The following is a 186,314-nucleotide window of genomic DNA, read 5'->3' on the forward strand; positions in this document are numbered from 1 at the left end:
GACGCTGAGATCTTTGGAATTTCGGTGGACAGCAAATGGTGTCATTTAGCATTTTCGCAATCCAGAAATTTACATTTTCCATTGTTAGCTGATTTTGAATCTAAAGGCGAAACAGCCAGAAAATATGGAGTTTACAATGAAGAAGAAGGCGAATGCAACCGAGCCCTTTTTGTCATCAATAAAGAAGGCATTATCGAATGGAGTTACCTCTCACCAATGGCTATAAATCCTGGTGCAGATGGAATTCTAGAGGCATTAGAAACACTTAAAACACAATAATTATGTCATTAAAACCAGCCGTCAGCAATACTGACCACACACAAGGCAACCAAGATGCCGATTTAGTTATCGTTGAATATGGAGATTATCAATGTCCATACTGTGGAGCAGCTTATCCTGTTTTAAAAGAGTTGATGAGTCAGTTCGGAAATCAGATCAAGTTTGTTTTTAGAAACTTTCCGTTATCCGAAATGCATCAATATGCAAGACCGGCAGCACTCGCAGCAGAAGCGGCCAATTTACAAGGGAAATTCTGGGAAATGCATGATGCGATCTATGAAAACCAGAGATATTTGAATGAAAATTTATTGTTAGAATTGGCACAAAAATTACATTTAAATATTGATCAGTTCAAAACAGATCTGGAAAAACCTGAATTAGCAGAAAAGGTTGATGCAGATTTCGAAAGCGGAATCATCAGCGGAGTGAATGGTACGCCTTCATTTTTTGTCAACGGAAAAAAATTCGATGGCGGTGCGGAAGATTTGTTTCAGCTTTTGAACGAAAATACGGCTTCTTAAAAAACATCGAATCTCACGCAGCCCGACTTGAGTGGAAATCCTTTTTTGCGTCAGCAAAAAAGATTGGGAACGGAAGGCGGAAATAGCTGCCCAAATAAAAATATTTTGAATATCTTTTTAATAATGTTTTTTTAACGCAAAGCCCGCAAAGTTTTTTTTTCAATAATTCCGCTGATTTTAAGGTCGCAAAGGCGTTTCACTCAGCAAAGTTCACAAAGATTTTCCCATCATATCAAATTACGGATAATCGTAAAAAACATACAACAAAATCAATTTTTGAAATTTTTTATCAAAATCGAACGATATTAAACTAGATTAACAGAGATTGAATTTCACTGTACTACATTTGCTAAAGAATTAAGACAACAAAATAATTTTAATACAAATCAATAATAACAATTAAATACAATAACAATGAGCACACTAAAATTAAAAGACGGAACAGAAATTTTTTACAAAGATCAAGGAAAAGGACAAGCTTTAATGTTTCACCACGGATGGCCTTTATCATCAGATGATTGGGATGCACAGGTGATTTTCTTCTTACAGAAAGGGTACAGAGTGATCACTCATGACAGAAGAGGTCACGGACGTTCTAGCCAAGATATTTATGATCACACCATTGAACAATATGCTGCTGATGCTGCCGAATTGGTAGAATTTCTTGATCTGAAAGACGTTGTTCACATCGGACACTCTACAGGTGGTGGTGAAGTAATTCGATATGTTAACAAATATGCTAATGGAAGAGCTAAAAAAGCAGTTTTAATCAGCGCAGTTCCCCCAATTATGGTTCAAAGTGACAGCAATCCTGATGGTGTTCCGATGTCTGTTTTTGACGGAATCAGAGACCAAACTCTTAACAACAGACAACAGTTTTACATTGACCTTACTTTCCCTTTCTACGGATACAATAGAGAAGGTGCAGACGTGAAAGAAGGCGTACAGAGAAACTGGTGGAGACAAGGAATGATGGGTGGAATTGTTGCTCATTACGACGGAATTAAAGCGTTTTCTGAAACTGATTTCAGAGAAGATTTACAAGCGGTTGATATTCCTGTATTGGTTCTTCACGGAGAAGATGACCAGATCGTACCTTACCAAAATGCAGCCCTAAAATCAATAAAATTATTGAAAAACGGAACGCTAATTACTTATCCAGGTTTCCCTCACGGAATGCCGACCACCCATGCTGATGTCATTAATAAAGATCTTTTAGAATTTATACAGTCATAATTTCTAAATATAAATGAATAAAAGCCCTTGAATAAAGATATTCAAGGGCTTTTTTGTTTTAATTTTTAAATTTTATAGGAAAAATATAAATTAAGATATTCGATTTATGATAACTGTTGGAATTCATGCCTAATTCTAAAATTAATCACTAAAACAAGACTTGTATTTTTAATTTTTAACTGAATTGCCATACTTTCAAGTTATTATGTTAAAATTTTTCATTAAAAATAACTATATAGTGAAATATTTTATATATTAGTCAAACTAAAATTAATTCTAAAAATTAATAACTATGAAAAAAACTCTTCTTTCGGCATTCTATGCCGGCATTTTCTGTGTAGCAATCTCATGTTCAACTGAACGAGCAACTCTAGCCTCTACCGAAGAAATGAAGTCTACAGAAATGACATCTTTCGACAAAGCTCTCAAGGAAATAATGAAACCCGAAAACCGATCAACACCTGAAGAAAAGGCTCGATTAGGCGCACAATTAAATGACAGATCACTGGATATTTTATTTAATGCTTCATTAGAATTGATAGGTAAAAACGGCAGCAATCTTAGCCAAGCCAACACCAGAGTGGAAAAGGAAAAAGTAATCGTTCAGGCAACCAATCTCTATTTTTCTAAGCTGAATACTTTAAAAGCTAATCAAAAAGCAGAAAACTAAAATCCAAGATCATGAAAAAAATATTCTTATCACTCTTTGCAATGATTGCAATTGGTCTTCATGCTCAAAACAAGATGAACATATTTAATTATACCGCATATAATTTATCAAATTTCTTGGTAGGATCGGATCAGACAAACAATTGTATTCCTAATATCAGCGGAACCAATTATCCGGTTATGGTTCCTCCCATGGGTGCTGTAACTTATAACGGCTATTATAACAGTCATCTTCAAAGTCCGCCAATTAATACCTGGACGGTACAAATTAATCCAACCACTACCCTTCCGCCACAGGCTCCAACATCTCCATTACTTATTTCTTTAGGATCGGTAACCAAATGGCAGATGAATAAATTTTTTGTAGATGATCCCAGCGGTGCCCCACTTTATTACAGCGGTGCATCTATAGGAATGATTGGTTGTAATACACCTATAATTTCTACTTTAACGCCCACTGCAGCACAACCGTTTCCATTTAATGCATTCTGGTTTGACGTAGGAACCGACACATACTTTATAATACAACCATAGAAATTATGAAAAAAATATTAATACTCTTACCTGTTTTTATATTTTCGTTATCTTTTTCACAGGGAAAATTATACATTCAGAATTACTCCAATTATGACCTTGTGATGCGTGTTGTAGCAGGTAATACAAATAATTGCTTACCAGAAGTGGTTACAAGTATGAATTTCCCGGCTAATACACAAGATGTGATCGACAACTTTAATGATTCGGCTCCTTATGCAAATGACTGGTCTGTGAGATTATCTCCCACCGGAAATCCGCTCTCCCAAGCAGTTCCTTCGGGATTACTTACTACCGTATCAAATCTTACCCGTTGGAAATTTATTTGGTTCCATACAGCATATCCGGGCACAACCAATTCAACGCCTGATGTTGATTTCAATATGGCCGATCCATCTGCATTTGCTGCTTGTCCGCTATCAGGATCAGATTTTATTGACGGAAGTTTAACGGATGCATTTTGGTTTTATATTGCGTCAGAAAATGCAACTTATTTAATAATTCAGTAATATTTTCAAACTTAGAAAGTACGAAAATTTACATCATTAAATATATAATCCCTAAGACGAAATCTTAGGGATTTTTTTATTGGTTTTTTATCATTGATGTAAAAATACTACTTTGAATTTTCCTGAAAAATATTGATGAATGGGTAATTTTTAATTTAAAATAATTACAATTATATCTTCTAATAAACATTGTTAAAAAATTTAAAATCAATAAATTACACTATACACTATCTTATTTATTCTTTGTTGATGGACGGAAACCGAAAAGCCTTATGAGGAGGAATATTTTAACAGTTATGAATAATCAGCAAGAATTTACTCCACAAAATCCGAACGGTCAAATCATTCAAATTAATGTTGAAGAAGATCTTTTACAATATTTAGATAAAGACGATTTACAAAAAATGAACGACAGTATGCCTGAGAATCAAAAGGTGCAAGACTTTTCTCCTTTTTTTACCGAGTATGTAGAAACAGACATTTTTATGGTTAATACAGATGTAGTCTATTAGGGTCTACCCCAAATAATCACCTGTAATACCATCATTTTTGATGGCAGAAGGATTACTTCTTATGTATAGTTAGTCATTAAAACAGGCAATACCTCAATAAAGAATCCGAATAGCAAAAATCAATATCAAATACTTTTATCAGGAACTTCCGATGGTAATGGTTCCAATGGTAATAACGGCCAAGATGGTCAATATGGCAAATCAATTACCGGAAGCCCAGGTGAGAATGGTAGTTCTGTTACTCTGGCTAAACCTGGTGATTCTAGTACTCCCAGAACACGAGGTATGAGTACTCCAACTTCAAAGCTTTATTTTGGATCCATTTAATTAAATGGCAATAACCTATTTACCATTTTAATATCTATGAACGCCCAATCAACAGATAAGATGACAATCAAAATTTTAACTTTAATAGATATTAGAAAATAATTATTCTTCGTTACAATAAACCTCTCAAAATCTGAGAGGTTTATTTCATTAATAATTTTGATAAAAATGTTAATCAATATTGATACTGTCAACGGCTTTCTCCATTGCATGATCTTTCAAACCAGGAACTTTCAGCCCTTCAGCTCGAATAACCGTTACGTCTGTCATTCCTAAAAAGCCAAGAAAAGCCTTCAAATAAGGTGCAACAAAGTCATTAGCTTTACCTGGACCTTCAGAATAGACACCTCCTGAAGACATTGCGACATACACTTTTTTCCCTGTCACTTTCCCCATCGGAAGACCATTTTCACCATAACCAAAAGTGATTCCGGGTCTAGTAATATGATCAATCCAGGCTTTCAGTGAGGTATGAATGGTGAAATTAATCAATGGAGCTCCAATCACGATGATATCAGATGACATTAACTGTTTAACCAAGTCATCAGACAGGCGAATAGATTCTTTCTCATCTTCGTTCAGTTTCTCTGAAGGAGTAAAAAGTGTATGCAGAACTTTTGGAGTCAGGTGTGGCATTTCCATTTCCACCAGATTCAATTCTTCAAGTTCATTTTCAGGATATTTTTCCTGTATTTTTTCAATAATAGCATTACCTAGTTTAATGCTGTATGATTCTTTGCCTAGCAGGCTCGACTTCAAATGAAGGATACGTTTCATAAAATTGAATTTATTTAATAATTTTAACAAGACAAAGTTATGACCCTGAAGTATACATTAGTAAGCAGTTACCCAAAGGATAGCGCTTACTTTTAGGAAAGTCCTTATCTTTGTTACAATGGAAATAACTGAAAATAAAACTCTTCCGACCAAAACAGAATGTGACGGTTCTCTTAAAAACGTCATCGATGCAATGTATGTTCTTAGTGGAAGATGGAAATTGCCTCTGATACTTTGTCTGGTACAATCACCAAAACGTTTTAATGAAATTCAAAAAGAAATGGCGAGTATATCTCCAAAAGTTTTATCTAATGAACTGAAAGATTTAGAACTTAATTTCTTTATAGAGCGCAAAGTATTTCCTACAACTCCAGTCAGTATTATTTACGAAGCTACAGAATATACGCATACATTAAAAAATGTTCTGGCAGAGCTAAGTATTTGGGGTGAGAAACATAGAGATAAAATTAAACAGACAGGATTCTGAACATTACTTTGATCGAGAATAATATCAGATTTGCAATTTATTAGAATAAAATATAAACTAATTTTTCACAATTGTAATTTGAGTCGTTTATTAACATTTTTACATTGTATAATTAAAAAAGCCTTTAAATAGTAGTATTTAAAGGCTTTTAATATTTTTAAGCTTCTCAACTTGCGGAGAGAAGGATTATAAGTATGTATGAAAAATTATAATTTTAAAATGACTTTAGCTGCTCATCATAATACGAAATGGCATCATCAATAACAGAAGTTATTTTCGGGAAATTGTTATATCTATCTCTAAAAACTTCTAATCCGGTAAATTCTGTAGAAATATTGCTTGAAAAGGTACTCGTAAAATTAATCGTCCTAAGTACATGACTGACTTGGATTAGTGTATTAATTTTATTATCAATTGATAACTGCGGTGTCAAATGATGTCTTAAATCTTTAAGTTCATCCAACTGAGCTTTGGTTACCATTTTTTTGTTCTTTTTCATTAAACAAAAGTACATCTTTTATGAAACTAATATTTACATTTTGTATTAACAAATCGTAATGTAAAGCCCAAAAAGTGTATCTATAATCAAAAAACATTGCTATGCAAATCTTACAGACTTTATGCAAAAAAAATCCTTTCAAAAATTTGAAAGGATTTTTTCATAATAATAAATCAGTCAATTTCTATTTAACAATAATTTTAAAATTACTATTCAAATTATCTCCTGAAACATTCAATATATAATTTCCTGATACTTTTCTATCGGTGATATTTAAATTAAAAATTCCATTTCCGTTTGAATTTATTTTTTCTTTAACAACAATCCTTCCTGTCATATCCATGATTGTCGCTGTTAAGCTTGATTTTTTATATTCCGGAAGTTTAATGAAAATCTGGTCTTTCAAAGGATTTGGATATACAGATCCCACATTTTTACTGATACTGAATTCCGCATTACCTAATACTGCTTCATTGTACAAAGCAGATATTTCCGTTGGAGATAATGCGTAATTGTACATTTTAAGTTCATCAAATGCACCTTTGTAAGGAGCCGGAGCATTGGTAGTTGCCAAAAATTCAAGCTCACCGATGTTTCCGATGATCAGGTCACTTGCTTCACCAATACCTGTTACTGCAGTTTCGTCTCCTTCAGCACTTAAATTTCCATTGGTATAAATTCTCATTTTGTGCGCTGTAATATCTCTCTGGATCACAACATGTACCCAGTTGTTGGTAAAATAATTGGCAATTGGGGATGTGATTTCCTTTTTCGTAACATCATCGTCGATAGCATATCGTAGCTGACCGCCTTTGATCTCTACATTAAAACGTTTACCGGTTGCACCCGTTGTCGTATTTTTGGTAAATGAACCTTTACACAATACATAAAGACTTGTCGCCGAAGACGATGGAATCATGCTTACCGGAGCTTTCATCCAATAAGAAACAGTAAAAGAATTCGTATTAAATAAGATCTGATCCTGATGCGGAATACTCGCTATATACGGTGTATTCGGTGAAGTTGCCAAATCAAGAGCATAATTTTCTCTTCCGGGAACTCTTACGCTTGCATTATCATAGGCTACATTTAAGGTTCCATTATTGGCGAAAGATGTTAGATCTGCAATCTGTTCACCCGCTGAAGGCGCTTCCATGAACGGCCAGTTTCCGACAAGACTTTGTGTTATTGCACGGAAATTCCAAACATTTCCTGTTGTAAGACCGAGCGCATTATTAGCATCAATTCTCCAATAGTAATTTGTTGCCGGATTTAAATTCGTAAGTTGATACGATGGTGTAGCAGAATAAGGTACCGTAGCGATATTGGTTAAATTTTGAGGATTTGTTCCAAAATAAACTGTATACGATGTTGTGTTTGTACTGCCCGTCCATTTTAAAAGCAGATTACCATTGTTCAACTCTACGCTAGTATTACCATTTGCGGGAGTCGGGTTCGAGGCCTGTGTTGGAGCTGCCGGAATTGGCGGTGTAGTAACTGTATTTGAAGTATAAACAGAAGATTCTGTCGAATTTATTGCTTTAACTCTGTAATAATATTGAGTATTTGGTGTTAAACCTGATTCATTATAGCTTGTTGTATTCGCAGGAAGTGTTGCAATGATTGAAAAAGTAGTTCCATCGGGAGAACGCTCTAATACATAATTGGTTTCATTAGCAGCATTATCATTCCAGTTAACTGTTAAAGAACTTGAAGGTGTAGATCCTGTTGTGACTGCATTTGTGAAATTCAAATTCGATGGCGGAATAATAAAATCCGGAGCCGGTGTATTTGTTAAGTTGTTAATATAAACTTCAATGTTCAAATATGGAGCATATGTTGTGCTTACATTTAAAGCATCAAAAACGTTTGGATTCAATCCGTTGGCAGTTTCCCACGCATCCGGCATCCCGTCGTTATCTGTATCTAAAGGAGCCGGAGCACCATAAACATGTCCTGCCCCACCATTAGTAAAACCAAATTGAGTCGTTAAATCTGTTTGTACATAAACATAGGTCGCAGTTGTTCCTTTCGATTGTAGATCTGAAACTATTAAATTATCTACCTGATCACGTCTCGGATACGAAGCTCCTACCTTTGCTACAATATTATCGAATGCAGTCTGCGCAGTTACTGTCGTGTTTTTCATCGGATAATCATACGGAGCCGACATTATTGCGGCTGCATCTCCTACAGGATATCCTGTTAAATTCTGAGGAACTAAAGTTCCGTCCAAAACACCGTTTCTATTATTATCAAAATAATTTCCGGAACCATATAAATTGAAATTGGCATTTCCTACACTAAAAGGTGTAGTAACCGTAGTGCTTGTATTTGGACCTCCGATAAAATAATTGTTGATGATATTCGCATAGGAAGCTCCTGCCGAATCTCCGCCCATAATGTAAGCCTCTCCGGATTGTGTGTGCCCATAGGTATTTCCGTAATTCCCCCAATTGTAAACAACGTTGTTTACAAACTCATTAATCCCTTTTATTTTATTATTTCGGGTTTTATTACAGATGTATAAATTTCCAATTAAACTGATCTTTCCGCCCGGCGGCGGTTGCATTAATCCTCCCGCAGAGTGATTGTGGCGGTGCATTCCCTGTCCTATAATAGAATTCTGAATCGTTATATTATCCGGACTCGTCCCATTACCATCCCAGTTAACAGAAAATACTTCGTCTGTACCCCAGGTAAAAGTCATGTGATCCAAAATGATATTGGCTCCATTCGCAATTCCTGAAGCATCTTGATTTTGAGATGTCCCGCCATAACGAAGACGAAGAAATCTCGCAATCGTATTATTGGCTCCTGAAAATGAAACTCTTGGCCCTAAAAACACAATTCCTTCTCCGGGAGCGGTCTGCCCCGCAATCGTTGTATTAGCAGGTACCGCAACTATTGACTGTAAATTAACAATACCTCCCACTTTAAAGATAACAAATCTACCCGGCTGGCTTACTGCATCACGGAATGAACCCGGTCCGCTGTCATTTAAATTCGTAACCAGATAAATTTGAGGATTTGCGGCACCTCTCGCTCCTGTAGTATATCTACCAAAACCGGTAGCTTCCGGAAATGCTAATGTCTGAGCATTCAAATCAACAGTGGATAGTGTTAATCCACAAAACAGTAAAGATTTAAGAGTCTGCTTAAATAGTAAAGATTTGTTTTTCATGAATATTAATTTTGTGTGAACTAATCTACCCACAAACCCAAAAAGGAGTATCCTGCCCCATCCTGCCGATCTCCTATATATCAATTAATTACGATAAATATTGAGAAGAAGCATACTATTTCTCTTAATAATAAAACAAATTAAACTTCATAAATATTTAAAATTGACTCCAAAAATACGCTCTGAAATTCAATTCATTTAAATATCATATTTCAAGTATTCTATAATGTGTTTACAGCGTTTTTAGCTTATTTTAGCTTCTAACCTTGGTGGAGAGATAGAAAAAAATGCTATCCCTATTATCAATAACCGTAACTGAAAAAGACATAACATAAATTTCTTTCAAACAAATTGTGATAATAAAAGTTTAGAGATTAAAAAATTAATTTTTCTGCCAAGTATTATGCTTATTGTGAAATTGGCTATATTTGAAATCACATTTATATTTCCCTATAGAACGGGCTCGATTTATAGAAAAGAAAGCGACCAACAAAAACTTAAACAATTATGAAAACTTTTAAAATTTATCAAATAGACGCTTTCACAAAAGAGAAATTTAGTGGAAATCCCGCAGGAGTAGTTGTAAATGCCGATGGATTGAATGCTACTCAAATGCAGCAAATCGCAAAAGAACTAAACAATTCTGAAACGGCTTTCCTTTTTTCTCCGCACGACAATAATTCTGACGGTTCAATAAGATATTTTACTCCACAATCAGAAGTACCAATTTGCGGACATGCTACCATTGCCGCAATGTACGCGAAAGCTATTGAAGATAATTTAGATTCTTGTATTTTAAGGTTTAAAACTCAGGTCGGAATTCTTCCTTTCGAAATAATTAAGGAAAAAGAAGATTACCAAGTAATAATGACGCAGGGCAAATTTGAACTCAGCCCTACATTTGATCCTATTATAAATCAACAAATATTATCTGCATTAGGACTTGATTATTCTGATACTGATAAAAGGTGCCCGATTCAAATTGCTTCTACGGGACACTCAAAAGTTATGATTGGTATAAAAAGTAGGGATCAACTCAACAGCCTTACCCCCGATTATAATAGTTTGACTAATATAAGTAGACAGATCAACTGCAATGGATATTTTGTTTTTACATTTGATTCGGATGATCGTGATATATTAACCTATGGAAGGATGTTTGCTCCGGCAATCGGAATAAATGAGGATCCCGTTACAGGTAACGCTAACGGACCGTTGGGTGGATATTTAATACAGAATCAAATTATTGATTTTAAAGGTAATCTATTCGAATTCAAAGGTAAACAAGGCGAAAAAATAGATAGACTTGGGGTAGTAAACGTAAGTGTTACCCTTGAAAATGGGCTCCCTTCAATAATTAAAATAAAGGGTAATGCTACAATCGTATTTAAAACCGAAATTGAAATCTGATGATTAATTGCCTAAAGGCAGACCTAATTTATAGGAAATGGATAGATAATTTCAATTCAATAATTAGTTATCGTCGAATAGGTTTATAAGAAAGTGCTTTTTCAACGATTTCTCCTGCTTCAAGATCTTCGTATTCTACAGAAAAAAATAAAAATCATTGTAATATGTCATCATAAAAAAGGTGCCCATATCATCATTCGTTTTAAGTCAATAAGTTCATCATCTACCTATATAGAATACATATACAGACCTGCTATCAACTGATCAGAAGTTAAAACTAAAATGGCTTGACTCCTATTCCCATATGAGATTAAAATCGATTGCTGACCTAGTTTTCAACTTTTCTCAAAAGAATACGCAATCTTTTTGTCAGTAGTTTGACGGTTATGAATTTTCGTAAAATATAAAACACAAGAAAAGTTAAATTTTATATACACCCATTTACTTTCTAAATAATCAAATTGAATGGATAATCTTTTACACTATACCCCAATATAGGGATATTTATTTTACTGCTTCAATTAGTGTTTTAACATTTAATTTCTTGGGAGAAATTTTCTCTTGTTAACCTTTTCAATGAACTAAGAATTTTTTTTAACCACCGTTATCATATGATCAATATCAAATGGTTTTTCAATATAGTCATCAGCTTTACAGTCTTTCGCCTCTTTTGGTAAGTTATATGAAGTAGAAGTAAGCACAGCTGATAGATCTTCTGTTTCTGGTTCAGATTTTAATTTTTCAATTACCTCAGACCCCTTCTTATTTCCCTTGATATGATCATCTACAATAACTAAGTCAGGTTCAATCTCTTCAATATGTTCAATAGGCTCTGTTGTTAATGACGAAGTAACATCAAAACCTTCTTCCTTCAATACCTGATCCATTATATCCAAGATATCTTCATTATCCTGAACAAGTACAATCTTCTTCTTCATAATCATTAATATTTTATGTAAATATATGAAAAAAGAAAGATCGAACATTCATTTAATCATGGGCTTGATCGATAAATAAATCTCTTATAATATTAGCTTATTTATCTTGAGAGGAGTAGGAATTGGTGTGTCGGAGATTGGAATAAAACATTAATATGAGAAAAACCAACTGAACAAATATAAACAGAACATCATTCAATTGATACATCGGTTTCAAGCAAAGGAAATAATAAAGTTATAGCAGTCATATCCATTGAAACAATATAATTACCTTTTTTCAAATAACTAATTATTTTTCCTCCTTCCTTTTCTAAATAAAACTTCTTTTACATAAAAAGGAGGGAGATTTTATTAATCTTAAATGAAGCAAAATTTTAAAGAAGTCCATATAGGGCAGTTGATAGAACAGCGTGTTAAAGAATGCGAAATTTCCATCCAAAGAATTACCAATTTTATAAAATGTTCGGATGAGGTTTATTAAACCAAATCTTAAATAAGAGTAAAGAATGTCTACAACAAGAGAATCCGTTCCAGATTATAAAAAATATATATTTATTGACCACATAGTAACAAAATGAAAACTTAATATATTCTCATCCAAAAGCTTATTCCTTAAGCCGTAAACTTATTGCTATTGACGCGTACAGTGATGATTCAATGGTATTGCCATGGCTTTTCATTACGCTATAAGTGCTGTCGAGAAAATCATATTCCCTTAAAAACTGCATACCGACCTTTGCTTTAACCCAAACCATTCCTGATATTTTAGCCGCTGCAGTCAATCCTACAGGAACATTGATGGTTCTGGTATATCGTGCACCGAAATCATTTTCTGTACCTATTTGATAAATTGCTGTTTCTAAATTGGCATCAATTCCATATTCCCAAGACTTGCTGGGCGTCATGACAAATTGAGCTTTTATGGGTAGCATCATATCAACTCGATAGCTAGATGATAAATAAGTGACTGCAAAAAGCGGGGTAAATGTATTTTTCGTAAAATCCTTGCTGTAAGAGGCTCCATATCCCCATTGTAAACCTCCGTGATTACTCGATTTATGCATGGCAACCATAGCCAAAGCAGGAAAAAAATCACGGCTCCCAAAACTGCTTTTAAAATTAGAACGGATAATAAGCTGAGGAACAATCATTAAGTTCCAGCGATCGTTCAGCTTTTGCCTGATTAATAAAGCATACTGGATATCATGAAGTTTCTCAGGATAAACAATTCCTTTTTCAGTCGCCCCTTCATGGTTATAATTGAATGATTTATAGGCAAACATGTTATTGAACTTTGTGTTTTTACCGAAATTGATCGTGGGCGTTATCAAGTTTAAATCTATTACATCAACACCCAAATGATCCCCCTTCTCAAGTTCAGATTTTGCTACACGCGAATAAGACGCAGAGAAAAATTCGGATTCCTGAGCATTACAATAAAGCGGAACTAAGATTGTCAAAAGCACTATTTTACTCCATTGCAATTTAGGAGTGTATCTTATTTTCTCATTCATAGGTTTGACTATACTTAAATCGTTTATTTTACGTTATGAATTGCCTCTTTAATATATTTCTTATGGTTGAATTGGCAATAATAATCCAGCGCTGCAAATTTGATTAATTCAAACTTCTCCAGACGTTGATCAGAATCAATAATTAAATAAATAAACAACTACTATGGAACTTTTTAATGTCCTTGAAGGCATTATCTCCTTGGATAAAACACACAGAGACGAAATTTCTGGACTTATTGAAATAAAAAACTATAAAAAAAATGAAAAATTTCTTCTGAAGGGACATCCCTGCAGTATGATCGGCTTTGTGATTAAAGGGAGCTTTAGGTACAACATGGATATTGACGATAATGACAGGACATTTGATTTTTCAGTAGAAAATGAATTCATATCTGATTATTATGGTATTTTGAAATCAAAACCTGCTTCTTTTGAAATTATTGCCAATCAATCTTCAAGTGTTATTTGCCTTCCTACAGATAAAATATTGAAATTGTTTGATCAGGATATGGTTTATCAGAAAATCGGGAGAACAATAGCTGAATCTGAATTCTGCAGGCATCACGAACGACTTATATCCCTCATGTATCATTCTCCTCAGAAACGCTACGAGGATCTCATGAATACAATGCCTGAGAGCGTTCTTACGCTACCGCAACATCTTTTAGCCAACTATTTAGGTATTACGAAAGAAACATTAAGTCGCATCAGATCTAGAAAAGCAAAGTGAACGACCATTACTTTAAGGTGATCTTAAAAAAGACTTTTTACGTATAAAATATTTGATTTACTTCACTAAAAAAGCGGATGTACATTCCTGTACATTCGCTTTTTATACAATCTATATGAAATAGACTGAAATTTAGTTTTGACCTGCTAATAATCCACCGTCAACAGTCCAAGTTGCTCCAGTTACCCAGCTTGTTTGATCAGAAAGCAAAAAGTCGATCGTCTTTGCCACATCTTCTGGTTGACCTACACCACCTAAAGGATGGTATACATCAAATGCAGAAAGGTTTTCAGCGATTTTATCTTCCGGCATAAATGTCTTGAAGATCGGAGTAACCACAAATCCGGGGTTCACAGAATTAACTCTGATATTGAACTCAGCTAATTCAATGGCCAATTGTTTTGTAAGTGCAACCAGACCAGCTTTTCCTACCATATAAGAAGATGCAGGTCCTGCTTTTATTGCATGATGCATCAATGCTGCCCCAATATTGACTACTGAACCGCCTTTGTTTTCTTTCATTATTTTAGCCGCAGCCTGTGTAATAAAAAAGAAAGCTTTTGTATACGTTTGGTAACTGTCGTAATCTTTCTCTGTATGATCTAAGAACGAAATTGGCGTATAATGCCCTGCACTATTAACCAAATATTTCAAATTTGGCAGTTCTTGTTTAAGGTTACTATTAAAAATAGCTACTGACTCCATATTGGATAAATCTACTGAGTAAATTTTCACTTTACCTCCTTTTGCTTCCAATTCTTCTTTAGCTTTATTTAAGCTATCAACACTTCTTCCTACTAGTGCTACTTCAACTCCTCTTCCAATTAATAATTCTGCTGTGGATTTACCTATTCCGGTTGAACCACCTACGATTAATGCTTGTTCCATTTTTATATTTTTTATTTTATTTCCGCCTTGAAATAGTTTAAATTAATTTATTGAGATCTTACCTTCGGATTAAACTCCGTAAGTAAATTCATAGTTTTTTACAATTACAGGATTAAGGCTGTTTCCAACGTGACATAAATCTTTTGCTGAAGTTTCCATCCATTCCTTTTGTTCGTCAGTATATTCTTTATCAAAGAACAATTTGATATTGATTGTTCCTACTTGCCCACCTTCTGCAGACATTTCATACGATAACTCGCTTCTTGATCCGTTTACTTCGAAATCTTTTTTTCTGGCATAAAAATCAACTGTAGCCAACATACAGCTTGCATATGAACCCATAAGAAGGTCTATAGGACCAAATGTCAAATCCACTTTAATAGGATCTGTGTTTGATGTTGATTTTGTACTTGAATTATATTTACCTTCATAGGTAGTTTCTATTAATTTTGACATTTTTTTAATTTTTTATTTTAATACTTTTTTTATTTCGAATGTTGATGCGGACACCATCTATGCATCTGTTATCTTCTCACTTAGCGACCGCATAACATTCATTTTCAAATAAATCTTTGCAGTAGAAAAAGATTTACTTTTTTTATTTTGCCCCGTAAAAGAATTCGTAGTTTTTTACAATTGCAGGATTAAGACTGTTTCCTACGTGACATAGCTCTTTTGCCGAATGCTCGATAGTTTGCTTTTGTTCTGCGGTATATTCTTTGTCAAAGAATAACTTAATATGAATTACTCCCACTTGTCCACCTTCTGAAGACATTTCATAAGAAAGTTCACTTTTTGACCCATTGACTTCAAAATCCTTTTTCCTTGCATAAAAATCAACTGTTCCAAGCATACAGCTTGCATATGAACCCATAAGAAGATCAATCGGACCAAATTTCAAATCTACTTTGATTGGATCAGCGCTTAATGGTGATTTTGTGCTTGAATTATATTTACCTTCGTAGGTAGTTGCTATTAATTGTGACATTTTATTTAAATTTTTTATTGTTAATACGAAATGACTGCAATATTGAGATTAGATGGTACATCCATCAATTCCACACATATTATCTCCGGATTCTTTTGACAATTCGACAATGCTTTCCTGGTAGGTCTGAGCAAGGGCTTGTGCAAAAAGCTCAACAGGCTGCGCTCCTGAAACAGCATATTTACCATCAAGAAGGTAATATGGAACACCGGTTATTCCCAGATTCTGCGCTTCCATAATATCCTGTTTAACTTCATAATTGTAATCATCTTCAGCTAATACTTTTCTTGCTTTTTCCTTATCTAAGCCCAATTGCTCTGCAAGGAAAACTAAGAAATCAATAGCTGCAATATTTTTTCCGTTCACAAAATGAGCTTCAAATAAAGCCTCCTCCATCGCATCGGCTTTACCATTTTCTTTTGCCAAGTGCAATAACTTATGAGCAGGAAAAGTATCAGCTGCAATTACCTGATCGTAATTAAAAGTTACACCAGCATTTCTCCCCATATCCTTCAATTGATTCAAAAACTGATCAAGATGAGCTTTAGAAAAACCTTTACGGTTCATCATATACTCGCTGATACTCAAAATTCCAGAGCTTTCTTTTAATGAAGGATCCAATTGGAAACTTTTCCACTCAACTTCTACTTCATCTTTGAATGAAGAATCTGCTAACGCTTGCTCAAAATTTTTCTTAGCGATGTAGCAAAAAGGGCACATAATGTCCGACCATACCTGTATTTCCATTGCTTTCTTATTTTTAAAGTTAATTAGAGATTCTCATTGACGATTTCAGTAAGTTGCTGAGATGACAGTACACCTGAATGTCTCCATTTCAGCTGACCTTTTTTAAAAAGCATCGTGGTAGGTACTCCTCTAATTTCGAATATTTGTGCTAAACCCGGGTTTTGATCGATATCAACCCGTTCATAATGTATCGCCTCACCATAATTTGCAATGGTTTGATCTAGATGCGGTTTCATGGCAATACATGGACCACACCAAGAGGCATGAAAATTGATCATTGTTATTTGATCAGATTCTATTTTGTTAGCTAAATTCATTTTTTGGTATTTTTAAATGGAGAATAACAGCAATACATCTTTGAAAAGCATCACTGTTATTCTGAGATTAATTAGACAACAGCGTTTAAGCTCTTGTTGATACTAATCTTAACTGGTTCTGCGATTGTTCTGTATCCTGGAGATATTTTACGTACGTGTTCTGCAATAGCAGCATACTCTTCCTCGGTTCCACTACCGGTAACCTCAAAATTGAATTGAAGTTCTTCAAAACCAACCGAAACACTCAGATCAACTTCCAAAAATCCACGTAGATCAAGATTCCCTACAATGGTAAGATTAACGCTGTCAAGTCTTATTCCTCTACTGGTTGCTCCTACCACAAAACCGACCATCATACATCCTGCTAAACCGCCAAGAATATAATCCTGAGGATTTGGATTAAGATTGTCTCCTAAAAGTTCCGCAGGCTCTCCGATCTGATATTTGAATTGTTTTTCAACGAAAGCGCTTCCTATCTTTTTACTATGCGTGGTAATTTCAGTATTCACACCACCTTTCCATGTTGCTGTAACACCTAATGCTGCAATTGCTTCAGCAGGTTTGTTAGTAATTACGTCTACATAATTCCCTAATGCTTCTAAATTTACATTGTTTAACATAACCAATTGTTTTAAATTTTATACTACAAAGGTACTGGCTGGAAAGCTTCAAGAAAATGGACAAAACTGAAAACAAATAGCACTTATTGATAGGGATATTACCAATTAAGATGGTCAAATTTCCTTTTTAAAATTTACTAATGAAAGGACAGATCGTATGATAGAAATCTATTTTAATAAAATCACAAACTACTATCTACCTTACCATTATAAAAAAGGAAGTCTCCCAAATCGTGGGAAACTTCCTTTTCTATCATGATGTCTTTTGCAGTTTTTAAATTACGTGATTGTGTTCCGGATGAGAACAGCATAAATAGCTCACTTGATCCGTTCACAGAATCTTTTATAATAGCTGAATTCCTCAAACTAGCATAAAAAATTAACCTACATAATCTACTCTGCAAAAAATTCTTCTGCAACATCAGCTGCCGACTTCAGTGCTTTTGAAAAATCTTTTTCAGCATCTGGATTCACTAGATTTCCTAAAAATTTAACCTCATGAATTTCAGTAATGCCAACAAGTCCAAGCCACCAGTTTAAATAAGTGGACTGGAAATCAAGGCCAAGTTCAATTGGTACACCGGCACCGTATACGCCTGAAGTATAAATAACACAAGCTTTCTTATCTTTCAATAATGGAAAGTATCCCTCCGATCCAAAGCCAAAGGTCAAGCCCGGCTGTGAAATGGTATCGATATAGTGTTTTAATACCCAGGGAATCCCGCCATTCCACATAGGAACCGTGATCAGGTATTCATCTGCTGAGGAAAAGCGCTCAGTGACCTCAACTACTTTATCCCATGAAGTTTTTAATTCCTCATTTAAAGTACCATCACCGAAGAATGTCATTTTAGCCGCAGCTTTGTCTCCGTCAAAGGTTGGAATGCTTAGATCCCATAGATTCAATTCATCAATGATTGCATCGGGATTCGATAGCTTGTAGCTTTCTAAAAATTCATGTGCTATGGCTCCTGATTTAGATTTCTCCTTTCTTGGGGAGCTGATAATGTGCAGTAGTTTCTTCATTTTTTAATATTTTGAGATTAAAGATTTTCCTGTACCAACTTACCAAGTTCATGAGAGGGTACGATACCTGAATGTCTCCATTTCATTTCTCCATTTTTGAAAAGCATGGTAGTGGGTACACTTCTGACTTTAAATAACGTTGCTAAATCTGGATATTTATCAATATCCACGCGTTCGTAATGAATGACATCCTCAAATTCCGCCACCACTTCGTCCAAATTTGGCTTCATGGCCACACAAGGAGGACACCAGGTCGCATGAAAATTAACCATTGTCAATTGTTCCGATTCTATTTTATTTGCTAAATCCATTGTTTTATATTTTTAATTTGTTAGTATTGTATTGTATTTTTTTAAGGCAATGCAGGATATTTGTTCTGTTTATAAAGATCATCTGAGTCATTAAAAATGATTGTAAATCAGAATCACCTGACTACAGACAAGGTGAATTCTAACGATTTAAATCATCCATCACCTCTTTCATGATCATCATATTTTTTAATTTTTCCTGATGGTCATAGATAGGAGAATGGATCATCAATTCATCCACACCTGTTTGCGCTATAAAGTCCTTTAAATTGCTGGTAATTGTTTCTTTACTACCGACAAAAGAACAGGCTGTCATTTGTTTCACCTGTAAACGCACCTGCTCAGACATGCTGTCCAGGAGTTCCGTCAAGGATTCAACTGGAGGCTGTAAAAACCTTCCTGTATTTTGAGCTAAATTTTGAAACATCTGATACAAACTGGTCGACAACATTTCTGCCTGCTGATCTGTATCTGCGGCAGTAGCATTAACAGCTGCTATCGTATAAGGATGTTTCAGTGTTTCAGAAGCTTTAAAATTCCGACGGTACAATTCAAAAGCCTCTAACATCTGCCTTGGAGCAAAATGTCCAGCAAAAGCATACGGCAACCCTTTGGAGGCTGCTAAAGCTGCACTCTCTGTACTTGATCCCAATATCCAGATCGGAACACCTGTGCCTTCAGCAATAAAAGCACGTACCTTGGCATAGGGATTCTTATGTGAAAAATACATTTCTAGTGCTTCCACATTTTGTGGAAACCGTTGAGATTGCTCATAAAAATCTTTTTGAATAGCCAAAGCAGTCTGGATATCACTTCCCGGCGCTCTTCCCAAACCCAGATCTATCCGATCGGGATAAAGCTGCGCTAAGGTTCCAAATTGTTCCGCAACAATCAAAGGCGAATGGTTGGGTAACATAATACCACCTGATCCTACTCGTATATTTTGCGTGTGACCAGCAAGATGTCCAATCAAAACTGAAGTTGCCGTACTGGCCACATGCGCCATATTATGATGCTCAGCTAACCAGAGACGTTTATATCCTAAAGTATCGACCAATTGGGCAAGTTCTTTAGTTTTTTCAAATGTAGAACGAGCATTGCTATCTTCAGAAATGAACGCTAATTCCAATAATGATATAGGGATCATAATTTTCCTTTTTTTTAATATTTAGTACAGCTACTGATAAGTTTAATGCTCCCTTTAGTGTTGAAATTATTGAGATTAAATTTTATTTTCTATCTATAATCAACAAATAATAAAGAACATATGAGGTCTCAAAATCAGTATACTTCTGTTTTAAAATTTAATACTACAAAGGTATAAGCTAGGAAGCTTCAAGAAAATGGACAAAACTGAAAACAAGTAGTACTTATTGATACGATTACAACCTCTCATTTCAAATTAATACCATTTGTATTACAATCAGAAAAATGTAGGTAAGATCAAGTGGATTTGAGGAATACTTTTTGCAAACGCCTTGGAATCTTATTAAAACTAATAACCCAGCCTTTACCAATGATGAATTTTTACAGCTGAGGAATGTTATAGTAATAAAGATTGTGCAGCCTTAATATCAGGTGATCGTTAAGGTATAATTAAACAGATAGGGCTAATAACTAAGAAAGGAGTTATCAAATTGAATAACCCTAAAACTTAATCTGAAATTTTCCGTGTACACAAAGCTTCATCTTTTCAGGAATAACTTCATAATTGGTTAAATTCCACATCCTCATATCTATTTTTATAGATTGCGGCGCCAAAAGTTTGCTTGGATTTTAGCTGACTTATAATTTCATTTTGAAATGCTACTTCTTTCTCCAACACATTGTTCCAAAATTCAGGTTTATCTGAGAAGTTTTCATAGTAGTCCAATGTATCAATAATGCCAATAAAAAGTGCAGCTATGTTAGTTGCGAACTTCAGATCAGAGGTAGCATTTGAAAATGCATCTAATATAAAGAGTTCTATGGGTTCTGGTTCTTCATAGTTATCGGCATAAACGTCTACAGCAGCATTACTTTTTTCAATTGCCTCTTGGTAATTTTGAACATGACTCGTGTTAATATCAGCGATTAACTGACGCTTTTTTGCGCTTATTTTGATATATTTTTGGATAGTCTCTTCAAAGTTGGGCAATTGATAGTAAAAACCTAAAAGGGCTACGGTTAAACTCTTCCTTTGCTCCATGGAAGAACCAACAAGTCCCTCAATTAAGCTCTTGGTATGTTCATTAATATGTTTTACAATATCCATATATTAATTAAATCTCCTATCCAAATATGCTATTGAAAGGATTTTCGGAAAGATGTAGGTGATTGATTGGTATATTTTTTAAAGTACCGTATAAAGTAAGATGAATCTTCAAAACCGATTTTATCTGCTATCTGGTTCACATTTAGTTTCGAATGTAGTAATAGTCTTTTTGCTTCCAGTACAATCCTTTCATGGATCATCTCTGAAGGCTTTTTGTTAAGCAATTGCAAAGTAAGATTTGACAAAGTTCTAAGCGAAACAAACAGCATTTCTGCATATTTTGATGCTGGTAACCCTTTGGTATAGTTTTCTTCAATCAGATTGACAAAGTGGATCAACTGGGTTCGTTTTTCATCAACAATAAAGGGTGCATGACCTTTATTAAGTTCTTCAATTTGGTATTTACGACGTTGAACCTGAATCAGAAAAGCTTTAAGATAAAGTCTCAGTAATTCTTCCTGACCATATTTATCCTGTTCTTTAAGTTCACTCTGCATCTGACCGATATACTCATCCAGTTTATATTTGTTTCCACTATCTACACAACATAAAGGAATTTGATAGGCATTATTGAACATACTGCACTTGAGGAAAAAATCAACATCATCTTCCTTTTGAACCAAAAAATCCTCTGAGAAATGAATAACAAATCCTTCGTAATCTGAATTACGGTCAAAAGCGTGAACTTGATTTTTAGCAATAAAAAAAATCGTATTTTCAGATACATCGTATTCATTGAAATCAACAAAATGTTTCCCATTACCTGACTTGAACCAAATAACCTGATAAAAACTATGGATATGGGGTTTGGCCATATCTTCCTTGTGATCTTGTATCAGATCTTGCAAAGATTGGATCTCAAACTGCATTTTACCTGGAAAATCAGCGTGTAAATGATATTCGTAGATAGCTTCTTGTTCCTGCTTCTTCATATGATTTTTTCAGTTTATGCTTACCATAATTGATATGCAAATATAGTAGTATTTCCAGATTCGCTCACATTTGTTATACTCAAAAAGTAATTTGAAAATGAGATGACAATAATTGAAATTACAAATAAAAAAGATCACATATTACCAATATTACACTCCGATGCAGCTTCAATAACATTTTTAGTTTCAATAACATTTGGCTCAATAATGTCCTTTTAAGGATTTAGTGACCAATGCTTAAAAACAGATGCTACATGAAACACCGTTTCAATATCTTTCATGGCCTTTTTCAAAGAAACTTTGTCCAGCATATCCGCATAAACCAATTCGCATTCTGACCCCTGAAAAGGTTCTCGGTTATTGTTATCTCTCACACTTGCTCTTACCTGATAGTTTTGTTTAACTATACCAGATTATTACCCAGATGACCATTAGCTCCAGTTACTAAACATGTAGATTTTTTATTCATAATATGATTTGTTTTTGATTTAATAATGAAATTGCAGTAACGAACATATTTTCCTTTTCCGTTAATTAGCGATATCGTCTGCTGCAAAAGGATTATCAACCAACCACAACCATATACCATCAATATTACGCTTCATGATACAGGCAGTGACACCCTCCATTTCCATTGGGTCTCCATTTGGTCTTTTAGCTTTAACAAGGTATTTGTCTATCCACATCGCAAGGTCACCAACAATAGTAACCCTTTGCCTGATTCCTTGAATGTCTGGTTTCCATGAACAAATGCTCTGCAATGCTTTCTCAATATTACTTAAGCCTTTGATTTCTTGTCCATCTCTTTCTATATATACTCCTTCTGGATCAAAACAGCTTAAAGCGCCTTTTAGGTCGCCCAGGTAAATACAATTACGAAAATACTTAACGGCTCCTACTGGACTTGTTCTATCAAAGTTATCTATCATTTTTTTTATTTGTTAATTAATACTACGCAAAAGTATGAATCAATTAATCCTAAAAAAATGAACCCAAGTTAAGAAATGCGTTTGCGTATACGGCTTAAAGCTTGTGGAGTAACACCTATGTAAGACGCTAAGTATTTTAGAGGTATATGCTGTATAATATGTAAGTGTTCTTTAAATAACATTAAATAAAGCTCCTCCGCGGTATTTGTTAAAAGAGCGATTTTTCTTTGAGCTGCAGTTATAAATAGGTTTTCAGCGGCAAGTCTCCCTATTTTTTCTCCAGTTTGTGTTTGTTTGTAGATAATTTGCAGATCAGCATAAGAAATCCGCCATAAAACCGTAGGAGTTAGCGCTTGTATATTCCAATTTGTTGGCTCTCTAGTAAGAAATGACAGATAAGCACTGAAAAAATTTTCCTTGAAAGCAAAGTCAAACGTTATTTCATTATCTTTCCCATCTATCCAGAAACGAACAATACCGGTTTCAATAAAGGAAAGGTAATTTTCCACTTCTCCTGACCTAATTATCAGACTATTTTTTTTGAAAATCTGTTTTTCTAATTTAGCGGAGAATATCTCCCAATCTTTGTCAGAAATCGGTGTTAACTTTTGTATATAATCTTTAATCAACATTATTTTTGTTTAGAATATTTACCCGGGAAACCAGCATGTAAATGATATTCGTAGATGCTCTCCTGTTCGTGCTTTTTCATATTTTACCTTCAGTTTATGCTTGACCTAATTGCGATGCAAATATATGTGTATTTCCAAATTCACAACATTTCTTGTGCTTATATAGTATCTTAAAAATGAGATTACAATAATTTAAAATAATGCGAAAAAGTATTTCATTCTATAGTGCAATTTTAATCATGAATCAGCGCATCAACAAACGAGCTATATACCATTTTTTTGTCATTTAGTGTTCACGAAAAATATTATATTTACAGGCCATTAACATCTATACATACAGCATTACAAAGAAAAATACAGTTGCTGGTTCGGGATGATTTTCTTCCCTGATAGCCCACAGATTTTCCTCCCATTCTGCTTCTTGTATGACTTCCATCCAATTGTACACAGGAAAGATCCAATATATTATTATGTAAAAGAGAAATCCAAATCCCTTTGAAAGAACCGTCTTTGCTCCATTTATTGAAATAATAATAATAAACAAGTTGCCAGCTTATTGTTTCTTTTGAGAAATATTCCTTAAGACTTAATTCCCGCCACTGACAGCTTGTTCATGATGAGCCTTAAGATTTTTTTCAAAAGTTTAAACAGGTTTTTCGTATCGAATCCTGGCCTTGCAGTCAAAACCGGATAAATACTAATTCAAAAACTAAAATTTTTCACAGAGCATGGTATAGAAATATTGATTAACTCCCATATTTCTTGCTAAAAAAGTTACTCTGTAAAGATTAGTATCTCCTGGATAAGTCATATAGAACTCATCGAGAATATTGTTCGAGTATGTTGGATCTAAAGTCAACCATGTGTTTGCAGGAGTATATGCAGCAGTTATATTTGAGACAACATTATTTGGAGCTACAAAAGTATTAACATTACTATTTGCTTTTTGAATTCTTGTATAATAAATTGTTGCATTGTCAGGATTAACTAATCTCATTTGCGGCAAAGGCCCAACTTCAAATCTGTACTGCATTTTGCCACAATCCATAACATTACCAATAATTGGAGAACTTGAAAAATAAACATTTTTTTTATTTTCTATAGCCAAATCTTTCACTGTATTTAATAAGCTTGCTTTGTCCCAAGCATCCATATCACCATTTGAATTTGCAACAATTATTTTATTATAATTAGAGTCTGTACTTTTATCGGTTAACGTCCTAACTCGCAAATCTCCATTAACATCCAAAATTCTAGTTGGAGTAGTTATTCCTATACTCACTTGTGCCTTGATCAAAAATGATAGAAACACAAAAAAACCAAAAAATATATTTTTCATATTATAGAGTTTGTATGTAAAACTTTTCACAAATAAGACCATACGTATAATTAATATTAGTATTACTAACACGAGAGAGAGTAAGTCTATAAAGGTTATTTTGTTTTGGAGGTACAATGGTATAAATCCTAACAGTATAATTAGCCCCAGAGGTAAATGCTGTTGGATCTAAGGTTTGATAAGTTAAATAGTTGGAATTTGTAAATGTAATTGTTCTATTGATAAAATTATATGTACTGTTTATCCATCTTTTTATTCCGTAACCTACATTGAAGCTTGTAATGTTTCCATTTGTTACAAATATTGTGGGGGAATTAAGTTTAATTTCTGCGACATTTAAATTATTAATACGAAAACTTATATCTCCACAATTACATTCTTTAGTCTCATCTGGTACTAAAGCATTATAAACTGAACGTTTTACCTCCACATTATTTGTTTCTGTCTGTGAAATTGCAGATACGTTAATGAAATCTATATCACCCGTTACATTATTTCCTGTTACAATTCTATCATAGGCTGCATTGTCAGTTACGGTATTTGTTGAACTCACTCTCAAATTTCCATTTATATCGAGTTTCCTTGTAGGTGTATCAGTATCAATACCAACTCTCTGATCCTGCGCCATTACAAAACCATTAAGTCCAATGATTAAAAATAGTATAATTCTTTTCATATCTAAAATTTTTCACATACAGCAGCAAAATCCCAACTATCTATTCCTATATTCTGTCTTACCTTATAAATTGTTAACCTATAGAAGTCTGCGTCATTAGGGTATTGAAAATGCATAACATTCTGCTCATAATCGGCTAAGTTGGCGCTGGCGAATTCTTGATTAATATTCCAATTAGTGGTTGTAAATAGGAATGGAACAGTAGAGGTGTCAGTTGGTGTTTTTCCTTGATAAAACTGAAAACCATTTGCATTAAAATTCTGTTCCATACTCATATAAATAGAAACATCGATACCAGGATTTTCAGATAACCGAAAATTTATTCGTGATTGAGTTGTATTCTCAAAAAGAAATAAAAACCTGCCACATTTTAATGTTTTGGAAGGATCTCCATTTGCTGTAGGCATATTATAAACCAGACTATAGCTCTCTTTATTGGAAGCTCCCGGTTCTATTGGTGGTTGCATGCTTGATTTTGTAACATAGTCTACATTACCGTTAATATCGGATGACAATATGTGATCGTACCCCGCGGTTTCTGATTTATTGGTCATTACTCGCACACGCATATTACCTGAAACATGTAATTTTCGTGTTGGAGTTACTGTATTGATTCCAACCTGTCCTAAAAGCATACAGGGTGCTAGTAATAATACAAGGATTTTATATATCATATAAAAACTGTTTTTAATAATAAATTCAGAGATAAAGGTGTAATATCCAATAGATTTCACATTGTAGAATTCCCATCTATAGGAAATTTTTAAATTTCTAATATTTTCTTTTCTAAATTATAAAAATATCTTAAACGGATCATATTTTTTTCTATTATTTTATTTAATAGTGTATGTGTAATTATTAGAGTATGGCTATCAGACAAATATCAGAACGGATCTTTATACTCTCCAACTTTAAGATTATGAAAAAAAGGAAATTACAGCTTATAAATCGAAAATTCGATTGAGTTATTGAACTTCAAACTGAATACTTCATTAGTGTATCCGCTTGTTTTTTTAATGAAACTTACTTTTTAATAATTTTATTTTGAATCTTTTTTCCATTTTCAAAAGTAAATTCTACAAAATAATTTCCATAAATCAATTTATTCATATTTATTAGAGTAATTCTCTTCTCTTCTTTAGATTGAACTAATTGACCATCAACAGCATAAATTCTTACTTTCACAACATTCATTTTTGAATTAATATGTAAAACATCATTTACGGGATTGGGATAGAAATTAAAATCTTTATCATTAGGAACTTCATTTGTGGAAAGATAACTTGACGAATTTACTGTAACTGCTAAACGGGTAGTACTTTCGCAGGCGCCCACTACTTGAGAAGCATAGTAAGTTGTACCATTAACTAATGGCATTGTACTAGGAAGCAAATTTCCTCCCGTCAAATCTACTATACCATTTTATATTCAAACCTGTAAAGACAAGATTTGCTAAAGTCTGTAATGAACAAAAACTTTGTAACGAATCTCCCGTTGGAGGGGGAGTGTTTCCATCACATATTTGAAAAATAACATGATCCAAGTAAGCAAAATTTCCAGCTTGATTAATATTATTTTTCACTCCTTTAAAATTTACTTTATTCGTTCCTGCAGGTAGAAGTATATTTTTGGTAACCCATTGAGTTGCTGTTGGTGTAAAAAAGAAGAAATTGTTCCACCAGTATTTAATTCTCCCGTTTTTCCAATTTCATAATCGTGAATTAGAGTATATGTTTGCCCAGCGTCAGTTGAGTATTCTAGTAAAATATGATCATCTGCAAAAATTGTCTGAATAGCCGCAGGCATTGTATAACGATTAGCTGCTACAAATTGAAATGAAACACCCACAGGTTCATTAGTAGGATTATTTAAAACCGGTGATTTGACATTATAAGTTGATAATCCTGAACTGTTATAAAAATTATACATTAAGCTTCCACCTAAGACTCCGTTCGGAGAATTTACCGCGGCATTTTCAATAACGATTACCGAAGGGTTAGAATAATCCCATTGAGATTGAGTTGTACTACTTCCAAAGGAAGACTAACTTGGGCTTCAATTACTAGTGGAAAAAGCACTAAAAACTTCAAAAAACAAAAATTATTCTTTTCATAAATATAATATTAATGGAACAATATTAATCCCTTATCTATGGTCAGATAATGGGATTAGTATTTTTCAATCCTATAGCACCCAAGATTTCGTAGGTAAAAGGTTCATTGCAAGCATGTTTACACCTTCGGAAATAAGTATATCAAAAGGAAATTTCAAATCTTTACAAATAAATCCAATTTAAAAAAAAATTATAATGCATGATGGAATACGTGTTAATGAAGATGAAGCAGTTATTATCTTAGATTTTCTATATATGTTAGCTGCTTCTTTCAAGAAAGTTGATGATAAAGATGAGTTACAAGATTGAATGATTATGCTCATACAAAACTTTGATTTAAAAATGCAGAATTCTTTCTACAGAATAGTAGATATAAACCTACAATCCATTTTGTATTATGTTAAATAAACCAAATATCTTTACATAATAATAGTAGTTACTACCCTATTCCCAACGGTAATAATCTAAAATGATTCTAAAAATACAAATTTTAATTTCCATGATTAACTCTTCTTCTAGACGGAAGAAGAGTCACGATCAACAATCTTATTAAAAATTCTAACTTTTATTACGTTTAATAAACTGAAATATTTTATTTATGAAAAAAATAAGTTTTTTTATTCTTGCATGGGGTAATCTTATGTAATGCCCAAGTATATGCTCAATCTGGCAATGTAGGTATAGGTACTCCCTCACCAGCCAATAAGCTGACTGTTAATGGTAATACTTCAGTAGGTTCAACCTATACCGGAGTAACGGCACCCGTTAATGGTGCTATTATTGAAGGAAATACAGGGATTGGAACTAGTACTCCTTTGAATGCTTTGCATGTACAAGCCACATCGGATGATAACCCTGCACCGTTTGCTCAGGGGATTATAGCCCAATTTGATCCATTTGGAGGTTCGAACATAGCAAAGTCAGGAAGCATTGTTGTGAATGGGCGTGCCTATTTTGGATATGATGTGGCGGGAGGTACCAATAAATACACATATATCAGAGGAAATCAATATACAGATATTCGTTTACAAATAGTGGATACGGCTGGAAATTTATATCCTAATTCTTTTGTAATGTCAAGTCAGAATGGCCAATCAGGTTTTATAGGCCTTAATACAGAAGCTCCGCAAGCTCGATTGGATGTAAGAGGAAATATAAAATCATTGGCAGGAACAGGACCGGAAGTCCAATCCGGCTCTATTTGGAACGGAACTTCTAATATCGACGGTTTTGAGGCTTATACAATGGCAAGTGGCGATGCCTGGGTAGGCATACAACGTGGAGGAATAGGAGCCCCACTTCACGTAGCCAAGGCCGTCGGTACTACAACCGGTCAGTTAATTGTTTTTGCCATTAATGGTGCGGGAATTGGCTCAATTTCTCACACAGCAAACAGTGTGAAATATAACGAAACCTCCGACATGCGATTAAAAGAAAATATACATCCTTCACAGTTTGGATTAGCAACATTAAAAAAGATAGGAATCTACGACTATAACTATAAGGCAGATCAAAAAAAGGAATTGGCTACAGGAGTATTGGCTCAGGAATTATATAAGACATATCCCCAAGCCGTTACTCCCGGAGGTGCTAATGAAAAAACAGATCCCTGGATGGTTGATTACAGTAAACTTATACCAATATTAATAAAATCTGTACAGGAAATGGCCGAAGAAATAAAACAGTTAAAAGAAATGCTTAATAAGCAAAACTAAAAAAGCAGTATTAATCAATATTTCATTCTAGATCTACCAAATAATTGCCCATTTAATAATCTATTTACAGAGTACACATTGGGTCATATGAGGCAATAAGTCAAAATTTAAGTAATTGTTTAATATTTTCTCTGATAATCAACTAACCTTCAAACTAGGTCATTATACAATTAAATATCAATATATTATACTTTGATCATTTCCTGTAATATTCATTAATTTACTCTCAAAAAGCCATTTAAAAGTTAGTTAATGTATGTTTTTATAAATTCCTACTAACTCTACTATATTACTGATATTTAATTTCTTAAAAATTCTCTTCTTAAAAGTACTTATGGTATTTATTTGTAGGCCTAAAAGGGTGGAAATTTCCAAATTTCCATTTCCTTTAGCTAAAAGTTCAAAAACCTGATATTCACGAGTCGTAAGTTTTTTTATACCGTTTCCTTCATTGGTATTTATAATGAAAGGAATAAGCTCAGGTGGATAATAGTAGCCGGTTTCTAAAATAGTTTTTACAGAATTTTTTATATCATCTTCTGTTCCCAACTTATTTAAATAACCCTCTGCTCCTTTACGGATATATTGCAGTGCAATGTTTTGATCATAGGCAGAGAATATTAAAATCTTAAGATCTTTCTGAATGCTTTTCAGCTCAGAGATCATTTCGGTATATTTTGTTCCGGGCATATCAATATCTAAAAGTATAAGATCATAGCGAAAGTTTTGAAGAGATTCTTTTACATGTCCATAATTTTCAGCTGAATCTATTGTAAGATTTGGATATACAGATCTTAAAACAGCTGCTGCTCCGGCTCTTACTACAAAATGATCGTCCGCTATTAAAATTCTTTTATTCATCTGTTTAGTTTTTAGTGATATTTATTTTAATGGAGGTTCCTTTAGGGTGATTTTCGCAAAATATTATTTCAGCATTAATTTTTTTTATGAGATGAATGACCATATGAAGACCCAATCCGTAATTTTTAAATTTTATCATATCATTCTCATCTGACATTTGGTACAATTCATTATAATAAGTTATAAGCTCTTGCGACATCCCATTGCCGGTATCAGATATTTCTATCATAATTTCTTCTTCTTTATTTGTGGCCAGAAGATTAATAATTCCATTAGAAGTATATTTGACACCATTATCAATAAGATTATGAATAATACAAGTCATGATATTTTTATTAATATGACAATATGTTTCATCTTCCACTTCAATAACCAAACAATTTTTTTTTGATTTTGCTATTTCATGAAATAGCTTTGTTTTGATCTTGAATACTTCATTAATTAAATACCCTTCTTTTTCATAAATATTTTCAGTTCTATGCAAATCATTATATTCTTTAAGATGCATGGTAAAATTATAAAGCTCTTCTGAAGACTGATGAATGCTGTCAAAATATTCTTTCTGAAGATTGGCATCATGTACTTCTGCTAATTGTTGGGAGAGCATTGCAATAAATTTTACAGGAGTGGTAATATCATGACTGATGGCTTCTACAAACTTTTTTTGATATTCAGATTCTTTTTGCATATCATTTTTTACCGTTTCCAGATTTTGCGCACTTTCTTTAAGTTCCAAACTAATATTATTTACGGTTTTTTTCAGAGCCCTATTTCTTCTCCGTAAAAACTTTGTTCTCGTATGAATAACAACTGTCACTATTAATAAAAATATAAGTGCTATACATAACTTAAAGAGATCTGTCTGATAAAAGAGTGGTTTAATTTCAAATGATATTGATCGGTATTCATAGCTTCCCTCTGGCGAAATCTGTACTCTTAGTTGAAGAATATAGTTTCCCGGTCCAAGATTGCTTATTGTGTATTTCCTTTCATTTTTAATTTCAATTTGCTTCCAGTCAACATCCTCACCCTTTATCTTGGCCTCAATTATTAAGTTATCAGAACTGGAATAGTAAGGAATATCAATAAAAACATCTGCGTATTTATAATTATTTTCTAAAACAAGATTGTTTTTAAAATAGGTGATATCTGAATCATTGATTCTTACTCTTTCAACATAAATGTTTTTTCTTTGCGGGTAATATGCCTTAATATTTTTTGGATCAAAAAACACAAACCCTTCTATAGAAGGAAACACAAACTCTCCATCCTCTAAAGAGTACGCATCAGGCATAGAACCACCATTAAATTCATTAGTTAGTAAACCGTCACTTTTGGAAAAGCGGTAATAAAACACCAAACCTTTATTTGTGGTATACTGCAAAAGCTGTTTTTTCGAAACTCTAAATAATCCATTATTGGAAGAGATCCAGTAATATCCATATTGATCATCAACAATGTAATGTGCAGAATTTAAATATGAATTTTGATCCAAAGGCATTTTGATAAGCTTCTTATCTTTGAGCAGAAAGAAACCATCCTTATTGGTAGTTATCCATATCTGCCCATCTGAGGTTTTGATAATATTTTTCACACTAATACCTTTGGCTACTTGGGCAATTTTTCTATTATTTAACCTAGCTATATACAATCCGTTGCTGCAACCGACTAATAATTCCTCATCATTATATTTAAAAAATGAATTTACAAACCCCGTAAATTTAAAAGACATATTTATTTTCTTTAATTCTTCATTTTCAAATATATGTAAATAGGAATGAGTAAGATCCGTTGTGGAAACTGCATACAAGTTTAAACTCTTAAAAAAGCCTTTAAGTCCAAGAAAAGAAATGGTATCACTGGTTGTATATTGGGAGGACTTATGTCTTCTGATAATAGAATTATCATTCTTGTATAAAATATTGTCAGAATTATCATAAAACATAAAATGCTTATCATTAACGCCGAATTGATGATTTTTTACGAGTCCGTATTTATTTACTTCATAGCCTCGGGGGTCAATAATTGTATTTTTACTAAATGGTAAGGAAGAATTACTCACATCATCAATAAAAGGAATTTTTTTTTGGCAGTATAAAATTGGGTTAATTGAAGAATATTTAAACCTTTAGTGAAACTTCCTAAGTATAATTTATTAAAATCCTCGTCATAGAATATAGTATTAAAAAGCTGATCTCCGAAATCTTCATAGGTAATCAGAAGTTTTAGACGCAGCTCATTTTTATAATTTTGAACGAGATAAATCTTATTATTATTAACAATAAAAGTCTGATCGGTAAGCTGCTGCCAGTATATTTTTGTCTCAGGATCATTAAAAAGCGTAGACTCTTTAAACATTGTTAAATTCCCCTTGGAAACACGATAGGTTTTCCGGTTTGTGGGATCCGTAATGAAAAGAGTTTCTTTATTGAGAAATACATTATATAAACCGGAAATGGATATAGGAATCTTTGTCTGTTTATTTTTTCGATCTATATATATAATCTCGTTGTTATAAAAAGTATATTCGCCAGATGCCGTTTTTATATAATATTTAGTGTTGGAATAATATTCTGTCTCTATTATATTTTTTGTTATCCTTTTTAAAAAATTATTTTTCTCTTTAATATAAGTTCTATCAGTTTTTTTTTTTGCTATTACTTGTACCGATCTGTTTTTTATACGGATTTTATTCTCTTCATAATTGTTATAAATAACGATATCATCGTTGTGAATATCACCATAAAAATTGCCAAAATGTAAATTTGTTACTGCTAATTTATTATATGTAGTAAAACTCAAACCATCATACCCTACTATTCCGCTGTCTGTAGATAACCATATAAATCCATATTTATCCTTAACAATGTCTTTAACACTATTCTGCGGAAGGCCGTTATCCATATTATACCAGGAAGAAACATATTGCCCATATGTTTGCTGAAAAAGAAACAAAAAAATAGCCAATAAAGATATTCTCATAGTGTAATTAGTAATTCTGCAAAATTAGTCTATTATACTATACGATTTTATAGAATAAGTTCTACATGCAACAAGAATAATTCGCAAGGTTAATTATAAAGAAAACATTACAGAACAAATAACTTTGTTGCAAATAAAAAAACAATCCCGGACAAACTATAAACCACACAATTAACTGATAGACAATGTAGTTTTAGCTTTATTACCAAACAAGACTATTAAAAAATTTAAAGAGAAATAAAAAAATATGATTTAGAAATTTTAAATTTTTAACAAAACATTAAGGATAAATTAATAACTGACTTATGAAAAAAAAGAATTTTGCATTATTTGCAGTTCTGACATTGTGTTTTTTTAAAGCGCAGGTTGGAATAAATACAGAAAATCCCAGAGCAGCCCTAGATATTGTCTCGGATAAGAGTGGAATTTTAATTCCCAGGATGACAGCTGCACAAATAGAACAAATTACTGCACCTGCGGAAGGAGAGCTTGTTTATAGCACATCTGATACAGGAAGTGTAGTTAATCTCATTGGGTTTTGGTATTATGCCGAAAATATCTGGAGCCCTATTACTGCCACTAGTTCGATCGGTGAAAATATTTACATTGCTGATGGAACTCTTTCTGGTAACAGAGTTGTAAGTCTTAGCAATTACAACCTGAATATCGGTCCTGATAAACTATTTATATCCGGAAGCACAGGCAATATTGGTATTAATACTCCACTTCCTACCGAAAAATTGGACATTAATGGGGGAATGAGAATTCGTAATCTCCCTGGTGGAAATGTGATAACAACAGCAGAGGGTGTATTGTCTTTTGATACAGGACTGATCAATCATTACGGGGATATTCAGTATTCTTATCTTTCTACAGATCATGAAGGATGGTATTTACTAAATGGAAGGACACTCAGTACATTGCCAGTTAATGTTCAGCCAAGAGCTACAGGAATCGGAATTACAGGAAATCTTCCCAACGCCGCCGGAAGGTATATTAAACAAGGAACTCCCGGTACAGTGAGCGGAGCACCTAGTGTTGTTCTTTCGCAAGCTAATTTTCCAAATTTTGTACTGAATGGTACAACAACAACTTTCTCTCATAATCATTCCGTTATAAGTCCTGGATATCCACAAATAAGATTAACCAATATAACGCAGGGAGCAACAGGTACCGCTAATTCATGGCAGATCCAAGGAGGCGCCCAGATAGGCTCGCCATTAGCAAATCAAACATACACTACAGCAGCGGCTGGTGCTCATAACCATACTGTAACAATCCCTACGGGAGGAACGGGAACTTTCATTGCGCTCAATCCAAGTTACATACAGCTTAATTACTTTATTTATTTAGGAATTTAAAATTAAATAATGATGTCAATAAAAAATCTAATTAAAATATTATCTGTAATACATCTTATACTCTTTGTACATGTCAGCGGACAAAATGTAGGAATTGGAACAGCTACCCCTAATACTACATTAGATATTGCCTCCACTACACAAGGAATACTTATTCCTAGAATGACCGCTCAACAGGCAGAAACAATCACAAGCCCTCGTCTTGGAGAATTGATTTGCGTGACCACAAATAATGGGAATATTATTAACAAAATAGGTTTTTGGTACTATGACGGCTCTATATGGCGTCCTTTTGGAGGTGGGTTGCAACCAAACATCAATATTTACAATAATGATGGTACACTGACTTCTAACCGTACGGTAACAATGAACGGTCGTAGTTTGTCGTTTGATGCAGATAAACTCTCTATTCACTCTACAGAACAGAGAATAGGAATAGGAATAGGAAATAGTACACCTGCCTACACGACAGATGTAAGTGGGGATGTTCGTGTCAGAAACCTGACAGGTGGAAATGTAAAAGCTTTACCAGACGGAACTTTATCCATAGGACCTAAAGTCGCTTATGGCACAGTTAAGGAATCACTGCGCACAGCTGACCACAATGGATGGTATAAATTGGATGGCCGTGCTATCAGTACGCTGCCCGCTATTGCACAAACTAACGCGTCAACAATTGGACTTAGCGGAACATTGGTAGACACCAATAACAGACTAATGAGACAGGGAGCACCATTTATCACTGGAGGTTCGGGTACTACTTCATTGGTCAGAGCCAATCTACCTAATATTAATCTAACAGGGGTAACATCTACGGCAGCCGCTCACAGTCACACAGCCACCGCCGGCGGATATAGCATGTATCCCGTTGCTGCAGGGAATGCCTATGTTGTAAGGTCCGGAAGAGGAACTGCTTCAGGTACTCATATAGTAACCTTACCCGCTGCAGGTGCACATTCTCATACCGGAACTGTTAATTCAGGGGGAAACGGAACCCCCGTTAGTGTTATACCGCAAAATTTGGCCTATAGCTATTTTATTTACCTAGGACAATAAAAATTAAATCAATGAAAAAAATTATTATACTATTTATTTTTTCTTTCGGGTTATATATACCATTACTGGCACAAAAACCATTGGTAGGAATAGGAACAGCTAACCCTCAAGCAGTACTGGATGTGGTTTCCTCTAATAACGGAATCCTAATTCCTCGTCAGACAGCATCCCAGATTGAAAGCATGCAAGACCCTGATGAATGGGAACTAGCCTATTCGGTAACTAATAATGGATCGATGATCAATAAAAAGAGTTTCTGGTATTTTCGCTCAGGATCTTGGTTTCCACTTACAGGAGATGGTAGTAATAACGAGAATATTTATACAGTTAATGGAAATTTGAAATCAGACAGGCAGTTAAGCCAAAATGGAAATCATCTGAATATAGGTCCCGGATTACTGTATGTGGACGCAACTACTTCGTCCGTAGGTATACTTACTACCTCACCTACACAAGCTTTTGATATTAATGGCAATATTAGAATCCGAACACTGAACAAAATTGCTAATATTATTTCCGACGCTCAGGGAGTATTGATGCATGATCCCGAATTTTTTGATGTGGGTGATGTAAAACCTTCATTAATAACCACAGATCATGATGGATGGTATTTACTAAATGGAAGAGACGTTACTACTCTCCCTCAGATCGCCAAAGATAATGCATCAAACATATTAAGCATAACCACATTGTTACCAGATGCTACAGGACGTTATTCTATAGGAACAACCTCCACTACAGGGGTTACCTCAGGAAGCAGTACGGCAGCATTGCTTCGTGCCAATCTTCCTAATGTAAACCTGACCTATACAACGGATGCGGAAGCTGCTCACACCCATGGGATTACTTACGATCGAATAAGGACTAATTCTGAGCCGACAATACACGGCAACACCATTTATGTGTATTGGCTGTCAGGAACTCTTACAGGAGCAGGCCCCATCACAACCGCCTCAAGTTCAACCGCCCACAATCATACCTTTACGGCTAACTCGGGAGGTAGTAATACTCCTATAAATATTCAACCGGCAGCATTAAACGCTAACTATTTTGTTTATTTAGGCCAATAAATCCTCAAATTAAGTCAGATTAACCACTTGACTAATCTGACTTAAAATAAAAAAGTACAGTAGAAATTTAACTTTACCTGTAATAATAATTTTATAAAATAATGTTGTGGCCTCCTTTTTTACATTTTATTATGATTCGTATTTTATAGGAGGCTTTTATATTCAACGCATAAACATTCAAATATTAGAAAATTTAATGCACATTCATGGAGAGAGTAACTAATTTTAAGAAAATAAATATCGGCTTATTAATTCATCAAAAAGTAAAAGAAACAACAATTGAGGTCACTCGGATTTGCAGCTTTTTAAAATCTACCGAAGAAGAAATAGAAGAAATGTATATCAGTAAATCCTTAGATGCAGAGATTCTCATGAGATGGTCTAAATTATTAAAATATGATTTTTTCAGAATCTATTCCCAACATTTAATATTATACGCTCCACCTTCCAGGGAAGTTAATAAAGTAATAGATAAAGAAAAAACGGTATTGCCTCAGTTTAGAAAAAATTTTTACACAAAAGAAGTCATTGATTTTATACTAGAATTAATAGAAAACGGAGAAAAGACAAGGCAACAGGTAATTCATGATTATTTAATTCCAAAAGCAACTTTACATAAATGGATCAACAAGTACAAAAAATGAAAATTCATCCAAATTATAAGCAAATATACACCGATATTATTATCCGTAAATATCCTGAAAAATGGGATCACTGTGCCCCCATTTTAGCTAAGGTGGAACTTACAGTTTTAGATGTCATGAAAGTCAATACACTCATCTTTAGCAATACAAATAAAGAGATCACAGCATTCAATCAACGGCATAAATCATACGATGAAAAAACCATTTTGTATATGTTGAGCTATCAGAAGAAAAATAAATTGAACAATACTCAATTGGCAAATCACTTTAAATTAAGTAGAAATTCTATCGCAAAGTGGAAAAAAATCTATAGAATTAGTAAATTGGTTTAACAATTAAATATCCTTTGTCATTCTTAAACTACAGAATCTGAGGAAGACAAAAAAAGAATAAGCTGCCGGGAGAAAAAAATATTCGAGCCAAAATTCCAGTAAATTAGACTATAGTAAGCTTCGATCCATAAAACCATGCATCATTTGCAAGTTCCCCATTTAAGAAAAGTAAATATTGAACCTTCTGGATAGTAATTCACTTTAAAAAATCTTGTAAAATTATACGGTCTGTTTTATTCTATCACTACAAAGCTTATGACCTGTATCACAACTTATCAAAAAATACAGTCTGTTATACAGTATAACAGACTGATTTATTTATTAAAGCAAGTATTAATTAATACCATCTTGTAAGAGCTATACGATAACCTCTCATTACATTTCCGTTATTGGTAACATTTATTGTTCCTGCAGATGGCATTGTTAGTGTGTAGTTTAAAGCCGTAGGATTTCCCCCATCAGCGCAACCAGCTACATCTGCCCAGGTAGTTGTAATGCTAAATCTACTGATCTGATTAAATGTAGGTGACTTGGCAGTATTACCACTCCCTGTACTTCCCCCTAACCCATTGATCGAGTATAAGCTACTCGCAGAATAATTTATTACATAATATTCTGCAATTGCTACATCACCACAAGCATCACCAACCATCACAACGGCTTTATAACCGCCACCATCTACTAAACCAGTAATTAATGGCGCCGTACCACCACTCACTACATTATTAGCAACAGATGAGATAACAGCACCAAAGGTTGCTGAAGGAGAAGCTTTTACCAATACACCATTGGAATCAGCATAAACAGGAGTTACGGCATTTGAACCCGCCACAATATCCATTGTTCTTACCCGCGTATGACCTGCAACATCCAATAATTCTGTCGGTGAAGAAGTCCCAATTCCTACATTTCCAGCAGAGGTGATCCTAAGACGTTCGAGATATCCTCCACCAAGAGAATTTCCCATAAAAAAGTCCTCAGCCGTGCTTGTACGTATACTTCCTATTCCCCAGTTGGCTCCTCCCGATGCCGGACCGCTATTGGTAAAACCTAGGAGTGAGAAATTCCCTGCAGCCAATGGTGAGGTATTTCTTAAAGCCATAATAGCAAGGTTATTATTACCTGCCGGAGCATCTATTAAAGCATACCTGTTTAGATTAGCTGTCGAGGCAACTACATGCAACTTATTGGAAGGAGTTGTAATACCTACTCCCATATCTCCAGTGTTTGTCACAACCATATCGTTAGCCTGCTGGATAACAGACGGTATCCCTGTAGCCGGATTATCCTTGGCTCCATCAACGTGAAATGTACCTTGCGGGTTTGAATTACTTATGCCAACCTGAGCGTTGACAAATGATAGAAAGCCTGAAGCTATTAGCATCAGTGTCGAAACATTTTTTTTCATAAATCTTTGTTTTTTTTTCGAAATCGTTGTTTTTAGTAAAATATTTTTTGTTGTTGTTTTTTGAATATTAGTTTAATCGTCATAATCGCCTTCCCATCTAAAGTAATCTTTTGATTTTTCAACCCTTCAACTGTATCTGAAGCTGTGACTAAGTTCTCTTCTTCTGTTAAGAAGAAGAGCCATAGTCAAAAAGAAAGTCAAAATTTTGTGCCTTTAGAAGCGTCCTCAATTATTAGTATCGTAGGGAATCCGATAATAATAACTATTAACAAATGTATTGAGTTTACGTAACCTACTGAAATTTAACCTGTACGATTTTCTCTTACAAGATGTAGAACTATATCGATACAGCATCAATTAGTGCATTGTATTTTTTTAACCACAAATCGAATATTGTCTCCTTTTGGTCGATGAATGTTATTTCGACGAAGCCAAAAAAAAGATTAGACCTTGTTATAAAATTTCCAAAATGGGCAAAGGATGAGAGTAATTGATGTTTTAAGTGGGCGCAAAGTCACGAGACTTTGCCTAGCGGGGAAAATTATCGAAAAGTAAAAATAGTCGAAAATGAATTATTTGACTTAAACATGATTTTTTCGATTGCTAGATATTCCTGAGGCCTAGCTACTACCATAAAATTGGGAGAATGACCTTTTAATAAATTACAACACTCTGATCAGGCCATTATTGGAGAAGAAAAGGCATTATAGAATGGGATCAATAGCATCGTAATTGAATAAAATTAACTGTGTACAAAGTCCAATTAAATTTCTAAAACAAGTTATTTTTTTAGAGTTTGAATACACATATCAAAAAATATTAGTAATACATTCATTTCCAATACATTAATTGTATTATGTTCGAAATTCTGTTGAGTTGCCCTAAAAATAGGAAGCATTTACGCCAAAATGATAGATAACCTATTTAACATATTGAATTTAAATTAAATACGTAATTTTCAAGCAGAAAAAATGAGGTAATCGCAACATATACTACTGATAAACAATTACTTATAAATAAAATAACACCATATGGTAGTGTTTGGCTTCACATGGCGCTCTATTATGACAGGATCATTCTCGAACACTTTTATAACTGATTTGATGCAGTTGGTTTATTTAACTATTTTATTGTAATTAATATGGTAGTTAGAATTATTAATCAAGTAATTTTATAAAAAACTTAGATGTATAATGGATATTATAAATCTCCCAGATAGGTCCAGATAACTTCCTGCTCTCTAATTCTGTGGGTAGCATCGCATACATTGAACCCTCCTAATCCCCAAAAAAAGGCAGAACTTGTTTGCCCGGACGTTAAATAGACCACCCCGGAAGTCGTTACTTTTCTATCCTGATATCCCGCGGCTCCTCTAAAATTATAACTAAATGTACCGGAAGGTGTACTCAAGAGTGGGATAAATTCCACTTGAAAATACTGAACGATACGTGCTGTAAATTTATAGAATCCAGTACGGTCTGCTGTAATACTTCCGTTTGTGTTCAAGTTATCTATAGTATCAAGGTTAAAATTTGCACCTGACAATCCTGTACAAATTGTATTCGTAGTTGTCTTCCTGCCTTTTGCAAATAGTACAGGCATATTGATCGTATTAGTCGCCAATTTATAATCCATTAATGCCTGCCATAATGTACCATCATATAAATAAATTAAATCCTTGTATACCATGCTGGTTCCGGTACCTGAGTCTGAAAGATTGTATACCAATAACCCCTTAACCGGATTGGGGACCGTTGTAATATCTGTCGTAGATATCAAAGAAACCCTAGGCAGTATCAATGCCTTATCTAGTGAAGATAATTCCAAGATCGAAGAAGGTTGAGGAGTAGCTGTTCCTATTCCTATTTGACTTTTAATGGTAATTATTGTTATAAAACCTAGTACTAAACAAAATATCTTTTTTTTCATTGTAATCTATATTATCTATTCTCCTATATATTGCCAAACGACTTGCTGTTCTCCTATACGGTCAGCTGCTACACATGTTCCTCCTAAATTCCATTGAAACGGTTCAGATGTTTGCCCTAGCTGTAAATACACTGATCCTGTAAACACCGTGGTCTGCCAAGCCCTTACCGTTGCTGTACCATCTCTAAATGCATAATTGAGCATTCCCGGGAGTAGAAAAGGACTGTAAGCTGATTGTAGCATAAGCTGTTTAAGACTTACACTCCAGATATAATACCCCGTCTTATGAGCTATAATAGCACCGGTAGCATTAATCGTAGCTTTAATATTCTTAAGACTTGTAAGCTGGAAATTGCCCATAACCGCATTTGTACAGGTAGTCGTAGTAGTAGTTTTATTGCCTACAGCTACCAATTCAGGATATAAACTTCCTGAGGCTATTTCACCTTCTTCAACCATTTCATCCCAACTGGTACCGTTAAATTTATACAAGCGCCCTTCATATACTGCATTTTCACCTGTACCGGAGTTTTGTGATGCCAAAGCTAGCATACCCGTAGAAGGATTGGCAACCGTAATTATATCTGTTCTTGATATCAATGGTACTCTGGTAATTAGAAAACCTTTTTTCGTGGAAGACATTTCCATGATCGATGATTGTGCAGGAACTGCTGTGCCTATACCTATCTGGCTCATCAATCTCCCGCTAGAAAGAAAAAAACATAGCATTAAAAAATATACTTTTCTCATTTTTTTATTATTAAATTAAGTTATAAAGGATTCCCTAAATATTCCCAAGTCACCTCTTGTCCCTGAATCCGGCTATCAGTCGTACAAGTGTTATTTCCTAGAAACCATCGAAAACCTTGGGTAGACGCTCCTGATGCCAAATAGATGACTCCCAATACAGATGCGGGTTGAGCCGAAGGTCCCGACCCTCTATACAAATAAGAATAGGTCGCTAAGTTTTGAGCCTGTATATAGGGGCTTGCATTAAAAGGCTGACTGGGGCTAGGAGCCATTAATTGGATTATCCTAACCGAAAACATATAATAGCCGGCCTGCGGAGCTGTGAAAGCACCTGTTGCAGTTATTGAAGTACTGCTTCTAACATTTAGGTTAAATAATCCATTAGTTGTAGCAGCTGTACAAGGCTCTGTTGTTGTCTTTCTTCCTACCGCAACAATTTTAGGCAATTCATTTGCTATAAATTTTTCCCTGGTAGTAAATGCTTTCCAGTTTGTACCATCAAACTTATACAGGGTGTCTTTTTGTATTGCTGTAATACCCGTTCCTGCATTTTGGGTAGCATACACAAGCAGCCCTTTTGCAGGATTGGAAACTGTTGTAATATCTGCTGTTGACGTTAAAGCTATCCTAGGTAACAGCAGCCCTTTTTTTGAAGAGTTTAAATCCAAAACTGCTGATGGATAGGGAGAAGCTGTACCTACTCCGACCTGACCATGCACCTTAATTCCTGCTATAAATACAACAGCATAAAAATGTAGTTTAATTTTTCTCATAATTCATGGGTTCAACTAATGTTTTTTTAATTAACTATTTAATACTCTATCTGCTAAATTTGTACGAGTATTTCCTTTAATTAAAAAATACCAGATTAACCTCCCTAACAGAAGAAGCTCTTAATCATAAAAGGATAAAAATTTCGGTTAAAAAAAAGTATTATAAGCCTAATAGGCATTGAGAAAATTCGAAAATAATTATCGCATCAAAGATATTTGATTTACGTCGCATGCTGAACGATAACACGTGCGATTTGCTCTCCCATGCTGTAGAATTAATTCTACAGCATGGGAGAGCAAATCGTAATAAAATAATTTATTAGCCTCAGGAATAGTTAGAACTATGCACTTTAATGCATTTCATTTTCGGTTTCTAAAATGGGCATTGTTAAATTATGATGTATTGAATATTGTTCTTTTGGAACTTTTGTAAAATTGCTTAAATTACTATAACCTTTCCTTTAACAGGTCTAAAGCAACAAATCTAATCGCACGGATTATATTTTAGCCAACCTGAATCAAATACATTCTGCTCCTTATTTAGAGCCTGTTTAAATTTTATTCATTTTTTTTTCATATGTGTGATTATCAACAATTTTCATACTTGACAAATTCTAATAAATCAAGTATAAAATCAGCCATAAAAACCAAATATACATTTTTAGAGAGTTTAAATATACTATACAGAAAACTAAATTTAAACAGGCTCTTAACAAAAAAATAATCAGTGTAAAATAAAGATTAATGAGATCTAGATTGAAAATGCTTCCAGAGTTCCTAACTTAAAAAATAAAAAAAGATCTTCCTTAGGGATTTACATTTGAGAAAACATCTAATTATCACCCAACTTTACCCCCTTTCCAGTAATACTTTTTTAAGGATAGATATATCTTCTCTAATTTTTTTATCTTGTATTTTGGCATAATGCTGGGTCATTCTAATATTGGTATGCCCAAGCATCTTACCGACAGTTTCTAACGGCATCCCCAATGTTAAGAGTAACTGTAGTTGCAAATGTATGTCTTGCGGTATGAAAAGTTATATCGAAATCAATTTCACATAATGCCCTAATTTCCTTTAGATACTCATTCATTTTTTGATTGCTGAATACCGGTAAGACAGTAGTTTCATTTACACATTTTGGGTGATTTTCGTATTGGTTCAGAATTTCCTGAGCATCCTTCAGTATCGGAATACTTGCTTCAACCTTGGTTTTGGTTCTCTTGATTTTTATCCATAATCCTCCGTCGATTCCCTTTGTTACTTTATGCTTTGTAAGATTCTTAACATCGATATAAGCAAGACCAGTAAAACAGCAGAACACAAAAATATCACGAACAATTCTCAATCATTCCGAGATGAATTTCTCACTCTGAATTCTTTTTAATTCTAAATCGGTTAAGAATCTGACATCTACAGTTTGTATTTTATATTTATAGTTTGCAAAAGGATTCCTTGTTCATCCAATCATTGTTAAGACAGATATTAATTATCTTTTGGAAATTCTTGATGTATTTTACCGCAGAATTATTTGAACAGTCTCTTACGGTTCGCAAATAAAATTCATAGTCAGCAACAAATCCCGGATTAATATGACGAACATCAATATCGCTGATATTAAATTTCCACTTCATAAATGCCTGAGTATGCCGTAAAGAAGTTTCATTTCTTTCCTAGGTTCCCCTTAGAAAATTCTTTTCCTATAAGTTCCTTCATTTTTGAATTATGATCTTTAAACCCCCCAATTAGCGTAAATTTTCTTTCCTCAATTTCTAAATATCTATTACGAAGGTTTTCACAGGTTATTTCTTTGCCTTCATTGAACAAATTATTATAGCATTCGAATAATTTTGCCCTTACTCCCATTTAATTGTTTTACACTAGGAGTATTACCTGTTATTTTTCCTGACTTTATACTCCATTGTGATGTTTTAATGATCTGCCCTGTCGATATTTCTGTTCTTTTACCAGAAATAGTAATCCGTAAATAAATGGTAGAAATTGTAGAATTGTTTTTGACTTTTTTTGCATAAAAAAGCACACTGTAAGTTTCCATAACTTTAGATTTTAAAGATTAATAAATGTATTTGTGAATCTTAAAACCTACAAGATGTTCGATGGATGAATAGGAGGTTTAGCTGTTATTCAGTGAGTAGGAAATTATACTTTCAAGTACTCACCGAATTACTCACTTTTTAATTTGATTTTGTTTGATATATTTTGATAACTCAAAATAACAAAAAAGCCTTTAAACACTATGATTTAAAGACTTTTGATTTTATTTGTTTCTTCAACTTGCGGAGAGAGAGGGATTTTGTAACTTCTTCTCCTCCTTTTATTGATAAGCGTTTCGCTGTAGCATCTTGTGAAAGGCCTTAAATAGGGCATTTGCAAAAAGCGGTAAAATCCATTATAAAAATTTTACGTAGTAAAAGTAGAAATTTTCGTTGGAATTTGCAAGTAAAGATTGCTAAATTTTGAACACGTTTTTTTGATTTGATAATTGGAATTTAATATTCTTTTTACTCTTGGGATATTTTTCAGATGAAATATTTCTAAAAGAAAAAACTGAAAAAAAAGAAAGCCTTCTTATAAAAGAGCGTAAAATTCTGTCAAGGTTTTTTGGAAAAAGTTTTTGCTTATATTTTGTACGCAAAAACTTTTTCTGAAAATCCGTAGGGCTTGACCTTGACAGAATTTAGGAGATGGACTAGGTAGCGAAGTATCTTTGGTTTCTTTTTTATATTTTTTTGTAACTATTTATTTGAATTCTATAAAAAAAGGTTCAAAACTTATTCATTAGGCTTACTTTCAAGAATTTTTACACTGCCATTACAATATAAATGGTTAGGTACATTACTCTTAGAAACCAATATAAAAGTTTTCTTAAATTGATTATATTTTATATTTCAAATTAATCATCAAATGATGGATAGTTGTACTTTTTCCGTGAAATGTCATTGCGATTTTAATTGCAGATGCTTTATAATTCAAATTGTCAGTTAAATCTTTGGTTTTGGAGGAATCAATTTCAAAATCTGTTGGATAATTTAATTTTGGTAATGTCTCTTTCAAATACTTTTTCCATTTATTTTCAAAATTAGATGATAATCCTAAATCATAAATAAGTACTAAAAGATTCTCTTTTTGATGATGGTAATTAAATATTTTCTTAAGATGTGACTGTGTAGTTCTTACATCTCGATATATAAATGCTTCACATACTAATATTGTTTCACTATTACTGTTCTGAATTAAAATATCTCTTTCTCCCGGATGTAATCCTCTTCCTGAAAATGCTCCTCGTGTTTGGTCTTTGACAATCCAGCCAAACACACTAAATCTGGACTCTAAACAAATTTGTACTAAATCATTATATTTATCTTCATTCTTAATCTCATCAATTGATAATATTTTATCTAAAGCTTTGTTTGTAGCTATTGCAAACTCCTTGGCAATAAAATTTCCTATATCAATCTGTCCATTTAATTTTTCTGGAAAAATTTTAATTAGCGTTTGCGGTTTTTTGGAGAAGATTTCATTATAACTTGCTTTTAAAAGTTCAATATTACTTTTATCATCAACTAAGGAAGATAACTCATTTATAAAATCAAGATTACTACCATCAGAGAATTTATGATATTCTTTAACCTTGTTTAAATAATAAATAGCTTCCTGTTGCTTTATATGTTCCAAAAACAACTCTATTCTCATTTTAGCAACTTCTTCCATCATTTGATAAGGATCTGGCAAACTTAAAAATAGTTGCTCAAATTCAGTAACGTTTTTTAAGTGATAATAAACAGTCAATTTGTTCACCCACACTTTGTCTATTATGGACTCTATTGATTGTTCAGAAAGATTCTTTCCTGCATCTTCCCATTCTTCTAAAGATTCATTTAGTAATTTATTTTTAATAATAATATCATCATTTTTTGTTGCCCAATTAATTTTTGCCGCAAACCGATTAATACATACAGAAGAGCTTTCTTTGAATTGATTATAAAGCCTATCAAATATTTTATAAGCTTCTTTCGGTTTATCTTCAAAATGAATTAATCCAATAAAAAACTGTTTATAATCATAAGGTTTAAAACCTCTGACTTCAAATGCGTTCTTTCCAGGTTCTTCCAAATTATTGATTTGCTGTATATCTTTTTGATTGTATGCTAACATTAAACGTACAACAAATGAAGCCTGTTTGTATTCTATTTCATTGCGTTTAGAAGTGATATTTTTTTCCCAATAATCTAATGCTTCTTCTGTCTGTACAATCAATTCTTTATAATGAGACAATTTTGATAATGTCAATTCAATTTCCGGTATCCAACTTTGAGATTTGAAAAAATCAATAAGTTTGGCTTTTTTAATTCTTTCAATTATTTCTTTTTTAATTCCTTCTGAGGTAACCCAATCTAGAATTATTAATAAGCGTAATAAATCACTTGTATCTATTAAGATAGTGATTACCTTATTTTTATCACCAAACCAATTAATTGCTTGTGCCACTTGAGGTAATAATTCTTCTTCTTTTGAAGCTCTAAACACTTTCTGCTCAAATGATGAGCTTAGAATATCTATTTTTGAAGGTTTACCAACTACTGCATATTGCTTTAGTAAATCAAGTATATTTTGCTCAATACTTATTTTGACATCTTTTAGCTTATCATATATTAGAAAATATTCTGCTTTATTAGTAGTTATTTTTTTTAGAACTGTAAGTAATACAAACAAATGAGTACGAATTTTACTCGCATTAAACCTATTTTCTTCATCATATTCGTGCTCAGCCTTTTTTAAGTTAATTCTAGGGGATAGGAATTCTTTTAGCTTTTCTGAATCACTTAATAAAGCTACTGGGTAAACCCAGTCTATAAGATTTAACCTTTCATTTCTTTCAGCCCAGCTAGGTAAGCTTTCTATAATATTATTTGATTGAAAATCCTTTTTCTGAACAGACTTTTGTTCAATTTTATCTAGGTAAATTTCTTTGAAAGAGTCAGATAATATTTCTCGAATATCTTCAATATCCTGAATTTGTTTTTCATATTTACTGTAAATGCTACATTTAGAAAGCCAACTTAGACCATCTAATACTAAAATTGGAAATTGAATAGTACCATTTAAATATAGAATGGGTTCTTCATAGTTTTTGAATATTTCGATGAGTTCAGAGATTATTTTTGGTAACAAAAATTCAGATGAAGAATTATATGTATCAAATCCATTGACACGACAATCTTCAATAATTGAAATTAGTAGTTGTTCTTTTTTCTTTTGATATTCTCTAATTTCATATACATCTTCTTCTCTCCTAACATTTGATAATGATTGGTATTTATCCTTGTTTATTTCTTTGTAAAATTGAAATATTAAAAGTGCAATTTCTTTATTTGTATGTTTTTGACTTGAAAGTATAGAATCTAAGCTTAATTTTATACTATCTTCAATTAGTTTAAATTTTATACTTCTATTAATTTCTGCTATTGAACTTTCTATTTTTAATTTGTCAACTAGACTAAAAGCCAAAGTGGAAAAGTACGGCACTTCCATTAAATATGGAATTATAGTAGGTTTATCCTGAATTAAAAAGTGGCAGGTTTCCCATAATAAATAAGGCTTACTTAAGCTGTTTTCTAAAAGAGATTTTATTAAAGGATAATGTTCAATTTTTTCCGAATCACTACCTTTTGTTTTAGAAAAAGGGTTATCACAACAAACAATTGTTTTAATTAAAAATGCTAAATCATTACGAACCTCCTGAATATAGAATAAATTTCCCTGATGTTTTTTTGAAAGAAAACGCATATGTTCATATAATTCGTAATAATTAGTTGACGGTTTCAGAGCTTCTTCAACTAGGTCTATACCTCCTTGAAAAGCATACCTAGAGCCAACACTTTCATCTATAAAACATTTAAAGAACTCGTTTTCTACTCCGACAATATCTTGTTCTTCAAGAATTAATTCTAATGCTGATTTTATAAACCGATTTTTAGATTCTTTGGTAATATGTTTGTAAAAATCTGACCAACTATTTTCCCAATAAAGCATCTTTCTCACAAATATTATGACTCTCTCTTTGTCATCAGGAATTTTATCATCACTTATTAAATCCTCCCAAACAAATCCACCTATCGTATCAGATAGAGTGCCCCAATATGATATTTCACAATCATAGAAATTAATATAATATTTGTTATCAATCTCCTTAATAATTCTCTGTTCTTTTAAATCATCAATACTAGGAGCTTTTATAAAATATAATTGATGTGCAGTGTGTATAGCATTAAAATTTTTCTTTGATAATTCTAAACCTTTACTGTTATATTCCAGTTTGTTTTTTTTCAATTTGTAAAGAAATTCAAACTCATCCCAATTATCCAATAAAACTGAATAGTAAATAATATTTCCAACATCTATATCATCTTTTGACTTTTTACTTGTTTTTATCCAATTGGTACTAAGCCATTCTTTATCTAAATTGACATTGTTCTTTATTTTGTATTGTGCTATAAATTTTTGATATTCTGTTTTATTTGTTGTCTTTGTTTGGTAAGTTTTATATACTTCTCTAACAAAGCGCAATTCCTCTTTATAGGATTGATTTTTTTCAAAATCATAAATTACTTTTCTAACAGCATCGGGAATATGTATTATTCCTAATATTTCACGAAGCCAAAATTTCTTAAATAATGAATCTATATCAATAGAGGTATTGTTTTCAGTATTATATTTTTTAGAGAATTTTTCAACATCCTCTTTTGAGCAATAATTTTTTTGGATTACTGCTTTAATTAAGATTTTAGCAAAAAAGATTGAAGCATTCCAATATATATCTGCCTGTAGAGCTTTATCATTTTTGTTATGATTTCTATCTATTTCAAAGGGTTTTATTATATTCTGAATCGCTTCAATTTTTTCCTTGTTTTTATAATACATTCTTCTAACTATTAAAAATTTCTATTTATTCAACAGACCATAGGTTTTTTCCATAAATTCTTTTGGAACTTCTCTTAATTTTTTCAAATCAATTTTGTTGTCAAGATAATGTCCGAAAGGTATAAATGAATTTTTTGAAGCTTGTATAACATCTTCTTCGCTCCTGTATTTTTTACCCTTAGCAGTGAAGTTGATATAATCATTACCATATTCATTCAATACTTCTTCTAATGATAATTTACGAGAAGCAAAAACTTCTTTATGAAATATCAATGTATCTATATCAATAAGGGTTAAAGGTTTTATATTGGAAGTATAGAATCCTTCTTTTCCCAATTTATTTAATTCTTCCTGAAACCAAAAATTAACCCACTTATTTAGTCCTGCGGTATCGAATATTCTATAGTGTAAAACCAATATAGGATATACAATTAAATTTTTAGTATTATAATTAGAATCAAACTCTAGTTTTTTAGAAAGTATTTTTCGTATATTATTAATAATCTGTAAGACGGCTTTTGGTTTACCTTCTTCATTTTTGTATAGTTTAATAGACATCTCTTTCTCTATTTTACTAAAATCAGATGATTGTTTAGCGATAGCATTTATTAAAATGTCCTTGGATTCAAATAAAAATATTTTCTTTCCATTTCGAACATAATAATCAGGTGCACCATCATATTGTGCATCCAGTTCATCTCCATTTTTTTGAAAATATCTGTTACCAAAATATTCTTTTAAAATTTTATGCAGAATATATTTCTCAGAAAAATCATAGGTTTTTAATCCATATAAATCTTTTGCTTTTTTCTCCTTAGCAAGTCTGTCATTGATATGTTTAAATTTAAAATACAAACCATTACCAATTAACTCAAGTACAAACAATGGAAAGATTAATCTAAAAGTTTTTTCATCAAACCTGTACATTGGAGATGATCGTATATTTTTGAAATCAAAATCTTTAAGTAATTCAGATTCTTTAATTGAAAATTTATTAAGAAAAGAGATGCTTGATTCTTTACCGTCATTTTGAGTGATATCGATATCGATATGAGACTCTTTTTCTTTTTTCAGCACAGCAATCTGTATGGGTAATAATCTTTTTATGTATTCCTGATAGTTGGAAATATCATATTCTTTGTAAAATTCTTTTAGTAATTCTCTAGTGTCATTTCTTGATTCTAAGAATTCGAAAAATGATATTGCTCTAAGTACCTGAGTTGTAAAAACTTTTTTGATATCATAATTTACTAAATCCGAATTGTTTAAGAATAATCCTATGCAATAAGCTGTTGCATATTTAGAACGATCTCCTTTCAAATATTTTAAGCTATCATTTAAAATAAGTGTTCTGTCAGTAGTATTGAATTTATTGAACAACAAATAAGCTTTAAAAACACGTATCTCAATTTCCTGATTTGTATAATTTTTAGTTATTTCATACTCTTTATCGAAAGCATTTTCAAAGAAAGACAAGCTACTTGCCACATAAGGAAAAGAATAACTTTCTATTTCCCATTTCGTTTGTTTTATAAATTGATCTAAACCTGAAAGTACTTTATTGAAAAACTCCTGATTTTCTTGAGAAAAGTACATCTTTAAAAACTCTAAAGGATTTTCGTATTTAGAATTTTGTGAGAATCCTAGAAGAAAAGTGCCAAACTTTAATAAGAGATCTTTATCAATACCATCAAGATATTCATTTATTGATTTTGGTTCCTCATCAGGAAAGATGTCATTAAATGTTATTACTATTTTTCCTGTCAGTTTCATGATTCTTTTTGAATGATATTGATTAATGATTTTAATCGGGTTATTTTTTACTTAATAAAAACTTTTTCTCTATGAAATTTAAGTGCAACTGTACTTATCTCATAATTTAAAGGAAGTGAAATCGTTTTTCCAGAAATCTCACTCAACCAATTTTGAGTTTGTAAACTCAATTCATCTAATTTCGGAGTAATGATTACTTGATACTTTTCATCAATTGAAAAATAGCCCTTGTCAAATAAACTATCATATAAAGTAGAAAGGCAAAGACCATTATGAGGCGATAATCTTGTATCAATTTTACTTGCCCATGGAATAATATGACTTGCCACTAATAAATCATTTTCAATAATTCCTGTTAAACAACATTTATAGTCAAAATTCTCTAATACCTTTTTTCGGAAAGCGGATTGCTTGATTCTTACTTGTATTTCTCTTTTGGCATTTTCTATTGCATAATCGTTAGTGCTTTCTATATTTAAAATTAGGGGCTCAACCTTAAAAGGAATAGGATTACTGTATCTGTGAGAAATATTTAGCTTTACACCTGTATTACTTAATGAAATATGATGATTGATAATATTCCCAATCCACCTTCGTCTTCCTTCACTTTTAGCAAAATTGTTTTCAAGTAAAAGATGTTTTAATTCTTCAAAAGGAATTATGTAAAAATCAGTTTCAAGATTATCATTGCCATAAATTATAATATTAAAATTATCATTTGTCAACTTTCTGTAATTGTTAATTCTTCCTTCTGATAAATCAAGCCAATAATTAGTCTTCGCATCTGCTTTTCTTACATAGTTATTTATGGAAAGCTTATTTCTATTTTCTTTTACCCAATTCATAATCAAATAGTAATACCAAAGTTTACTCTTAAAAACTCGCCTACGACTTGTCTTGCCATACCAACATACTCTTCTTTTGGATTCAAAAACTTTTTTAAACCTTCCATTTCTCTTTTTAAGATTCGTTCAAAATAAAATTTCTTTGTTGTGTCTGGAGATCCAATAATATCATTATAATTTTCAGTGGCTTCTTTTACTCTTTGTATTTGTGCCTGCATTTCAATAAGTTTCTTTTCCCGAGATTGGACAAGATACATTCTCTGTAAAACATAAACATCTATTGATTTTTCAGCCATGACACTTTTGTTTCCACCTGCATCTTTTTTAGGGCGAATGACACCTTCATCACCATATTCTAAATGATCTTCCGGATTATCAATACATGGATTTAGTAGAAGCCGATGTGGTTCTTCATCTGCAATTCCATTAACATTATCATGCTTACGTACATATTTTGTCAAATCTGACAGAGGGAATTGGTTCATTTTCCCCATTGTCTTTTTGGTTCCTATCCCGTACAAAGAATGAGATAGCTTTTGATTACAGTTTCTGCAAGACAACAACAAATTATGCCAATCCGCAGCCAGCCAATAATAACCCGGTTTTTTATGGGGTGATGCTTCTTCAATTTCTCCTTTAGGACGAAAATGCTCAACATCGCCAGAATAAACATGTAAAAATGTACTTTCGCAGTATGCACATTTCCCTTTGAACAAATTTATTAGAGCTTGTTTTACTTCAGAATCTGAATATATTTTAAAGTCGAAATTAGTCGTTCCATCAAAAGTAGGAGAAGTATAATGTTCAATCGCTCTTTCGGTTTCTGTTTTACCTGCTTTATTTTTTTTATCTAATGCAGATGGCTTTGACACTTGAGATCTATCAACTTTTATCATAATGATCTATTTTTTAGTGTCTAAAGTTTTCCATATACTTTCAACCCTTTTCAAAGCCTCTGCCTTCAATTCCTCTTTGATTTTTGGTCCATCTTCTCTCGTTCTGCGAGCTAGTAATTCATCAATTACATAATAGGTAAGTTCTTCACGTTCTGTATCTCCTAAATGTTTAATCCGAGGAATAATCTGGCTTAGGTCCAAAAGACGATTCTTTTGTTCTTCAGTTCTATCATTTTCTTCCAAAGCAAGAATTAAATAATATTCATCAAAAAGCCTTTCTGTTTCAGGGTCTATTGTACTTTTCAATCCAAAAAAATCGGAAGTCAATATCTGATCTACTCGTAGTTCGCTTGGGTCTGGCAACTCCGTCAACGCTATTACTTCATTTTCTTGATTTTTAGTAAGAACAACAGTTTCTCCTGCTCTTAATCCTCTCAGACAAAGTGGTTCATGTGTTGTTACTACAAAACGAATTTTAGGAAAAGCTTTTCTTAAACGTGTAACGACTTCCATTCGCCAACGTGGATGCAAATGAGTACCTATTTCATCAATAAGCACCATTCCTTCTGCCAAATCAAATGTTACGTTTTCTCCGGCTAACGTAGCCATGATATCAACCGCCAAATAGAAGATTGATCTATAACCATCACTAAGTTCATCAATGGAAAAAACATCACCATTCCTTTTTATTATTGGTTGATTTTTTATAATGCTTATAGTGTCATCATTTTCAAGAAGCATTAAATCTTTTAGCGATATTGCTACGCGATCAAAAGCGTCTTTATCTTTCTTGAATAATTTGACTAGCCAAGTGTCAGCATCTATTAAGGAAAAAGTATAATCAAATAGGTTTTTGGCTTTAGCTCCATAAAAATCTCCTTTTTCAGGCTGAATTTTTCCTTCTTTAGGATTTAAGCGTATGGAGTTATAGGCTACAATGTTAACAATAGGTTGGTGTAATGTAGTCTTAATTTCTGTTTTATTAAAAGTTACCTCTATAGGTCGTATTGCTCCTACAAGATGTATTCGAATAAATCCATTTCTTGCTCCATGTTTTAAAAGATCTCTACCTTTTAACTCTAAACTTTTTATATATTCATCTCCTGTTAAACCAATTACAAAAGCTTTCAATAGTGAACTTTTTCCAACACCATTTTCGCCAAGAAATAATAACCAGGGTTCATTTCCAATAAGAGAATCAGAATTATGATTAAATTCTAATTCTAAAGAAGAGAAGCACTTAAAGTTTTTCAATTCTATTTTCTCAACATATATATGCTTTATTGAACTTATAGATTGTTCAATATTATCTTTTTCAGTTTCTTTAAAATTTTCTGCTTTAGAGTATAAAAAATCTTGTGCTAATGTATTTACTGGAGTTTTTGTTTCTTTCCCATCAATAGTGGATAAATATTCTTGTATTTCAGGCCTATTTCCCAACCATTTAGAGAGCATGAATCGTTGTATTCCTAAATAAGGTTCTCCAGAATGAATCGTATATTTATATTGCCAAGCATCATATAACTTTTTAATATCGTCTCGATTTGACTCTTTTTTCCTCAATAGTTTCAAAAGTAACTCCCATTCTCCATATAGTTCTTTTAAAGCTTCTAGTCTTGAATTGACCAACTCAGAACGATCAAGCTTTAGTATTTCTATAGTAGTAATGCCTTTCGAAGAAATTGCTTCAATTCCTCCTTGCTCATTAAAAATTAAATGTTCTTCAGGTTTATCTATGCACGGATCTATTAAGAGAGCCTTTTCATTATCTACAACTTCCTTGTAAGGTGTATTTAATGGTATTCTCTTTCCCTCAACTGGAAACCATGTTGATTTATATTGATTACAGTGAGAACAACTTAAATAAATGTTATTCCAATTATAGGCTAGCCACCAATAATGATCTGTTGAGAATTCCTTGTCCAATCCTCTGGCTCCTCCTTTAGGACGGAAATGATCATATTCAGATTGAGTTCTATTGAATGATATAGGTGATTCACAATAAGCACATTTGCCTTTAAATACTTCTCGTAGTGCTTCAAGGAATTTATCTCTTAATTCTTTTTCAAAGGGTTGTGAGTATTTTTGCTGAGATCTGCTCTCTTTTGATTTTAAATAGAACTCTTCCAGTCTTTTTTTTGCTATTTCGACCTCCTTTGAATAAAAGACTTTTGGCACAGGAATGATATTTCTTTCTACGTAAATCATTTTGTATGTTTTTTAGCAAATTTTTCCAAAATACTTGAACTCGGGTGGCTAGATAGTGAAATGAGCTTATTGGCTAAAGCTACCGGTACTATAGAATTATCATACATATCACATCTTAGCTTTTCTATATTCCATAGTATCGTGTCCAAATTTTTAAAATCATCTTTTTGTGGATTCAATACTATATTTTCATTTTCAACAGGAAGTGTAATAACATATACTCTTTCATCTCTGGACTTAAAAATGATTTTAGAGCTATAATATGACGTACCTGCGTACGGCTGTGTATTTTCAGGATCTCCCGGCAAAATATAAGAGTAAATGTGTTTATTAGTGAGCAATAAAGCTTCTCCTGGTTCTAATAGATTTTTGATTTCATCAGCATGTTCTACAAATGCTCCCGATTTTTCTAAACCGGCTAAAAAAAGATTATGATGTTCAAATAAATAATTACATAATTTTCTAACGTGTTTATGCATATTAGCCGTTTGTCCAAAGAATGCTAATGGACCATCTTTAATAAAGAAAAATTTATCCAGTAATTTAGGTTGGGTTTCTTTTATATATTTGATTGTATGTATAATATTTATTTGCTCGATTAAGTTAACAAGATATCCGAGAATTCCACCTGCTCCAAGTTCATCATCAATTACTTCATGTAATCTGAAGCAATCTGTCAGATATAATATTCCATTACATTCTGGACAATTAGTCGTATACTCGCTGTTGAAATTTGCACGTAAAATATCCTGATTTTTCCCTTTACAATGTGGACAAATGGTCAGGTTAAAACTTTCCTCGGGTTGGTCAAACAAATTAAAGATTAGCCAATAAGTTGTAGAAAGTAAATTATTCTTTTCATCTCCCTTTTTTTTAAAGTATTCATAAATTGTACTACGAACAGAATGAGTTAAAGTGATATTACTATTATATGAAACATTTTTTGTAGGAAGTACTAGTTTGCTTCTTTCTAAGTCCTTAAGAGCAGACATTGATTCCCTAGAAATAAATGGCATTTCGGACATGTTATTTAGATCTTCAGTATTTAGGAAGATTTCTCCAAATTGAAAAAATGTTATAAGAGAAGATGGGAATGTTTTCCTTACCGGAATAGTGGAATAACCACCGTCCATTGCTATAATATGCTCTATTGAGTTCTCCTCAGGATATTGAATTTTAATGATACGAGATCTATCCAATTCTACTTCTTCGGCGGATTTGGGATATTCGCAATTTTCCAAAAATGATTGAACTTCTTCATCATTTATTAAAAATGAATGAGATGATTTACTGGCTAATTCATCAGGACGTTTACCTGTTCTGCTACTGTATGCCATAATACTTATTTTGTAGAAATTTCTACTGAAAATTTGTCAATCTGTACCGGTACAATGAAAGGATTAGAATAGGTCTTCATCCTCACAAAACCTTTATCGTTCTTTGCACTAAAACGAATTAATGCATCGGCAAAATCGTCAAAGTCATAATATTTTCTTAGTTCCTTTATTTCATCTTCATTGTTTAAATGAGCAATAAACCAGTTTTGGGTATTTTTCAAAATATTAGAACTTATTGAACTTACTTCCTGCGTAGCGTAAATCATTCCCAAATTTAGTTTTGCTCCTTCTTTGGCAATTCTATTATATATCTGACTTAAATCTTTATCATCTTTTTTAGGGAATAGATTATGAGCTTCTTCAAAGTAGAATTGGATGAAATTATTCGGGAGACTGTCTGTAAATCTGGACATTGAATCTGAAAATATCTTCTTTGATATTCGTTCAAGAAATATTTCTTGAAGTTTAGGATCTCCTTGTGATAAATCAATAATTACAATACCTCCTTTTCTTAAATGTTTAGATATATCAACTTCAAAAGAGTTTTCGGTTGTATTTGTATGCATTTTTGCTACTTTTTTGAATTTATCAAATCCACTTACTGAACGACCATCTTTTTTTTGAGTGAGAAAGATCATAAGTGATTTCATTTCATCCGAAAACCAATCCTTACCTTTCTTTTTTTTATAATCTGTAAAAACTTTATCGTTTATATTTTCCCATGCACATAAAAACCAGCTTTCTGCTTCATCTAAAGAAACTCCTTTCTCAATATCTAGCTCTTTGTATTTTTCTGATACTAATTTTTTTATTGTTGCATCGGCTTTAAATTTTACTGTAAAATTTGTTGAAGGATTAAAACCTGCTTTATTCAGACAGCAGAAATATATAGCCTTATTTTTATTATATCTTGTCCATTCGTCAAAATGTTCATTATCAAGAGGTGGAGGAGTAAAGTCTAAAACTTTGAGACTTGTTATATAATCTCCTTTTTCATCTTCTAAAGAAGCACAGATATAACTAAAACCAGTTACAATATCCTTATAGAAATTTACTTTCATTATTTTAAAATCTGCATCGCTTTTTTCCAAAATACTGTATCTAACAGTATTTGTTTTATACTTTTCAAATATTGCAGTTCCTTCATCCTGTAAATTTTTATTTGCGTACTCTCCATTCACATCAAAAATTAACTGCCCTACTGGATATTTAGGAGCACCATTAGTGTCAAATGATTTTAGATTTTCCTCAATAGTATTAGGAGATTTAGAAGGTAAGGTTGCCGTTGCTTTACTTGATATTTGAGATGTTGCTTCAATAACCTTTTTAACAGTATTAGACTTACCTGTTCTGGTCATTCCAAAAAGAGCAGTTCTCTTTCCAAGGAGATCAGCCGGATGAATGTAAACCTCTGCTTTGTCTTCTTCATTTTTGCTTTGAAATCTGAGACTGGAACTATATCGTACATGTCCAATAGAAAATTCATTATCGTTACCCGGAATAATATCCGGAGAATCTCTCTGGTTAACAATATACCCTAAAACATCTTTATTGACTTTATAAACACTATAATGATGAGCGGAATAAAAATTCTCTAAGTCCGCCCCAAATTCAACATTATTTCCATTTCTATAGAATGTTCCTAACACACGACATTCTAGTCCTGAAAAACTAAATTCATAACGTGTGAAATCATCTAGCTTAGAGCTTTTGCCTGAAGTAGGAAGATTGTCTTTATAGTATTCTATCATAGAACTAATCATAGCACTATCTGTGGGTAATTTAGCCGGCGCCAGAGCTCTTAGAAGAATTGCCTCTTCAACTGTTTCTTCGTTATCATAAAATGCAAGTAAAAAAGTTCCTTGTGCTATTCCTTTAACTCTTTCTTTATCAGCATCGCAAACAAGAATATTAGCTTTATTATAATCAAGCGAAAAAGGATGGCCAACAAAAAGTTCAGTTTGTTTTCCCACTTTTAAAGGGTCTACAGATACAAGTTGTTTTATTTTATCTACAGTTTTCATGGTTAAAGTTTATTTAAGAGGTGATTTTAATTCAGGATCACTAAACCTTATAATAGCTTGTTTAATATAATCTTCTTTAATTTCAAATGATATCCACTTACGGTTTAATTTTTCTGCACAATATCCTGTAGTATTACTTCCGGAAAATGGATCAAGTACTAAATCGTCCTCATCTGTTAAAAATTGAATAAAGAAATTTACCAGTCCACCAGACATACGAGCTGGGTGTGGCGTAATGCCTTTATCTCTACAAGTTTTTAGAAAATAACCATTAGAATTGGTATTTGAAAAACTCAATACACTATGAGGTAATCTAACTTCTCTTTTTTCTTCTAAAGCCTCCATTTCAAAAAAGTTATGAGAAATACTTCCTCCATTATCTTTTAGAAATCCTTTTTCACTTATTTGATGTTCTGATGGACGTTTACCTGAATTATAAGATTGCCGTTTTAGTAGTTGCTTCATACTGTCACTATAAGGACGTAATACTTTGCTGTTATCTGCTTTTGGGAAATCATTTTTGGCAATCCACCAAACGTGTGTATAGCTGTCCACAGTTCGTAATCTATTTACGGTTACCCATTGAGCTGGTGAAGGCAATTTTGAAGGATTATAGCAAATAAATTCTTGGATTAATCTTAGATTAGCTTCGGGGTGCTTAACCATTCCTAAAAGACATTCTAAATGTAATAACGATTGAACCGGTCTTTCTGGCTCCCAAGCATTTCCAATTTCTATAACTAATGAACCATCATCAGTCAAAAGATCGGAAAATATTGGTGCCAGCTTAATAAACCAATCTTTATATTCATCTCCTTTCTCGTTACCGTATTGTTTTTTATTATTTAGGGGAAATGGTGGTGACGTAACTATAAGATTAACTTTCCCTTTTAGTTTGGATAATTTTTTATCATTCGTTAATAATTCAAGCGAATTTCCTACGAAAAGTTTACCAAGTTTAGACTTGTATTTTTGAGTTAATTTTTCTCCAATTGACATATTAATTAAATTTCAACTTCATCTATTGAAGCGGTTAAATTAAATATTTATTTTACGTAATATTTACGGAAAACCGTAAATATTACAACCTTAATTTTATTAAAAAAATATTAGGATAAACATTATAGAAAACTAGAATACTCTTTTATATTCAATTCTGAATTCATCGTTAATAAACAAAACTGAAACAAACGACAATAAGTATTCAATAATGAAAAATGATTCTTAATCCCAGATAAAATTAATATTTTGGATTAATATGAGATTGATTTTTTAGCACTTTAATAGTTTTCAATGGTTTAATACAAATATATTATTTTTTTATATGAATTTCTTGTTAATTAAAATCAACAACAATAAGATTTTAGAACTATTATTTCAATCATATAAATAGCTATTGTGAAAAAATCATTTTATTTTCTTAACAACAGGCTTAAACTCCCCCGCAAAATCCAGCATAAAAACTTGACTTCCTGTAAACGGATTATAAGACGGCCGATAATCAATATAGCCCGAAGAATGCAGATTCTTCAGGCATTTGTGATAGGTGGCTTTTGAGTGGATTTTACTGATCCGCATCACTTCATCACGTGAAATACTGACCGGATTTCGGAAACGGTTGAAATTCCAGAATTGGAATAATGCTAAGTAGAGGCTGATGTGTGTGGGATTAAGTGTATTATCCTGAGCCACCTTTTCATAGAAACCTGTAAGATGTTTTATGTAATTCATTTTGTTACTAATAAATTATCCTTTTCCATTTAACATTTTCTCGATGTCTTTGTAATTGTAATACAATGTGCCACCGACACGAGTGTAGGATAAGGTTCCACTGACACGAAGGTTCTGTAATGTTCCGGTAGAAATTTTCAGAAGTTCTTTGACCTCTGATGAACGTAGCCATAATTTCTGCTCTGAAATTTTGATATTAAAAAGATTTTTAATGTCTTCAAGCAATTCGGTTTTGAATTCCTGAAGGTCTTCTTTAGTAACAAGGTTTACTCTCATAATTTCTTCATTTTTGTTTTTGATAAAATTTCTTTTGCAAAATTGGAACATCAAAACCGTTAAAACAACAGTCTTAAAGGGAGTTGGATTGAATAAGAACAATCTGGAATAATTTGGAAAATCGTGGAGATTAAAAAAGAATAAATAAGGATGATTTGGAATCTTTAAACCAATTTTAAGAAAAACAAAAAACAAGTTTCGCAGTTTTTCCCCTTTTTGCAAAAAAGGCAAGAGAGTCTTTGGATGTAAAACTTGGAAAAGTTTGTACGTACAAAGACACATCTTGCTATTAAAATCAACGATTGTTATTTCAGAGCTCTAAAACAAAGAAATAGAACCATAATTATTATGTAATTAATTGAAAACCAATATCTATTTTTTGTAAATCTGTTCTGGAAGATGGCATATGATGAAAATAACACCTAGCCTTTTTTTACGCAGGTTGACCTTGTATTATTTTACACACGTCAGCCAGGAACCTGTGCCTAACTTACGCAGGTCAATCGAATACCTGTATCTCTTTTACTCAGGTTGCTATTGTGCAGGAAAAATTCCCAACCTATATCTCTTTTACTCAGGTCAGCTAAGAACCTATATCTTTTTTACGCAGGTCGATTGACTAGCTGTATCTATTTTACACATCTATGAATTTTTAAAAGATTTGCTGTTGTTGTGAAAACTTTGTTGGAATGTGGGAAACTCCGAGATGAGTTTTCCATATTTCAATAAATGCGCTGGTTTTTTTACATTGCAAAATGTAGAGTAACGCTCTCTTTATTTAGAAATCAATTCTCATCGATTTCCTTCATTCTATTCTTTATAAAATCTATAGGTCTTATTCCGTTGATTTCTAGAAAGTGCGTTGAGAATAACTGTCGACTGGACATTCCACATTCGTGAGCCAGATTTTCAATATTATACTTCAGATACAGGTCATTTTCCAAAAGAAGAGCGGTAATGTATTTGATTCGTAAAACCTTTAGATACTGCGTGAACGAAACATTCAGATGTTCATTCAGTACATAAGATAGTTGAGAATGTGTTCTGCCAAACATTTTTGCAACCATTGGTAAGGTCAGGTTTTTGTCAAGAAATCGCCTGTCTTCTTCAAACTTTTTAAGTTTTTCTTTAATATCGTCAATGATTTCGGGATTGTGTGTCTTTTTCTTTTCAGAAGTTTTTTTGTTTGCAATTAGAAAAGAATAATACTTCCTGAACTTTTTCCATAGTTTAATAAATTTTCCAGGAAATTTCCTTTCTCTATTACGCAGCTTAATTACTAAAAAAAATAGGAGAACAAATATAACTGGCGTGGCGACTAGAAAATAAAAATCATTGCGCAGTTTATTCTCCAATAATTGTTTTTCTTCTAGTAATCTTTCCGTATCATATTCTTCGTGGATTTTTGAAGACAACATTGCAAAATCAACATTCAAAGTTGAATTCGTTAGTAAAAACTGGTCACTATAATACAGTCGCTTACCCAAACTACCGTTCTCTGTCGCATCCGTAATGAGGTACTTATAACTTGACCGGATCTCGGGAGTAGTAAATTGAACCTTGTTAATCATAGAGTCCACTTTATTCAGATAAACCAGTGATTCTGCTCTGTTTCCTTTGAGCCAATACAGTTTACCTAAGTAAAAATAAACAGCGGTTAACGAATTATAATCCTGATTATTGACCAAAATATCACGTGAAAGTTTCAAATGTTTAAGTGCTTCATCTGTGTTCCCTTTTCTTAAAAGTTGTACACCTTTCCCTTTTTGAAAGTAACCATATTCAAGTAAATGCTCATTGATGTTTTTCAATTTTTGTAACCCGATGCTAATCAATGAATCTTCCTTGTTGTATAAACGAAGATTTTCATAACAATTACTCAGGCGGTAAATGCTATTAAAATAGCCTGACTCATTGTTCAACCTGATGTTTGGGTGAAGGTTTTCTTTCATACTTTCCTCAAAATACTTCGTAGTATTTTTAAAGTGAACTGCTGCTGCTTCGTAGTAGCCAAGATAACTTTTTACCATTCCGAGATGATAGTCTATTTTATTTATCAGATAATCGTCGCTTGAATTCCGAGAAAATTGATAAGCTTTAAGGTATTGCTCCAAAGCATACTTATATTGTCTCTTGTTATAATAGTAGACAATGCCTTTTCCGAGGTATGCTCTTGAAATGATATCCCGGTCACTTAATTTGAATGCCACCACGATAGCATTGTCCGCATAAGACAATTTGCGATTTATGTCTTCGGTGTAGTATATGGCATCTTCATAACCTATAATCTGCTTTTTCCAATTATTTTCTTTTTTTGCTTTTTCTATATACTTATTCACAAAAACCATTGCCCTTGAATCGTTTTCAGGATAGTTTTCATACAAGTCTGAAATTGTCTTGTATGATAAACTTTGTAATTCCTGGGCATTAAGAAAAAAGAAGAACAAATTAAAAATCAGAAGTGAAATCTTATGATGATAATGCATAACATTAAGATATATTCAAATTTACCGGAAAAATCTATTACAAAATATACTTGAACAAGCTTCGAGTTAGGCTCCATTCCTATTAGTTTAATAAGTAATTAATTTTCAATTAGTTAAAAATAAATATAGTGGGAAGGATGTATATTTCATTACGTAGAAAACATATTTCTTTCCCGCTATTGTTTTTCTCAACCTCTCAGTCAGTGTAATTTAGACTTCAGAATTCCAAGTGAATCAATCAGCAAAGCAATTTTAAATTAATCATTAAATATTATGAAAAAAGTCAAAACAAGAGTCGTAGAATTCATCAGCTATTTCTTTATACTGTTGTTTTGTTACGCCGGGATTAGTAAAATAATGGATTTTGAAAATTTTCAGATTCAGATTTCGGAATCACCTTTATTAAGTGCATACGCTGCATTCTTACCTTTTGCAATCATTATTCTGGAATTGATCATTGCAGGATTATTGTGTTATCGGAAAACCAGAAATACAGGATTGATTGGAAGTTTTATTTTGATGCTCATCTTCACAGGTTATATTTTTTTTATAATCCACACCTCTGAAAATCTCCCTTGTTCCTGCGGAGGAATTTTAGAGAAAATGAGCTGGAATCAGCACCTGATTTTTAATATAGGATGCGTCCTACTCGATGCAATAGCTTTAATAATGAATATAAAATACAGCAGGCCTGCTAGATAAGAATGTTACCGTAGTTGCTCACGGATAAAAATGATTGGAATTTGATATTAAAGTTTAACCTTAGAATTAGACGGTCGAAAGCTGTCTAACAATCCGAAACTCTAAAATGAATTTATTAACAACAATTTGTTTGAGAATATGTAGAATAGGATATTTTGGTACGACAAGATTCGTTAATCTATGGGTATAACTAATTATTTCACCTAATCAATCGTACTTCTCAGGCAGGTTTCTAAAGTTTTTATGGTAATCTTTTTTGATGTATAAAAAGACCAATAAAATGAAATTCAACCAATTTTTGAAAATGAATGCGGTAGCTATAGCTGCTGTTATGTTTACAGGTGCTACGATGTCTTTTAAAATCATAGAAAAAAAGACAGCCGACCAACAGTTCTATTACAATAGTACAGACACTTCTGCAGGTGCTTTCTCTCAAGAGTCTAACTGGGCAGTAGGAGCAGGTTCATCATGTCTGACCACAGGAAATAAACCTTGTACAATCTCAGTTCCGGAAGGGCAGGATTTGGTTGATGTGATCGGAGGAATGACTAACTCTCAAGTTCTTGCTATTCATCCGAGTGAGAGAAGACAATAATAGTCCTTTCAATCAGGATTTAAAAGTAGGGTTGGCAATAATTTGCCAACCCTATTATTTTTTATCTTGGATTCTGTGGCATTCCGGTAAGCGTAATAATATCTTCAGGAATAGCTATGGCGTATCTCAGATCATTGGGTGACAAAGTGTATGTTTGCCCATTAACAGTTCTGGTAAGCGTAATATTCGCACCATCACGATTGTACCTTTTTAGGTCAGACCATCTTAGTCCTCGAATCAAGAGTTCTTTTCTTCTTTCTTTTAAAATAATATTCAAAGCCTCTGCTTGTGAATTGGCAGTCATAGGGATATAAGTTCCTGTTTTCCATCTTTTGACAAGCAGGTTATTGAGATAACTCATACCTTCCTGAATCTTATTCAGTCTTACATTACATTCCGCAGCCATAAGGTAAAGCTCATCGGTTGCCACACTTACGATTGGCCCATTGACATTATTGTAATAACCCTTAAATAGAACTTCATTAGCAGTATTCTTATTGAAAAAAACGGTTTTTCGTAAGTCATTGTTATCATACATCTGGTAAATGTGATCAGGAATCTTTGCCGGAATCAGATGAGATTCATATCCCATAGCTGTCCACAAAAGAACTTCCTTATTCATTTCCTCAATGGGATAATCAGCATTGGGATTCAGAATATTAAAATCCATCAGGTCATTATTGATGTTTAGTGCTTGTTCTGTATTCTTAAGTGCATTATTATAATCTCCTATATAAAGATAAGCACGAGCCAATAAACCATAAGCTGCTGCTCTCGATATGCGCATCCCTGAAATTTGCTTAGGCAAAAGTAGCGGTATTGCGGTTTGCAGGTCACTGATGATCTGATTATAGGTCTGCTTGACTGTTGAGCGTACAGATGGGATATTCATATCAGGGTCTAATCTGAGCGGAAGCCCCAAGTCTGTTCCTGCGGTTTGAGGATTATAAGCCGGACACCAAATCTGAGCTGCATCAAGATATCTGAAAGCACGAAGTGCCAATGCTTGACCTCTGATATTATCAGCCTGTTCTCCTGTGAAGTTCTTATCCTGCATATTGAATAATACCGCATTACAGACATAGATGCTCCTATAACAGGTAGACCAATCGTTTCCTGAGGAAATGGGACTCGCCACATTATCCGGCATCCATATATGAAGACGTTTGGACGCCTCGAAGCTCAAACCATAATAATCGGCATCCGTAAGATAGTAATCATCCGAACTCGTTTCTCCACTCGAAGCGAAGTCCACATTAAGGAAACCATAATTGTTGAGAAGCATTTGGTTGTCCTCCAATCTATCGGGAGTCGCCAGCTTCAGGTCAGATTTTTCGTCTAAAAAATCACTGCATCCAAACGAGGTCAGAATTAATGATAATGATATTACTAGTATTTTAATTTTTCTCATTTCTATCAATTTTAAAATTTAGCTTTTAATCCTAATGTACAGGTCATAGGAGGTTTTAAGGTGTTGTTTCCCAAATTAAAATCAGGGTCGATTCCGCTTTTGCTTTCTTGCCAGAGTATTCCGAGATTACCGACATTGGCATACAACTGAAGACTTTTAATTGGTAAACCACGCCATTGCTTTTTACTGATCTCATATCCAAGATTGATATACTGTAGACGGATATGGTCACCTTTTTCAATAAGTGCAGCCGAACCTGCATAGAAGGCATCCCTGTTGGAATTCGTTTGATATTGGTTGGAAGGAACATTGGTGAAAGCTTCATCACCTGGCTTCTGCCATCTTTGCTCGTAATCGCTGTGACCGTTCCATTCCCTGAATAAGCTGGTGTAGTTAATGGATGGTCTTCTAAAATAATAGCCCATCTTATAGGTAATCCCTACATCAAGGCTTAATTGTTTGTAAGCAAAGGTATTCGTGAAGGAACCATAAACAGTAGGTATTGCAGAACCAAAATACTGCAGCTCTTTAACATCGGCTCCCATTATCTTGGCGTAATCTTTACTGATCTCTCCATTAAAATAACCTCTTGGATCACCTGTCTGTGGATCGAGTCCTGTCCATTGGTAGCCAAACATCGAATAGACAGGTAAACCTTCAATTCCGGATATGGGAACAGAGGCAAGTACAAAGTTTCTGGCAATGGTACTGCTCGGATAATAATTCGTCACTTTATCTTTGTAAGTACTGAAATTAAGAGTGGTGAGCCATCTGAAAGATTTATTGATATTGATGGTCTTTAGTTCCACATCAACGCCTTTTCCTTCAATTCCTGCAACATTCCACACAAGACTACTCAATCCGATGGTGTAATCCAGTGGAACCTGCCCGAAAAGGTTTTCTCCTTTTTTCTGGAAATACTCCACAGAACCTGAGATCCTGTTATTTTTGGTTGCAAAATCCAATCCTGCATTGATCATTCTGATCGTTTCCCAACGAAGCTGAGGATTGTAATAATTGTCAAATCTCGCCATTTGCTCCTGCGTATATGTTGAAACGCCAAGTAATGCCATTGTTGTTACGGCAACCATTGCAGGATTGATATTTCCGTTGAAACCGTATGAACCTCTTAGCTTCAGATTCGGGAGCCAGCTTACAGAATAGAATTTTTCATTGGCGACATTCCACGAAATCCCTGTTGACCAGAAAGGATTCCATTGGTCATTGGTCTTCAACCCAAACAAGTTGCTGGCATCACGTCGGGCACTTCCTGAAATTGTATAACGGTTATCAAATGTGTAGGCTGCATTGGCATACACCGATACAAAACGATTGGTGGATTCTCTCAAAGAGTTCATATTGTCGATAAACGCTGTACCTCCTGCAATGATTGGAAACCTCTTGCTGAGGTCTACCATTCCAAACGAAAGGTTGTTGGGGTCATAGCCATAATATCGGTTATTGCCCGACTGTGAGTTGGCATCCCTTACCTCGCTTCCCAAAATGGCTGAAATCTGATGTTTGCCAAAACCTCTGTTAAAATTGAGCTGTCCTCGGAAATTATTGATCAGTAATTGCGAGTTGTTCTTATCCATTATCGCTCCTTTGGGAACATTGTAAGTCAGACTACCATTACTATTGATGACTGTGAACCTGTTCACATAATCCCTTACAAAGTAACTTTCCTCATCATACAGCGTATTGGAAAGTCCTGTGGTTCTCTGATACTGATATTTTATATCAACATCCAATCCTTTCAATATCTTGTAGTTCAATCCTGCATTGAGAATGATCTCTGAGCTTTTGCTTTTGGCTGAATTATGCTGCCAATCGGTAAGCGGATAATAATTCCAATCTAATAATTTTCCGTTGCCTAATGCTGATTTATAGCTCTGCTCATACGATTTTGAAACCGCCAATGCATTTCCATATTTATCTGCCATTTCCATATAAGGGACGGAATTGGTTTTCATAATAATGCTTCCATAAGCACTGCGTCCGTTTTGGGTTGCTGAATGGGTAAAAAAGATTCCCGTGTTCAGGGTAAGGTTTTTCAGAGGTTGCCAGGTATTCTGGAAGCGCAGATTCACACGCTCGTATTTTTCTCCGAGATTTCCCGTATTGTCATCATACCCCAAAGATGATGTCCAAGAAAACTGAGGAGCTCCACCCGCCATACTTAGAGAATACTGCCTGTTCTCCAATGGCTGGTACATATACTTTCTATATTGGTCACGGGAATCAATGGTCTTTAGGCGTTCTATTTCATTTCGTACATACTCAGATGAAAGCAGTCCTTTCTTTTCCTTATTCAGAAGGTCAACCACAGGAGACAATACTGGGTGGCTAGTCGAATTGATATCAGTGTTATAGAAATTCTTCTTGAATAGTTCCTGTTCAACATCAATAAAGTCCGCACTGGACATCACTTTCAGATAATTAAAATCAGGTTTTGGACTGGTCATTAAATAGGTATTAAAATTGACCGTCACGGGCTGATTATATTTTGCTGTTTTGGTCGTTATGACAATTACTCCGTTGGCTGCTCTTGCTCCCCAGATGCTTGATGCAGCGGCATCTTTGAGAACAGTAATGTTTTCAACAATGTTGGGGTCGAGATTGCTGATATCACCATCGTAAGGAAAGTTATCTACTACAATCAAAGGAGTTTTAGGGCCTTGAATGGTACTTAGACCTCTAACCATAATTTGTGCTCCGCCTTGCGATGTCCCTTTATTGATGACAATACCGTTGGCTGTAGCTGCTAAACGGTCAAGAATATTGATTGATACCTGTGTATTCAGGGCAGAATTACTGACCGATGAGAAAGAACCTGTTGAACGTTCTTTGGGGATTTTCTGATAACCTGTCGTGAGTACTACCTCATCAATTTGGGCTATCTTTTCAGATAGATTAATTTTTAATGTTTCTTTCAAAGGGAGCTCCAAAATAATGACCTGTTCTTCATAACCTTTACCAAGGATAACAAGATTGATTTTTTTGTCATTGGTACTGAGACTAAACTTTCCATTTTTATCTGTCGTGGTCACAGTCTTCGAGTTCTGTATGGCGATGGTCGCACCCATTACGGGTAAGCGTGTAGTTTCGTCGATAACGCTTCCCGTAAACATTTGCTGTGCCATTATAGGCACACAATAGCATAGGATGGGAAGCACTAATAATTTCTTCATAGTGTGATATAGTTTTGCGTTAATGTAAATTCAATAGTTTTTCGAACGATGGGAATGTTTAATTCAGCTGATCTTTGATAATCATCATCAAAAGCTGACGTTCTTCTGGTCTCAGGTCAAGGTCGTATTTCTGAAGCTCTTTTTTTAAGGTGGCAATATCTTTGACTCCCGAAACTTCAAGATCTACATTGCCTGTGTATCCTGTCTCATCGATAAAAAGTTCCTTGATATTAATTTCACCGTTCAGCATATTGACCATATTTTTAAGAGGTACATTTCTCAGAATGGATGGGGTTCGTGGAAAGGTGGAGCGCTTTTCTCCTCCTTTGGTCGCCAGTTTGTCTTTCGTGCTTGTTCTTACTAACACAAGACATTTTACAGGTCTTTTCTCAAGGGTTACCGTATAGCCTGAATAACGATTGAGGTCTTCCAGCATATAATTGTAGAGAGAATCAGATTTCTGTTCGGGGATAATAAACTCATAGTTATAAAGGTTTGTTCCATCATTTGAACCGTCTGCTTTTTCTATCGGTATTAGCTGTTCAGGTTGATTGACATCTATAACCATTCTTTTTTCGGTGAAAGATGTTTTATCCTGTCGCTTGAAAAGTTCATATCCTATGGCATAATACATATCCCATAAGGGAAGATTGGTAAATTGTCTGCCGTGAATTTTTCCGGTTGCTGTTTTACGATAAGTTCCTCCTGCACCAATGTCTGGGATTTTTCCTTTGGCAAAGAATGAATAATTGAGGAGTTGGACATTTTTCTGACGGTCGTAATCATCGGAAAGCATCAATGGTCTTTCCCTGTTCATTTGGATAATGGTCTGAAGGGATGATTTATCACCGCTTAACACTTCATTGATCGTCTGTTCAGTGAGCTGTCCTGCATCGGTGGAATTGAAAAATTTTCCATCTTTGATCCATATGATAAACGGAACGCCTGCGTGTGGAAACAGTTCGTGCAGTGCCTTGTCTTCGTAGGTTGACATCATACTCTTATACTTCTTTCCATTTGGAGAAGAGAAGAATTTATCCAAAGCGAATCTATCTTGACTGCTTACGGGAAGTATTTTTACCCTGTCCCTAAACTTTTGCTGTAAAGCTTCAATTTTAGGAAGACTCATCAGACAGGCGCTGCACCAAGTACTCCAGAAATCGATTAGGATTAATTTGTTTTTATCTTCAGATAGATTAGTGGCTTTCCGGGAGTGGTTGACCACTGGGAAAGGATTTGTCCAAATGCTTTCGGGAAGAGATTCTCCTATTTTTAGAGACTTATTCTGTGCATACGATGTAGTCGTAAACACGATTATGAAAACAAAGGACATAAGCCCCCTGCAAAAAATATTTTTCATATTTTTGAATAGGTTTTTAATGATTATTAATGACTGATTATGCTCTTTCCTGTGGTCTGCAAACTGAGGAAAGGGCTTTTTTTTTTAAAATGGTTGCTGTAAATTATCTGTGTCTCAATATTTGTTTTTAGTTGCTTTTTGAAATGATATGCTTGGGAGGAGACTTTCTTAATAGAGGAAATCCTCCCGCCCAAACAATCATAAAAAAATTAATATGAAGGAAAATTGTGTCCCGTGAAAGCTGTAAAGCCGCAATGAGTTGTACACCTCATTGTATCGTGTAATCTGATACTATGCTTTTTGAAGATGCTTAGAGTGTAGAGAATAAGGACTGCATTTGAAAATAAAACGGCATGGAACTCTACATTATCCACTCTGAGGTACTGGTATACCCTGCAACAGATAAGAGAGCCCACGCCTAGGTCGTGAGCTTCTAGCTTATCATCTCGTTGCTTTAAATTACCAGTTTTCAGAATGAGATTCTAAGCAATAGCTTCTAATATTTACTTGAAGTATCGCAAAGTTACGTTTCAGTAACTTATTTTACAAATATAACAATATTTTGTTATTGCGCACAGAAAACCGCACTATTTTTTTCTTTTTCTTTTAATTTGCCGTAATGGATGAAGAGAAAGAAGTAATTATTGCTATTTGTAAGTATGTTTATACAAACTGGATTTCAAAAGCAAAATCACAGAGGGAGTTTGCTTCCAAATGCGATATAGAAGAAAGTACGGTAAGGAGAATAAAAAATATAGCATTAGGCACATCTAAGACCGATTACAATATGTCTGTGAAAACGATAGCTAAAATTTGTCGTAAAAAAGAAGTAACCTTAGAAGAATTATTCCAAAACATAAAAAAGTAAAATCCTGACATTTCATCGTCAGGATTTTACTTTTTTAATCAATTAGTGAAAAGCATTCTATATAATTATTTCAAATTGTTTTCTTTAGGTAAGAAATTAATTATTAGATATTTACTATATTTGATTTTCCCTTGATAGGGTTAAATTAAAAACTAATAATATGCCTAAAGAAAGTGTTCTTACCCAAGCTGAAAAAGCCTCTGCTAAAATTGAAAAATTTATTTTTCACATTATAATTGAATCTGAATTAAATCCTTTTTTTTTAGATGAGGTGGATTTAACTGATGAACAATTGGATTTTTTTCGATTACAGTTTTTGGAAGCAGCAGAAGGAACTCAGTTTGACTTTAATGATAATTCCACCTCAGAAGTTTATAAAAACTGTGAAAAAATTATCGAAAACCCTAGTGAGAATTTTTTTACCATTTCAAAAGATTTAACAGCTTCTTTTAAATCTCATCATAAAAAAAATATGAATGATGGTGTTTTTATTACAGCATTAGTTTCTATAAATGATAGTAATAACTTAATTTTTCTATTGAAACTAGATAATAGGAAAGTTTTTGAATATAAGAGAACAGGTAATAAAGCTATTTTAGAAGAAATTAAAAACACATTTGTTGAAGATAAAAGGTCAATTCAAAAATTGGCAATTATTGACGTTACCGATTATTATAAATGGGATGTTTTAGCTTATGATAGAAGTCCGGGTGTAGGAAAAACAATAAGTGACTTCTTTAGAGATTTTTTAGTAGTACATGAAAAGGAAACTCCAACCACACTAACAACTAATACTGTTAAGGCTATAACTAATTGGACTATATCAAATAGAGCAGATTTAGATCCAGTACAAGAGATTTCATCATACAAAAATCGAGTAATAGATTATTTAACTAATTGCTCAATGGTGGACTTTAAAAAATTAATTGATAGAGTTATTGATGATAGTGATTCAAGTAGAAAAAGAAAATTAAAAAAATCACTCAAAGAGTTTTTAGAAGATCTTGGATTATATGGACAGTCGTTTAAACCCAGTCGAAGTGTGCTTAATACAGCTCAAAAGAAAAATATAAGACAAACTGCTGAAGGGATTAAAATTGAGTGGCAAGGAGATGCGAATGATGTAAATATTGACATTCCAAATATTCCAAGTAGTAATGATGGATTTTATCATATTACAATTAAAACTAGAGATGTTAAAGTTGTTAAGTAGTTACAATGGATTTTGATAAATTAATAGAAATTATTGATTCATACGATTCTATAAATGTAAAAGAGTCATGGGGATATATTGAAATAAGTTGTGATATAAATAAAAGAGAAAACTTACAAAAAATAAAACTTTTAAAGGATTATTTGAGTGGTGAAGGCTTTCCTAATTCTATATCAATAAAAATTGATAATGCTAGAGTAGATGATGATGATTTGGATTCCTATTTGGAAGATGATACATCTAATTGGGAGATAAATATCAATAAAATACCTTTCTTTAATACTGGGTATATTGATGTAAGACAAAATTTTTTCTATAGTATTGAAAAATTTCAAGAATGGCTTTCGGGACTCTCACCATTTGAAAAAGAAAATCCTTTCCACAAAAAAAATAATTTAATAATTAATGGTTTAGATCATGTCATTTTAGGTGATAAATTTAAAATTATACCGTATAAATTTAATGGGAATATTGAGAGTTTTGTAATTGGAGAGTCACTTCCTGATTTAAATAGGATAAATGAAGTTGTTCACTCTCTTACAAGCGAAGAGCTAATAATTAGTCCTTTAAGTTTTGTATATCAAACAAAATCAAATAATGAAACTATTATCAGTATTTTAAATAAACTTGCAAGTATTTCTTTATCTGCTAGTATAGTAAATGAAATAAAATCGGACGATTTTATAACGGTAGATGGTATAAGACGTTTAAACCTTAAACTTTTTGATGATCATGATATTTATAAAAAAGAATTTTATAACGATCTTCTAAAAGTAGTTAAGTGGATATATGAAGAAAAAACTATAACTCGTCAAAAACTATTTAATGATAGGATAAGTCTGGAGCTAGATGAATCTAAAACTTATATTAACGCTTTAAGCATTCATTTAAAGAATTCATTATCACAAGCAAGTCAAAGATACAATTTTGTAATTTTAGAAAGAAAGGATAAATATATTTCAGAACTAAAAGATTTATTAAAAGATGTTAGAAGTCAATCTGATCTATATTCTCAAAAGATAAGAACGCTACTAAATAATCTTCTTAGAGATGTTTTAGCGGCAATTGTGCTAGTTGGCTTTACAATTTTTACTAAATTTTCAGACAATTTGTTATTAGATAAAATATCATTGTTAAAATATGTATTTTATTTCTTAGCTATATATTACGTATTATCTGCAATTATACAAGCAATAGTTGATATTACCGATGTACAAGTTTCCAAAAATGAAATGCTATATTGGAAAGCTACCACTAAAGAGCTAATTCCTGAAAAAGATTTTAAGAAACATATTGAAAATTCATTAAAAGATAGGAAAAGAAGTTTGAAAATATTGTACCCTACTATAATTATACTTTACTTATTGTTAGCATACACTTGTTATAAATTTCCTATATATTTTCACTCAATTTCTTCTGAAAAAACTAAAAAAGAAAAAATAAATAATGATAAAGTTTCTAAATATAGAAGTCAACAAAGTAGCGGTTCATCAGGTAGGTAATAAGTCTCTTGATGAGCAAGTGAATTTCTCAGATACACTAGTTGATATTTCTGATGAGAGATTAGTAAGAATATTCTTAAAATATTTTCTTTCTTCATTTTCTGGAAATGAGATGTATGATTTCTTTAATGAAGTAGGAATTGAACAAAACGAAATTTATACTTTAATAAAAAGAATTTTTGAAAACCCTGATGATTTATTTAAACAAAGTAAGATAATTGCTCAACATTTATATAATTGTAGTACTCATCCTAAAATTAAAAATGGAGATTTATTTATAGTCTATTTTAATAATATTATAATAGATAATATTAATACGGATGCGATTGGTATTTTTAAATCAGAGAGTAAAGAAAACTATCTAAAAGTAGATTTAGAAAAAAAAATTCATTTTGTAAATTATGATGAAGGTACTAATATCAATAAATTAGATAAGGGTTGTTTAGTATTCAAAATTGATGAAAGTTATAAGGTTTGTATTATAGATAATCTAAATAAAGCCAATGAAGCTTCTTATTGGAAAGATGATTTTTTGAGTATTAGACCAATTAAAAATGATTATCATCAAACAAATGAGTTTTTAAGTATTGCTAAACAATTTGTAACAAAACAATTAGATGAAGAATTTAAAATCAGCAAAGCAGATAAAATTGATTATTTAAATCGTTCTGTGGATTATTTTAAAAGTCATGGAAGTTTTGATAAACAAGAATTTGAAGAATTGGTTTTTGAAGATAAAGGTTTGATTGAGTCATTCCGAACCTTTGACCAAGCTTATAGACAAGAAAATGAAATAGAACTATATGATAACTTTGATATATCAACCCAGGCTGTAAAAAAACAAGCAAGAGTTTTTAAAAATGTATTGAAGCTAGATAAAAATTTTCATATTTATATTCACGGTAATGCTGACTTAATAACACAAGGAATTGATGAAAATGGAAGAAAATATTATAAAATTTTTTATGAGGAGGAAAATTAATTAATTTTAAAAAATGGGTAGCACATATAAATATACGGAGGATTCAATTCGACAAATTGAGTTTTTAATACCTCGTCTTAAATATTCCTTGTATCCAACTAAAATAATACAGTGGTTAGAAAATTTTGATGGCCCTGATGTGCCTTTCGCTATAGATATTCTTAGAATATTTGAATACATTAGTTTTCCTGAATTCATGTTTCGTTTAGATAGTTTACTAAAAGAACTACTTAAGAAAATACCCAAGGAAGATAAGATAATCATTTTTCCTTATGGTAAAATTGGCAAAAGTGGAACCTTAGTTACTTATCCCCTTCGAAATACATCAGCATTTAAGCGAAGAGAAGCGAATATATTACTTACTCACGATTTTAAATACATAAAAGATTCAGAACAATATAAACATATTATTTTTTTAGATGACTTTATCGGAAGTGGAAAGACTTTTTGTGATGAATTTGAAGGTTCTGGTGTGAAAGATTGGATATTAGATAATAATATTGAGAAAATTTATTTACTTTCTGCAATTATTATGAATGAAGGAAAGAAAAAAATAGAAGGAAATTATTCTAAAATCAAAATTGTTTCAGAAGTTAGACATAAGCTTTTTGATGAAAATTTTTCACCTTACAAAGCATTTTCAAAAAACACATATAAATCTGTCAAAAATATTGTGAATAAGTATGGAAAGAAAATTATAGTAAACAGACCACCAAATCAATTCCTACCATTTGGATATGGAAACAGTGAAAGTACAATTGCTTTTTTTCATGGTACTCCCAACAATACTATTTCATTAATTTGGGGGAAAACTAAAGAATGGAAAGCTTTATATCCTAGAAAAGTAGATGTAAGAATGTCAGAAGCTCGTGAACTCAAAAAAGAAATAAATTATTACCTGAGCATTTGTGAAAAATTAGGTATAAATATTAATTCAGGTATTAATCTAATTGATAAAATGCCTGATAGAAGGAAAGAGACTACAAGAAGAATGCGTGAACAGAATCAAGCAGCAATTACAGTTCTATTTCTGAAAAATAAAAGCTATGAAAACATTTATGTTTGTCAAATTTTGGGCATTACACGAGAAGAATTAAAATACATTTTTATTGAATTAAGGAATAAGGGTTTAGTTACAAATGATTACAAATCAATAACCAATAGTGGTAAAGCATTACTTTTAGAATTAAATAAGGTTACCAAAAGTGAAAAGATAAGAAATGAGACAGAAAATAATTTAACAATTAAAAAACATTTATATTTGCCACAAATGTTCAAAGGGCTGACCTAAAGAGTTAGCTATGTTATCTGGAAACAGATATTCTCGGTGCCTTGTGCCGAGAGATTTTAAGGATCCTTTAGTACCAATATTGGTCTACATTCTGCTTGAAAAATTATCATTGCAGCCGCCGGATTCCTTCCAATAACAATTCTCCAAGAAGAATACATATCATACACCCAAGTAAGAAGTAACTATGAAGTCATTCCCCTTTGAACAATTTATTAAAAACGCAAATAGTGAAGGTCGAACACAGAATTTTATTGAGGCATGTGTTCAATATGCTCACAATTTAGAAGATAGAGATTATCCAGTTTTTTTTTCAATCCAGCATCTTGCAATGGCTATTGGTATCCAATCAGACTTTTTGACTGCTCTGATTGGTGAAAATGAAAATAGCAGATATTTGTACGAAAATGAAGGAGTTAAGCTCAAAAAATATAATCATTTTTTCATCAAGAAAAAAAGAGGGAGCTACAGAGAAATTATGGCTCCTCACAAGGATTTAAAATATATTCAGAAATGGCTACTATTTAATATTTTAAGTAAAGTTCCCTTAGCAGAATCATGTAAAGGTTTTCGTTCTGGTATTTCAATATATGATAACGCTTCTATCCATAGTAATGCAAAAATAATTTTAAAAGTTGATCTCTTAAAATTCTATGACACAATTACTGAGAAAAGAATTTACGGTGTTTTTGAGAAAATTGGGTATGCCAAAAATTTAGCATATTCATTAGCAAAACTTTGTACCGCAGAACATCATGATAAATATTGGTCTGATTTTAATCAAAATGACAAAAAAATTCTATCCTACTACTTAGAATTCAAACCTCCAATCTTGCCTCAAGGTGCACCTAGTAGTCCTACACTAGCAAATATAGTAGCAACTAAAATGGACAAGAGATTTGAAGGTTTGGGTGAAAAATTAAAATTTTCTTATTCGCGTTATGCTGATGATTTAACTTTTTCAATAAATCATATTGGTACCTTACCTCCTTTAAATCTAATACGAAAAATTATTGAAGAGGAAAATTTCTATATTAATGAGGATAAAATAACTTACATGCATCGTGGCAGTAAACAATATGTTACTGGTTTAACAGTAACAAATGGTGTTCATACCTCAAAAAAATATCGAAAAAAAATTGCTCGACATATCTATTTTTGCAGGAAATATGGTGTAGAAAATCACCTACTAAAAAATATTGAACAATTTCCGACTTATAATTCTCTGAAATTTCATGATTGGCTATATGGTCACATTTGTTATATAAATTCGGTTGATAAAGAAGCTAGCAAAAAAATGTTGAGTGATTTTAATAAAATCACTTGGTCGATATAGCTGTTGAGCTACTATAAATCTAGAAATGAGTTCACTATATAATTTTAAAAATTAAAATTATATGAAAGAAAAAAGTCCACATGAGAGTTCTTTTATATAAAAATTAAGTCTTGCATATTGCTTTCAACATAGCATCTTTGTGACTAAAATTAAATAATTCCAAGTTCTTTCGCGATGTCTTTTTTATACCTGTCAAATGGCTCATTAGAATCATTTTCAAACAATGATGTGCCAAATAGATGCTTTTTGATTTCAATAACATCCATTTTTAAAAATTTTGAAAATGCTACTATTTGAGAATCAGAATAAATCTTCCGTTGTTTTATAAGTTTAAGTGATTCATTTTTGTGGAAATTGTAGCGACCTTGTAAATTGAGCAACTCGGTATAACTGTTTTTTGTTTCAAGTTCGATATTATATTGATTCGATTCTGAAGGTAAATTTTTTCTGGAAAATGTATCTTTATACAATAATCTGAATTTGAGAGGGTTTTCATATGAATTGCTAGTGGGTGATATTTTAGACAGCATATCAAAGTCATCTGTGAGCATTTTGCTTCCTTTTAGTTTAGAATTGCAAGTATAACAGGAAGGCACCAGGTTGTATAAGCACAATGAGAAGAATGGGAATTTGCTTTGGGGTAAAATATGATCCAAAGTATAGTGATTTTTCTTATCCTTCAGGCTGTCAAATTTTATACTGCCATCACTATTTTTTGCTTTTAATAATAAATTAAGTACTGACCGCGAGCTTTGTAATAGCATTGTAAGATCTGCTAATGTTTTAACATGTCCCTTACAAAGTTTTTGTATATTTTTTGCATTAGCCGAAGTAATACCTTTTATTTTTTTTAAGTCATCCAGATTACTTACATTTATTAAATCTAAAAAATCCCGATAATCATTTTTAAAAGGTATATATGAATTAACAAAGTCGATATTGCAGTAGCAGCAAGTTCTTATATTCATAGACACGCTGTTCTTCATAAAGAAAGGTGATATTGAAGACTGCAGCAATCGTGAATAATCGAAAATATCTTTGTACTCACTTATGGTTTTAGAATAATGCGGGCTAAAAGTAAACATGTCTTTTTTAAGATTACTTTTTAAGATTTTTGCGTGTGAAAGAATCTTTTCAAATGGAAGCGTGAAAAATTCCTCCATAGGTACAATAATACCGGAATGTAAAAGGAAACTTTCTATATCAGATTTTTGCTTAGAGCATAATCTTATAATTTCGTCAGCATATTCTTTTTCAAATGCTGGTAAAGTAAGCTGTGGGTATGAAAGTTTAGCCATTGTTATTAAGCAAATCTATCTCTTTTCGAAGTTTTTCGATTATTCTTTTTTTTTCAGAAACTAATTCATTGACGGTAATGAATATTCTGTCTAACTCAAAAATATGATTCTTTAATATTGTCCTGATATAATCTTCCCCTACAAGGTTAATTAACTTTTGATAATCCTTTTTATTTTTACGATAATTAGATTGATAATTTTCAAACTCTGGTGAATCTTGAGTAATTTCAACAGCTTTGAAATAAAAATCTAACAAATCATTAATCTTATTTTTAGCGAACTCCCCTTGAGTGTCCTCAAGAAAAAAACCATTACTCAGAATTTCATGAATATTTTCTGCAAAAGTATTGTCATCATGATATCTAACAGGTGTTGATTTACTCTCCTCTGATTTTAAAAACAGTACATTTTGTTTTGGAATATCTGACAGAATAAAAGGTGAATGAGATATTATCAAAATATTGATGCCCGTAATTTTTTTTGTGTCAATTTGTTTAATTCCTTTCAATAATCTATCCAGAAAGCACCTTTGAAATTCGGGGTGAAAATACAACTCTATTTCATCTAAAATGATATTGACGCTTTGGTATTTTATTATGCCTTCTTTCTCTTCAACAGAATTCAGGTTTGATAAATGGTACAGGATCGAGCTGATACTGTGAATTAACTGTTTTTCTCCAGAACTAATTCTAGTCAGTATATCAATATTTTGTGCGGTCAGTGGCTTAATTTCGAATAAGGGTGGTGGTAATTTGTTGATAAGAGAACCTCCAGAAATATTCGAATGTTGAATTTGCTCGGATAGTAATTTTATACTTGTACGTCTCCTAACCATTATGTTTTTCCATAGGAGATCATAATTCTTTAAATAATTTATAACCTGTAGAAGCTTAATAACAATATGACTATCACTATCCCTGAATTTCTTTAAAAATAGATCGAAGTCTAAAGTTATTCGATCGTAATCACTTTTGCCCTTTGCCTTTGCTACCTTTTGTACATCTTTAAAATAATGATATTTAGTACTAATGCTTGTAATTTTGTAAATGATATAAATGTCAAATCTATATTGTTCGTCTCCCACATTAATATCTTCGATGTCAAACTCACGTTTGAATTTTTTTAAAACTGAAGCTAGACCATAATAATACTCTGTAATATCAGATCTTCTGCCGACTGAGAAAGCGATGCCTACATCATCTCTTAAATAATTTTCAACTTCTGTTTTTTTTATCAGTTCGTTTGAATATCTCTTCGAAAGTTTTGAATCTAGTACACTGATTGTTGTAAAGTGCTTAGAATTTTTGTATTTAAATAATAATTTATCAACCTTTAAATTCTCTGAGATTGGAAAATCCGGATTGGTAATTATTAGCGAAAGAAGTCGTTGATTAAGCAGAAAATTTTCGTTATTAATGTCGATAACACCAGACATATTTTTGGTCGAACTTTCTCTCTTTGGGTTAATTACAACCGGTATTTGATAGGAATCGTTTTTATGAAACAGCTTATCAATCCATTTTCCTATTTCATTTGAATTATTAGAGTGGATTGAGTAATTAATAATACTGGTATAGAAAAATTCATCCATTGAAACATCACTCTGCGTTATCAAATTCTTTAAGGAAACACCGTCATTTCTGACGGTCAAGATATAATTGTCGGTTCCGTTTTTATAAAAAATATCACAGCATATTTTTTCAGTTCCATTTAAAGATTTTAAAACTGCAGTAGTATTAAGTTTTTGTTCTTTTTTTTTGAAGACGGCCAGCTGATTAATTGATGCTACAAGTAAATCAATTAAACTACTTTTACCACTTCCATTTTTACCAACTATAGCAGAAACACTAATTTTTTCATCATAAAAAAAATCTGCCGGTAATAAATCAGTGTCATCAAAAATTATTTCATCAATTACGCTGTAGGTAAAGATTTTGCTATATGAATCAACAACATTTCCATCAGACAAAAACCTCGCACTTTCGTAAAACTTATAAATACAATTTATTTGAAGGTTTTTAAGAAATTTTCCACTACAACCCTTTACAGGTCTTATTGCAAGTAATTTAAAACTCATATTTTGATATTTGTAAGTAGTAAGATATTTGGGGTTTATTATTTGCAATTTATTCTAAATTATAATAATACATCACTTTTTACAGATTCGATTATTAAAATATCATTTAAAATATAATTTATTTTCAACATTTTTTAAATTATTCTGTATATAACCCCTTACACATTTTAAAATAATCAAAAATATTAAAATTTCACATTTAACCCTATATAAAGACCATACTCTTTATTTCAAATCCTATCTGTACAGTAATGACAGTCAATAAACTTAATTGTTGCATACTAAATTACAATTAGTAAATATATCTTAAAATGTTACTTGTTTATATCTCTTCCTGCTATTAAGCAACAATTTTTTTCTATAAACAGAATATAACTTTTTAGCTTTGATTAATACAAATCTAATAAGAGTCAAGGATTTTTGCCTTTTACGGAAATCCGTAAAATTTAGAAGAAATAAAAAAATACATTTACAACTTCAATCCAAAACAAATCTCAATTTTAAACTAAATAATAAATCCATGAAAAAAATCACATTCTTTTTGATACTTCTACTATCAGTAGTGTCTTGTACAAATTATTATACCGTTTTGTTAACAGAAGACACAAATATATACGGGAATAGCAACAATGAAAATATTGTCACTACCATTCCCAAGGACACTCAAGTCTATGTTTCCAATAAAGCAAACAGAAAGAATTATAAAAAGATAAAATGGGGCAATTATTACGGCTGGGCGTATAATCCAAGTTATACTTCTTATAGTTCTTACACTTCAGCTAAAAGCTATAATACGTCTACACCCTCTTATAATTATACCCCCAGCAAGATTAGCGGCGGAGCAGTTCACGTAAAGGGCTACACAAGAAAAGATGGAACCTACGTAACTCCACATACCAGAAGCTCCCCGAGGAGAAAATAAATAGAATTGGAAATCCTGACTAGTCGGATTTTTTTGTGATTTTACGGAAATCCGTAAGGAAACGATTCAGAACCAGCTTATTTTTACTTTTATAAAAACAATAAATTATTTATTATGAGTACAACAGTTGAAGCAATTAAGCCTGGTCCAAAACCTAAAAAAGAAGATGGGACACCTGACAAAAGACCAAGAGTAAATCCGGAAACAAAACCAAAACATCCAGACTTGAAACCTCATAAGCACAAGCCAGGAGACTCGAAATAAGTTTTGTTTCTTAAAAATTTAATCCCAACTAAAGTTGGGATTAAATTTTTTGAAGATTGATTAAGAGAAGTTCTCAAAGTTCATCTTTGATTACCTTTTGCTATCCTAAGCCTTTTATTTCCTTTTTACTTTGAAGTTTCCCCCTTAAAACTGACATATCATCACTCACTTTCTTATCCAAGATCTTCGCATAATGCTGTGTGGTTTTTATATTAGTATGACCAAGCATCTTACTTACACTTTCGATAGGAACACCATTGGACAATGTTACAGTTGTAGCGAAAGTATGTCTAGCGATATGAAACGTTAGCTCTTTATTTATTCCACAGACGTTCACAATTTCTTTGAGATAGGAATTCATTTTTTGATTACTGAGTACGGGAAACAAGACATTTGAATTTACACATTCTGGGTGGTCTTCATATTTTAAAATCAGTTCCTGTGCTAAAGGTAATAGTGGAACCCTGGTTGAGGTGTCGGTTTTCTGACGATGTGTGAATATCCATTGATCGCAATCTATTCCAATATTGACGTTAGATTTCGTCAATTTCTTTACATCAACATACGCTAAACCTGTATAGCAACTAAAAAGAAAAATATCACGCACCTGAATCAATCTGTCTGATGCAAATTCCTTTTCATAAATCGCCTGAATTTCCTCTTTGGTAAGATATGGACGTTCCACTACCTTAAGCTTTGCTTTGTAGCTTAGAAAAGGATCTTTTGAAAGCCATCCATTTGCCATACATAACCGAATGATTTTTTTGAAATTCTTGATATACTTTACCGCGGTATTGTTTGCGCATTTACGCACACTGCGAAGCCAGAAGTCATAATCCATAATAAAAGCGTGGTCGATCTTTGTAATGTCAATATCAGAAGTTTTATATTTCCAGATTATGAATTCCTGCGTATGCTTTAACGATGTTTTATAACGCTCCAATGTTCCGGGCGCAAAATCCTGACCTACCAGTGCTTCCACTTTATCATTATGATCCTGAAAAATAGGAAGGAGCATTCGTGTGGAAACATCGGTTCCAAGCAGTTTAGATTTTAAACCTTCAGATGTTACAAAATCTTCTTCTTTCAGCATCTGATAGTGAGAATCGTAAACTTGTTGTTCCAAAGTTTTAAGATAGACATTAAGCGTTTTCGCCTCCTGAGAGTTGCCAACTGCTTTATGTGCTTTAACATCCCATTTCTGTGGGTCGATGTACCTTTTAGCAGCGATGTCCGCTGCCTTGCCATCTATCGTGATTCGTAAGTAGATAGGAGCGGTTCCGTTGGTTCTGATTTTATTCTTTTTTATAAAGAATAATAGGTTGAATGTTTTGTTCATAGTGTGGTAACTTTAATTGTTAATAATTTACTTTTTGTTACCACTTTCTGCAAGATGTACAATCGTTAGACTGCCTATTGGTCGGGTTTTCCTTAATTTTTCGTGACCCATTTTCAAATTTTCAGGATGGGTCACGGAATAGGTCATATAAATCGTGACCTATTTTGATTTTTTTTGATTCTAGCGCAAAACAAAAAACGCTGTAAACATTGATGTTTACAGCGTTTTAGCTTATTTTGGTCTCCCAACTGGCGGAGAGAGAGGGTTTCTCACCTACCCCTTTAATATACGATTGATATTGATTTTTTTATTTTAAGAATGTAATTTGCCACGATATTGCCACATTCTTTTTGTGTATTTTCAAAAAATCAATTTTCAGTTCTCTTCTGAGCTACTGCGGAATGGACGGGATTCGAACCACATCCACTAAACCACTAATATACTGCTAGTTACGATCCAAATATTTTTGAGTGCCATGATATTGCCACGAACTACCGCTAAATAATAAAAAAGGATCTTTACCTATCTTCTTATTGATAAACTTAAAGAACGTCCTAGTTTCGATACGCAAATATAAGAAATTTCCATTAAAAGGCAACGAGTTATAAGGATCTTTTTAGATTATTAAAATATGTTTTTAATAATCTCGATTAACAAGTAGAAATATAGCTCCATATCTGAACCGTAACCGTGACAATTGAATGTGTATTTCTTTCACTTTTGCACAAACTTTGTTAAGTGATTACCATTTACGGCAACTTGCTCATTCTGATTTTATTTAAGTCATCCTTAGTATTTTTTATACTATCAATTGCATCCATTTTTTGAAAGATATTTTCCGAAAGCTCTAGCATATTTGTATAGCTTTTAGGACTTTGTAATGAAATAATTGATTTTAAAGCAGTTGATGCATATTTAGAATGTTGTATTGCTGTTTTTGTGTTATTACCATAGACTGAAGAAGCTGATAATGCTGATACCATTAAAGGATTACCTGCAATTTCCAAACCATCATATGCATCTTCATTTTGTTCCCCACTTAATGCTAAAACTAATGAAACAGTTCCAAGGATCAATGCTGGAATTGCAAATGCTGAAACAGTAAGTCCTATGCCTGTTCCGACAGAAATTACAGTTGCCCCTGCACCGATTTCTGCTGCTGATGTATAAATTGAGGTTATTCCTATTGCACTTAAACTGATTCCAATTGTAGAGGAAATAACTTTACTACCATTGATTTCTCTACTACCTTCATTTTTGATTAATCCTTTAGAAATGTTGATATCTGAATTTTTCAAATTCTCATGTTTGGCAGATTTTGAATTGTCACGACCTTCTCTGCCATATTCTCTATCGGCTCTATCTCTAGTGTCTCCATTCCGATTTTCAAAATTTCCTTTACCATCTGGTCTAGAAATACTTCCCTGACCTGCATTATCGAAATCATGCGTTTCAAAATTTGTTGCCATAATTCCAATTTAAAATCTTCTAACGCTTAAATTAAAAGTTAGGACAAAATCCCTAACTTGGGTTAAATCTAAAGGTCCGAGTATTACAGGATTACTTACATTTTTCAATTTGATTTTCCAAATGCCTTCTGGCGATGCATTTTTTATTGAGCTTTCCGTAGAAAAATTCAAGTTTGTATTTATAGATGATTTATAAATTGGATACAGTTCACCAAAAATTAATTTATTTGGAAGTTTTACATCATCAATAGGAATTCCTATAGGCTTATAAGTAGTAATGATTTTTCCATTAGGGTTAATCCGAATACTTTCAATTCGATCAACAATATCATTAAGAATCTTAGATCTATCAATTTGATTAAGCGATAATATTAATTCTTCCTCTTCTTCTGTACTTGATTCATACAGTAATTCTAAATCTATTTTTGGAAATTGTTCAGGTGGAATAACTTCACAATAATATAAAGTAATATCCTTATTTGCTTCGATGTTTTCCTTTTCCGAGTTTGCACGAGCATTATTTACAATATATTTTTCATCTTCAGAGTTTGTCGGAAGCCAAGAAGGAAAGCCAATAACATTTGCGGCAACGCCTAAAATCCTAACTCTTTCTTGCATTCCAGACTTGATAAAATCTTGTTCGGATACATTAATTTCTATCTCGCCCGTTAGGTTTAACTGGTTAAAAAGAACATTAACCATAATACCTTTAGAAATAGCATAATTCACTAATGAAATAGATTTTTGAATAATATAATCTGACTGCTCAAGCTTTTCAAATTTATATACAGTATCTCTCATCCACCAAACTAATTTGTCAAGATTATTTGAAACCTCAATATAATTAGGTAAAGGCTTGGTTTCTTGGTTAAAGGAATACTTAAGAATTCTTTTAATTGCTATAAGTCTTTCGTAAATGTTTTTTATATTATCAGCATATATTTTCCTCAAATATTTAGTGCGTTCACCATAATTTAAGGGATTACCTTTCTGGTTGTGAAAGCCCAGCTTCGTTTTAAGCATTAGGTTGATGTTAGTGAACTTTGATTGCATTGCAGATTCAAAATCATCAATTTTATCTTCTTTACTTAAATTGAAAATGGCCTTTAAATTTAAATCACTAATAGTTTTATCATCATTTATGGTATTAAGAATTTGAACATATTCTATTGCGGAAGTTAAGGCTTGTGTTTCAATTTCAAAAATTTCATTTCTTTTAGAAACACAATTATTTATCAAGTTTGTGGCTTCAGTCATGTGTTCTCTCAAATCTAACGTTATGAATTTTGAAGAATCTGGCTCGTGATTGTTTAGATAAATAATAACGCTTTCATCTAAACTAAAATTTACTATAGGCATGAGCCAGTTAAAATCACTTTCAGTTTCCAGAGGAAGCAACTGGTTTTTCATTTCTTGAACTGAATTTAGATTTTCTAGGTGTAATTTTATCATGGTGTAATTTTTAAAAAGCTTAATATGTAGTTCTTAGCTTTAATAATACACACGCTTCTATTTGCGAAACCATTCTTTTTCAAAAATGACTTTGCGAATGTATTACAGCTGTTTATAATGATTTCGTTTATCCATGTATCACTGTTAATAGTCGCTTTTACACAACCATAGCAACAAAAATCTTGGGTTGATTTTTCTCTATTACAAAAGAGATTATTATTATTTGTCTCTAGTAAAAATACATAAAATAATAATTCTATCGAATTATTATTATTTTTTTGATAATTAGACTTTTATCGAATTCTAACAGAGAAATATTTTATTGTTAACATTAATGAGACTTATTGGGGATTTCGCTAAAAGTGGTTCTTCCCCACTTTTGGTGGTACTTATGATAATTTAAGGCTACTGTTCGTAAGAAATTAATGAACGTTACGAATCTAATTTTCTCTGCTGCTGATGTATTTAAAGTTATTTCTGTAGATAATCAGGCTCATCATATAAATATATACGTGCAGAGTCGGCGGGGAATATGTTTATGTCCAAATTACTGTGAACCCTAGAGAGCTCCGCAGGCTATACAAGTGATCGATCACTAACTAGCATTTGTTAAAGAACCTCGGCGATCCATCTTCATAATATACAAATTCGACTGTATCACCCTTTGGAACTTTAAATTTACTACTGAAAGCTTTTAAGAGATTCGTTAAATATCATATTTTTTTTCTTGAATATAAAAAAATCAAATATACTTGGCTGTATTCGTTTTCCCATACCGATGTTATTTTTGTAATATTATCAAAACATACTAACCTTAATCGATTCAAAATTCAATGCTGAAACCACTTCCTTTTATTGGGTAGACCATCTCAAAGTCAAGCTTTTTAAAGATCTCTTCACCGTCAATTTCAAATATCGTTTCTAGAACAGCATCGGTGGAGGTCATGTAAAAAGTGTAATGATCAGTTTTTTCCCTGCAGGGATTTTTCAGGATTTGAACCAGACATGCCTTGGATGGCAATCCATGCACATTATAACCGTCAGTACTGAGAATATACTTGTTACACTTGATCATTTCGTATAAGGCACTGCTATTATTACCCAAACTCCCATGGTGCGCGATTTTAACGTAATCACATATGAGGGGATTGCTTTTCGAATACCCAAGTCCTTCTAAACTCGTCACTACAATACTTGAAAAAGCATCAGCTAACCATAAAATCTTTTTTCCCATGAACTCTGTTAATAAAGCTATACTGCTTCCATTTTCGATATTCCGGTCTTCCGTCCACCCGCTAAAACTAAATTCTTCAACAGTTTTGTGATAGTCTCTACTTTTTGCAGCTACAGCCCTACTCGACTTTTCATCCTCTATGCGTTCAATTGCAATTTTTGGATCATTGTATTTGTTTGTTAATTTATCTAAACTTTTCTGATCCGGCGAAAGAATATAAATATTCATTCCATCTAGTTCATAAGGAATTATACTACTTACTATAGCAGACTCTGGTAAAGCATTTTTGGATTGTAGATATGATGTTACCACATCAGCCTGACCGATGCTTTGAGCAACACTAGAGAGTCTTTGCAATTTTGGCTGTAGATTATTGATTCTCGGGGGATTATACCACCACTCTAATATTATGTCATTTGCCCGACTTGCCGTTATTGCGTTAACATAGGTTTCTAATGCTCCGATATGATCATCATGTATGTGTGTGATAACACATAAATCAATATTTTCCTTCTTAGATTCAATTAATTTTATTTCGTTAGCAAGTATATTCCGAAAAGTCCGTTGAAATCCTCCGTCAATCAGAATATTCCTGATTTTACCACTGATTCCTTGAAATTCAACCCTAAACGCATCACCGCATCCTGCATTATAAAAATAGACCCTCATTACCAATCTGTTACTTTTATTGTTGCCCCCTGTAAAGAATTATTTTCCATGGTAAAGACTGCGCTTAAAGATTTACGTATATCTTCCAGACCATCCCTATCGTAAAAGGAGTTTTTCTCACCTAACAATGTCCAAATGATTCTCAAGTTATTCTCATCAAGGAATTTTTGCAATGAATCTTTTCTGATCATAGATCCTAAAGGGCTCATATTACTAAATAAAATTTCTCCATTATCATCTATAAATTCTCCATCAAGGTCTGCATATTTAAGACCGAGGTACTCAAAGATTTTTTTATTTGGTACCTGATAGCCAAAATGCGCACCAGAATTATCTTTATCCAGGCTCCCAATTGCTTCTGCTGTTGGCAACATAACCTTTAGCTCGCTCCCATCGAGAATTTCCCACTTCTCGCGCTCTTTCTCAAATTCCTTACTTAGTGGAGACCAATAACATTCTCTTGCTAGCAGGTTGCTTACATCATTTGCTTCCGGTAACCACCGCCCACTAAACTCTTTACTCTTTAGCCAGGTTAATGTCTTATTATATTTCGAATTCGGTACAAGAAAACCTTGAAACATAAACCATATTTCCTTTCTTCCTGCTCCAAAACCGCTTTCCCCTACATTCTTCGGTGCTTTCCATGTATAGGATGAAAATAAATAAAGCCATTCAACACCTTTTGGATCTGTCATTTGTATGCAATCGAGAGGATTAGGGAGGTCGGCAGTCGTTTCCGCCCAATCATCCTGAAGGTTATTCCAATGAATGTATCTTTCGGGAAAAAACCATTCAACGTCTTCCTGTATTAAACCAAAATCGTCCTCGTTATATTTTTCCCGATCCCTTTTTGTAATAAAGGATGGATCTATATTCCTATACGTTAGCTGCCAGGGGCCATCATAAATATAAGTTTTTTTATCACTGGAGTATTTCTCCCTAATTTTATAGTTATCAGCCAAGATCCCCAGTACTTCATAAAACGCGATCCACTGGTATTTTTTGCCTATCCGTTCATTCTTTGCCTCTTCAGAACGTCGATAACTGTCTTTACTATTGTCAAAATGCCCGTGAATCTCCCCATCGTAACCAAGATCAAACACCCGTTTAGCAATCCAGATCTTAATCTTTGCCTTATCAATGTTTAGATCCTTATCGTTTTTATCCTTTATTTGAAGTTTCCAGTAAGGCAGCAGTTTTTCCTGGTAAAATATTTTCTGTTGTTCATCTAACTTTACCAATAGATCCCCCTCAAATTTAGCCCAAAGCTCATCTACTTCAGACCAATACCAATTAAGCTGATCTTCATCCTTAAAACGGAATCTTTTACGTCGTTCAACAGGAATAGAATATAATCGAAACATTTTCTTAAGTCTCAGAAATAATGTTTTTCCACCCCTCGGTAATTCTTTTCTAAAGTGCTCAATCTCCTTTTCGAAACCAAACTCGATGCATTCAAAATCTCTTATTGCAGAATCTATCGTATATCTTCCAAAATCCCAAGCAAGGATGGAATGGATAATCTTCCCATTAGCACGAGCACCTTGGCTTTTACTACCCTTTTCATCTTCTCCTTCTTCATATTTTTTCACTTCCTCAATTGTCGGGTACTGTTCAGGGAGAGCCGCGTTGTAGGGTGGTCTAAAATTACTACCTGCAAGATCAAGTGTAATTTCCTTCGATAAAGCAAATTCGACTACATGCCGGCAATAATCCCTCAATAAAAGATGTTCGGGAGGATTACCATCTTTGAAAACACTATCGTAAACAGTTTGTGCAAGCATTTTCAGATCATCAGCCTTTTTTGCATGTAATGCACAGCCATATGCAACCGCACAAAGCCTTTCTGCAATGTATTTATCAGCAATATTTATAAACTTACTAAAAACCTCAATCAGTGCGGGTATTTGATCCTTTAAAAGATTGACCATAGCTTTTGTCGTCTGATCGCGTAAACGGTTATCTGTGGTCCCAAGTATCCAGCAAAGAGCCTGTGAAACGAGCCTAGCCGCAGTATGTGTGGTTTCGCGGGATATGTTAGGTCTCCAAGCCCAATCTATAAGCCTATTTACGGGCATAGCTACACCGGAATCATCAGTTCCGTTATAATAATGGAAATATTCCTGTAGAAAAGCATCGCGCTCCGCCATTGTGTGAATCATTAAAATTTCTGTCAGTCGGTCGCTATTGAATGGATGGTCCGCAACAGCACACATTTCATAGAGAAAATTAAAATATTCGTTATCACTGATTTGGAACTGCTCGTCGGTTTCTACCCATGCATTAAATTTATCGCCATCTATGGTTTCAGGACTTCTCCACTTTAAACTATTGAGATACCAAATGGATATTGAATCGCAACTATATCGAAAGTTTTCTTTTTCTGCGAAGACCCATTCAAAAACCTCGAAAATTTCGAGATCGAACTTCTCTGGCAGCAAAACCGTCAAAGCCTCTAAAATTCCTGAATTATAATACCCACTATTGTTAATCAATTTCCCTAATGAGGCTTCCTTTTTAAAAATTTCGAGTGCTTCTGTCCTATTAGGAATACCTTCGATTAAGTCGCCTGCCATGTAAAAGTCCCCAAAACGCTCATAAGCGAAATAAAGAACCTCATCGTCCACAGCGCTTTCGTTCCAGCGAAATCTAGTGGGTAGTGATCTGACCAATACACTTTCCTCTATCAAATCTCCCAGCAGATTTGGATAACGCGGAAACTCAGCATTGAAAAGCTCTACAGCATCAGCCAAAGACATTAATCGACGTTCTTTTGTAAAGCAGGCTTTAGCAAAGCTATTTAAGGCATTCCTTACTAAATTTGGAACGTAATCATATTCATCGCGTTTTTTAATCAGTCGTTCCTGCACAGCTTTAAGGTAAAAATTAAAGACTTTTGTTATCCCTTGAAATCCCTGTGGAAATACTTTTTCATCAGAACTTTGTATGCCCTGGCAGATGAGATGTAAAAACAATGGATTAGAATACTCTGGATTCATCAGAGGGAAATTAGGTTGCTGAATTTCATAATATTCACAAAATAGCTTCACCGCCTCGTATTCATTTCCTCTAAAACCCTGGTGTTCTATAGTTGTTATGTTGCCATCAGCTTTAACGCTTTCTGGTATTAGTTTTTTCCAGTAAGTTGTTCTGATCGAAAGTACAAGACCCATCGCTGGATATGTGCTGCAATCGTGAATAAATCCTGCAAGACCATCATGCCAAAGTGTTTTGCCAGCACCTTCATTTATAGCATCCACCATTAGCAGGACACGCGTTCCCGCTTGTTCGCCAATACTGTTGAGCGTCGAAAGAAGCTCTTGCTGGGTGCAAGTAAGGCCAAGCTGATGCAAGATGTTTTCCCATAAAGATTTTCCTTCTGCAAAAAGTTGTCCCAATAGAAGTATTGTGGGAAACCCCTTTCCGTTTCTTTTTTCAAGTATATCACCAAGTAAATGCGACTTTCCGGCACCGGCATCTCCTTTTATTAATAGAACGGGAGAATTTGACAATGAAATATGACTGCTATAGAGTTCTTCCTTAAAATTAGATAAATTACGTATCATATTGCCCAAATGCGAGATTTCGCTGGAAAAGGCTTCACGAGTTTCATTTCTCTTCCTCTCTTCTCCCTCCACCAATTGATATCTTTTTTCATATAATTCGCTTTGCTTTCGCTCAGCAATTTCCTCAAAGCAATTGACCCTATTAACTATATCATCTACAATGATAGGATCATTTCCACGCCAAGAAATCGCTTCATACCATAACTTTATTGCATGGTTGAGCTCATCATAACTTGCTTTAATGGCTTCAATTTCTGCTTCTCCTGATCCGTACACTGGTGCAGACAATTGTTTATCCACTATCCTGGTTATTAATTGCCTAAAAGAATCGTCTTTCGACAAAGCGTTAAAATAACCTGCGATAGGTAGCTGAAAATTAAGTTTTGCATTGAACCTTGGTCCAAGCTCAATCAGTGATCTTATCGCATTGCTATTGAAGAATTCCGAAGATATCCCATGCGAGCCAAAAAAAGTATACGAGAATGAGGGCAGATAATTTGCATTCAATAGTTTTACAAATTTTGTTAATGGTTGGCAGTACATAATCTTGCCTGCATCCAAAAATCTAGTAAAAATCCCATATAGGTATATCTCATGATGATCGTACAAAAATACACCGGCTCCTGAGAACCCATCGACCCTGTATTGACTACTGAATTCATCACTAAAATCCTGATTAATGTGCAGTTGAAACTGCCCGTTCTCAGGTAATTGTTGTGACCAGCTTGGATTAATAGCAATAATTTCTTTACCATCCGTTGCACTTGGGAATCCCTTTGCGACAAAATTAGAATGGTGGCTTCTATCAATAACCATATTCACGACGGGTAGCTCTCCCGAAATTGCCTCAACATCACTTTGCTTTAGGAGCAAAATAGCAACGTCATTATCAATATCTGCCCATACTAAATTATGATTGATTTTATGCTCCAAGGTTTCGTACATATCCTTACCTGGATTGTAAAACTGTAGTCCAATCACTTCGAAAGGTCTTTGAAAAGAATCTGTATCTTCAAAAAGACAGTGTGCCGCGGTCAATACATAAATGCGATTTTGCAACGACGGATGCCAGTATATTATGCCTGATCCGGATGTCTGCTCTGAAGTCAAATTAATCAGGCGTACAGAAAGCTTGGTTAATAACTGATCATTTTCTTGATCCATATATAATGAGGGCTTTAATTTAAATTATAACAATAAAGATAATAAGTTTTGAAATGTAGAACCGAACCGACTCTAGTTTTTATCTTAACACTACGTGCAGGATCTTATTTTGACAGTGTTTATCAGTATTCAAACTACTGGGGGTGTCGCTAAAAATGTCCACTGGTTTTCATCCATCGTATCCATCTTTTTTCGGTGTCTTGAGACAACGTTTTTCTTTAGCTTTAGCCATATTATTTGAGCTTTATTAATTAACAAATTTCATCATTTATCAAGTTCCGTTTTACTTCTCCATTAAGCGTTAAAAATTGAGAGTAATATCCCGCTTGGATATATCTTAATTTGCTGTAAAACTTGTCATTTCACCAGTTGATATTGAGTAAGCATAAATTAATTTTTTATAATCATCTTTGATGAAATAATAATTAGATGTTTATATATAAAAAATTTACACTAATCATTTTCTGTTAGTATTGGGGTGTCTGAATCGCTCTGAGAACAATATTAAACCTGGGCTTTGAAGTAGCAGTAGATTTGGCATCCTTTTTTGCAGCGGTAACCAGCATCAATTGTGCGATCCTCTATAACAATTTCACGATTTTCCTTTCTTAGTATATCAACACAAGCAATATCGCCATACCGAATCCAACATCGCTTGGATTTTCTTTCATCTTATTTTCTTTAAACGCTATCACTGAATATAGATACCATGCCAGCAATGGGACAGCAACAATCACCATGCGTAATATTAAGTGCCTGATAATATTCATATAGCTAGTGAATGCAAAAATTAAATAATAATCCCTTGTAAGGCAAACTGAACCTTTAAAATCTGGACCTGCAAGAAATTAAACTATTTCGTGTTATTTACCGATAATATTTGCCAGGTATTAAGCTCATAAAGAAGAGCAGCGTCGCCATCATTATTCCACACACTATTGCCTAAGTTCCAAAAATACGTGTACTCTGTGTTTCCATTTCCTAATTCTTTTTTGATAGTATTTCCGATTTTCGTGTGAAGCACCACCTTATCACCCTTCTTTACAGGCTGGTTTAGAAACTCATATACATGAACCCATTTATTGGAAATCCTACCGTTAGTGAAAGTTGTGTCACGGATGATATAATATTCAAGATTTGCATCTTCTACAACATCTATTAATACCTTTTCAGAATTGTGCGTGCCTCTATCGACAATTTGCGTCAATTGTAGTTTCATAGTTAAGAGCGTTTTAGTTTTTCTAAAAATAATGTTTTTTACAATACCGACCTCTACAAAAATTAATAAAATGCAATTAAATATCATTTTTAGACCTTCCCAATTCGCAAAAAAACATATAAAACCCTTTAGAATTCAGTACTCAAGGATGTACTGATTCCGACCACATTTTTGACCATTTCCTTAATGTTCATTTTCATTGCTTCCCCTTAATTTTTTTTAATAGAAAGAACGGATATGCTGTTTTTGTTCCATTTCAAGAGCAAAGGTATATCCGTGTTCTTAACGCAGGTGAAAGTTGACTCCTAAAGGATTTGGCAAAAAATCTCCACCCATGCGGGTCGTATTTATTTCCCAAAAACTTGCACCTCCTAAACACTAACCTGTTTTGCTCGTGAAACGAAACAAAGCATACTCTGGCTCTTTAGACGAATAAAAAAAATGTCAGAAATGAAAAATACAAACATTGGAAATGGTAACAGAGTGAAACGAAACAGCACCTCCTCTCATTACCGAATAAATCAGAAAAAAAATCAACTCGAAATTCAAAAAACCAAAATACAGAAATCATGAACATTATCGGAAGACTGACACAGGATGCGCAGGTACGCACAGTGTCAAATGACAAACAGGTAGTTAACTTTTCAGTGGCTACAAACGACAGCTACAAAAACAAGCAGGGCGAACGCGTAGAGCAAACGACTTACTTCGACTGCGCATACTGGCTAAGTGCCAAAGTTGCAAAATTCCTTTCCAAAGGCACATTGGTGGAGCTTTCGGGCAGGGTATCGGTAAGGTCGTGGTTAGGAAAAGATGGCGAAGCACACGCAGGGCTCAATTTTCATACCTCGAATATAAAATTCTATGGAGGTGGCAAGGATTCAAAACCCGCCGATGCTTCCCCAAAGGCAAAAGACGGCAAGGCTACAAACAAAGGTGAGGATGATGACCTACCGTTCTAACGGGCACTAAATCAATTCAACAATAATCATTTAAAATATTACATTATGGCACACAATTTAAATTTCAACGACCATACTGGAAAGTATTCATTTTTTAGTGTTAAAGAAAAAGCATGGCACGGGCTTGGGCAGATTGTCGAAGATTATCCCACAAGTGAAGAGGCCATCAAACACGCAGGGCTAGACTACGAAGTCATCAAAGCACCCCTTTTCACACAGGGCAGGGCAATGAGCATTGGAAACGAGGGTGAAATTATTGAACCTGATAATATCCTTCTTCCAAATAATTTTGCAACTCTCCGCACCGACACTAACACCGCATTGGGGGTAGTGGGCAAAGATTATCATATCGTGCAGAACAGTGAAGCATTTTCTTTCTTTGATGCCATTGTAGGCGGTGGTGACGGGATTCTCTACGAGACAGCAGGAGCATTGGGCAATGGGGAACGTATTTTTATAACCGCCAAACTGCCCGACTATATCCGCGTTGGCAACGGGGATGACGTGACCGAGAAATATATCTTTTTAACCACCTCTCATGATGGTAGCGGAAGTATCACAGCCGCATTTACCCCTATCAGAATCGTCTGTCAGAATACCCTTAATGCTTCCCTGCGCAGTATGTCAAATGTCGTGCGTATCAAACATACCGCAGGGGCAAAACAACGGTTGGAAGATGCTCACAAAGTAATGGGACTTGCCAATAGAATCAGTATCGAGTTAGAGGGAATTTTTAACCAATGGGCAAAAGTCCGTGTCAACGACAAGGAAGTAAAACGCCTTATCCAACTCGCATTATGTCCCAACAAAGAAACATTGGAGCATCTGCAAAAGGGAAATGAAGACGAAATCTCCACGGTTTTCAAAAACACCGTCGAAGATGCCTTCGCCTACGCTATGCTGTCCGACACCCAGCAAATGGAAACCACAAAAGGAACTTTGTTTGGAGCCTACAATGCCGTGACAGGCTACTATCAGAATGTACGCAGTTATAAGGACAGCGAAGCCAAAGTACAATCCATTGTCATGGGCGGTACAGCGCAGGGAAAAGCACAAAAAGCATTTGAGCTGTGTACAGCTTTTGCAGTCGATGGTGCAGAAATATTCTGTCTTAATTAAGTAACAACGGGCTACCGCTAAGGTGGTAGCCTTTTAAAAATAATCATTATGACCACTGAACAATTGAAAGAACAGTTTCTAGGACTTTTGACCATTAATCCGCCAAATTCCGAAATCGGGCTATTGTTCAATAGGGCGGTTGAAAGCGGGGTTTTGGATTATGAAAATGAGGAGGAAGAAAGTTACAGGACAGCCAAGATTATATATCATGCTATCCTGTGTGAAATGGCTCAACATTGGAAACCCTTAGATCCTATAAATCGGTCTGATGCTGAAAAACTTAAACGCTACCTCTAACCTAAAAAACAAAAAAATGAAACCTCTAGAAAGAATGAACAACGTTGAAAAAGGAAAATTCTTTGCTGACTTATTGCCCGAAGAATTACCCAACATAACCGGATTTATTGAGCAGGAAATACAACGTTTTCTAAGCGATGAACAGCCAATCAGAAACAGTTGGACAGGTACTCTAATAACAGCCGATTTTTGGTACAGTCTTGTGCAGGATGTCGAAAAGGCTATAAAACAATACGGTAGCAGACTGCACAAAAACCACCGATGGTTTGCCGACCAGTTATTTGATAGTTACAATGCGCTATTCACCATTCATTGCCTTGTAGAATATGCAACAACAGCAGAGTGTAATCACAAGCTTAAACAGGGAATACATTTCCTTTTCAGTGAAGCAAAGCTAAATTCAGACAACCACAAATTAAATCAACAGGCATGCAAATAACAGATTTGAACGGCTTCGAAATCGAGGTCACAGACCTTAAAGAAGCCATTAAACAGGCAAAGAACTTAAAAGATTTACACCATAACCCACCCGTCCCAAGTGATAAAGAGCGACAGCAATATTGGAAAGATTTATACGAAAAGTTAGTAACGCTAAAATCAAAAATACGGGCATGAGCAAATTAGCAGACAAAACAGAATACAGGGCACTATCCATCATTGCCCGAATGGTCAAAGACTTTGAAAGACTTCATTTTTTGAACATGACCAAAAATGATGACACGGATTCCTGTAAGGCTAGAAATCTTTTGGAGGGCATTATCCAATCGAACGGATATAAGGTCAATTATAATGGTAACAACAAGAAACCATTATTAAAAAATCAATAAAAATGAATTCGAACACCCTAAAACTTACTGAAATGGAAAACGAAAAAAATAACGCATTTGCAAACTGGCTTTTTAATGAATATGTAAAAGCCCACCGAAAAGCCGACAAATGTACTTCAAGACATTTTTGGAGCGTACTGGCAAAATATGCAAAAATTGGCTTTCCCAAAGCAGACCAAAAGGAAGAAAAGCAATACGCTGAAAAGCTCAATAGAATAGTAAAAAATGCTTTTCCAGATTGGAATACCCATCTCCTTATCCTCCGAGGAGAAGAAGGGAGAGCAGAATATGCCGAAAATATGGCAAGCTACGAAAAACGCCTCCGTGCAATCGGACATGACGAAGAAGAAATTCAGCAGATGATTAACAAAAAAATAAAATTTAACTATGGAATCGACTAATTTTTTCAATCAGATAGCCCAAATGAATATCACAGGTGATTTACAAATCACCATCAAACAGGGCGCAGAAAGCAATTGGATAGTATCGGTATTGCTTCAAAACGAAAGCTGTGGCGACAATGCCAAGCACATAATTGTTCCCTGTACACTAAGGGGAACAGCACAGGAATTGGACGAGGATTTTTTTGGAACCATTACCTCACCACTCGAAACCGCTTCGGGACTAATAGTCAACATGGAATCCTTTATGAAACAAATGGAAGAAGCCAAAAAACACTCAGCTATGGAAAAGGAAAAAACCGATAAGGAGAAAAAAGAAAAAGAGGGAAAAGATAAAAAATTTCAGGAAGCTATGTCAAAATCAACTGACCTTGAAAAAGAAAAGAAATACAAGGAAGCGTGGACGGCACTGCCAAAAATCACAGACTTTCCTCAGCACAACGAAGCCATCCGCAAAAGAATGTCGGAACTCGAAAAATTTCTTGCCCCAAGCTTATTTGGGGAGTAAAACAATTACTTAACTCAAAAACCTATTATTATGTTACTAGCCACACAACTCGACAGAGTATTTGTATTCAAAGAAAAAGAACAGGAAATTACCCTGAACGACCCTGAACCAAAATGGAGCGTTGAAAGTGTTTTGAATTTCTATGCCAACACCTACCCCATTTTAACTACTGCTAAAATATCAGCACCTAAAATTAAGGATGATAAAGTGCAATATCAGTTTGAAAGCGTGATTGGCACTAAAGGTTAAAATTAAAAAAATGAACCATGCAACAACCTATCATATCGGGAACAATAAAAACACCCGAAGAAAAACGGCAACAGCAGTTGAACAGGCAACTCTGCGAGTTTTCAAAATGGATGGAACGGACAAGGGATGCGCAGGAAATCCGAAAAGACAAACGCCAATCTGTACCGATAGCCATGCTTCCAATGGTTTTTTAAAAACAACTTTTCTGCCTAAACTGAAAACAGATAATTCCCTACAAGCTGGTCAGGAAGCAGGTAAATTGGAAAGGGATTTCTATAAGTCCCTTTCCAATCTGGCAAAGCACTATGGGATTGAGATACTTGAAACCAAGCACTTATCATATCCTTATAATATAGCACTTTCCCTTTGGGATGCTAAAACCAAATTAAAAAACAAAGTTAATCATCTGGAGAATGTACAGCTAATAAAAGAAAAAAAGAAAACTTTTCTGATGACAAAGGAATCATGTAACGTGGGATTAACCTTATACTATATCCCTGTAATCCCACTTTTTTCAATGCTAAAAGATAAAAGAAGAAACAAAACGGCACAGTTACTCCTTTCTGTTTGCAGTTACTTATACCATATTGTAGATGTTCCATATTTCAGACAGGAAGATTCATACCTGTATTGGCAATATGAAATGATGAGCGATTGGATTGAACAGGATGAAGTGGACGTAGACGATCAAAACTGCAAAGACGAACTCAAACACGCAGAATGCATTGGCGACCTTGTGGAACAAAAAATCTATAACCGCAAAACCTTGACAGTCTTTGAAAAGCGTTTAACCCATTTTAAAGCCCTAGACGAATTTGATACCGAGTGCCTGAAAATGGCAAAAGAAGCCTTTGAACTTTATACCCAATACCCTGCTGAAAGCATTTTTAGAAATGCCAAACCGCTTCACGATGATAATAATGATTATGATGCATACGAGCAGGAATGTATACCAATGGAGAAATACATTTCCTTTTGGGCTGATAGTGACGGTTGGCTGTCTGAAAGCCTTTCAGAATGTATCAACAACGAGTTTAATGAATATGGCGATGTGCAGGAGCCCCAAATTTCCAAACGTTTTGACGGAAGCCCGTTATCGGGCAACAATCTGAATTTTGAAAATCGTTTGTTCAATGTATTGGATGAATTAATTTATCTGCTTAACACTTATAAAAAAGAAAAAAATGGACACATTAACTGACCTTACAGAAAATTTCGGGACACTTTATCATCCTAAATCGGCGTTGGTTTTCTATCAGACATTAACGACAAATCCTGATTGCTACGTAGAATCTTTCGATATGGATCAAAACGGCAACTTAATTAACGCCCATCCATTAACCCATAGAGAAGCAAACGCCTTAGCTAAATCCCTAAAAATAGAAGCTGACAAAAAAAAGCCTTTTTTAAAATCAGAGGGAATTATGGGCAGTCATATTTTACAGGTTAACCCCGCCCATGATGGTATGGTAATATGGTACAGCAAAGCACAATCAAGAAATCTGCTTTTTATAGAAAATTTAGGTATTCCCAATGGAAAGGCAAATATCCCTCCCCTGCTTTGGGTTGCTAATCGAAACAAAATTTCGGTCTATGCCATGAATACGTGCAATAGACCAACAGAAAAAACGCCACTCTATCATGCCCCATTTTTTAACGTCAATGATAATGGTGCGGTGTGTATGGGAACCGTTGACATTAGCATAAAGAAAACCGCATCATTAGAAGAATTTACAACCGCTTGGGAAAATTATTTTTTCAACTCTTATTTCAGTCATTTAATGCTTAGTCATAACCCGATAAAAGGAAATCTGGTCAGTCTTTTTAAAAAGTTAATCAATACGGATAAACCTTTCCCAAAAGAAAAATTAGTAAAAACCAACAGAACCCTTAAAAATGTACTGCGATGATACCAAAAACAAGAATCCACTTTACGGACGATTATTTAATCAATCCAACCAATCCCATTGAAGTAAACCTTATTGGCGCAGGCGGTACAGGCTCAAAGGTGCTGACTGCCCTGCTTGAAATGAACCACAGTTTAATTGACTTGGGACACGCAGGTTTGTCGGTTAGACTATGGGATGATGACATCATCACCGAAGCCAATTTAGGCAGACAACGATTTGCAGAAAGTGAGGTAGGACTGTATAAATCGGTTGCCCTGATTAACAGGGCGAACCGGTGGTCAGGAACAAATTGGAAAGCAGAAACCGTAAAATTTCAAAAAAATGAATTGGGAAAAGCACCCGAAAATACACAGGCAAACATTTACATTTCCTGCGTAGACACGGTAAACGCACGTTTTGAATTGGCCGAAATTTTAAGGGGTATTCATAATAGCTTGTCATATCGAAACACGCCTAAGTATTGGCTCGATTTTGGAAATGCTAAATTTACAGGTCAGGCAATCCTCTCCACCATAGGAAACTTAAAACAGCCCCAATCTGAGAAATACGAAACAGTCGCACAACTGCCATTTGTTACCGAAGAATTTGGAGATTTACTAAAACAATCGGAATCAGAAGACAACACACCTAGCTGTTCTTTAGCCGAAGCATTGGAAAAACAGGATTTGTATATTAATTCTGTATTGGCTCAGATGGGTTGCTCTTTACTTTGGAACTTATTCCGCAATGGAATGACCGAAAACAGGGGCTTTTTTCTTAACCTAAAAGATTTTCGCTCACAACCTATAAAAGTCTGATAATGCCAAGCCCGAAAATTCGGGCGGCGCAAAGACAAGCACTCACGTTGTTCGTGGACGTCTTTGCGCGGAAAATCGATGCAACACCATTCATCAATTTTTCTTGCCAGATTCCCCAAAATTGCCGAATACAGTTGCGGTTTTTTTGCGTGGGATATTCCAAATATCCCTGATTATATTTAGATGGACTTCTTTTCTTTCCGCATAAGCGGCCAAAGAAAAGAAGCAAAAGAACGCCGCATATTACAAATGGATAGCTTTTGGATATAATTATTCGAATTGTTTTGTAAGTTCTTCTTTGGTTGGTAAAACTGCTTTATATTCTTTGGCAAATATTTTTTTATTATTTTCCGGTAAAATAAATTCTACAACGGTACGATTTGCGTCCTTAGAAAGAATAATACCTATGGTCGGATTTTCATCCGATATTTTAATTTTTCGGTCATAATAATTTACATACATCTGCATTTGACCAATGTCCTGTTGGGTAAATTTACCAATCATTACGTTTGACAGTACAAAACATTTCAGCAACCTGTTGTAAAATACAAGATCTACAACAAAACTACCCCCTTCAAAGGTAAACCTGCGCTGTCTCCCTTCGAACAAAAAACCTTTGCCAAGCTCCAGCATAAAATTTTCCAGATTATTTATTATAACACTTTTACCATTATTTTCCGAATATTTATTATCCTCTTTTATTCCGAAAAAGTCCAGCATATGATCTACGAGCTGACCATTGGCTGCAAGTTCTTTGACTGCATCTCTATTCCTGCTTAATATCAAACGCTCAAATAGGGCACAATTATATTGTCGCTGTAGTTCCCGTACCGACCATTTATTCTGTATCGCTTCCGTTTCGTAAAAGTTACGCTCATCCTCATTTTTCATTTTTAAAAGTTGAACATAATGTGTCCAGCTTAAACTAAATCGCGTTTCCAAAACCCCAATCACTGGTCGAGGAATTCGGTGCTGGTAATTGATATAAAAGCTTCTCATATATTCCAGATTGGACATAGAATAGCTCGTACCAAATTCCTTGCTCAACTCTTCACTTAACAACAAAATTGTTTCTTCAGCATAACCTTGCTGTTCATCTTCAACAATCATTTTACCGATCTGAAAATAAGCTGCAATCATGGCACGCTTACCATTTCGTCCAGTATATTGCTGTGTTTTGGCAATAATACTCTCTATATTTTCTAAAAGAGGGAACGGATTAGTTGTACTCATTGTTAAATATTTGGCGAAACTAATTTACTAAAATTATAAAGGGGAAACAGTTGATTACACTTTCCACATCATAAAATTTTCCCCCTGGTTTGATTTGTTGCTATACTATATTAAAGTTTCCAATTGTCAGAAGTTATTGATCTTAATTTTTAAAATTCATTAACGTAACTCTTAGATCTTGGCAGAATGCAAATGAGACTGCCTTTCAATTTTTTTAAGCAGAACCTCTAACCTGTTTGAAAGTATCCTGTCAGCAACCTTCTCATAACGGTCAAGTTCCTTCATTGCTATAACAAAGGCCTTGTACAAATCATCTAAATCTCTATCGGTAAGTTTTATTATTTTTTCTTCCACCTTCATTTCCAAAATATACTTAGGAGAAAGACGTGATGATTACGGATTTCCGTAAAAACACGTAATAGATGAACAGATAGTTTTCATAACTTCCGATCGTAAATTACAATTTGGCAGAAAACGACCTATTCAATGAAACAATCTATATAGTATGACAGAACTGAAACTAAGACTTTCCAACGAACTTAAAATATTGTTGACGGACTGCGAAGAAATTTGGATAGCAGTTGCCATGATATCCGATGCTGGTTTTAATTTTATCCAGAAAAACGTTAATCCATCTGCTAAACAAAATTATTTGGTTGGAATAGAGCTGCCAACTTCACCAACCGTTCTAAGACAGCTCATGAACTTAGATGGGAATGGGCTAGTCGAAAGCAGGATCTACCATAAACCAGGCAAATTTTTCCATCCAAAAATCTACATCGTTAAAACTGGAGGAAAACTCCATGTCTTTGTAGGTTCGGGTAATTGTACCGATGGCGGGTTAGATAAAAATATCGAGATAGGTGCTAAAATAGACGAAAGGAACTTCTGCGAAAAGTCACTGGAATGGTATAATGCTACGAATAAAAATGCCCGGATCATTACAGAAGACTTTTTACTGTCTTACGAAGTTTTGTTTAAAAACCGCAAGGAAAGAATAAAGAATGACCAACAAGAGCTTCAAATTCTTTTTTCTGAGGAGATTACCCCCATAAATCTCGAAAAGATAGATTTTACCAACCAATTTTTCAAGAAAGAACATTTTCAAGCATTTGAAGGACGAAAACCGTTTGACAGGTCACCTCAATCTAATGAAGAAAGACAGAAAGTAAGGAATCAATTGTATAGGCTACATGACAAGGTATTACCAAAAATAAAAGCAAAAAAATGGAAGCTCGCAGAACATTATACTTCTAATGACATTGTTTCATCGGCAATACATGGTGAATACACTGCAAATGATCTTCAGGCAATTTGGCTACATTATGGTCGGGACAAAAAAGAAATTAAAGCCTATGGGCCAAAAGAAACGCCACTTGGATATATGCGTCTGCAGGTCATTATCCACAAGGACAATGTAGGAATATGGAACAGGATAGGAAAAGATAAAGGCAGTCAGATCGACAGAGATAATTTGAAACAAAAATTAAGGACAGACAAGGTTTACAGAGAAACCTTTTTTAATGTGATAAGCAATTTGCCATATGGCTATTTCATCGAACTTAACAACCAGCCGAAATTTGTTGAAGAATTTGAAAATGAACAGGCGTTAACAGAATTTTTATTAAGTGCTGATTTCAACCAGTATTTCATTATAGGTATTGACCTTGCGCCCGATGATCCCAGACTGTCCACGCAGAACATTGCAGACACTGTGATCACAAATTTTGAACTATTATTGCCAACCTATGAACTTATAAAACATAAATTGGTCTTATAGTTATATAATCTATAAAATAAATAATTAACCTCTAAAATAATACAACGTGTTCAAATTTTACTCAGTACCATGTGCAGATCTTATAGAAAACCTCGCAGGATCTCTTGCAAGCATCAAGTTTTCTTCCGCATTCAATCTTAATGATCCATACGAATTAAAGTTCAATTTGGTTATTGATCCTACTGCACAGGAACACCGCAAACAATATTTTAAGAATCACCCATCAGACACAGAAGAAGATTTTTTGTCTTGGCAAAAACACGCTATAAAACATGATGGTTACAGTTGGTATGCTGAACAGCAAATAAGAAATGAAATAGGACAGTCGATCACCTTATGTTCCTTCACAGAAGGTAATAACAGCAATCTGATGTGGTCGCACTACACAGCCAACCATACAGGAATTTGTATAGAATATCATCCTGAGCTATTTGAGTTTTTCAGAACACTGGACGGGTTCGTTGGAATTGGAAATATAATTTACGCTGATACACCACCCTCAGTAATGGGTTTAGATAAACTAAATATTATAGCAGAAAAAATAATGTTTACTAAACAATCCGAATGGAATTATGAAAAAGAACGTCGTGTGATTTTGCGAAGTAATAACAATACGGATTTTATACAAATTGAAAGAAAATACATCAAAGCCATTTACATTGGTTCAAGGACACCAAGTGATATCGTAAAGAGAATTCTGGAGGTTTGCCAAAATTCTGATATTAAAGTGTACTATGGAATAACCATGGGTAAGAGTTACGAAGTGAGCTTTAGCGAACACAAAGAGGGTACAGGATATATGAGGGCTTTTTGGGAATAGCCTATTGCTGTAGGATTATGCACTACTCTTCTATGCTTTTCTGATCGGTATCTTGGAGACGCTGTTTAATAAAATCCGTCGGACGAATCCCGTTGATCTCTTGGAATAAGTTTGAAAAATTAGTTCTGGAAGCCATTCCACATTCTTCCGCCAAAGTTTCTATCTTATAATGAAGGTATTTTCTTTCTTTATAAAGTTTGTCAGTGATAAAGGCAATTCGTAGTTCGCTGAGATATCTGTTAAAATTCATCCCTTTATAATCATTGATCACCTGTGAGAGATAGCTATGGTTAGTGACGAACCTAGCGGCGAGTTTATTTAATGTAAGACCACTTTCAATAAAACCAGAACTATCCTCAAAGTCCCTTAACCTCAGCAGAATATCATCCACGATTTTTTGCTCAATGTCCAGCTTATAATTCTCCTTTCCCTTTGTCTGTCCTTCACGTGCGATCAGCTCATCTTTACTGAGGATCTTCTGCTCTAAAAGCCTGTACTGCTTACGGATTTTCTTTTCACTCCTATGTTTGAAGAATAAAGCTATCATCAGTGCGGCGGCGATAGTTGCCAAAGTCCAAACTATCCAGACGATTTGTGAAATTCTTCTTTCTAACCGAGTTTTTCCATCAAGCAAAGTATTGGTATCATATTCTCTATGAATCTTGGAAAAAAGGTATCCAAAGTCACGACGAATAATCTCATCAGCTTTTATAAGTTGTTTGGTATAATAAAGCTCTTTTTTAATATCCCCTTTTTCTTTATAATGATCGATTAATACCTCGTAGTTATTTCTAAGCTCAGGTAATATGAAATGATGTTTCTGAAACACTGAATCTACTTTCTGAAAAAAGGGCATTGCATTATCCATATTACCTAGCTCGAGATATGATTTTCCAATATAGGAATAGCAGACGCTCGTCCATGCAAAATCATTAACACCCGATATTGAGGTTATGGAGCTTTCCAGAGATTTTATGGAATTATGGTAATCTCTTTTGTAAAACTGGCCAATACCCTTTTCTTTTAAAAAATAACCGTACTCCTGTTGATAGTCCTTATTTGATGACGTTAGGGAAAGTCCGATGTTTGTCAGGGAGTCTGCTGATTTTTGATTACCTAAATTGCGGTAGCATACAGCCATCTGATGCAGACTGTTGTAATATCCACGTTTATTTCCATACCGCAGATTGGGATGTATATCTTTCTTTGATTCTTCTTCAAAGAAAGTTTTAGTCTGTTTTAATAATACTAGCGCCTCATCATAGTTACCAATATAACTTTTAACGACACCAAGAAGATAGTACACCTTGTTTTTATAGTAGGGATCGTTACTTTTCTGAGAATATTTGTACGCAATCAGGAATTCATTCAACGCCAGTTTGTATTTTTTTAAATTAAAATAATACACGATGCCTTTGCTTGTATAAGCTCTTCCGATCAGATAATCATCTCTTGTCAATTTTGCGGCCCAAATTGCGCTGTCGGCATATTTTAGTTTATCATCAGGCGAAACAGAATATAATAATCCATCTTTATATCCTTCCACAAGCTGGGGGTAATTTTTTTCGATTCTTGCCTTCTGAATATATTTTCCCACTAATGGTAGCATACTGGAATCATTTTCCAGCCCGTTTTCATAATTCAATTTTATCCGGTAATAATCCGTAGTATCCTCTTTCTGTGCAAAAAGAGGTTCACATAAAAATATTGCTAAGATTAGAATACAAAGACGGGATCTTATATTCATGGCCATGGTTAAGTTTGCTTATCAAAATTATGAAAATTCACCCAATTGGGAGTCAGGCAACCTGTATTTACAAAATTTTCAACAAACACAAGATGAGTGCGGGTTACAAGGGTTTCCGAGCCGTGCTTATTGATAAATAAGTACGTACTTATTTATCAATAAGCACAAACAACAGTTTTTTACCAATAAAAACACTTATACCTTCGATCTCAGAATTCTAATCAAACCGGCCGGGATAATCTCAAAACTAATCAAACAATGAAAACGATTATCTCATCAGTTTTAATCATTGCAGGAATGATAACCATGCATTCCTGTAGGCAACAAGACGAAGCACAAGATGCCGATCTACAAACCCAAGTCAGCAAATCTGATACGGAAATACAGAGAGGCAACGATACCATAAACACTGCCTCTATTCCGGGAGCTTTTAATGGGTCAAAAGATTTCGATGACGACACTACAATAACCGATCCTCCACCTAAAGATCGTGATCAATGGAGAAATAGGGAATAACTTTATCCGTAGGATATTGTGCTGCGCGAAAGAACTAATTATCAAAAATAAAATCATGCGAAACAAAATACTCATCGTTGAAATCGTAGTACTATTACTGGTTGTTTTGTTCCTGTATACCGGAATAAGTAAGTTAGTGGATTTTAAAACCTTCACTTATGACCTGAATAATCAGCCATTTCCAAACAGTTTCACACCTTTTTTGAAATGGGCGGTTCCGTTATCTGAAATTGCGATTGTGGGTACACTTATGTTTGAGAAAACCAGGATTATAGGTTTGTATGCATCCTTGGTATTAATGTCGATGTTCACTATTTACACAGCCCTCGTGCTTTTTCATGTTTTTGAATATGTACCCTGCAGTTGCGGAGGGGTAATAAAACATTTAAGCTGGCCGCAGCACTTAGTTTTTAATTCATTCTTTGTAGTTATAACATTTATGGCTATAAAATACCAAAGGACTAAAAAAACACAATTGAATTATAACATACAATAACCATGAAAAATTTCTGGCCAGAAATTCAGAAGGGGTAGCCGAAAACCTTTTCCTAGAGTAGGCAACCAAACTAAAATTATTTTATCATGAAAAATTTTAAATTATTATTAGCTACAGCTGTATTGTTCGCTGTAGGGAGTGCATTTACTGCTAGCAGCAAAACTGTAGCAGGAGAGTATGTTAAAGACGGAGATACTTGGGAACTGAAAGATGGCGGTACTTGTGAGTTAGAGCCTAGCGAAGTTTGTGACTATACAAAAATAGGTTCTGCAACTACAGAACAATATCCTGATCAGTTTCAAAATCCTGCAAATTTTTCTGCCCATACAATTAACGCAAGATATGAGCCATAATAGCTTGTATATATGCAATTGAATATTGGTTTGACCTTATGGTCAAACCAATATCTTGAGTTTGGCTAATTTCTCATGTAAAAAAGTGAAGACAGGATAGGATTGGCTAATTTTTCCAACTTTGCCATTTTTTTCTCTATGTTCACGAAGTCGGAAAAATTGATTCTGATACTTTCCAGCCATTTTTCTGCTCTGAATCTGTTTAGTATATCGCCTGTTGTTGTTCTTGTCCTCAACGCATTCTTATACCATTTTGTTCCAGGCAGAGAAATCTTTTCGGCCAGGTTGGTTTCGTGCGCTGCCAATAGCATCATCCCATAGCAGGCTGAAATAAACGCGGGTACTTTTTCCACAACACCTTTTAACCTAACCTGGGCCTGGCCACAGCCGATCAAAGTTTTCTGGTCCCGAAAACCAACCTCTATTTCCCACCTTCTTATATAGGCCTGCAACAGCATGCTTATTTCCATTTCTGGATTGGTGCATATCAGATAGGCTGGGTTCCTGTAAAGTAGCTTTGATTTTTTTGTGAGCCTGTAGCCGACCGGTCTTACTATGACAAGCATCAGGTTTTTCGGTCCAGATTTCCTCCATCTTACGTTTCTAACCACTTTGACATCAAATGACCTGATTTTTCCTGCTGCCCAAGCCCTCACCGCCATATATGGGTACTGCTGGTCCTGGCGAATCATTTCCGGGGTGGGAAGTTCCTCTCCATAATACTTTTTTCTGCCAGATCCCTGGGGCTGTTCACAGGGAAGTGCATAAAGCTTACAATCTTTTCTGATCCTGCCTATCATATCAACATTATCCGGGAGCTTTCTTATCACTGTTTCATTGGTATAGCTTCCGTCCACGCTTATGACAAGTTTTCTTTCCGCGTGTCCGTCGCTGTCCAGATCGGTCCTTAACTTAACAATGCGCTGGGCACCGATCTCACTAAGCTTGGCTTTTTTCTGGGTTTCTTTGAAGATATCAATTTCTGCCTGTGAGGCAGTCTTACCGGGCTTCCTGGTGGCGGGGCAATGGACAAGGTCGACAGGTATAGCTTTTGAAGGACCAGAGGATCCATTCTCCAGCAAGGAGAGCGAAACCTGTATAAATCTTTGGCCCCAGACGAAATTGTTTGCAAAAGGTGGCCCCAATGGATCCCTTAGCCAAGAGGTCCCAAATACATTTCTTCCCTTTTTACGAAACAGGGTATCGTCCATATGGCCATAGATGTTCGTATCCTCACTGGAAAGATTGAGTTTCTGTACACGTCTTCTTACAGCCCCGAAGATCCCATCAAGGTTCATCCTGTCGTCCTTGAACAGTCTGTATGCCGCAGACCAGTCCTTGAACTGGCTACCATTGGCCGAGAGCATGCCGGTAATGGTACACCGGCCAAGGCATCCCAACACACCCAAGGCCAATGACCTTGCGCGATCAAAGGTTCTGGACTGCTTGAAGGCTGGCAGGCAGCCTTCGAAAATCGATCTGAAGCATCCGATCAGGGTTTCTTGGGGAGTTTTTTTTTAAGGTCCTCAACGGACTCATCACTTCTCTGAAGGATCAGTCGCTGGTTGTCATCGATAATCCACTCCACAACCTCGCCCTGCTTGAACTCGATTGCCTGGGCGACAGCTGAGGGGAAATTAACATACCACTGCTCGCTTGTCTTTCTTTTTATAACCTGTACTTTGGTTGGATATCCCATATCTAGTTGTATAACTAGATGTAAAAATCAAAAAAAATAACCGTAAAACCAAATATACGGCTACTTTTTTTTCTTGACTAGTAAATAGCCAAACTCAAGATATTGGTTTGACCTTATGGTCAAACCAATATTTTATAATTGTTTATCAATCAAGGATAATAAGGCTTCTTTACTTTTTTGATTTTCTGGACTAGGTACAGAAGTGGTGACCACTCTTCCTTTTTTATCAAATAAAATAAGAGTAGGATAATAAGTTACACCGTAGTGTTTTACTACCGGGTTGTTTGTTCCCAAACCCTCTGTAAAAAGATCGATGCTACCCTTATTTGTATATATTTCTTTGCTAACGCTCTCTTTCCATAGCACCGTATCCTTATCAACGCTGATACTGATGAATACCAAATTTTTGTTGTTTTTATAGCTCCCTATAATTGGTTTCATTCTTTGAGCTAGAACCTTGCATCCGGTACAACCCGTAAACCAAAAATCAAGTAACACTACTTTTCCCTTAAACCCATCCATTGTTCTAATTTTTCCAGTAATATCAGACAACGAAAAATTATAAGCTTGACTCCCGGGCTTGGTCGAATTGTTTAGAGAACCTAAAAGCGAAATACATTCCAAATCATTAACAAATTTAAGTGCTGTAGCCATTTCCGCAGACCCATTTTTTAAACGTTTATGCGATTTTAACAGATAGTGGGTAACCAATCTATCTCTTAATATACCCTCGTAATTTTCATATATCTCCTCAACTCCAGAGTAAATTTTATCGGGATTTGGCAATGGCGATATTGCACCAGAAAAATTAGCTTCTGATCTTCCCAATTGATAGGTTTTAAAATCCAAAAATCCTGCAGAGTACGCTAAAAGTGAATCAGGAATTTCATTAAAAGATTGCTTATCTTTTTTTAAATAAATAGAAACCAGAGTGTTTTGAATCCTTCTCTTTTCTTTTAAAGTAACATCACTACCAAATACATTGTACGAAGAATTTATCGAACTTAAAATTTGCTTTTCGCTTTTCCCATACAAATCAGCTTTCAAAACATAATATGATAGTGAAGATATTTGATCTCGATAGGCTTCAAGCACAAAATTACTGCAGTTTTTAGCTCCTTCTACATGCTTAATGCTATTACTAGCGCTGACAGGATAAAATGACGAGTAAAGTGAATCTAAAACAACATCTTTATTTTCTGTATGATAGCTTCGCGGTGAATTAAAGAATGGAAAAGCTCTGGCTATTTTATCCATATCATATCGACATTGATACTTAGCTGAGCCTTTACCACGAAAGATGAGTCCATCGCGATTGACGAAAATTTTCACACTATCACCGGGTTCTGCAATATAATTTACCAAGAGATAACTATCATCTTTCTTCTGCAATGAAAAATAAATGAATTTACCAATAGAATCGGATTGAATGCTAAAATGATTATTAGCTGTTGGATCGGCTAATTCTTTGTTTCTGATAGGGGTTGCAGCCCATGCATTATTCTGATACAACATGGTTATGGTATCCTTCTGCAGGCTGCTATACGAAACCTCAATCAAAATATCTGTTGACTTTTGAGAATATGCAGTGAGAAAAAAAAATATTACGCTTACCGTTAAAAAAAACTTTTTCATATTATCTTATATTTTGTTCGATACCACTTTTCAAAATTTCGATTTGTGGTATTAGAAAAGTGTAACGTGAATCATTTGGCAATAAAGAATAGATTACATTGTCAATACTTCTGGTCAAAGTAATCGCAAATCGCGGATCTGTATTAAGCCTTCTTAAATCTTCCCATCGAGTATTTGAAGTAAATGGGAGTTCTTTTCTTCTTTCATCTAAAATCTTAGTTAGAACCAGATCTGAATTTGAATTATTGTAAGGTATATAAGTCACATTCTTATTCCATCGCATTTGTAACAGCAAATTCAAATCTGCAAGTGCAGCAGTCATATTTCCTAATCGAGCATTACATTCTGAACGTATAAGATATAATTCATTCGACGCCAATCCGCTAAAAAAGCCACTTCCACCAGTATATTTACCTGTAAAAAAGAAACCCCCACTATTGCTACGGAAAAACATGGCTTTTCTTAGGTCGTTCACATTGTACGAATTATAAAAAGATGGCACCATTAATAGACGGGCAGCATTCACCGGACTATAACTTTGGCTAACAGCATAAAAAATAATCTCTGGATTATTCCCCGTAAAAGTTGGAAATGAATAGGTCGGTAGGGTGTTGAGGGTATTGAAATCAAGAAGATTATTATTTTGGCTTAATGCCTGGTCAGAGTAGGTCTTTGCATGATTATAATCCCCCATCAATAGATATGTTTTAGATAAAAGTGCGGCAACAGCGGTTTTTGACGGCCGTGTTTTGTATAATGGTGTAACTGGTAATAAATCCTGCGCCGCCAATAAATCACTTAGAATCTGATTATAAGTTGCCTGAATACTAGATCTCACGGACTTTTCACCCACATTATCTGTCAAACGAATAATTATTCCTTTATCAATAGAGGCAGTATTTGCATTATAGGGAGGCGCGTATATTTGCGCCAAATTGTAAAATGCTAATGCCCTAAAAAACAAAGAACTACCCTTGATATTATTGTAAACCGCATTATTTTCGCTCGAAACCTCCATCTTCTGTAAACCAGACAATGCGATATTTGCATATTCTATCATTTTATAGGGGTTGTCCCAATCAGGGCTTAAAGCAGTGACAGATCCTTCATTAATATCGGAAAGCCATATGTAAGCATTTTTTCGAGGAATATCTGTTAAAGCCTTCCAGACAGCTGGTGTTAGGTAATAATTATCTGCTGCCACCATCCCCATCGCAGGGTAGTTCTCATTCATAATTGAGTTGTTGTCAAGGATCGCTTGATAATCTTCAAGAGTTGATGGAACAACATCAGACTTGCTTGATTTAAAATCAAGCCATTGATCCTGTTTCTTACATGCCACTATACTAAGGGCAATTAGTATAATAATAAATCTTATTTTCATAATGCTATTTTATATTAGCTCTTATACCAACGGCATAAGTACGAGGTGAAATTATATTTGAAGTATACCCGGCAAATGTGCTCTGATTAAAGTCCGGGTCGATTCCGGATTTATTTGCTCTCCAAATGATCCCAAGGTTATTAATATATCCATAAACCTCGAAGCCCCTGAACCCAATTTTCTGAATAAAGGAGTTGTTGAAGCGATATGACAGACTAATATCCTGCAAACGGATGTGATCGGCTTTTTCCACTAATATCTCTGAACCTTGGTAGAAATTGTTTCTATTCGCATTAATTGCATATACCAATGAAGGTACAGTTGTGTGCTGTTCATCTCCTGGATTCTGCCAGCGCTGATTATAATCTGAATTAAGATTACTGAGGATTTCAGTATAGTTCAAACTGGTCGAAACCTTTCGATAGAAGTACTTTAATTTATAGGTAATATTTGCCGAAACGGAAAAGTTCTTATATGAAAAAGTATTACGTAGAGAACCGAAAACATTAGGCCTGGATGAACCGTTATAGACCAGATCTTCATTTTTTGCGCTATTGATAATACTGACGTAATCTTTACTTATCACGCCATTTAAATATCCTTGTGGATCACCCGTTATGGGGTCAAGTCCCGTCCATTTGTAACTGTAAATTCCAAATAACTGATTACCTAACACAGGAAAAACGCCACCATTAAATGCCAAAACCGAATTGTATCCGGCTAATTCAGCATTATTATATTTCAAATCATAGGACAGCACCTTGTCTTTTAATAAGTTCAAAATAAAATCTGTATCCCAACTAAATGCCCCTTGGAAGTTTTTTGAATTTAATGTAAGATCTACACCATTTGTTCTAACTTTTGCGGTATTTCCCATATAAGTCGAAAATCCAGTTGAGGGTGCCAAAATTGTATTCTGAATCAAATCATTCCCTAATTTTTGGTACACTTCTACAGAGCCATTCAACCTAGATTTTTTCGAGGAAAAATCTACACCAATATTGGTATTTCTAATCTTTTCCCAACGCAAATCCGGATTCGGCGGACTGATAACAGTTGCAATTCTTGCGCCTGTCAACTGACTCGTACTATAATTTGCAGTTAGGTAAGCAGATGCATTGTAAACATTTCCATTGTAGCCATAGGTAGCTCTAAGCTTTAAATAAGGGAGAAAATCCACATCATAAAACTTTTCTCTGCTCAACTCCCAACCTAAGCCCAGTGACCACAGAGGAGTAACTTTATCATTAGTTTTTACACCGAAAATGTTTGCCCCATCTTTTCTTCCACTTATAGATAAAAGATAACGATTGAGATAGGTGTAGCTGGCATTAGCGTAATATGATACATATCTTGTGGTAATGTAAGTAGGGGCAACATCTCCATTGGGTGATGGTAATAGACGAGTGCCAAAACTCGTTGGATTCACGTGATAATAAGTATTGTAATTCAAATTTGCTACCGAAATCCCCAGATCATCATCATAACCATATACAGTATTTGTGTTTGCACTTGTAACGATTTCTCTAAGCTCTGCCCCTGAAATCGCAGAAATAAGATGTCTATTTGCAAACTCCTGATTATAATTAAATTGCCACCTCAAATTATCTGAATTAAGTTCCGTGTTGGTTGTCCCCAAAATTCCCCCTAAAGGAAGTGGATACGATAATGCTCCTGTATTGGCGTTATACTGAGTATAAGTATTCACAAGGTTTCTTGCATAGTAACTCTTTGGACTATAATGATTAGAATTTTCACCAATTTGTCTTTCCGACTGATATTGAATAGATGTATTTAAAAATTGACCAAAATTGTATTTTACAGAACCACGTAATAAAACACTATTTGTTTGGGTGGTATTGCTTGTCATGCCCCTTTCATCAAGAGGGCGGTATTCCCAGTTCAGAAATCCACGGGAACTCGTCAAATCGGTATATGTTTTACTATATATATAAGGAACAGGAAGAGAATTTCCCTCTGAATCAGCAAGAGAATTATACGGGTAGTTAGAAGTGTATGAAGAACCTAAAACCTCCTTACTTCTATTGTAGATGATTCCGACAGTTAATTCTAAATTCTTGATTGGACGATAGGTATTAGTAGATGTAAAACTGACACGAGTATAATCGCTGTTTATTAAGCTACTGCGGTTTTTATCGACACCGAAAGTCATTGCATAAGTTATCTTGTCACTACCACCTCTAAAGTTTAGTGCGTACTGTTGTTTTATACTTGGTTGATAGAAATACTTACTTATCTCATCCCTCACATCTATGCCTTTTAATTTATCGAGCTGGCTTTCGGATTCTGATTGACTGATTGTACCAGACCGTTGCTTTGCAAATATTTGAACAGCTTGTGAAATAACCGGATAAGTAGTGGTATTGGTCAAATCTGCATTGTAATACCCTTGACTAAATAGATATTTCTGTATCTCGATATAGCTCTCCGAATTGAGAAATCTCCTTGAATATTTTATATCAGGTTTTTCCCCAATGGTAAAGTTGCTATTGAATTCTATGTTTAACGGGGTGTTCAACTTTCCTTTTTTTGTAGTAATGACAATTACACCATTACCACTCCGAGCGCCCCAAATTGATGCTGCTGCTGCATCTTTTAAAACTGTTATGCTTTCTATGTCATTAGGATTGAGATTCCCTACATCACCCTCGTAGGGAAAGTTATCCACTACAACCAAGGGATCAGCATTGACCTTACTATCTATCGTATTTCTACCCCTTATGGTTATACCTAGTTTTTCATTGGCAGGCAATAGCCCCGTTGAACCCGAAGATTTACTGAAGATTAAACCGCTCGTTATCCCATCCAATCGGTCAAGGACATTAGTACCCACTCTCCGGTTAAATAGCTCGTTATTAATCTGAACAAAAGAACCAGTTGCTCGTTCTTTGGGTATATTTTGATATCCAGTTGAAACGACCGAAACATCATCAAGCCTTCCACTAATCATCTGTAATTTCACAGAGATACTTTTATTCGCTATGGCTTTTACTTCTATTGATTCGTATCCTACATACGATATAACTAATATGCTGTTATCAGCGACATTATCAATAGTAAATTTTCCTTCAGTATTTGTAACTGAACTTAGGTTAGCATTTTTAACAGTAACAGTGGCTCCAACCAAAGCATGACCATTTTCATCAGTTACAATTCCGGTAATGGTTTGTTTGTTCTGTTTTTCCTTGGTTTTTTCTGGAACAGCAGTTTTTTCTTTGACAACTATCGTTTCGTCTACAATTTCGTAGGTAAAGGAAATGCCTAAAAAGATTTTATCTAATGCCGCTTTGAGTGGTAAATTGTTTATGCTTGTGGTTATGGGTGTATTTTTACCCAACATTTTGCCACTATACCAAAATCGATACCCCGTTTGCTTTTCTACCTGTTTAAAAATCTGATACAACGGGGTTGCCTTTGCTTCCAGGGTTACATTTTGCGCCTTTACGCTTGCCGCTGTTGCAACAAGGGCAGTCAGGAACATCAGAAAGATGATTAAATGTAACCTCATGACAGTGGAATTTAAAAATATCGTTTGAATGGTCTTTTTAAGAAAAGACCAGAAAACTGTTGCACTATGCCTTTTTGGATAGTACCTGTTTGCTGAAAAAATCATAAGTTTGTTTTGGTTTTACTGCAAGGTTATCCCATTTGAGAGCGTGTAAGATGCCTTGCAGTTAGTTGATAAAATTGGTTAGTGCCGATTGTTCACAAAACCCACTTGAACCGGAGCATCCTCGAACGATGTCTCCGGTTTATTTTTGTGGGCTTCATTAACTAATCCTAAAAATTAAAAAAACTATCTCATAGGCAATTGCAGTTTAAATTTGACATATCGGACATTTATTTTCCTACCGGACGATTAGGGTTGTAATATTATTTTTTTTCTTTAAGGTAAAATGAACGTTGCTCAATTCGAGAATACGAAGTACTGTCGACAGGTTTGAACTGCGCTTAATACCACCATTAAATACTTCTTTGGTTGGACTGCCTTGATATTCGATTTCAATATTGTACCAGCGGCTAACCTGTCGAAGCACTTCCTGAATCGGTGCATCTCTGAAATAAATTTCGCCTTCCTTCCATGCCAGTGCAGTCTGCAAATCAGCTTCACGGACATTTATATTTCCGTCAGCAAATAAAGATTGCTGCCCGGGTTTTAAGATGATATTATCCTTTACATTATGATTGTTCAGCGGCGAAACTTTGACCGAACCCTCTTCAAGGGTGGTCACAGTACGTCCTTCGTCAGCATAGCTGTTGATGTTGAAGTGGGTTCCCAGAACCTCAACTTCCTGTTTTGCGGCCTCCACAATAAAAGGATGCTGCTTATCTTTGCTTACTTCAAAGTAGGCTTCGCCAGCTAACAGCTTTACTTTCCGCTTTCCCTGCTCTCTCAGGTTGGCAGAATACTGTAAAGTCGTAGCGGCGTTAAGCCACACTTTGGTGCCGTCAGACAGCACAATTTGATAGGTTTCCCCCTTAGCAGTTGAGAGTGTGTTTACTCTGTTATCTACACCCTCATTTGATTCGGTGACGGTATAAATTAACTCTCCATTTTTATTTTTTAAAACACTTATGCCTCCTTCGTTGGCAATATTGCCATTGGAAACTTCATTAAGCAAAATCTTCTTTCCATTGGCAAGCGTAAGCGTTGCAGCACTATGCCCGGGATTTACATCTGCAATGAATTCATCCTTTGTTTTTTGGGTATGGTAGTGCAATAGCAGGTATCCACCACCCAATAAAGTAGCGATAATGATGGCTGCATACGGAATATATTGTTTTAATAGAAGTTTTTTTGTTGGTTTTAACTTCTGCCTAAGTTTGTACTCCACTGAATCTACAATCTCATTTAATTCTATATTATCATTTACCGGAGTATCTTCTGATAAAGCATTTGCAACAAGTTCATTCAGTTCACCTTCATTACCCTGTTTCCTAAAATATTCAAGCAAGGCATCATACTCTTCCCTGTTGATATTCTTGTTCAGGTATTTAGCAAAGAGGCTTTTGATATCGTGAGAATTTTCCAAATCTTTTCTTTTTTTAATAGTATTACGGAGATGGGAGCCAAACCAATAGCTGTACTATTAAAAAAAATTAATTATTGTTATCCTGTCATAGAAAACATAAACAGGAATGAAAAAAAAGAGGGAAACGAGAACAGAAGAAATAAAACTATCCGATCAGATGATTGCAGAAGATAACCACGGCAAATGGAATAGCCTTATCATAGTTATCTCTTAGAAACCTGTTTGCTTTAGTAATATGATCATTGACCGCAGCTTCTGAAATCTGCAAGAGTCTACTGACCTCAGAATAACTTTTTCTTTCCAGCTTGCACAGAAGAAAGACTTTTTTACGCTGTTCGGGAAGTCGGTCAATTGAACGGAAAAGTTCGCTGTCTGCACTTACCTGAGATACTTCTTCAAAAGGATTGTATAGTTCGGAAATGCGGTACCATAATTCTTCAGCCAGTTTCTTATTCCTGGAAACTTCTCTAAAATAATCGTTAACAAGATTGGTAGCGATACGGTACAAGTAAGCTTCGATTGGTTTTTCAATATCAATTCCTTTTCTGTTATTCCATAATCTGATAAAAAGTTCCTGTAAAACATCCTCAACCAGATCCCCCGAATTGAGCAGTCTTAAAAGCCGATGGGCTATCTTTTTTTTATGATTTGAATATATTATTTCAAAAGCACTATAATCCCCGTCCCGCAACCTAAGTAACAGTTCTTTTTCGTTTATCTGGGAAGCGGGGTTCATAATTTGAATTAGTCAGTATTAAGTTAAAATTAATAAATTTTTCGTTTAATTAAAAGCTTAATTGCTATAAAGATGTAAATCACCTGTTCCCGTCCTTTCCTTCTGCCTCGGTTTTTTCAGGATTATAAGATTCTAAAAAAAGCTTTTCTGTAGGGACGATTTCATACCTGTCTACCGTACTCAATTGAGTGGTATCTCTATCAAAAAACAAGTATTTATCATTACAATAGAGCAATTTCACATGTGGATATTTTATCTTCATTTTGGACGTTAGATCGTTGATATTACTGATTTCACTGTAGTCCGGTTTAGTAATGATATTGTAGAAGGTTGCGAGCACAATTGAAACTGCTATAACGTATGTAGCCTTCTTACTAAAAGTCTGTAAAACTGTTTTATCTTTTTGAAGCAAGAGGATTACAGCTATATTGGCAATTATAAGATATGTGAGCTTTCCAAGCAGTTTATAGTCTTGACGGACAAATAATATACCCATCAATGCGATCAGCATAAGAATGAACGCTGACAGGAATACAAGAATCCCCCAATTTGCCTTTATATTTATCCTAGCCTGTTGATATTTCATGTTAATAAAAACACCGAGCACAAATATGGGTGCTTTGACCAATATAGATATTCCATCAATGGGGACCTGTGTTGGAGAATAATATAAAAGGAGGGTAAATGATTTTAAACAGAGTGTAGCAAATTGCTCACACCCGCCCAAAAGTGTAGGCAAGATAAGAAGCAGGGCCAGATTCTTATTGATTACTGTTGTTAGCCCTCTTGTGATGGATGGGGTCGATGTTGTTCCAGGCATTCATAAAAATTTGCTCAAAATTAGCATTCTTTCAGTATTCAGCCTAATCTGCAATCCTGGCACCTTTTTAATTTGGATCTTTGGCAAATCATAGCTGTTGGCATTAGTAACCTAACAAATTAGCAACGACTTATTCTCCAGGAAATTGGACCCTTTTTAAATTTTATATTTTGCTATATTGCATTTATGGATAATCAGCAACCTACATCTGAAGAGTTAGAGGCTTATCATAAGGTAAGCAGATATCTTGAAAGGAAAATAGATAAAGGAAAAGATGAAGATCGTTTCAGCATTCTTCCTAAACCAAAATGGCTGACGATAATTATTATAGCTGTCATAGCCATTGTAGCATTTTCCTCCTATTATGGACTTACTACTCTGCTTTTTGGGGAAGAATTTTGGATCAGATCCATAACTGGCAGTAGTGTGAAGTAGCATTCAGATCAGGGTCGAACGGATAATAAAAGAATTTACGTGATTCCAACGTTAACTATTTGCCTGATGCAACAATTCATGATTATTGCATTTTGTTTCTAGGTAATCCAATCTCATGCTCCTGTGGGTACGGTAACCTGTGGGTCATACTTACATCTTCTTTGATCCGCTGGTGTGCCTCATATTGCTTATCACTGTCATAAGCGTATCTGGGATCGGGAATCATGGGCATTTTTTCCATTTTTATAATGGTAATGGTTGGAAAGTGAAAATCTACTTCTACAGTACCCAGCAATAGATAACAGCCACCGCCCTTAAATGGGTATTTTTCGAGGCAATTGGAAAAATGTGCCGTGTCAAAATAATTGCCTTCGGCATCAATCCACGTCCCAAAGAACATTGTTCCCCTTTTGGTCGGTACATGTTTCCGTGAGATCAGATAGGCAAGCATCTTAACCTGTTTCTTATGGAATTTTGTAAGGTTATTGCCCATTACAGATCCCCTGTATTTAGTTACCAAAAGATCGAAAGGACTGCATGATACAGGGAAATCCAATAGCTCAATTTCATCAAAAGCATCCTCAAATACTTCTCTCTTAAGCTCCGGAAACTGATATTCTTTTATCGGCTCTTCGAACAGGGTCTCCATTCTTCTTTCAGGCTTGAAATCGTTGAGCAGTATTCTGGCTTCAAGCAGGAGTTCATTTTTTTGCTTTCCTGTAAACCGGAAAGCACCGATAAATATGAGGATCTGCATTGCGGCTATTCCTATCGGAATCCGTTTAACAAAGTCCCCCAGTGATCTGAAATCACCATTTCGATGCCGTTCTGCTGTAATCGATAAAGCTGTTTTTGCTTCCAACGCTTGTAGGTGCATAAACCCCAGATACACATCATTTCCGTACAGCGTCGTTTCCCAATCACTTTTGTTGACACAAGGGTTTAGGATATGGGCACCGGACATTCTTGCCTCATGAACATACACTTCAGTACGGTAAAAGCCTCCCCCATTATTGATCGCTGCAACCATGAATTCAACAGGGTAGTAAACTTTCAAATAAAGACTCTGGTAACTTTCCACCGCGTAGGATGCAGAGTGTGCTTTACAGAAAGAGTATCCGGCAAAAGACTCAATCTGGCGGTACACTTCTCTGCTCAACATTTCGGGATGTCCAAGCTTTTCGCAGGATTCAAAAAAGTGGTCTTTGACTTTTTGCAGTGCTGCAAGCGACCTTCCCTTGCCACTCATGGCCCTGCGTAAGACATCGCCATCTGTAGCTGGCAGCCCTCCAAAGTGCAACGCGATCTTGATTACATCCTCCTGATACACCATAATACCATAGGTCTCACCCAGCTGCTGCTCAAAAACCGGATGAAAATATTCGAACTGATCGGGATTATTATGGCGATATATATATTCTTTCATCATTCCGCTCTGCGCAACGCCAGGTCGGATAATCGATGATGCAGCCACCAGCACTTTATAATTATCGCATTTCAGACGTCGCAGAAGTCCACGCATGGCAGGACTTTCAATATAGAAACAACCAATGGTTTTGCCCTGGCTTAAAAATTTATTACAAAGCTGTTCGTCTTTCGAAAGGTGATTATCACGGATATCTACATCAATCCCTTTATTCTCTTTGATGAGTTTTACAGCATCATTGATCGTACCAATGCCCCGTTGGGAGAGGATATCAAATTTTTCAAGACCGATATCTTCGGCAACGTGCATATCGAACTGCACGATCGGAAAACCTTTAGGCGGCATTTCCAGTGCCGAATAATTGGTAATCGGTTCTTCAGAAATCAGGATGCCGCAGGCGTGCATACTCCTTTGGTTTGGAAACTTTTCCAACATTTTCCCATACTTATGAACCTGTTGTACAACGGAATTCTGATCATGGTTCCCAATCGGCTGCGTAGCCAGTGCGTCCAGTTCCTCTTTTGTCAGACCGAATACCTTTCCTACTTCCCTGAAAATAGATCTGTATTTGAACTCAACATTGGTACCACAAAAAGCAACATGATCCTTACCGTATTTTTTAAAAATATATTCCAGAATCATATCACGCTCCTGCCAGCTCCAATCAATATCAAAATCGGGCGGTGTTTTCCTGTTCAGGTTCAGGAACCGTTCAAAATAAAGGTCAAGTTCTATAGGACAGATATTGGTAATACCAAGGCAATAACTAATGATACTGTTAGCACCACTCCCCCTTCCAATGTGCATGAAGCCCTTTGAATTGCTATATTGAATGATATCCCAGGTGATGAGAAAATACCCGCAAAAATTAAGTTCATCAATGACCCTTAGTTCTTTTTCAACTCTTTTTTTGGCGACCTCGTCATTTAGTCCATATCTTTCTGTTAAACCCTCATAAGCCAATTGTTTAATGAGTTTCAGATCTTCTTCTTTACTACCTGTATAGTATTTTTTATTTCTTGGAGTGGAAAACTCAAATTCAAAACTACATTGCTCAAGTACATTTTGAGTATTCAGAATAATCTGTGGATATTGTTGATATTGGTTCAGTAATTCATGTAGCGGTTTTAAAATTTCATCATTTTTGCAGTAGTCATGGGGCTTAAGTTTCGAGCCTAACGTATTAAGTTCAATGGCTCTCAATACGCGATGAAGATTATACTCCCTTTTTGTTTTGAAAGTCACGGGCTGCAAAATAACCATTCTGGGGATGAGCATTTTCCATTCTTCACGGAATAACAGGTTCAGCTGATCGGGTTTCATTCCGATATATTCATTGTCAGAGAAGGTTTCAGGTATATTTTCAATTGGATAAATGGTGATTACTTTTTTAAAAACAGGATTCGTTTTGGGCAGTGGAATATTTTCACAATTAAATTCAGTCAGCAATTTGTTGATCTCCCCTATCCCGCCTGCATCTTTGGCCAATGCAATATATAGCAGTTCATTATCTTGTCTGATTTCCATGCCAACAACAGGTTTTATAGATGCTTCTTTACATAATTTTAGAAATTCATAAATAGCAGTTACGGTATTGATATCGGTCAGGCATAAAGTACTAATACCCAATTCTGAGGCAGATTGTACCAGCTCTTCTACAGAAAGTGTTCCGTAGCGAAGACTGTGGTAGCTATGGCAGTTGAGGTACATTTCTGCTGTTATCTGGGAGTGTTGTGAAAATTAAATCCGGAAGCACGTCCAACGGCATTTTTCCCAAACCTTGTTTTGATGTAATCCATCGATTGATAGAGGTTCATTATTTCCTGGGTATCTTCAAAAATATTCATCTGATATTCCCCGTGCACCAATCCTGTAAGCTTTAATCCTACTAAACGGATTCGCATCCGACGGCTGTAAATTTTGTTGAATAGTTCCAATGCATACCTGGTAATGGTATGATCTGCCGAGGTATAGCTTACACGGCATTGTTTAGTCTCGGTATCAAAATTCGAATAACGGATTTTAATCACAATGGTTGAAGTCAGCCACTTTTCTTGCCTGAGTTGATGTGCCAACTGTTCCGACATTCCGGTAATCAGGGATCTGATTCCTACAATGTCAATTGAGTCTTTTTCAAAGGTATGCTCAGAAGAAATGGATTTCCTTTCCGAATACGGTAGTACAGGCGTGTCATCAATCCCATTGGCTTTCTTCCAGATCTCTAGTCCGTTCTTTCCCAGTATTTTTTGCAGAACATCTGTCGGCATTTCTGAAAGTGTGTGAATAGTCCTGATGCCTATTCGGGACAGCAATTTATAGGTTTCCGCACCTACCATTGGGATTTTCCTAACAGACAGTGGGTTTAAAAATGGCCTGATCATCGTATCTATTATCTCCATATGACCATCGGGTTTAGCCTCCCCGGTACCGATTTTTGAAACGGTTTTATTGTTGGAAAGCGCAAAACTGATCGGAAGCCCTGTATTTTTCACCACATTCGCTGCCAGCTCCTGTGTCCATTGATAACATCCAAAAAACTTATCCATGCCCGATAGATCAAGATAAAATTCGTCTATGCTCGCCTTTTCCATTGCCGGCACTTTCTCTTCGATAATTTCGGTTACTTCGTGGGACATTCTGGAATACAAATCCATATCACCCCTAATAACTTTAGCTTCAGGACAGAGTTTCAAGGCCATTTTTATAGGCATGGCAGAGCGAACTCCAAAATATCGGCTTTCATAAGAACAGGATGCAACAACACCGCGGTCACCACCACCAATAATGATAGGCATGCCGTTTAGTTTCGAATTATTTTTCCGTTCACACGAAACAAAAAAGGTGTCTAAATCCATATGTACAATCGCTCTTTCCATCTCACTTCATTTTTACTCAACAAAATTGCTAATATATTTAGCAAAATGATTTAACTTTGTTGCTCATATTTATAGCAATGTCAATTTTATCAGAAAACTTAAGGCATCTCAGGGCACAGACTAAACTTTCTCAACAGAAAGTTGCTGATGCGCTTTTGATTTCACGGGGTGCTTATGAGAAATATGAAAGTGACCATGCACAGCCTCCAAATGATACACTGGTCAGAATATCCAGATATTTTAAGGTGAGTATAGATTTGTTATTGACGGTTGATTTAAGAAAATATCCCTTAGAAAGTTTGATGAAGCTTTCCGATAACCGAATCTTGCTTCCCATTACCGTGGACAATACGGGCGAGAATAAAATACAAATAGTTCCCTATAAAGCACAGATGGGCTATGTTAACGGGTTCAGCGATCCAGAATATATAGGTGGGCTTCAACACATTTCACTACCATTCCTTAGAAATGCTATATATCGGGGATTTCCGGCAGAAGGTGATTCGATGCCCCCCTTTAAGGACGGCACCTATATCATTGGCAGGTATGTTGAAAAAATTACAGAAATGAAAGCAGGTAAAAACTACCTGATTGTAACCCGTGGCGGTTTTGTTTATAAAAAACTGACAAGCATTGGAGAAAATTCTATCTGGGTCAAATCAGACAATACCTATTTTGAGCCTTATGAAATTTCTTCCTATGATCTTCTTCAAGTCTGGGAATACCAGTACAGCCTGCTTAAGGATTATGATATTTTGGATTTTGCCGACAATAGTGTAAAAGAGATGTTCCTTTCCTTAAAAGAAGATATTAAAAGGATTGAAAAACATATAATACAGTAAAATACCCTTTCACGGCAGAGTACTGATTCCGTATTGAAAAATAATATAAATTTGTAACACTAAAAACCATCATGTGAAACTGTCGGGTCGACATATCAACACGGAACTAGGTTCTTATGAAAACCTTGTTCGCCAATACAACCATCAGGTATTTTCCTTTATTTCTAAAAAAATACAGAATGAAGAAGATGCACTCGATGTGCTACAAAATGTCTTTATGCATCTTTGGATATACAAGAAAAGCCTGGACAGTACCAATAGCGCAAACATCATCTTTACCACATGCAGGGATAAGATCGCCGAATTCTACAGAGCTTCCAAAAAACAGCCTCTTGCTGAAAATATCTTTTCTGATTTTGCAGATACATCATTTGATGACCTAAAGTCAGTTGAAAAAAAAGACCGTTTGCTTACCGAACTTGAAAAAAGTATTGTGCTTATAATCCCTCCTTTACGCAGGAAAATATTTAAAATGCATAAGCTCGAAGGCATTACGCAGGAAAAGATTGCCCTTGAATTAGATATTCCAAAAAGCACGGTCAAATATCACATATTAGAGGCCATGACTTTTCTAAAAAACCACCATAAAACTGTTAATTAAAGTTAAACATTATTAAAAACAGTTAAATTTTACTAAAAATCACTATCCTTTTTCCCATTTCTTCAGAGTATATAATATAGCCACTGATATTATGGAAGAAAAAGACAAACAATTGCCGCGTTTTGATCTTAAAAAAGATAAAGAGATTTGGGAGGACATACTCAATAATCCTGTTAAATCGCTTACACCTGAAAAAGAAAACGTTTTTTTAGAAAACCTGTATCGTCAGATAGATACGTACGAACGAAAAAAGAAACAGAGGAGAGTAAGGATATACAGTACTGTTGCTGCAACAATTATATTGACTATAGTCGGTTTAATTGGTTATAACAACTTTTTTAAACCGGACGTTTACCTCGCCAGATCACAAAGTTCTGAAATTAAACTTGCCGATGGCTCTGTTGTCATCCTTTCACAAGGAGCTAAATTGACCGTTGAAAAATCATTTCCAGCAGATACCAGAGATGTTTTTCTTGAAGGAGATGCAGTTTTCAATGTTACCAAATCTAAAAAACATCCCTTCATCGTGCATGGTCAGGGGTATGAGACAAGGGTGCTTGGAACTGTTTTTAAAGTTTCGCAAAATGGCACTACTTTCAATGTTGACCTGTTTGAAGGAAAAGTACTGGTGTATAGAAAAGGGCATTCTAAAGAATCAATTGTATTGAAACCTCAACAGACTTTTAGCAATTTGGGAATTCCCGAAGTTGCTTCTGTTACCCAAACAATGGACAAGAAGTCTGCTCCAATAAAAGATAAATCCGCAGCCTTTACATTCGATAAATGCCCGATCAGTGATGCGGTAAAGGTTATAGAAAAAACCTATGGGATAACAATACACTATCCCGATGAGCTGGAAAATGCTAAAATTACTTTAAGCCTTCCTAATGCTACAGCTGAAGCACTTATACAATCGCTTGCAACACAGTTTAATCTAAATATAAAACAAAACAATGATTCAATTTTTGAACTGGAAAAATAGGCTATGGTGTCTGATGACACCAGCCCTAATTCCTGATAGATAGTTATAGTGATGTACAAAACGACCGACGGGTGCGACCGTCGGTCACGTACTAAACTAATAACAAAATCTTCACTGAATTACTAATTTTAATACAATGCAAAAATATGAAAAATATTTGCACACTTGTCCTATTCCTTATATTGGGAATAACGTTTCTCAACGGACAGCAACAGAACCTTTCTAAAATGAAGGTTAATTATTCCGCAGGAAAAATTTCTGCCGTGGATGCCATTAAAGATTTTCTGGTAGAAAATAAGATCAAATCCTTTGCTTATTCTCCTGATGAGCTGGAAAAATACAGAATTCAGGGGGTAAAATGCAGCAATGAAAGCGCCCTGGATTGTGCTAATAAAATCCTAAAGGGCTTACCCTTTGAGGCGCTTATCTTTAATAACGCAATTTTTATCCGACAGAAAATCCGAAAAGTATCTGCTGTTCCAGATACGGTGGAAAATGTTCCCCTAGTAGCAACACAGCAGATAAGAAAAGATACTATAGGGCTTTCTAAGAGGGAAACAAAAATCGAGGAAATTACGCTGAATGCAGGCTATTACTCCGTAAAGGACAAAGAGCGTACTGGAAGTATTTCCAAAGTTACCGCCAAAGACATCGAAAACCAGTCTGTTACCAATGTACTTTCTACTTTGCAGGGAAGAATGTCAGGAGTCAATATCACCCAAAACTCAGGAGTTCCAGGAGGTGGTTTTGACATTCAGATCAGGGGAAAGAACAGTTTGAGAACTACGGGTAATGCTCCGCTTTACATTATTGACGGTGTACCTATGGGAAGCGAAATGACCTCTCCCTATTCCGGTGTTGTATTGCCTGGTGCCAGTATCAATCCACTCAATAGTATCAATCCAAATGATATAGAAAGTTTTGAGGTTCTTAAAGATGCCGATGCCACAGCGATCTATGGGTCAAGAGGGGCTAATGGTGTTGTACTTGTCACCACTAAAAAAGGAAAATCAGGAAAGCTCGGACTAAGTTTTAGCACAACTTACGGACTCAGTCAGGTTGCATCGAAGTTGAAAATGATGAATACCGAGCAGTACTTGAATATGCGTAAGCAGGCTTTTTCTAATGACGGCATCACTATTTATCCTGCCACCGCTTATGATATCAATGGTACATGGGATATGAGCCGAGATACAGATTGGTCTAAAAAACTCATTGGAAATACAGCAACCTCATCGAATTCGCAGTTTTCACTGAGTGGAGGTAGTGAAACGACTACGTTTTTATTAAGTGTTGGACACAACGAGCAGACCACCGTGTTCGGAGAGGGTTTTAAATATAACAGCAATAACATTTCCAGTAACATTTCTCACCGTTCGTTAGATAAAAAGTTACAGTTTACTATCTCCAATATGTTCTCCATTCAGAAAAACAATATGTTGAGATCTGACATAACCCGACAATCGTATTTTTTATCCCCCAATGCTCCCAACCTCTATCGTCAGGACGGAAGCCTGAATTGGGAGAACAATACCTTTGCAAATCCCGTTGCGACTTACAACAGCACGTATTCCAATGAAAACAAACAGTTTCTTACGAACATTAATACGCAATACGAGCTATTTTCAAATTTTAGAGTTAAACTAAATGGAGGAATCAATTACCAAACCTTTGATGAGCTTGCACTGCAACCCAATACCATGTACAATCCATCATTTGCCTTGGGGCAATCGAGCGCTACTTCCAGAGCATCACAAAATAATCAGGATCGATTTTCTTTTATCATAGAACCTCAGATCAATTGGACTTATAAAACAGACCAACATGAATTTGATATTCTGGCTGGAGGAACTTTCCAGCGAGAAGTGAATCAACAAGGCACCATGACTGGTGTTGGATTTGAAAGCAATGTGTTTATAGAAAATATCGGAGCAGCCCAAACCAAAACAATTTCAGATCAGATACACTCTGAATACCGATATGCGGCAGTTTTCGGCAGATTAAACTACCAATATAGAAATAGATATATCCTGAATATTACAGGAAGAAGAGATGGCAGCAGCCGTTTTGGACCTAATAAAAGATTTGCCAATTTCGGTGCAGTTGGTGCTGCATGGTTATTTTCGAAAGAACGTTTACTTGAAGACAGCCAATGGCTGAGTTTTGGAAAACTGCGTGGTAGTTTCGGATCGGCAGGAAGCGATAATATTGGAGACTATCAGTATTTAGACACCTATACTGTTTCTTCGTCCATCTACAACGCCACTACGGGTTTACTACCTTCACGTTTGTATAATCCCGATTACAGTTGGGAAAAAACTACTAAACTCGAAACAGCCTTAGAACTGGGATTTTTCAAAGGCCGCCTCAATCTCACCGCTGCATGGTATCGTAACCATTCTTCGAATCAATTGGTGGGTATCCAGCTGCCTTCAATCACTGGGTTTACAACCGTATTGGCCAATCTACCAGCTACCGTGGAAAACACAGGCTTTGAATTAGAGCTAAATGCACGTCCTTTTAAATCAAGCGCCATTCAGTGGGAAACAGGGTTTAACATCAGTTTTCCCAAAAACAAATTGCTCGCTTTCCCGGGATTGGAAGGTTCTACTTTCGCCAACCAATATGTCATAGGACAACCTACAACCATTGTAAAGGTCTATCAACTGGAAGGGATCAATTCACAAACAGGCCAATATCAGTTTACAGACTTTAATGGAGACGGAAAAATATCGTCACCAGATGATAATAAAATTATCGAAAAAATAGGAGTACAATATTTCGGAGGTTGGAACAATACGTTGCGATATAAAAACTGGGACCTTTCTATTTTATTTCAATTTGTCAAACAGAGAAATCGAAATTATAACAACATCATGCCGGTACCTGGTAGTATGAACAATCAGCCACTGGAAGTTATGAATGTGTGGTCTGCTCAAAATCCTGATGGCTTTTATATGCCTTACAGATCAGGTACAAGTACAGCACATAATTTATTCCAGAACAGTACGGCAGCCATTTCGGATGCATCGTTCATACGTCTTAAAAATCTACAGTTGGGATTCAGCATTCCAATAAAAAATAGTGCTTTTAGGGATATAAAGATTTTTTTTCAGGGACAAAACCTTATCACCTGGACTAAATATTTCGGTATTGATCCTGAATTTACATTTATGGGCTTCCTGCCCCCGCTCAGAACCTACTCTTTTGGCGCTCAGTTTAACCTTTAAAATCCTTTATTATGAAAACACTTAAAATACTATTTATAATCATCATACTTTCCTTTTTGAAAATTGCCATATCCTGTGAGAAACTGGTCGAAGTAGAAATTCCTAATAATCAGATCACCACGGCCCAAGTATTTGAAGACGTTCAAACCGCTAATGCGGCACTCGCCGGTTTATATGCAGGGATAAGGGATAACTCACCTGTAGCAGGAAATCAGGCAGGTGAACTTTTCGGATCTTATACCGATGACCTAGATAGTTATGCCACCACATCCGTTAACGGAGTATTCGATATTTACCGTAATCAGCAGATTGCTGCCAATCCAACTATTTATTCCTATTGGTCTTCCGCCTATCAGAACATCTATACAGCCAATGCCATCGTAGAAGGGGTAGAAAATTCATCATCAATATCTGAAAACGAAAAGGGACGGATTAAAGGTGAAGCTCTTCTTGTGAGGTCGATCTCATATCTATATTTACAGCAGATATTTGGTGATATTCCCTATCCGGTTACAACGAATTATCAGGTCAACCTATCTTTAGCCAAAACACCGTCCTTAGAGGTTCTAACTAGATTGGAAAACGACCTGAGTCAGGCAGCCAATTTGTTAACCGATGAATACAGACATACAGAACGAATCTACCCCAATAAAAAGACAGCACAGTTAATGTTGGCTAAAATTTATATGGTTCAGCACCGATGGAGCAACGCAGAGTTACTTTTGAAAAATATTGTACAAAGCCCACTGTACCAGTTCGAGAATAATACGGCCAAAGTATTCCTAAAATCCGGAACGCATATCCTATGGCAGTTGAGACCTAAAAACCAAGGCGACGGAACTAAGGAAGCATCTACCTATTATTTCAATAATTCCGCGCCCCATAGTTATGCACTATCACAGGATTTAGTAGGTACATTTTCAAACGGAGACCTGCGCAAACAAAACTGGATGGCAGTGGTAACTTTTAACGGAAATACCTGGTATCGCGCGGATAAATATAAGAACCGAACGAATAATACCACCGAATATTCGGTTGTATTCCGTCTGGAAGAAGTCTATCTGCTCTTAGCAGAAGCATTGGTACAACAGAATAAATTACCCGAAGCACTGCCTTATGTCAATGCCACAAGGCAACGTGCAGGCCTTAGTGCTTTGACAGGAGCAACAACACAATCTGCTCTTCTTAGTGAGATTGTACTGGAAAACAGAAAAGAATTCTTTACCGAAATGGGGCATCGTTTTCTTGATCTCAAACGTTTGGATCGTCTAGGGACCCTAGTCACAGTAAAACCTAACTGGAAGTCTTATCATAATTTATGGCCACTACCACAGCAGGAGCTCTTACTAAACTCGAATTTGAATCCTCAAAATACCGGATACTAACATGCAAAAAATGATTTGGTTATTGATAATGTTTGGTATCGGCAATTTTCATCATGCACAAAACAAGAAGGATACCTTACAAAGCTGGATTTCGGGATTCTCAAGGCTTGCAAATCCTATTTATTCCGAAGATGGAAGATGGGTAGCTGTACGGAAACGTTATGATCTTACCCAAGATACCCTATTGGTAGTGGATACCAAAAAGCCTGAAGTTTCTGCAGGCAGTATAGACTTTAATGGAGAAACAACCTTCATAAAAAATGAAATCTTGGTCTTTGGTAAAGGAAAAGCGGAGTTTTGGAATCTTAAAACCAATGAGAGGAAGATCTATAACCACGTAAAAGTAGCCAATCCACTTCCTTTGGTAGGCAGGTATGCAATATTGGATCAAGAAGCAAACCTTAGCCTATACACCAACGATCATAAAATGTTGCAGCATATAAATGGTGTACTGGAATTCCCTGTTTCGGACAGAAAGGAAAAATTGTACGTGTACAGGAAAAATGCTAAAGGTTATGAAATAATTGATCTCTCCGAAAGCGTCATAAAGGTATTGAGGTCGACGAATAACACCATAAAAAAAATGGAACTGTCAAGCTCCGGAAAATATCTTATCAGCACAGAAATTGAAGAAGTATTAAATAGATCTCAACTCATACTGATCAACACATTGAATGGCAAAGTAAATGAGCTTCCTTCAATCAATATTGAAAAAGATGGTTATTATAAAATTACAGAAATTCAAGACGGAAAGGCTTTACTGGTAAGCCTTCACAGCCCAGAAAGGTCAGAGAATAAAATCGTGGATATTTGGTATGGAAATGACGAAAATCTAAAAACCAAAAAAATAGGTATTCCCAAAAATAGATATTGGTTGTGTAAACCAGATGAAAATAAAGTGCAGGAACTTCCTACCGATACATATCCTGTTTTTGCATCGGTAAATAATGACCGCTATTTTTTAGCCTTTCATCCTACAAAAGATCATGATTATCTAACCTATGAGCCACAGCTAAAGGATATACAGATATATGATGCGCTACTAAACAGCTACCGCAGAATAGAAGATCTAAAAGGTATAAATTACGGATCAGCTGAGATTATCTGTTCCTATAATGGAAAATTCTTGCTCGGAAGTGAAGATGGGGAAAAATGGACACTATTGGAGATCGGTTCAATGACAAAAAGCGTTATTGATAATAAGTTATTACAAAATCCTTCATTTACGATGGATGGTCTATATATTTTCTTTGAAAGTCCACGCGACCTTTGGCGCTATGAAATTAAGACCAAAAAATTGATAGCCTTACAGGTAGCGTCCGGAAAATCAACAAAGATTAGGAATGCCCGCATATTAAAAATATCAGATAAATGGAATTTTTCAGTCAATACTATTGATATCACAAAACCTCTCTTGATAGAAGTTTTTGATCAGCCAACAACTACTAAATCCTACTTAATCTGGAAAGAGGGTAAACAAAAGGAAATTATAGCTCCGACAGAAAATTTTGTTAGAAACATTGTTCCTGACGATCAATTTAAAAGGTTTTGCTTTTTGGAAGAGAATTACAACAGAGCGCCTCAATTATTCCTTGTCAGCAATGGCAAACAAAAGAAGCAACTGCTGACAGCTGAAAGTACAACGGATAAAGCTACACTTGCTCTAAAACAAGAAATATTTCACTATACAACTCACAATGGAATGCCCTTGAAAGGACTCTTATATTATCCTGTGAACTTTAATCCTGAAAAAAAATACCCGATGGTGGTACACATCTATCAGATTCAAAATGGTAAATCAAACCAATATTTAACCCCCGGTTACCACAATCGTGATGAATTGGATATCCGTACCCTCTTGGAAAAAGGGTATTTTGTACTCTTGCCGGATACCTTTGTGGGAACTACCGGAGCGGGATTATCCGCTCTGGACTGTGTAAACAAAGCACTTGACTTGGTTAGTAGCAATCCCAGTATTGATATGAGTAAAGTTGGACTTATTGGTCACTCATTTGGCGGATATGAAACTAATTTTATCGCGACCCATTCCGATCGCTTCGCCACATATATATCCGGTGCTGGGCTCAGTGACATTATACGTTCCTATTTTTCGTACAACAATCATTTCACGGGCCCACTCTATTGGCAATATGAAAGCGGGCAATTTGGAATGAAGTCATATACTATCGACAAATCATCATATATAAAGAACAATCCGATACTCGCTGTTGAAAATGTGAATGCGCCTATATTACTCTGGACCGGAAAGCAGGATGAGAATGTACCCTGGGATCAGACCATGGAATTCTTTTTAGGCCTGAGAAGATACAACAAACACGTCATCGCCTTATTCTACCAAAATGGTAGACATGCATTAAGTGCCAGTTCGGATGAGAAAAAGGATCTGCACCGAAAAGTACTCGAATGGTGGGATTACTTTTTGAAAAACAAAAGGAATGTGCCATGGATTGATAAACAATAAAAGCTAGGCTGTCTCACTGAGGCAGCCTAGCTTTTGTCTGGTTAATTGCTTTTAAATAGCTCTTCACCACACATAGTCTCAGATAACTGATGCAAAGGGGTGGCATTGTCTGCTGACCAGAGACAGGTTTCTCCAAAAGTTGTACTACACTTTTGTTCTGCATCAATACATTGACCCGACACCGCATCAATGCGATATGCATCTACAATTGCACGTTTACTTGTTGTTGCTTTTGTTGCAAAAGCGGCACCTGCACCCATCAATATAACGAATGCAGGAAGAATTAATTTTTTCATAATTGAAAAATTTAAGGTTGATTTTTTGCCTACTCTTTTAAAGGTTTTCGGCTTCCCCTGATTTAGGATCTAGTAATGCTGTCCTGAATTTGTACCTGACGAGTTCATTTCCAATCAGCACATACAGGTATTTGTCCGTTGCCAGCATGTATGACATTGTATTTTCTGTCCGGTTTTGTATATAAAAACTCCCGACATATTCCTGTTTATCGGTTCTGTATATATCGACGACTGAGGCTTTTTCCCATGCTTTTGAAGATTCATGTTTTCCTATCAAGTTAGACTGATTGAACAAAAGATGGCGATTAGCGGTCATTATTTTGTTCACGAGCAGCGGTGGCGCGGTCATTTTATGCTTACCGTCAGAAAGCCGTCGCGTTTGTATTTTAGCACGACTCGTAGTATCAATGGTATTTAACTTCTTTAATACATTGAGCTCTTCATCCACAACCAAAAATTGATTCCGATAGGAGAAAGTATAGATAAGATTATTGGTTTTCAGGCTTGTAATCAACTTGCCGTCGGAATCAAAAACGCCGTCTATTTGTTTTTCAAGGATAGTTGTGTGTAATTTTACTTTAGGATTTTGACCCAGATTCAGACTGCCTAACACATATTGCTGGTTTTGACGGCTTTGTGTCCGGATTGCGAATCGAGAAGAATCAATAACCACCAGCTGAGTAAAGTAAGCATCTCTATAGCTAATGGTTCGGGCTAAAGAATCTCCCAAAGAACCTCTGTAAATAACTGGAACACTACCATCATAGAGGTAGAAGTATGGAGATTTTACCTGAAGTTGTAAATTACGGAACTTGTAATCTGACTTATCGAGATGTAGCCTTACTTCTGAATTTCCTGTCAGTGCTGTATCAACTGATGTTAGAATCAATGGTGCTGTAAGATTACCCAAATAGATCTTATCATGCTCAACCCCTGCAAAATAATAGGAATTAATTCCAAGGTCTAAAGTTTTATCTTCGATAATTGGATGTAGCAGAAAACGCCTGGTGAAATTATTTTCTTTTTTAATGATGTTTTCTGAGGATAAAAATAATGCAATGATTACACCAGCAGATACAATACTGATAGATACTGTTGAAATGATGGTTTTAAATACATTCTTTTCTGCATGTCGTGCTACAATGTAAATTCCAACTAAGACCAGCAAAACACAAACTATATTAAAGATGAGGTGTTCTCTCCAACCAAGCTTTTCCAAAATTCCGCCACAGGAACAGGGCACAAAATCACTATAATTTAGGATCAGATAGATGTAAACTGTAAAGCTGACCATGATACCTAGTGTAAGATACAACCCCACAAGCCTGATGCTTTTAATAAAAAGTAATACCGCGATAATAAGTTCTGCAATAATTACAGCATAAGGAATAAATCCGGCGTAAGCACTCAATAACGGTGACTGCGCCAATTGAACTTGAAAATTCTCGAAGTCCAGTATTTTACTAACACTTGCATAGCAGAACAGAAGCGCAAAGCAGTACGCAAAAACTACCGGCAAGATTTGAAGAAACTTTCTCATGGATTTGTTTTGTTTGTTTTCCAGAAGTAAAGTTCTCAGATTCAGAGATAAGAAATATTGAAAGTAGTATAATAGATATGTTGAATAGAATAAAAAATATTGATAATAGTATTGAGGATATTGATAAAAGTATCAAGGCACTCAAAAGCACTAATATCTTTTAGATTTCTGGTAATAATCTGGGTATAGAATCTATGGGAAATTTATACTTTTTTCGAAAGAGGCTATACATACTGTTGTAGTTATAAAATTTATTCCTGTATGCAATTTCCTTAAGACTATAATTTGTAAATAGGACGTCTCCTACAACATCAAGCATTTTCATTTTATTATGAAACTGGTGGAAAGTATCTCCGAAATGGTTTCTGCAATCTTTTTGAAACTGATTATAGTTGATGCCATAGTACGCTGCCAGTTTCCGAGGCGATACCAATTCCGAGCTGCTCCCCTTTTCAAGAATTTGATCAAGGTAATGCAGACTGCCTGAACTAAAACGTATAGACATTGCATTAACCGAGAATTTACACAGGAAAAACTCTACGTACTGATCACTATCTTCTAAAACTGCAATTCCCGTAAACAAAAAAAACTTTCCCGAACGGTTTAAATGAGCATGGATAGGAATCACAGAAGTCGGATTAGGGACATCAATCAGTCCAACAAGCTTTTTTTCAATAAAGTCGAGATTATCGCTAGTAAAATCTACACTACTCAACTTTTTGATCATTATTTTACTGCCTAATTCAAACCCGGCAGGAATTATCCTGACACTTTTGAAAAAAGTGACATAGGTATTTACAACCATTTCCGTTAGCCTCGCCAGAATTTGTTTGTGTTGAGGACTTAATATTGGTGATTGTGCAGGGAGCTGTGAAAGTTTGACCATTGCACCTCCAATACTTTTGTCTATTAAAGACAGTAAGAAGATATTCATGAGCTCGTTGTTTAGTCTAGAGAGAAACTAAATAAAAAGACAATGTAATTTATTTTATTCAGAATGCAAAATTTAATTCTCGTTATTGAGAATTAATAACATTGGTAATAGTGACATTTTTTGATAAGGTTACTTGTTGTAACGTATCTACTCTCTTGATATAAGTACATTTGCTCTGGTATATGTATAAGATCACAAACCCCAATATTCTGTATACTTTAAGTATCCTTATTCACTCTAAAAAGAAAAGCCACATAATTGTGGCTTTATTTTGATTTTCCTTATTGAGGTTTGTTAACACACCTAGAGAAGTGTGTAACAGCCCTGATAGAATAATTATTATATAATCTCCGATTCATTATTTTCAAATTTATATATAAATTCAGAAAATGAACTGCCAAGCAGAATAGCATCTTTTTCATCCATACCTACAAATGGAATCGAATAAATGTGGCCATTCTTTTTATTTATAAAAATTCCAACACCCCCGCTATTTGTTCCAATATTTATAAAATCAGGAACATATGTTTCCGTTTCATACTCTTTATTAATCTCGTCCAATTCCTCAAATTGAAATAATTCAATGTATCCGCTATCTGTAAATATCTCATTATTCTGTAATTTATTTACATATGATAAGTAATCATCTGGGTATTCAAAATTATTGTTCATAAAATAACACTTTTAAACATATAGAAAATTGAACTTCAATATCGACTACCTTGCTCGGTAATAATAAAACCCCTGTCTCAGAATGTAATTCCTTCGCATTAAACTTATACGAGTTTTCATATTTGTTCTGGATCTGCTGTTCTACAAATGTTTCCCCGAATGGTAAATTCAAGAAAGTTGTTTAGCTGTAATATTATCGACAAAACCACTTGCAAATACAAGTGGTCCATCAAAAACTATTTTCTCATTCTCTGTCAAAAAATCCACTATGAAGTTTCATAAAATTTCCCCTTTATGACTTTATTCAGTTTTCTTCTTATTCTCCTTCATTATTATAGTTTTGTCAGATATACTAAATTACCATATGCTTTTTACAGCAGAATTACTGAAAAATTACCAACTAATTTCCCATAATGGAGTTCTATAAAATTGTCCAGGCATTTCTGTTTTTTCAATAAACTCAACATTATTACTTTTAATTTTGTCAAAAAAATTTCTTAATTCAGAAATTTTTATAGAGAAAATATCCAATTTATCTTTTTCTACTGAACTTAATTTATATACTTTATTATTAGAATATTCAAACTTTAATAATCTACAGACCTTATTTAAAGTGTTTTTCTCCCAAAAAATACCATAACGAGGCAAAGATTCATTATCAAGAAGAAAAATAGCAGCAGGTTTTAGATTTTTGTTCAAATAAATGTTGTCCCCCCCGAATATTTAATACCGTACTGAACTTTTTCATTTTTATTTGTAACCACAAAAGTAGTTTCATCAAACTGTTTAATTAAATATGTACTGTCTTCAAAAACGTTTGACATTGAAGGAATAATTTTATGCTGTCGTCCTTCCAGTATTTTTGGTATAAAACTCTGGATAGTAAGCTCATTAGTATTAACATTATCCTTTACTTTATTGTCTTTATTACAACTTGACATAAGGAGTAGAAAGATTAACGTAATTTGATTATACATAAATCTTCTATTTTTTAATAACACTTCTTCCATTATTGATAATTTTTTTGTTTTCCATAAAATCTGTTCTTAAAAAGCCTCCATTTCCTCGGACTTTAATATTATACAATCTATTTTGATACACAGACTTTCCTTTAGAATTTAAGTTAAATAGCATAAAACCGGAATAATTCTTTCCATTCTTTTTTATAAGATCTGTATCAAAAAGAAAAGTTTCCCTTACTATATTTTTATTTTTATCCGAAATTGGAATATTAGAGCCCGAAGTTGCTCCGTTAAAAAATACCTTTCTATTACCATCCAAAAATAGATCAGTATCTGTTAATAAATACATTCTTAATTGCGATCATTGATTGATAATAAAAAGTAAATATCCAAATAATCATTTGCTCTTCAAATGAAATTACTCCAGTTCAAATCGACAACAAACCCGGTCTTATCATAAACAGGAAATATTATCTAGACAATTTTCATTAGTGAAAAAGCCAATCAATTAATTCGTGTTTTTCGGAGTAAATTAGGAAGTAATAGAATCCTTCATCTTCTGATATTTGTATGATATTCTTTATTTGCATCCACTCCGAAGATTACAGTTTCACCACTTATATTATAAGGATATACTACTTGATACTTCTCCTGGAGATGTGAAAAAATTTCTATCACTACTACATCGTAGCCATCTACTTGACCACTAAGAACGATTGCCGATACTTTTATGTCAATATTATTCAAATCTTGTTCTACATCCTTCAGAAACAAGTCATACATTTCTTCTACCGAACAGATCTCAGAACTACTTACAATATCTCTTATTTCTCCATTATCCAGTACAAATGCTCTAAAAGGTTTAAATCCACCCATTTCTATTAAAAAAAAGCCCGCTCGTTCTTTAAGAGCTTCCAAAAATTTTTCCATTTTTTATTTGTCTTTTATTTATAGGCTTGTTCAGTATATTCTTTGTCTCCACATACCTGAAATAATTTTGATTATCTAATTCTCAAAGTGAAATGTATTTAAATGTTTTCATTATTGGGGAAAGAATTTCTTAGTCAATTGTTTTAATTTTATACTTATTAAAAAACATTGCAGCTATTCTAGTATTAGCTGCAATGATGAATATTAATTTATTGATTTATACGATACTATTCCGTATAAATCAATAAATTTTAATCATATTAAGGTTTTAATTTCCGGCTAAAATAAATAAAGTGACCATAAACGATCACTCTATTTTATAAAATCATTATCGATTATTCTCTATAAATCACACGTAACAAAGAAAAATATATTTACATGTATACTCGCCAGTCGACTAAAGTTTTTTAACTAATCCAAATTGAACTTGAGTATCTTCAATTTTTTCATATAAATATTCATTTTTTTCAATCTTCAAAACTCTAATTATAAACTGAGGGGTTTCCGGCATAATTTCTCTGGTTTTTTGATTTGCAACTATTTTATAATCGCCACTTCCTAGCCATACAATTTTTCCGGTATAAATTTTATCTTTATAACTCTCATATTGTATATCATTCTTACGCTTAAACTTATAAACCAAATTTTCGTTACTTAAAATTTCTAAAGAAAATTCTCCTGTCTTAAATTTATCAATATTAAGGTTAGGGTCATAATCAATACATTTTTCCGCATAAACTTTTTTTGCGCTATTACTTCGATAGTAAATTGCGTCAATTAAGGTTTTACAGCCTTTTTCTTTTTGATCGATTATAATTTGAGAATATCCCTTGAAATACAAAGTAGCGGGATCGTTTGGAAATATTTGTAAATTTTTATCCAAATTTGAAATAGCAGCAATGAAATCTTTATTTTTAATGTCAATCATTGCTTTTTGCATATATTCAAAATCATTCTTTTTGTTTTGCGAAAAACACAGAATTGGTAGAATTAATAAAATTATCGTTTTCATTTTTTGAATTTAATCTTTATCCCAACCAATATGATTTTCCAAAATTACGGGGTTATTTATTTTATTAAATCCTATGGGTTTATAAAACATTAAAGTTATGATGAGATCTTTTTTCAAATTATCCGGGTCATTCTTTTTTACTATAGTATACTGAACATATTTTTGTTTATTCTCAGCAAACATAACAGTAGTATCCTTGATTTTAATATTTTTCAATAAACTCTCTTTGGGATTTACTATATCGTAATGTTTATACAAAAAATTCAATTCTGAAGCAGTTACTCCAGGATAATTTTGCGACTCATATATTAAGTTATTATAAGCTTGTAGATCATTATTTTTAACGGCTTTCCAATATGCTCTTACTGTATTTTTAATTTGATCTTCATCCTTTTTTTGCTGATTTACGCAACTGCTTATGCTTAATAGAATTAAAATTACTGAGATGTATTTAAATGGTTTCATTATTGTGGAATATTTTTATTTGTTAATTGTTCATTAAGAGGCTGAATAGGAATGCCATTAGCTTTCATTATCTGTGTACCATTCTGGATTATTGCAGAATTCGGCATTAGCCCTGCACTGGGATCAGGTAAAGTTCCATCTGTAACGAAATTCACTACATCGTTTCTCGTCTGCTGATTCATTTCAATTCCACTAGAATCCACATATTTGATAGCTTGATCCATAGTCTTAGCTTGTCCTTCAGTTGCTATAACATCTTTTGACGCTTGGACATAATTACCCATACTTTTAACGGCATCAGGGATATTAGAAGCTAAATCTAGTAGACCTACCAACTCTTGCACTCCTCCGGCTGCGGTACTTAATTTATCATAACCTTTCATCAATTTGTTTGTCATTTCCAACCCTCTTATTGTGGTGGTAAACTTTTGGCTATCCATACTTTCCGGCGTTTCCGTTACATTTTCCATTGTTGCACTATTTGCTACAGTGCCGCTGTAGTTATACGAATTTAATTTCAATCCTGCTGATCCATCTGATATTCTAGCTCCACCAGGATTATATCCTTTTGTAGTTAATCCAATACCTCCTGGAGTAAAGGTAGCATATCCGTTACTATCTATTTGCGATACAGGTGCTCGTTTTACCATCATTTCATTTCCTCGGATAGCAAAAAATCCGGTATGATTTTGTAATAATTCTAGCCCTTCAAGCTCAACTCCCATTCCTAACTTGTTCTCTTGGAATGCATAAGTACTGTTATACGGGTATTTAGCCGCAAGTGGATCAATGTTAAAAAATCTTCCAACATCCGGCATATAATTTCTCCATTTATATGCATAAAACCCTGTTTCCTGCAATTCCTGACCCTGCATTTTGTAATTCTTATAACTTCCTTGTCCGAAATATGCTGTACCTGTTTTCAAATGATTCATCCCGAACGGGTAATAATCATTGTTATCTGTGATTTCAAGAACTCCTGCGCTGTTTCTTGCGAAACTTACCCTCGTATTTCCTTGTTGATCCTTGTAGCTGTAAATATACTGATCTTTTTGATAATCATAAAATCCTTCCGATGTTGGAAAAAACTGTAAATCTGGCGTTTTTATATCAACAATAATTCCACCACCGAAAGGCGGGTCTATAGTAGGATCAGGAAGTGTAGGAACAAGTGAAAAAGCCATTGGCTGCATTGCTCTTCGGGATAATGAAGAAGCCATCAGCATTTCTGAAGAACCACCACCATTAACATTTTCAGTTTTTAAATATTGGAAGCCATCCAAATAATCTGTAGTTTTTTTTGTGGTTGTTGCCCCTATAACACCTGTTATACTAGTCACATTTTCCTTTGTCAATTTCGTTCCATCAGCCCTATATTTGGTGTTAATGATAATATCTTCATTACCATTTTTATTAATTCCCAAGTTATTAGGAAGATTCAGAAAATTGTATTTGATCGTTGAAATCCCTTTATCAGGCATTGTTGTCATGTTACCGTTAAGATCATAACCAATGGTACCTCCTCCGCCTTCATAACCCGTCGGGTTTTGTGTAGCATCATTAATAGTGGTTACCTGATTACCACCTGTAGCATAAACATATTCTAAATTATCTATTGCTGTAACTGTATTGCTTAGATTTTCCATAACAGAGCTTCGGTACAAACCTGTTATGTTTCCATTCAGGTCATATGCCAGAGATTCTGTGTTTTCAGCACTATATGGGTTGTACGGGTTTTGATAATATCCTGCTGTTAATCTATTCAAACTATCGTAGACATATCCATATCTTTTTGGTGTAGTTGAAGGATTATTTCCAATATTTTCAACTACTCTCCAATCTACTTCTACAATATTTCCGTTGTATTTGGCTTTTACCTCCTTTCCTGCAAATATGGAATTAGGATAGGTGATTCCTTCTTTCTGGGTGTATTTGATCTTGTAAGAAAATAATTTTCCTCCAAGATCAGGTAATAACATTTGGTCTTTATTGATGCCTGTCATCCATCCTCTGATATTGTAATCGTAATCAATACTTTGAAGATTATTTCCGACTTTCTTGTTTGTTAACTGAGAAAGTTCGTTGTATTCATTTTGAACCAACAATTCTTCGGGTTTACTGTCAACCTGATGATAATGCTGTAAAATTCTGTTTTGTAAATCATATACAAAACGTTCTTTTATTGTTATTCCAACTTCATCAGATTTTCTTGCGTGGTAAGTATTAACTTTCTGTGGAACTCCTGCAAAATCAAGATCGGATTCTGTTTTGGTATAACCTCCTAAATGGTTGATAGAGTTTGTCGCAACAACTCTTCCTCTGGTATCGTAATAGGTGTAATTCTTTGTCCAGTTATCATCTTCAATGTTTTTAACCAGATTCATGACAGGAAGGCTGTTGGTACTCATTCCGGAGCTTGAAGGATCATCGGTCAATGTTGGCTTTCCAAAAATACTTGTCGGGAATGTAGGATTGAAGCTGTAGGCTTGATACGTATCATAGTAATTGACCGTCAATACCTTAAAATTCATTGCAGGATAAGCTCCCGTGTTCGTATAAAAAACATCTATACCGCTATTATTCCAACTGAATCTATTTCTCTTTTCATTATTGGAACCAAACCCATCTACCGCATTTTGCTGTTGAATCCTACCAAGAGAAGTGTCTACTATTCCTGTGTAAATTGGTCGTGAAAACAGATCGTATTTAGTAAAAAGCCATTGTCCTTTTCCTTTTAAAACGGTATCTTGTGTTAAAACCAATCGATCCTGTTTATCGTAGACCATATACTCCCAACCTTTGCCTGGAAGTTTCTTTTCGACCAATTTATATTTACTGTCATATCTGTATTGATAACAAAGGTTATTTAAAATTGTCAGATCGGTCAAACCAGAGATTGAAGCTGTTGGCGGAATGGTATATGCCAATTGGTTGTATTCGTTATATACATAATAGGTATCTGCATTTTCTGTAGCAGAGACAACTTTTCTTACGAGCAGTGTTTGTCCTCTTCCGTTTTTAAATTCAATGGTTTTGTTTCCGTCTTCATCGGTAACGGTAGTTTTATACAATTGTGCAGGCTGGAAAAATTGAGAGGTCTGAACAGAAGATACAAACATCTTATTGGCTACATCCCAAATGGTTGTGGTTACATAATTTCTTACCTTATCTTCTGTAGTGTTGGCTTCATAAGTAAACTTAACGGGTTTTCCCGTCCAATCGTTACCCACCTGTCTCTGCTCCTGAACTCTGTCTAATGGTGAGCTTTCAAGTATCTTTTCTGAAAAGATCTTTTCGTTTCCTAAAGGTGTATTTGGGGCATTTCCTAATGGAGTCGGAACAATAGCTCCGTTCAAAGTTCCTCCTTGTGGGACAGGAAGATAATCTTTAGTCTGCCTTCCAAATCCATCATATTCGATTTGAGTTACAACATCTCTTCCTAAAGGTGAGGCTTTGACATTCACCACTTGTTTTAGTCTTCCAAGTCCATCAAAATACTGAACGGTATGGATTTGTTTTGCTGTTGAGCTGCTTGTAGTTACCGGTTCAAGATAGGTTCTGGTCTGTATATAATTTTCTGTAATAGGTAAATTCTGTGCATGAGCTAAACTCGTGATAAGCAAAGCTCCGATTGGAATAATTATCTTTTTCATCGTGTGTTAGTTTTTGTAGTTGTATTTAAATTCTTTCAGGATTTTTCCTGTTGGCTCACTTTCTCTGATTTCTTTCAATCTGTTGGATGCATCATAGATATAAACCTGTCTTATTCCTGTTGGCGGAATGATATTCGTTACCCCAATCAATGGATCGTAAGTATAGGTAGTGATCTTTAAGCCATTGAGACTGGAATTATTTTTGAAGTTAGTAAATGCTGTTAGTAGTGCTCCTTCCTGAGCTGGATTAGCAGCGTCTGCATCGGAAGCTGTAACTATACCTGAGATAATGCCCAAATTCGCCAATTGATCGTAGGTAATTCCTTCTATTTTTGCAATGGGTTGAGTTTGGGTGTAGCCCCAGATAATCGTTACAGGAATACCTTCTTTAGTTCTGTATTGCTGCAGATTACCTTTTGTATCGTATCTCTCATAGGTAACTTCTGCATACGAAGTACCATTTTGGACATCAGAAGATTCGACAGAACTTGGCAACAGATTAGACAAATTATCATATTTTGTCTCTGTTTTTGATAAGGTTTTCCCGTTCTGTTTTGTCTCTGTTTCCAATGGAATTGCAAGCATGTTAGCTGTAATCAGTCTTTGATTAAGTTTCTCCTTTGCATATTTATAATCTGAAACATTCGTTACTCCGTCTGCTGAAATTTGTGTGACTAATAAAGGATAATCTTCTGTATTATAGGCTGTATTCGTGATTGAAACTACTGAACTCTGCACACCGTTCTTATAGAAATAAGAGGTTTCACGCTTCTCGGTAGGTAAAGTGACACCGAATATATTATAGTATTTGTAGGGGGTAGACAAAATGATACCAGGAAAGAACATTTTAAAACCATCATAATATTTGTATTTATAAAAATTAGGTTTGATATTGTTGTAATAATTATCTTTCACCTTTATCCCCTCCAATTTAGTAAACTCAAGCGTTGTATGTTCATTATTTATTTCTGAAAGAATCTTTCCGTCAACATCATATTTTTTCTCGAAAATCATTTGCCCCCTCAAGTAATCATGATTAGTAATGGGAAGTATGGGCATTTCCAATGAAAATACATCAGGATTAGGAAAATCTATTGGAGATCTGAATTTGTATAAGGTTTTACCATTATCACTAATTGCATTGTTAGTATCTTTTTGAATCTGCTTTACGGTTACATATTGATAACCTACATCTGAGCCCTGCGTCTTTTCTGCCGGGATGATATTAAAGTTTGTTGTAGTATTGGATGTTGCACTATAATTTGCATAGGATCCAGAATTTTCATCTAGATATTCATAGGCAATACTTTCAGTATATTTAAAAACGGGCTCAGGAAACACTAAGCTTCCACTACTTTTTTGAGCATCATTTATATCGCGATAATCATAAATAAATTCTTTAGCAGGTGATGTTGAAGTTGAAGATTCAAAATACTTAATATCATTAATTCTCAGCCCACCACCTCTTTTAGTCAAATAACTGTTGAAATGATGTTCTTTTGTAGAAGCAGTAAGAACATAGGAAATTGGTCTCTGAGTTATCCCATGACTTCCGCTAAGAGATGCATAGTAAGTTCCAGGCTCTAAGGTGACTTCTTTATTATATTCTGTAACCGGCTCTCCGTTTTCACCAATTTCGGCACCCGGGCATTGAGCACCACTTGTACTTATGCAAGATTGCCAGCTCATTCCAAAGTTAGTTACGGGAGCTGAAAATACATTGGGACTAAGCTGTTTATAAATATTAAACTGCCAATTAGAATAAATTAAACTTCCCAGATCCAGATGTAGCTTTACTGTTTGTGGAGAAAGTATAGTGAAAAATTCTCCTCTGACAGTTGGGCTGAATGTATTGATTCCCATCAATTCAAAATTATTGTCTTCGTCCACCCATTCTCCTGTTACAGGTTCGATAGGTTGTGAAAATCCAGCAAAATGACTGTAAATATTTTCTCCAAAATCAAACACTACTTTTCCCTTAGTGGGATAGGTAATAGAGCTGATAACATCTTGTGTGATGTCTGCTGGTTGGTAGGATACTGTATCTTTATAATATCCCCAATTATCCTTTTGAAATATCTTAGTTTGACTATTATAACTGATGTTATACTCATTTAAGTTACTAGGAATACCCGATTTTGTTATTTTTTTTAATAAAAGCTTTTTTAAGCTTGGAGTAGGATTAGGAAGTGTAGACAAAGATGTGTTTGAGTAATCATAATCAAAAGTGTATTTGTCAACAAATTGGTTTATGCTTTGTAAATTAATATTACTTTGTACAGACTTTAATTTGTATAATTCTGATGAATTTAAATAATTGGAATCACTTCTCCCTTTTTCATAGGTGAAATTGATGCTTCCTTTATCGGTTATCGTAATGTTTGTAAGAAGTTTGGTTCTTCCTGTGTTATATACAGTTTGAACTTCTAAAGCACCCGGAATTTGGGGATCTGGATTAATTGGCGCAGCACCGTCAAAATAGTTATAAATAATATCCTTTGGAAATCTTGTTGTTATTGTTTCAGTATCTTTATATTCTACTTGGGATGATTGGTCATAATTGAAGGTAAGTAAAGTATTGCTATTTTGATCCTGAACTTTTTCCAGATGATAGGCTGTAAAGTAAATTCCTCCACCCACATTTGATGATATATTACTGGTATTCTTCAAAAGTCCTATTTTTACAGTCGAGACATCTTTTGAAGAACTTTCCATCCCTTTGAAAAGATATTTAATTCCTTTATCATCTATGATTGTTACAGTCTGTACTTCTCCTCCTGAATCATGAGTACTGGTAATTTTTAAATTATTTCGATCCAGTTTTTCAACAATAAAATTTCCACTAGGATCCTTTTTGATGATAAATCTTCCGGTATTACCCATAAAGTTGTACTGATACAGATCATATTCCGTATCATACTTACCGATTCCTGTATAAAAAGCATATTCATTAATATTCCAATTCGTAAGTTGGTCAAATATTAATTTATAAGTTGGATTATTTTCATGCCTGTAAATACCATATTTTGCGGTTGGTGGAGAAGACATAAAAGTAGATTCTATTTTACCGTCTGCCACACCACCTCTTACGGTTCTTGTAATAGTACCTCCTGCTAATAAATTCCATCCAAGACCCGTTTCTCCGGCTTTATCATCCGGCTTAGCACTTAAAGGATGGTATTTTAACTGAACATTAAGACTAACGTTTGGACTGCTTGTAGGAATATTGAAAAGAGGGATATTAATATCGGGAATTCCTGTATAATAACTTACCGGTACCTCTTCAAATTTCATCAGATTATTAGAAGTAGGTGCTGCAGGAAACATTTTATTAATGTCATCTACATTTTTATTGAAATCATTACCCGATTGGGCAAGGAAAGTATTGTTTAAAGAAGCTGATAATAAAATTACAGCTATTATATTTTTCTTCATTTTGAGTTTTATTTCTTAATCAATTTTGCGTTAGCCGTTTTATTCGTATCAGTTTTTATAACAATCAAATAAGCCCCCTGAATCAAGTTCTGAGTATTGATTTTAGTCACTTTGTTTTTAGTTTTCAAACTTTGTAATTGTCGCCCACTCATATCGTACAAAATAATCTCAGCATCTTTGAAGTCAAATCCTATTTCCACATAAGCATAATCTGAGACAGGGTTAGGGTAAATTTTGATGTCTTGTTTTTCAATCAACTGGTCAATTTGTTTATCTCCTAATTTTATGATCTTCCAGTTTTCAGAGCCAAGCGTTTCGGCACTGGTTCCGGCTAAAATGATCGAGCCGTCTCTATTGAGCTTGATGTCTGAAAGTCTTTCTTCACGCTTACTTGACTCGCCTTTTACATATTTTCGCCACTGCTCATTACCATTCTGATCTAAATACAACATATAAAACTTTTCATCATCGGCTTCAATGCTACCCTCAGCTTGTGTGTAGCCCCCGATCAACACTCCTTTTGTAGTTTTATCATCGGAACTGTGTAGTACGCTCATTCCCATTAAAACATCTCTGCCACCAAAATTGTAAGATTTCTGCCAGATTTCATCACCTCTTTCGTTGAGCGAGATCAACCATAGATCCGTACCATCTTCAATTCCGACATTTTTATTTCCCGTTCGCCCAGATCTTGACTCACCACCAATGACGAATCCTGTAGCTGTTAAAGCCATTGTTCTCAAATGATCGTCGTCTTTTCCACCGTAGTTCTTTTCCCATTCTACCTTGCCATTTTTATCCAATTTTATGATATAATTGTCACCTTCGCCAAAGTTTTCTGTCTTTTTTGATCCTCCGATATCACCTCGTGAATAGATCCCTAATAAAGCACCACCATCTTTCGTTGGAATCATTTTTTCCACCTCATCAAGCGCTTTAGAGCCTAAAATAGTCTGAGACAGTTCTTTTCCATTTTTATCGAGTCTTACAATCAAAATATCCTTTGAACCGTAATTTTTAGGTGAGTTTTGTACATTTCCTGCAACAAAGAATCCTAAATCGGTCGTTTGAATAACGGCTCGTGCTTCTTCATCAGCTGTAGAGCCGATGGTTTTCTGCCAGATTTCATCGCCAAATTCATTAATTTTAATGATCCATATGTCTGAACCCCCTTTGGAATCGTTCTTTTTATCCAGCCCCTTCCCGCTGTAAGAAGTTCCTGCTAATAAATTTCCGCCTTCCTGTGTGGGTACATTAGCAGAAAGGTAGTCATGTCCATTTCCAACGAAATACTTTTCAAAGACCTGCTCTCCCTGCGGATTGAGTTTTATCAAGTGGAAATTGTAACCGTTTTTTTGCTTTGTGGTCGCTGAGCCTGTCGAAGCGCCAGACTGAATTGAACTTCCTGTAATTAAGTACTGTCCGTCAATAGTAGTGGTGACTTTTGATAAGAAATCTTGAGTACTGGATTTGATGTTTTTCTCCCAAACGATTTCCTGAGCTTTTGCGCTCGTAATTGCGCACAAAAAGAGCGCACATAAGTAAGTTTTTCTCATAAGCATTTATGTTTTATTTTTAAGATGTTAAATTAAAACAAAATTTTATTTCCCAGCATAAGGGTTTTTCCCATATTTTATTTGGGTATTTCACGGATACATATCCACTTTCAAAACATAATATTTTCATAACCTAGTTTTCTTAATTTCTTTGTGAAGCAAAGGTATAGCCTCATAGCGACAGAACCTGTCGTGTTATAATTGCATCGAAGAAATAAAAATTTTATTTTGATTTTTGGTTTAAAACGATTAATGCATCATCCAATCCCTGGCGGTATTGTATTTTTATGATCATTTTTCTGCTTTTCTATTTTTGTAAATGCGCGCATACAAAAAATAAATCCCTGGTGTTTAAATTCCTGGGCAAACATAAAGAAGTTTGGACACCCACGAAATAAAATGGTCTATGGATTCATGAATCCATAGACCATTTTATATTTTTTAATACACTTAAAACCAATGTATTAATACATTTTATAGGTTTATATTACAGGTTTTCTTTTTCAACCTCTTTTAGGTAAATAGTAAGCGGAGTTCCAGTCTTTTTTTTGAAAGCTGTAGTAAATGCCTGTTCATTATTATATCCTAATTCTTCTGCTATAATAGCTAATTTATAGGAACTGAATTTTTTGTCTTTTGCCAATCTGCTGATGGCATAATCTATACGTAAATCATTGAGATAGGCATTGAAGTTTTTTCCCTTATGGGTGTTGATGATCTCCGATAAATAATTGGAGTTAGTCTTTATTTTTTTAGCTAATGTGGCTAACGTAATCCCTTTTTTCAGGAAATGCTCTTTACTTTCAAACAGTTCTAATTCTTTAAGAATTGTTTTTGCGACCTCTTCAGCAATAACCCGTGTTGTTTTGTCTTTTAAATTTTCCTGCGGTTCAGTATAGGAAAGATTTTCGTTTTGAGTTTCAGTTTCTTTTCGAACTTTATGAGACTCGTACACAGAATGAACAAGATCCTGGGCGATTTTTCGGTGCTGTTTTTCAGATTTCTTGGTTTTGTAATAGAGATACACAAACAGCCAAAGAATCAAAGATAAAACGCCTAGACTAATGTAAAAAAATATTTTTTTGGTAGCTAATTCATTAATGATAGCCTCTTTTTCCTTTAGTAAATTAGGCTTATCATATCGCCTGGGCAGTTCTCTGGAAACATAACTAAACTCTGAATCTAATATTTGATCTATTGTTAGAAATCGCTCAATATAAAAAAGTTGTTTTTCCTTATCTTTTTTTTCTTTATAATAATCTATCAAATAGGTATATACTCTTCGGAGTTCAGGAAAAATGTAATCACTTTTTTGAATAAGGGAATCAATCTCTGCAAAATTTTGAACGGCTTTTTGTTTTTGTTTTATCCCTACATAAGATTCGCCTAAATAATAAAGTGTATAGTTTTTATTTCTTTCGTCATCAGTTGTAAAAAAATATTTTTTGCATTGTAGTAAATTATCAATAGCCATCTGATATTTTTTCAATTTCAAATGATAAGATCCTGATAAAATCAAATATTGATAATATCGATAGGTGTCTTTATTTTTAAAAACCCTCAATCCTCTATTAATTAAAGAATTGGCGGAATCTAGTTTATTAATTTCAATATAAGTATCTGCAAGGTTTACCCGTATTTTTTCTACTTCATTTTCGTTTAGATAATCCGCATTATCCATATAATACCTTAATATGAGGGCTGCTTCCAAGTGCTTCCCCACATAGTTGTTTAGATAGGCGATATTAGTTTCCGCCAAAGCAATTTGCCGTTTATTATTTCTCTGCTTTGCATATTTAAGTCCTATTATATAATTATTCAAGGCTTCTTTTTGATTATTAAATTTTAAAAATATATTAGCTTTTAATAGATAAATACGGGTAGGATATATGTCTTCGTTTATTTTTTTTGACACGACACTCATGCTGTCTATATATTTCAATGCATTTTCCTCATTTTCATTGACATACATAAATGCATATCCTTCCGCTATTTGAGAATTATTCTTTTCCTGTTTAGCTTTAGATAGATAGTATTGTGCGATAAGCTTTGATTCGTCAGATTTTCCATCATAATTATAGTCATAAAATTTTTCTTGCAATTCTTGATAAGTATAATTTTTTAAAGAATCTGTTTTGATGTTTGTTTGAGCATAAAGCAAATTATAGCCTATAAGGAATAATATGAGGGCTTGTATTTTCATTGTGTTGTGAATTCTTTTCTGTTAGTGCAAAAATATTGCTTTATTTAATATGAAAAACAAAGTAGAGCCAAATTAACCAAATAGCTCTTAAACATACCAAGAAAGCAATATTTTACAGAATTCATAGATATGTTTTGGCTCAAATTGGAAAATTATTATTTTCTTTGTATTCTAACAAAAATTTATTTACAATGAAAAAAGAACCGAAAAATGAAAAAAAATTATCTCTAAAAAAATTACAAATAGTTAAAATTGCCAACCCAAACAAAATATTTGGTGGTACCAGACAAAATGTTAATGACTGTGGTGATCCAAATAATGCAAGTAATCATCAAGGAGGTTTTGATACTAGTAGATAATTTTTAGTATGAAAGGTATAATATTTATTGTTGCCATTTTTCTTTTTGGTATAACAAAAGCCCAGTTGACAAATGCAGCTCCTTCTCAGCCTGTTTCCACTAATTATTTTGGCAATACAGTTATTGATGAATATAGAAATTTTGAAAATTTAAAAGATACTAAGGTGCTTGACTGGATGCAGTCACAAACTGATTACACCAACACTATTCTAATTAAAATTCCTAACAGAAACTATTATGTGGAACAAAGGCTGGAGTTAGACAAAAGACAAGGCTATTCTATATTAGATTTTAAAATTACTAACAACAATAAATATTTTTACCTTAAAAAAAATGCAGATGAAAAAACAGCTAAGGTATATTATAGAGCTAACTTTAATGAACAAGAAGAATTATTATATGATCCTTATGATTATGTAGTTACATTAATAAGCCCTAGTTGGGACGGAAGTAAACTTGCTATTTCTTTATCTGAAAAAGGAAAAGAAATTTCAAAAATTATTGTGATGGAGGTAAAAAGCAAGAATATCTATCCTCAGACTATTACCCAGGCAAATCCAGGCTCCGTTGGAGGAATAAAATGGTTAGAAGATAATTCAGGTTTTTTTTATGTGTATTATCCTGTGGTTGATATAACTTCTAATGCATTTGGCAAAGACACTCAATCTATTTTATATAAAATAGGAGAAGATCCTAACAAAAGGAATGACATTTTTTCCAACACGGTTAATCCGGACTTAAAAATCAGCAATGATGTCGCTCCTGCTATATTAGCTTTCAATTCAGATGATCAGTATTATATTGGAATGCTAGTGGATGCAGAAGATTTTCGGAGAACATTTATTATTAGAAAGAAGGATTTATTAAAAGGTCAAAAAAATTGGACCCCATTATATGATAAAAATGATAAGGTATATTACATCAGATTATCTGGTGATGATCTTTATTTTTTATCCGGATATAATTCTCCAAATTATAAATTATGCAAAACAAACATAAAACAACCTAACTTTAAAAATCCTCAAATTTTAGTTTCGGAAAAAAAAGACGAAGTTATTAAGGGATATACTATAAATAAAGATGGTATTTATTTTACCACTACAAAAAATGGTGTAGAAGCAAAATTATATCTATACAAAGATGGAAAGGAAATCGCTATAAAGCTTCCCTACGCATCTGGAAATGTGAATTTACAGTCAAAAGGGAAAGATTTTTCAGACATTTGGATCACTTGCTCGGGGTGGACCAATGAAGAACAACGTTTTAGATATGATTTAGAAAATAATTCTTTTATTCCAGAAAATTTAACCCCTGTCACAGAGTATCCTGAATTTAAAGATATTGTTGTAGAAGAGCTTTCAGTGAAATCCGAAGATGGTCAAGACATTCCGTTGTCTTTAATTTATAATAAAAACCTTGTTAAAAATGGTACGGCTCCAACTTTAATAGACGCTTACGGAGCCTATGGAATCTCAAGGAGTCCTTTTTTTGCTAAAACTTATTTATTATGGGCAAATCAAGGCGGTATGGTGGCCATTGCTCATGTAAGAGGAGGTGGCGAAAAAGGAGAAAAATGGCATTTGGGAGGTTATAAAGACACAAAGGCTAATTCTTGGAAGGATTTGATTGATTGTACAGAATATCTAATTAAAGAAAATTACACTTCAAAAGATAAAACTGCTATCTGGGGAACTAGTGCAGGAGGGATTGCCGTAGGTAGAGCAATGGCTGAAAGACCGGACTTATTCAAAGCCGCAATTGTTGAAGTGGGGATGACAAATATGCTTAGGTTTGAAAATACACCAAATGGAGAGGGCAATATTAAAGAATTTGGTACAGCTACAAATCCAAATGATTTTAAAGCTTTATTAGGAATGGATGCTTATCAGCATATAAAAAATGGAGTCAAATATCCCGCAACCTTTATAACCGGAGGTATTAATGACAACAGAGTAATTGTATGGCAGCCTGCAAAATTTGCAGCTAAACTGATGGCAAACAATGCTTCGACTAATCCTATCCTTTTAAAAATTGATTATGAAGGCGGGCATGGTAATAATATCCCTCTTTCACAAAGATATGCTGGTCTAAGTGACATTTTTGCTTTTACATTATGGCAATTAGGTCATCCTGATTACCAGCCCAATGAAAATACAAAACAATAAAATGTCTCGTTTCCCGTATCATTTTTTTGATGAGTTCGTCATTCGTACTCCTCTATTTTCATGCAAAGACTTTCGAGAAAAGGTAAAAAACGATGAAATTTCAGATGCAGCATTAAAAGAAATAGGTACAGATCCTATTTTTCAGGAAGCCATATATCTTGCATCTCCTTATCTATATGAAAAATTACTTCATTGGCTGAATTCAGGAAAAGAACTCACCCCAAAAAACCTTCAAAAACTTAAAAATACCATCCTTAAATATTACAGCAGAATGAGTACACGCTGTACCCCATTTGGTTTATTTTCAGAAGTTGGATTGGGAAAATTCAAAAGAGAAGAGCATAATACTTCCCTTCCATCAACACCAATTCGAGATACCAAACTGGATATGCATTTTCTGGTCGCTCTCTCTCAGCATTTAGCAAAAAAAACGGAAATTAGAACACTACTTTTATACTTTCCGAATAGCAGCATACATAGAGTTGGCCATCACCTCCGTTATATGGAATATGAATACACCAACGGAAAAAGAGACTACATAATTTCATCTGCTCCACTTTCATCCGAACTAGAACAAGTAATAAACTTTAGTCAGCAAGGCAAAACGATTAAACAAATTGTTGATACGCTCATTAACGATGAGATCACCTCAGAAGATGCAGAAGAATTTATAGAAGAACTCATAGATAATCAGGTTTTGATAAGCGAGATAGAACCTAGTGTTTCCGGGGAAGATTTTTTAGATACAATCATTTCTGTATTGATGAAAATCGGAGCAATAAAAGAATCTGAAATTTTAATTTCGATACAAAATGAACTGGCAGCATTAGATCAGAATATAGGAAATCCTGCCGAAAAATACACTGAAATTGAAAATTTGATCAAATCTTTTCATGTAGAATACGAACCTAATTTTCTTTTTCAAACTGATCTATATTCCAACAATGAATATGTACTTACTCCACACTGGAAGGTGACATTAAAAAAAGGAATCCGCTTTTTAAACAAAATAACACTGCTTAATAAAGACACTCATTTAGAACAGTTCAAAAAAACTTTTTATGAAAGATTTGAAACAGAGGAAGTCCCCTTAAACTATGCTCTGGATACAGAAATAGGAATTGGTTACAGGCAGGATGTATCCACAAAAGGAATTCACCCTTATATTCAAGATCTTAAACTTCCTAGAGCTCTGGAAAAGCTAAACTTAAAAATCCAACTTGATCCAATACAGCAGGTATTAAATAATAAGGTCCAGGAGGCTTTAGCCGAGAACCAATACAGCATCGACTTAATAGATGATGATTTTAGAGATTTTGATGAAAACTGGCAGGATCTTCCGGATACTTTATCATTTATAACTGAAATTATTTCGGAAAAGGGAGAGCAAAAGCTATTTATTGGAAACGGTGGCGGATGCAGTGCCGCTAATTTGTTGGCAAGGTTTTGTTCGGAAAAATCAGAGGTACAAAATTTAGTAAAAACTATTGCAAAAAAAGAAGAAGAGATAAATTCCAACTCTGTTTTAGCAGAAATTATTCATTTACCTGAAGCGCGAATTGGAAATGTCATTAGAAGACCTACATTACGACAGTATGAGATTCCTTACTTGGCAAAATCAATATTGCCTATCAAAAATCAAATTTCGGTAGACGATCTATACATTTCCTTGAAAAACGATCGAATTGTATTACGGTCTAAAAAACTCAATAAAGAAATCAGCCCTTATTTAACTAATGCTCATAATTATTCGGCAAATCCTCTTCCTGTCTATCATTTTTTATGCGATCTCCATTCACAAAATGCAAGAACAGGTTTGTATTTTAATTGGCGAGATCTGAAACATATTTATCAGTTTTTGCCGAGAATAGAATACAGAAATATCATTCTTTCAAAAGCCTGGTGGAAAATGACAGCACAGGAACTCAATCAGTTTTCACCACTGACCAATAATAAGGAACAGCTTCTTTTTAGCATCAATGAGTGGCGAAAGAAAAGACAGCTCCCTCGATGGGTACAATGGATAAAATCTGATAATAAGCTTATTATTAATCTGGAAAACTATGATATGACCAAGATGTTTATTGATGCTGTAAAAAATGAAGAATCGATCATTATTGAAGAATTTCTGTATAATGAAAATGATGATTTTATGCATCAGTATATATTCCCACTGTATAAAGGAAACTGATGAAAACGATTAGAAAATTTTTTCCAGGAAGTGAATGGCTGTACCTTAAAATCTATACGGGAGTGAAAACTTCGGATATTATTTTGGAAGAAATAATACAACCTTTGATAGAAAATTTTCAGTGTGAGAAGTACATTCAAAAATGGTTTTTCATTCGCTACAATGACCCCAAATCGCATGTAAGGATAAGGTTTGAGCTAAGCAGCATCAAAAATTACAACGCTGTTACAGATCAAATTAATAAAGCGCTGCAAGGGTATTTAGAGAGTGGAGAGATCTCAAATATTGTGTTTGAGACCTATAACAGGGAAATTGAAAGATATGGAGAAAATACGATTGAAGATACTGAAACCCTATTTCACAAAAACAGTGAATTTACTTTACAATGTTTAAATTACAATGATGAGGAAAAACTGACGGTAAGTCTTTTTTATATTGATGAAGTTTTAAACAGGCTCAATTTATCTGTCCAAGAGAAAATGGAATGGATGAGAGATTACAATGCTTCTTTCAAAAACGAGTTTAATGCCGATAAAAAGCTCAATTCTCAATTAGATAAAAAATTCAGAGCTTTCAAACCTATTTTTTTAGATTTTATCGGTTCACAGGAATTTTCAGATGAAAGAAATATGATCAGTCTTCATATTGAGGAATGTTCTATTGTACTACAAAATATTCTTAAACTTAGCAAAAATCAGTCTTTGCAGAACTTTATTCAAAGTGTATTCCACATGAATATCAACAGGCTTTTCATCTCTGATCAAAGGTTATTTGAAATGATTATATATGATTATCTATACAGATATTATAAAATGAAGGCTTTTTTGAAATAATAGTCATTAAAGTAGATTTTCTGTCAATATTTTTTACTTGAAATACATCTACACTTCATCCCGATCCTTCCAAATCTCCATTTTTTAGAACTTTTTTCATTGAAAGTTTTGATGAAGAGTTAATTTCATATGTTAATTACGCAATGGATATATTTTAGTGTTAAAATTATTATTACCTCTTTAACAATCATGACTGATTAGTATTCAATTCATTGGTCATAAAAATGTAAAATGTTAGACTATAGTTTTTTATTTAAAAGTGTCTGCACTAAATAGTACAGACACTTTTTTTAAGGACATGAGCTACTTACTATTCCTTTCCTTTGTCATTAAACTGAAAACTTACTTTCTGTTCATGACCTTTAGTGTCAGATACCCAGATATCAAAAGCTTGCGTAACAGTAGACTCTGAAACATAATGTAACCTGAAGATTTGCTCAGGCAATAGATATGAATCATTGGGCTTTAATGTCAACATTTTACCGCTTCCTAAAAGAAGTTTTCCGGAACCGTCAACTTGAAAATAACGGATGTAGTATTTGGTATTTTCATAATTACCTTCTGCTTTAATGGTACATCTGATGGTTACGGTCTCTCCTTTAGCAATGCTCTTAGGAACAGGCATCACCTCAAATTCAAAAGGAAAATCTGTTTGGATCTCGAGTTGCTTGTCGCAGGAATTGAGGGCAAATACAAATAGTAATAAAGTGACTGTTGATGTTATGAAAATCAACCTTTTTATAAAAGATCTTTTTTCTATATCATATTTATTCATTTTTTTTAGGTTTAAAAGTTAAAAAATATAGCGTAGTCCTATGCCTGCCGATGGTCTGAGCCTTTCGACGGAAGTACCCCAGACTACCTTGGTTCTCCCCTGTAAAAGCATTACGATGTGATCATTTAGATAGGTTTCCAATGATAGACGTAACCCACCCCCATAAATAAAGCTATCCTTATTCTGAATGACGGCTCCATTGGGTAACATCTTCTCACTTTTGTTGATCACTTCATATCCGACAACTCCGGTAATGCCTAAATTCAAAGAGATATTCTTTGCCCAATCACCTAGCAGCACAAAGCTGTATCCACCTTCAGCAGCGTACGTTTCAACTGGAACGGAATAACTTTCGAACTCGTGATTCTTGTGAGAGTATTCAACAGCCCATAGCTGATAGTTCCCATTTTTTCCGTTGATCGTCATTCCTGCCTGGATATAGAAAAAGTCATGTAACGGCTTCTTATCGGAGATCAGCCCAATACTTGCTTCAAATCCTTTCTGCCCCTTGATCAGCCGTTGCGCATAGAGGCTCGTTGTGCTGACTATAAGCATTATTATGGTAAAAATATACGTATTCATTTCGATGAGTTTTAAAAGTTAAAAGATTAGTTTCAGATCAGTGACAGGCTTTGCATGGATCAGATCCATGTTTTCCACTTCTACTCTTTGATGCCTGCCGCCGTTCTTTTCGAATATTTCAATGACTAAAATCTTATCATCAGCCAAAGTGAATTGATCCAAAAGAAAAACATTCCGTTCCGTACGACCATTTTTTACATCTGTTAAGGGTAGATAGGTTCTTAATGGGATGAGTTCATTCTCCTGTACAGCGGTTCTTTTGGATGTCTTTTTATCCGCAATCTTGAAGATCATAAAGTCCACCGGAAATGGCACACTGGTTTCATTTCTCAGTTCTGTATGAAAATAGTACTTCCCGTTGTAGATATAAATACCTTTTAGTACGAAACTGATTCCGAAGCTGAAGGAACCAATGTGTTTCAGCAGCTTTTTATTTTTGGTGTAAATGGCTTTCAAAGCAGCCTGAGTTAAAGACGGCTGGTTACTGCCAAGATCTTCAAAAAGTACATCATTTACCTTTTCTTTCTCCTGGATTTGAAGCATTTTTTGTACATCATAGTTCAAAGTGGCGGGACAACAGCTGTAGAACACATCAAAATTGTAGAAACGTCCATCTTCGGTAATCACAGAAAAATTGGTTTCGGATTCAAAATTTCGCACTGCGGCTTTAACACGGAGGACATTTTCTGCTTCATCCGCTTTTCCGGCGATCAGATTTTCACTTCCCAGATCCACATATCTGATCTTGGATGGAAATATAATATGGGTGGTTTTATCATAGGTTACCGTCAGCCAGTAGGGTTCTACTCTACCTGTTTTAAGCCTTGATTCTGTCGTAAGGGTATCAGCAGGTGGTATGCTGTCCTGCTGCTGAGCATGGAGTTGTATAGTAAAGATTGCCAGAAATGTCACCATGAGCAAACTTTTTATTAAGTATTTCATATTGTTTGGTTTTTGTATTAAACATTATTTTTTGGAAACAAGGAATACCTGATACCCTGCTTTGAGGGTGATTTTTGGCATTCTTATCTTTTTTGAGAAGTATCCGGAGATCCCCTGTACGACACTTTTGCTAAGATCAGAGGTAATCTGCTGTCCTGCTGTAGAACTTAATGAAATGCTGGTTCCTCCTGTGTTTCCCATATTGGCGGCCATTTCAGTAAGGGCGCTTCGCTCGGGAGAATACGGAACTGCCAGTCCCGGTTGTCCGTCCAGATCGTAGGCTGTGAGTTCTACAGGAATGATGTTGCCTTTAAATTCTATGGATTGAATTAAAAGCTGAAGCCTTGTTCCCTGGAATTTGGCAATGGCCGTCAATACCGTTCCTTTAGGAATCGCCAACTTTGATAATATAATTGCATCCAATAATCTTATACGGACTGCCTGTTCGGCAGTGATGCTCTGGGTTTCATGAACACAAGCTCGGATACTGTTAATTGCCTGCGGAGCCTGTGCTACCGTTCCGGCAGTATAAAAGTTTCTGTTTTTCGCCTGGCTTAATTCAGCAATCCATGCGCTGTCAGTAGGTTCCCGATACAAAGCCGATACGATATTGCTTTTTGCCGGATATAAAGCAGCAAGCGAAACCTTTTGTTTCACTGGTTTAGCGCTGTCCATTTTATCCGTCCCTTTTTCGGGCGCACCCTCTATTTTAGGAACATTTCCCGTTGTCGGAAAATATTTAGCAGCCATTTGATACGATTTTTCCATGAGTGCCAGCTGACTTTCTACCGGATTCGACGGTGCTTCTTCTTTTTGAGCCAATTGTGCTTTTAAAGCTCTTACTTCACTTTGCAGCTGGGTAGTTGGCCCTTTGTCCTCATAAAAATTACCCAATGTCCCCTGAATATTCCGGTAACTGTTGAGTGCTTTATCTTCATGAGTAGGCACAGAACCCCCATTATGAGTCCCTGAATTGGTCATCTCTGATGATGAAGCGGCACTATCTGTATTCCAATATTCTGACAGGGCATTCAGTGACTGCTTTTTTTCAAGTTCCTTTTGGTCTAACAGATCAGCTTCATAGGCTTTACTTTTATCAGCCTGCATTCCTGTTTCTGTAGCCTGTGGAACAGCTTCATTGAGTCCCGCTTGTTCCAGCTCTTTGCCATCCGAAGAAGGCCTGAATATCAGACACATGCATCCGAGAAAGACAATGCCCATCAATATAAAGATGAGTGGTTTCTTCAGCTTTTGTATGTTGTTGCCTTGACCTACTTCTGTATCTGCGTTTCCTTTCTGGCTCACCTCGGTAAGCCTTACGGTTGCTTTATCTTTTTCATTGTCTTTCATGATCTTGATTTTTTATGGGTTTTGATGATGAATCTCTTAACTCTGAATCTTCCTGTTGCTGTCTCAGCACCGGATTACGAATGTGACCTTCTACCGGATTATGTTTTCGGGTTTCATTTTTTGCATCATACCAGACTGTCATCACGACACCTCCCGTCAAGAGCAGGTATCCAGCGAAAAAAAGGATCACAAACTTTTTTTGTTTCCTGGCAGAAAGCTTCTGCCAGCGTTCTTCCAATCTCCTTTCACAGGAGTTGAGAAATATTCTTAGCTTTTTCATATGGTAATTTTTTTTATAGCCCGAAACGCTTGATACGGGGAGCTACCTTGTTGGCCCGCACTTCATCACTAACCATTGCCACGGCCTCTTTTGCATGTGGCACAGCAGCCATAGGTAGGTTTGTTAATTCCGACTGTCGCAATAATTGACCGAACTGGTCTTTTTTGGTAATCTCCACTTTTTGAAGATCAAATTTTCCGTTATGGTGTTGAACCCACATACAACATTGAACCCTTGGTTTGTCTTCTCCTGTCCATTGCAAATAGGTGGTTAACAACAATTCTCCCTTGGGCAGGCTTTCCAACCCTCGTTGACAGTTTTCCAGGTATTCGCTCATACTGTCCTTCAATCTACCCGGATACGCTCCCTGTGTTTGAAAGTAACCATTGTAACCCTTATCAATAAGGATCTTCGCGAACGTCTCCAAATCATGTAGTTTTTCCATAATCCTATTTTTAGCGTTCTGTGACTCTCAAGTCCTTATTCTCGATTACACTGAATTTTTCAATGTTAAATCCTTGTGGGTTCGTGTCTGAACGGACGGAATTCAGGAGATAGCACGAAGTGACCAGGCTCCGTTCGGTTAGATTACTGGAACGGATGATGTATTGCCTCGCAAATGTTTTAACAGCATACGGATACGTGTCAAAGTTGCACTGTACACTGTCCACTTCAATGCGTTGCTGAATATTACCAGAAATGATCCGGTTGTAATACCCTTTTTCTGACAGGTCTTTGTAATAATTGAAGGCACTCTTATCAGCCATATTAAATGCTCTTTTCATGTTGCTTTCGATCGCATTTTTGTCAGGCGCCAGGGTAAAAAACAATTCATGAAAACGGCGGACATGCTCACGCGCTTCTACAGGACGGTTGATGGCAGCATCCTGAGAGAGTGCCAACATGAGTGATTTACCATTATCAAGCACGTAGATCTTTTGTCTTTGTGCTTCTGCGAAGCGGTAGGAGTGCCAGATGGCATAACCCACCACTGCAATACACAGTACGGCAAATATTAAGGCATACAACCTGATCTGCCTGAAACTGTTCTCTATATTTCTGAGGGTTTTAAATTCCATTTTTTTACTATTTATACATTATTGTTTCAGATGGTTAGGATTGATTATTTAAGAAGTTGGCCTCCGACATTACCCGCTGCAGCTCCGGCCCCTGCGCCAGCAACATTACCTGCTTTTTGTGCCGTCTGGGTTACATTACGCATGAAATTACCAGCACCACCCGCCTGAATCACCCAGCCCGTTACCGTTGGTACCGTGAAGTATCCCACAATTCCAATAATCATAAATATGGTGTAGATGGTACTTGAGCCGTCAGGAATGAAATTGGGATCTGACAGACTTTGGATATCTTTTTCCAGCATCAAAGATTGTAGCTTCGCAAGCATGGCACTAAAAATATCCGCAACGGGAAGCCATAAATACACACTGACATATCTTGATATCCATTGGTTTAATGTGGACTGGAAACCATCCCAAACCGAGATGGCGAAGGCAATGGGGCCGAGGATAGACAGCACAATCAGAAAGAAGGTTCGAATGGTATCAATAACCAAAGCTGCTGCCTGAAACAGAATCTCCAGCAAATCTCTGAACCAGTTTTTTATGGTCTGCTCCAATTCATAGCTCTGTCTTTCCATATACATTCCCGCCATTGTTCCCAGATCTGAGGGAGACCATCCCAGCTCATCGAGCTTTTTATCAAACTCCTCATCGGAGATCAAATAAGCCTGCTCAGGATTTCGGAGCATGGCTTCCCGTTCCAATTGGTCTTTTTGGGCCTGGAGTTTATTAAGATCCAATACCTGGTTTTCCAACATTTCGTGAGTTCCTGTTACTACAGGGCTCAGTACCCCATTGATGGTTCCCAGCACGATCGTTGGAAAAAACATGATACAGATCCCCAAGGCAAATGGTCGTAGGAGGGGAAACACATCGATAGGTTCAGCCCGGCTCAATGCCTGCCAAACCTTCAATGCAACATAGAACAAGGCACCCAGGCCCGCAACACCTTTGGCCACTGCCGCCATGGTGGCGGACAGTGGAAGCATCTCGTCGTATAACGAGCGCAAAATTTCATGAAGATTTTCAAAGTCCATAATGATAGATTTTAAAGGGTTTATAAATAAAAAGGGCTACCAATATTTTTGATTAGCAGTACCATATAATTGCAGTACACGCTGTCCGTCATTTTTCTTTTTCGCTCTCAGATAGCTGACAGAAATATTTTTGTTCGTATAGTAGCGCACCAGTTTATGGTACTCACTTACCTCTTTATACACCCTGTCAATAATTTCCATGCGCTCTTTATCATTCATCGAAAGGGATGAAGAATTAACGATCTGTTTTAAATCACTTAGTAACCCTCCACTTTCATTTAATAATTTGGAATAGCCGAAGGCAATCGCTGTTAATTCCTGTGGAGAAAAGTTGGGATCATTCATCATTTTGCCAAAGCTCTCCACATACATTTCTGAAATATTACCGACCATTAGTACCGTTTGCTGCACTTTTCGGGCATCCTTTACCAGATTATTGACCGCTTTAAGCTTGTCATAATATTCTTTCCCCTGCTCATACACTTTTTTCACTTCATTGAAATTTTTGACCACATTAGACACTGTATTGGAAGTCTGTACAATTTCATTGGCAGAGTTCAGAATACCTGATGCCAGATTGGTCGGATCAGTGACCACAAATTGTGCTTTTGCCGGTGAGAAGCCCAATAGAAGGGCTGTACTCACCAATACCATGAATTTTTTCATTGTTTTGGATTTTAAATTGTTATGAAATTTTTATTGGTTCTCTTTTTTGTTGGCAGCAATCCTTTTGATTGCCAGCTCAACATTACCGCCCAGCTCCTGGGCGAGCTGCATGACTTCGAGCTTTTCGGTTTCTTCGGTGGTGTATGCCAAATACTCCTGTGCAGAAACTTCTGTAGCGTATACCGCAGAATGGGTTCCCCCCAGTCCGATCCATACTTCTTTATAAAATCTGGAAGAATCGTTATTCATATTAATGGATAATACCTGCGCTTTTTCTTTATCGGTCAGCCCCAGCATCGCCTGTATATCATCGAACTTGTTCATGTACTTGCGCTGATCTAGCAGGATCTTGCAGTCGGAATTGTTGATAATACTTTCTCTGACAATTGGTGAATGAATAATATCATCAACCTCCTGAGTGACCACGATAGCCTCTCCAAAGAATTTCCTAACGGTTTTAAACAAATATTTCAAGTATTCTGCCATACCTTCCTTGGCAATCGCTTTCCAGGCTTCTTCAATTAATATGAGTTTTCTGATACCTTTGAGTCTTCGCATCTTGTTGATAAAGACCTCCATAATAATGATGGTGACGATGGGAAAAAGGATTTTATGATCCTTGATAGCGTCAATTTCAAAGACAATAAAGCGCTTGGTCAATAGATCCAGCTGTTTATCAGAATTGAGCAGATAATCATATTCACCGCCTTTGTAGTAAGGTTCCAGTACATTAAGAAAATTGGCAATATCAAAATCTTTTTCCCGAACCTGTTTTTCTTCAAGGACCTTACGGTAGTCACCTTTTACATATTCATAGAATCCGTTAAATGATGGATGTTCATTTTCCTTTTTGATCTTTTCTATGTAACCGCTTACAGCATTAGAAAGGGCTACTTCCTCGGCTCTGGTTGGCGGTTCATCATCGCGTTTCCATAGCGTGAGTACCAAAGTTTTAATACTTTCCCTTTTCTCAATATCGAATACCCCGTCATCGGTATAGAAAGGATTAAAGGCAATGGGATTATCTTCGGTATACGTAAAGTATACGCCATCCTCCCCTTTCGTTTTTCCTTTGATCAGTTCACACAATCCCTGATAGGAATTTCCGGTATCAACAAGCAGTACATGGGCACCCTGCTCATAATACTGCCTCACCATATGATTGGTGAAAAATGACTTTCCACTACCTGAGGGGCCTAGGATAAACTTGTTCCGGTTGGTAATGATTCCCTTTTTCATAGGGAGATCAGAAATATCCAGATGGATGGGTTTTCCGGTCAATCGGTCTGCCATCTTAATTCCAAACGGCGACAGCGAATTTTGGTAATTGGTCTCTTCAGTAAAGAAGCATAAGGCCGGTTCAATGAACGTATAAAAACTTTCTTCACTCGGAAAATCTCCTGCATTGCCTGGTATCCCTGCCCAATATAATGTGGCAACATCTGTCGTATTATGACGGGGTTTACACTCCATGAGCGCCAGTGCACTGCCCGTATCATTCTTCAACATTTTCAGTTCCACAGGATCATCAGACCACGCCATTACATTGAAGTGGGCTCGGATAGAAGAAAGTCCGTAAGAATGAGCCTCATTCAAATACCGTTCGATCCATTCTTTATTGATCTGATTGCTTCGGCTGTATCTTCCAAGAGAATGCATATTCCTTGCAGACTTTTCAAATTTTCGTAAGTTATCTTCGCTGTTATCCAGGAATAAATACTGGTTGTAGATGTGATTACAGTTTAACAGCAGTCCCACGGGAGCGGCGAACGATAATCGGCAGTCACTTCGGTCAGTCGATAATTTTTCATACCGGAGATCCGTAGAAACAGTTCCCGGAAGATCGTCGGTATCAGACAACGTGTGCAGACACAGCCTGTTGTTGCCGATCCGCATTTCTTCGGCACCCATGGCGATATCCTGCATTGGAGTTCCCGCCTGTCTTGACAAGGTAAAGTACTGTTCCAGTAGTCCCTGTTTATCCTCAGCTCCAACAATGTCATCTTCACTCAAACGTTCGAGCTTCACCAATCCTGAATCATTCACGATCCTTTCAAACTGGCTAACCGATTCCATAAACCTCGAAACCGCTTCCTTATCCCTGATCTCCTTTGGAACCAAAACTCCTTTGCAGAGGGATGAAAAATTACTCTGCATCCTCATCCTTTCTTTCGAGGTTTTGGTAATAAACACATAGCAGTAATGGTTCAAAAAAGGACGCTCATTGAAATGCTGCTGGTAAGATTTCGCTAAAAAGCTTAGTCCTTCCTTTGTAATATCAGGTGAATAGTTTTCCCTGATATACCAATCCTGTTTGTGGATTACGGTATAATCAGGAAGTGTTTTTACCGCCTTATGCCAGGCAGAATGAATGGCTTCGTATTCAGATGCAGCCACCGTGAAAAGCTCAGGTAAATGTACCTGGAAGCAGGCCGTAATATCCGCTTCCTTCGAAATGATGCAGTGATCTTCTACTGCCAGGAGTGGAAACTTACTTTCCAGCGTACTGGTCTTGCTTATGTTTCTCATACGGCTGGCTTTTTAGGAGTCGATTTCAGATAACGGTAGATAGGCTTACGGCAGATAATATATCTTGGATGGCTTTTTACAGCGCCTACTTTCATTAAGCCATGCTCACCGTACTTTTTGTTCAGCGAAAAGGTCTGCCAGATGATCAGTGAAGCTCCAGTAGCACCAATAAACAGGCAGACGTAGGAATTAACCCCTGCCATGTAAAGAATCATTGTGAGAATAAGGATGCCTAACAGCCCGCCTGCAAAAATGAACAGGTACTGCGCTTTAAGACCCTTAAATTCCACACTGCGCCCAATGCCTTTGTTGATATTGTAATTATTCATAAGGCAAAGGATTACAGGAAGAATGAACGCAGGATGGTAGCCGCCACGATTAGAAATATACAGGCACCAAACCAGCTCGCAGCTGTTTTGCTTGTATCGGGATCACCGCTGCTGAATTTGTTGTACACCTTTACCCCACCGATCAGTCCTACTACCGCACCAATGGCATAGATCAGCTTGGTTGCAGGATCAAAATAGGAGGTTACCATCTGGGTTGCTTCGTTGATTCCGGCACTTCCGTTACCCTGAGCAAGGACCCCTGAAATTGAAAGCAATACCATACCCGTCAACAGCAGTTTTTTTCTTTGTTTTTCCATTACTAATTGTATTATTTGTTAAAGATTTTCCCACTCTCTGCGGGATCTGAAAACAAATGTATCGGTGAAGCAAAGACAGACTAACATACTGGCATTCAGTGGAATTACTTGGCGTTAAATGACTTTTAAAGTGAAAAAAAACGTATATTTGATAGAGCTCTTTTTAAGAAAAAAAATTGAAATCCGACTTATAGAATGATGAAAGAATCCAAGAAAAACATACCCAACCTGCATCCAAAATTCTTTTGGGATTTCAGATTTGATGAGATCGAATGGGAAGCTTATAAAATGGTAATCGGTCGCATCGTTGAGCGTGGAGGTCAGGAAGAAATTGAAGAAATCATTCGTTTTTATGGTCGCGAAAAAGTAGTTACGGCAATCCGTGATGAAATTTATTTCCTACCCAACTATGCAATTGATCGTGCATTAAAATTCTTTCCCGAGCTCAAGAAGGAAGAGATGTACTGTTATCTCAATAGAAAAGACAAACCTTATCACTGGATTTAACTTTATGAATAAACGTTTTCGCAATTCCGGCAGTAGAAGAAACAGCCGCCGCGCAGAAATAAAAGCAAAAATTATTGCCTACATCATTAATTTCAGGGTTCAACAAAAAAGTAAATGTTATGTTATTAAACCCATCTCAAAAAATAAAAGAATGCCAAAAATAGATCGTGTTTTTTTTTGGGACTACGATATAGAGGCGATGGATTTTGACAGAGCTTACAGATCAATCATCGGCCGCATCGTAGAGCGCGGAGGACAGGAAGAAATTGACGAAATCATTCGTTTCTATGGGTATGAAAAGGTAGTCCGTACCATTAAAAATGAAATCCATTTCCTCCCTAATTATGGTATTGATCGTGCATTAAAATTTTTTCCGGAGCTAAAGAAGGAAGAGATGTACTGCTACCTCAATAGGAAAGACAAACCTTATCACTGGATTTAGCATCAATAAGGAATGCTGGATCTTAGAGCGGTTTTTTTTAGATTACAGACATTCTGTTAAAGTGAAAAATATTCGTAAAATAATATGATAATAAGTATTCTATACAGCATTAACCCATATTCACTTAATAATATACAGCAAATCATATATTACCATCATATAGCTTTTAATAATTGTTTATTTTTGAATTTTAAATAGTTAGCTTTCAAAATACTTTTAAAAATCAAAATTGGAGAAACCGGGGATTCGTTCTCGGTTTTTTATTGTTAAATTAGACAGGCAGGCATAAAAAAACGCCAGACTTCTATGTTCTGACGTCGAGAATAAATATGTATTGAATAAATTTAAATGACTATTTAAACTTTCTATTTTACTATTCTCTTTTAATAGTTTTTGATGGCACCAGTTCTTCACCAATTATTTTCCATTTTCAGAATACGGCTTCTGCTCATCTTCTGATAATTCATTCCATTGCAGCCCATAGGGTGCACCACCACTTGTATATCCAACAATAAAGGCGAAATTTTCATCCTGATCGATACCCCATACCTGCCCTTTGCTTTTTGCCAGTGCGGCTTCCTTCTTTTGCTTTTTCTTCGCAGTCACCAATTCAACAGAGCGTTTGACTGCTGTTTCATATTCCTCTGTAACAGTAATCCCCAAGATCCGCAATTCTGTGATCGAACATAGAAGATCGGTGTGATAACGTCTGGCATAAGCCCGTACCAGGTGCTTTCCCGTATAAGTTGGCAGCCACTGCTTTGCAGACTGCAATCGCCTTTCACGCGGCATTGTACATTTAAGTTGTTTATTGCCTTTTCTCTTTCTCTTCTTAGCCATATCAAGATATCGTATTGATCGGGAGTTTTCAGTTAATGGTTCACCTATATAGTGGCATATGCAAAGATCCGAATTTTCTTACTATTGTCATGAAACTACTACTGTCTTGTGGGATCATTTATTTTCTAGAAACAACCCCTCCTGTGTCACAATTTACAGCTTACGGCCTTTTCGCGGCGGCTTATTTTCCTTTTGTTGTATGGTGGCTTTGCCGGAAACCGGTTCTGCATATTGATTCTTTTTCAATCCGGATTCCTCCAGCAGTTTTTTGGGGATATTGGTATTCATAATTATTTTCCCTCCAGTAAGAACCGGAATTATATCTTTAATAATAGAATTTTTAATCATCTCTGGTCCTCTCGGATGCTGCAGTATCTTCTCTATCGGCATCGTGAATTGCCATACTTCGAAAGACCTATCGGGAACACCTGCAACAATACCCGTCACCATTGCCTTTTCAAGCTTTCCTTGAAATTTTTGCATCTCTTTTTCCTGGAGGTATTTGTCGAGCAGGTTATCAATATACAGCTCAAGATCCATCTTCAATTCGTGATCCCTACCCCCTTCGCTGAATTTCTCCGAAGGGAGTGAACGGCAGTACACTTCGGCATCATCAATAAGTTTCTGCCCTTTTTGATCATCAGCCCGGTAAGTGGTTGGCCCGCCGTGACCCCGGTTGGAAGCAGTGCCGGCCTTTATTCCGTCTATATACAGATTTGCTGAAAATGCATTGGTCTCTTCACTAAGCTTCTCGCTATATTGAATACTTTTTAACTCTATTTTCATAACTTTTAAAGTTTGGGTCCTTTTCTTTTGATCGGTTTATCGCCTTTGGAAGTTTTAATGGATTTTGCTTTATTTTCTCTGATAGCTTCTTCTATTCCGGTATCTTTCCAGCTAACCTGACCAGCTCTGAAATGAGATTTCAGGTTACTTTCCTTTAAATTAGACAGCTCATCAAAACCATGCTTTCTGTTGTATCCGATCGGGTCCAAAGCACTTTCATGGGGAATGCTCACAACAAGTATATCTTTAGGTATTTCTGTTACGGAATTAAAATCAATCTCCTGAAATTCATGTTTTTTCGGATTGTACGGAATAAAGTACTTATCCTTTCCGTCAACATAATAGTCTTGGATCTTAGAAAATACGATACCTCCGGATAAAAAATCATCTTTAGGACGCAGCATATCCATCCGCAGATCGACATAAAAAGGATGACCTGCAATATCAACAATGGGTAAAAGACCACTAAGCCGTTCTTTTAAGGCGGTCTGATCAACCATTAGATCAAAATCGCTCCTGGTTGCAAACATTTCTAAAGGAACACCGTATTTCTCCGACATTCCTTCCGGATCGAGTGTGACTAATTCCGGCAGACTTATCGTAACCGTTTCTCCACTGATAAAAGAAGACGGTATATTCTTTTCCGTCAGACTGTACTCAAAAGAATAACCATTGTGGTTTCCAAGATCCCTCATCTCAAAAAGCGAAATTGTATTGTTAGGATTATCCTTTTCCCTTAATTCTAACTTATTGACATCGACCAAGAATTCGGTTCCTTCGATGTTTACTGTTGGTAATTCTCTTTCCATGCTAAACCATTATCTAAGAGTTAAAAAAATGGGGCCCTGTCTTTTAGACAAAATCCTCAATATCAAATCCGTCCAGATTTCCATTCCGCATAGTGGAAGAACCGGCAACTGTTTCGGCGGAAAGGCTTCGGTCCAATAGCGCTGCTATTCTTCTCGAAGCTCCTTCCATAGAGCTTTCCAATAGGCTGAAGAGTTCAGTTCCCTGTATTTTACGAACAATGTCTACCGCTTGTTTCTCTAAAGATGGCTCGGGCGTTTCTTGGCTCAGCAACATCCCCACGGTACTTAGTTCTTCAAAGGTGACCCCTGTGGCGAAACCGTCTTCACCATCGGAAACCCTATACTTGCCCCACTCTTTTTCCTCATCTTCAAAATCAGGCATGTGACCAAAAACTTCTTCCGGTTCTTCCTGCGGAATTTCTATATCGAAATCTTCTTCTTTGATTTCACTGGCTAAATTATTTGATTTAGTCTCTTGTTGATTATTTTGGCTTTCAGGGGCATTCTTTGGCGTCGAAAGTCTCGTTGCGGGCTTCGGCAAACCCATAATTTCCGGTAAAATGATCGCCGTTTTATTCTGGCTTTCTTTCGTAACCGGTCTTTTTTTGATCACAAATTTATCCTCCAGCAGTAAAAAGATGACCACGAGCAGGCATATTACAATAAGTGTTTCCATAACTATTTAATATTTAGGTATTCTGTGAAATTGGGAAAAGTGCATTTTCTCATAGGATAGGTTTATTTCTTTCATTAAAAAAGTCGGTAATATCGACTCCGAATTCTTGGAAATGATATTCAAAAATATTATCGATATAGGAATAAAGTGTCGTCTTATCTTCCCTGGTTAATTGAACAATACGAAGAAGCCGTTCATGATATTCAGGCCGTATGTATACCACTTTACCATTGCGCCCCGATGGGTAACGGTTGGTAAGAAATACCTCTTCATAGCTGATCTTCTTTTGAATGTTTTCTTTCCTTCTCTCCCGAGATTTACTTTCTTTAGTTTCAACATCCTGTTTAGTAGCTTGATTGTCGGAAGCCGGCTCTTTACCACTCATGATCTCCATGATTGAAGCCTCATCAACTATTGGCTTTTCAAAACTCTTTTTAATTTCATTAGAATCCATGGCTCACATTTTATCGTTTTACGATTTTTAGAAATTCCTGAATAAACAGATCCAATCTGGTCATCCGCATTAACTTTTCTTCCGGTGGCAGTAAACTTGATCTGAATATATAATTACCGCTCTCTTCCGTTTCTCTGCGAAAACGCTTGCTATCCATGATCCGGGTTTGCATAACATTCAATTCCAATTCCTTAATAACGGTCTGATAAGCATCATAAAGAGTGGTTTTTTCCCTGCCATCCACTTGGTTCCAGAATAACCAGTATGACTGCTCCGCTTCAACTGAAACTGTCCCTGCAAGCTTAAGAAGTGCGGTAGCAAAGCTTAAGGTGCTTTCCACCACAAGACGGTCAGCGGTTATTGGAGAAAAAATAAAATCCATCACTTTTAAGGTGGTCAGTACACCACTGGTGTTGGCTGTTCCGGGCAGGTCGAAAAAGATAAAGTCAAAATGAAGTGCGGAGTCATCAACATGCTCTGCCGCTTTTTCCAGTGCATCATCAGCTTTGCACCGGATAATGGAATATGCTTTTTTATTGATCTGCTGATACAGTTTTAAAGCGGCCTTTTTATGGTACTCATTCTGCATCACCGTCTTCATATCCCGATCCCTCATTTTGCCCAGGCTATGTTGAGGGAAATCACAGTCCATAATGAGTACATTATAACCGAGTCTGAAATGCAGAAGACTTGCGACTAAAGTGGTAAATGTTGATTTTCCAACGCCTCCCTTTTGGGTGGAGAAACTGATTTTTAAAGGCTTTTTCATTGTCATGATTTTAAATATTTATAATTGTTTTTATTAGAAATTGCGCAGGAATAAAGATGTAAAGACGCATATACGGCGATATTCCTGTATTACTTTTTGCCAAATTTTCTTTACAGGATTATTGCTTGGTTTCTTTATTCCTACATGCTTTTCTCTAAATCCCGTAAGTTGTATCACAGCTTATTTTACAAACAATATGCTTTACCAGCTATACGCCAAAATGCTTTTACAGTTTTACATATTTACACTTTAGCAGTTGCCCGTCGGTAAAGTAATATTTCCTGTTTCTTTCCTTATTGCCGGCATAAGCAATTGTATATATTTCGGTAAAACCATAAAGCAAAGAAAGAGCATAACCATGCTATATGCTTCTGTATGGCAGTATTTGGCGCTTTCAGGCTTCATTTGGCGCTGCTTTCGATTGCAATCCTTTCAACATTCAGCCCGAACTTTGTAAAAAGATTTTGAAATGGATTTTACAGATAACTACTCCGGCAAATCAGCCCGTATCCCGGACAGCTCAAAGCTGTCTTTCCCTGCTTTATTTAATTCATCCCGCAGGGTGAATTCTCTGTTCACCGGAACAGAGCAAGTTATGTTTTGAGCTGCTGGAAATGAATTCCGCAGCTCAAAACGACTTGCCCTTGCAGGGGGCTGAAAACCGCTCCGAAGTCGCAGTTTTATTAATTTATAAATGGATTATCATGGAAGAAAATAATGATCATAAGAATAAGAAAGGAGGCCGCAATCCTAAAAAGAACCCGGCCATATTTCGGTATTCGATTAGCCTTAATTCAGATGAAAACGCGCGTTTTCTAGCTCTTTTTCAGCAGTCCGGAATGAAGGTAATGGCACATTTTATCACCGCGTGCCTGTTTCAGAAAACAATTAAAACCATAAAGATTGACAGTTCTGCTATGGATTATCATCTACGGCTAACCAATTTTTATGCACAGTTCAGGTCGGTTGGCGTCAATTATAATCAGGTTGTAAAGATTATGTACCGTAATTTTTCAGAAAAAAAAGCCTCTGCGTATCTCTTTAAACTTGAAAAACAAACGATTGAAATGGCAAAATTAATTCAGGAAATCATCCGTCTTACTCAGGAATTTGAAGAAAAACATCTTAATAAAGAATGATAAATGGTCGCAAAAATTGGCAAGGGTGCAAATTTATTGGGCGCGCTCATCTATAATCAGCAGAAAGTTGATAAGGAAAACGGACAGATTTTATTCATGCAAAAGATAGCTGAAACAGTTAATGGTCAATATTCAGCGTCACAATTATACCGCTCTTTCGAGCTTTACCTCACCGCAAACCAAAAAGTGGAGAAGCCTGTATTACATATTTCCCTTAATCCTGATCCGAGAGATAAGGTCAGCGATGAACAGTTTATATCCATCGCCCAACAGTATATGAGAGAAATGGGCTACGGAGAACAGCCTTTTATCGTATTCAAGCATACCGATACCGAGCGGACGCATATTCACATTGTATCCACCAACGTTACTCTGGATGGCAGGAAAATCTCAGATAAATTTGACCATCCCCGTTCAATGGAAATTTGCAGAACAATTGAAAAACAATACCAACTTTTCCCTGCAACAGAACAGGCTCAGTCTTCCAGTAATGAACTTTTTAATCCTGTTGATTATAAAAAAGGAGATATTAAGAGCCAGCTTGCCTCGGTGGTAAGGTATCTTCCAAAACATTACCGGTTTCAAAGCATGGGTGAATTCAATGCCCTATTATCGCTGTTCAATATAACGGCTGAAGAAGTTAAAGGTGAGTTAAAGGGAGTACCAAAACAAGGGTTGGTTTATTTTGCTTTGAACGAAAACGGTGATAAAATTAGCAATCCTTTCAAAGCCTCATTATTTGGGAAAAGTGCAGGATATCTTATGCTGCAGAAACATTTAGAGCAGTGTAGCGATGTGCTGAAAAGAGAAAACTCAAAACCTTTACTCATAAGATCAATTGAGATTGCCATGCACACGTCCACGGATGAGGTCAGCTTCAAAAAACAATTACAGGAACAGGGGATCAATACCGTGGTACGAAGAAATTCTGAACGACGTGTTTATGGGATAACATTTATTGATCACAACTCTAAAACGGTATATAATGGCTCGCGTTTAGGAAAAGAATTTTCTGCCAATGTCTTTAACGATTGGTGGAACAACCATCAAAAACCGGAAATCAAAAATACCGAGGAGAAAAAAACACCTTTGAAATCATATCGATCCCCCAAGGATCATCATTATAGTGAAAAACCGCATCATATTTTCGATTTCCTAAATGAAGAGCAGTCTTTATTTCAACTGGATGAAACTGGTTTAATAGAATCTTTTGGAGGATTATTGCCGGATGCCCTTAGTGATGATTTTGAAGAAATAAACTTTGAGAATCAAATGAAGAAAAAGAAACGGAAACGTGGAAATCAAAAGTAGCAGGCGATGGGTAATCAATGCTATAGGTTCATTCTCTCACCAAAAAGACTTCTCAAAAGCTCCACTGCCCTTAAAAATTAGCAAAAGCAAAGCCATCGAAAGCCTAATAAAGCCACCTACGGCCACCGTACAATAATTCCTCAAAACCGGCTTTACATTCCCCCCTTGTAACATTTAAATCTAAAATAATGCAAGGAGAAGATGATTTAAGAGGGCTCGCTAAAATAGTGGAGTTTATGCGTGCAGTAAGCATCCTTTTGGTACTTATGCACAGCTATTGGTACTGCTACGAGTTTTTCCGCGAGCAGGGGTGGGTATTATCTATTATTGATAAAATACTAAGCAATTTCCAGCGTACCGCAGGATTATTTTCGCATCCCCTTTATACTAAGATTTTCACATTGGTACTCCTGTCTTTAAGCTGTTTGGGAACGAAGGGCGTAAAGAATGAGAAAATAACATGGCCCAAAATCTATACTGCATTAGCGGCGGGCTTCATTCTGTTTTTCTTAAATACTCCGCTGCTACATCTTTCACTGAACGTTGCTGCACTGCTCTATATGCTTACGTTAGGCTTAGGGTTTATCCTACTACTAAAGGCCGGGGTTTGGATGAGCAGGCTGCTGAAAAACAATCTAATGGATGATGTTTTCAATATTGAAAACGAAAGCTTTATGCAGGAAACCAGGTTAATGGAAAACGAATACTCCGTTAATCTACCCACCAAGTTCTATTACAATAAGAAATGGCATAACGGCTGGGTTAACGTAGTGAACCCCTTCAGGGCCACGATTGTGTTGGGCAATCCAGGCTCAGGAAAATCCTATGCTATTGTCAATAATTACATCAAGCAACACATCGAGAAAGGGTTCTCAATGTATATCTACGATTTCAAGTTCGACGATCTTTCAACCATTGCCTATAACCATCTTTTAAAACATACCGATAAGTACAAGGTAAAACCGACATTCTATGTCATCAATTTTGATGATCCCAGAAGAAGCCACCGCTGCAATCCCATCAATCCATCTTTCATGACAGATATTTCAGATGCTTATGAATCGGCTTATACCATCATGCTTAATTTAAACAGGAGCTGGATACAAAAGCAAGGCGATTTCTTTGTAGAATCTCCAATTATTCTTTTCGCTGCGATTATTTGGTTTTTGAAAATCTATCAGAATGGCAAGTACTGCACCTTCCCACACGCTATAGAATTATTAAACAAAAAATATGCAGATATTTTTACCGTCCTGACCTCCTATCCTGATCTGGAAAATTACCTCTCCCCTTTTATGGATGCCTGGAAAGGTGGCGCACAGGACCAGCTGCAAGGCCAGATCGCCTCGGCTAAAATTCCACTTTCCAGAATGATCTCACCACAGCTATACTGGGTAATGACAGGAGATGATTTTACATTAGATATCAACAATCTCAAAGAACCCAAGATCCTTTGTGTAGGTAATAACCCAGACCGCCAAAATATCTATTCCGCCGCACTCGGTCTGTACAATTCCAGGATTGTAAAGCTTATTAATAAAAAGGGACAGCTTAAAAGTTCCGTCATCATCGATGAGCTTCCGACCATTTATTTCCGAGGACTGGACAACCTGATCGCAACGGCGAGAAGTAATAAAGTGGCAGTTTGTCTCGGCTTCCAGGACTATTCGCAATTAAACCGCGATTATGGAGATAAGGAAAGTAAGGTTATCCAAAACACAGTAGGTAATATTTTCAGCGGGCAGGCAGTTGGAGAAACAGCCAAAAGTTTATCTGAGCGTTTTGGCAAAGTACTGCAAAAACGGCAAAGCCTGAGCATTAACCGTACTGACAAATCCACTTCCATTTCTACCCAACTGGATAGTTTAATACCTGCTTCCAAAATATCTACACTCACGCAAGGGATGTTCGTAGGTGCGGTTTCCGACAATTTTGAGGAGCGGATTGACCAGAAAATATTTCACTCGGAAATCGTAGTGGATAATGAAAAAGTAGCTGCAGAAACAAAAGCCTATCAGAAAATCCCACAGATCCTATCCTTTGAAAATGAGAACGGAGAGGATACCATGAAAGCAACCATCGAAGCCAATTACAAGCAGATTAAACAGGATATCGTAGAGATCATCTTCGATGAAATGGAAAGGATAAAAAATGATCCTGACCTGCAGCACCTGATCCAATAGTTATTTCTCCCGTAAAACCCTGCATGGGAGCATAAAAAATTTTCAGGGATGGTGATACCCAAAAACTCAAAACTATGAACCCTGACTCATCTTGAACGATGACAGCCTTATATGGCTGATCCATCCATTTAAAACAACCTATTAATTTATTGACATACACCAGAAAGCAAACAGCATTTCCTGTGTTTCTATCTTCTCAACTTTAATTTTTTTCTTTTATGACCTTACGACATATTAACAATTCGCATCATTCAAATGCAGGTATTTTCTTTAAAATACCTGCATTATTTTTCGTTCTCCTCCTCTTTTCATCACTGGCAAAAGCAGGAGATCTCTACTGGATTGGCGGTTCCGGCAATTGGAGTGACATCAATCATTGGTCACTTTCATCAGGGAATACCGGTGGACGTTTCTCTACCAGTATTCCGCAGTCCGGTGATCATGTAATTTTTGATACAAATTCCGGTTTCACTCTGGCCAGCAAAACGGTTACGATCAATCAGACTTCTGTTTGCAACACTATTACTGTGTCTGGCAGTGCTGTAAGTCCTGTATTTGATGGGGGCATCCTCGAAATCAAAGGGAGTGCTTACTATCAGATAGGAACCATTCTGAACAATCAGATATATTTTACTTCATCTGCCCCTGGAAACGCAGTTGCATTTAACGATGGGGTAACGGGATCAGCCAATTTTTATTTTAATGGAAGCGGCTCGTGGCTCGTTTCCGGTACACTGATGAATACCGGCAGGATCTATTTTACCAAAGGATCACTGGATTTTGGTTCCAGTACGATTACTACGGGAATTTTCGGGGAATCGGGCTGTTGTGGTTCCGTCCCCTTTCCACTGACTGAACCAAGAAGTTTACATTTAGGAACCAGTACCATTACCCTTACTTCCAGAAACTCGCAGGGTGCCGGTTCATGGGTATATTCGGGAACAAATTTAAATGCAGGCACTTCACAAATCAATATAACACAGGCGACGGATGATGGATATGGAGCAGATTTTTATGGAAAAAATGGCCATGTTTATTATAATGTAGCTTTTACCAGTACAGCGATTCCGATGGGTTACAACAGACCATCTATCGCGCAGGGCAACATGACTTTCAATAAAATTACCTTCGCTTCATGGGGTGCCATTTCCACTTCAAATGTAATCAATCAGCTGGTGCTTGGGAATGGCGGAAAATACCAAATGGCTAACCAGACCATTAATTCCATAACCGACAATACACCCGATTGCCAAAGCAAATGGGAGTTAACCGGATATGGAAGGGCATCAACATTGACAAGCCCGAATCCAATTACGGTAACGAACGCTGCGATTACTAATATCAAAACCGCGGGGGCTGGACCATTTTTAGCCAATAACAGTCTGGACATGGGCGGGAATACAGGCTGGACCTTTACGACTTCCTCTAAAAACTTATATTGGATCGGTGGCGGCGGTAATTGGACAGATCCTTCGCACTGGACTACCAACAGCGATGGAACATCAATTTCAGCAGGATGTCTACCCACCAGAAACGATAATGTATTTTTTAATCAATTTTCCGGCGCAATCTCTTCCGCATCTCCGGTGACCGTGAATACAACAACTGCCGAATGCAACAATATCACCTGGAACGGTGTTGCGGGCACACCTTTATTTAATTCAGCCAACGCATCAAACACACTGAATATTTTTGGATCAAGTGTTTGGCAGACGGGTATGCTCTATCAGGTTGCGGTTACCAATTACAGGAGTACAAATATTGGAAATATCCTCACCTCAAACGACGTAAAGATTCAGGGAAACACTACCTTTTCAGGTATCGGGGGATGGATTCTTAATGATAAATTTTCTAGTCCGGCCAATGATCTCAATTTTACGAATGGCAACTTAAATACCAACAACCAGCCTTTAACACTAAAGAATTTCGGTCCATTAGATAAAGGCACAGGTGCCCGCACATTAACGCTCGGAAATTCCATTATAACTGTTAACCGAAACTGGGCCTATATCAGTTATGGCGGTCCGGCAATCACTCTGAATGCAGGTAAAAGTCAAATCAATATACTCTCAAAAGGAGCCCATTTTTATTATCATTCAGGGCTGGATTATAATAATGTAGCTTTTACCAATACAGAAGGAAGTTCAACGTTGACTTCAGTCGCATACAGTACAACGACTCCATGCACCTTTAATACTTTAACTTTTGCAGGTGGAGGTTCTATTAATCCCGCAGGTAACCCAACTCCATTAAAGATCACCACACTAAATCTGGCAGCTTCAAAGAAGTTTGTGTTAGGAACAAATATGGAAGTTAAGCTTGAAAAACTCTTGATTACAGGGCCTGCGTGTGCCGGTTTATTGGAGATCAGCTCCTACCTATCCGGTACAAGGGCAAGATTAAATCTATTAAATCCTACAACAATTACCAATGCTAAAATAACGGATATTAACGTGTCCGGTGCTGCTTTAAGCGTTACCGATGGATTCGATGGGGGAAATAATTTAAATGTTTCAATCAGCCCGGTAACAGCACATAACTTCTATTGGATCGGCGGATCAGGTAATTGGAGTGATCCTGCCCATTGGTCATTGAGCGCGGATGGTACCTCCGGTATCGGTGGCGGATGTTTACCCGGCAGTATTGACAATGTTTTCTTTAACCGGTATTCTGGAACTGATTATATCGTAAATCTTGACATCCCTGCCAACTGTAATAATATGACATGGGAAGAGGTCGTTGGAAATACCCATATTTTAAAAGGTCTGCTTGAAAATCCACTTACTATTGGAGGTTCACTCATTTTACAGACAGGAATGGATTTCAATGTGGAGAGGGTCAATTTTAATGGTGGGAATTCCGGGAATACCATCACCACGCATGGCACAAAATTGTATTATAGTGCAGCTAATCAATCAAACAAAGGCGTATTTTTTAATAATACCTCCGGAAAATGGCTTTTGTCCGACACCTTTAATGTAAAGAATTTCGGGGTAATCAATGGTACTTTTGATACAGGCAGCCAAACCATTACTGCTGAAAATTATGAGTCCGAATACGACCCGTCAGGCGTAAACCCCATTTTAATTTTAGGATCATCAACCCTAAATATCAGTGGATATTGGAACGGCGGATCAATTAAAAAACTGGATGCAGGGACCAGTACCATTAATCTAACAGGCGAAATGCCAGCTTCAAATTCATCAGGTGGCGGAGTGAAAAATTACGAATTCAGATCAGCTCCTGGACTTATCTTTAATGATCTTCACTTTAAAAATACCGCATTACCTGCCAAAATATTTGGATACGACACCACCAGCGGTAATACCTTCAATACCGTAACTTTTGCAGGTGAATCCAGTATTAATGGATCAAACATTTTCAATATCCTTACCCTTGGAACGAATAAAAACAGCCATTTGATGGTGGGTTCTACGCAGACTGTAAACCAGCTGATCAGCAATTCTTCCTGTGGAAGCTGGGATTTTGATAATAATTGTATGTCTTCTGGCACAGCCTGCTCTACTACCCAAAAAGCAGTCATTAAATGTACTTCCGATATTCATGTAAGCCATGTAAGAGTAAGCGGTATAACAGTTACCGGAGGAGCTAGCTATAGGTCAGAAGGTGTAGATATGGGAAATAACAGTGGCTGGATCTTTTCAACCCCTGCCGCAAAAAACCTCTATTGGATCGGGGGCAGTGGAAACTGGGACGATCCTGCGCACTGGACCACCAACAGCGATGGAGCCACATCAGGCAGTTCTTGTACCCCTACCCGTTTTGATAATGTTTTCTTCAATCAGTATTCAGGAGAAAGTCCTATTATAAATATTAGAGGAAATGCAGCGTTCCACGATATGACCTGGAAGGGCGTAAAGGGTACACCGACAATTGGGGGCACATTATCCTGTTACGGTTCCATAACGCTTCAATCTAATCTATCGCACAACGGAGGGATTGATTTCCTTTCCGAAGAACAGGGGAAAACGATCACCACCAATGGTGCTGTTGTCGGTAATAATTATGATGTTAATTTTTCAGCTTCCGGAAGTTATACTTTTACCGATGACTTTACCACCAATTCAAGGATCAATTTCTTAAAAGGAAGGCTCAATACAAACGGAAAAACCGTTACCGCTCTTTCTTTTAACGGAGCTTCTACCAATGAATCGCGGTCTCTACTACTCGGCGCTTCCAGAATTTATTTAAGTTACGGCAATGAAGGCTGGTCATATACCAGTGATGATTTGGATGCAGGAACAAGCCACATTTATCTAATCGGGTCTGCCAATGAGTTTAAAGGAAAAGACGGTGCCGTTTATCATTCCATAACCTTTGATGCCGCCGCGAATCAAAACAATTCTCTGTATGGTGCCATTTCTGTTAGTGAGTTAATTTTTGCTTCTAAAAATTCCACGTATCAAATTGAGGCAGGAAAAACCATTACCGTTGAAAAGACCCTGCAAATGAGCGGTACCAATTGCGCCACAGTGCAGCTACAATCTACCGTTGCAGGCAGTAAGGCGGGTATTTGTTTAAAAGACAGCAGTGCCGTATTTAACTTTATATCCATAAAAGATATCGATGCAGCCTGCACCCCTTTTGTCATTTTACCACAAAGTACCAATGCAGGCAATAATACGGGTATTGTTTTTCAACCTAATCCCGGAACGGGAATCGGTGTACTGGGTCCGGATATAACACTTTGCAGTAGCAAGCTTCCTATCGTTTTAGACGGCAGTGCCTTTATGCCGGGGATCAATTCGAAGGTTCAATGGAGCAATGCGGGCACAGGCGAGATGTTGGGAAACGAAATTAAACAAACCATTTCAACAGGCGGAACATACCGCATAAAAGTTGAATATGGTGAAAACTGCTCAGTGACCGATGATATTGTGATCCAATCTAATCCAAAAGCAGATGCAGGAGACATTATTGCACCAAGTGTAAATAATTGCAGTGGAAAAAAAAGCATGATTTTAACAGCAGCCTTATCCATTTCCAGCACCATAATACATCCTTTTTTTACCTGGTATGATGATGTTTCGCAGCACCATACGTTAGGTACAGGTGCGACTTTTCAGGTTTCACCCGTTACCAAAAGATCGTATTGGGTAACGGTTAAAGGAGATAATGCCTGCGAGAGTGCTGTAAAAGAAGTTGAAGTAACTTTTGAAAATCTCGCCGCACCCATAGTTACCGTATCACAGCCTACCTGTACCCATGCAACAGGCAGCATTGATATTACCCCAAAGGAAAGAGTAACATATAGTATTAATGCTGGTACCTATTCTATAAACGCCCATTATGACTTAGCCGAGGGAGTATATTCAATAACTGCTCAAAATGCGGAAGGATGTACAAGCGAACCGGTTTACATCACCATAAATCCGCAACCAATACTTCCCACAGCTGCCATTCGTTACAGCTCAAATGAATTTCAGGCAATTGGTACCACTGAGGTAATTCAAACTGGTCAGACCGGAGGAGTTTACACTGCCTCTCCTGTGGGACTCATCATTGATGCTGCAACAGGAACCCTCGATTTGGAACATAGTGTACCAGACCAGCTATACCAGGTTACTTACACCTTTACCAACGGGTTTTGTTCTTCCAATATAAGCACCACAATAAGGATAAATTCTACGCCCGCAGCAATCAACTATCCCTTACTGGATTACTGTGCCATTGGTACCGTCAATATCGCTCGAACAGGACCGGCAGGTGGAAAATATACAGCCAATTCATCTGCTTTGAAAATTGATGAATTAACCGGCACCATTGATTTATCAAAGAGTTTAGCAGGGCGTTATATCATTACGTATACGTATATGGATGGTTCTATAGAATCCAAAACAACCACGATAATTACCATTAATGACTTACCTGTCATTACAATAACAAGCAGTGCCGGAACGGCAATTTCAAAAGGGCAAAGCGCTTCCCTGACTGCAACAGGAGGAACAAGCTATGCCTGGATCGGACCCAATATTATCAGCGGGCAGAATACAGGTACGATTCAGATCAAGCCTTCCGTAACTGCGACCTATACAGCTATTGTTACCAATTCCAGTGGATGCACTGAGGTAATGGATCTGTTGATAGAAGTTTCTGAAGTAAGTGCTTTAATCCCCAATAATGTTGTTACGCCTAATGGAGACGGGAAAAATGACACCTGGATCATCAGAAATATTGAGCAATATCCCAATAACAAAGTAAGTATTTATGACCGTGCGGGACGCTTGGTGTACAGCAAAATCGGCTATAACAACAATTGGGATGGCACGTGGAGTGGAAAACAGCTCAATGAAGATGCCTATATCTATGTGATAGACATGGGAAACGGTCTGGGCATTATCAGGGGAACCATTTCCATTATCAGGGATCATCACTAATCATCATTTATTATTCAAAAAGGATGCAGGCATGAGGTGTTTTTTACCTCACCCCTCCTACTATTTACTTAAAAACAAAGAGAAATGAAAACGATAAAATATATTATGATCGCAGCAGGCATATTGCTAATGAGCAAAACCTATGCGCAGCTTAATCCGATGGGAAGCACGTATTTTCAAAACCAATATCTAGCAAATCCTGCCATGGCAGGAATACAACAGGATTGGAAAGTTAATGTCGGCTACAAGGTCCAATGGACAGCAATTGAAGGTGCCCCTACCATGCAGGCGGTAACCGCTGACTATGGAACAGTCGGAAAGAAAATTGGGCTCGGCGTTAATTTTTACAATGAAAATGCGGGTGTTATCCTTCGAACCGGTATAAAAGGGACATACGCCTATCATTTAGCGTTAAATGACAATCAGAGTTTTTTGGATTTTGGAATTTCCGGTGGTATTATGAATGAATGGATCGATTATGACAAGGTTATTGGTGATCCTACCGACCTAAGTCTCCAGCAATTTAATGCCCGCAGGTGGTATGCAGACGGAGATTTCGGGATTGCCTACAGAAACGAGCGGTTAACCGTTCAGGGAGCCTTGCCTAATGTAAAACGATTTTTAAACAGGGATCTCCGAAGAAATACTATTGACCGCTCATTGTATATGGCTGCGGTAAGTTATAATTCACTAACCCAAATTTCACCATTGAGCCCAAAGCAGTGTATCGTGGTGTCGAAAATTACAAAGACATGGTAGATATCGGGGGAGAATTTATCTGCTTTGAAAATAAATTGATGATGAGTGCCATGTATCACAGTACCCACTCTGTCACGCCGGCATCGGCACATTCTATCAAAATCAGCTTCGGATACTCTGTCTTTACACGACAGGTCCCGCAGACCTTCGAAAATACAGCAATGGCGAATTTGAAATTGCGTTGCAGTATCAATTAAACAGAAAATATAGAGAGTGAATAAAAATTTAATAGATACAATAAAGGTTGGAAGCAGGAGATTATTTCTCTTGCTTTTTTCTTATAATGTGCCCTACAACTACTTCATCTACACAGAACGGAGCAATTCGGCAACTGTAAAAACACCTCAAAAAAAAGAGAATGTCTTTCTAGACACCCTCCATGGAAACACTTAAAGTGTTACAATAAATTTTTTCATTCAAATATACAACTATTTGCAATAGTGTTAAAGCGCATAAAAAAACCGGAAATTCGTTTCCGGTTGCAATAAAAAAAAGTATTATGAAAAAAAAAGTAAGTTATTATTTCAATGTTAAAATTACCCTAGATGAAAAAGTACAACAAACATTACTGTATAGCATCAATCAAATCTAACCAAACGGAGTAAAATATATTTTAAATTAGTTTACCCAATTAATATTTTTCGCCAAGGAGATTTTTTACGAGTAGGCCCATTCTATAATCTGTTTGAGGGTTTCTTTATTTCTATTGGCCTTCCACTGTATTAATGTCAATGCCCACATTGTTTCACCGCTCATCTTGGCCTGAAGGTAAGATAATAGATACCGCCAATCAGAATTCCTTCTATTTGCCCTGATATTTTTCTCACTATCTTTAAAATAATCGTCGGTATCTTAGTGAATAGCTCCTCACCCAGACGTTCCCGTTCCTTATTGAGCTCTTTGAGTGGTTTCAGATCCTCACTGAGTCCCCAATTGATAATTTTCCGCATTTCTTCATTGGCCATTAATGAATCAAACTGATTTTCCAAGAGAGAAAGCGCCGTTTTTTTCCCGAAGTCTTTCTTACTTTCTTCGATAATTTCATCAATCTGATCGAGGCTGATACTCCAGTAATCCCTACTGTTCAGATACTCCTTTACAAGATTTTCCATGCCTCCAAAATACTCGTAAATGAGTTTCCGGTGTAGATTTGCTTTTGTCGCTACCCTGCTAACATTTAAACCTGTAAAACCTTCTTTCTTAAGATCACACCAACCGCGGTCAAAAGCTTCATTTTAGTTTTTCCTTATCCCTGATCGGGCCACTGGTAGTCTTTCTTGTCATTTGCATCAAATTATAGAGGCAAATTGCCATTTTTTTCCTTGGGATCAAAGATTCTTACCATTTTGTTTTACAGTTCTTAGGGAGGGAGATGCCAAAGGGATGCTCATATAGAGGCGCCTTGAAATGGTTTAGGGACTTTTAGCACCACTCTTTAGGCTCAATTCATTCTGGAATTAAAAGTAGTAGAATTTTATTTTTCCACGAATTTTCATGGGATTGGCTTTACCAATTTATTTGAATTAAGTAGCGCGGCAATGCCTCGCTACTTAATAAGACAAATTTAGCTGTTGTGATTAATCCAAATCTGCATCTGTACGTGTGCCCAGTATAGAGAATCTGCCTGTCCCCAACCATGTGACATTCCATACTCATATCCTCCCGCCCAGGCACCAATGCATTAGTAGGTTGTTTTGGTCTTGAGGAAATGGCGTTGTTTGATTTACTTTGAGCGTTGGAAGATGTTGGCATAAAGGCTACCGCTGACAAAGCAAAAATTGCTGATAAAATAATTTTTTTCATGATTTGTAAATTGAGTTTATATTAAATATTTAGTAATTGTGTTTCTAAGTACAGGGTTAATAATATCAGTAATAATCAATCCAGTAACTGGCCCTTTAATGTTATGAATATGATTGCGACACAATTATAAATATTTTATTTCACAACAACGAGAAATAAAATAAATTTGTTTTTATTATGTTGTTTAATGAATACACAAAGTCTTAGCACTAACATATCCGGAATAATTTCCGTGCAACGCTAACATTAGATTCAAAGGTTCTTACTATTTTATGCCGCTGATTTTCCCATTATCGGTTTTTCGAACGCTCTATATTCTTTTTCATACA

The 186,314-nt window shown here is 35.2% G+C and carries 164 protein-coding genes and 1 pseudogene (1 of these 165 only partly in view); 61 read left to right on the forward strand and 104 right to left on the reverse strand.

The features are described 5' to 3' along the window. The 7 genes from A0O34_RS21070 to A0O34_RS21100 form a co-directional block, all read left to right on the forward strand. A protein-coding gene (locus A0O34_RS21070) for a redoxin domain-containing protein (protein WP_066759058.1) crosses the window boundary here: on the forward strand, positions 1-279 show its 3' portion. Its footprint begins 183 nt before the window's first position; the window shows 279 of its 462 coding nt (coding positions 184-462); its start codon lies off the left edge, out of view; it ends in the stop codon at positions 277-279. 2 nt (positions 280-281) lie between these two features. After that, positions 282-800, forward strand: a complete 519-nt coding sequence (locus A0O34_RS21075; RefSeq protein ID WP_066759062.1) for a DsbA family protein — start codon at positions 282-284, stop codon at positions 798-800. 414 nt (positions 801-1,214) lie between these two features. Further along, entirely contained in the window at positions 1,215-2,036 is an 822-nt protein-coding gene (locus A0O34_RS21080; protein ID WP_066759069.1) for an alpha/beta fold hydrolase, read from the forward strand. A gap of 292 nt (positions 2,037-2,328) precedes the next feature. Continuing rightward, the gene (locus tag A0O34_RS21085) at positions 2,329-2,706 is read left to right on the forward strand and encodes a hypothetical protein (RefSeq protein ID WP_066759073.1); all 378 of its coding nucleotides are present in this window, start codon (positions 2,329-2,331) and stop codon (positions 2,704-2,706) included. An 11-nt stretch (positions 2,707-2,717) separates the two neighbouring features. Continuing rightward, the gene (locus A0O34_RS21090) at positions 2,718-3,239 is read left to right on the forward strand and encodes a hypothetical protein (protein WP_157886086.1); all 522 of its coding nucleotides are present in this window, start codon (positions 2,718-2,720) and stop codon (positions 3,237-3,239) included. A gap of 5 nt (positions 3,240-3,244) precedes the next feature. Further along, positions 3,245-3,748, forward strand: coding sequence for a hypothetical protein (locus A0O34_RS21095; protein ID WP_066759077.1), 504 nt, complete (start codon positions 3,245-3,247; stop codon positions 3,746-3,748). 296 nt (positions 3,749-4,044) lie between these two features. Further along, positions 4,045-4,260 (forward strand): hypothetical protein, encoded by a 216-nt coding sequence (locus tag A0O34_RS21100; protein WP_157886087.1) that lies wholly within the window; start codon positions 4,045-4,047, stop codon positions 4,258-4,260. Between the two features lie 498 nt (positions 4,261-4,758). Here the strand turns inward: A0O34_RS21100 and A0O34_RS21105 are convergent, their stop codons facing one another. Further along, the gene (locus A0O34_RS21105; RefSeq protein WP_066759081.1) at positions 4,759-5,364 is read right to left on the reverse strand and encodes an FMN-dependent NADH-azoreductase; all 606 of its coding nucleotides are present in this window, start codon (positions 5,362-5,364) and stop codon (positions 4,759-4,761) included. A gap of 118 nt (positions 5,365-5,482) precedes the next feature. On the opposite strand from A0O34_RS21105, the gene A0O34_RS21110 reads away from it, so the two are divergent. Further along, positions 5,483-5,851, forward strand: a complete 369-nt coding sequence (locus A0O34_RS21110) for a winged helix-turn-helix transcriptional regulator (protein WP_066759082.1) — start codon at positions 5,483-5,485, stop codon at positions 5,849-5,851. Between the two features lie 214 nt (positions 5,852-6,065). Here A0O34_RS21110 and A0O34_RS21115 read toward each other — a convergent pair whose 3' ends face one another. Both A0O34_RS21115 and A0O34_RS21120 read right to left on the reverse strand, forming a co-directional pair. Next, entirely contained in the window at positions 6,066-6,365 is a 300-nt protein-coding gene (locus A0O34_RS21115) for a hypothetical protein (protein WP_157886088.1), read from the reverse strand. A 169-nt stretch (positions 6,366-6,534) separates the two neighbouring features. After that, positions 6,535-9,534 carry a LamG-like jellyroll fold domain-containing protein gene (locus A0O34_RS21120; RefSeq protein WP_066759085.1) on the reverse strand — a complete coding sequence of 1,000 codons (3,000 nt, stop codon included), beginning with the start codon at positions 9,532-9,534 and terminating at the stop codon, positions 6,535-6,537. Positions 9,535-10,041: 507 nt separating this feature from the next. Between A0O34_RS21120 and A0O34_RS21125 the strand changes: the two genes are divergently transcribed. Beyond that, the gene (locus tag A0O34_RS21125) at positions 10,042-10,944 is read left to right on the forward strand and encodes a PhzF family isomerase (RefSeq protein WP_066759087.1); all 903 of its coding nucleotides are present in this window, start codon (positions 10,042-10,044) and stop codon (positions 10,942-10,944) included. Between the two features lie 581 nt (positions 10,945-11,525). On the opposite strand, the gene A0O34_RS21130 is transcribed toward A0O34_RS21125, so the two are convergent. Further along, positions 11,526-11,882 (reverse strand): response regulator, encoded by a 357-nt coding sequence (locus tag A0O34_RS21130; RefSeq protein WP_066759898.1) that lies wholly within the window; start codon positions 11,880-11,882, stop codon positions 11,526-11,528. Between the two features lie 605 nt (positions 11,883-12,487). After that, on the reverse strand, positions 12,488-13,396 hold the full coding sequence (locus tag A0O34_RS21135; protein ID WP_066759089.1) for a DUF6268 family outer membrane beta-barrel protein: 909 nt from the start codon (positions 13,394-13,396) through the stop codon (positions 12,488-12,490). Positions 13,397-13,559: 163 nt separating this feature from the next. Between A0O34_RS21135 and A0O34_RS21140 the strand changes: the two genes are divergently transcribed. After that, positions 13,560-14,126 carry a Crp/Fnr family transcriptional regulator gene (locus A0O34_RS21140; RefSeq protein WP_066759091.1) on the forward strand — a complete coding sequence of 189 codons (567 nt, stop codon included), beginning with the start codon at positions 13,560-13,562 and terminating at the stop codon, positions 14,124-14,126. Positions 14,127-14,258: 132 nt separating this feature from the next. Here A0O34_RS21140 and A0O34_RS21145 read toward each other — a convergent pair whose 3' ends face one another. From A0O34_RS21145 to A0O34_RS21240, 19 genes are all read right to left on the reverse strand, one after another. Then, positions 14,259-15,014, reverse strand: a complete 756-nt coding sequence (locus A0O34_RS21145) for an SDR family NAD(P)-dependent oxidoreductase (RefSeq protein ID WP_066759094.1) — start codon at positions 15,012-15,014, stop codon at positions 14,259-14,261. Between the two features lie 69 nt (positions 15,015-15,083). Then, complete coding sequence (locus A0O34_RS21150; RefSeq protein ID WP_066759095.1) at positions 15,084-15,470, reverse strand: OsmC family protein; 387 nt, start codon at positions 15,468-15,470, stop codon at positions 15,084-15,086. A gap of 142 nt (positions 15,471-15,612) precedes the next feature. Further along, positions 15,613-16,002, reverse strand: a complete 390-nt coding sequence (locus A0O34_RS21155) for an OsmC family protein (RefSeq protein WP_066759097.1) — start codon at positions 16,000-16,002, stop codon at positions 15,613-15,615. Positions 16,003-16,050: 48 nt separating this feature from the next. Continuing rightward, entirely contained in the window at positions 16,051-16,749 is a 699-nt protein-coding gene (locus tag A0O34_RS21160) for a DsbA family oxidoreductase (RefSeq protein ID WP_066759099.1), read from the reverse strand. A gap of 23 nt (positions 16,750-16,772) precedes the next feature. Then, a complete protein-coding gene (locus tag A0O34_RS21165) occupies positions 16,773-17,066 on the reverse strand; it encodes a thioredoxin family protein (RefSeq protein ID WP_066759101.1) in 294 nt (97 codons plus the stop codon). A gap of 71 nt (positions 17,067-17,137) precedes the next feature. Next, a complete protein-coding gene (locus tag A0O34_RS21170; protein WP_066759102.1) occupies positions 17,138-17,686 on the reverse strand; it encodes an OsmC family protein in 549 nt (182 codons plus the stop codon). A 393-nt stretch (positions 17,687-18,079) separates the two neighbouring features. Continuing rightward, on the reverse strand, positions 18,080-18,712 hold the full coding sequence (locus A0O34_RS21180) for an FMN-dependent NADH-azoreductase (RefSeq protein ID WP_066759104.1): 633 nt from the start codon (positions 18,710-18,712) through the stop codon (positions 18,080-18,082). Positions 18,713-18,729: 17 nt separating this feature from the next. Continuing rightward, the gene (locus A0O34_RS21185; protein ID WP_066759106.1) at positions 18,730-19,023 is read right to left on the reverse strand and encodes a thioredoxin family protein; all 294 of its coding nucleotides are present in this window, start codon (positions 19,021-19,023) and stop codon (positions 18,730-18,732) included. 139 nt (positions 19,024-19,162) lie between these two features. Continuing rightward, on the reverse strand, positions 19,163-20,167 hold the full coding sequence (locus A0O34_RS21190; protein WP_066759108.1) for an LLM class flavin-dependent oxidoreductase: 1,005 nt from the start codon (positions 20,165-20,167) through the stop codon (positions 19,163-19,165). Positions 20,168-20,725: 558 nt separating this feature from the next. After that, the gene (locus A0O34_RS21195) at positions 20,726-21,274 is read right to left on the reverse strand and encodes a hypothetical protein (protein ID WP_066759110.1); all 549 of its coding nucleotides are present in this window, start codon (positions 21,272-21,274) and stop codon (positions 20,726-20,728) included. Positions 21,275-21,303: 29 nt separating this feature from the next. After that, positions 21,304-22,206: a helix-turn-helix domain-containing protein gene (locus A0O34_RS21200; RefSeq protein WP_066759116.1), complete on the reverse strand. Its 903-nt coding sequence runs from the start codon at positions 22,204-22,206 to the stop codon at positions 21,304-21,306. A gap of 215 nt (positions 22,207-22,421) precedes the next feature. After that, a complete protein-coding gene (locus A0O34_RS22855; protein WP_418219377.1) occupies positions 22,422-22,613 on the reverse strand; it encodes an NmrA family NAD(P)-binding protein in 192 nt (63 codons plus the stop codon). Positions 22,614-22,736: 123 nt separating this feature from the next. Then, positions 22,737-23,135: a YybH family protein gene (locus A0O34_RS21205; RefSeq protein WP_066759118.1), complete on the reverse strand. Its 399-nt coding sequence runs from the start codon at positions 23,133-23,135 to the stop codon at positions 22,737-22,739. A 68-nt stretch (positions 23,136-23,203) separates the two neighbouring features. Continuing rightward, the gene (locus A0O34_RS21210; protein ID WP_066759120.1) at positions 23,204-23,767 is read right to left on the reverse strand and encodes a Crp/Fnr family transcriptional regulator; all 564 of its coding nucleotides are present in this window, start codon (positions 23,765-23,767) and stop codon (positions 23,204-23,206) included. 709 nt (positions 23,768-24,476) lie between these two features. Beyond that, on the reverse strand, positions 24,477-25,106 hold the full coding sequence (locus A0O34_RS21220) for a hypothetical protein (protein ID WP_066759122.1): 630 nt from the start codon (positions 25,104-25,106) through the stop codon (positions 24,477-24,479). 1 nt (position 25,107) lies between these two features. Then, the gene (locus A0O34_RS21225) at positions 25,108-25,782 is read right to left on the reverse strand and encodes a hypothetical protein (RefSeq protein ID WP_066759123.1); all 675 of its coding nucleotides are present in this window, start codon (positions 25,780-25,782) and stop codon (positions 25,108-25,110) included. 2 nt (positions 25,783-25,784) lie between these two features. Beyond that, positions 25,785-26,456 carry a hypothetical protein gene (locus tag A0O34_RS21230; protein WP_066759124.1) on the reverse strand — a complete coding sequence of 224 codons (672 nt, stop codon included), beginning with the start codon at positions 26,454-26,456 and terminating at the stop codon, positions 25,785-25,787. A gap of 349 nt (positions 26,457-26,805) precedes the next feature. Continuing rightward, positions 26,806-27,189 carry a T9SS type A sorting domain-containing protein gene (locus tag A0O34_RS21235; RefSeq protein WP_066759125.1) on the reverse strand — a complete coding sequence of 128 codons (384 nt, stop codon included), beginning with the start codon at positions 27,187-27,189 and terminating at the stop codon, positions 26,806-26,808. A gap of 186 nt (positions 27,190-27,375) precedes the next feature. After that, on the reverse strand, positions 27,376-27,711 hold the full coding sequence (locus A0O34_RS21240) for a hypothetical protein (protein WP_066759127.1): 336 nt from the start codon (positions 27,709-27,711) through the stop codon (positions 27,376-27,378). Positions 27,712-28,518: 807 nt separating this feature from the next. On the opposite strand from A0O34_RS21240, the gene A0O34_RS21245 reads away from it, so the two are divergent. Further along, complete coding sequence (locus A0O34_RS21245) at positions 28,519-29,610, forward strand: tail fiber domain-containing protein (RefSeq protein WP_066759133.1); 1,092 nt, start codon at positions 28,519-28,521, stop codon at positions 29,608-29,610. A 249-nt stretch (positions 29,611-29,859) separates the two neighbouring features. Here the strand turns inward: A0O34_RS21245 and A0O34_RS21250 are convergent, their stop codons facing one another. From A0O34_RS21250 to A0O34_RS21260, 3 genes are read right to left on the reverse strand one after another with little or no spacing between them, the layout of a single operon-like run. Beyond that, positions 29,860-30,471, reverse strand: a complete 612-nt coding sequence (locus tag A0O34_RS21250; protein WP_066759137.1) for a response regulator transcription factor — start codon at positions 30,469-30,471, stop codon at positions 29,860-29,862. A 4-nt stretch (positions 30,472-30,475) separates the two neighbouring features. Continuing rightward, entirely contained in the window at positions 30,476-32,533 is a 2,058-nt protein-coding gene (locus A0O34_RS21255; RefSeq protein WP_066759139.1) for an ATP-binding protein, read from the reverse strand. Then, entirely contained in the window at positions 32,530-33,375 is an 846-nt protein-coding gene (locus A0O34_RS21260; RefSeq protein ID WP_157886090.1) for a two-component regulator propeller domain-containing protein, read from the reverse strand. Before A0O34_RS21260 ends, A0O34_RS21255 begins: the two co-directional genes overlap by 4 nt. Before the next feature lie 383 nt (positions 33,376-33,758). On the opposite strand from A0O34_RS21260, the gene A0O34_RS21265 reads away from it, so the two are divergent. The 5 genes from A0O34_RS21265 (at position 33,759) to A0O34_RS21285 (ending at position 37,916) form a co-directional block, all read left to right on the forward strand. Continuing rightward, on the forward strand, positions 33,759-34,814 hold the full coding sequence (locus A0O34_RS21265) for a hypothetical protein (RefSeq protein WP_066759143.1): 1,056 nt from the start codon (positions 33,759-33,761) through the stop codon (positions 34,812-34,814). Between the two features lie 9 nt (positions 34,815-34,823). Beyond that, entirely contained in the window at positions 34,824-35,870 is a 1,047-nt protein-coding gene (locus tag A0O34_RS21270) for a hypothetical protein (protein ID WP_066759145.1), read from the forward strand. A gap of 11 nt (positions 35,871-35,881) precedes the next feature. Beyond that, positions 35,882-36,940 (forward strand): hypothetical protein, encoded by a 1,059-nt coding sequence (locus A0O34_RS21275; protein ID WP_066759146.1) that lies wholly within the window; start codon positions 35,882-35,884, stop codon positions 36,938-36,940. A gap of 206 nt (positions 36,941-37,146) precedes the next feature. Further along, positions 37,147-37,584 carry a transposase gene (locus tag A0O34_RS21280; protein WP_066759147.1) on the forward strand — a complete coding sequence of 146 codons (438 nt, stop codon included), beginning with the start codon at positions 37,147-37,149 and terminating at the stop codon, positions 37,582-37,584. Next, the gene (locus A0O34_RS21285) at positions 37,560-37,916 is read left to right on the forward strand and encodes a helix-turn-helix domain-containing protein (protein ID WP_228394330.1); all 357 of its coding nucleotides are present in this window, start codon (positions 37,560-37,562) and stop codon (positions 37,914-37,916) included. The genes A0O34_RS21280 and A0O34_RS21285 overlap by 25 nt, the downstream gene beginning before the upstream one ends. 337 nt (positions 37,917-38,253) lie before the next feature. Here the strand turns inward: A0O34_RS21285 and A0O34_RS21290 are convergent, their stop codons facing one another. From A0O34_RS21290 to A0O34_RS21370, 19 genes are all read right to left on the reverse strand, one after another. Beyond that, positions 38,254-39,324, reverse strand: coding sequence for a hypothetical protein (locus tag A0O34_RS21290; protein ID WP_066759149.1), 1,071 nt, complete (start codon positions 39,322-39,324; stop codon positions 38,254-38,256). A gap of 1,200 nt (positions 39,325-40,524) precedes the next feature. Beyond that, positions 40,525-41,253 carry a hypothetical protein gene (locus A0O34_RS21295; RefSeq protein ID WP_066759151.1) on the reverse strand — a complete coding sequence of 243 codons (729 nt, stop codon included), beginning with the start codon at positions 41,251-41,253 and terminating at the stop codon, positions 40,525-40,527. A 15-nt stretch (positions 41,254-41,268) separates the two neighbouring features. Beyond that, complete coding sequence (locus A0O34_RS21300) at positions 41,269-42,003, reverse strand: hypothetical protein (RefSeq protein ID WP_157886091.1); 735 nt, start codon at positions 42,001-42,003, stop codon at positions 41,269-41,271. A gap of 20 nt (positions 42,004-42,023) precedes the next feature. After that, the gene (locus A0O34_RS21305; protein WP_066759155.1) at positions 42,024-42,776 is read right to left on the reverse strand and encodes a hypothetical protein; all 753 of its coding nucleotides are present in this window, start codon (positions 42,774-42,776) and stop codon (positions 42,024-42,026) included. Between the two features lie 849 nt (positions 42,777-43,625). Beyond that, positions 43,626-43,760, reverse strand: coding sequence for a hypothetical protein (locus A0O34_RS22760; protein ID WP_335617686.1), 135 nt, complete (start codon positions 43,758-43,760; stop codon positions 43,626-43,628). After that, positions 43,738-44,124 (reverse strand): site-specific integrase, encoded by a 387-nt coding sequence (locus A0O34_RS22660; RefSeq protein ID WP_250647514.1) that lies wholly within the window; start codon positions 44,122-44,124, stop codon positions 43,738-43,740. Before A0O34_RS22660 ends, A0O34_RS22760 begins: the two co-directional genes overlap by 23 nt. Before the next feature lie 85 nt (positions 44,125-44,209). Beyond that, a complete protein-coding gene (locus tag A0O34_RS22665; RefSeq protein WP_082891217.1) occupies positions 44,210-44,410 on the reverse strand; it encodes a phage integrase SAM-like domain-containing protein in 201 nt (66 codons plus the stop codon). 197 nt (positions 44,411-44,607) lie between these two features. Beyond that, entirely contained in the window at positions 44,608-44,832 is a 225-nt protein-coding gene (locus tag A0O34_RS22670) for an Arm DNA-binding domain-containing protein (RefSeq protein ID WP_082891218.1), read from the reverse strand. Positions 44,833-45,671: 839 nt separating this feature from the next. Then, positions 45,672-49,718 carry a hypothetical protein gene (locus A0O34_RS21320; RefSeq protein ID WP_066759159.1) on the reverse strand — a complete coding sequence of 1,349 codons (4,047 nt, stop codon included), beginning with the start codon at positions 49,716-49,718 and terminating at the stop codon, positions 45,672-45,674. A 21-nt stretch (positions 49,719-49,739) separates the two neighbouring features. Then, on the reverse strand, positions 49,740-51,491 hold the full coding sequence (locus A0O34_RS21325; RefSeq protein ID WP_066759161.1) for a hypothetical protein: 1,752 nt from the start codon (positions 51,489-51,491) through the stop codon (positions 49,740-49,742). A gap of 47 nt (positions 51,492-51,538) precedes the next feature. Further along, positions 51,539-52,336 carry an HNH endonuclease gene (locus tag A0O34_RS21330; protein ID WP_066759163.1) on the reverse strand — a complete coding sequence of 266 codons (798 nt, stop codon included), beginning with the start codon at positions 52,334-52,336 and terminating at the stop codon, positions 51,539-51,541. Positions 52,337-52,338: 2 nt separating this feature from the next. Then, on the reverse strand, positions 52,339-53,232 hold the full coding sequence (locus A0O34_RS21335; RefSeq protein WP_066759165.1) for an HNH endonuclease family protein: 894 nt from the start codon (positions 53,230-53,232) through the stop codon (positions 52,339-52,341). A 6-nt stretch (positions 53,233-53,238) separates the two neighbouring features. Further along, positions 53,239-55,440: an AAA family ATPase gene (locus tag A0O34_RS21340; RefSeq protein WP_066759167.1), complete on the reverse strand. Its 2,202-nt coding sequence runs from the start codon at positions 55,438-55,440 to the stop codon at positions 53,239-53,241. Continuing rightward, the gene (locus tag A0O34_RS21345) at positions 55,437-56,777 is read right to left on the reverse strand and encodes a DNA double-strand break repair nuclease NurA (RefSeq protein WP_066759169.1); all 1,341 of its coding nucleotides are present in this window, start codon (positions 56,775-56,777) and stop codon (positions 55,437-55,439) included. The genes A0O34_RS21340 and A0O34_RS21345 overlap by 4 nt, the downstream gene beginning before the upstream one ends. A gap of 5 nt (positions 56,778-56,782) precedes the next feature. Further along, positions 56,783-58,801: an ATP-binding protein gene (locus A0O34_RS21350; RefSeq protein WP_066759171.1), complete on the reverse strand. Its 2,019-nt coding sequence runs from the start codon at positions 58,799-58,801 to the stop codon at positions 56,783-56,785. A gap of 9 nt (positions 58,802-58,810) precedes the next feature. Further along, positions 58,811-59,800, reverse strand: a complete 990-nt coding sequence (locus A0O34_RS21355; RefSeq protein ID WP_066759173.1) for a DNA-methyltransferase — start codon at positions 59,798-59,800, stop codon at positions 58,811-58,813. 408 nt (positions 59,801-60,208) lie between these two features. Beyond that, positions 60,209-60,532 carry a hypothetical protein gene (locus A0O34_RS21360; RefSeq protein WP_228394331.1) on the reverse strand — a complete coding sequence of 108 codons (324 nt, stop codon included), beginning with the start codon at positions 60,530-60,532 and terminating at the stop codon, positions 60,209-60,211. A gap of 15 nt (positions 60,533-60,547) precedes the next feature. Beyond that, positions 60,548-60,808, reverse strand: coding sequence for a helix-turn-helix domain-containing protein (locus tag A0O34_RS21365; protein WP_034706501.1), 261 nt, complete (start codon positions 60,806-60,808; stop codon positions 60,548-60,550). A 785-nt stretch (positions 60,809-61,593) separates the two neighbouring features. After that, entirely contained in the window at positions 61,594-63,294 is a 1,701-nt protein-coding gene (locus A0O34_RS21370) for a helix-turn-helix domain-containing protein (protein WP_066759175.1), read from the reverse strand. Between the two features lie 273 nt (positions 63,295-63,567). On the opposite strand from A0O34_RS21370, the gene A0O34_RS21375 reads away from it, so the two are divergent. Together A0O34_RS21375 and A0O34_RS21380 are read left to right on the forward strand one after the other, a co-directional pair. Beyond that, positions 63,568-63,996, forward strand: a complete 429-nt coding sequence (locus A0O34_RS21375; RefSeq protein ID WP_157886092.1) for a MauE/DoxX family redox-associated membrane protein — start codon at positions 63,568-63,570, stop codon at positions 63,994-63,996. 280 nt (positions 63,997-64,276) lie between these two features. Further along, on the forward strand, positions 64,277-64,591 hold the full coding sequence (locus A0O34_RS21380) for a hypothetical protein (protein WP_157886093.1): 315 nt from the start codon (positions 64,277-64,279) through the stop codon (positions 64,589-64,591). A gap of 61 nt (positions 64,592-64,652) precedes the next feature. On the opposite strand, the gene A0O34_RS21385 is transcribed toward A0O34_RS21380, so the two are convergent. Genes A0O34_RS21385 through A0O34_RS21395 form a run of 3 tightly spaced genes read right to left on the reverse strand, consistent with a single transcriptional unit; the run spans position 64,653 to position 70,553 of the window. Continuing rightward, positions 64,653-66,002, reverse strand: coding sequence for a RagB/SusD family nutrient uptake outer membrane protein (locus A0O34_RS21385; RefSeq protein WP_066759182.1), 1,350 nt, complete (start codon positions 66,000-66,002; stop codon positions 64,653-64,655). 11 nt (positions 66,003-66,013) lie between these two features. Continuing rightward, positions 66,014-69,193 (reverse strand): SusC/RagA family TonB-linked outer membrane protein, encoded by a 3,180-nt coding sequence (locus A0O34_RS21390; RefSeq protein ID WP_082891219.1) that lies wholly within the window; start codon positions 69,191-69,193, stop codon positions 66,014-66,016. 58 nt (positions 69,194-69,251) lie between these two features. Then, positions 69,252-70,553 (reverse strand): TlpA family protein disulfide reductase, encoded by a 1,302-nt coding sequence (locus A0O34_RS21395; RefSeq protein ID WP_082891220.1) that lies wholly within the window; start codon positions 70,551-70,553, stop codon positions 69,252-69,254. 619 nt (positions 70,554-71,172) lie between these two features. Here A0O34_RS21395 and A0O34_RS21400 point away from each other — a divergent pair. The 6 genes from A0O34_RS21400 to A0O34_RS21425 all read left to right on the forward strand — a co-directional run bounded on the left by A0O34_RS21400 (position 71,173) and on the right by A0O34_RS21425 (position 77,742). After that, a complete protein-coding gene (locus tag A0O34_RS21400) occupies positions 71,173-71,421 on the forward strand; it encodes a helix-turn-helix transcriptional regulator (protein ID WP_066759190.1) in 249 nt (82 codons plus the stop codon). 160 nt (positions 71,422-71,581) lie between these two features. Next, positions 71,582-72,634, forward strand: coding sequence for a nucleoid-associated protein (locus A0O34_RS21405; RefSeq protein WP_066759192.1), 1,053 nt, complete (start codon positions 71,582-71,584; stop codon positions 72,632-72,634). Positions 72,635-72,639: 5 nt separating this feature from the next. Further along, positions 72,640-74,136 carry a hypothetical protein gene (locus A0O34_RS21410; RefSeq protein ID WP_066759194.1) on the forward strand — a complete coding sequence of 499 codons (1,497 nt, stop codon included), beginning with the start codon at positions 72,640-72,642 and terminating at the stop codon, positions 74,134-74,136. After that, positions 74,081-75,118, forward strand: a complete 1,038-nt coding sequence (locus A0O34_RS21415; protein ID WP_082891221.1) for a nucleoid-associated protein — start codon at positions 74,081-74,083, stop codon at positions 75,116-75,118. Before A0O34_RS21410 ends, A0O34_RS21415 begins: the two co-directional genes overlap by 56 nt. A gap of 13 nt (positions 75,119-75,131) precedes the next feature. Then, the gene (locus A0O34_RS21420) at positions 75,132-76,409 is read left to right on the forward strand and encodes a phosphoribosyltransferase-like protein (protein WP_066759200.1); all 1,278 of its coding nucleotides are present in this window, start codon (positions 75,132-75,134) and stop codon (positions 76,407-76,409) included. A 184-nt stretch (positions 76,410-76,593) separates the two neighbouring features. After that, positions 76,594-77,742: a reverse transcriptase family protein gene (locus A0O34_RS21425; protein ID WP_066759201.1), complete on the forward strand. Its 1,149-nt coding sequence runs from the start codon at positions 76,594-76,596 to the stop codon at positions 77,740-77,742. Positions 77,743-77,891: 149 nt separating this feature from the next. Here A0O34_RS21425 and A0O34_RS21430 read toward each other — a convergent pair whose 3' ends face one another. Further along, positions 77,892-79,040, reverse strand: a complete 1,149-nt coding sequence (locus A0O34_RS21430; RefSeq protein WP_066759202.1) for an HNH endonuclease — start codon at positions 79,038-79,040, stop codon at positions 77,892-77,894. After that, complete coding sequence (locus A0O34_RS21435) at positions 79,033-81,117, reverse strand: AAA family ATPase (protein ID WP_066759203.1); 2,085 nt, start codon at positions 81,115-81,117, stop codon at positions 79,033-79,035. The genes A0O34_RS21430 and A0O34_RS21435 overlap by 8 nt, the downstream gene beginning before the upstream one ends. 520 nt (positions 81,118-81,637) lie before the next feature. Here A0O34_RS21435 and A0O34_RS21440 point away from each other — a divergent pair. Both A0O34_RS21440 and A0O34_RS22545 read left to right on the forward strand, forming a co-directional pair. Next, complete coding sequence (locus tag A0O34_RS21440; RefSeq protein WP_066759205.1) at positions 81,638-82,039, forward strand: hypothetical protein; 402 nt, start codon at positions 81,638-81,640, stop codon at positions 82,037-82,039. A gap of 114 nt (positions 82,040-82,153) precedes the next feature. After that, positions 82,154-82,303, forward strand: a complete 150-nt coding sequence (locus A0O34_RS22545; RefSeq protein WP_169816840.1) for a hypothetical protein — start codon at positions 82,154-82,156, stop codon at positions 82,301-82,303. 100 nt (positions 82,304-82,403) lie between these two features. Here A0O34_RS22545 and A0O34_RS21445 read toward each other — a convergent pair whose 3' ends face one another. The 6 genes from A0O34_RS21445 to A0O34_RS21470 form a co-directional block, all read right to left on the reverse strand. Further along, positions 82,404-83,642, reverse strand: coding sequence for a site-specific integrase (locus tag A0O34_RS21445; RefSeq protein WP_066759206.1), 1,239 nt, complete (start codon positions 83,640-83,642; stop codon positions 82,404-82,406). 749 nt (positions 83,643-84,391) lie between these two features. Next, a complete protein-coding gene (locus A0O34_RS21450) occupies positions 84,392-85,111 on the reverse strand; it encodes a hypothetical protein (protein ID WP_066759207.1) in 720 nt (239 codons plus the stop codon). A 9-nt stretch (positions 85,112-85,120) separates the two neighbouring features. Beyond that, complete coding sequence (locus A0O34_RS21455; RefSeq protein WP_066759208.1) at positions 85,121-86,563, reverse strand: hypothetical protein; 1,443 nt, start codon at positions 86,561-86,563, stop codon at positions 85,121-85,123. An 823-nt stretch (positions 86,564-87,386) separates the two neighbouring features. Continuing rightward, entirely contained in the window at positions 87,387-88,466 is a 1,080-nt protein-coding gene (locus A0O34_RS21460; protein ID WP_066759209.1) for an MBL fold metallo-hydrolase, read from the reverse strand. Continuing rightward, positions 88,466-93,196, reverse strand: coding sequence for an AVAST type 2 anti-phage system protein Avs2 (gene avs2 / locus A0O34_RS21465; RefSeq protein ID WP_066759214.1), 4,731 nt, complete (start codon positions 93,194-93,196; stop codon positions 88,466-88,468). The genes A0O34_RS21460 and avs2 overlap by 1 nt, the downstream gene beginning before the upstream one ends. An 853-nt stretch (positions 93,197-94,049) precedes the next feature. Continuing rightward, the gene (locus A0O34_RS21470) at positions 94,050-94,415 is read right to left on the reverse strand and encodes a hypothetical protein (protein WP_066759902.1); all 366 of its coding nucleotides are present in this window, start codon (positions 94,413-94,415) and stop codon (positions 94,050-94,052) included. Between the two features lie 569 nt (positions 94,416-94,984). Here A0O34_RS21470 and A0O34_RS21475 point away from each other — a divergent pair. From A0O34_RS21475 to A0O34_RS21530, 12 genes are read left to right on the forward strand one after another with little or no spacing between them, the layout of a single operon-like run. Beyond that, positions 94,985-95,377: a single-stranded DNA-binding protein gene (locus tag A0O34_RS21475; RefSeq protein ID WP_066759216.1), complete on the forward strand. Its 393-nt coding sequence runs from the start codon at positions 94,985-94,987 to the stop codon at positions 95,375-95,377. A 45-nt stretch (positions 95,378-95,422) separates the two neighbouring features. Further along, complete coding sequence (locus A0O34_RS21480; protein ID WP_066759218.1) at positions 95,423-96,496, forward strand: DUF932 domain-containing protein; 1,074 nt, start codon at positions 95,423-95,425, stop codon at positions 96,494-96,496. 48 nt (positions 96,497-96,544) lie between these two features. Next, a complete protein-coding gene (locus A0O34_RS21485; RefSeq protein WP_066759220.1) occupies positions 96,545-96,793 on the forward strand; it encodes a hypothetical protein in 249 nt (82 codons plus the stop codon). A gap of 16 nt (positions 96,794-96,809) precedes the next feature. Next, positions 96,810-97,232, forward strand: coding sequence for a hypothetical protein (locus A0O34_RS21490; protein ID WP_066759904.1), 423 nt, complete (start codon positions 96,810-96,812; stop codon positions 97,230-97,232). Then, on the forward strand, positions 97,223-97,408 hold the full coding sequence (locus A0O34_RS21495) for a 3-isopropylmalate dehydratase (protein ID WP_066759222.1): 186 nt from the start codon (positions 97,223-97,225) through the stop codon (positions 97,406-97,408). Before A0O34_RS21490 ends, A0O34_RS21495 begins: the two co-directional genes overlap by 10 nt. Next, positions 97,405-97,620, forward strand: a complete 216-nt coding sequence (locus A0O34_RS21500; RefSeq protein ID WP_066759224.1) for a hypothetical protein — start codon at positions 97,405-97,407, stop codon at positions 97,618-97,620. The genes A0O34_RS21495 and A0O34_RS21500 overlap by 4 nt, the downstream gene beginning before the upstream one ends. 32 nt (positions 97,621-97,652) lie before the next feature. After that, positions 97,653-98,021, forward strand: coding sequence for a hypothetical protein (locus A0O34_RS21505; protein WP_157886094.1), 369 nt, complete (start codon positions 97,653-97,655; stop codon positions 98,019-98,021). Next, positions 98,008-98,529: a PRTRC system protein E gene (locus A0O34_RS21510; protein WP_066759228.1), complete on the forward strand. Its 522-nt coding sequence runs from the start codon at positions 98,008-98,010 to the stop codon at positions 98,527-98,529. Before A0O34_RS21505 ends, A0O34_RS21510 begins: the two co-directional genes overlap by 14 nt. 30 nt (positions 98,530-98,559) lie before the next feature. Further along, entirely contained in the window at positions 98,560-98,778 is a 219-nt protein-coding gene (locus A0O34_RS21515; RefSeq protein ID WP_066759230.1) for a PRTRC system protein C, read from the forward strand. A gap of 10 nt (positions 98,779-98,788) precedes the next feature. Further along, the gene (locus A0O34_RS21520; protein ID WP_066759231.1) at positions 98,789-99,979 is read left to right on the forward strand and encodes a hypothetical protein; all 1,191 of its coding nucleotides are present in this window, start codon (positions 98,789-98,791) and stop codon (positions 99,977-99,979) included. Continuing rightward, the gene (locus A0O34_RS21525; RefSeq protein ID WP_066759237.1) at positions 99,963-100,688 is read left to right on the forward strand and encodes a PRTRC system protein B; all 726 of its coding nucleotides are present in this window, start codon (positions 99,963-99,965) and stop codon (positions 100,686-100,688) included. Before A0O34_RS21520 ends, A0O34_RS21525 begins: the two co-directional genes overlap by 17 nt. Next, entirely contained in the window at positions 100,685-101,485 is an 801-nt protein-coding gene (locus tag A0O34_RS21530; RefSeq protein ID WP_066759239.1) for a PRTRC system ThiF family protein, read from the forward strand. The genes A0O34_RS21525 and A0O34_RS21530 overlap by 4 nt, the downstream gene beginning before the upstream one ends. Before the next feature lie 270 nt (positions 101,486-101,755). Here A0O34_RS21530 and A0O34_RS21535 read toward each other — a convergent pair whose 3' ends face one another. Both A0O34_RS21535 and A0O34_RS21540 read right to left on the reverse strand, forming a co-directional pair. Further along, positions 101,756-102,718, reverse strand: coding sequence for a PDDEXK nuclease domain-containing protein (locus A0O34_RS21535; protein ID WP_066759241.1), 963 nt, complete (start codon positions 102,716-102,718; stop codon positions 101,756-101,758). 171 nt (positions 102,719-102,889) lie between these two features. Continuing rightward, positions 102,890-103,078, reverse strand: a complete 189-nt coding sequence (locus A0O34_RS21540; protein ID WP_066759244.1) for a hypothetical protein — start codon at positions 103,076-103,078, stop codon at positions 102,890-102,892. 187 nt (positions 103,079-103,265) lie between these two features. On the opposite strand from A0O34_RS21540, the gene A0O34_RS21545 reads away from it, so the two are divergent. Then, positions 103,266-104,498, forward strand: a complete 1,233-nt coding sequence (locus A0O34_RS21545; RefSeq protein WP_157886095.1) for a phospholipase D family protein — start codon at positions 103,266-103,268, stop codon at positions 104,496-104,498. Between the two features lie 46 nt (positions 104,499-104,544). After that, positions 104,545-105,318, forward strand: coding sequence for a DUF2971 domain-containing protein (locus tag A0O34_RS21550; protein WP_066759248.1), 774 nt, complete (start codon positions 104,545-104,547; stop codon positions 105,316-105,318). Positions 105,319-105,340: 22 nt separating this feature from the next. Here the strand turns inward: A0O34_RS21550 and A0O34_RS21555 are convergent, their stop codons facing one another. Further along, positions 105,341-106,927 carry an AraC family transcriptional regulator gene (locus A0O34_RS21555; RefSeq protein ID WP_157886096.1) on the reverse strand — a complete coding sequence of 529 codons (1,587 nt, stop codon included), beginning with the start codon at positions 106,925-106,927 and terminating at the stop codon, positions 105,341-105,343. Between the two features lie 396 nt (positions 106,928-107,323). On the opposite strand from A0O34_RS21555, the gene A0O34_RS21560 reads away from it, so the two are divergent. The 3 genes from A0O34_RS21560 to A0O34_RS21570 all read left to right on the forward strand — a co-directional run bounded on the left by A0O34_RS21560 (position 107,324) and on the right by A0O34_RS21570 (position 108,430). Continuing rightward, positions 107,324-107,581, forward strand: a complete 258-nt coding sequence (locus A0O34_RS21560) for a hypothetical protein (protein WP_157886097.1) — start codon at positions 107,324-107,326, stop codon at positions 107,579-107,581. A 55-nt stretch (positions 107,582-107,636) separates the two neighbouring features. Next, positions 107,637-108,077: a MauE/DoxX family redox-associated membrane protein gene (locus A0O34_RS22860; RefSeq protein WP_066759254.1), complete on the forward strand. Its 441-nt coding sequence runs from the start codon at positions 107,637-107,639 to the stop codon at positions 108,075-108,077. Between the two features lie 86 nt (positions 108,078-108,163). Beyond that, positions 108,164-108,430 carry a DUF6520 family protein gene (locus A0O34_RS21570; protein ID WP_066759256.1) on the forward strand — a complete coding sequence of 89 codons (267 nt, stop codon included), beginning with the start codon at positions 108,164-108,166 and terminating at the stop codon, positions 108,428-108,430. Positions 108,431-108,495: 65 nt separating this feature from the next. Here the strand turns inward: A0O34_RS21570 and A0O34_RS21575 are convergent, their stop codons facing one another. The 8 genes from A0O34_RS21575 to A0O34_RS21610 form a co-directional block, all read right to left on the reverse strand. Continuing rightward, on the reverse strand, positions 108,496-109,926 hold the full coding sequence (locus A0O34_RS21575; protein ID WP_335617694.1) for a transposase: 1,431 nt from the start codon (positions 109,924-109,926) through the stop codon (positions 108,496-108,498). Next, a complete protein-coding gene (locus A0O34_RS21580) occupies positions 109,923-110,129 on the reverse strand; it encodes a hypothetical protein (RefSeq protein WP_066759258.1) in 207 nt (68 codons plus the stop codon). The genes A0O34_RS21575 and A0O34_RS21580 overlap by 4 nt, the downstream gene beginning before the upstream one ends. Positions 110,130-110,261: 132 nt before the next feature. Continuing rightward, positions 110,262-111,764: a TlpA family protein disulfide reductase gene (locus A0O34_RS21585; protein WP_066759262.1), complete on the reverse strand. Its 1,503-nt coding sequence runs from the start codon at positions 111,762-111,764 to the stop codon at positions 110,262-110,264. 1 nt (position 111,765) lies between these two features. Beyond that, positions 111,766-113,148 carry a RagB/SusD family nutrient uptake outer membrane protein gene (locus A0O34_RS21590; RefSeq protein WP_066759264.1) on the reverse strand — a complete coding sequence of 461 codons (1,383 nt, stop codon included), beginning with the start codon at positions 113,146-113,148 and terminating at the stop codon, positions 111,766-111,768. A gap of 4 nt (positions 113,149-113,152) precedes the next feature. After that, entirely contained in the window at positions 113,153-116,677 is a 3,525-nt protein-coding gene (locus A0O34_RS21595; protein ID WP_157886098.1) for a SusC/RagA family TonB-linked outer membrane protein, read from the reverse strand. 340 nt (positions 116,678-117,017) lie between these two features. After that, complete coding sequence (locus A0O34_RS21600; RefSeq protein WP_066759272.1) at positions 117,018-118,202, reverse strand: FecR family protein; 1,185 nt, start codon at positions 118,200-118,202, stop codon at positions 117,018-117,020. A gap of 145 nt (positions 118,203-118,347) precedes the next feature. Beyond that, positions 118,348-118,938 carry an RNA polymerase sigma factor gene (locus A0O34_RS21605; protein ID WP_066759273.1) on the reverse strand — a complete coding sequence of 197 codons (591 nt, stop codon included), beginning with the start codon at positions 118,936-118,938 and terminating at the stop codon, positions 118,348-118,350. A gap of 79 nt (positions 118,939-119,017) precedes the next feature. Beyond that, a complete protein-coding gene (locus A0O34_RS21610) occupies positions 119,018-119,758 on the reverse strand; it encodes a hypothetical protein (protein ID WP_066759274.1) in 741 nt (246 codons plus the stop codon). 186 nt (positions 119,759-119,944) lie between these two features. Here A0O34_RS21610 and A0O34_RS21615 point away from each other — a divergent pair, with 186 nt between their 5' ends. After that, complete coding sequence (locus A0O34_RS21615) at positions 119,945-120,193, forward strand: hypothetical protein (protein WP_066759275.1); 249 nt, start codon at positions 119,945-119,947, stop codon at positions 120,191-120,193. Positions 120,194-120,275: 82 nt separating this feature from the next. Here A0O34_RS21615 and A0O34_RS21620 read toward each other — a convergent pair whose 3' ends face one another. Both A0O34_RS21620 and dinB read right to left on the reverse strand, forming a co-directional pair. After that, a complete protein-coding gene (locus tag A0O34_RS21620; RefSeq protein ID WP_066759276.1) occupies positions 120,276-123,329 on the reverse strand; it encodes a DNA polymerase III subunit alpha in 3,054 nt (1,017 codons plus the stop codon). A gap of 8 nt (positions 123,330-123,337) precedes the next feature. After that, positions 123,338-124,495, reverse strand: a complete 1,158-nt coding sequence (gene dinB, locus A0O34_RS21625; protein ID WP_066759277.1) for a DNA polymerase IV — start codon at positions 124,493-124,495, stop codon at positions 123,338-123,340. 77 nt (positions 124,496-124,572) lie between these two features. Here dinB and A0O34_RS21630 point away from each other — a divergent pair, with 77 nt between their 5' ends. From A0O34_RS21630 to A0O34_RS21655, 6 genes are all read left to right on the forward strand, one after another. Then, entirely contained in the window at positions 124,573-125,337 is a 765-nt protein-coding gene (locus tag A0O34_RS21630; protein WP_066759278.1) for an XRE family transcriptional regulator, read from the forward strand. Between the two features lie 73 nt (positions 125,338-125,410). Further along, positions 125,411-125,938, forward strand: coding sequence for a sigma-70 family RNA polymerase sigma factor (locus tag A0O34_RS21635; protein WP_066759279.1), 528 nt, complete (start codon positions 125,411-125,413; stop codon positions 125,936-125,938). Between the two features lie 91 nt (positions 125,939-126,029). After that, positions 126,030-126,920, forward strand: coding sequence for a FecR family protein (locus tag A0O34_RS21640; protein ID WP_066759280.1), 891 nt, complete (start codon positions 126,030-126,032; stop codon positions 126,918-126,920). Between the two features lie 146 nt (positions 126,921-127,066). Continuing rightward, on the forward strand, positions 127,067-130,150 hold the full coding sequence (locus tag A0O34_RS21645) for a SusC/RagA family TonB-linked outer membrane protein (protein WP_066759281.1): 3,084 nt from the start codon (positions 127,067-127,069) through the stop codon (positions 130,148-130,150). 11 nt (positions 130,151-130,161) lie between these two features. Beyond that, positions 130,162-131,535, forward strand: coding sequence for a RagB/SusD family nutrient uptake outer membrane protein (locus tag A0O34_RS21650; protein WP_066759283.1), 1,374 nt, complete (start codon positions 130,162-130,164; stop codon positions 131,533-131,535). Positions 131,536-131,545: 10 nt separating this feature from the next. After that, complete coding sequence (locus A0O34_RS21655) at positions 131,546-134,017, forward strand: alpha/beta hydrolase family protein (protein ID WP_157886099.1); 2,472 nt, start codon at positions 131,546-131,548, stop codon at positions 134,015-134,017. A gap of 41 nt (positions 134,018-134,058) precedes the next feature. On the opposite strand, the gene A0O34_RS21660 is transcribed toward A0O34_RS21655, so the two are convergent. The 14 genes from A0O34_RS21660 to A0O34_RS21730 all read right to left on the reverse strand — a co-directional run bounded on the left by A0O34_RS21660 (position 134,059) and on the right by A0O34_RS21730 (position 151,675). Then, positions 134,059-134,313, reverse strand: coding sequence for a DUF6520 family protein (locus A0O34_RS21660; RefSeq protein ID WP_066759289.1), 255 nt, complete (start codon positions 134,311-134,313; stop codon positions 134,059-134,061). 37 nt (positions 134,314-134,350) lie between these two features. After that, positions 134,351-135,853 (reverse strand): DoxX family protein, encoded by a 1,503-nt coding sequence (locus A0O34_RS21665; RefSeq protein WP_066759291.1) that lies wholly within the window; start codon positions 135,851-135,853, stop codon positions 134,351-134,353. Positions 135,854-136,013: 160 nt separating this feature from the next. Further along, positions 136,014-136,787, reverse strand: a complete 774-nt coding sequence (locus tag A0O34_RS21670; RefSeq protein WP_066759293.1) for a helix-turn-helix domain-containing protein — start codon at positions 136,785-136,787, stop codon at positions 136,014-136,016. Between the two features lie 339 nt (positions 136,788-137,126). Then, positions 137,127-137,459, reverse strand: a complete 333-nt coding sequence (locus tag A0O34_RS21675) for an SMI1/KNR4 family protein (RefSeq protein ID WP_066759294.1) — start codon at positions 137,457-137,459, stop codon at positions 137,127-137,129. Between the two features lie 393 nt (positions 137,460-137,852). Then, positions 137,853-138,158, reverse strand: coding sequence for a hypothetical protein (locus tag A0O34_RS21685; RefSeq protein ID WP_066759296.1), 306 nt, complete (start codon positions 138,156-138,158; stop codon positions 137,853-137,855). After that, a complete protein-coding gene (locus A0O34_RS21690; protein ID WP_157886100.1) occupies positions 138,155-138,400 on the reverse strand; it encodes a hypothetical protein in 246 nt (81 codons plus the stop codon). The genes A0O34_RS21685 and A0O34_RS21690 overlap by 4 nt, the downstream gene beginning before the upstream one ends. 43 nt (positions 138,401-138,443) lie before the next feature. Then, on the reverse strand, positions 138,444-138,770 hold the full coding sequence (locus tag A0O34_RS21695) for a hypothetical protein (protein WP_066759305.1): 327 nt from the start codon (positions 138,768-138,770) through the stop codon (positions 138,444-138,446). Positions 138,771-138,973: 203 nt separating this feature from the next. After that, a complete protein-coding gene (locus A0O34_RS21700) occupies positions 138,974-139,351 on the reverse strand; it encodes a hypothetical protein (RefSeq protein WP_066759306.1) in 378 nt (125 codons plus the stop codon). 397 nt (positions 139,352-139,748) lie between these two features. Next, on the reverse strand, positions 139,749-140,363 hold the full coding sequence (locus A0O34_RS21705) for a hypothetical protein (RefSeq protein ID WP_157886101.1): 615 nt from the start codon (positions 140,361-140,363) through the stop codon (positions 139,749-139,751). 9 nt (positions 140,364-140,372) lie between these two features. Then, positions 140,373-140,828, reverse strand: coding sequence for a hypothetical protein (locus A0O34_RS21710; protein ID WP_066759308.1), 456 nt, complete (start codon positions 140,826-140,828; stop codon positions 140,373-140,375). Beyond that, on the reverse strand, positions 140,828-144,481 hold the full coding sequence (locus A0O34_RS21715) for a DUF6443 domain-containing protein (RefSeq protein WP_066759310.1): 3,654 nt from the start codon (positions 144,479-144,481) through the stop codon (positions 140,828-140,830). Before A0O34_RS21715 ends, A0O34_RS21710 begins: the two co-directional genes overlap by 1 nt. Before the next feature lie 6 nt (positions 144,482-144,487). After that, positions 144,488-147,916 carry a hypothetical protein gene (locus tag A0O34_RS21720; RefSeq protein ID WP_066759311.1) on the reverse strand — a complete coding sequence of 1,143 codons (3,429 nt, stop codon included), beginning with the start codon at positions 147,914-147,916 and terminating at the stop codon, positions 144,488-144,490. An 8-nt stretch (positions 147,917-147,924) separates the two neighbouring features. Continuing rightward, positions 147,925-149,472 (reverse strand): T9SS type A sorting domain-containing protein, encoded by a 1,548-nt coding sequence (locus tag A0O34_RS21725; RefSeq protein ID WP_066759906.1) that lies wholly within the window; start codon positions 149,470-149,472, stop codon positions 147,925-147,927. A 487-nt stretch (positions 149,473-149,959) separates the two neighbouring features. Then, positions 149,960-151,675, reverse strand: a complete 1,716-nt coding sequence (locus A0O34_RS21730) for a helix-turn-helix domain-containing protein (protein WP_066759312.1) — start codon at positions 151,673-151,675, stop codon at positions 149,960-149,962. Between the two features lie 191 nt (positions 151,676-151,866). On the opposite strand from A0O34_RS21730, the gene A0O34_RS21735 reads away from it, so the two are divergent. From A0O34_RS21735 to A0O34_RS21750, 4 genes are read left to right on the forward strand one after another with little or no spacing between them, the layout of a single operon-like run. Beyond that, the gene (locus tag A0O34_RS21735) at positions 151,867-152,034 is read left to right on the forward strand and encodes a hypothetical protein (protein WP_157886102.1); all 168 of its coding nucleotides are present in this window, start codon (positions 151,867-151,869) and stop codon (positions 152,032-152,034) included. A gap of 8 nt (positions 152,035-152,042) precedes the next feature. After that, positions 152,043-154,199: a prolyl oligopeptidase family serine peptidase gene (locus A0O34_RS21740; protein WP_066759315.1), complete on the forward strand. Its 2,157-nt coding sequence runs from the start codon at positions 152,043-152,045 to the stop codon at positions 154,197-154,199. Next, positions 154,180-156,390 (forward strand): lantibiotic dehydratase family protein, encoded by a 2,211-nt coding sequence (locus A0O34_RS21745; protein ID WP_228394332.1) that lies wholly within the window; start codon positions 154,180-154,182, stop codon positions 156,388-156,390. Before A0O34_RS21740 ends, A0O34_RS21745 begins: the two co-directional genes overlap by 20 nt. Continuing rightward, on the forward strand, positions 156,390-157,223 hold the full coding sequence (locus A0O34_RS21750; RefSeq protein WP_066759317.1) for a thiopeptide-type bacteriocin biosynthesis protein: 834 nt from the start codon (positions 156,390-156,392) through the stop codon (positions 157,221-157,223). Before A0O34_RS21745 ends, A0O34_RS21750 begins: the two co-directional genes overlap by 1 nt. A 310-nt stretch (positions 157,224-157,533) precedes the next feature. Here the strand turns inward: A0O34_RS21750 and A0O34_RS21755 are convergent, their stop codons facing one another. Genes A0O34_RS21755 through A0O34_RS21810 form a run of 12 tightly spaced genes read right to left on the reverse strand, consistent with a single transcriptional unit; the run spans position 157,534 to position 167,109 of the window. Next, positions 157,534-157,998, reverse strand: a complete 465-nt coding sequence (locus A0O34_RS21755) for a DUF3872 domain-containing protein (RefSeq protein ID WP_082891227.1) — start codon at positions 157,996-157,998, stop codon at positions 157,534-157,536. Between the two features lie 18 nt (positions 157,999-158,016). After that, positions 158,017-158,580 carry a conjugal transfer protein TraO gene (locus tag A0O34_RS21760; RefSeq protein WP_066759323.1) on the reverse strand — a complete coding sequence of 188 codons (564 nt, stop codon included), beginning with the start codon at positions 158,578-158,580 and terminating at the stop codon, positions 158,017-158,019. Between the two features lie 18 nt (positions 158,581-158,598). After that, a complete protein-coding gene (traN, locus tag A0O34_RS21765; RefSeq protein WP_066759325.1) occupies positions 158,599-159,522 on the reverse strand; it encodes a conjugative transposon protein TraN in 924 nt (307 codons plus the stop codon). A 24-nt stretch (positions 159,523-159,546) separates the two neighbouring features. Beyond that, complete coding sequence (traM, locus tag A0O34_RS21770) at positions 159,547-160,872, reverse strand: conjugative transposon protein TraM (protein WP_066759328.1); 1,326 nt, start codon at positions 160,870-160,872, stop codon at positions 159,547-159,549. Continuing rightward, positions 160,859-161,152, reverse strand: coding sequence for a hypothetical protein (locus A0O34_RS21775; RefSeq protein ID WP_066759329.1), 294 nt, complete (start codon positions 161,150-161,152; stop codon positions 160,859-160,861). The genes traM and A0O34_RS21775 overlap by 14 nt, the downstream gene beginning before the upstream one ends. A 13-nt stretch (positions 161,153-161,165) precedes the next feature. Further along, a complete protein-coding gene (locus A0O34_RS21780) occupies positions 161,166-161,597 on the reverse strand; it encodes a hypothetical protein (RefSeq protein WP_066759330.1) in 432 nt (143 codons plus the stop codon). Between the two features lie 10 nt (positions 161,598-161,607). Continuing rightward, entirely contained in the window at positions 161,608-162,231 is a 624-nt protein-coding gene (gene traK, locus A0O34_RS21785; RefSeq protein WP_066759331.1) for a conjugative transposon protein TraK, read from the reverse strand. A gap of 44 nt (positions 162,232-162,275) precedes the next feature. Beyond that, positions 162,276-163,268, reverse strand: coding sequence for a conjugative transposon protein TraJ (traJ, locus tag A0O34_RS21790; protein WP_066759335.1), 993 nt, complete (start codon positions 163,266-163,268; stop codon positions 162,276-162,278). A gap of 36 nt (positions 163,269-163,304) precedes the next feature. Next, complete coding sequence (locus A0O34_RS21795) at positions 163,305-163,934, reverse strand: DUF4141 domain-containing protein (RefSeq protein WP_066759337.1); 630 nt, start codon at positions 163,932-163,934, stop codon at positions 163,305-163,307. A gap of 30 nt (positions 163,935-163,964) precedes the next feature. Then, positions 163,965-166,463, reverse strand: coding sequence for a TraG family conjugative transposon ATPase (locus A0O34_RS21800; protein ID WP_066759339.1), 2,499 nt, complete (start codon positions 166,461-166,463; stop codon positions 163,965-163,967). Further along, positions 166,460-166,792: a DUF4133 domain-containing protein gene (locus A0O34_RS21805; RefSeq protein ID WP_066759341.1), complete on the reverse strand. Its 333-nt coding sequence runs from the start codon at positions 166,790-166,792 to the stop codon at positions 166,460-166,462. The genes A0O34_RS21800 and A0O34_RS21805 overlap by 4 nt, the downstream gene beginning before the upstream one ends. Before the next feature lie 11 nt (positions 166,793-166,803). Next, a complete protein-coding gene (locus A0O34_RS21810) occupies positions 166,804-167,109 on the reverse strand; it encodes a DUF4134 domain-containing protein (RefSeq protein WP_066759342.1) in 306 nt (101 codons plus the stop codon). A 195-nt stretch (positions 167,110-167,304) separates the two neighbouring features. Between A0O34_RS21810 and A0O34_RS21815 the strand changes: the two genes are divergently transcribed. Together A0O34_RS21815 and A0O34_RS21820 are read left to right on the forward strand one after the other, a co-directional pair. Next, positions 167,305-167,616 (forward strand): DUF6922 domain-containing protein, encoded by a 312-nt coding sequence (locus A0O34_RS21815; RefSeq protein ID WP_228394333.1) that lies wholly within the window; start codon positions 167,305-167,307, stop codon positions 167,614-167,616. Between the two features lie 4 nt (positions 167,617-167,620). After that, positions 167,621-168,058: a DUF6922 domain-containing protein gene (locus tag A0O34_RS21820; RefSeq protein WP_228394334.1), complete on the forward strand. Its 438-nt coding sequence runs from the start codon at positions 167,621-167,623 to the stop codon at positions 168,056-168,058. Between the two features lie 417 nt (positions 168,059-168,475). Here the strand turns inward: A0O34_RS21820 and A0O34_RS21825 are convergent, their stop codons facing one another. The 6 genes from A0O34_RS21825 to A0O34_RS21850 form a co-directional block, all read right to left on the reverse strand. Further along, positions 168,476-168,898, reverse strand: coding sequence for a hypothetical protein (locus tag A0O34_RS21825; RefSeq protein WP_066759343.1), 423 nt, complete (start codon positions 168,896-168,898; stop codon positions 168,476-168,478). A 153-nt stretch (positions 168,899-169,051) separates the two neighbouring features. Next, entirely contained in the window at positions 169,052-169,684 is a 633-nt protein-coding gene (locus tag A0O34_RS21830; RefSeq protein ID WP_066759344.1) for a hypothetical protein, read from the reverse strand. Positions 169,685-169,689: 5 nt separating this feature from the next. Beyond that, on the reverse strand, positions 169,690-170,493 hold the full coding sequence (locus A0O34_RS21835; protein WP_066759345.1) for a hypothetical protein: 804 nt from the start codon (positions 170,491-170,493) through the stop codon (positions 169,690-169,692). A 43-nt stretch (positions 170,494-170,536) separates the two neighbouring features. Further along, positions 170,537-171,169 carry a conjugal transfer protein TraD gene (locus A0O34_RS21840; protein WP_066759346.1) on the reverse strand — a complete coding sequence of 211 codons (633 nt, stop codon included), beginning with the start codon at positions 171,167-171,169 and terminating at the stop codon, positions 170,537-170,539. Positions 171,170-171,218: 49 nt separating this feature from the next. After that, entirely contained in the window at positions 171,219-171,623 is a 405-nt protein-coding gene (locus A0O34_RS21845) for a DUF3408 domain-containing protein (protein ID WP_066759347.1), read from the reverse strand. Positions 171,624-171,633: 10 nt separating this feature from the next. Then, entirely contained in the window at positions 171,634-172,401 is a 768-nt protein-coding gene (locus A0O34_RS21850; RefSeq protein WP_082891229.1) for a ParA family protein, read from the reverse strand. 695 nt (positions 172,402-173,096) lie between these two features. Between A0O34_RS21850 and mobA the strand changes: the two genes are divergently transcribed. The 5 genes from mobA (at position 173,097) to A0O34_RS21875 (ending at position 184,182) form a co-directional block, all read left to right on the forward strand. Beyond that, entirely contained in the window at positions 173,097-173,531 is a 435-nt protein-coding gene (mobA, locus tag A0O34_RS21855; protein ID WP_066759919.1) for a conjugal transfer protein MobA, read from the forward strand. A 3-nt stretch (positions 173,532-173,534) separates the two neighbouring features. Continuing rightward, the gene (gene mobB / locus A0O34_RS21860) at positions 173,535-174,842 is read left to right on the forward strand and encodes a conjugal transfer protein MobB (RefSeq protein ID WP_066759348.1); all 1,308 of its coding nucleotides are present in this window, start codon (positions 173,535-173,537) and stop codon (positions 174,840-174,842) included. Positions 174,843-175,030: 188 nt separating this feature from the next. Further along, positions 175,031-177,025: a conjugal transfer protein MobC gene (gene mobC / locus A0O34_RS21865; protein ID WP_066759349.1), complete on the forward strand. Its 1,995-nt coding sequence runs from the start codon at positions 175,031-175,033 to the stop codon at positions 177,023-177,025. A gap of 218 nt (positions 177,026-177,243) precedes the next feature. Further along, entirely contained in the window at positions 177,244-183,423 is a 6,180-nt protein-coding gene (locus tag A0O34_RS21870; protein ID WP_066759351.1) for a gliding motility-associated C-terminal domain-containing protein, read from the forward strand. A gap of 84 nt (positions 183,424-183,507) precedes the next feature. Then, positions 183,508-184,182 (forward strand): PorP/SprF family type IX secretion system membrane protein, encoded by a 675-nt coding sequence (locus A0O34_RS21875; RefSeq protein ID WP_066759353.1) that lies wholly within the window; start codon positions 183,508-183,510, stop codon positions 184,180-184,182. Between the two features lie 752 nt (positions 184,183-184,934). Here A0O34_RS21875 and A0O34_RS21880 read toward each other — a convergent pair. Together A0O34_RS21880 and A0O34_RS21885 are read right to left on the reverse strand one after the other, a co-directional pair. Continuing rightward, positions 184,935-185,372, reverse strand: a pseudogene (locus A0O34_RS21880) (TetR/AcrR family transcriptional regulator); the annotation flags it as partial. A gap of 316 nt (positions 185,373-185,688) precedes the next feature. Continuing rightward, positions 185,689-185,985 carry a hypothetical protein gene (locus tag A0O34_RS21885; protein WP_066759359.1) on the reverse strand — a complete coding sequence of 99 codons (297 nt, stop codon included), beginning with the start codon at positions 185,983-185,985 and terminating at the stop codon, positions 185,689-185,691. Positions 185,986-186,314: the final 329 nt, after the last annotated feature.

This window comes from Chryseobacterium glaciei, from assembly GCF_001648155.1.
Taxonomy (GTDB): Bacteria; Bacteroidota; Bacteroidia; order Flavobacteriales; family Weeksellaceae; genus Chryseobacterium; species Chryseobacterium glaciei.

Excerpts from the sequence above, each read along its gene's own strand:
- A0O34_RS22860 (WP_066759254.1), top strand. The coding sequence starts at position 107,637 with ATGCGAAACAAAATACTCATCGTTGAAATCGTAGTACTATTACTGGTT.
- A0O34_RS21260 (WP_157886090.1), bottom strand. The coding sequence starts at position 33,375 with ATGGATAACGGCCTTCCGCAGAATAGTGTTAAAGACATTGTTAAGGAT.
- A0O34_RS21725 (WP_066759906.1), bottom strand. The coding sequence starts at position 149,472 with ATGAGAAAAACTTACTTATGTGCGCTCTTTTTGTGCGCAATTACGAGC.
- A0O34_RS21250 (WP_066759137.1), bottom strand. The coding sequence starts at position 30,471 with ATGAATAAAAGAATTTTAATAGCGGACGATCATTTTGTAGTAAGAGCC.
- A0O34_RS21440 (WP_066759205.1), top strand. The coding sequence starts at position 81,638 with ATGAAAAAAATCACATTCTTTTTGATACTTCTACTATCAGTAGTGTCT.
- A0O34_RS21840 (WP_066759346.1), bottom strand. The coding sequence starts at position 171,169 with ATGGAAACACTTATTGTAATATGCCTGCTCGTGGTCATCTTTTTACTG.
- A0O34_RS21145 (WP_066759094.1), bottom strand. The coding sequence starts at position 15,014 with ATGGAACAAGCATTAATCGTAGGTGGTTCAACCGGAATAGGTAAATCC.
- A0O34_RS21530 (WP_066759239.1), top strand. The coding sequence starts at position 100,685 with ATGATACCAAAAACAAGAATCCACTTTACGGACGATTATTTAATCAAT.
- A0O34_RS21870 (WP_066759351.1), top strand. The coding sequence starts at position 177,244 with ATGACCTTACGACATATTAACAATTCGCATCATTCAAATGCAGGTATT.
- A0O34_RS22545 (WP_169816840.1), top strand. The coding sequence starts at position 82,154 with ATGAGTACAACAGTTGAAGCAATTAAGCCTGGTCCAAAACCTAAAAAA.
- A0O34_RS21505 (WP_157886094.1), top strand. The coding sequence starts at position 97,653 with ATGGAAAACGAAAAAAATAACGCATTTGCAAACTGGCTTTTTAATGAA.
- A0O34_RS21130 (WP_066759898.1), bottom strand. The coding sequence starts at position 11,882 with ATGAAGAAGAAGATTGTACTTGTTCAGGATAATGAAGATATCTTGGAT.
- A0O34_RS21125 (WP_066759087.1), top strand. The coding sequence starts at position 10,042 with ATGAAAACTTTTAAAATTTATCAAATAGACGCTTTCACAAAAGAGAAA.
- A0O34_RS21100 (WP_157886087.1), top strand. The coding sequence starts at position 4,045 with ATGAATAATCAGCAAGAATTTACTCCACAAAATCCGAACGGTCAAATC.
- A0O34_RS21350 (WP_066759171.1), bottom strand. The coding sequence starts at position 58,801 with ATGAAAACTGTAGATAAAATAAAACAACTTGTATCTGTAGACCCTTTA.
- A0O34_RS21510 (WP_066759228.1), top strand. The coding sequence starts at position 98,008 with ATGGAATCGACTAATTTTTTCAATCAGATAGCCCAAATGAATATCACA.
- A0O34_RS21795 (WP_066759337.1), bottom strand. The coding sequence starts at position 163,934 with ATGAAAAAATTCATGGTATTGGTGAGTACAGCCCTTCTATTGGGCTTC.
- A0O34_RS21470 (WP_066759902.1), bottom strand. The coding sequence starts at position 94,415 with ATGAAACTACAATTGACGCAAATTGTCGATAGAGGCACGCACAATTCT.
- A0O34_RS21650 (WP_066759283.1), top strand. The coding sequence starts at position 130,162 with ATGAAAACACTTAAAATACTATTTATAATCATCATACTTTCCTTTTTG.
- A0O34_RS21185 (WP_066759106.1), bottom strand. The coding sequence starts at position 19,023 with ATGGATTTAGCAAATAAAATAGAATCGGAACAATTGACAATGGTTAAT.
- A0O34_RS21740 (WP_066759315.1), top strand. The coding sequence starts at position 152,043 with ATGAAAGGTATAATATTTATTGTTGCCATTTTTCTTTTTGGTATAACA.
- A0O34_RS21105 (WP_066759081.1), bottom strand. The coding sequence starts at position 5,364 with ATGAAACGTATCCTTCATTTGAAGTCGAGCCTGCTAGGCAAAGAATCA.
- A0O34_RS21085 (WP_066759073.1), top strand. The coding sequence starts at position 2,329 with ATGAAAAAAACTCTTCTTTCGGCATTCTATGCCGGCATTTTCTGTGTA.
- A0O34_RS21715 (WP_066759310.1), bottom strand. The coding sequence starts at position 144,481 with ATGAAAAAGATAATTATTCCAATCGGAGCTTTGCTTATCACGAGTTTA.
- A0O34_RS21335 (WP_066759165.1), bottom strand. The coding sequence starts at position 53,232 with ATGATAAAAGTTGATAGATCTCAAGTGTCAAAGCCATCTGCATTAGAT.
- A0O34_RS21275 (WP_066759146.1), top strand. The coding sequence starts at position 35,882 with ATGAAAAAAATTATTATACTATTTATTTTTTCTTTCGGGTTATATATA.
- A0O34_RS21170 (WP_066759102.1), bottom strand. The coding sequence starts at position 17,686 with ATGTTAAACAATGTAAATTTAGAAGCATTAGGGAATTATGTAGACGTA.
- A0O34_RS21400 (WP_066759190.1), top strand. The coding sequence starts at position 71,173 with ATGGATGAAGAGAAAGAAGTAATTATTGCTATTTGTAAGTATGTTTAT.
- A0O34_RS21665 (WP_066759291.1), bottom strand. The coding sequence starts at position 135,853 with ATGAGAAAGTTTCTTCAAATCTTGCCGGTAGTTTTTGCGTACTGCTTT.
- A0O34_RS21820 (WP_228394334.1), top strand. The coding sequence starts at position 167,621 with ATGAATAAACGTTTTCGCAATTCCGGCAGTAGAAGAAACAGCCGCCGC.
- A0O34_RS21075 (WP_066759062.1), top strand. The coding sequence starts at position 282 with ATGTCATTAAAACCAGCCGTCAGCAATACTGACCACACACAAGGCAAC.
- A0O34_RS21805 (WP_066759341.1), bottom strand. The coding sequence starts at position 166,792 with ATGAATAATTACAATATCAACAAAGGCATTGGGCGCAGTGTGGAATTT.
- A0O34_RS21330 (WP_066759163.1), bottom strand. The coding sequence starts at position 52,336 with ATGAATTGGGTAAAAGAAAATAGAAATAAGCTTTCCATAAATAACTAT.
- A0O34_RS21155 (WP_066759097.1), bottom strand. The coding sequence starts at position 16,002 with ATGTCACAATTAATAGCAACTACCTACGAAGGTAAATATAATTCAAGC.
- A0O34_RS21800 (WP_066759339.1), bottom strand. The coding sequence starts at position 166,463 with ATGAGAAACATAAGCAAGACCAGTACGCTGGAAAGTAAGTTTCCACTC.
- A0O34_RS21615 (WP_066759275.1), top strand. The coding sequence starts at position 119,945 with ATGGATAATCAGCAACCTACATCTGAAGAGTTAGAGGCTTATCATAAG.
- A0O34_RS21690 (WP_157886100.1), bottom strand. The coding sequence starts at position 138,400 with ATGTCAAGTTGTAATAAAGACAATAAAGTAAAGGATAATGTTAATACT.
- A0O34_RS21360 (WP_228394331.1), bottom strand. The coding sequence starts at position 60,532 with ATGAATTACATAAAACATCTTACAGGTTTCTATGAAAAGGTGGCTCAG.
- A0O34_RS21490 (WP_066759904.1), top strand. The coding sequence starts at position 96,810 with ATGAAACCTCTAGAAAGAATGAACAACGTTGAAAAAGGAAAATTCTTT.
- A0O34_RS21750 (WP_066759317.1), top strand. The coding sequence starts at position 156,390 with ATGAAAACGATTAGAAAATTTTTTCCAGGAAGTGAATGGCTGTACCTT.
- A0O34_RS22665 (WP_082891217.1), bottom strand. The coding sequence starts at position 44,410 with ATGAAGTGGAAATTTAATATCAGCGATATTGATGTTCGTCATATTAAT.
- A0O34_RS21345 (WP_066759169.1), bottom strand. The coding sequence starts at position 56,777 with ATGGCATACAGTAGCAGAACAGGTAAACGTCCTGATGAATTAGCCAGT.
- A0O34_RS21430 (WP_066759202.1), bottom strand. The coding sequence starts at position 79,040 with ATGGCTAAACTTTCATACCCACAGCTTACTTTACCAGCATTTGAAAAA.
- A0O34_RS21370 (WP_066759175.1), bottom strand. The coding sequence starts at position 63,294 with ATGCATTATCATCATAAGATTTCACTTCTGATTTTTAATTTGTTCTTC.
- A0O34_RS21585 (WP_066759262.1), bottom strand. The coding sequence starts at position 111,764 with ATGAAAAAGTTTTTTTTAACGGTAAGCGTAATATTTTTTTTTCTCACT.
- A0O34_RS21210 (WP_066759120.1), bottom strand. The coding sequence starts at position 23,767 with ATGTTGATTAAAGATTATATACAAAAGTTAACACCGATTTCTGACAAA.
- A0O34_RS21415 (WP_082891221.1), top strand. The coding sequence starts at position 74,081 with ATGATAAAGTTTCTAAATATAGAAGTCAACAAAGTAGCGGTTCATCAG.
- A0O34_RS21325 (WP_066759161.1), bottom strand. The coding sequence starts at position 51,491 with ATGAAACTGACAGGAAAAATAGTAATAACATTTAATGACATCTTTCCT.
- A0O34_RS21755 (WP_082891227.1), bottom strand. The coding sequence starts at position 157,998 with ATGAATAAATATGATATAGAAAAAAGATCTTTTATAAAAAGGTTGATT.
- A0O34_RS21500 (WP_066759224.1), top strand. The coding sequence starts at position 97,405 with ATGAGCAAATTAGCAGACAAAACAGAATACAGGGCACTATCCATCATT.
- A0O34_RS21560 (WP_157886097.1), top strand. The coding sequence starts at position 107,324 with ATGAAAACGATTATCTCATCAGTTTTAATCATTGCAGGAATGATAACC.
- A0O34_RS21195 (WP_066759110.1), bottom strand. The coding sequence starts at position 21,274 with ATGGATATTGTAAAACATATTAATGAACATACCAAGAGCTTAATTGAG.
- A0O34_RS21590 (WP_066759264.1), bottom strand. The coding sequence starts at position 113,148 with ATGAAAATAAGATTTATTATTATACTAATTGCCCTTAGTATAGTGGCA.
- A0O34_RS21380 (WP_157886093.1), top strand. The coding sequence starts at position 64,277 with ATGAAATTCAACCAATTTTTGAAAATGAATGCGGTAGCTATAGCTGCT.
- A0O34_RS21535 (WP_066759241.1), bottom strand. The coding sequence starts at position 102,718 with ATGAGTACAACTAATCCGTTCCCTCTTTTAGAAAATATAGAGAGTATT.
- A0O34_RS21515 (WP_066759230.1), top strand. The coding sequence starts at position 98,560 with ATGTTACTAGCCACACAACTCGACAGAGTATTTGTATTCAAAGAAAAA.
- A0O34_RS21150 (WP_066759095.1), bottom strand. The coding sequence starts at position 15,470 with ATGTCAAAATTAATAGAAACTACCTATGAAGGTAAATATAATTCAAGT.
- A0O34_RS21760 (WP_066759323.1), bottom strand. The coding sequence starts at position 158,580 with ATGAATACGTATATTTTTACCATAATAATGCTTATAGTCAGCACAACG.
- A0O34_RS21120 (WP_066759085.1), bottom strand. The coding sequence starts at position 9,534 with ATGAAAAACAAATCTTTACTATTTAAGCAGACTCTTAAATCTTTACTG.
- mobC (WP_066759349.1), top strand. The coding sequence starts at position 175,031 with ATGCAAGGAGAAGATGATTTAAGAGGGCTCGCTAAAATAGTGGAGTTT.
- traM (WP_066759328.1), bottom strand. The coding sequence starts at position 160,872 with ATGAAAGACAATGAAAAAGATAAAGCAACCGTAAGGCTTACCGAGGTG.
- mobB (WP_066759348.1), top strand. The coding sequence starts at position 173,535 with ATGGTCGCAAAAATTGGCAAGGGTGCAAATTTATTGGGCGCGCTCATC.
- A0O34_RS21525 (WP_066759237.1), top strand. The coding sequence starts at position 99,963 with ATGGACACATTAACTGACCTTACAGAAAATTTCGGGACACTTTATCAT.
- A0O34_RS21180 (WP_066759104.1), bottom strand. The coding sequence starts at position 18,712 with ATGAAGAAACTACTGCACATTATCAGCTCCCCAAGAAAGGAGAAATCT.
- A0O34_RS21730 (WP_066759312.1), bottom strand. The coding sequence starts at position 151,675 with ATGAAAATACAAGCCCTCATATTATTCCTTATAGGCTATAATTTGCTT.
- A0O34_RS21410 (WP_066759194.1), top strand. The coding sequence starts at position 72,640 with ATGGATTTTGATAAATTAATAGAAATTATTGATTCATACGATTCTATA.
- A0O34_RS21780 (WP_066759330.1), bottom strand. The coding sequence starts at position 161,597 with ATGGAAAAACTACATGATTTGGAGACGTTCGCGAAGATCCTTATTGAT.
- A0O34_RS21340 (WP_066759167.1), bottom strand. The coding sequence starts at position 55,440 with ATGATTTACGTAGAAAGAAATATCATTCCTGTGCCAAAAGTCTTTTAT.
- A0O34_RS21405 (WP_066759192.1), top strand. The coding sequence starts at position 71,582 with ATGCCTAAAGAAAGTGTTCTTACCCAAGCTGAAAAAGCCTCTGCTAAA.
- A0O34_RS21485 (WP_066759220.1), top strand. The coding sequence starts at position 96,545 with ATGACCACTGAACAATTGAAAGAACAGTTTCTAGGACTTTTGACCATT.
- A0O34_RS21555 (WP_157886096.1), bottom strand. The coding sequence starts at position 106,927 with ATGCTACCATTAGTGGGAAAATATATTCAGAAGGCAAGAATCGAAAAA.
- traJ (WP_066759335.1), bottom strand. The coding sequence starts at position 163,268 with ATGGACTTTGAAAATCTTCATGAAATTTTGCGCTCGTTATACGACGAG.
- A0O34_RS21190 (WP_066759108.1), bottom strand. The coding sequence starts at position 20,167 with ATGATCCCTATATCATTATTGGAATTAGCGTTCATTTCTGAAGATAGC.
- A0O34_RS21265 (WP_066759143.1), top strand. The coding sequence starts at position 33,759 with ATGAAAAAAAAGAATTTTGCATTATTTGCAGTTCTGACATTGTGTTTT.
- A0O34_RS21090 (WP_157886086.1), top strand. The coding sequence starts at position 2,718 with ATGAAAAAAATATTCTTATCACTCTTTGCAATGATTGCAATTGGTCTT.
- A0O34_RS21830 (WP_066759344.1), bottom strand. The coding sequence starts at position 169,684 with ATGAAAATAGAGTTAAAAAGTATTCAATATAGCGAGAAGCTTAGTGAA.
- A0O34_RS21835 (WP_066759345.1), bottom strand. The coding sequence starts at position 170,493 with ATGGAAAGAGAATTACCAACAGTAAACATCGAAGGAACCGAATTCTTG.
- A0O34_RS21300 (WP_157886091.1), bottom strand. The coding sequence starts at position 42,003 with ATGAGAAAAGTATATTTTTTAATGCTATGTTTTTTTCTTTCTAGCGGG.
- A0O34_RS21735 (WP_157886102.1), top strand. The coding sequence starts at position 151,867 with ATGAAAAAAGAACCGAAAAATGAAAAAAAATTATCTCTAAAAAAATTA.
- A0O34_RS21655 (WP_157886099.1), top strand. The coding sequence starts at position 131,546 with ATGATTTGGTTATTGATAATGTTTGGTATCGGCAATTTTCATCATGCA.
- A0O34_RS21695 (WP_066759305.1), bottom strand. The coding sequence starts at position 138,770 with ATGTATTTATTAACAGATACTGATCTATTTTTGGATGGTAATAGAAAG.
- A0O34_RS21095 (WP_066759077.1), top strand. The coding sequence starts at position 3,245 with ATGAAAAAAATATTAATACTCTTACCTGTTTTTATATTTTCGTTATCT.
- A0O34_RS21460 (WP_066759209.1), bottom strand. The coding sequence starts at position 88,466 with ATGAGGGTCTATTTTTATAATGCAGGATGCGGTGATGCGTTTAGGGTT.
- A0O34_RS21675 (WP_066759294.1), bottom strand. The coding sequence starts at position 137,459 with ATGAACAATAATTTTGAATACCCAGATGATTACTTATCATATGTAAAT.
- A0O34_RS21660 (WP_066759289.1), bottom strand. The coding sequence starts at position 134,313 with ATGAAAAAATTAATTCTTCCTGCATTCGTTATATTGATGGGTGCAGGT.
- A0O34_RS21540 (WP_066759244.1), bottom strand. The coding sequence starts at position 103,078 with ATGAAGGTGGAAGAAAAAATAATAAAACTTACCGATAGAGATTTAGAT.
- dinB (WP_066759277.1), bottom strand. The coding sequence starts at position 124,495 with ATGGAAAGAGCGATTGTACATATGGATTTAGACACCTTTTTTGTTTCG.
- avs2 (WP_066759214.1), bottom strand. The coding sequence starts at position 93,196 with ATGGATCAAGAAAATGATCAGTTATTAACCAAGCTTTCTGTACGCCTG.
- A0O34_RS21385 (WP_066759182.1), bottom strand. The coding sequence starts at position 66,002 with ATGAGAAAAATTAAAATACTAGTAATATCATTATCATTAATTCTGACC.
- A0O34_RS21620 (WP_066759276.1), bottom strand. The coding sequence starts at position 123,329 with ATGTACCTCAACTGCCATAGCTACCACAGTCTTCGCTACGGAACACTT.
- A0O34_RS21445 (WP_066759206.1), bottom strand. The coding sequence starts at position 83,642 with ATGAACAAAACATTCAACCTATTATTCTTTATAAAAAAGAATAAAATC.
- A0O34_RS21285 (WP_228394330.1), top strand. The coding sequence starts at position 37,560 with ATGGATCAACAAGTACAAAAAATGAAAATTCATCCAAATTATAAGCAA.
- A0O34_RS21475 (WP_066759216.1), top strand. The coding sequence starts at position 94,985 with ATGAACATTATCGGAAGACTGACACAGGATGCGCAGGTACGCACAGTG.
- A0O34_RS21355 (WP_066759173.1), bottom strand. The coding sequence starts at position 59,800 with ATGTCAATTGGAGAAAAATTAACTCAAAAATACAAGTCTAAACTTGGT.
- A0O34_RS21110 (WP_066759082.1), top strand. The coding sequence starts at position 5,483 with ATGGAAATAACTGAAAATAAAACTCTTCCGACCAAAACAGAATGTGAC.
- A0O34_RS21435 (WP_066759203.1), bottom strand. The coding sequence starts at position 81,117 with ATGAGTTTTAAATTACTTGCAATAAGACCTGTAAAGGGTTGTAGTGGA.
- A0O34_RS21670 (WP_066759293.1), bottom strand. The coding sequence starts at position 136,787 with ATGAATATCTTCTTACTGTCTTTAATAGACAAAAGTATTGGAGGTGCA.
- A0O34_RS21420 (WP_066759200.1), top strand. The coding sequence starts at position 75,132 with ATGGGTAGCACATATAAATATACGGAGGATTCAATTCGACAAATTGAG.
- A0O34_RS21810 (WP_066759342.1), bottom strand. The coding sequence starts at position 167,109 with ATGGAAAAACAAAGAAAAAAACTGCTGTTGACGGGTATGGTATTGCTT.
- A0O34_RS21200 (WP_066759116.1), bottom strand. The coding sequence starts at position 22,206 with ATGAAGAAGCAGGAACAAGAAGCTATCTACGAATATCATTTACACGCT.
- A0O34_RS21845 (WP_066759347.1), bottom strand. The coding sequence starts at position 171,623 with ATGGATTCTAATGAAATTAAAAAGAGTTTTGAAAAGCCAATAGTTGAT.
- A0O34_RS21165 (WP_066759101.1), bottom strand. The coding sequence starts at position 17,066 with ATGAATTTAGCTAACAAAATAGAATCTGATCAAATAACAATGATCAAT.
- A0O34_RS21815 (WP_228394333.1), top strand. The coding sequence starts at position 167,305 with ATGATGAAAGAATCCAAGAAAAACATACCCAACCTGCATCCAAAATTC.
- A0O34_RS21710 (WP_066759308.1), bottom strand. The coding sequence starts at position 140,828 with ATGAAACCATTTAAATACATCTCAGTAATTTTAATTCTATTAAGCATA.
- A0O34_RS21450 (WP_066759207.1), bottom strand. The coding sequence starts at position 85,111 with ATGGCAACAAATTTTGAAACGCATGATTTCGATAATGCAGGTCAGGGA.
- A0O34_RS21570 (WP_066759256.1), top strand. The coding sequence starts at position 108,164 with ATGAAAAATTTTAAATTATTATTAGCTACAGCTGTATTGTTCGCTGTA.
- A0O34_RS21775 (WP_066759329.1), bottom strand. The coding sequence starts at position 161,152 with ATGAAAAAGCTAAGAATATTTCTCAACTCCTGTGAAAGGAGATTGGAA.
- A0O34_RS21230 (WP_066759124.1), bottom strand. The coding sequence starts at position 26,456 with ATGATATATAAAATCCTTGTATTATTACTAGCACCCTGTATGCTTTTA.
- A0O34_RS21495 (WP_066759222.1), top strand. The coding sequence starts at position 97,223 with ATGCAAATAACAGATTTGAACGGCTTCGAAATCGAGGTCACAGACCTT.
- A0O34_RS21875 (WP_066759353.1), top strand. The coding sequence starts at position 183,508 with ATGAAAACGATAAAATATATTATGATCGCAGCAGGCATATTGCTAATG.
- A0O34_RS21135 (WP_066759089.1), bottom strand. The coding sequence starts at position 13,396 with ATGAATGAGAAAATAAGATACACTCCTAAATTGCAATGGAGTAAAATA.
- A0O34_RS21140 (WP_066759091.1), top strand. The coding sequence starts at position 13,560 with ATGGAACTTTTTAATGTCCTTGAAGGCATTATCTCCTTGGATAAAACA.
- A0O34_RS21825 (WP_066759343.1), bottom strand. The coding sequence starts at position 168,898 with ATGGCTAAGAAGAGAAAGAGAAAAGGCAATAAACAACTTAAATGTACA.
- A0O34_RS21395 (WP_082891220.1), bottom strand. The coding sequence starts at position 70,553 with ATGAAAAATATTTTTTGCAGGGGGCTTATGTCCTTTGTTTTCATAATC.
- A0O34_RS21320 (WP_066759159.1), bottom strand. The coding sequence starts at position 49,718 with ATGTATTATAAAAACAAGGAAAAAATTGAAGCGATTCAGAATATAATA.
- A0O34_RS21480 (WP_066759218.1), top strand. The coding sequence starts at position 95,423 with ATGGCACACAATTTAAATTTCAACGACCATACTGGAAAGTATTCATTT.
- A0O34_RS21520 (WP_066759231.1), top strand. The coding sequence starts at position 98,789 with ATGAACCATGCAACAACCTATCATATCGGGAACAATAAAAACACCCGA.
- A0O34_RS21365 (WP_034706501.1), bottom strand. The coding sequence starts at position 60,808 with ATGAGAGTAAACCTTGTTACTAAAGAAGACCTTCAGGAATTCAAAACC.
- A0O34_RS22670 (WP_082891218.1), bottom strand. The coding sequence starts at position 44,832 with ATGGAAACTTACAGTGTGCTTTTTTATGCAAAAAAAGTCAAAAACAAT.
- A0O34_RS21630 (WP_066759278.1), top strand. The coding sequence starts at position 124,573 with ATGTCAATTTTATCAGAAAACTTAAGGCATCTCAGGGCACAGACTAAA.
- A0O34_RS21280 (WP_066759147.1), top strand. The coding sequence starts at position 37,147 with ATGGAGAGAGTAACTAATTTTAAGAAAATAAATATCGGCTTATTAATT.
- A0O34_RS21305 (WP_066759155.1), bottom strand. The coding sequence starts at position 42,776 with ATGAGAAAAATTAAACTACATTTTTATGCTGTTGTATTTATAGCAGGA.
- A0O34_RS21455 (WP_066759208.1), bottom strand. The coding sequence starts at position 86,563 with ATGATAAAATTACACCTAGAAAATCTAAATTCAGTTCAAGAAATGAAA.
- A0O34_RS21885 (WP_066759359.1), bottom strand. The coding sequence starts at position 185,985 with ATGAAAAAAATTATTTTATCAGCAATTTTTGCTTTGTCAGCGGTAGCC.
- traK (WP_066759331.1), bottom strand. The coding sequence starts at position 162,231 with ATGGAATTTAAAACCCTCAGAAATATAGAGAACAGTTTCAGGCAGATC.
- A0O34_RS21115 (WP_157886088.1), bottom strand. The coding sequence starts at position 6,365 with ATGTACTTTTGTTTAATGAAAAAGAACAAAAAAATGGTAACCAAAGCT.
- A0O34_RS21375 (WP_157886092.1), top strand. The coding sequence starts at position 63,568 with ATGAAAAAAGTCAAAACAAGAGTCGTAGAATTCATCAGCTATTTCTTT.
- A0O34_RS21270 (WP_066759145.1), top strand. The coding sequence starts at position 34,824 with ATGATGTCAATAAAAAATCTAATTAAAATATTATCTGTAATACATCTT.
- A0O34_RS21225 (WP_066759123.1), bottom strand. The coding sequence starts at position 25,782 with ATGAAAAGAATTATACTATTTTTAATCATTGGACTTAATGGTTTTGTA.
- A0O34_RS22760 (WP_335617686.1), bottom strand. The coding sequence starts at position 43,760 with ATGCCGTTAGAAACTGTCGGTAAGATGCTTGGGCATACCAATATTAGA.
- A0O34_RS21080 (WP_066759069.1), top strand. The coding sequence starts at position 1,215 with ATGAGCACACTAAAATTAAAAGACGGAACAGAAATTTTTTACAAAGAT.
- mobA (WP_066759919.1), top strand. The coding sequence starts at position 173,097 with ATGGAAGAAAATAATGATCATAAGAATAAGAAAGGAGGCCGCAATCCT.
- A0O34_RS21640 (WP_066759280.1), top strand. The coding sequence starts at position 126,030 with ATGGAAGAAAAAGACAAACAATTGCCGCGTTTTGATCTTAAAAAAGAT.
- A0O34_RS21700 (WP_066759306.1), bottom strand. The coding sequence starts at position 139,351 with ATGGAAAAATTTTTGGAAGCTCTTAAAGAACGAGCGGGCTTTTTTTTA.
- A0O34_RS21205 (WP_066759118.1), bottom strand. The coding sequence starts at position 23,135 with ATGATAGATAACTTTGATAGAACAAGTCCAGTAGGAGCCGTTAAGTAT.
- A0O34_RS21595 (WP_157886098.1), bottom strand. The coding sequence starts at position 116,677 with ATGAGGTTACATTTAATCATCTTTCTGATGTTCCTGACTGCCCTTGTT.
- A0O34_RS21720 (WP_066759311.1), bottom strand. The coding sequence starts at position 147,916 with ATGAAGAAAAATATAATAGCTGTAATTTTATTATCAGCTTCTTTAAAC.
- A0O34_RS21220 (WP_066759122.1), bottom strand. The coding sequence starts at position 25,106 with ATGAAAAATATATTTTTTGGTTTTTTTGTGTTTCTATCATTTTTGATC.
- A0O34_RS21425 (WP_066759201.1), top strand. The coding sequence starts at position 76,594 with ATGAAGTCATTCCCCTTTGAACAATTTATTAAAAACGCAAATAGTGAA.
- traN (WP_066759325.1), bottom strand. The coding sequence starts at position 159,522 with ATGAAATACTTAATAAAAAGTTTGCTCATGGTGACATTTCTGGCAATC.
- A0O34_RS21605 (WP_066759273.1), bottom strand. The coding sequence starts at position 118,938 with ATGAACCCCGCTTCCCAGATAAACGAAAAAGAACTGTTACTTAGGTTG.
- A0O34_RS21240 (WP_066759127.1), bottom strand. The coding sequence starts at position 27,711 with ATGTATAATTTTTATAACAGTTCAGGATTATCAACTTATAATGTCAAA.
- A0O34_RS21160 (WP_066759099.1), bottom strand. The coding sequence starts at position 16,749 with ATGGAAATACAGGTATGGTCGGACATTATGTGCCCTTTTTGCTACATC.
- A0O34_RS21705 (WP_157886101.1), bottom strand. The coding sequence starts at position 140,363 with ATGAAAACGATAATTTTATTAATTCTACCAATTCTGTGTTTTTCGCAA.
- A0O34_RS21645 (WP_066759281.1), top strand. The coding sequence starts at position 127,067 with ATGAAAAATATTTGCACACTTGTCCTATTCCTTATATTGGGAATAACG.
- A0O34_RS21745 (WP_228394332.1), top strand. The coding sequence starts at position 154,180 with ATGAAAATACAAAACAATAAAATGTCTCGTTTCCCGTATCATTTTTTT.
- A0O34_RS21580 (WP_066759258.1), bottom strand. The coding sequence starts at position 110,129 with ATGGGATATCCAACCAAAGTACAGGTTATAAAAAGAAAGACAAGCGAG.
- A0O34_RS21295 (WP_066759151.1), bottom strand. The coding sequence starts at position 41,253 with ATGAAAAAAAAGATATTTTGTTTAGTACTAGGTTTTATAACAATAATT.
- A0O34_RS21610 (WP_066759274.1), bottom strand. The coding sequence starts at position 119,758 with ATGCCTGGAACAACATCGACCCCATCCATCACAAGAGGGCTAACAACA.
- A0O34_RS21290 (WP_066759149.1), bottom strand. The coding sequence starts at position 39,324 with ATGAAAAAAAATGTTTCGACACTGATGCTAATAGCTTCAGGCTTTCTA.
- A0O34_RS21390 (WP_082891219.1), bottom strand. The coding sequence starts at position 69,193 with ATGAAGAAATTATTAGTGCTTCCCATCCTATGCTATTGTGTGCCTATA.